Source organism: Kouleothrix sp. (genome assembly GCF_046328425.1).
GTDB lineage: Bacteria > Chloroflexota > Chloroflexia > Chloroflexales > Roseiflexaceae > Kouleothrix.
Window position 1 is genome coordinate 57,672 of the sequence record NZ_JAXLWP010000005.1, and the last position, 230,686, is coordinate 288,357.

The 230,686-nt window shown below is 67.9% G+C and carries 188 protein-coding genes, 2 tRNA genes and 2 pseudogenes (1 of these 192 running past the window's edge); 79 read left to right on the top strand and 113 right to left on the bottom strand.

What is annotated here, in order from left to right; genetic code table 11:
- Nucleotides 1–15: 15 nt before the first annotated feature.
- Nucleotides 16–849, bottom strand: coding sequence for a hypothetical protein (locus U0177_RS04965; RefSeq protein ID WP_409569492.1), 834 nt, complete (start codon nt 847–849; stop codon nt 16–18).
- 183 nt (nt 850–1,032) lie between these two features.
- On the opposite strand from U0177_RS04965, the gene selA reads away from it, so the two are divergent.
- On the top strand, nt 1,033–2,394 hold the full coding sequence (selA, locus tag U0177_RS04970; RefSeq protein ID WP_409569493.1) for an L-seryl-tRNA(Sec) selenium transferase: 1,362 nt from the start codon (nt 1,033–1,035) through the stop codon (nt 2,392–2,394).
- A gap of 84 nt (nt 2,395–2,478) precedes the next feature.
- The gene (locus U0177_RS04975; RefSeq protein WP_409569494.1) at nt 2,479–2,982 is read left to right on the top strand and encodes a tetratricopeptide repeat protein; all 504 of its coding nucleotides are present in this window, start codon (nt 2,479–2,481) and stop codon (nt 2,980–2,982) included.
- A gap of 5 nt (nt 2,983–2,987) precedes the next feature.
- On the opposite strand, the gene U0177_RS04980 is transcribed toward U0177_RS04975, so the two are convergent.
- Complete coding sequence (locus tag U0177_RS04980) at nt 2,988–3,932, bottom strand: carbohydrate kinase family protein (RefSeq protein ID WP_409569495.1); 945 nt, start codon at nt 3,930–3,932, stop codon at nt 2,988–2,990.
- Nucleotides 3,933–4,271: 339 nt separating this feature from the next.
- Here U0177_RS04980 and U0177_RS04985 point away from each other — a divergent pair, with 339 nt between their 5' ends.
- Complete coding sequence (locus U0177_RS04985) at nt 4,272–5,015, top strand: phosphatase PAP2 family protein (RefSeq protein ID WP_409569496.1); 744 nt, start codon at nt 4,272–4,274, stop codon at nt 5,013–5,015.
- On the opposite strand, the gene U0177_RS04990 is transcribed toward U0177_RS04985, so the two are convergent.
- On the bottom strand, nt 5,012–5,833 hold the full coding sequence (locus U0177_RS04990) for an S-adenosyl-l-methionine hydroxide adenosyltransferase family protein (RefSeq protein ID WP_409569497.1): 822 nt from the start codon (nt 5,831–5,833) through the stop codon (nt 5,012–5,014). The two genes, U0177_RS04985 and U0177_RS04990, sit on opposite strands and share 4 nt — an antisense overlap.
- A 54-nt stretch (nt 5,834–5,887) precedes the next feature.
- Complete coding sequence (locus tag U0177_RS04995; protein WP_409569498.1) at nt 5,888–7,660, bottom strand: dynamin family protein; 1,773 nt, start codon at nt 7,658–7,660, stop codon at nt 5,888–5,890.
- Between the two features lie 422 nt (nt 7,661–8,082).
- On the opposite strand from U0177_RS04995, the gene U0177_RS05000 reads away from it, so the two are divergent.
- Nucleotides 8,083–9,651 (top strand): serine/threonine-protein kinase, encoded by a 1,569-nt coding sequence (locus tag U0177_RS05000; RefSeq protein ID WP_409569499.1) that lies wholly within the window; start codon nt 8,083–8,085, stop codon nt 9,649–9,651.
- Nucleotides 9,652–9,790: 139 nt separating this feature from the next.
- Here U0177_RS05000 and U0177_RS05005 read toward each other — a convergent pair whose 3' ends face one another.
- Together U0177_RS05005 and U0177_RS05010 are read right to left on the bottom strand one after the other, a co-directional pair.
- The gene (locus U0177_RS05005; RefSeq protein ID WP_409569500.1) at nt 9,791–11,056 is read right to left on the bottom strand and encodes a diaminopimelate decarboxylase; all 1,266 of its coding nucleotides are present in this window, start codon (nt 11,054–11,056) and stop codon (nt 9,791–9,793) included.
- A gap of 50 nt (nt 11,057–11,106) precedes the next feature.
- Nucleotides 11,107–12,024 carry an aminoglycoside phosphotransferase family protein gene (locus U0177_RS05010; protein WP_409569501.1) on the bottom strand — a complete coding sequence of 306 codons (918 nt, stop codon included), beginning with the start codon at nt 12,022–12,024 and terminating at the stop codon, nt 11,107–11,109.
- Between the two features lie 310 nt (nt 12,025–12,334).
- Between U0177_RS05010 and U0177_RS05015 the strand changes: the two genes are divergently transcribed.
- The 3 genes from U0177_RS05015 (at nt 12,335) to purQ (ending at nt 18,456) form a co-directional block, all read left to right on the top strand.
- Nucleotides 12,335–16,102 (top strand): BTAD domain-containing putative transcriptional regulator, encoded by a 3,768-nt coding sequence (locus U0177_RS05015; protein ID WP_409569502.1) that lies wholly within the window; start codon nt 12,335–12,337, stop codon nt 16,100–16,102.
- A gap of 68 nt (nt 16,103–16,170) precedes the next feature.
- The gene (locus tag U0177_RS05020; RefSeq protein WP_409569503.1) at nt 16,171–17,550 is read left to right on the top strand and encodes a protein kinase domain-containing protein; all 1,380 of its coding nucleotides are present in this window, start codon (nt 16,171–16,173) and stop codon (nt 17,548–17,550) included.
- 84 nt (nt 17,551–17,634) lie between these two features.
- Nucleotides 17,635–18,456: a phosphoribosylformylglycinamidine synthase I gene (purQ, locus tag U0177_RS05025; protein ID WP_409569504.1), complete on the top strand. Its 822-nt coding sequence runs from the start codon at nt 17,635–17,637 to the stop codon at nt 18,454–18,456.
- On the opposite strand, the gene U0177_RS05030 is transcribed toward purQ, so the two are convergent.
- The 9 genes from U0177_RS05030 to U0177_RS05070 form a co-directional block, all read right to left on the bottom strand.
- Entirely contained in the window at nt 18,457–20,274 is a 1,818-nt protein-coding gene (locus tag U0177_RS05030; RefSeq protein ID WP_409569505.1) for an ABC transporter ATP-binding protein, read from the bottom strand. It abuts the gene before it with no gap.
- The gene (locus tag U0177_RS05035; protein ID WP_409569506.1) at nt 20,271–22,088 is read right to left on the bottom strand and encodes an ABC transporter ATP-binding protein; all 1,818 of its coding nucleotides are present in this window, start codon (nt 22,086–22,088) and stop codon (nt 20,271–20,273) included. Before U0177_RS05035 ends, U0177_RS05030 begins: the two co-directional genes overlap by 4 nt.
- Before the next feature lie 11 nt (nt 22,089–22,099).
- Entirely contained in the window at nt 22,100–23,101 is a 1,002-nt protein-coding gene (locus U0177_RS05040; protein WP_409569507.1) for a GNAT family N-acetyltransferase, read from the bottom strand.
- Between the two features lie 620 nt (nt 23,102–23,721).
- Nucleotides 23,722–24,264: a hypothetical protein gene (locus U0177_RS05045; RefSeq protein WP_409569508.1), complete on the bottom strand. Its 543-nt coding sequence runs from the start codon at nt 24,262–24,264 to the stop codon at nt 23,722–23,724.
- Entirely contained in the window at nt 24,261–24,869 is a 609-nt protein-coding gene (locus U0177_RS05050) for a hypothetical protein (RefSeq protein ID WP_409569509.1), read from the bottom strand. Before U0177_RS05050 ends, U0177_RS05045 begins: the two co-directional genes overlap by 4 nt.
- 9 nt (nt 24,870–24,878) lie before the next feature.
- Nucleotides 24,879–25,811: a PrsW family intramembrane metalloprotease gene (locus tag U0177_RS05055; protein WP_409569510.1), complete on the bottom strand. Its 933-nt coding sequence runs from the start codon at nt 25,809–25,811 to the stop codon at nt 24,879–24,881.
- A 68-nt stretch (nt 25,812–25,879) separates the two neighbouring features.
- On the bottom strand, nt 25,880–28,435 hold the full coding sequence (locus U0177_RS05060) for a M4 family metallopeptidase (RefSeq protein WP_409569511.1): 2,556 nt from the start codon (nt 28,433–28,435) through the stop codon (nt 25,880–25,882).
- A 358-nt stretch (nt 28,436–28,793) separates the two neighbouring features.
- Entirely contained in the window at nt 28,794–29,402 is a 609-nt protein-coding gene (locus U0177_RS05065; RefSeq protein ID WP_409569512.1) for an ECF transporter S component, read from the bottom strand.
- Nucleotides 29,390–29,602 (bottom strand): hypothetical protein, encoded by a 213-nt coding sequence (locus U0177_RS05070; RefSeq protein WP_409569513.1) that lies wholly within the window; start codon nt 29,600–29,602, stop codon nt 29,390–29,392. Before U0177_RS05070 ends, U0177_RS05065 begins: the two co-directional genes overlap by 13 nt.
- A gap of 214 nt (nt 29,603–29,816) precedes the next feature.
- Here U0177_RS05070 and U0177_RS05075 point away from each other — a divergent pair, with 214 nt between their 5' ends.
- From U0177_RS05075 to U0177_RS05085, 3 genes and pseudogenes are all read left to right on the top strand, one after another.
- Entirely contained in the window at nt 29,817–29,999 is a 183-nt protein-coding gene (locus U0177_RS05075; RefSeq protein ID WP_409569514.1) for a hypothetical protein, read from the top strand.
- Nucleotides 29,990–30,634 (top strand): hypothetical protein, encoded by a 645-nt coding sequence (locus tag U0177_RS05080; RefSeq protein WP_409569515.1) that lies wholly within the window; start codon nt 29,990–29,992, stop codon nt 30,632–30,634. The genes U0177_RS05075 and U0177_RS05080 overlap by 10 nt, the downstream gene beginning before the upstream one ends.
- Before the next feature lie 738 nt (nt 30,635–31,372).
- A pseudogene (locus U0177_RS05085) lies at nt 31,373–32,153 on the top strand (CHAD domain-containing protein).
- A 183-nt stretch (nt 32,154–32,336) separates the two neighbouring features.
- On the opposite strand, the gene U0177_RS05090 reads toward U0177_RS05085, so the two are convergent.
- Both U0177_RS05090 and U0177_RS05095 read right to left on the bottom strand, forming a co-directional pair.
- Entirely contained in the window at nt 32,337–34,424 is a 2,088-nt protein-coding gene (locus U0177_RS05090) for a hypothetical protein (protein ID WP_409569516.1), read from the bottom strand.
- A 78-nt stretch (nt 34,425–34,502) separates the two neighbouring features.
- Nucleotides 34,503–36,005 carry a serine hydrolase gene (locus tag U0177_RS05095; RefSeq protein WP_409569517.1) on the bottom strand — a complete coding sequence of 501 codons (1,503 nt, stop codon included), beginning with the start codon at nt 36,003–36,005 and terminating at the stop codon, nt 34,503–34,505.
- 214 nt (nt 36,006–36,219) lie between these two features.
- Between U0177_RS05095 and U0177_RS05100 the strand changes: the two genes are divergently transcribed.
- Nucleotides 36,220–36,741, top strand: a complete 522-nt coding sequence (locus U0177_RS05100; RefSeq protein ID WP_409569518.1) for a hypothetical protein — start codon at nt 36,220–36,222, stop codon at nt 36,739–36,741.
- An 84-nt stretch (nt 36,742–36,825) separates the two neighbouring features.
- On the opposite strand, the gene U0177_RS05105 is transcribed toward U0177_RS05100, so the two are convergent.
- The 10 genes from U0177_RS05105 to U0177_RS05150 all read right to left on the bottom strand — a co-directional run bounded on the left by U0177_RS05105 (nt 36,826) and on the right by U0177_RS05150 (nt 46,648).
- Nucleotides 36,826–38,544 carry an SHOCT-like domain-containing protein gene (locus tag U0177_RS05105; RefSeq protein ID WP_409569519.1) on the bottom strand — a complete coding sequence of 573 codons (1,719 nt, stop codon included), beginning with the start codon at nt 38,542–38,544 and terminating at the stop codon, nt 36,826–36,828.
- A gap of 40 nt (nt 38,545–38,584) precedes the next feature.
- Nucleotides 38,585–38,947, bottom strand: a complete 363-nt coding sequence (locus tag U0177_RS05110) for an SHOCT-like domain-containing protein (RefSeq protein ID WP_409569520.1) — start codon at nt 38,945–38,947, stop codon at nt 38,585–38,587.
- Between the two features lie 73 nt (nt 38,948–39,020).
- Nucleotides 39,021–39,389: a DUF2089 domain-containing protein gene (locus U0177_RS05115; protein ID WP_409569521.1), complete on the bottom strand. Its 369-nt coding sequence runs from the start codon at nt 39,387–39,389 to the stop codon at nt 39,021–39,023.
- A gap of 93 nt (nt 39,390–39,482) precedes the next feature.
- Nucleotides 39,483–40,742, bottom strand: coding sequence for an MFS transporter (locus tag U0177_RS05120; RefSeq protein WP_409569522.1), 1,260 nt, complete (start codon nt 40,740–40,742; stop codon nt 39,483–39,485).
- Between the two features lie 84 nt (nt 40,743–40,826).
- The gene (locus U0177_RS05125; protein WP_409569523.1) at nt 40,827–41,678 is read right to left on the bottom strand and encodes an ABC transporter permease; all 852 of its coding nucleotides are present in this window, start codon (nt 41,676–41,678) and stop codon (nt 40,827–40,829) included.
- 15 nt (nt 41,679–41,693) lie between these two features.
- Nucleotides 41,694–42,551 carry an ABC transporter permease gene (locus U0177_RS05130; RefSeq protein WP_409569524.1) on the bottom strand — a complete coding sequence of 286 codons (858 nt, stop codon included), beginning with the start codon at nt 42,549–42,551 and terminating at the stop codon, nt 41,694–41,696.
- A 106-nt stretch (nt 42,552–42,657) separates the two neighbouring features.
- Nucleotides 42,658–43,965, bottom strand: a complete 1,308-nt coding sequence (locus tag U0177_RS05135; protein WP_409569525.1) for a hypothetical protein — start codon at nt 43,963–43,965, stop codon at nt 42,658–42,660.
- 10 nt (nt 43,966–43,975) lie between these two features.
- The gene (locus U0177_RS05140; protein ID WP_409569526.1) at nt 43,976–45,058 is read right to left on the bottom strand and encodes an ATP-binding cassette domain-containing protein; all 1,083 of its coding nucleotides are present in this window, start codon (nt 45,056–45,058) and stop codon (nt 43,976–43,978) included.
- Nucleotides 45,059–45,135: 77 nt separating this feature from the next.
- Nucleotides 45,136–46,401 (bottom strand): MFS transporter, encoded by a 1,266-nt coding sequence (locus tag U0177_RS05145; protein WP_409569527.1) that lies wholly within the window; start codon nt 46,399–46,401, stop codon nt 45,136–45,138.
- A gap of 1 nt (nt 46,402) precedes the next feature.
- Entirely contained in the window at nt 46,403–46,648 is a 246-nt protein-coding gene (locus U0177_RS05150) for a hypothetical protein (protein ID WP_409569528.1), read from the bottom strand.
- Nucleotides 46,649–47,052: 404 nt separating this feature from the next.
- Between U0177_RS05150 and U0177_RS05155 the strand changes: the two genes are divergently transcribed.
- Nucleotides 47,053–49,575: a tetratricopeptide repeat protein gene (locus U0177_RS05155; RefSeq protein WP_409569529.1), complete on the top strand. Its 2,523-nt coding sequence runs from the start codon at nt 47,053–47,055 to the stop codon at nt 49,573–49,575.
- A 2-nt stretch (nt 49,576–49,577) separates the two neighbouring features.
- Here the strand turns inward: U0177_RS05155 and U0177_RS05160 are convergent, their stop codons facing one another.
- The 3 genes from U0177_RS05160 to U0177_RS05170 all read right to left on the bottom strand — a co-directional run bounded on the left by U0177_RS05160 (nt 49,578) and on the right by U0177_RS05170 (nt 53,030).
- A complete protein-coding gene (locus U0177_RS05160; protein ID WP_409569530.1) occupies nt 49,578–50,363 on the bottom strand; it encodes an enoyl-CoA hydratase/isomerase family protein in 786 nt (261 codons plus the stop codon).
- Between the two features lie 120 nt (nt 50,364–50,483).
- Complete coding sequence (locus U0177_RS05165; protein WP_409569531.1) at nt 50,484–52,673, bottom strand: S9 family peptidase; 2,190 nt, start codon at nt 52,671–52,673, stop codon at nt 50,484–50,486.
- Between the two features lie 15 nt (nt 52,674–52,688).
- Complete coding sequence (locus tag U0177_RS05170; protein WP_409569532.1) at nt 52,689–53,030, bottom strand: hypothetical protein; 342 nt, start codon at nt 53,028–53,030, stop codon at nt 52,689–52,691.
- Between the two features lie 322 nt (nt 53,031–53,352).
- Here U0177_RS05170 and U0177_RS05175 point away from each other — a divergent pair, with 322 nt between their 5' ends.
- The 7 genes from U0177_RS05175 (at nt 53,353) to U0177_RS05205 (ending at nt 60,498) form a co-directional block, all read left to right on the top strand.
- Nucleotides 53,353–55,134, top strand: coding sequence for a protein kinase domain-containing protein (locus U0177_RS05175; RefSeq protein ID WP_409569533.1), 1,782 nt, complete (start codon nt 53,353–53,355; stop codon nt 55,132–55,134).
- 185 nt (nt 55,135–55,319) lie between these two features.
- Nucleotides 55,320–55,395: transfer RNA gene (locus U0177_RS05180), tRNA-Thr, on the top strand.
- A gap of 70 nt (nt 55,396–55,465) precedes the next feature.
- Nucleotides 55,466–56,368: an MBL fold metallo-hydrolase gene (locus tag U0177_RS05185; RefSeq protein ID WP_409569534.1), complete on the top strand. Its 903-nt coding sequence runs from the start codon at nt 55,466–55,468 to the stop codon at nt 56,366–56,368.
- A 194-nt stretch (nt 56,369–56,562) separates the two neighbouring features.
- Nucleotides 56,563–58,014, top strand: a complete 1,452-nt coding sequence (locus U0177_RS05190) for a form I ribulose bisphosphate carboxylase large subunit (protein ID WP_409569535.1) — start codon at nt 56,563–56,565, stop codon at nt 58,012–58,014.
- A gap of 46 nt (nt 58,015–58,060) precedes the next feature.
- A complete protein-coding gene (locus tag U0177_RS05195) occupies nt 58,061–58,480 on the top strand; it encodes a ribulose bisphosphate carboxylase small subunit (protein WP_409569536.1) in 420 nt (139 codons plus the stop codon).
- Nucleotides 58,481–58,560: 80 nt separating this feature from the next.
- On the top strand, nt 58,561–59,463 hold the full coding sequence (cbbX, locus tag U0177_RS05200; protein WP_409569537.1) for a CbbX protein: 903 nt from the start codon (nt 58,561–58,563) through the stop codon (nt 59,461–59,463).
- Between the two features lie 45 nt (nt 59,464–59,508).
- A complete protein-coding gene (locus U0177_RS05205) occupies nt 59,509–60,498 on the top strand; it encodes a phosphoribulokinase (protein ID WP_409569538.1) in 990 nt (329 codons plus the stop codon).
- Between the two features lie 149 nt (nt 60,499–60,647).
- On the opposite strand, the gene U0177_RS05210 is transcribed toward U0177_RS05205, so the two are convergent.
- The 3 genes from U0177_RS05210 to abc-f form a co-directional block, all read right to left on the bottom strand.
- Complete coding sequence (locus tag U0177_RS05210) at nt 60,648–61,286, bottom strand: response regulator (protein WP_409569539.1); 639 nt, start codon at nt 61,284–61,286, stop codon at nt 60,648–60,650.
- Nucleotides 61,279–62,259, bottom strand: a complete 981-nt coding sequence (locus U0177_RS05215; RefSeq protein WP_409569540.1) for a sensor histidine kinase — start codon at nt 62,257–62,259, stop codon at nt 61,279–61,281. The genes U0177_RS05210 and U0177_RS05215 overlap by 8 nt, the downstream gene beginning before the upstream one ends.
- A gap of 195 nt (nt 62,260–62,454) precedes the next feature.
- On the bottom strand, nt 62,455–64,533 hold the full coding sequence (gene abc-f, locus U0177_RS05220) for a ribosomal protection-like ABC-F family protein (protein WP_409569541.1): 2,079 nt from the start codon (nt 64,531–64,533) through the stop codon (nt 62,455–62,457).
- Nucleotides 64,534–64,879: 346 nt separating this feature from the next.
- On the opposite strand from abc-f, the gene U0177_RS05225 reads away from it, so the two are divergent.
- Nucleotides 64,880–65,338, top strand: coding sequence for a GNAT family N-acetyltransferase (locus tag U0177_RS05225; protein ID WP_409569542.1), 459 nt, complete (start codon nt 64,880–64,882; stop codon nt 65,336–65,338).
- A gap of 830 nt (nt 65,339–66,168) precedes the next feature.
- Here U0177_RS05225 and U0177_RS05230 read toward each other — a convergent pair.
- Complete coding sequence (locus U0177_RS05230; protein ID WP_409569543.1) at nt 66,169–66,342, bottom strand: hypothetical protein; 174 nt, start codon at nt 66,340–66,342, stop codon at nt 66,169–66,171.
- A 110-nt stretch (nt 66,343–66,452) separates the two neighbouring features.
- On the opposite strand from U0177_RS05230, the gene U0177_RS05235 reads away from it, so the two are divergent.
- From U0177_RS05235 to U0177_RS05245, 3 genes are all read left to right on the top strand, one after another.
- Nucleotides 66,453–66,737, top strand: a complete 285-nt coding sequence (locus U0177_RS05235; RefSeq protein WP_409569544.1) for a hypothetical protein — start codon at nt 66,453–66,455, stop codon at nt 66,735–66,737.
- 332 nt (nt 66,738–67,069) lie between these two features.
- Complete coding sequence (locus tag U0177_RS05240; protein WP_409569545.1) at nt 67,070–67,354, top strand: hypothetical protein; 285 nt, start codon at nt 67,070–67,072, stop codon at nt 67,352–67,354.
- Between the two features lie 45 nt (nt 67,355–67,399).
- The gene (locus tag U0177_RS05245) at nt 67,400–68,395 is read left to right on the top strand and encodes a type I glyceraldehyde-3-phosphate dehydrogenase (RefSeq protein ID WP_409569546.1); all 996 of its coding nucleotides are present in this window, start codon (nt 67,400–67,402) and stop codon (nt 68,393–68,395) included.
- 471 nt (nt 68,396–68,866) lie between these two features.
- On the opposite strand, the gene U0177_RS05250 is transcribed toward U0177_RS05245, so the two are convergent.
- The gene (locus tag U0177_RS05250) at nt 68,867–69,817 is read right to left on the bottom strand and encodes a phytanoyl-CoA dioxygenase family protein (protein ID WP_409569547.1); all 951 of its coding nucleotides are present in this window, start codon (nt 69,815–69,817) and stop codon (nt 68,867–68,869) included.
- 263 nt (nt 69,818–70,080) lie between these two features.
- Between U0177_RS05250 and U0177_RS05255 the strand changes: the two genes are divergently transcribed.
- Nucleotides 70,081–70,914, top strand: coding sequence for a helix-turn-helix domain-containing protein (locus U0177_RS05255; RefSeq protein ID WP_409569548.1), 834 nt, complete (start codon nt 70,081–70,083; stop codon nt 70,912–70,914).
- A gap of 214 nt (nt 70,915–71,128) precedes the next feature.
- Here the strand turns inward: U0177_RS05255 and U0177_RS05260 are convergent, their stop codons facing one another.
- The 3 genes from U0177_RS05260 to U0177_RS05270 are packed head-to-tail and all read right to left on the bottom strand — an operon-like array spanning nt 71,129 to nt 72,599.
- Nucleotides 71,129–71,482, bottom strand: a complete 354-nt coding sequence (locus U0177_RS05260; protein WP_409569549.1) for a hypothetical protein — start codon at nt 71,480–71,482, stop codon at nt 71,129–71,131.
- A 53-nt stretch (nt 71,483–71,535) separates the two neighbouring features.
- Nucleotides 71,536–71,739: a hypothetical protein gene (locus U0177_RS05265; RefSeq protein WP_409569550.1), complete on the bottom strand. Its 204-nt coding sequence runs from the start codon at nt 71,737–71,739 to the stop codon at nt 71,536–71,538.
- Nucleotides 71,739–72,599 carry a class I SAM-dependent methyltransferase gene (locus U0177_RS05270; protein ID WP_409569551.1) on the bottom strand — a complete coding sequence of 287 codons (861 nt, stop codon included), beginning with the start codon at nt 72,597–72,599 and terminating at the stop codon, nt 71,739–71,741. Before U0177_RS05270 ends, U0177_RS05265 begins: the two co-directional genes overlap by 1 nt.
- Before the next feature lie 186 nt (nt 72,600–72,785).
- On the opposite strand from U0177_RS05270, the gene U0177_RS05275 reads away from it, so the two are divergent.
- The 5 genes from U0177_RS05275 to U0177_RS05295 all read left to right on the top strand — a co-directional run bounded on the left by U0177_RS05275 (nt 72,786) and on the right by U0177_RS05295 (nt 77,530).
- Nucleotides 72,786–73,160 (top strand): hypothetical protein, encoded by a 375-nt coding sequence (locus U0177_RS05275; RefSeq protein WP_409569552.1) that lies wholly within the window; start codon nt 72,786–72,788, stop codon nt 73,158–73,160.
- Between the two features lie 28 nt (nt 73,161–73,188).
- Nucleotides 73,189–73,707 (top strand): tRNA (adenosine(37)-N6)-threonylcarbamoyltransferase complex ATPase subunit type 1 TsaE, encoded by a 519-nt coding sequence (tsaE, locus tag U0177_RS05280; protein WP_409569553.1) that lies wholly within the window; start codon nt 73,189–73,191, stop codon nt 73,705–73,707.
- Between the two features lie 155 nt (nt 73,708–73,862).
- Nucleotides 73,863–74,531 carry a tRNA (adenosine(37)-N6)-threonylcarbamoyltransferase complex dimerization subunit type 1 TsaB gene (gene tsaB / locus U0177_RS05285; protein ID WP_409569554.1) on the top strand — a complete coding sequence of 223 codons (669 nt, stop codon included), beginning with the start codon at nt 73,863–73,865 and terminating at the stop codon, nt 74,529–74,531.
- A gap of 155 nt (nt 74,532–74,686) precedes the next feature.
- Entirely contained in the window at nt 74,687–76,480 is a 1,794-nt protein-coding gene (locus U0177_RS05290; protein WP_409569555.1) for an aldehyde ferredoxin oxidoreductase family protein, read from the top strand.
- A gap of 69 nt (nt 76,481–76,549) precedes the next feature.
- A complete protein-coding gene (locus U0177_RS05295) occupies nt 76,550–77,530 on the top strand; it encodes a PrsW family intramembrane metalloprotease (protein WP_409569556.1) in 981 nt (326 codons plus the stop codon).
- Here U0177_RS05295 and U0177_RS05300 read toward each other — a convergent pair whose 3' ends face one another.
- The 9 genes from U0177_RS05300 to U0177_RS05340 form a co-directional block, all read right to left on the bottom strand.
- Nucleotides 77,531–77,920, bottom strand: coding sequence for a response regulator (locus U0177_RS05300; RefSeq protein WP_409569557.1), 390 nt, complete (start codon nt 77,918–77,920; stop codon nt 77,531–77,533).
- Between the two features lie 140 nt (nt 77,921–78,060).
- Nucleotides 78,061–79,428 (bottom strand): hypothetical protein, encoded by a 1,368-nt coding sequence (locus U0177_RS05305; RefSeq protein ID WP_409569558.1) that lies wholly within the window; start codon nt 79,426–79,428, stop codon nt 78,061–78,063.
- 78 nt (nt 79,429–79,506) lie between these two features.
- On the bottom strand, nt 79,507–79,902 hold the full coding sequence (locus U0177_RS05310; protein WP_409569559.1) for a PleD family two-component system response regulator: 396 nt from the start codon (nt 79,900–79,902) through the stop codon (nt 79,507–79,509).
- A gap of 204 nt (nt 79,903–80,106) precedes the next feature.
- On the bottom strand, nt 80,107–82,053 hold the full coding sequence (locus U0177_RS05315) for an ATP-binding protein (RefSeq protein ID WP_409569560.1): 1,947 nt from the start codon (nt 82,051–82,053) through the stop codon (nt 80,107–80,109).
- Nucleotides 82,050–82,619, bottom strand: coding sequence for an ECF transporter S component (locus U0177_RS05320; RefSeq protein ID WP_409569561.1), 570 nt, complete (start codon nt 82,617–82,619; stop codon nt 82,050–82,052). The genes U0177_RS05315 and U0177_RS05320 overlap by 4 nt, the downstream gene beginning before the upstream one ends.
- Nucleotides 82,620–83,115: 496 nt before the next feature.
- Nucleotides 83,116–83,805, bottom strand: coding sequence for a dephospho-CoA kinase (gene coaE, locus U0177_RS05325; protein WP_409569562.1), 690 nt, complete (start codon nt 83,803–83,805; stop codon nt 83,116–83,118).
- Nucleotides 83,806–83,922: 117 nt separating this feature from the next.
- A complete protein-coding gene (locus U0177_RS05330) occupies nt 83,923–85,896 on the bottom strand; it encodes an amidohydrolase family protein (RefSeq protein WP_409569563.1) in 1,974 nt (657 codons plus the stop codon).
- A 67-nt stretch (nt 85,897–85,963) separates the two neighbouring features.
- Nucleotides 85,964–86,308 carry a hypothetical protein gene (locus U0177_RS05335; RefSeq protein ID WP_409569564.1) on the bottom strand — a complete coding sequence of 115 codons (345 nt, stop codon included), beginning with the start codon at nt 86,306–86,308 and terminating at the stop codon, nt 85,964–85,966.
- Nucleotides 86,305–86,766, bottom strand: coding sequence for a Fur family transcriptional regulator (locus tag U0177_RS05340; protein ID WP_409569565.1), 462 nt, complete (start codon nt 86,764–86,766; stop codon nt 86,305–86,307). Before U0177_RS05340 ends, U0177_RS05335 begins: the two co-directional genes overlap by 4 nt.
- Nucleotides 86,767–86,937: 171 nt before the next feature.
- Between U0177_RS05340 and U0177_RS05345 the strand changes: the two genes are divergently transcribed.
- Nucleotides 86,938–88,020, top strand: coding sequence for a dipeptide epimerase (locus U0177_RS05345; RefSeq protein ID WP_409569566.1), 1,083 nt, complete (start codon nt 86,938–86,940; stop codon nt 88,018–88,020).
- A gap of 9 nt (nt 88,021–88,029) precedes the next feature.
- Here U0177_RS05345 and U0177_RS05350 read toward each other — a convergent pair whose 3' ends face one another.
- From U0177_RS05350 to U0177_RS05360, 3 genes are read right to left on the bottom strand one after another with little or no spacing between them, the layout of a single operon-like run.
- The gene (locus U0177_RS05350; protein ID WP_409569567.1) at nt 88,030–88,368 is read right to left on the bottom strand and encodes a nucleoside triphosphate pyrophosphohydrolase family protein; all 339 of its coding nucleotides are present in this window, start codon (nt 88,366–88,368) and stop codon (nt 88,030–88,032) included.
- Nucleotide 88,369: 1 nt separating this feature from the next.
- Nucleotides 88,370–88,756, bottom strand: coding sequence for a VOC family protein (locus U0177_RS05355; RefSeq protein WP_409569568.1), 387 nt, complete (start codon nt 88,754–88,756; stop codon nt 88,370–88,372).
- A 41-nt stretch (nt 88,757–88,797) separates the two neighbouring features.
- On the bottom strand, nt 88,798–89,352 hold the full coding sequence (locus U0177_RS05360; protein ID WP_409569569.1) for a cob(I)yrinic acid a,c-diamide adenosyltransferase: 555 nt from the start codon (nt 89,350–89,352) through the stop codon (nt 88,798–88,800).
- Between the two features lie 115 nt (nt 89,353–89,467).
- Here U0177_RS05360 and U0177_RS05365 point away from each other — a divergent pair, with 115 nt between their 5' ends.
- The 3 genes from U0177_RS05365 to U0177_RS05375 all read left to right on the top strand — a co-directional run bounded on the left by U0177_RS05365 (nt 89,468) and on the right by U0177_RS05375 (nt 95,559).
- Complete coding sequence (locus tag U0177_RS05365; RefSeq protein ID WP_409569570.1) at nt 89,468–90,316, top strand: DUF1003 domain-containing protein; 849 nt, start codon at nt 89,468–89,470, stop codon at nt 90,314–90,316.
- 23 nt (nt 90,317–90,339) lie between these two features.
- Nucleotides 90,340–90,972: a nucleotidyltransferase domain-containing protein gene (locus U0177_RS05370; protein ID WP_409569571.1), complete on the top strand. Its 633-nt coding sequence runs from the start codon at nt 90,340–90,342 to the stop codon at nt 90,970–90,972.
- Nucleotides 90,973–91,041: 69 nt separating this feature from the next.
- A complete protein-coding gene (locus tag U0177_RS05375; protein WP_409569572.1) occupies nt 91,042–95,559 on the top strand; it encodes a protein kinase domain-containing protein in 4,518 nt (1,505 codons plus the stop codon).
- 24 nt (nt 95,560–95,583) lie between these two features.
- Here the strand turns inward: U0177_RS05375 and U0177_RS05380 are convergent, their stop codons facing one another.
- The 3 genes from U0177_RS05380 to U0177_RS05390 all read right to left on the bottom strand — a co-directional run bounded on the left by U0177_RS05380 (nt 95,584) and on the right by U0177_RS05390 (nt 99,598).
- Nucleotides 95,584–96,660, bottom strand: a complete 1,077-nt coding sequence (locus tag U0177_RS05380) for an alpha/beta fold hydrolase (protein ID WP_409569573.1) — start codon at nt 96,658–96,660, stop codon at nt 95,584–95,586.
- Nucleotides 96,653–97,414: a ParA family protein gene (locus tag U0177_RS05385; RefSeq protein ID WP_409569574.1), complete on the bottom strand. Its 762-nt coding sequence runs from the start codon at nt 97,412–97,414 to the stop codon at nt 96,653–96,655. Before U0177_RS05385 ends, U0177_RS05380 begins: the two co-directional genes overlap by 8 nt.
- A gap of 519 nt (nt 97,415–97,933) precedes the next feature.
- Nucleotides 97,934–99,598 carry an alpha-amylase family glycosyl hydrolase gene (locus tag U0177_RS05390; protein ID WP_409569575.1) on the bottom strand — a complete coding sequence of 555 codons (1,665 nt, stop codon included), beginning with the start codon at nt 99,596–99,598 and terminating at the stop codon, nt 97,934–97,936.
- A 343-nt stretch (nt 99,599–99,941) separates the two neighbouring features.
- Here U0177_RS05390 and gnd point away from each other — a divergent pair, with 343 nt between their 5' ends.
- Complete coding sequence (gnd, locus tag U0177_RS05395; RefSeq protein WP_409569576.1) at nt 99,942–100,847, top strand: phosphogluconate dehydrogenase (NAD(+)-dependent, decarboxylating); 906 nt, start codon at nt 99,942–99,944, stop codon at nt 100,845–100,847.
- Here the strand turns inward: gnd and cdd are convergent.
- From cdd to U0177_RS05450, 11 genes are all read right to left on the bottom strand, one after another.
- The gene (cdd, locus tag U0177_RS05400; RefSeq protein WP_409569577.1) at nt 100,831–101,244 is read right to left on the bottom strand and encodes a cytidine deaminase; all 414 of its coding nucleotides are present in this window, start codon (nt 101,242–101,244) and stop codon (nt 100,831–100,833) included. The genes gnd and cdd overlap by 17 nt on opposite strands.
- Nucleotides 101,228–102,559, bottom strand: coding sequence for a hemolysin family protein (locus tag U0177_RS05405; protein WP_409569578.1), 1,332 nt, complete (start codon nt 102,557–102,559; stop codon nt 101,228–101,230). Before U0177_RS05405 ends, cdd begins: the two co-directional genes overlap by 17 nt.
- A 16-nt stretch (nt 102,560–102,575) precedes the next feature.
- Complete coding sequence (locus tag U0177_RS05410) at nt 102,576–103,514, bottom strand: ribose-phosphate diphosphokinase (protein ID WP_409569579.1); 939 nt, start codon at nt 103,512–103,514, stop codon at nt 102,576–102,578.
- A gap of 68 nt (nt 103,515–103,582) precedes the next feature.
- Complete coding sequence (locus U0177_RS05415; RefSeq protein WP_409569580.1) at nt 103,583–104,605, bottom strand: bifunctional N-acetylglucosamine-1-phosphate uridyltransferase/glucosamine-1-phosphate acetyltransferase; 1,023 nt, start codon at nt 104,603–104,605, stop codon at nt 103,583–103,585.
- Nucleotides 104,606–104,724: 119 nt separating this feature from the next.
- Nucleotides 104,725–104,798: transfer RNA gene (locus U0177_RS05420), tRNA-Gln, on the bottom strand.
- Nucleotides 104,799–104,933: 135 nt separating this feature from the next.
- A complete protein-coding gene (locus U0177_RS05425; protein ID WP_409569581.1) occupies nt 104,934–106,943 on the bottom strand; it encodes a glutamate mutase L in 2,010 nt (669 codons plus the stop codon).
- Nucleotides 106,944–106,979: 36 nt separating this feature from the next.
- The gene (locus U0177_RS05430; protein WP_409569582.1) at nt 106,980–107,618 is read right to left on the bottom strand and encodes a hypothetical protein; all 639 of its coding nucleotides are present in this window, start codon (nt 107,616–107,618) and stop codon (nt 106,980–106,982) included.
- A complete protein-coding gene (locus U0177_RS05435; protein ID WP_409569583.1) occupies nt 107,615–110,572 on the bottom strand; it encodes a hypothetical protein in 2,958 nt (985 codons plus the stop codon). Before U0177_RS05435 ends, U0177_RS05430 begins: the two co-directional genes overlap by 4 nt.
- A 12-nt stretch (nt 110,573–110,584) precedes the next feature.
- Nucleotides 110,585–111,253, bottom strand: coding sequence for a hypothetical protein (locus tag U0177_RS05440; RefSeq protein WP_409569584.1), 669 nt, complete (start codon nt 111,251–111,253; stop codon nt 110,585–110,587).
- Nucleotides 111,254–111,277: 24 nt separating this feature from the next.
- Complete coding sequence (locus U0177_RS05445) at nt 111,278–112,045, bottom strand: DUF6754 domain-containing protein (protein ID WP_409569585.1); 768 nt, start codon at nt 112,043–112,045, stop codon at nt 111,278–111,280.
- 81 nt (nt 112,046–112,126) lie between these two features.
- Complete coding sequence (locus U0177_RS05450; RefSeq protein ID WP_409569586.1) at nt 112,127–112,372, bottom strand: hypothetical protein; 246 nt, start codon at nt 112,370–112,372, stop codon at nt 112,127–112,129.
- A 221-nt stretch (nt 112,373–112,593) separates the two neighbouring features.
- Between U0177_RS05450 and dtd the strand changes: the two genes are divergently transcribed.
- The gene (gene dtd / locus U0177_RS05455) at nt 112,594–113,067 is read left to right on the top strand and encodes a D-aminoacyl-tRNA deacylase (protein ID WP_409569587.1); all 474 of its coding nucleotides are present in this window, start codon (nt 112,594–112,596) and stop codon (nt 113,065–113,067) included.
- Between the two features lies 1 nt (nt 113,068).
- Here dtd and U0177_RS05460 read toward each other — a convergent pair whose 3' ends face one another.
- From U0177_RS05460 to rpsA, 4 genes are all read right to left on the bottom strand, one after another.
- A complete protein-coding gene (locus tag U0177_RS05460) occupies nt 113,069–114,103 on the bottom strand; it encodes a PIN/TRAM domain-containing protein (protein ID WP_409569588.1) in 1,035 nt (344 codons plus the stop codon).
- A 92-nt stretch (nt 114,104–114,195) separates the two neighbouring features.
- On the bottom strand, nt 114,196–115,632 hold the full coding sequence (radA, locus tag U0177_RS05465; RefSeq protein WP_409569589.1) for a DNA repair protein RadA: 1,437 nt from the start codon (nt 115,630–115,632) through the stop codon (nt 114,196–114,198).
- A gap of 207 nt (nt 115,633–115,839) precedes the next feature.
- Entirely contained in the window at nt 115,840–118,386 is a 2,547-nt protein-coding gene (locus U0177_RS05470; RefSeq protein ID WP_409569590.1) for an ATP-dependent Clp protease ATP-binding subunit, read from the bottom strand.
- 50 nt (nt 118,387–118,436) lie between these two features.
- Nucleotides 118,437–119,657 (bottom strand): 30S ribosomal protein S1, encoded by a 1,221-nt coding sequence (rpsA, locus tag U0177_RS05475; protein ID WP_409569591.1) that lies wholly within the window; start codon nt 119,655–119,657, stop codon nt 118,437–118,439.
- 295 nt (nt 119,658–119,952) lie between these two features.
- On the opposite strand from rpsA, the gene alaS reads away from it, so the two are divergent.
- The 4 genes from alaS to U0177_RS05495 all read left to right on the top strand — a co-directional run bounded on the left by alaS (nt 119,953) and on the right by U0177_RS05495 (nt 125,620).
- Nucleotides 119,953–122,667: an alanine--tRNA ligase gene (alaS, locus tag U0177_RS05480; RefSeq protein ID WP_409569592.1), complete on the top strand. Its 2,715-nt coding sequence runs from the start codon at nt 119,953–119,955 to the stop codon at nt 122,665–122,667.
- Nucleotides 122,668–122,804: 137 nt separating this feature from the next.
- Nucleotides 122,805–124,637 carry a hypothetical protein gene (locus U0177_RS05485; RefSeq protein WP_409569593.1) on the top strand — a complete coding sequence of 611 codons (1,833 nt, stop codon included), beginning with the start codon at nt 122,805–122,807 and terminating at the stop codon, nt 124,635–124,637.
- A 14-nt stretch (nt 124,638–124,651) separates the two neighbouring features.
- Entirely contained in the window at nt 124,652–125,098 is a 447-nt protein-coding gene (gene ruvX, locus U0177_RS05490) for a Holliday junction resolvase RuvX (RefSeq protein ID WP_409569594.1), read from the top strand.
- Between the two features lie 9 nt (nt 125,099–125,107).
- The gene (locus tag U0177_RS05495; protein WP_409569595.1) at nt 125,108–125,620 is read left to right on the top strand and encodes a hypothetical protein; all 513 of its coding nucleotides are present in this window, start codon (nt 125,108–125,110) and stop codon (nt 125,618–125,620) included.
- A gap of 43 nt (nt 125,621–125,663) precedes the next feature.
- Here the strand turns inward: U0177_RS05495 and U0177_RS05500 are convergent, their stop codons facing one another.
- From U0177_RS05500 to pdxS, 9 genes are all read right to left on the bottom strand, one after another.
- On the bottom strand, nt 125,664–126,638 hold the full coding sequence (locus U0177_RS05500) for a P1 family peptidase (protein ID WP_409569596.1): 975 nt from the start codon (nt 126,636–126,638) through the stop codon (nt 125,664–125,666).
- Nucleotides 126,639–126,938: 300 nt separating this feature from the next.
- Complete coding sequence (locus U0177_RS05505; RefSeq protein WP_409569597.1) at nt 126,939–127,685, bottom strand: DsbA family protein; 747 nt, start codon at nt 127,683–127,685, stop codon at nt 126,939–126,941.
- Nucleotides 127,682–128,191, bottom strand: coding sequence for a zinc ribbon domain-containing protein (locus U0177_RS05510; protein ID WP_409569598.1), 510 nt, complete (start codon nt 128,189–128,191; stop codon nt 127,682–127,684). Before U0177_RS05510 ends, U0177_RS05505 begins: the two co-directional genes overlap by 4 nt.
- 82 nt (nt 128,192–128,273) lie before the next feature.
- Nucleotides 128,274–128,603, bottom strand: coding sequence for a cyclic-di-AMP receptor (locus U0177_RS05515; protein WP_409569599.1), 330 nt, complete (start codon nt 128,601–128,603; stop codon nt 128,274–128,276).
- A gap of 10 nt (nt 128,604–128,613) precedes the next feature.
- A complete protein-coding gene (tmk, locus tag U0177_RS05520) occupies nt 128,614–129,360 on the bottom strand; it encodes a dTMP kinase (RefSeq protein WP_409569600.1) in 747 nt (248 codons plus the stop codon).
- Nucleotides 129,361–129,372: 12 nt separating this feature from the next.
- Nucleotides 129,373–131,052, bottom strand: coding sequence for a R3H domain-containing nucleic acid-binding protein (locus U0177_RS05525; RefSeq protein WP_409569601.1), 1,680 nt, complete (start codon nt 131,050–131,052; stop codon nt 129,373–129,375).
- Entirely contained in the window at nt 131,024–132,043 is a 1,020-nt protein-coding gene (locus tag U0177_RS05530; RefSeq protein ID WP_409569602.1) for a hypothetical protein, read from the bottom strand. Before U0177_RS05530 ends, U0177_RS05525 begins: the two co-directional genes overlap by 29 nt.
- A 72-nt stretch (nt 132,044–132,115) precedes the next feature.
- Complete coding sequence (pdxT, locus tag U0177_RS05535) at nt 132,116–132,688, bottom strand: pyridoxal 5'-phosphate synthase glutaminase subunit PdxT (protein ID WP_409569603.1); 573 nt, start codon at nt 132,686–132,688, stop codon at nt 132,116–132,118.
- Nucleotides 132,689–132,872: 184 nt separating this feature from the next.
- On the bottom strand, nt 132,873–133,754 hold the full coding sequence (gene pdxS, locus U0177_RS05540) for a pyridoxal 5'-phosphate synthase lyase subunit PdxS (RefSeq protein ID WP_409569604.1): 882 nt from the start codon (nt 133,752–133,754) through the stop codon (nt 132,873–132,875).
- 374 nt (nt 133,755–134,128) lie between these two features.
- On the opposite strand from pdxS, the gene U0177_RS05545 reads away from it, so the two are divergent.
- The 5 genes from U0177_RS05545 (at nt 134,129) to U0177_RS05565 (ending at nt 138,035) form a co-directional block, all read left to right on the top strand.
- On the top strand, nt 134,129–134,749 hold the full coding sequence (locus U0177_RS05545) for a hypothetical protein (RefSeq protein ID WP_409569605.1): 621 nt from the start codon (nt 134,129–134,131) through the stop codon (nt 134,747–134,749).
- A gap of 194 nt (nt 134,750–134,943) precedes the next feature.
- Nucleotides 134,944–135,918 (top strand): hypothetical protein, encoded by a 975-nt coding sequence (locus U0177_RS05550; RefSeq protein ID WP_409569606.1) that lies wholly within the window; start codon nt 134,944–134,946, stop codon nt 135,916–135,918.
- Nucleotides 135,919–135,921: 3 nt separating this feature from the next.
- Entirely contained in the window at nt 135,922–136,170 is a 249-nt protein-coding gene (locus U0177_RS05555; protein ID WP_409569607.1) for a hypothetical protein, read from the top strand.
- A gap of 74 nt (nt 136,171–136,244) precedes the next feature.
- Nucleotides 136,245–136,862, top strand: coding sequence for a nicotinate-nucleotide adenylyltransferase (nadD, locus tag U0177_RS05560; protein WP_409569608.1), 618 nt, complete (start codon nt 136,245–136,247; stop codon nt 136,860–136,862).
- Nucleotides 136,863–136,964: 102 nt separating this feature from the next.
- Complete coding sequence (locus U0177_RS05565; RefSeq protein ID WP_409569609.1) at nt 136,965–138,035, top strand: M42 family metallopeptidase; 1,071 nt, start codon at nt 136,965–136,967, stop codon at nt 138,033–138,035.
- 25 nt (nt 138,036–138,060) lie between these two features.
- On the opposite strand, the gene U0177_RS05570 is transcribed toward U0177_RS05565, so the two are convergent.
- The 7 genes from U0177_RS05570 to ltaE form a co-directional block, all read right to left on the bottom strand.
- Nucleotides 138,061–138,795 (bottom strand): M23 family metallopeptidase, encoded by a 735-nt coding sequence (locus U0177_RS05570; protein ID WP_409569610.1) that lies wholly within the window; start codon nt 138,793–138,795, stop codon nt 138,061–138,063.
- Between the two features lie 23 nt (nt 138,796–138,818).
- Nucleotides 138,819–139,682 carry an STAS domain-containing protein gene (locus tag U0177_RS05575; RefSeq protein ID WP_409569611.1) on the bottom strand — a complete coding sequence of 288 codons (864 nt, stop codon included), beginning with the start codon at nt 139,680–139,682 and terminating at the stop codon, nt 138,819–138,821.
- A 336-nt stretch (nt 139,683–140,018) separates the two neighbouring features.
- Complete coding sequence (proS, locus tag U0177_RS05580; protein WP_409569612.1) at nt 140,019–141,461, bottom strand: proline--tRNA ligase; 1,443 nt, start codon at nt 141,459–141,461, stop codon at nt 140,019–140,021.
- 132 nt (nt 141,462–141,593) lie between these two features.
- A complete protein-coding gene (locus U0177_RS05585; protein WP_409569613.1) occupies nt 141,594–142,400 on the bottom strand; it encodes a hypothetical protein in 807 nt (268 codons plus the stop codon).
- A 41-nt stretch (nt 142,401–142,441) separates the two neighbouring features.
- Nucleotides 142,442–143,134 (bottom strand): ribulose-phosphate 3-epimerase, encoded by a 693-nt coding sequence (gene rpe, locus U0177_RS05590; protein ID WP_409569614.1) that lies wholly within the window; start codon nt 143,132–143,134, stop codon nt 142,442–142,444.
- A 545-nt stretch (nt 143,135–143,679) separates the two neighbouring features.
- Entirely contained in the window at nt 143,680–144,189 is a 510-nt protein-coding gene (locus tag U0177_RS05595) for an N-acetyltransferase family protein (RefSeq protein WP_409569729.1), read from the bottom strand.
- Between the two features lie 33 nt (nt 144,190–144,222).
- Nucleotides 144,223–145,263 (bottom strand): low-specificity L-threonine aldolase, encoded by a 1,041-nt coding sequence (gene ltaE / locus U0177_RS05600; protein WP_409569730.1) that lies wholly within the window; start codon nt 145,261–145,263, stop codon nt 144,223–144,225.
- A gap of 379 nt (nt 145,264–145,642) precedes the next feature.
- Between ltaE and U0177_RS05605 the strand changes: the two genes are divergently transcribed.
- A complete protein-coding gene (locus U0177_RS05605) occupies nt 145,643–146,491 on the top strand; it encodes a bifunctional 5,10-methylenetetrahydrofolate dehydrogenase/5,10-methenyltetrahydrofolate cyclohydrolase (RefSeq protein WP_409569615.1) in 849 nt (282 codons plus the stop codon).
- 1 nt (nt 146,492) lies between these two features.
- Here U0177_RS05605 and U0177_RS05610 read toward each other — a convergent pair whose 3' ends face one another.
- The 3 genes from U0177_RS05610 to U0177_RS05620 form a co-directional block, all read right to left on the bottom strand.
- Nucleotides 146,493–146,963, bottom strand: coding sequence for a GNAT family N-acetyltransferase (locus tag U0177_RS05610; protein WP_409569616.1), 471 nt, complete (start codon nt 146,961–146,963; stop codon nt 146,493–146,495).
- A 214-nt stretch (nt 146,964–147,177) separates the two neighbouring features.
- Nucleotides 147,178–147,783 (bottom strand): superoxide dismutase, encoded by a 606-nt coding sequence (locus tag U0177_RS05615; protein ID WP_409569617.1) that lies wholly within the window; start codon nt 147,781–147,783, stop codon nt 147,178–147,180.
- Nucleotides 147,784–147,871: 88 nt separating this feature from the next.
- Nucleotides 147,872–148,507, bottom strand: coding sequence for a helix-turn-helix transcriptional regulator (locus U0177_RS05620; RefSeq protein WP_409569618.1), 636 nt, complete (start codon nt 148,505–148,507; stop codon nt 147,872–147,874).
- Between the two features lie 441 nt (nt 148,508–148,948).
- Between U0177_RS05620 and U0177_RS05625 the strand changes: the two genes are divergently transcribed.
- The 5 genes from U0177_RS05625 to U0177_RS05645 all read left to right on the top strand — a co-directional run bounded on the left by U0177_RS05625 (nt 148,949) and on the right by U0177_RS05645 (nt 153,284).
- A complete protein-coding gene (locus U0177_RS05625; protein ID WP_409569731.1) occupies nt 148,949–149,920 on the top strand; it encodes an SAM-dependent methyltransferase in 972 nt (323 codons plus the stop codon).
- The gene (locus U0177_RS05630; RefSeq protein WP_409569619.1) at nt 149,899–150,672 is read left to right on the top strand and encodes an SDR family NAD(P)-dependent oxidoreductase; all 774 of its coding nucleotides are present in this window, start codon (nt 149,899–149,901) and stop codon (nt 150,670–150,672) included. The genes U0177_RS05625 and U0177_RS05630 overlap by 22 nt, the downstream gene beginning before the upstream one ends.
- A 296-nt stretch (nt 150,673–150,968) precedes the next feature.
- Nucleotides 150,969–152,132: an aminotransferase class I/II-fold pyridoxal phosphate-dependent enzyme gene (locus tag U0177_RS05635; protein ID WP_409569620.1), complete on the top strand. Its 1,164-nt coding sequence runs from the start codon at nt 150,969–150,971 to the stop codon at nt 152,130–152,132.
- A 116-nt stretch (nt 152,133–152,248) separates the two neighbouring features.
- Complete coding sequence (locus U0177_RS05640) at nt 152,249–152,596, top strand: hypothetical protein (protein WP_409569621.1); 348 nt, start codon at nt 152,249–152,251, stop codon at nt 152,594–152,596.
- 4 nt (nt 152,597–152,600) lie between these two features.
- The gene (locus U0177_RS05645) at nt 152,601–153,284 is read left to right on the top strand and encodes a glycosyltransferase family 2 protein (protein ID WP_409569622.1); all 684 of its coding nucleotides are present in this window, start codon (nt 152,601–152,603) and stop codon (nt 153,282–153,284) included.
- A 124-nt stretch (nt 153,285–153,408) separates the two neighbouring features.
- On the opposite strand, the gene U0177_RS05650 is transcribed toward U0177_RS05645, so the two are convergent.
- Complete coding sequence (locus tag U0177_RS05650) at nt 153,409–154,134, bottom strand: ThuA domain-containing protein (protein WP_409569623.1); 726 nt, start codon at nt 154,132–154,134, stop codon at nt 153,409–153,411.
- A 374-nt stretch (nt 154,135–154,508) separates the two neighbouring features.
- Between U0177_RS05650 and U0177_RS05655 the strand changes: the two genes are divergently transcribed.
- Nucleotides 154,509–156,041, top strand: a complete 1,533-nt coding sequence (locus U0177_RS05655; protein WP_409569624.1) for an O-antigen ligase family protein — start codon at nt 154,509–154,511, stop codon at nt 156,039–156,041.
- On the top strand, nt 156,038–158,758 hold the full coding sequence (locus tag U0177_RS05660) for an ATP-binding protein (protein WP_409569625.1): 2,721 nt from the start codon (nt 156,038–156,040) through the stop codon (nt 158,756–158,758). The genes U0177_RS05655 and U0177_RS05660 overlap by 4 nt, the downstream gene beginning before the upstream one ends.
- Before the next feature lie 330 nt (nt 158,759–159,088).
- Here U0177_RS05660 and U0177_RS05665 read toward each other — a convergent pair whose 3' ends face one another.
- Nucleotides 159,089–159,403, bottom strand: coding sequence for a hypothetical protein (locus U0177_RS05665; protein ID WP_409569626.1), 315 nt, complete (start codon nt 159,401–159,403; stop codon nt 159,089–159,091).
- Nucleotides 159,404–159,531: 128 nt separating this feature from the next.
- Here U0177_RS05665 and U0177_RS05670 point away from each other — a divergent pair, with 128 nt between their 5' ends.
- The gene (locus U0177_RS05670) at nt 159,532–160,659 is read left to right on the top strand and encodes a VIT1/CCC1 transporter family protein (RefSeq protein WP_409569627.1); all 1,128 of its coding nucleotides are present in this window, start codon (nt 159,532–159,534) and stop codon (nt 160,657–160,659) included.
- A gap of 17 nt (nt 160,660–160,676) precedes the next feature.
- On the opposite strand, the gene U0177_RS05675 is transcribed toward U0177_RS05670, so the two are convergent.
- Entirely contained in the window at nt 160,677–162,119 is a 1,443-nt protein-coding gene (locus U0177_RS05675) for an N-6 DNA methylase (RefSeq protein WP_409569628.1), read from the bottom strand.
- A gap of 417 nt (nt 162,120–162,536) precedes the next feature.
- On the opposite strand from U0177_RS05675, the gene U0177_RS05680 reads away from it, so the two are divergent.
- Nucleotides 162,537–163,304, top strand: a complete 768-nt coding sequence (locus U0177_RS05680) for a DUF11 domain-containing protein (RefSeq protein WP_409569629.1) — start codon at nt 162,537–162,539, stop codon at nt 163,302–163,304.
- Between the two features lie 72 nt (nt 163,305–163,376).
- Here the strand turns inward: U0177_RS05680 and U0177_RS05685 are convergent, their stop codons facing one another.
- From U0177_RS05685 to U0177_RS05725, 9 genes are all read right to left on the bottom strand, one after another.
- On the bottom strand, nt 163,377–165,140 hold the full coding sequence (locus U0177_RS05685) for a putative ABC transporter permease subunit (RefSeq protein ID WP_409569630.1): 1,764 nt from the start codon (nt 165,138–165,140) through the stop codon (nt 163,377–163,379).
- 273 nt (nt 165,141–165,413) lie between these two features.
- Nucleotides 165,414–166,187: an ABC transporter ATP-binding protein gene (locus tag U0177_RS05690; protein WP_409569631.1), complete on the bottom strand. Its 774-nt coding sequence runs from the start codon at nt 166,185–166,187 to the stop codon at nt 165,414–165,416.
- A 346-nt stretch (nt 166,188–166,533) separates the two neighbouring features.
- On the bottom strand, nt 166,534–170,217 hold the full coding sequence (locus tag U0177_RS05695; RefSeq protein ID WP_409569632.1) for a PAS domain S-box protein: 3,684 nt from the start codon (nt 170,215–170,217) through the stop codon (nt 166,534–166,536).
- A 569-nt stretch (nt 170,218–170,786) separates the two neighbouring features.
- Nucleotides 170,787–172,544, bottom strand: a complete 1,758-nt coding sequence (locus tag U0177_RS05700; RefSeq protein ID WP_409569633.1) for a hypothetical protein — start codon at nt 172,542–172,544, stop codon at nt 170,787–170,789.
- A 3-nt stretch (nt 172,545–172,547) separates the two neighbouring features.
- Entirely contained in the window at nt 172,548–173,840 is a 1,293-nt protein-coding gene (locus tag U0177_RS05705; RefSeq protein WP_409569634.1) for an invasin domain 3-containing protein, read from the bottom strand.
- Complete coding sequence (locus tag U0177_RS05710) at nt 173,837–177,136, bottom strand: hypothetical protein (RefSeq protein ID WP_409569635.1); 3,300 nt, start codon at nt 177,134–177,136, stop codon at nt 173,837–173,839. Before U0177_RS05710 ends, U0177_RS05705 begins: the two co-directional genes overlap by 4 nt.
- Nucleotides 177,137–177,427: 291 nt before the next feature.
- On the bottom strand, nt 177,428–179,881 hold the full coding sequence (locus tag U0177_RS05715; RefSeq protein WP_409569636.1) for an FAD-dependent oxidoreductase: 2,454 nt from the start codon (nt 179,879–179,881) through the stop codon (nt 177,428–177,430).
- 578 nt (nt 179,882–180,459) lie between these two features.
- Nucleotides 180,460–181,134, bottom strand: coding sequence for a hypothetical protein (locus U0177_RS05720; protein WP_409569637.1), 675 nt, complete (start codon nt 181,132–181,134; stop codon nt 180,460–180,462).
- A gap of 603 nt (nt 181,135–181,737) precedes the next feature.
- Nucleotides 181,738–182,055 carry a hypothetical protein gene (locus tag U0177_RS05725; RefSeq protein ID WP_409569638.1) on the bottom strand — a complete coding sequence of 106 codons (318 nt, stop codon included), beginning with the start codon at nt 182,053–182,055 and terminating at the stop codon, nt 181,738–181,740.
- Between U0177_RS05725 and U0177_RS05730 the strand changes: the two genes are divergently transcribed.
- Genes U0177_RS05730 through U0177_RS05740 form a run of 3 tightly spaced genes read left to right on the top strand, consistent with a single transcriptional unit; the run spans nt 182,054 to nt 185,315 of the window.
- The gene (locus U0177_RS05730) at nt 182,054–182,740 is read left to right on the top strand and encodes a Type 1 glutamine amidotransferase-like domain-containing protein (protein WP_409569639.1); all 687 of its coding nucleotides are present in this window, start codon (nt 182,054–182,056) and stop codon (nt 182,738–182,740) included. The genes U0177_RS05725 and U0177_RS05730 overlap by 2 nt on opposite strands.
- Nucleotides 182,741–182,757: 17 nt before the next feature.
- A complete protein-coding gene (locus tag U0177_RS05735) occupies nt 182,758–183,903 on the top strand; it encodes a M20/M25/M40 family metallo-hydrolase (RefSeq protein WP_409569640.1) in 1,146 nt (381 codons plus the stop codon).
- A 29-nt stretch (nt 183,904–183,932) separates the two neighbouring features.
- Nucleotides 183,933–185,315, top strand: coding sequence for a glycoside hydrolase family 140 protein (locus tag U0177_RS05740; RefSeq protein ID WP_409569641.1), 1,383 nt, complete (start codon nt 183,933–183,935; stop codon nt 185,313–185,315).
- Here U0177_RS05740 and U0177_RS05745 read toward each other — a convergent pair.
- From U0177_RS05745 to U0177_RS05775, 7 genes are all read right to left on the bottom strand, one after another.
- Nucleotides 185,261–185,605 carry a hypothetical protein gene (locus tag U0177_RS05745; RefSeq protein WP_409569642.1) on the bottom strand — a complete coding sequence of 115 codons (345 nt, stop codon included), beginning with the start codon at nt 185,603–185,605 and terminating at the stop codon, nt 185,261–185,263. The two genes, U0177_RS05740 and U0177_RS05745, sit on opposite strands and share 55 nt — an antisense overlap.
- 3 nt (nt 185,606–185,608) lie before the next feature.
- Nucleotides 185,609–187,159, bottom strand: a complete 1,551-nt coding sequence (locus tag U0177_RS05750) for a phospholipase D-like domain-containing protein (RefSeq protein WP_409569643.1) — start codon at nt 187,157–187,159, stop codon at nt 185,609–185,611.
- 439 nt (nt 187,160–187,598) lie between these two features.
- Nucleotides 187,599–188,822 (bottom strand): AGE family epimerase/isomerase, encoded by a 1,224-nt coding sequence (locus U0177_RS05755; RefSeq protein WP_409569644.1) that lies wholly within the window; start codon nt 188,820–188,822, stop codon nt 187,599–187,601.
- 76 nt (nt 188,823–188,898) lie between these two features.
- Nucleotides 188,899–191,373 carry a beta-mannosidase gene (locus U0177_RS05760; protein WP_409569645.1) on the bottom strand — a complete coding sequence of 825 codons (2,475 nt, stop codon included), beginning with the start codon at nt 191,371–191,373 and terminating at the stop codon, nt 188,899–188,901.
- An 83-nt stretch (nt 191,374–191,456) separates the two neighbouring features.
- Nucleotides 191,457–193,586, bottom strand: a complete 2,130-nt coding sequence (locus tag U0177_RS05765) for a DUF5060 domain-containing protein (RefSeq protein ID WP_409569646.1) — start codon at nt 193,584–193,586, stop codon at nt 191,457–191,459.
- A 28-nt stretch (nt 193,587–193,614) separates the two neighbouring features.
- Entirely contained in the window at nt 193,615–194,664 is a 1,050-nt protein-coding gene (locus U0177_RS05770; RefSeq protein ID WP_409569647.1) for a LacI family DNA-binding transcriptional regulator, read from the bottom strand.
- 365 nt (nt 194,665–195,029) lie between these two features.
- Nucleotides 195,030–196,841, bottom strand: a complete 1,812-nt coding sequence (locus tag U0177_RS05775; RefSeq protein WP_409569648.1) for a M14 family metallopeptidase — start codon at nt 196,839–196,841, stop codon at nt 195,030–195,032.
- A gap of 608 nt (nt 196,842–197,449) precedes the next feature.
- On the opposite strand from U0177_RS05775, the gene U0177_RS05780 reads away from it, so the two are divergent.
- From U0177_RS05780 to U0177_RS05820, 9 genes are all read left to right on the top strand, one after another.
- A complete protein-coding gene (locus tag U0177_RS05780; protein WP_409569649.1) occupies nt 197,450–198,196 on the top strand; it encodes a gamma-glutamyl-gamma-aminobutyrate hydrolase family protein in 747 nt (248 codons plus the stop codon).
- Nucleotides 198,197–198,420: 224 nt separating this feature from the next.
- Complete coding sequence (locus U0177_RS05785) at nt 198,421–200,193, top strand: c-type cytochrome (RefSeq protein ID WP_409569650.1); 1,773 nt, start codon at nt 198,421–198,423, stop codon at nt 200,191–200,193.
- Nucleotides 200,194–200,651: 458 nt separating this feature from the next.
- Nucleotides 200,652–201,479 (top strand): 6-carboxytetrahydropterin synthase, encoded by an 828-nt coding sequence (locus tag U0177_RS05790; RefSeq protein ID WP_409569651.1) that lies wholly within the window; start codon nt 200,652–200,654, stop codon nt 201,477–201,479.
- An 87-nt stretch (nt 201,480–201,566) separates the two neighbouring features.
- Nucleotides 201,567–202,253 carry a GTP cyclohydrolase I FolE gene (folE, locus tag U0177_RS05795; protein ID WP_409569652.1) on the top strand — a complete coding sequence of 229 codons (687 nt, stop codon included), beginning with the start codon at nt 201,567–201,569 and terminating at the stop codon, nt 202,251–202,253.
- Between the two features lie 377 nt (nt 202,254–202,630).
- Complete coding sequence (locus U0177_RS05800; protein ID WP_409569653.1) at nt 202,631–203,341, top strand: SDR family oxidoreductase; 711 nt, start codon at nt 202,631–202,633, stop codon at nt 203,339–203,341.
- Between the two features lie 158 nt (nt 203,342–203,499).
- A complete protein-coding gene (locus U0177_RS05805; RefSeq protein WP_409569654.1) occupies nt 203,500–203,823 on the top strand; it encodes a Rieske (2Fe-2S) protein in 324 nt (107 codons plus the stop codon).
- A gap of 76 nt (nt 203,824–203,899) precedes the next feature.
- Entirely contained in the window at nt 203,900–204,904 is a 1,005-nt protein-coding gene (gene deoC, locus U0177_RS05810) for a deoxyribose-phosphate aldolase (RefSeq protein WP_409569655.1), read from the top strand.
- 230 nt (nt 204,905–205,134) lie between these two features.
- The gene (locus U0177_RS05815) at nt 205,135–207,525 is read left to right on the top strand and encodes an aldehyde dehydrogenase family protein (RefSeq protein WP_409569656.1); all 2,391 of its coding nucleotides are present in this window, start codon (nt 205,135–205,137) and stop codon (nt 207,523–207,525) included.
- 219 nt (nt 207,526–207,744) lie between these two features.
- Entirely contained in the window at nt 207,745–208,545 is an 801-nt protein-coding gene (locus tag U0177_RS05820; RefSeq protein ID WP_409569657.1) for a nitroreductase family protein, read from the top strand.
- 183 nt (nt 208,546–208,728) lie between these two features.
- On the opposite strand, the pseudogene U0177_RS05825 reads toward U0177_RS05820, so the two are convergent.
- The 3 genes and pseudogenes from U0177_RS05825 to U0177_RS05835 all read right to left on the bottom strand — a co-directional run bounded on the left by U0177_RS05825 (nt 208,729) and on the right by U0177_RS05835 (nt 212,503).
- Nucleotides 208,729–209,003: pseudogene (locus U0177_RS05825) on the bottom strand (GlsB/YeaQ/YmgE family stress response membrane protein).
- A 973-nt stretch (nt 209,004–209,976) separates the two neighbouring features.
- Entirely contained in the window at nt 209,977–211,518 is a 1,542-nt protein-coding gene (locus U0177_RS05830) for a glycoside hydrolase family 13 protein (RefSeq protein ID WP_409569658.1), read from the bottom strand.
- Nucleotides 211,519–211,705: 187 nt separating this feature from the next.
- Nucleotides 211,706–212,503, bottom strand: coding sequence for an alpha/beta hydrolase (locus U0177_RS05835; protein ID WP_409569659.1), 798 nt, complete (start codon nt 212,501–212,503; stop codon nt 211,706–211,708).
- Between the two features lie 915 nt (nt 212,504–213,418).
- Here U0177_RS05835 and U0177_RS05840 point away from each other — a divergent pair.
- The 7 genes from U0177_RS05840 (at nt 213,419) to U0177_RS05870 (ending at nt 221,597) form a co-directional block, all read left to right on the top strand.
- Nucleotides 213,419–214,303: a hypothetical protein gene (locus U0177_RS05840; protein ID WP_409569660.1), complete on the top strand. Its 885-nt coding sequence runs from the start codon at nt 213,419–213,421 to the stop codon at nt 214,301–214,303.
- Nucleotides 214,304–214,652: 349 nt separating this feature from the next.
- Complete coding sequence (locus tag U0177_RS05845) at nt 214,653–216,101, top strand: cellulase family glycosylhydrolase (RefSeq protein ID WP_409569661.1); 1,449 nt, start codon at nt 214,653–214,655, stop codon at nt 216,099–216,101.
- Nucleotides 216,102–216,766: 665 nt separating this feature from the next.
- Complete coding sequence (locus U0177_RS05850; protein WP_409569662.1) at nt 216,767–217,060, top strand: Dabb family protein; 294 nt, start codon at nt 216,767–216,769, stop codon at nt 217,058–217,060.
- A gap of 36 nt (nt 217,061–217,096) precedes the next feature.
- Nucleotides 217,097–218,209, top strand: a complete 1,113-nt coding sequence (locus U0177_RS05855) for a B12-binding domain-containing protein (RefSeq protein WP_409569663.1) — start codon at nt 217,097–217,099, stop codon at nt 218,207–218,209.
- The gene (locus U0177_RS05860; protein WP_409569664.1) at nt 218,206–219,195 is read left to right on the top strand and encodes a sensor domain-containing diguanylate cyclase; all 990 of its coding nucleotides are present in this window, start codon (nt 218,206–218,208) and stop codon (nt 219,193–219,195) included. Before U0177_RS05855 ends, U0177_RS05860 begins: the two co-directional genes overlap by 4 nt.
- Nucleotides 219,196–219,246: 51 nt before the next feature.
- Complete coding sequence (locus U0177_RS05865; RefSeq protein ID WP_409569665.1) at nt 219,247–220,077, top strand: aminoglycoside 6-adenylyltransferase; 831 nt, start codon at nt 219,247–219,249, stop codon at nt 220,075–220,077.
- Between the two features lie 32 nt (nt 220,078–220,109).
- Nucleotides 220,110–221,597 carry an FAD-linked oxidase C-terminal domain-containing protein gene (locus tag U0177_RS05870; RefSeq protein WP_409569666.1) on the top strand — a complete coding sequence of 496 codons (1,488 nt, stop codon included), beginning with the start codon at nt 220,110–220,112 and terminating at the stop codon, nt 221,595–221,597.
- 121 nt (nt 221,598–221,718) lie between these two features.
- Here U0177_RS05870 and U0177_RS05875 read toward each other — a convergent pair whose 3' ends face one another.
- On the bottom strand, nt 221,719–222,087 hold the full coding sequence (locus tag U0177_RS05875; protein ID WP_409569667.1) for a hypothetical protein: 369 nt from the start codon (nt 222,085–222,087) through the stop codon (nt 221,719–221,721).
- A gap of 121 nt (nt 222,088–222,208) precedes the next feature.
- On the opposite strand from U0177_RS05875, the gene murQ reads away from it, so the two are divergent.
- From murQ to U0177_RS05890, 3 genes are read left to right on the top strand one after another with little or no spacing between them, the layout of a single operon-like run.
- Nucleotides 222,209–223,174, top strand: coding sequence for an N-acetylmuramic acid 6-phosphate etherase (gene murQ, locus U0177_RS05880; RefSeq protein ID WP_409569732.1), 966 nt, complete (start codon nt 222,209–222,211; stop codon nt 223,172–223,174).
- A 48-nt stretch (nt 223,175–223,222) separates the two neighbouring features.
- Entirely contained in the window at nt 223,223–224,164 is a 942-nt protein-coding gene (locus U0177_RS05885) for an N-acetylglucosamine kinase (RefSeq protein WP_409569668.1), read from the top strand.
- Nucleotides 224,165–224,181: 17 nt separating this feature from the next.
- Nucleotides 224,182–225,399 carry an FAD-binding oxidoreductase gene (locus U0177_RS05890; protein ID WP_409569669.1) on the top strand — a complete coding sequence of 406 codons (1,218 nt, stop codon included), beginning with the start codon at nt 224,182–224,184 and terminating at the stop codon, nt 225,397–225,399.
- Nucleotides 225,400–225,472: 73 nt separating this feature from the next.
- Here the strand turns inward: U0177_RS05890 and U0177_RS05895 are convergent, their stop codons facing one another.
- The 3 genes from U0177_RS05895 to purD all read right to left on the bottom strand — a co-directional run bounded on the left by U0177_RS05895 (nt 225,473) and on the right by purD (nt 227,745).
- A complete protein-coding gene (locus U0177_RS05895; RefSeq protein ID WP_409569670.1) occupies nt 225,473–225,685 on the bottom strand; it encodes a hypothetical protein in 213 nt (70 codons plus the stop codon).
- A gap of 161 nt (nt 225,686–225,846) precedes the next feature.
- Nucleotides 225,847–226,494 (bottom strand): phosphoribosylglycinamide formyltransferase, encoded by a 648-nt coding sequence (locus U0177_RS05900; RefSeq protein ID WP_409569671.1) that lies wholly within the window; start codon nt 226,492–226,494, stop codon nt 225,847–225,849.
- Nucleotides 226,495–226,500: 6 nt separating this feature from the next.
- Entirely contained in the window at nt 226,501–227,745 is a 1,245-nt protein-coding gene (purD, locus tag U0177_RS05905; protein WP_409569672.1) for a phosphoribosylamine--glycine ligase, read from the bottom strand.
- A gap of 175 nt (nt 227,746–227,920) precedes the next feature.
- Here purD and U0177_RS05910 point away from each other — a divergent pair, with 175 nt between their 5' ends.
- From U0177_RS05910 to U0177_RS05920, 3 genes are all read left to right on the top strand, one after another.
- Nucleotides 227,921–228,382 (top strand): GIY-YIG nuclease family protein, encoded by a 462-nt coding sequence (locus U0177_RS05910; RefSeq protein WP_409569673.1) that lies wholly within the window; start codon nt 227,921–227,923, stop codon nt 228,380–228,382.
- Between the two features lie 126 nt (nt 228,383–228,508).
- Nucleotides 228,509–229,327, top strand: coding sequence for a hypothetical protein (locus tag U0177_RS05915; protein ID WP_409569674.1), 819 nt, complete (start codon nt 228,509–228,511; stop codon nt 229,325–229,327).
- A gap of 421 nt (nt 229,328–229,748) precedes the next feature.
- Nucleotides 229,749–230,686: the start of a hypothetical protein gene (locus tag U0177_RS05920; RefSeq protein ID WP_409569675.1), read on the top strand. It continues 1,165 nt past the right edge of the window; the window shows 938 of its 2,103 coding nt (coding positions 1–938); it begins with the start codon at nt 229,749–229,751; the stop codon falls past the right edge of the window.

Genomic DNA, 230,686 nt, shown 5'->3' on the forward strand with positions numbered 1-230,686 from the left:
CTGCGCCTCTGCCGGCTACTGCGCCGGCTGCGCATCCTCGACAAACTGGTCGTCGGGCGGGAAAACGCCGCCAGGGAGCGCGCTTGCCGGCAGCGTCGCGCGCTTGCCCGGCACGCTGAGCATGCTCACGGCCGGCGCGCCGAGCGTCTGGGCGTCGTCGGCCGGCGCGCTCGTCAGCGTGCTCACCACGTCGAGCTCGCGCGGGCTGACGATCGCCAGGTAGCCGGTCATCAGCGGCATGGGCGCGGGCGGCGTGACGCCGGGGTTCGCCAGCGCCCAGATGCTGGCGCAGTCTTCGAGCGTGGCGCTGCCGTCGCTCAGGTTCACCGGCCCGCTGAACACCTGCGCCTGCGCCTGCGCCGGCGCGCGGCCCACCGCCTGGCCCCCGCTCACCAGCAGCAGCGCCTGCCGGTACACCGACAGCTGGCCGCGGTAGTATGGGTTGTGAATGCTGATCGTGGTGGCGTAGCGGCCGGGCGCCAGCCCGAGCGTGCCCGAGATCGGGCTCGACTGGTCGCCGCAGGAGAACGCGGCGGTGTAGCTCCAGAAGCGCCGCGTAGCCGCGCCGCCGGGCGTGGCGGTGGCCGTGGTGGTTGGCGTGATGTCGAATGGCGTCGCCGTGGTGGTTGGCGTGATGTCGAATGGCGTCGCCGTGGGCGTGACGGTCTCGGTCGGCACGAGCGTCTCGGTGGGCGTGAATGTCGCGGTCTCGCTGATCGTGGCGGTGGGCGTTTCGAGCTGCGCCGCCGGGCTGGCCGATGCGGTCGGGCGCATGGCCGCGCCCATAAGCGTGAGCGTGGCGACGAACGCCAGGCTGGCGAGGGCGACGAACCAACGGTTTCGAGGCATGGGTTTTCTCCTTCCGTGCGCGCTATGCGATTGGGCGAGCGCGCCTGCTGCAGCGTAGCATTGCCGCCAGCGCGATGCCCGTTGGGCACGCGCCAGCTGGCAGCACATCCCGTGCCGCTGCACCGGGCGGGCAGAGATGGTACAATACGGCCGGACAAGCGCCCGTAAGCTGCTGGAGCCGCCGTGACCTCTGCCTACCGTAATTTGCCGGGCGTCGACGCGCTGGCCGAAGCCGCGCTCGCCCGGCTGGATGGCGACGCGCCGGCGCGCGACGTGGTGGTGCAGCTGGCGCGCGCCGAGCTTGCGGCTGCCCGGTCGCTGATCGGGGCGGGCGCGGCGGCCCCCGCGCTGCCGGCGCTGGCCGAGGCGGTGGTGGCGCGCGCGCGCGCGGCCACGCGCCCCGCGCTGCTGCCGCTGATCAACGCCACCGGCGTGATCATCCAAACCAACCTCGGGCGCGCGCCGCTCAGCCAGGCCGCGCTGCAAGCCATGCGCGAGGTCGGCCAGGGCTACTCGAACCTCGAGTACGACCTCGCGGCCGGCGCGCGCGGCTCGCGCTACGACCACCTTGCCGGGCTGCTGTGCCGGCTCACCGGGGCCGAGGCCGCGCTGGCCGTGAACAACAACGCCGCCGCGATCGTGCTGGCGCTGAGCGCCCTGGCCGCCGGCCGCGAGGTGATCGTCTCGCGCGGCCAGGCTGTCGAGATCGGCGGCGGCTTTCGCATCCCCGATGTGCTGCGCCAGAGCGGCGCGGCGCTGGTGGAGGTGGGCACCACCAACCGCACCTACGCCCACGATTACGCCGCGGCGATTGGCGAGCGCAGCGCGCTGCTGCTGCGCGTGCACACGAGCAACTTCCGGCTGGTGGGCTTTGTGCACGAGGCCGCGCTGGCCGATCTGGCCGAGCTGGCGCGCGCGCGCGGGGTGCCCCTGCTCGACGACCTGGGCAGCGGCACGCTGCTGCCGACCGCGCCCTACGGCCTGGCGCCCGAGCCGACGGTGCAGGAAAGCGTGGCCGCCGGCGCCGACCTGGTGACGTTCAGCGGCGACAAGCTGCTGGGTGGGCCGCAGGCCGGCCTGATCGTCGGGCGGGCAGCGCTTGTCGGCCAGCTGCGCAAGCACCCGCTGGCGCGCGCCCTGCGCGTCGATAAAACCACGCTGGCCGGGCTGGAGGCGACGCTGCTGGCCTACGCGCGCGGCCGGGCGGCCGAGGAGATCCCGGTGTGGCGGATGATCGCGGCCAGCCCGGCCGCGCTGCGCGCGCGCGCCGAGCGCGTGGCGGCGGCAGTTGGCGCCGAGGTGGTGGCGTGCGCGAGCGCGGTGGGCGGTGGCTCGCTGCCTGGCGCGACGCTGCCGAGCTTTGCCGTGGCGCCGCCTGGCCCGCCCGACGCGCTGGCCCAGCGGCTGCGCCAGGGCCGCCCGCCGGTGGTGGGCCGCATCGCCGAAGGCCGGCTGCTGCTCGATATGCGCAGCGTGCTCGAAGACCAGGAGCAAGATCTGATCGCGGCGCTGCGCGCGGCCGGTTCAGCAACTTTGCCGGGTTGAACGCCCGCAGGTGTGCACCTGCACGGCCTTGCCTTTGGTGCACAACCTGCTCGCCTTTCAGCTCGCGCCATTTCCGGAGGGGATATGAGCGACGATCTCGCCCGATTGCTCTACGACGGCGCCGTGGCAGTACGCGAGGGCCGCCGCGCCGACGCGCAAGGGCTACTGATGCGGGTGATCGAGCGCGACGAGGCCAACGAGCTGGCATGGCTATGGCTTAGCGGCGCCGTCGACGACCCGGCCGACCAGCAGGTGGCGCTCGAAAATGTGCTGGCGCTGAACCCCGGCAACACCGCCGCGCGCCAGGGCCTCGAGCTGCTGCGCGCGCGCCAGGCCAGCGCGCCGGCTGGCGAGTGGGTTCCGCCACCGCCACGTAGCGCCGACGAAGTCGACGAGCTGGCCTGCTACCAGTGCGGCGCGTCGGTGTACAGCGTGGCCGCGTTCTGCTGGCAGTGCCACGCGCCGGTGCACTGCTGCAATAATTGCGCTTTCCGCAACGAAACGCGCTGCAAAGAGCTACAAGGGCTCACGAGCACCATGGCGCAAGCCGGGCGCAACCAGTGCGAGTGGTGGCGGGCGCAGGCATAATCCCGCTACACCTGCACCTCGGCGCGGGTGGGCGGGTCGGCGCCCGCGCGCGAGCAGGTGATCGCCGCGACGGTAGCGGCAAAGCGCAGGCACTCGACGACCTGCGCGCCTGAAAGCGCCTCGAGCGCCGGGCGCGAGGTGGCGCCGCGCTCGTACAGCGCCGCCAGCAGCCCGCCATTGAACGAGTCGCCTGCACCGATGGTGTCGATCACGTCGACCGGCACACCCGGCGTGGTATAGGCCTGGTTGTCGCCCGCGCGCAGCGCCAGCGCGCCCTCGCCGCCGCGCGTCACCACCACCAGCGCCGGGCCGTAGGCGCGCAGCGCAGCGGCAGCCTCGGGCAGCGGCACACCCGGCATCAGCCAGGCCAGGTCGGCCGAGCTGATCTTCACCAGGTCGGCCTGGCGGAACAGCCGCTCGAGCAGCGCGCGGTAGGCCGCCTCGTCGCGCACCAGCCCCGGCCGCAGGTTCGGGTCGAACGAGAGCAGCGCCTGGCCCTTCAGGCGCCTGGCCGCGTACTCCACCGCCGCTGGCGTGCTGCCGCGCAGCAAGCTGATCGAGCCGAAGTGCAGGATGCGCGTGTCGTCGAACAGCGCCTCGGGCAGATCTTCGGGCTTCACCAGCGTGTCGGCCGCGCCCTCGCCATAGAACGAGTAGGCCGGCTCGCCGTGCTCGTAGGCCACGAACGCCAGCGTAGTGAGCGCGTCGGCGTTCACCAGGAAGCGCGTATCAATGCCCTCGCGCTCGACGTGGTCGCGCATAAAACGGCCAAAGAAATCGGTGGCGATCTTGCCGGCAAAGGCCACCGGCTGGCCCAGCCGCGCCACTCCCATCGCCACATTGTATGGCGACCCGCCCACGTGCATCCGAAAGCCTACCGTCGCGCCATTCTCAACAATTGGCAAGAAGTCGATCAGGATCTCGCCGATGCTGGTGATCACCTCTGACATAGCGCCTCCCCAGGCTGTGCAGGCCGAATCTGCCGCGAATTATAGCAGCTTCGCGCGCCGGCCTTGCTGCGGCTGGCGCTGGCATAGTGCGTGCTTATACGTTGTTCGCTTGATCACCTAGAGATTGTGTTGCACGACGTGGCTTCGCCACGTCGTGCCAAAAGAAATTAGGGGGCGGCTCTGCCGCCCCCAAACCCCCACCAAAGTGTTGGTAATCAAGCGAATTTGGTATTATACCGCCAGCAAGAGCGCGTATGTGCCCTCATGCTGGCCTGCACGCCGCCCGCGCGTGCGGCGCCGCTGGTGGCTGGCGCGGGCCTGTAAACTTAGGGCAACCCTATGAGCGAGACACACGTAGCACCGCAGCCGGGCGCGCCCGAGCAAGCCCACCGGCTGCTGCCGTTCGGCACATTTGGCACCTACCTGCTGCTTGGCGCGCTGTTCTGCCTGCTGGCCACGCTTGGCTTCGGCTGGCTGGCGCGCGGCGTGCTCGCCGACCAGTTCGTGCGCTTCGACGATGGCCTGATTACGCTGCTGCACGGCTACTGGAGCCCGGCGCTGAACCAGCTGATGCTGCTGTTCACCACGCTGGGCGACGTAGCGGTGCTTGCGCCGCTGCTGGTATTTGTTGGCGCGGCGCTGCTGCGTCTGCGGCGCTGGATCGACGCGTTTGGGCTGGCGCTGGCCGGGGGTGGCGCCGGCCTGCTGAACCAGCTGCTCAAGGCGATCTTTCAGCGCGTGCGGCCCGATCTGTTCGATGGGCCGCTGCACCTCACCAGCTACAGCTTCCCCAGCGGCCACTCCATGGGCTCGATCGCCTGCTACGGCATGCTGGCCTATATCGGCATGCAGCTGCTGCACAAGCGCGGCAGCCGCCTGGCGCTTGGGCTGGCGGCCGCGCTGCTGGTGCTGGGCGTCGGCACATCGCGGGTGTATTTTGGCGTGCACTACCCGACCGACGTGATCGGCGGGTTTTTAGCCGGCGCGATCTGGCTGGCGCTGACGATTGTGCTGGTGCAGGCGGCCGAGTGGCATGCCCGCCGCCGCAGCTCCGCCTTGCCGGCAGCCGCGCCCGACCGCTAGCTAGCCGCCGGGTCGACGCGCACAGTATCGCCGATGCCAACGCCCAGTGTTTGCGCCGCGCTGCCGTTGCGCACCGCCAGCTCGAGCCGGTTGTTGCTGCCGATCAGCGCGATCAGCGCGCCAACCGGCGCGTCGGCGAAGGTGCGCCCCAGGCCGGCGATGCGCTGGTCGATGATCCGCACGACCAGCCGCTCGCTCAGGCCGGCCTGCTCGAGGTGCGCCGGGGTGATGTTGGTGATGCAGTTGCCGAAATGATCGACGTGGATGATCCGCCCGGCCAGCCCGCCATTGCGGCTCTGGCTCGGCTGCTCGAGGTCGGCCTCGGTGAGCCCGGCCAGGCGCGGGCCGAGCGCCTGGATCGGCACGCCGCCGGCCAGGTGCGCCACCGTCGGCGCGAACAGGTCGCGGCCATGAAAGGTATTGCTGATATTCGCCAGCCAGAAGCGCGGCTCGGCCAGCTCGTGCACCTGGCACGCACCCGCGCCGAAGCGGTCGAGCGCGTCGCGCCACACATACGTCAGCACGCCGTTGTCGGGCGCCACGAAGATCGCCTCGGGCGTGCCGAGCGCGATCGCGCGGCGCGTGCTGCCAACGCCGGGGTCGACGATCACCAAGTGGATGGTGCCGGGCGGGAAGTAGCTGTAGAAGGTCTGGACGACATACGCGGCCTGGTGGGTATCCTGCGGGCCGATCTCGTGGGTGATGTCGATCAGCCGGGCCTGCGGCGCAATGCTCAGGATCACGCCCTTCATCGAGCCGACGTAGCTGTCGGTCGCGCCGAAGTCGGTCGTCAGCGTGATGATGCCGTTCGGCTGCATGCTCGCCCCCTCGCTAGCGGCAATGAGGGGCAGCGCCCCTCATTGCTCGGCGCCTCATTGCCCGATCTCGGCCTTCAGGCGGCCTAGCTCCACGTCGACATCCGAAAGCTCGCGCTGGACATTCAGCAGCAGCTCGCGCTGCGAGCGGATGAAGCGCGTGTATGGCCCGATCGCCTCGCGAATGCGCGTGAGCATCTGGTCGAGCTCGGCGCCAAACTGCCGGCGCATGGTATCCACAAGCTGGTCGCGCAGGTCGAGCAGCTTGTTGTGGAACTCTTTCTTCACCTGGCGGCGCTTGGCCGGCAGGATGAACAGGCCCACGCCGGCCACCAGCCCGGCCGCCAGCAGCCCGGTGAAATCGAGCGCGGCGGTGTGGAAGATCGCGATCAGCAGCGCGCCGAGGCCCACCGCGCCAGCCTCGGCTAGCGCGGTTGCGGCGATCGCGCCGCGCACATCGTCCATCAGCATCTGGGCTTCGGCCTCGCGGTCGTAGCTGGCCACTACCTGCTGGGCCTTGCGCGCCACCGACTCGATCAGCGCGCCGCGGTTGTAGTCGAACGAGCCGCCGATATCGCCGATCAGGCCGGCGCGGTGCTGCGGCAGCCGCTCGCGGCGCAGGTAGTCCATCACCGACTGCCACAGCCGCAGGTTTTTGTCGATCATCCAGTCGATCAGGCCGTGAACCTTGCCCTCGATCTGCTGCGGCACATCCACCACCACCTGCTTCTCGAAATCCTCGCGCAGCTGCTCGCTGCGCATCAGGCGGAAGATGTTGCCCAGGCGGATGCTTTCGTCGAAGAACTGCATGCCGCGCAGCTCGAACTCGTTCAGCACGTTCTGCACTTCCACCAGGTGGAACTTAAAGTCTTCGCCCAGGTCGGCCTGGAACAGCTCGAGCTGGCGGTCGATATTGTCGAGCGTGCTGAAGTCCTCTTGCAGCGTGGCCAGCCGCGTCTCGGCCGCCGCGAGGTATTTGTCGTTCAGGTGGCTGGCCACGCCCAGCGGCGAGAGCAGCTTGAGGCGCACGCGCTGCTCTTCGTCGAGCGTTTCGAGGATGTAGCGCTCGACCGCCTCGAAGCGGCTGGCCTGCCAGGCTTCGTCGCCGGCACCGGCGCGCGCGCGCTGGGCCAGCCGCGCCGACACCGGGAAGATCTCGGGGGTGAAGCCCAGCAGCCCGCGCGCGTTCTCGCGGATAAACGTCACCACCGTCTCGACCTCGTGGGCCTCGAGCAGGTCGGCTTTGTTCAGCACGATCACGATCTTCTTGCCCCACTCCTGGATGGCCGCCAGAAACGCGCGCTCGCTCTCGGTGAACGGCCGGTCGGCCGAGGTGACGAACAGCACCAGGTCGGATCGCGGGATGAACTCGCGCGTCAGCTCTTCGTGGCGGCGGATGATCGCGTTGGTGCCAGGCGTATCGACGATCGTCAGGCGCTTGAGCACGTCGGCGGGGAAGCTGCGCTCGAGCAGAAACTCTTCGATCGGCCGCTCGGCCGGCTCGGCGCCGTAGCGCAGCAGCGTGATCCGGTCGGTGGTGGGCGTCACGCCCTCGGCCACGATCTTGTCGCCCAGCAGCGCGTTGATAAAGCTCGACTTGCCGGAGTTGAACTCGCCGGCGATCACCAGCAGAAACAGCTCGTCGAGGTGCGCGATGGTGTCGTCGAGCGTGCGGCTGTCGGCGGGGGTCACGTCGGCGCCGAAGCGCGCCAGCGCGTCGCGCAGCGCCGCGAGCGCCCGGCGCTCGTGCTCGAGCAGCGCCTCCTGGCGGTCGGTCAGCATCTTGCGACGGCCCAGCAGGCCCTGTATATTTTTCGAGAGTGATGTCATTGTGCTCCTGTGCCGGCCGGTGTATCGGCGTGGCGCAAACGGAACGGCGGCTGTGGCGCTGCGGCCGGCTCTGCGCTAGTGTATCATCGAAGGCGGCCCGCGCGCAACTGGCATGGCCTGGCAAACGCCTGGAAACAACGCGGCAGCTCGTTTTTCGCCTTCGCAAGATATGGCGGCGCGCCTGGTAGCGTTCGCATAGCAACATTCGTTCCCGTCGGCCGGCGCGCTGCAACATCGCGCCCGCGCCAAGCGTAGATTCATGCGACGATTCGCACTAAAAGCTGGTGCAACGTCGTTCGGCCCCGCCGCTCGCCCGCGCGCCTGGCAGGGGCAGGGAACCCGACGTCGCAGCAGCCTTGTCGCAGCATAGGCGCGGCTTGCCGATTCAGCGGCCATATGCTACGCTACCGCAGGAGAATGCTATGGCGAGCGTGATGCCGCCGCCCGCGAGGAACGCAATGGCCGAGGCTCAGCAGATCCTCTGCCCCAACTGTCATAAGCCGAATCTCCGCAGGGCCAACTTTTGCCAGCACTGCGGCCAGGATATTGTGCTCAACAACCCCGGCCCGCGCTACTACATTACCCGCGTGATCAAAGAGGGCGGCCAGGGTGCGGTGTACGAGACGCTCGGCGACGACGGCAAGGTGTACGCGGTGAAGGAGATGCTCGACCGCTTCACCGACCCGAAGGAAGAGGCCGAGGCGATCGAGCGCTTCAACGAAGAAGCCCAGCTGCTCAAGCGGCTCAACCACCCGCGCATTCCGCGGATCTATGCCAGCTTCAAGGACGAAGAGCGCCAGTACCTCGCGATGGATTTCGTGCGCGGCAAGGATATGGAAGACATCATCCGCGAGCGCGGCGCGCTGCCCGAGGCCGAGGTGCTGGCCTGGGCCGACCAGCTGTGCGATGTGCTGAACTACCTGCACAACCACCGCCCCGAGCCGATTATCTTCCGCGATATGAAGCCCTCGAATGTGATGATCGAGCCCGACGGCGGCGTGAAGCTGATCGACTTCGGCATCGCCAAGGTGTTCCAGCGCGCCCAGCGCGGCACCCAGATCGGCACGCCCGGCTACGCGCCGCCCGAGCAGTACCAGGGGCTGGCCGCGCCTACCTCCGATATCTACGCGCTGGCCGCGACGCTGCACCACATGCTCACCGGCCGCGACCCGCGCGACGAGCCGCCGTTTTCGTTCCCGCCGGTCTACGGCCTGCGCCCGAGCGTCTCGCGCCGCACGTCCGACGCGATCGGCAAGGCGCTGCAGATGAAGCCCGAGGATCGCTACCAGTCGGGGGCCGAGTTCCGCGCGGCGCTGCGGCCACTGCCGGCGCCGCAGCCGCAGGTGCGCCGCGCACCACCCACGCAGGCGCTGCCGCCGCAGCCGCAGGTGGCGCCGGCCGCCGCGCCGCCGCGCCCGGCGGCTGCGCCGGCCAGGCCCGCGCCGCAGCCGCCGGCCGCGCCCGCGCCGATCAGCGCGCCGGCCGCCGCGCCGCGCCGCCGCGGGTTTTTCGGTGGGCTGGTGCGCGCTGCTGGTGCTGCTGCTGGTGGTCGGCCTGGCCGGCGGTGCGGCGGCGCTCGCCTTCCCCGACCAGGCCGGCGCGCTGGCGAGCCAGCTCCTGCCGGGCGTGGTCGCGCAGCCAACCGCCACGCCGCAGGTGTTTGTCGACCAGGAGTACAAGGTCGATATCGAGCTGGAGGCGCCGGCGGGCATCAGCGACGAGCAGCTGCGCCAGCGGTTTGTCGAAACCTACGTCTCGCTGGCGCAGGCGAAGTACGGCGCCGGCACGCGCGTCAATACCAACGTGCCGCCAACCTACTTCGGTGGCGCGCCCCAGAAAACCGGCGACGGCGCGAACGGCGCGGTGAAGTATCGCGCCACGCTGCAGGGCCGCGTGCAGGTGCCGCAGTAGCAGCTCATTCACGCCTGCTGTATGTGTGGGGGTTCGGGGGCGGCAAAGCCGCCCCGAACTTTTATACCAAATCCGGCTGATCGCTTGGATTATGGTGGGGGTTCGGGGCGGCGAAGCCGCCCCGATTTCTTTTTCTTGTGTGGCGCCCGGCAAAGCTGGGCGCCGCACAAGAAAACACAAGTAATCAAACGGAGGTTGGTATTAGAACTTATACCAAGCCTATACCTCAAACGCCGCCAGCTGGCCGAGCGGCAGCGTGGCGAAGTAGTCGTCGAGCGTCTCGGCGCGGCGGATCCGCACCACCGTCTCGTCCTCGCGCAGCAGCAGCTCGGCCGGGCGCAGCTTGCCGTTGTAGTTGAAGCCCATCGCGTGGCCGTGCGCGCCGGCATCGTGGATCACCAGCAGGTCGCCCGGCTCAAGCGGCGGCAGCGGCCGGTCGATGGCGAACTTGTCGTTGTTCTCGCACAGCGAGCCGGTCACGTCGTAGCGCTCGTCGGCCGGCAGGTGCTCTTTCCCCGGCACGCTGACGTGGTGGTACGCGCCGTACATGCCCGGCCGCATCAGGTCGGCCATGCTCGCGTCGAGCCCGGCGAAGCGCTTGTAGCCGCGCTTGATGTGCCGCACGCGCGCCACCAGGTAGCCATACGGCCCGGTGATCAGCCGGCCGCACTCCATCAGCAGCGCCAGCGGCGCCAGGCCGCGCGCGGCGATCGTGGCCGCGTAGGCCGCCTGGATGCCGCGCGACACCAGCGCCAGCTCCACCGGCCGCTGCTCGGGGCGGTAGGCGATGCCGATGCCGCCGCCGATATTCACAAACTCGCAGCGGATGCCCAGCCGCGCGTGCAGCTCGGCCACCAGCTCGAACAGCATGGCCGCGGTATCGACAAAGTACTGCGGGTCGAGCTCGTTCGAGGCGACCATGGCGTGCAGGCCGAAGCGCCGCACGCCGCGCTCCCGCGCCAGCGCGTAGCCCTCGAACAGCTGCTCGCGCGTTAGCCCGAACTTGGCCTCGGCCGGCTGCCCGATGATCGCATTGCCGGTGCGCGCCGCGCCGGGGTTGTAGCGGAAGCTCAGCAGCTCGGGCAGGCCGGCGCAGCGCTCGAGAAACCCGAGGTGGCCCAGGTCGTCGAGGTTTATCACCGCGCCGAGCGCGCGCGCCGCGCGAAACTCCTCGGCCGGGGTGTCGTTCGAGGTGAACATCAGCCAGTCGCCGCGCAGCCCGGCGCGCTCGGCCAGCCGCAGCTCGGGCAGCGAGCTGCAGTCTGCGCCGAGGCCCTCGGCGCGCAGGATCGCCAGGATGAACGGGTTCGGCGTGGCCTTCACCGCGAAGTACTCGCGGAAGCCGGCGTTCCAGCCGAAGGCCGCCCGCAGCGCGCGCGCGTTTGCGCGGATCGCCCGCTCGTCGTAGAGGTAGAACGGCGTCGGGTGCTCGGCGGCGATCGCAGCGAGCTGCGCCTTTGAGAATGGGCTCTGCTTTGGTTCCATCACGGGATGCCCTTCAGGCTGCAGGCTGCAGGCTGCAATGGCTCAGCCTGCTAGCCTTCTAACTGGCTTAGGTGCTCGGCCAGCGCAATCGCGCGCTCCCAGCCGTAGCCGTGGTCTTCGATCGACCACCACGCGCTCAGCACGGCCTGCGCCAGCCCCCAGCCGACGAGGCGCGCGCGGTCGAGGCCCAGCGCGTCGGCCAGGATGTCGACGCGGCGGGCCAGCAGCCGGGCCGGGCTCGGCGCGCCCAGCACGCGCTCGATCGGGTTGCGCAGCAGTGCCCCGGCCTCGTAGGCCGGCTCGCCGACCACGCCTTTGGGGTCGATCGCCAGCCAGGGCGCGCGCGCGGCCGCGAGAATATTGCCGTGGTGCAGGTCGCCGTGCAGCAGCGCGGGCGCGCCCGCCGAGGCCAGCAGGTCGGCGAACAGCCGCTCGGCGCGGGCCACCAGCGCGTGCGGCAGCGGCCCGGTGCCGCCGCCGAAGCGCTCGCGCAGCCGCGCAAAGCCGCGGCCCCAGCGCTCGGTGGTCGGGAAGAGGTGGGCCTCCGGCGGCGGGCGCCACAGCCGGCGCATCACCTCGGCCGCCAGCGCGGTGGCTTCGGCGTCGTCCTCGATCGCCGCCAGCGCCGTGCCGGGCAGCAGCCGCTCGAGCAGCAGCGCGCCGAGGCCGTCGTCGTCGAGCAGGCGCGCGATGCCGCGCCCGGCGTAGTGGCGCAGCGCGGCCGCCTCGCTCGCCAGCTCGGGGTTGGGCACGCCCAGCTTCAGCACCAGCGGCGTGCCGTCGGCGCGCGCGGCCGGCGCGACGTAATTGTACGAGAGCGCGAAAGGCGGCCCGAGCGCCAGGTCCCAGCGCCGCGCGCACGCGGCCAGCCGCGACGGCAGATCGGCCAGCCATGCCCGCCCGGCGTCGCCGTACAGCTCGGCGATCGTGCGGGCGAATGGCGCAGGGATCGGGTATGTTTGGCTCATGGGCGGCAGTATAGCACACGATCGGCGGGCGTTCCGCCCCGCGCGCATGCGGCCAGCCCTGAGGGCCGCAGCCTGCTCGGCGAATTTCATGCCGGGCCGGCGAGCGGTGCTGTGCGTGCATGCCTCAGGGCAAACCAGCGCGTCTTGCGTTTCCACGCGGCTGGCAGCGGCGCCAAGCCCGTTGACATGCCACCGCGCCTCGCATACAATGAGGCCGCGCACAACGTTCATTTCATAAGCATGCTGATTTGTGTCGTCATCGCACAGACGCAGCCTTGGCTTTGGCAGTAGGGTGGCTGTAGGCACGGTGATGAACGAACCCGCTATTCGTATCTCGTTGTTTGGTGCGCTCGAAATTAGCCATGCCCAGGCGCCGCCGCTGCGCCCGCCTACCCAGCGCGTGCTGGCATTGCTTGGCTACCTGATAGCGCACCACCACGTACCGCAAAGTCGCGACAAGCTCGTCGATCTGCTCTGGCCCGAGCTGCCGCCACGCCAGGGCCGCCGCATGCTCTCGGATTCGCTCTGGCGCGCGCGCCGCATGCTGGTGCCGCCCGGCCGCGACGAGACCGCCGCCTTTGTGCTTGGCGGCGACACCGTCACATTTCGCCCCGACGCGGATATCTGGGTCGATCTGATTGCGTTTGAGCAGTGGCTCCAGCCGCCCTATGCCGACCCGGCGCCGCTGCGCGCAGCCGTCGAGCTTTACCGCGGCGATTTCCTCGAAGAGTGCTACGACGATTGGGCGCTCTACGAGCGCGAGCGGTTGCGCGAGCGCTACCTCGGCGCGCTGCAGTACCTGCTCGATTACGACCAGAGCCGCCAGGCGTACGATCAGGCGCTGCAGAGCGCGCTGCTGCTGGTGCGCGCCGACCCGCTGCGCGAGGTGGCCCACCGCGCGCTGATGCGGCTGTACTACCTGCTTGGCCGCGACGCCGACGCGCTGCGCGTATTCGAGCAGTGCCGCGCGGCGCTCCAGGCCGAGCTGGGCGTCGAGCCCGAGCCCGAGACGCAGAGCCTGTACGACGAGCTGGTGGCGCTGCAGCAGCGCCGCGCCGGCGCGCCGGCCCAGGCCAACGAGCCGCGCTTCGCGATCTCGAACGATGTGCCGTTTGTCGGCCGCCAGTCGGCCCGCGCCGAGGTGATGGACGCGGTCGAGCAGGCGCTGGTTGGCGCCGGCGGCCTGGTGCTGGTGGCCGGCGTGGCCGGCCAGGGCAAGAGCCGCCTGCTGCACGAGGCCGCCGACGGCGCCGCGTGGCGTGGCGCGCAGGTGAGCTGGGGGCGCGGCCGCGAGGACGCCCAGGCGCTGCCGTTCGGCCCGCTGCGCGAAGTGCTGGCCGCCGCGCTCACGCCGGCGCGGGCACGCCAGCTGGCCGAGCTGCTACCGGCCGCCACGCTCAACGCGCTCAGCCCGCTGCTGCCCGAGCTGCCCGAGCTGCTGCCCGATATCAGCTTTCTCGCGCCCGCCTCCGGCGCGCACCACGTCACGTCGCTGCGCGCCGCGATCGGCGGCGTGCTACTGGCGCTGGCCCAGATCGCACCGCAGGTGATCATCCTTGAAGACCTGCACTGGGGCGACACCGCCACGCTCGAGGCGCTGGCCGCCGTGCTGCCGTCGCTGCGCGACGCGCGCCTGCTGGTGGTGGCCAGCGGGCGCGCCGACGAGCTGCCGCACCGCCCGGCCGTGTGGAACATGCTGCTGCAGCTCGACCGCGCCGGCCTGCTGCGGCGCGTCGAGCTGCGCGGCCTCGGCGCCGACGAGTGCGCCGACCTGGTGCGCCGCGCGCTGAAGATGCGCCACCCGGCCCCGCGCTTCAGCGCGCGCCTGGCCGAGGCCACCGGCGGCAACCCGTTCTTCATCCTCGAGACGCTGCGCGCGCTCTACGACCAGGGCAAGCTCACCCGCGACGCGCAGGGCGTGTGGCATACCGCCTGGGATGGCCCCGGCGCCGACTATCACGACCTTGAGCTGCCCGCCGCGCTGCACCAGGCGATCGATCACCGCCTGCGCGAGCTGCCGCCGGCCGAGCGCGCCACCCTGGCCGCGGCGGCGGTGCTGGGCCAGAACTTCACCCCGACGACGCTCGCGCGCATGGCCGATGGCGCGCTGCCGCCCGAGCTGCTGCACCGCCAGTTTCTGGTAGAAGATACCGCCGGCTACCGTTTCGGCCACGAGACACTGCGCGAGGTGATCTACAGTGAGCTCGACGACCAGACCCGCCGGGCGTTGCACCTGCGCGCGGCCGAGGTGCTCGAGCAAGAGCACTACGCCCGCGTCGAGGCGCTGGCGCAGCACTTCTACCTCGCCGGCGCCTGGGAAAAAGCCTTCCCGCACCTGGTAGGGGCCGGCGATCACGCCCGGCTGGTGTACGCCTACAGCGACGCGCTGCACAACTACAACCAGGCGCTCGAGGCTAACGCCAACGCCGGCCCGGCCGCCGCAGCCGCCGCTACGCTCTGGAGCATTCACCTCAAGCGCGCCGAGGTGGCCATGCTGCTGGGCGAGTATACCAACGCGATACTGGCCTACGAGGCGGTGCTTCAGCTGGCCGAGCGCGACGCGCGCGCAGCCGACGCGACTGTGCGGCACGGCGCGCGGCGCAGCGCCCAGATCCAGGCGCTCAACGGGCTGTGCTTTGTCGCCGGCCATACCAACGACTACGACCTGGCCGACCGCGCCAGCCGCCGCGCGATGGCGCTGGCCGCCGAGAGCCCGCGCCTGATCGACCGCGCCGAGGCGTTCTACCAGGCCGGCGTGGTGAACCTGCGCCGCGACGACTACGGCGAGGCGGTGACGCTGTTCGAGCAGGCGCGCGCGATCTACGAGGCGCTCGACGACCAGGCCGGCCTGGCGCGCTGCTGGTACCGGCTGGCCTGGGCCACGCTGCGCATCCACGGCGCCACCGACCACGCCGTGGCGCTGTTCGAGCAAGCCCGCGCGGTGTTCCAGCACCTTGGCGCCCAGTACGAAGAGCACGACTGCACGATCGCGCTGGGCAACCTGCTGCTGTGGCGCGGCGCGCTGCCCGAGGCGCTGCGCCTGCTCGAAGCCAGCCTGCCGTTCTTTCGCGCCAGCGCCGCGCGCGACAAAGTCTCCGAGGCGCAGATCTCGCGCGCCGAGGCGCTGCGGCGCATGGGCCGCCTCGACGACGCGCTTGCCGCCGTCGAGGAAGTGTACCAGACGCATGTCGAGCTGGGGCGCACCGCCGCCGCCCAGTACGACTCGATCGTGCTGGGCAATGTGCTGCGCGATATGGGCCGCTACCCCGAGGCGCGGCGCTGGCTTCAGGCCGCCTACGCCAGCGAAGATCGGCTGAACCGCGTCCGCGCGCTGTTTGGCCTGGCCGAGCTGAGCCTGCAGCTGGGCGAGGTAGGCCAGGCCTTCGAGCAGGTGTCCGAGGCGCTCGCGCTGATCCGCTGGCTCGGCGCCCGCGCCCAGCGTGGCGTGGCGCTGTGCGTGCTGGGCCAGGTGCGCGCCGCCGACCGCGCCGGCGCGCTGCCGCCGCCCACCGCCGACCTTCCCGATGCCGAGGTGTGCTTCCGCGAGAGCGAGCGCCTGCTGCAGAACGCCAGCTACCAGAGCGATGTGAGCCGCACCTGCGCGTGCTATGGCGCATTTCTGCTGGGCCAGCGCCGCGCCGCCGAGGCCCGCACGGTGCTGCTGCGCGCCCAGGCGCTGGCCCAGCAGTGCGGCCTGGCGGCGCTGAGCGAGCAGATCGCCGCCGATCTCCAGCGCGCCATGCGTATCTCGGCGCAGCCTGCAGCCGGCCAGGTGCTGGTGCGCCTGGCCCGCCAGGGCACGCCGCGCGGCCGGCCGCTGCGCGCCGAGGAGTTCGCCGAGGTGCTGTGGACGCTCGAGAGCGCCGAAGATACCGAGGCGCGCGCCCGCGGCGGCAAGGCCGCCGAGCGCCAGGCGCGCCTGCGCCGCCTGTGCGCCGAGGCGCTGGCCCAGGGCGCCGAGCCCACCGTCGGCGACCTCGCGGCCGCGCTGGGCGTCACCGGGCGCACCGTCGACCGCGACATCGCCGCGCTGCGCGCCTCGGGCGAGGTGGTGGTAACGCGCGGCGCGGCGGTATAGCCGAATAGTATGGTACAATCAAGCGCGCGCTTACGCCGCGCCCGTAACCTAGCAATCTGGTGTCGCCTATGATCGCTTTCACCGATCTGCTCAGCCCCGAAACGATCGTGCCCGGAACCCACGACCAATATAAGATCCTGGCGCTGATCGGGCGCGGCGGCATGGGCGCCGTCTACCGGGTGCAGCGCCTCTCCGATGGCACCGTCTGGGCGCTCAAGGAAATGCGCGCGCTGCCCGACGCGCCCGCCGACGAGGTGGCCGAAAATCGCCGCCTGTTCGAGCAAGAGGCGCGCCTGCTCGAATCGCTCAGCTACCCCAACCTGCCGGTGGTGGCCGAGCTGTTCACCTTCCAGGGCCGCCCCACCATGGTGATGGAGTTTGTGCCCGGCCAGACGCTCGAAGACCGCATGCGCGAGGCCAACGCGCCGCTGCTCGAGCAGCAGGTGCTCGGCTATGGCATCCAGGTTAGCCGGGTGTTGCACTACCTGCACAGCCGCCCGCAGCCGATCATCTACCGCGATCTCAAGCCTTCGAATATTATGCTCACGCCCGACGGCGTGCTCAAGCTGATCGATTTCGGTGTGGCGCGCACGCATAAGCAGGGCAAGTCGAAAGATACTGTGGCCATGGGCTCGGCCGGCTATGCCCCGCCCGAGCAGTACGGCAGAGGCCAGACCGACGCGCGCTCGGATGTGTACGCGCTTGGCGCGACGCTGCTGCACCTGCTGACGAATATCCCGCCTATCCCGCTGCAGACGCCCGCGCCCGGCGCGATCCGCAAGCTCAACCAGTCGGTCGACGACCGCACCGAGGGCGTGATCATCCGCGCTATGGCGCTCGATCCCAACGCGCGCTTCCAGGATATGCGCGCGTTCGAGCAGGCGATGCTGGCCTGCCTCGATGCGCCATTCGTCAATCCGGTCGATCGCGCGCCGGCGCCGCCGCCGGTACACGCCTCGACGCCAACTATCACCTCGTCGATACTGCCGGCGGCGCCTAAGGCTCCGCCAGTCGCGGTCGCCAGCCCGCCGCTGCCGGCCAATGGCGTCACGTGCAGCCGCTGCGGGCGCGTGAACAAGGCTGGCGCGCGCTTCTGCGCCGGCTGCGGGGCGCCGCTGGGCGCGCCGCCGGTCGGCCGGCTGCTGATCACCTCGCCGCGCGCGGCTTGGGAGCAGAAGCTCGAGCGCATGCCCATGAAGATCGGCCGGCGCGACCCGCGCCAGAACCACTACCCCGAGATCGACCTGGCCGAGCACGATCGCGGCATTGCCTCGCGCAACCACGCCCTGCTCGATCGCAACGGCGACTACTACACGCTCACCGATCTCGGCTCGACCAACGGCACGCTGCTGAACGACCGCGCCATGGTGCCGCGCCAGCCGCAGCGCCTGCGCCCCGGCGACCGGATCAAGATCGGCGAGGTCGAGATGGAGTTTCGCGGCAGCTGAAGCCAAATACGCGGCGCGCTATAGCGCGCCCGCCTAGCGCCGATACCCTGGGAATTGCAGCCTGCCTAAGCCAGAAAGCCTGCCATGACGCCTAAAGCCCTGGTGCTCCGCGCCCCCGGCATCAACCGCGACGAAGACGCCGCCGCTGCGGTTGAGCTGGCCGGCGGGCTTGCCGATCGCGTGCATGTCAACCGCGTTGTGGCCGGCGGCGCGCGCCTGGCCGACTACGCGCTGCTGATCATTCCCGGCGGCTTCTCGTATGGCGATCACCTCGGCGCCGGCAAGCTGCTGGCGGTCGATCTGGCCCACCGGCTGGGCGAGCAGCTGGCGGCGTTCGTGGCCGACGGCCGGCCGGTGATCGGGATCTGCAATGGCTTCCAGGTGCTGGTGAAGGCCGGCATCCTGCCAGGCTCGGCCGCGCAGAGCCAGGAGCCGCGAACCGCGAGCGGCGCGCCAGGGGCTGCTGCTCCGCTCGCCACGCTCACCGACAACGCTTCGGGCCAGTTCGAGTGCCGCTGGGTGCACCTCGCGGCCGACGCGGCGAGCCGCTGCGTGTTTACGCGCGGCCTGGAGCGGCCGATTGAAGTGCCGGTGGCCCACGGCGAGGGCCGCTTCGTTGCGCGCGACTGCGCGGCGCTGGCGGCGCTGCGCGCGAGCGGCCAGGTGGCGCTGCGCTATGTCGCGCCCGATGGCGGGCCAGCCGCGTACCCGGCCAACCCCAACGGCTCCGACGACGCGATCGCCGGGGTGTGCAACCCGCAGGGCAATGTGCTGGGCCTGATGCCGCACCCCGAAGACGCGATCGTCGCCCACCAGCACCCGCGCTGGTCGCGCGAGCCGTGGCGCAGCGCCGGCGATGGGCTGGCGATCTTCCAGAGCGCCGTTCGCTACGCGGCCGCGCTCTAGCTACACCAGCACCTCGGCTGGCTCGGCCGTGTCGTCGGCCCACAGCTGGCGCAGCTCCTCCGATGTTGCGAGCAGCTCGTCGAGCGGGCCGCGCGCCACCACCTGCCCATCCTTCAACACGATGATCTGGCTGGCGCGGCGCAGCGCGGCGCGGCGGTGCGAGACGGCCAGGACGGTCGGCGGTGCGCTGCCGGCGGCGGGCTGCCGATCGCCGGCCGCTAGCCGCTCCCACAGCGCCTGCTCGGTCTCGACATCAAGCGCGCTCGAGAGGTCGTCGAATACCAGCAGCGCGGGCTGGCGCACCAGCATGCGCGCGGCGGCGACGCGCTGGATCTGCCCGCCCGAGAGCCGCAGGCCACGCGCGCCGACCTGCGTGTCGAGGCCCTGCGGCATGGCCGCCAGGTCGCGCTCGAGCGCTGCGGTGTAGCAGGCCCGCTCGAGGTCGGCTGGCGTAGCTGCCGCGCCGAGCAGCAGGTTGTCGCGTAGGCTTTCGCTAAATAGCCTTGGCACCTGCGGCGTGTAGGCGCAGCGCGGCGGCACCAGGAAGGTGGCCGGGTCGGCCACCGGCGCGCCTTCCCACAGCAGCACGCCCGCGTCGGCCGGCAGCAGCCCCAGCAGCGCGCGCAGCAGCGTCGTCTTGCCCGCGCCGATGCGCCCGGTGATCACGGTGAACGAGCCGCGCTCCAGCCGCAGGTCGGCGTGCGCCAGGCCGCGCCCGCTGCCGGGAAAGCGGTAGCTCAGCCCACGCGCCTCGAGCAGCAGGTTCGAGCTGGAAGCTGAGCTGCGAGCTGTGCGCTCTACGCTCTGCGCTCTGGCCGTTTCGCCATCGGCGCTCGGCTCTGGCGTGGCCGCCACCAGCGCGCCGATCGGCGCGCCCGCCAGCAGCTCGGCCAGGCGCGCGAGCGACACCGACACCTGCTTCGCGCGCGTGAGCAGCCGCCCGACCCAGCGCGGCAGCCCGGCCACCCAGCCGATGTAGCTGGCGAACAGCGCGAAATCGCCAAGGCTGAACGTGCCGCGCCCCATCGCGCCGGCCGCGAGCATCAGGATCAGGCCGATGCCCAGGTTCACCGTGTTCACATTGAACGAGTCCAGCAGCGAGCTAAGCAGCTGGTCGCGCAGCGCGGCGCGGCGGCGCTGCTCGCTGAGCGCGCGGAAGTGCGCCACCACGTGCCGCTCGGCGTCGGCCACCTTGATCGCCTGCGCCGCGCCGAACAGCTCGCCAATAAACCCGGTGACGCGGCCGGTGCTGGCGCGGCTGGCCTTGCGATAGGCGTTGATCCGCGTGCCGGCCAGGTGCGTCACCGCTACGATCCCGATCATCGGCACGAATACCACCAGCGTGATCAGCGCGTCGACCCGCAGCATGATCGCCAGCGCCACCGCCGAGAATACGATCTCGCCGGTTACGTCCAGCCAGGTGTCGAGGAAAATCAGGTACTCGTGCACGTCGTCGCGGAAGCGGCTCACCAGCGCCCCGGCCGACTCGGGCAGCACCCGCGCGCCTGGCCCCGTCACCAGCCAGGCCAGCACGTTGCCACGGATCAGCCACTCGGCCGCGCTCCAGAAGGTGACCCAGCAGGCCATGCAGGCCAGCAGCACGCCGATGCGCAGGGCCTCGGAGCCAAGCAGCAGCCCCAGCAGCGCCCACGGGCCGACGCGCGCCGGGGCCGCGCCGGTGAGCGTGTCGAAAAACGCGCGCATCAGCAGCCCGGTCGCCAGCGGCATAAACGCAAATACGATCCACAGGAAAAACGAGGCCGCGAACAGCCCGGGCCGCGTGCGCGCCAGGCGCGCGCCCATGCGCCACTGGTTCATATCAGCACCTCCGCGAGCCCAACCCGCAGCAGTGTCGCGAAGCGCGACTGTGCGTCGGCGGCGAGCGCCGCGCGTGGGCCGTGTTCGAGCACGCGCCCGCCCTCAAGGATCAGGATCTCGTCGGCGCGCTGCACCGTGGCAAGCCGGTGCGCAATGATAATGCCGGTGCGCCCTGCCAGCAGCCGGCCGACCGCGCGCTCGATCAGGCGCTCGGTGGCCGGGTCGAGCCGCGACGAGGCTTCGTCCAGAATCACCAGGCCGGGGTCGCGCAAAAATACGCGTGTGAACGCCAGCAGCTGGGCCTCGCCGGCCGAGAGCCCGCCGCCGCCTGGGCCAAGCTCGCTGTCGAGGCCGTGCGGCAGCGCGTCGAGCCACTCGCGCAGGCCCAGCTCGGCCAGCGCCGCCATGATCCGCGCGTCGTCGATCCGCCGGTCGAACAGCGTCAGGTTGTCGCGGATGCTCGCGCCGAACAGCTGCACGTCCTGCGTCACGATCCCCACGCGCGCCCGCAGGTCGGCCAGCGTGAGCGCGCGCAGGTCGGCGCCGCCAAGCCGGATGGCGCCATCGGTCGGGTCGTACAGCCGGAACAGCAGCCGCGTGAGCGTGGTTTTGCCGCTGCCCGTGCGGCCGAGCAGCCCCAGCACGCGGCCGGGCGCCAGCGCGAAGGAAACATCCGCGAGCACCACCGGCGCTGTTTGCGAGCCGTAGGGCGCGGGCAGATCGCCGGCGCTCGGCGGTTGGCGATCCGCGCCTGGCATGCTTTCGTCGTCGTAGCCGAACGACACCCGGCCGAACTCCACCGCCAGCGCGCCGTCGGGCAGCGCCGCGCCGGCGCCGTCGTGCAGCGTGGGGCCCAGCTGCGCCAGCGCGACGATCCGGCCTACGCCGGCGCTGGCGCGCTGCAGCTCGCGCAGCTGGTCGGCAATCTGCTCAAGCGGGCGGCGCAGCAGCTCGGTGTACTGAAAGAACAGGTAGACTGTGCCGATCGTCACCGCGCCGCCCATGTACAGGTATGCGCCCAGGCCCAGGGCGAGCGTGTAGCCGATCGTAAACAGCGCCATGCTTGCCGACCACATGCGGCTGCCCTGGATGCCGGCGGCGCGCGATTTCAGGTACAGCTGGCGGCCCACCCCGGCGAAACCGCGCAGCACGTGCCCGCCCGCGCCATTGGCGCGGATGTCGTCAATGCCGGCCAGCCGCTCCTCGAGGAAGCCGAACAGGTCGGCGCTGGCCGCGCGCTCGGCCGCCATCTGCGGCACGGCGAAGCTGCGCAGCCGGTTAAGCACCGCCAGCGCCACCAGCACGAACAGCGTCAGCGCCGCGCCCACCCGCCAATCTTCGCGGAACAGCAGCGCCAGCACGCCCAGCAGCAGCACGCCATTGCCGAGCACCAGAATGACGAACTGCGAGAAAAACGTGGCCAGCGCGGTGACGTCGCCATCGACCCGCTCGATCAGCTCGCCGGGCGTGTGCGTCTTGTGAAACGCCAGGTCGAGCCCAAGGCAGTGGGCGATCAGGTCGGCGCGCAGCTCGTTGGTGGCGCTCCAGCCGACGCTCTGGCTCATGTAGGTGGCGCCGACCGTCACGAGCTGCTGGGCCAGCGCCACGCCGATGAACAGCAGCGCGGCGCGCGTCAGCTGGGCCGGCGCGCCGCCCGCCATGGCGGCGTCGATGAAGCCGCGCAGGATCTGCGGGTTCAGCAGCTCGAGCGCGATGCCGCCGAACAGCAGGGCGCTGAGCAGCGCCACCTGGGCGCGGCGCGGGCGCAGGTACGCCAGCAGCAGGCCTCGGTGGCCGGTGAATGATGCGTTCATAGTGCCAATCGCTAGATGCTCTGGGTCGAAAGATTATTGCCCGGCCGCAGCTCTTTTTCGAATGCGATCTGGCGGTGCACCACGTGCATGCCGGCGCGCTCGTACAGGCGCGTGGCGCCGGTGAGGCTTTGCGCGTCGACGCCGAGGCCCACACGGGTGCGGCCGCGCGCGCGCAGCTCGCCGAACGCGTGGTATAGCAGCGCCTCGCCCAGCCCGCGCCGCCGCCACGGCCGCCGCACGCCCAGCGTGCTCACCCAGCCGAGCGTGTTGTCGCCGGCGCGTGCCGGGTAGCACAGCGCCACCCCGGCGATTGCGTCGCCGTCGAGCGCCAGAAACCACAGCGACGGGTCGAACTCGGGGCGACCGGTCAGGTGGTGCAGCCAGGTGCGCATCGCCTCGTCCTGGTCGGGCGCGGCCACGTGGCCCCAGTGATCTTCAAATGCCTCGTCGGCGGCGCGGTACACCGCCGGCTCGTCGCCCGGCTGCAGGCTGCGCACCACAATCCCTGCGGGCCAGTGTGGCGCCGGCGACGCTGCCTCCAGGCTGCGCTCCATGGTCAGCGAGTCGCGCATCACCGCGAAGCCGCGCTCGCGCAGCAGCGCGCTGGTCGGCGCGTGGTCGTTGGGGCTGGCCGCCACCAGCACCAGGCGCGCGCCGTCGGGGGCCTTGGCCAGGCGCTCGGCCGCGCGAGCCTCGGCCCAGTCCATCAGCGCAGTGCCTACGCCACGGCCGCGCAGCTCGGGGTGAACCCGGCCCCACAGCCAGCTGTCGATATGCGGCGGCTGGCTCCACACCTCGACGCAGCCGGCGATCGTGCCGTCGGGCAGCTCGGCCACGCGCGTGTCGGCGGCAATGTCGATCGCCGGGTCCTGCCACTCGTTGATATAGCCCTCGATCGTGAGCTCGTCGCGGCCGATCGTCTCGCGCGCGCAGGCGTTGGCGAGCGCCACAACCTGCGGCAGGTCGTCGAGTGTGCCGGCGCGCAGCCTCAGCTCAGTCGAAATCTGGCCCATGCTAGCCCTCCTTTGCAAAGCTTTGCCGTGCCGGCGCCGCGCTATTCTGCTGTGCTGGCGCGGCCTGAGGCACTGTGGATAACTATTCGGTTTTTGGCCGTAGCGCGCGCGGTTGTCGCGCTTTTGCACCAGTTTGCCGGCCATGGTTTTAGCGATGCGGATGCGATCGGCAATCATTCCGATCGGCTTTCGAAACGCATTTGTCGCCGCGGTTTGATTGTGGATAAATACGCCCAAATGTGGATAAGTTGGGCGGCCGGCGGTGCGTATGCGGGGCTATCTGAGCGCCACGGGGCTGGTCGTCAGGTCGCGGGCGCACAAAGGCCGTGAACGATGCTGACTCGCCCACGGCCTGCTGCTTTTGGCGTTTGCTGAAGCGTACGGCAGCTATATGGGCGCAGTGCGACCAACTGAAGGCGTGGCGCCAGGGCGCGTGCGCCCTAGCCCTGCTACGCCGCCAAACGGCGGCGTTAGCTCTTCAGATTGGCAGACTGCGTCGACATAATTGCGCTACCTCGGATCGATATACGGCGATTTTCGGATGGCCCCAGAATATCACGCCGGCTGCGCGCGCACCATCCGCCGAACGGCTGATCTTGGCCGGCCGGGCCGGCGTGGCGCTACTCGTCTTCGGCGTCGGGCTTGTCGGCCTCGGCGTCGATCTCGGGCGGCGCGGGCAGCAGCGCGCTCAGCAGGCCGATCAGCGGCTTGAGCGCGGCGGGGATGCTGCCCTCGAAGGCCTCGGCGTAGCGATTCTTGCGGCCCACGCGCGCGATGATCTCGTAGGCAAAGGCGTCGGGGTTCTGGCGCGCGCCAAACGAGCGCGCGGCGAAGTCGGTGTGATCGATCGCCTGCTGCAGCTCGGCCAGGCGGGCCGCGTCGAGCGTGCCGATCACGCGCGCGCCCTCGGGCGCGCCAAGCTCGTTGCTCTTGTAGATCAGCCGGCCGTCGCGGTGTACCACGATCAGCCGCCAGGTGAAGCGCAGCCCGCCGCTTTTGCGCATGGCCACCAGCGCGCCGCGTGGGCGGGCCAGCGGCTCGGCCGGCTGCGCGGCTTTGCGGTGGCTGGCCGGCTGGCTGGCGTGCAGCCCGCTATCGGCCTCGCCGTGCGCGAGGTGGCCGAGCACCTCGTCGGGCTGCTGGGGGGTGTGTTGATCGCTCATTGCACCTGCACCGTCTGTAGTATGCGGTCGAACTGCGCCGAGGCCGCGTCGAACTCATTCTCGGGTGCGGCCAGCGTGATGTAGTAGGTGCGGTCGGCGGCGGCCACGATGTACTCGCGCGCCCGCACCACCACCGGCAGCGCGGCGCGGCGCGGCTGGTCGATCGGCTGCACGACATACGCGTACTCGAGCGCCGAGCTGCTCACGCCGGCCACGGTGGTGTCGCTGTTGCCGACGAAATGGTAGCCGGTCAGCTTGGTGTGCTGATCGACGCGCCGGTCGAGCAGGGTTTGCATATCGATCGGGCTGGCCGGGTCGATCTCGCGGCTTTCGACCGTCAGCGTGGTCTTGAAGGCCGAGTCGGTCTGCGGGTCGGAAACTTTCAGCAGCACGTCCTGCAGCGAGTCGGCCACGCTCCAGCTGGCCGGGTAGGCCAGGCGCAGGGGAATATCCGGCGCCTGGAACTGCTTCACGCCGCCGATTGCCTGGGCGCGCAGCAGCCAGCCGGCCGCCAGCGCCACCAGCACCACCAGCGCCACGCCGATGTCTTTGCGAAACATGCGCAGGCCATACAGCGGCCCGCTCTCGGTGGTTTGGATCGTCATTCGGTTCTCCTACCCGGCCGCCTGCGCCAGGGTGGCCTGCATCGCGCGCCGCATCAGCGCCAGCAGCACGCCGAACACCGCCAGCGCCAGCGCCACGCCCAGCGCCAGCGAGCGCCAGGGCTGCACCGTCAGGCCGGACGCGCTGATCTCGCTCATCAGCCAGGTGAACACGCCGTTCAGAATGGCCGCGACCGCCAGCCCCAGCGGCACCCACCATGCCGGGCGGTGCTCGAACTTCGCCTGGGCCATGAAGTAGCCCAGCAGCCCGCCAAACGACGCCTGCGCCAGCGCGGTCGTCACCACGTGGATGGTGCCTGGGCCAAGCGCCACGCCGTTGTTGTCGATCACATAGTGCAGGTTCAGCAGCGTGGCCACGCCCAGCCCGGCCACCGTGCCGTAGACAATCCCGTCCATGCGTTCGTCGAACTCGGGCGTGGTGTACACCACCAGCCGCACCGCTACGTACACAATCGCGGCGACGGTGAAGCCCACCACCAGCGTGTCCGCCAGCAGCGAGGTGAGCGTCTCCGCCGGCGCCCAGCGCGCGAGCTCAAACCAGTCGTTGAAGACGCGGATGCCGACCACGTCGGTGAGCACCAACGCCAGCAGAAACACCTGCGCGATCATGGTCTTCGGCTCGGGCTCGAGCCGGTCCTGGCGGTAGAAGAACACCAGCCACAGCGCCGACGGCACGATCGCCAGAAACAGGCCGATCGCGATCAGCGCGGTGTGGCTCACCTGGCCGAGGTTGCTGGCGAGCAGCGCCACGATCGCGCTGAACAAGCCCATCAGCACGATCTGAAACATCCCGGCGCGCCAGAAGCCAACGTTGGGCTTGTTCACCAGCGCGAAGTGCCGCTCGCAGTAGGCGCGCCGGCCGAGGATATTGTAGGGCGGCTGCACCGGATCGCCGCAGATACAGCACCTGACTTGCTCGTCCATCAATCACTCCGTATCAATGGCAGGTTGTGCCGAGGCGCACATTCGCAGGCTGCGCAGCCGCGAAGCTGCTAGCGCCCACGCCGCAATGTCGCATCAACGACAAACGGGCTGGTGGCGTTGGCCGGCACCTCGACGCCGTCGTCGGCGATCACCGGCCGGTAGCCCGACGCGATCACAATTACGCTGTATGTCTGGTTCACCGGCACTGCGTCGTCGGTCTGGTACAGGCCGCTGCTATCGCTTACGCCGCTGGTCAGCACCTCGTTGCGCGTGAGCGTGTCGTCGGCCGCGGCGTTGCTGGCGCTGACGCCCGGCTTCATAATGAACACCTGCGCGCCGTCGATGCCGCGGCCAGTGTCGACGTTGGTGATCGTGCCCTGCAGCACCACGCCGCTCTGCGCGGGCGCGGGCGCAGGCGCCGGCGCGGGGCTATTGCCGCCGGTGCACACCGCCAGCGACACGTCGTCGATAAAGAAGCTGCTGATGTTGCCGCGCGGGTTTTCGGCCGAGTAGACCAGCCGCACCGTCTTGCCGGCGTACTTCTTCAGGTCGGCTTTCGCCTGGCGCCAGGTGTCGTCGCCGCCCTTCGAGGCCAGCTCCTCGATCGTGGCGATCGCGTCGCCGTCGGTATTGGCCAGCAGCACGCTGAACTTCGCGTCTTCGGCGAACAGCCCGAGCACGCCCGACACCTCGCGGTGGATCAGCCGGAAGTAGCTGAGCTGCACGCTGGTGGCATTGGCGGGCAGCCGCACGTCCTGGTAGATGTACTGCACCGCCTCCTGGTCGGTTCCGCCGAGCCAGGCGCTGCGCTTGCCGGTGTGCGGCAGCTCGGGGTCGATGATCGACGCGCCCTGGGCCTCTTCGGTCCAGCCGCCATTCTGCTCAAACGTGCCGTTGACGATCGCCTCGCTGCAGCCGGCCGGCAGCTGCTGGCTGGGCGGCGGCGGCGCGTTGGTCGAAGGCGCGGGCTGCTCGGGCGCGGGCGTTGGCACGTTATCGGCGCCGCCGACGTTCAGGCCCACCTGGGCCCACGCCTGCTGCACCGCGCCGACCTCGGCCTGGCCGTACAGATCCTGCGCGGCGCGTACGCTGGCGCTGGCGGCGGCGGCGAAGTCGGATTCGGGCGAGAGGTACTGCGTGAGCGTGCGGTAGTAGATCTGCTCCATCTTCTCTTTGCTGAGCGCCTGGGCCACCAGGAAGGCCACGTGGTTGGGGATGCCGCTGTTGATATGCACGCCGCCGTTGTCCGAGCGCCGGCTCAGCGGCAGGTTGGCGTATTCGTCGATGCTGGCCGGCTGGCCGACGCCGCGCAGCGGGTTGCGCGGGTCGTACAGGCCGTTCATATTCGGGTCCTCAAGGCTGCGCATGAACGGCGCAGGGAACGGCGGCGACTTGACCACCGCCTCGCCGATCGTCCAGTTCGAGCGGTCGATCAGCGCGCCGAACACATCGGAGTACGACTCATTCAGCGCGCCCGACTGGCCCTCGTACACCAGCTGCGCGGTGTTGTCGGTCACGCCGTGGGTCAGCTCGTGGCCGATCACGTCGAGGCCGTAGGCCAGTGGCTTGAAGATGCGCCCGCCGTCGCCGTAGACCATCTGCTGGGCCTCGCCGATCCAGGCGGCATTCTCGGCGTCGGAAGGGTCGCTGCCGAAGTGCACCGTCGAGATGATCGGGCTGCCGCGGCCGTCGATGCTGTCGCGCTTAAAGGTTTTGAAGTAGTAGTCGTACACCGTGCCGGCGCCGTCGTGCGCGGCCTGCGCCACCGGGTCGCGCGAGCGCTCGCCCTCGTCGATCAGCTGGCGGCCGGGCAGCTCGGTGGTATTGTCGGCCGAGTACGTCACGCGGCGCTTGGCGTCGGCCAGGCTGTCGAAGGCGTGAATGACCTTGGGCCGGTTGGCGTTGACGAACACCTGCCACTGGCCGAGCGGCGTCGCGGTTCTGACCATCACGCTCCAGGCCAGGCGCGGCTGGTTGCCCTGGTCGGCGTAGATCGTCAGCCGGGTTTTCTCGTGCAGCACGCTGGCCTGTACGCTGGCGCGCTCGGCGGGCTCAAGCTCGTCGCCGATGCCGGCCACGGCGGCCTGCTCGGCCTGCGCGGCGCCGACATGCGGCTCGCTGGGGATGTCGATCGCCGGCAGGAACTGGCCATTCACCGCTACCACGCGCTGCTCGGCGTCGAGGTGCACGATCAGCTGCCGGCCGAACACCGGCAGGCCGCGGTACACCTGCCCCAGCCGCACGTGGCTGTAGCCCAGCTGCAAGTCGGGCTCGATGCGCGTCAGCGCCAGCTCTTCGGCCGGGTTGGCCACGCCGAACAGCGCGCCATAGCTGGCCAGGAAGCTGCGCGCGATCGCCTCGGGGCTGCCGCTGCCGGGCGTGGCTGCGTCGCTCAGGCGCGCCTGTGGGCCGCTGCCGGCCAGGAAATCGGCCGCGCCGGTGGCGGCGTTCCAGTGAATGCTGAGCGCGCCGCCTGTGCGTGCCCGCAGCGCGCTGAGCGCGGCGGCGCGCGCTGCCGCAGCATTGGTGGCGCGCGGGGGCGCCGCGCCGGCCGGCAGCGCAGCGGCGAGGGCTGCCAGCAGCACCAGCGGGGCGAGCAGCCGGCGGATGATGGTTTGATTCATGCGCAGCACCTGTGGCCAGCACGGCCTTGCTTCAATGCGGACGCAGGCATACGCGGGCGGGCTGCACTGGCGGACAGCCACCGAGCGAACGCAAGCGGAGCGCACCTCAACCGAGAAGAAAGCGAAACCAGCTCATCTTAACACGAAAACCGTGTCTTGAGAATTCGCCGGCTCTGCTGCTCAAGGCTTGTGCAACGCCGGCACTCACTTCCCCTACCCCCTCTCTCCTGCGCTCGGGAGAGAGGGGGGGTTATTTTTGGCTGTGTGGTGCGGTCGCGGCCGCGACCGCCTACCTTCGTTGTTTTCCCATCGGCTCGGGGGACGGGTCGAAAGACTTCGCACGCGCCTTGCTCTGCGCCTACGCATAAAAATCGACATGGAAGCGCCGCTGGAAGCGCCGCAGCTCTTTGAGCACCGGGCGGCCGAGCGCGCCAATCAGCAGCACGTTCGTCAGCGCGCGCAGCAAAGTCCCAGGCCAGCGAGGTGGTGGCGTAGAACGCCCAGTAGCGCTGCAGCGTCGCGCCAGGCCCAGGCCGGGCTGCCAGTACAGCGCGCCGGCGCCGATCAGCGGCCACGACCACAGGTTCATCAGCGCGCCGAACAGCAGGCCCCAGGCGTAGCCATACGCGCACAGCAGCAGCAGCTCGGCGCGCCCGCCCGGTGCGAGCCGGCGCGCCAGCGGCCGCAGCGCGCCGGCGCCCAGCCCCATCCAGCCCATCACAAACATCTGGAATGGCATCCACGGCCCTACGCCGCCGGTGAGCAGCGCCGACACCAGCAGCGACAGAGCGCCCAGCAGAAAGCCGAAGCGCGCGCCATACGCGTAGCCGGCCAGGATCACCAGAAAGAAAAACGTCGGCGCATCGCCGGGGCCGGCCGGCAGCCGCAGCACCGCGTTGATCGCCGTGAGCATCCCGAGCACCGCCACGGTCTTGGCGTTCAGCCGCCCGGCCGCTAGGTCGGCCACCAGCAGCGCCAGTAGCGCCGGCCCGAACACCGCGAAGGAATCAGCGGCGCGTCGGCGGCGTGCGCGCTCTGCTCGTTGAGCGCCCGGCCCGCGAGAAAGAATGGGTAGAGAAACGCCGCCGCGCCGAATGCGCAGAGCAGCGCCAGCACCGCCGTGCTGGCCAGGCCAGGCCATTTGGATGCTCTTGGCTGTGTGATCATCGCGTCCCCAATCTCTGAGCGGTTGAGTATACCATTATTTTGGGGCCGCGCGCGGGATGCATCGCGCAGATCTGCAGGGTATACTGGTGCCGAAGCCATGCGCTGGCAACGATCTTGCCGGCATGGCTGCCAGGGCTACCTGGCTGCCAAAATGGCACGCCTGATCCCACCTGCTCTTCATCTCCGCATAATACTTCGCGCGTATAGGTTGGCTATGGAAATCGAAGCGAAATTTCGGGTCGACGACGGCGGCGTGTTTCCGGCGCTGCTGGCGCTCGGCGCGCTCGGGCCGTTTCGCCTCGTGCCCGCGCCCGAGGTCGAGGATCAGCTGAATGTGTATTTCGATACCGCCGACCGGCGGCTGCGCCGACGCGCTATGGCCTGCGCGTGCGCCTGATCGGCCAGCGCCGCATCGCGACGCTGAAGGGCGCCGCTACCGTGCGCGATGGCATGTACGAGCGCGACGAGTGGGAGGCCGAGATCGGCCCGAGCGACGACCCGGCCGATTGGCCGGCGGGCGAGCTGCGCGATCGCGTGCTGGCGCTGCTGGGCGGCGCCCCGGTGGCGCCCGAGCTGTCGATGCGCACGCTGCGCCACCACGTCTACGCCGAGCGCGGCGGCGCGCGCGTGGCCGAGCTGAGCCTCGACGAGGGCGATATCAGCGCGGGCGGCCTGGCGCAGCATTTCCGCGAGCTTGAGGCCGAGCTGCTGCGCGATGGAACGCGCGCCGACCTCGACGAGCTGGTGGGGCTGCTGCGCGCGCGCTTTCCGCTGGCGCCCGAGAACCGCAGCAAGCTGGCGCGCGGCCTGGCGCTGCTCGACGAGGCCAACGCGCGCAGCACGGTGGATAGCCCGGCGGGCGGCGGGCTGCGCGCAAACCACGCTAACCCGGCCCGCGAACGCCCTATGGCCGGCCTGCCCTCGAACCGACTGGGCCAGGCGCTCGGCGAGCTGCTGGGTGCATCGGCTCGAGGTGTACTCGAGCGGCGCGCGCTGGTGCGCCCTCGACCGCGCGGCGAGCTAGGCCCTTGAGAAAGGGAACTATGACTATGACCGAAACCCTGGCGAGCGAGCTGATCCCCTGCCGCGCGCCGCCGCCTCGGAACTGGCGCTGGCGCTGTTCGACGCTACTGCCGAGGCGCACAAGCTTGGCGCGCGGGCGCGCACGCTGCTGTGGCTCGCCGCCGAGGCCGCCCAGCGGGCCGGGCAGCTCGCCGATGCGCGCGGCGAGCGGCTGGGCCGCGACATGGTGCTGGCTGCGCGGCTGCCGCATCTCGACGCCGAGCAGCAGGCGATCGTCGCCGGGGTTGTGGCCCTGCAGCGCGAAAGCCCCGCCCCAACCGCGAGTCGGTGCTGGTGTGGCTGGGCGAGAAAGGTCAGCGCAGCGCGCTGGCGCTCGCGGCGATTGTGCGCCTCGCGCGCAGGCTTGCCGGGCTGCCGGCCTCGCTGTTCGTGGCCGCCGAGGGCGATGCCACCGTGCTGCTGGCCGGCGGCGAGGCGCCCGCGCAGGCGCTTGCGGCGGCCGAGCAGGCCGCCGGGCTGTGGCGCGACGCGATCGGGCCGCTGGTGGCGCGCCTGGCCGATACCGCCAGCCCTGCCGATGCTCGCTCGCCGGCTGCGCCCGCGCCCGCTCTGGCTCGCGGCCGAGCGCGACGGCATACTGGCGGCCATTCGCCGCTCAACGCCGACCTTGGCGCCGAGCCGGTGGCCGAGTCGTCGCGCCGCGCGCTGCGCCGCTTCTTCGATAAACTGCTGGCGCGCGAAGAGGCGGTGCTGAAAGACGAGGACCCGGAAGACGTGCACCAGATGCGCGTGGCTACCCGGCGGCTGCGCGCCGCGCTTCAGACGCTTGCAGGCGTGTACGAGCCCGACCTGATCCGCCGCTACCGCAAGGGCCTGCGCCGGATCGCCCAGTCGCTCGGTGTGGTGCGCGACGCCGACGTGTTCTCGAGCATCTCGATGCGCAGAGCGCCACACTTGGCCCGCTGCTGGCGGCGGTGCGCGCCGAGCGCGCGCACGCGCGCGCCGCCTGCTGGCCGATCTCGAGTCGCGGCGCTACCGCAAGTTCAAGCGCGAGTTCGCCGAGTTTCTCAGTACGCCCGGCGCCGGCGTGCTGCCGCCCGAGCCCGGCGTGAACCAGCGCGTGCGCGATTTCGCCGGCTCGGCGATCTGGCGGCGCTACGAGCTGTGGCGCGCGTATGAGGGTGCCCTGCACGGCGCCTCCGACGAGACGCTGCACCAGGCGCGGATTGCCGGTAAGCGCTTCCGCTACGCGCTCGAGTTCTTCGCCGAGCCGCTCGGCCCGCGCGTCGAGCAGGTGCTCGAGCCGCTGATCGCGCTGCAGGAATGCCTTGGCTCGCTGCAGGATATTGTCACCGCCCGCGCGCACGTCGCCGCGCTGGGCCTGGCCGGCGAGCCCGGCGCCCAGGCGTACCTGGCCGAGCGTGCCGCCGATCGCACCGCGCTGCTGGCCGAGCTGCTCAGGCTGTGGGATAAAGTCGATAGCGCAACCTATCGCCGGCACTTGTTCGAGCTGATCGTGAAGGTCTAGCGCCTGCGGCGGCGCCGCCCAAATCTGGTTGCTCGCGTGCTGTATCGTGGGGGTTCGGGAAGAGCATGGTGCATAGCGGGGAGGTTTGGAGGGGCAGCAGCCCCTCCAAGCATCTATGCACACTTTTCTGGAAGAAATCATATAAGAGATCAAACGGAGTTGCTATAGCACCAGCCAGGCGCGTCACGCCTGCGCGCTGAGCGCCGCCAGCCGCGCCTGGGCCTCGCGCTCGAGCTGAGCGATGCCTTCGTTCAGGCGCTGCTCTTCATCGGCGAGCGCCGCCAGCCGGTCTTCGATGCTGCCCAGCGTGCCGACATAGCGCGTGCGCAGCGCTCCCTCGTCGCCCTCGCGGCCGAGCGGCGCCAGGCTCCCCTGGATCTGCTGCTGCTGCTTGTACGCCGCCTTGCGCTCGCGCTCGATCTCTTCAATCCGGCGGCGCTGGCCGTCGATCTGGCCGTAGGTCTCGAGCACGCCCGCCAGCTCGCGGTAGGTCGCGTCGTCGAGGTAGCGCCCCTGCAGGTACTCGCGCAGCTGCTTGGCCGAAAGGCTGCGCAGCTGCTCCCAGCGGCTGGTCTCGCTGCGCTGCCGCACCGTGAAGCTTGTCTCGGCGTTGGGCGCGCAGGCCACGGCCCAGCGCGCCTGGCCCTGCGCCTGCTCGGCCGGCGCGGGCGTTTCGGTTATTTCGTAGTTCGCGATCAGCGCCTGCTCGATCGTGACCACAGCTGCCGTGGCGAGCGTGCTGTGGATGCGGTAGCGTGTGATGCGAATGTCCCACTCCTGCACCACCAGGTAGTCGTCGCGCACGCGCAGGCCGCTGGTGTGCCGCTCAACGCTGGCCTCCTCGGTGATGCTGATGCCCAGCTCGACGGCGTACGGCACGATCAGCTCGCCGCCCGCGCGCGTGAACGGCAGCACCGCCTCGCCGGCGTAGTCGCCGGCTTCGAGCACCGTCACCGGCCCGCGCTCGAGCGTCAGCCCGGTATCGTTGCGCAGGCGCAGGCTGGCCACCGGGTGCTTCGGCAGCTTCTGGCCGTTGTACAGCAGCTCTTTGCCGGCCTTCAGGCGCTGCCCGACGATCGGCACCATGGCCGATTGGCCGCGCGCCACGCTCACCGGGTGGGCCACGTGGTACTGGAACAGCGCGCCGCGCTCTTCGCCGCTGCTAGCCGCCGCCGTCGATGCCTCGAGCATGTCCATCGAGAACCGCTCGGCGGTGGGCGCCTCGGACGCGAGCATGGCCGGCCGGGCGCGCTTCATGGCCTGGGGTGCCGCCATGGCTAACGGCGCAGGCGCGGCCATGCCCGCAAACTCCACCGGCGCGGCCACGGTGCGCTCTTCATCGGCCACGAGCGGGCGCTCGGGTGTGTGCGGCTCGTACAGCCGGTAGCGAAACGACACCGGCATGCCGGCCACCAGCGTCAGCGCGACATCCGCGAGGTCTTCGTCGAGCTGGTTGTCGAACAGGCCCCAGCCTTGCAATAGTATCGATGGATGACGAACGACCAAGGATACAGGCTGCTCGTCGCCATCTGCCGGTCGTTCGTCATCCGTTATTCGTCCTTCGTCCTCAAACAGGATGCGGTAGCTCACCCGCCAGGCCGGCGCGGGCGCGATATAGCCCACCAGCAGGTCGTGCTCGCCCTCCGAGAGCCGCAGTGTCGCCGCGCGCCGATCTTCCTCGCTCTGGGCCGCGCGCAGGAAATACGCCAGATCCTCGGCCGAGCGGTCGTCGAGCACTTCGACGCGGCGGATATCGCGCAGCGCGAAGGCGCGCACCTGGCGCGTGTCGGGCTGGTAGATCGACACGATCGGAAAGCGCAGCTGCTCGGTATCTTCGAGGTCGACGCCGATCACCAGCCCTTCGGCCTGCGTGCGCGCCGGCGCCGGCTCGGCCGGGGGCGGCGTCTCGGGGCCAGGCCGGCGCGGGCTGCCCAGCCCAAAGCCCGGCTGCGCGGCCGTGCGCTCGTCGCCGAGGTGCAGGCGCACGCGCCGGCCGCGCAGGTCGCGCAGCAGGTCGAGCAGGCTGCGATTGTCGGAAAGGTGGATCGAGCCGCGCGCAATCTGCGCGGCGCGGTCCTCGGGCGTTTCGAAATCGACGCCGTGCACCTGGCCGGCGCCAAGGTCGATCGCGATCAGGCTCTTCAGCACGTCGTCCATGGCCGCGCGCGGGAAGCTCAGCCGCAGCTCGGTGCCGCCGACGGCGCCGCGCCGCTCGAAGTAGCCGACGCCGTGCTTGTAGAGGATCATGCGGCGAATAGGCAGGTTGGGCATGGAAGCCTCCCGAAGAAGCAGGCGACAGAAGCCACGAGATCCACATCAGAATGGCATCTAGCTGCCGGCGCCTTGATTCTACGTACGTGCAACAAGCGGGTTGTAGTAACTATACACCAGCCGCGCAAATGCGCCAAGGTACGGCGCGAACAGGGTATCGGGCTGCTGGACGCCGGCTTTGGTGACGCGGTAGAGGTACACCGCCAGCACAAAGTCGCCGCCGGGCGAGCGCACGATCCCGGCGTCGGCCTGCATGTCGTCGATCCAGCCGCTCTTGTGCTCGACGCGCGCGGATCTGGGCAGCCCCGAGCGCATACGGCTCGCATCGGCGTTGGCGAACAGGCGGTCGAGCATGTCGCCGCAGCGCTTGGCGTTGAGCTTGGGTAGCTTCTCGATCAGCCGGCCCTGGCCTTTGCTGCACTGGTCGATGAGCAGGTACAGCTGGGCCATCTCGGCCGGGCTGGTGCGCAGCGCGCGGCCCGAGTCGGTGAAGGGCGCAGCGCCGTCGGTCTTCGGGCCGAGCTTGTACTTCACCTTTTTCTGCGCCAGGTAGTCGGTGGCCTCAAATGGCACATACAGGTAGGTGTGCGTCAGCCCGAGGTCTTTCAGCATTGCGCTCATCTTCTCGGCGCCTTTGAGCGCGTCGTCGGTGCCGCTGCCGTTCACCGATGCGGCCAGCACCGTGTTGGCGGCAAGGTTGTCGCTGTTGACGATCATCTTCTTCAGCGCATCTTCCTGCTTGGCCGTGAAGCTGTCGCGGCTGGCATAGGCGTTGAGCATGATCGCGGTTTTGATCGTGCTGGCGGCCGAGAAGACTGTGTTTTTATTCAGGCTGGCGATCTCCTCGCCGCTGGCTAGGTCGTACACCACCACGCCGGCTACGTCTTTCCAGCTCTTGGCGATCTGCTCGATCTGCGCCTGCAGCTGCTCGGGCGTTGGGCGCGCCGCAGCGCTTGTGGCCAGCGTCAGGGTGCGCGGCGCGTCGGGCGCGCGCAGCGCCGCGTCGATCTGCTGCACTGCCGCGTCGATGTCGATCGCCTGGCCGCCGCGCAGCGCGAAGCTGCGCGAGATCGCCTGCGTGCTGGTGATTACGCTGACCTCGGGCGCGCCGCCTAGCTGGGCGCTCAGGCTGGCCAGCGCCGCCCGCAGCTGGGCCTGGTCGTAGCTCAGCTCCAGCGCTACCTGCGCGCCAGGTGTGGCGTGCAGCGCCGCGTCGATCATGGCGTCGGTCGCCAGCTCGAGCGCAATATCGCTTGGCTCGAGCGTGGCGCTCGCGCCGCCGGCAGTGAGCTTGAGCGGCGCCAGCAGCGGCGCCAGCGCGCGCGCGAGCTTGCTGCGCGCATCGGGCACAGCCAGGCCGCCCACGTCGATGCCGGCGATGGCAACATTGGCCGGCAGCGCGGGTACGGCGGTGGGCGACGGTGGAACCGGGGTTGGTGTGCTGGTCGGGGCCGGGGTCGGCGCGCTACTCGCCGCCGGGGTGGCCTGTGAAGAAGTGGCCTGAGCGGCCGGCCCGGCACAGGCGCTGAGAAGCAAGAGCAATGCGAGCATTGCGGGCGCGGCGCACAAGCGAGATGGCATACGGCGGTACGATCCTTTAAAAGCTCCAGTGGCCGATCGTGCTAGGCCGCCCGCCTAGCGCGGCCTAGTATAGTCGAAGTGCTGCGGTTAAACAAATCTGAACGTGCGCCGCCGCCTGGCGCGCATCACGGGTGGGGGCGCGCAGCGGTATATGATCACCAGGTTTTGATACCGAGCCTGGGTGACCATGCCACGATGCTAAGGAGGCACTGCTATGCGCTTTATTCGCGCTTTGGGCTTTCGGCTGGTGATCGCCGCGGTTGTGCTGCTGGTGATGGCGCTGGGCTGGGGCGTCAGCAGCCTGCTGCGCTACCAGGCGCGCGGCGATGCGCGGCAGACCGTCAGCTGGTTCTACGACGACGCGCGCTACCAGGATTTCGCGCAGTTCGTGAGCAGCAGCGAAAGCTACCTAGCACACGCCGAGCGCGCCGGCGGGCCGGATGTCGAGGCAGCGTTCGGCTCGCTCGATCGCAAGGATTTCGCGAATGAGTTCGAGAGCGATGGCATGCTGGCGCCCGACCAGCTGGTGTTTAAGATCGACCAGATCACGCCGCAAGATAACGACGGCACAACTGCGCACGTGCTTGTGAGCGGCAAGATCCGCCCCGACGAGATGAAGCGTGGTAAGACCAACTACCAGTTTTCCGACGACACGTTCGAGCCATTCAGGCACCTGGTGACGCTGACGAAGGACGGCGGCAGCTGGTATATTGCCGGCATTGAGCCGCAGAACTAGCCGCCCTCCCCGCCGGGAGTTGCTTTATGTGTACGGTTTTTCCACGCGGAGCGCGGAAAAACCGTACACATGGAGTGGTATGAGCTAGCCCAGCGCGTCGAGGAGCATGTCGCCTTCCTCGGGCGAGATCCGGCCCTCGGCCACCATCTGCAGAATCGCGGCGCGCTCGGTCTCGATATCGCGTGGCTCGGCCGCAGCCTGCTCGGGCGCCTCGGCGCCGGCCGGCACGCTGTCGATGCGGATGGTCTGCCCAGTGGCGGGCGCGCTTGGCGGGGCGGGCGGCGGGGGCGCGCTTGGCGGGGCGGGCGGCGCGGCTGGTGTTGGCGGCACGCCCAGCCCGGCCAGCGCCCGGTCGACCGCCGCCATTGCGCCGCTAATGCCCTCGCGCGCGGCCTCTCGTGCCTGCTGCTTCAGGCGCTCGAGGCGCTCGGCGTCGAAGCGCCACTCGCGGTCGTTGATCCGCACGTGCACGCGCCCGGTGTGCTCGGCGCGGCGCTGGCTGGCCTCGGCGGCGTGCTGTGCGCGCTGGGCCTGGTGCTCGGCGCGGCGCACCTGCTCCTGGATCTGGCGCTGCAGCTTGCGCTGCCAGCGCTCGCCGGAATACTCGCCGCCGGGGCCAAACGCGGCCGATAGCTCGCGCCCCAGCTCGTTGCCCAGGTTGCTGAACTCGCGGCCGATCTCCTCGCCCATGCGGCCCATGTCTTCGCCAAAGCGGCCCCAATCCCAGCTGGCGCTCGAGCTGCGCGGCGCGCCGCCGCCGTGAAGCGCCAGATCGCCGCCGACCATCAGGTCGAGCTGGGCCGCGCCCTCGCCGTACACCGCCGTGAACATCCCCGCGCCGCTCGACACAATCCGCTCGCCGCTGATATCGCCGCCGACCGTCGCGCGCAGCGTCAGGTTGGCGTCGCGCGGCAGTGCGATCGACGCATCGCCGCCGACGTTGACGCTGGTGACGCTGCCGGCTGGGAACGCCGAGTCGAGGCTCAGGTCGCCGCCGACATTGCCCAGCCGCACGTCGCTGCGCTCGGCCTCGATCGACGCGTCGCCGCCGACGCTGCCGAGCCGGATGCTGCCGGCCACATCGTGGATTGCGCAGTCGCCGCCGACGCTACCCAGGCGCAGCTCGCCGCCGACATCGTGGATCGCGCAGTCGCCGCCGACGCTGCCGATCTGCACGCTGGCGGCGGCGTGGATCGCGCAGTCGCCGCCGACCTGCTCGCCGGCCACCACGGTTTGGCCCGCGCCGTCTACCGACAGGTCGCCGCCGACATTGCGGTAGCGCAGCGCTTCGCCGCCGCTCGCCGACAGGTCGCCGCCGATGTTGCCCAGCGTGGCGCTGCGCGCGCCGTCGAGCGCGGCGTCGCCGTCGACCTGCTCGATCTCGAGCTGGGCCACATCGCCGATCTCGGCGTCGCCGCCCACGCGCTCGGCCACGCGCAGCGTAGCCGTATCGCGCACGGTCAGGTCGCCGCCAACCCGGCCAAGCTGTACATCGCCCTCAATCTCGTCGATCTCGGCGTCGCCGCCGACGTATGTTGCCGAGAGCGCGCGCAGGCCGCGGGCATCCAGGTCGCCGGCCACGCGCTCGGCCGCAAGGTCGGCGTCGTGCGGCAGGCGCAGCGTCAGGTCGCCGTTGGCGCGCTCGATCACCACTGCCTCGTCGGTCTGGCTTACATTGCCGAACCAGCTGTCGCTCTCGATCGCGACGGCGCGCTCGTCCCACAGCTCGACCCGCAGATCGCCACGGCAGTCGCCGATCAGGATGCGTGGCGCATCGCCTACCGGAAAAGATTGCATTGGCATGTTTTGCCTCCCTATCACTATTTGGGCCGATCGCCCAGTTCTATTCGACAAAAATCTCGATCTGCTCGTTTGCGTCGAGATCCTGCATCTCGAACACCCGCCCGGTTGCGCCGGTTTCGATCGCGCGTAGAATATCGCCGGTGTTGGTGCCGGCAGCGTAGGGCGCCAGGCGCGCGCCTAGCTTCAGTCCCACCGCCACCAGGCTCACCGGGATGGTGACATTGATCGTCGGGCGGCGCGTGGCCAGGTCGCTGACGCGCACGCGCAGGGTGCGCGGCGGCGTGGGGCGGCTGCGCTCGCGCGGCTCGCCGAGCGCGTCGATCAGCTGCGCGCCTTCTTCGGCGCTCACCTGGCCGCCCTCGATCATTTTTAAAATGCGTAGCCGTTCTTCCGAGATCGACATACTTGCCTCCCCCGAGCCGAGCAGCCAGGAGCCATGATGGCTCGTGCTTCCTGCGATGCTCGGTTCTTGGCGCTCACGCGCGCAGCAGCTTCATGGCCTCTTCGACCGAGATCTCCTTGGCGGCTAGCCGATCGAGCACGGCGCGGCGGTCGGGCTGGCCGTTGGGCTCGGGCGGTGGCGCGGCGTAGCCCAGCGCGGCCACGATGTCGTCGAGCCGGTTGCGCGCGGTGTTGTAGGCGATCTTCAGGTCGCCGGCTACGCCGTTGATGTTGCCGCGGTTTTTCACCATGAGCTCAACGAAGTCGAGCTGCTCGCGGCTCAGTCGGCCGAGCCAGCCAAGCGTGAAATGGCCGTCGATGCCGGTGTGGCAGGTGTCGCACGCCAGCCGAACCGCGTGCAGTGTCTCGCCGCACACCGGGCACGTCGTGATGAGTGGGTACATTGGTGGTCTCCTTTTGCATTGCATAGTGCAGATCGCAGCCAAGCCGCGAGATCATCTGCAGTCCGAATGGGTAGCATGTGCGCGCTATGCGATCTAGCTGCGCACTGGTAGCTTCAGCACATTGGCGCGGCGTGCGCCACCGAGCAGGCCGGGAACGATGATGCCGGCCAGAACATAGACGCAGCCCTGAATATTCAGCACCGTCACCACGCCCGCTTTGTCGCCAAACGTGCCGGCCAGCGTCGTGCCAAGCAGCGCCATCAGCGCCCCGGCCATTGCGTAGGTGCCAAACACCCGGCCGCGGTACGCATCGGCTACCGCGCTCTGCAGCAGCGTGCTGCGCCCCGCCGAGAACACCACGCCAGGGATGCCGACCGCGACAAACAGCGCGACTGCGGGCAGGAACCCTGGCAAGAAAGCCGGGTAGTTGAAGATCGCCAGATCGATCAGCCCGAATAGCACCCCGCCGATGCCCAGCAATCTGGCTGGCGCGACGCGGTGGCCGATCCAGCCAACCAGCACCCCACCCAGCAGGCCGCCAACCGCCTGCGCCGACATCAGCCAGCCGATCTCGGTCGCGCCGCCGCCCAACACCCTGTTCACAAATACCACGAACAGCACCGCGAAAACGCCTTCGCCGAGCGAGACAATTGCAACCAGGCCGAACATGATGCTGATCACCCGGTCGGCACGGATCAGCCTCAGGCCCGCCAGCCACTCGCGGGCCACCTTGGCCCAGGCGCTACCAAAGTGTTCAGGCGTGGTGCCGGGCGCCGGGCTCGCGCGGTACGAGCCGGCGATCAGGCCGATCATCGCGGCGGAGATCAGGAAGGTCGCCGCGTCGAGCACTGCAACGCCCGCCAGCCCCACCAGGCCGGCCGCCAGGCCGCCGATCGCCGGGCCGAGCAAGCGCGCCAGGTTGTTATTCAGCGCGTTGAGTGAGTTGGCCGCCACCAGGTGCTGCTCGTCGACGAGCAGCGGCAGCAGCGCGTTTTCGGCCGGGCCGAAGAACTGCGCGATCGTCGACTCGAAGAACATGACCACATACAGCACCCACAGCTGGTCGGCCGAGCGCACCAGCAGCAGCGGCACTAGCCCGGCGGCCAGCAGCAAGTTGCTGATCACCATGGTGCGCTTGCGGTCCCAGCGGTCGACGAACACGCCGGCGATCGAGCCAAAGAGCAGATCGGGCAGCATGCCGGCCATCAGCAGCGTGCTGGTCGCCAATGTTGAGCCGGTCAGCTGGAGCACGTAGATCGGCAGGGCTATCATCAGTATCCAGTCGCCGGCGAGCGAGATCAGCCCGGCCGTCCAGAGCAGCCCAAAGTTTCGCTGTCGCAGTGTTGCGAACATGAGTCTGTCATCCTCTACAAGCTATGCGCCGGCGGCGCGAGGCTGCCCGGGCCGTCCGGGTTTCCCTATTTCCGATACAGTCTATTAATGCTGCCCAAGTGTCCCGAGCGTCCGCACGCGCCGCTCGACGCGCAGGAACACCATGTAGCCCAGCGGCGCCATGACCGCCATAAACGCCAGCAGGATGGCGATCTCGTAGCCCACGCCCAGCAGCGGCGTCGCGCCCAGCAGCAGCGCGCGCACCGCGTCGAAGCCGTAGGTCAGCGGCAGCGCCAGCGCCAGCGGCAGCAGCAGCCGCGGCAGCACCTGCACCGGGAACTGGCTGCCCGAGAGCGTCGAGACCACGAAGTTCGACACGTCCACCAGCGTGTTGGCGTCGCGCAGCAGCAGCACCAGCGCGGCGAAGGCGAAGCCGAAGCCGTACAGCGCCACCAGCATGGGCGCGAGCGTCAGCGCGGCCGCCAGCAGGCTGCCCGAGGCGCGGAAGCCAAACACCAGCCAGGCCAGAAACAGCATCCCGGCGCTGTTCAGCGTGGTGATCGTCAGGCTGGCGAGCGTCTGCCCCACCAGCAGCAGCGCGCGCGGGATCGGCGCCAGCCAGTTGCTCTCGAGCACGCCCGAGTCCATCTCGGTTTTCAGCGCGTAGCCCATGCCCCAGAACACCGCGCTGATGTAGTTCGCCAGCACCGCGCCGATCAGAATAAACGACATATAGTCGGCGGTGCCGGTGTAGGCCGCGAAGCCGGTGTTGCCGGCCGGCCCGGCGAAGCTCTTGCCGAGGAAGTACACCGGCGTGAGCCAGGCTAGCGGCTCGATCACCCGGAACAGCGCGTTCATGGGGTAGCGAAAGAACACGATCCAGTCTTTGCGGGCGATCGCCAGCGCCGCGCGCAGGTACGAGCGCCAGCTGATTTCAGCAAGGCTTGTAGGTGGCATAGGTGGCCTCATATGCTAGTACTGCCCGAGGTCGCCACGGCGGCGCGCGCCGCGCTCGACCACCGCAAACAGGGCGTAGCCCGCGAGCGGGCTAGCTATGGCGAACAGCGCCAGCGCCAGCAGGTCGCCGCGCAGCTGCTCGAAGGTGGCGCCGGTGAGCATCGCGCCGCGCAGCGCGCGAATGCTGTAGGTCAGCGGCAGGGCTGCGGCGACGCTTTGCATCCAGCCGGGCAGCACCGCCAGCGGAAAGGTGATGCCGCAGAAGATCATGAACAGGCCGCGCACCAGGAACACCATGGCGTTGGCCTCTTTGAAGCGCAGCACCAGGCTGGCGAACGCCACGCCAATGCCGTGGATCGTTGGGATCGTCAGCAGCAGCGCCAGCAGCGCCAGGCCAAGGTTGCCGCCCAGCACGTGTACGTCGAACGCCAGCCGGAATTCCAGCAGCGACACCCCCAGGAACACCACCGAAACCAGCAGCTTGGCCAGCGCGCCGCCCAGCATCAGCGACACGCGCCATGTCGGGCACAGCCAGTTCGACTCGAGCGTGCCGTGCATTTGCTCGCTGCGCAGGTACAGCCCGACATCCCACAGCGTCATGTTCAGCCACATCCACAGCACTGTGCCCACCACAATGAAGGCGACATAATCGCTGGTGCCGGCTAGCCGCTCGAACGTTGCCAGCGCCTCGCCGCCAGGCCCGCCCAGCGCCCTGGCGCTGAAGATATAGCCGAACGGCAGCAGCACCGGCCAGACGAACATCGAGATGATCCAGCTTGGGTAGCGCCGGAAGATCGTCCACTCCTTGCGGCCGATCATGGCGATCGCGCGTAGCTCGGAGCCGATCGTGCGCCGCGAGAGTGCCCCCTGCATATGAATGCTCCTTTTAGGACTTGCGCAGCTGGCGCCTTTAGCCTTCGGCAGTGCGGTTTTTCCGCGCGGGGTGCGAAACATGCTGCCGCAGGCTCAATAGCCGTATCTATACCAGCGCCGGCTGAGGCTCGTAGCGCCGCAGGCGCGCCGGGTCGCCCTCGCCCAAGAACGGGTCGATCTCGCGGAACAGCCGGTCGGGGAACGCCACCAGATCGGCGTCGCCGGCCTGCGGCTCGCGGGCCAGGATGGCCTCCAGCGCCGGGTCGCGCCGCGCGCGGTAGCCGGCCGACGACAGCGTGGCCGCGATGTCGGGCACCAGCCAGGGCCGCGCGTCGCGCGGCTCGGAGTACACCCAGTGCAGCGACGAGGCGTGCACCACCAGGCCGCTGTTCGGCAGCACGATCGGCACGTTGTCGCCGTACATGTTTGGCCGCGCGCCAGTGGCCTCGCCTACAAACAGCGTACGCGTGTGGCGCTCGAGGTCGACCGTCAGCATCATCGCCGCCGAGAAGGTCGCGCGCCCGACGATCGTGAACAGCCGACCAGGCTGGTTGATCTGGTCGCGCCGGATCAGCCCGTGGATGATCGGCTGGTTCAGGTAGCCGTTGCCGCCGCCGTTGTGGCGCAGGTCGAGCACGAACCGGCTGACCGGGTGCGCGTCGGCGAAGGCGAACACGCGCTCGAAGAACGCCCCGACCGTCTCGCCGGGCGTGTCGCGCACGCGGTTGTACTGCACATACAGCGCGCGCCGATCCGGCAGGTGCTCGAACCAGAAGCTACGCTCGCGGTCGCGCAGCCACAGCGGCGCCGGGCCGCCCGCGGCCGCGTCGATCCAGTCGATCTCGCCGCCGGCCGGGCGCAGCTCGATCGTGCTGCGCTGGCCATCGCGCTCAACCGTGAGCGTGGCGTGGTCGCGCTGCTCGGCGATGCCGAGCGCGTGCAGCACCTCGGGCACCGTCAGCAGCTTTGGCGCCACGTGCGCGACCCACGCCTCGTTGTCGCGCGACACCAGCTCGCGCGCCAGGGCGTAGGCCCGCGCCGCCGGCACCCCGCCGAGCGCCACAACGCGCGCGCCCACGGCGCCGGCGTGCTCGTGCCCGGCCGCCTGCACGAACAGCCCATCGCTGAACAGGTACAGTCGCAATGGGTAGCGCCCAAACCCGACCTTCGACTCGCCAGGGTCGCCCATGTCGAGGTAGGTGTGCCCGTCGCCAATCTGCGCGGCCAGCCGGGCAATCTCGACGATCACGGCGTGCGGCGCGAGCCCTGGTATGCGCTCGTCGAGCGCGGCGACGGCGGCCGCGAAGCGCTCGGGCGTGAGCGTGTGGAACAGGTTGGCGTGGCGCTTCGGCAGCTCGGCCGCGAGGTGGCGCAGATCGGCTCGCCAGGCCTCTGGAGCGATATGCTTGCTCATTGGCAGTTCCTCAGTCGCGCAGCTGCTTGCCCGTCAGGGCGATGAATACATCTTCGAGCGATGGCTCGGCCACGGCCAGGTGGCGGATGCGCCCGCCGCGCGCGCCGATCAGCTCGATCGCGCGCGGCAGCACGGCGCGGCTGCTGGGTGTGTGGATGGCCAGCGACCAGGCGCGCTCGTCGGGGCGGTAGCGCGCGATCGCGTGCTGCACCTCGGGCATATCGTTCAGCTCTTCGGCCAGGCGCGCGTCGAGATTTTCGACCTCAAGCTGCATCACGTCGAGCTGCTTGATCGAGCGCTTCAGCGCGGCCGGCGTGTCGAGCGCGATGATCCGCCCCAGGTCGATGATCCCCACCCGGTCGCACAGCTGGTCGGCCTCCTCCATATAGTGGGTGGTGAGCAGCACGGTGCGGCCCTCGCGCTTGATCTCGAGGATCAGCTCGCGCAGGTTGCGCGCCGACTGCGGGTCGAGCCCGATCGTCGGCTCGTCGAGCAGCACCACCGGCGGGCTGGCCAGCAGCGCCTTGGCGATCGCGATGCGCTGCTTCATGCCCGACGAGTAGCCCTCGACCGGGTCGTTGGCGCGGGCCGCCAGGCCCAGCCGCTCGAGCAGCTCGGCGACACGGCGCCTGGCCACGGGCGGCGGCAGGTGGTAGAGCGCGGCGAAATACTCGAGATTCTCGCGGCCGGTCAGCTTCCAGTAGATACTGCGCTCGCCGGTGAGCACCGCGCCCAGGCTGCGCCGCACCAGATCCGGCTGTGTCGCCACGTCGTGGCCATTGACGGTTGCCTGGCCGCCGCTGGGCTGCAGCAGCGTGGCGAGCATGCGGATGGTGGTGGTTTTGCCGGCGCCGTTTGGGCCAAGCAGGCCGAAGATCTCGCCCTGCTCGATGCCAAAGCTGACGCCCTCGACCGCCACGCGCTCTTCGACGGTGCGCTTGGCGAAGGGCAGCCAGCCGCCAAACGTGCGGCCCGGCGCGGCGACGCGCTTCACAAATACTTTGCGCAGGTCGCGCACGTCGACGATCAGCCGCGCGCCGTTGGCTTGAACCTGCTCGGCTTGCTGCGGTGTAGTGGACAGGGTAGCGTGCATGGTCTATGTTCCTCGGTGAACCACGCTGGCAACGAAGGCCAGGATGCGCGTGTAGTGTCGTGCCCTGCGCGCGAAACTTACGACTCGTAGGCGTATGGGTCGGCCTGCGGCGCGGCGGCCAGCTGCTGCCCGGCCAGCAGCACCAGCGCCAGCAGGCCGCCCGCCAGGTACAAGAGGCCAACCAGGTCGAGCAGCGGCACTATGCCAAGAATATCGCCAAAGGCGCTGGCCAGCGCCTGGCCCACCAGCGTCGCCAGGCCCAGCGCCGCGCCATACGCGCCGAACACGCGGCCGCGGTAGCGATCGGCGATGCTCTGCTGCAGCAGGGTGTCGATGCTGACGAACATGCCCATGATCGGCAGGCCCTGCAGCGCCTTCAGCAGCAGCACGGCCGGCAGCCACAGCGCGGGCGCGATCGGCAGCGCCGTGACGTTGACGTACGCCAGCACCAGCATGCCCAGCATCATGCCGCTCGCGCCGATCAGGTACGAGGTGCGCACCAGCCGGGCCATACGGCTGATCAGCAGGCCGCCGAGCAAGCCGCCCACCGCCTGGGCGCTGGCCAGCCAGCCGCGCTCGATTGCGCCGCCGTTCAGCACCTGCTTGAGCCACGGGAAGCCCAGCACGTTGACCAGGCCCTCGGCCACCATCGCAACCGCCATCACCGCGAAGATCGCGCGAACCGGGCCGCTGCGCGCCACCAGCGCCAGCCCTTCGGCCAGGTCGTGGCCGGCCTGGCGCCAGATCCGCCGGCCGGCCATAGGCTCGGCCGGCGCGCGCCGCTGGGTTACCAGCATCACCAGCCCTGCCGCCGCCAGAAATGAAACTATGTCGATGGCGACGACGCTGCCAAAGCCTAGCCATGCCATCGCCAGCCCGCCCAGCGGCGGCGCCACCAGCCGCATGATCTCCCAGTTGAGCGAGATCAGCGCATTGGCCTGGAGCAGCTGCTTCTCGCCCACCAGCAGCGGCACCAGCGCGCTCTCGGCCGGCATGAAGAACAGCGTGCAGGTGGTATGTAGAAATGCCGATACGTACACCAGCCACAGGTCGGAGGGGTCGCGCACCGGCAGCAGCAGCAGCAGCGCCGCAGCCGCGAGCAGGTTCGCGGCGATCATGGTCGTGCGGCGATCCCAGCGGTCGACGAACACCCCCGCCAGCGAGCCAAGCAGCAGGCGCGGCAGCGACAGCGCGATAAATGTGCCGCCGGTGGCCAGCGTCGAGCCGGTCAGGTCGTAGATGAACACCGGCAGCGCGATCAGCAGCGCCCAGTCGCCGGCGAAGGAGATCAGCCCGGCCAGCCACACCAGCGCGAAGTTGCGGTTGCGAAGCATCGCGATCATGTCAGTTCAGCTCGATCGCCCCGCCGCGCGGGCTTGAGACGGCCAGCGGTAGGCGCTCGGCATTGGCGTAGCGCAGAAGCCGCGCGCCCATGCTCAGCAGCGCGCGGCCAAGCGGCCGGGCGACGCGCCGGCCCAGGCCGTGCGGGCGCTGCAGCAGCGCCTCTTGGCGCCGGCGGGCAGCCGCCGCGCGCTCGACGCGCAGCCGCTCGTGGATCGTCTCAATCTCTAGCTCAATTCGGCTCTGCATGGTCTTCCTCCCGGTAGAAGTGACATTTGAAGTGTCACTTTCTATCAATCGTGTGGCGATATTATCATGCGCCTTGGCGTTTGTCAATACCATGATGGCAGAATATTTTAAAATTGGTTGAATAATTGCTTCAAAACACAAAGTTCTTTCAGTGGCATGGCGATTATTGCCATTGGAGATTGTGCGGCTGGCGCGCTCGGCCTAAGGCTGAGAAGCTGTCTGACAGGGCTCCTGCAACGTCTTTCGACCACTCCCTCTACCTTCTCATTGGTCAGGGGAACACATCGGGCTGTGTGGTGCAGTCGCCGCCGCGACTGCACCAGACAGCCAAATGTGCTATGATAGGCATACCCTACGGAAATAATGATACCGGAGCATTGTCGATGACTGTGGCGGAGCATTCTTTGACCCCACATAGTCTCCCTTCGAACCCGACGCCGTTTATCGGGCGCGCCGAAGAGTACGCCCAGGTGCTCGATCGCCTGAACAACCCCGCCTGCCGGCTGGTGTCGATCGTCGGGCCAGGCGGCGCCGGCAAAACTCGCCTCGCGGTCGAGTGCGCGCGCGCATGCGCCGCTAGCCCGGCCGCGCGTTTCGCCGATGGCGTGTTCTTTATCGATTTGGCCGAGCTTGTGCCGAATGATGTGTTGCCGTTCCTGCTGGCCACCACCATCGCCGGCGCGCTCGGCATCAGCCTCGACGGCAGCGAAGCGCCGATCGACCAGCTCGCGCAGCTGCTGCGCCCGCGCGCGCTGCTGCTGGTGCTCGACAATGTCGAGCAGCTGTTGCCGGCGGCGCCTGCGTTCGCCGAGCTGCTGCGCAAGGCGCCCAAGCTGGCTTTGCTCGCCACTACGCGCGAGCCGCTGCACCTGCGCGGCGAGTGGTGCGTGGTTTTGGCTGGGCTGCCGTTCCCAGCTGCGTCGGCGGCCGAGAACATCACCGAGCCGCCTGGCTCGGTCGAGGCGCTGGGGCGGCTGGCGTCGGTGCAGCTCTTCGTGCAGACCGCGCGGATGGTCGACCCGACCTTTGTGCTGACGCCGGCGAATGCCGCAGCCGTGGCGCGGATCTGCGGCATGCTCGAGGGCTTGCCGCTGGGGATCGAGCTGGCCGCGAATTGGCTGCGCACGCTCTCGTGCGCCGACCTGGCCGGCGAGCTTGCCCACGGCTTCGATATACTTGCCGACGCCACGCTCGACCTGGCGCCGCGCCAGCGCAGCGTGCGCGCGCTGTTCGAGTCGTCGTGGCGCATGCTGGCCGCGCCCGAGCAGCAGGCGCTGCGGCGGCTCACGGTGTTTCGCGGCAGCTTCACGCGCGCAGCGGCGGCGACGGTGGCCGATGTGCCGCTGCCCATGCTGGCCGCGCTGGTCGATAAATCGCTGCTGCGCCGCGAGACGCGCGCCGACGCTGCTGAGCCGGGCCGCTACATGCTGCTTGAGATGGTGCGCCAGTATGCCGCCGAGCAGCTCGCGTTCGCCAACGAAGATCAGCTGCTGGCGCAGCGCCACGCCGGCTACTACGTCGAGCTGCTCCGCACGAATGTGACCGAGCTGCGCGGCGCGGGCCAGCTGGCGGCCCTGGCCGCGATTGGCGCCGAGATCGCCCAGGTGCGGGCCGCGTGGCAGTTTGCCTGCGCCAACGCCGACTACGCCACGATCGGGCGCGCGGCCGATGGCCTGTTTCACTTCTACGATATGCAGAGCTGGTTTCAGGAAGGTGCGGCGGCATTTGCGGCCGCCGCCGATGCGCTCGCGGGCCAGTCCGGCAATACGGCTGCGGCGGTGGCATGGGCGCACACGCTGGCGCGCCAGGGCTGGTTCACCTTTCATACCGGCCGCCAGCGCGAGGCCCAGGCGCTGATGGAGCGCAGCCTGGTGGCGCTGCGCGCGCTCGACGCGCGCGCCGAGATGATCTTCCCGCTCAACTACCTTGGCGCGGTGTGCGCCTACCTCGGCGATTACGCCACCACCGAGCAGCTGTGCCGCGAGGGGCTAGCAATTGCCGAGGCCTTAGGCGACCGCTACGGCCAGGCGATTGCCTGCAATATCGTCGGGCAGGCCGCCTACGACCAGGGCCAGTACCAGGCGGCCCAGAGCTGGTCGCAGCAGAGCCTGGCGATCGAGCAGCAGCTTGGCAACCGCTGGAGTATGGCCTACTCGCTCACCAACCTCGGCAAGGTTGCGTATATCACCGGCGAGTATGCCGAGGCGCGCAGGCTATTCGAGGAAAGCCTGCGCATCCGCCAATCGATGGGCGACATGCGCGGCATGGCGATCTGCTTTGTGCGCCTGGGCGAGACGGCCGTGGCGCTGGGGGCGCCCGACGAAGCGCGCGAGCACTACGGCCAGGCGCTGGGCATGTTCCGCGCGATCGGTAACCGCTGGGGCGAGGCCGCCGCCCAGACCAGCCGCATGCAGCTGGCGCTGGTGCAGGGCGATCTGCCGCGCGCGCTCGAGCTGATGCAGGACGCGCTGCAGATCGCGCTCGAGACCGAGTCGCTGCCGCAGGTGGTGACGCTGCTGGCGGCGGCTGGCCCGCTCATCCGCCGCAGCGGCGACGCGGCCTGGGCCGACGCGATCGACCGCCTGCTCGACGCCGCGCCGCCCGCGCTCAGCGCCTACCAATCCGACGCGTACCGGCTTCAGGGCTGGATCAAGCGCGGCGGCCGGCGCTCGGCCCCGCCGCCCGCGCCCGCCGACGACGAGGCTGCTGGCGTCAGCCAGCGCCGGGCCACGCCGGCCGGCCTGACGGCGCGCGAGATCGAGGTGCTGCGGCTGGTGGCCGAGGGCCTCACCGACGCCGAGGTGGCCGATCGGCTCGTGGTAAGCCGGCGCACCGTCAGCACGCACCTTTCGGCGATCTACGGCAAGCTGCAGGTCAACTCGCGCAGCGCCGCCACGCGCTTCGCGATCGAGCAGGGGCTAGGCTGAGGCTACTCGCCCTGCCAGCGCGGCCGGCGCTTCTCGAGAAATGCCCGGAAGCCCTCGAAGCCATCGGCGCTGGTGAGGATCTCGCGCTGCAGCGCGGCCTCGCGCGCGAGCGACTCGGCGAAGCTGCTTTCCTGGGCCGCGCGCGCCGCCTGGCGTATGCGCGTAAGCGCCAGCGGCGCCTGCTCGGCCAGCCGCGCGGCGTAGGCCGCCACCTCTGCGGCGAAGCGCTCGGCCGGGTACACCTGGTTGGCCAGCCCGATCGCGCGGGCCTCGTCGGCGCCGACGCTCGCCCCGGTGTACATCAGCTCGAGCGCGCGGCCCAGGCCCACCAGGCGCGGCAGCGACCACGTGCCGCCGCCGTCGGGGATCAGCCCCACCCGGATGAACAGCTCGGCGAACTGCGCCCGCGCTGACGCCAGCCGCATGTCGCATGCCAGCGCCAGATCACAGCCGAGCCCAGCCGCCACCCCATCGACGGCGGCGATCACCGGCCAGCGCGAGCCGTGAATCGCCAGCAGCGCCGGGTGGTAGGCGTCGCCCAGCACGCGCCAAGCCGCCTCGGGCGAGATGCCAGGCTGCGCCGCTAGCGTCAGGTCGGCGCCCGAGCAGAACGCGCCGCCTGCGCCGGCGAGCACAATCACGCGCGTCGTGCCGTCGCCGGCGCAGGCCTCGACCGCGTCGCGCAGCGCCAGCATGGTTGCGCCATCGACCGCGTTGCGCACGGCTGGCCGGTTGAGCGTCAGCGTGGTGACGGGGCCGTCGCGCGAGATCAGCAGCGAATCGCTCATCAGTGAGTTCCTTTTCTTCAACACTCACACCAAATTCGCTTGATTACTGACACTTAGGTGGGGGTTTGGGTCTTTATTGTGTTGCACTACTTCTTCAACACTCACACCAAATTCGCTTGATTACCTACACTTAGGTGGGGGTTTGGGGGCGGCGAAGCCGCCCCCCTGTTTTTTCAGATAGCCCGGCTTTGCCGGGCGCCGCACAAGAAAACACAAGTAATCAAACGGAAAGTTGGTATCGGCTGTTCCGCAGTAGCGATCGAGCCATTCGATCGTGCGCGAGATATGGTCGGCGCGGTGGCGCGGCTCGCCGGCGCGCGTCAGCTCGTGGCCCTCGCGCGGGTAGCGCACCAGCTCGACGACGGCTTTGCGGCGGCGCAGGATCGCGAACAGCTGCTCGGCCTCGCTGATCGGCACGCGGTAGTCGTTTTCGGCGTGCAGAATGCGCAGCGGCGCGTGGATCTGGTGGGCGTAGGCCAGCGGCGAGTGCCGCCACAGCTTCTCGTACATCTGCCAGGGGTAGCCGTCGAACTCGTACTCGATCAGCTCGTGCGCGTCGCTGGTGCCGTGCTGCGTCTGCAGGTTATACACGCCGCGCGCCGCCACTGCGCAGGCGAAGCGGCTGGTGTGGGCGATCAGCCACACGGCCATGTAGCCGCCATACGAGCCGCCGGTCACGCCGATGCGCGCCGGGTCGGCTTCGCCGCGCGCGATCAGCGCATCGACGCCCGCCAGGATGTCGGGCGCGTCGGCAAAGCCCCAGTTGGCGTGGATGGCGTCGCGCCATGCTTCGCCATAGCCCTCGGAGCCGCGCGGGTTGCAGAAAAACACCAGGTAGCCGCGCGCGGCGGTGGCCTGCAGCTCGTGCCACATGGCGCGGAAGCCAGGCCCCCACATGTAGTGCGGGCCGCCGTGGATGTGCACCGCCAGCGGGTAGCGCCGCGCCGGGTCGAAGCCGGGCGGGCGCAGCAGCCAGCCCTGCACGGCCTGGCCGTCGGGCGCGGCGTAGGCCAGCTCTTCGAATGGCGCGACCGCGCGCTCGGCCAGCAGCGCTGCGTTGATCTGCGTCAGCTGCAGCTCGCGGCCGTCGGGGTGCCGGAAGAACAGCTCGCACGGGTTGCCGCCATCGCCTGCCACAAACGCCAGCCCGCCGCCCGGCGCCACGTCGAACGCCTCGACAAAGCGGCCGGCCGCGCGGCAGATGTCTTCCGGCGCTTCCTGCGCGGTATCGGGCGGTGCCGGGGCTTCAACCGCCACCTGATAGATTGGCTGGTCGCCGCGCCAGTTGGCGGTGAACAGGATCGCCTGGCCGTCGGGGCGCCAGCGAAAGCGCTCGACGCTCAGGTCGCAGCCGGCGGTCAGGTCGCGCAGGCTGCCGCCGGCCGCGTCGAGCAGCGCCACGCGCGCGCCATCGGCCAGCGGGCGGGCATCGGAGCGGCGGCGCAGCGCGATCAGCCGGCCATCGGGCGAGGGCTCGGGGTCGTAGTACGAGAAGCCCGGCGCGGTCAGGCGCTCGGCCTCGGCGCGGCCCGCAGCGGGCACCGGCACGCGCAGCACATCGTAGAACGCGAAAATCGCGTCGGCCTCGGGGTCGCGCGTGGCGGTTGTGAGGATGGCGCGGCCGTCGGGCGTCCAGGCCGGCGCGCCATAGTGCACGTCGCCGTCGGTCAGGCGGCGCGGGGCTGGCGGCGCTGCCTCGTCGTCGGCGGGCAGATCGACCAGGTACACGTGGTTGCGGCGATCGTCGAAGAAGCTGGTGCCGGCGCGGTAGGGCATGCGCGCCACCACCCGCGGGTCGAAGCGCTCGGCTTCGTCGTGCTGGCGGCGCGCGGCGGCCTGCTCGGCCTCCCAGGCGCTTGCGGGCGCGGGCGCGGCCTCGCCGCGATCCTCGGCGGCGCGCTCGGCCTCGTTCAGCGGGCTGAGAAACGCGATCCGCGCGCTGTCGGGGCTCCAGGCCGGCTCGCTGGCGCCGCCGGGCACGCCGGTGAGCGCGCGGGCCTCGCCGCCGTCGGCGCGGATGACGTACAGCTGCGCGGCCTCGGCATCGCCGCGCCGGCCGATAAACGCCAGCCAGCGGCCGTCGGGGCTCCAGCGCGGCGCGGTGTCGGCCGGGCCGGCGGTGAAGCGGCGCGGCGCTGTTGCGCCGTCGGCCGGCGCCAGCCAGATCGAGCGGCGGTAGCGGTTGCGCAGCCGATCGACGGCCACGCGCACAAACGCTACCCAGGCGCCGTCGGGGCTACAGCGCGGATCCTCAAGCCAATCGAGGCGGAACAGGTCGTCGACTGTGATCGGCGTGCGGGTGGTGAGCAAGTGCGCTCCTTTAGCCTACCTCAGCCACTCGGCGATCGGGAAGCGCTTGAACTTCGCGCGTGCCTCGCGGAACTGCGCGTCGGAGAGCGGCGTCTCGCCGAGGTAGTACAGCACCTGCGCCTGCTCGTCGAAGCGCGAGCGCTGGCGCACCCAGCAGCCGGCCGCGCCCTGGCGCACCACGTCGATATTCCACGCCGGCGTCACCGGGTCGTATATCTCGTCGACGATCCAGATCATCTCGGTGGGGCGGAACGTGCGCGCCAGCCGGCGCTTGGCCTCGGCGCGGCCCTCCTCGGGCGTGGGCAAATCAAAGCCCAGGGCGTCCAGGTTCGGGACGCGCGAAAGATCTTGGTTCATATGCTCCCTCGCTGTGGAAGTTGTCGGCGGATATTATAGCAGTTTTCGTGGCTGGTGTGCGAAAACACGCGGCGCTACGCGTTCATTATGCGAACCGTCGCGGCCGCTCTGGTGCTCGGCTGGCACTGATGGCCAACCAGCTTCACAAAAACCATCCGAAGTTGTAGGATGCGAGTATCCAGGTAGTCTTCGGAATCGTTTTAAAGCTTAAAGTCACTCGCTTTTTATATCTCTAGCACTAGCTATATGCCCCATATTTCATAGCTTCTCTTCTAGCAGAAGTTTATTATATGCCCTCCCCTTTTTGTTAAAAGGCCCTGCCATGCCGACACCAAACACCACTATCCACGATCGATACCTGGTTGAGCGCCCGCTTGCCGCGAGCGCGGGCGCAGTCTGGATCGCGCTCGATCTGCAGACGCGCGCGCGCGTCGCGCTGAAGGCCGCCCCGGCTGGCCTTCCCGAGGAAACGTTCGACACTGCGGCGCGCGCGCTGTTCGGCCTGCGCCACCCGAACCTGCCTGCCGTGCGCGAGTACTTTGTCGACGGCGGGCGCGGCTACGTGGTGATGGACCTGGTGGCGCGCGACGCCGACGCCGGCGATGCGCCCTACATCGCCACGCCGCTGCCGGCCGCCGAGGGCCGCCGCTGGGCCACCCGGCTGCTCGACGCGCTCGACTACATCCACACGCTCGCGCCGCCGCTGATCCACGGCGATATCCGCCCCGAGCATGTTCGGGTCGATCGGCAGGGCGAGCCGGTGCTGCTGGGCTTTGGCCTCGGCGCGGCGCGCGCCTACGCCGCCGACGATCCGTTCGCTGCCCCGGAGCTGCTCGGCGGCGCGGCGGCCGATGCGCGCAGCGACTTGTACGCGCTCGCGGCGACGCTGTACCAGCTGCTCGCCGGCCAGGCTCCCGCGCCGGCCGCCGCGCGCCAGAGCGCCCTCGCAGGTGGCCAGGCCGACCCGCTGGCGCCGCCGCGCCGCCTGAACCCTGCCATTCCAGCCGCGCTCAGCGAGGGCCTTGTGCACGCGCTGGCGCTCGATCCGGCCGCCCGCCCGGCCAGCGCTGGCGCGCTGCTCGACGCCACCGATTATGTTCCGCAGCTGCCGCCAGCCCCGCCGCCGGCACGCCAGATACCGCGCTGGGCGCTCGCGCTGGGCGCCCTCGTCGTGCTGCTGCTGGCCGGCCTGCTGCTGCGCGGCGCCTTCGGCGGGGGCGGTGCGGCGGCGCAGCAGCCAACCCTCGCGCCCGCCGCAGCCGAGCCAACGGCCACGGCAGCCGAGCTTGCGACAGCCGAGCCGGTAGCGTCTGAGCCAACTGCTGCCGAGCCGACGGCAGCCGAGCCGACGGCGTCTGAGCCAACTGCTGCCGAGCCGACGGCAGCCGAGCCGACGGCGTCTGAGCCAACTGCTGCCGAGCCGACGGCGTCTGAGCCAACTGCTGCCGAGCCGACGGCCACGGCTTCCGCAGCGGCGCCGCAGGGTGAGCTTGCGGCGGTGCAGGGCGTGCTGGCGCAGTACACGTACACCAGCCGCGTCGCCACCGACGGCACCGGCGCCTACACGCGCATGCGCGCCCAGCCCGATGCCGCCAGCGCGCCGATCGGCACCCTGCGCAACGGCGACCAGGTCGAGGTTCTCGAAACGAACGCCGGCGGCTGGCTGCACGTGCGCATCCATACCAGCGCCGACGCCACGCAGGTCGGCGTGGAGGGCTGGATCGAGCGCTGGCTGGTCGATAATCAGAACGCGCCCAAGCCGGCGGTATTCGTCGGCAAGGTGTACAGCGCGCCGACCGATAGCGCAGCCCAGTGCGGCAGCGTGTTCGAGTCGTCGATCTATGGCAGCGTCGAAGACGCCGGCGGGCGCGGCATCCCCGGCGCGAAGCTGCGCGTGCGCTCGGCCGATGGCCGCAACACCTTCCCGATCACCACCGGCAAAGGTGGCGTCTACACCGTCGGCGGGCTGGGCTGCACGGCCTGGCGCGTCGAGCTGCTGAGCGTTCCTGGCGCCAAAGGGCTGCAGGCGAATGTCGTGGCGGTGCGCAACCTCAACGGCGGCAAGTTCACTTCCGCCGAGGTGCGCTTCAAGCTGCAGCCTTAGAAGCTGTTTGAAAGGGTGGTTTCGGAGGGACGAAGTCCCTCCGAAGTACCCACTTTTCGGCGGGCGGCGGCCACGAATGTGGCCGCCACCCGCCAGAGTAGCGAGGGCTATGCTCCTCGCGCACCCCTTTCAAACAGGCTCTTAGCGATTGACGCGCCTGCCGGCGCATGCTGCAATAGCGCAGCGCCGGTGTAGCTCAGCTGGTAGAGCAGCTGTCTTGTAAACAGCAGGTCGTCGGTTCGAATCCGTCCACCGGCTCCATTTCGAGGATGCGGGTTGTGCACTGCGCAACCGCATCCTTCTTTTTAAACCCAGCAATAGGAAGCCAGCTATGCCCGCACTCCCCGCCGACGTGGCGCTGATCGACGATATGCACCTTGGCCAGCCGCATGTGATCGCCACCTACCTGCTGCGCGGCGACGCGCCCGCGATTGTCGACCCCGGCCCCGCCAGCACGATCGATACGCTCGCGGCCGGCCTGGCGGCCGAGGGCCTGCGCTTTGAGGATCTGCACGCCATTCTGCTCACGCATATCCACCTCGACCACGCCGGCGCCACCGGGGTGCTGCTGCGGCGCTTTCCGCACCTGCGCGTGTATGTGCACGCGCGTGGCGCGCCGCACCTGGCCGACCCGTCGAAGCTGATCGTCAGCGCCACGCGCCTGTATGGCGACGCCATGGAGCGCCTGTGGGGCGAGATCGTGCCAGTGCCCGCGCAGGCGATGACGACGCTTTCCGGCGGCGAGGAGCTGCAGCTGGCCGGCCGGCGCCTGCGCGTGTTCGACGCCCCCGGCCACGCCTCGCACCACGTGGTGTACTTCGACCAGGCCAGCGGCGCGGTGTGGATGGGCGACAATGGCGGGGTGTGCATGCCCGGCCTGCCGGTGCCGCGCCCGGCCACCCCGCCACCCGATATCGACATCGACGCCTGGCTGCGCACCCTCGACACCGTCGGCGCGCTCGGGCCGCGCTCGCTGCTGCTGACGCACTTCGGCCCAACCTACGAGCCGGCCGCCTACCTCGCCGACTACCGCGCCGCGCTGCTGCGCTGGGCCGCGATCGTGCGCGAGGGCCTGCGCGGCGGCGCCGACGACGCCAGCCAGATGGCGCAGCTGCGCGCGGTGGCGCGCGCCGACTTGGGCGCCGCCGGCGAGGTCGCGCTGTTCGAGCGCGCCAGCTCGACCGACCTCAGCTGGCAGGGCCTGGCGCGCTACTGGCGCAGGCGCGGCGTGTAGCTGCGCCTGCCTTCCCCGCCAAACGGCGGGGCCAGCCCTCGTCTTCCGGCAGTCTCCCTCTCCTTGCGGCAGCGCTAACACTCCCCTTCCGGTGATTTTCTTCACGGACGCCTGCGGCTATACTGCACACCATCAGCCAAGAAACAATCAGTTGACCAACGCCGCGCACAGTCAGCTACAGAAGGGAGATCGCTATGGCGGGTACGAGTAATGGTGTAGACAAAAAGAGCCGCTGGTCGGCCGGCGTGACGCCATATGCCGATATGGGCTACTACAGCGCCGATTACGAGCCAAAGCCCACCGACATCCTCTGCGCATTCCGGCTGGTGCCACAGGAGGGCGTCGAGCCGATCGAGGCCTCCGCCGCCGTGGCCGGCGAGTCGTCGACTGCCACCTGGACGGTGGTGTGGACCGACCGCCTCACCGCGCACGAGCACTACCAGGCCAAGTGCTACCGCGTCGACCCGGTGCCCGGCACCGATCAGTACATCGCCTATATCGCCTACGACCTCGACCTGTTCGAAGAGGGCTCGATCGCCAACCTGACCTCGTCGATCATCGGCAATGTGTTCGGCTTCAAGGCGCTCAAGAGCCTGCGCCTCGAAGATATGCGCATCCCGCCGCACTACGTCAAGACGTTCCAGGGCCCGGCGCACGGCATTGTGATGGAGCGCGAGTACCTGAACAAGTACGGCCGGCCGCTGCTGGGCGCCACCACCAAGCCCAAGCTGGGCCTCTCGGCGCGTAACTACGGCCGGGTGGTGTACGAGGCACTGCGCGGCGGCCTCGACTTCGTGAAGGACGACGAGAATATCAACTCGCAGCCGTTTATGCGCTGGCGCGACCGCTTCCTGTTCTGCATGGAGGCGGTGAACAAGGCCCAGGCCGCCACCGGCGAGATCAAAGGCCATTACCTGAACGTCACCGCCGGCACCATGGAAGAGATGTACGAGCGCGCCGAGTTCGCCAAAGAGCTGGGCAGCGTGATCGTCATGATCGACTTGACGATCGGCTACACCGCCATCCAGTCGATGGCCAATTGGTGCCGCAAGAACGGCGTGATCCTGCACCTGCACCGCGCCGGCCATAGCACCTACACGCGCCAGAAAACCCACGGCGTGAACTTCCGCGTGATCAGCAAGTGGATGCGCCTCGCCGGCGTCGACCATATTCACGCCGGCACAGTCGTCGGCAAGCTCGAGGGCGACCCGAACGCCGTGCAGGGCTACTACAACACCCTGCGCGAGAACCAGCTCGCCGCCAACCCGGTACAGGGCCTGTACTTCGAGCAGGATTGGGCCTCGATGCCCGGCGTCATGCCGGTGGCCTCGGGTGGCATCCACGCCGGCCAGATGCACCAGCTGCTGCACCTGCTGGGCGAAGACTGCGTGATGCAGTTCGGCGGCGGCACGATCGGCCACCCCGACGGCATCGCCGAGGGCGCCACCGCCAACCGCGTCGCCGTCGAGGCGATGATCCAGGCGCGCAACGCCGGCCGCGATTACCTGAACGAAGGCCCCGAGATCCTCGCCCGCGCCGCCCGCTGGTCGCCTTCGCTGCGTAAGGCGCTCGAAGTCTGGAAAGATGTGACCTTCAACTTCGAATCGACCGACACGCCCGATGCGATTGTGACGCCGACCGTTTAGCGCCGGCCGCCGGCTGCCGACCGCTCGCTGCTGCCAGGAGAATACTATGCGTATTACACAGGGAACCTTCTCATACCTGCCCGATTTCGACGACGACGAGGTTCGCGCGCAGGTGCAGTACTGCCTCGATAACGACTGGCCGGTGTCGATCGAGTATACCGACGACCCGCACCCGCGCAATGTCTACTGGGACATGTGGGGCCTGCCGATGTTCGATATCAAAGACGCCGCCGCGATCATGATGGAGCTGGGCAAGTGCCGCGAGGTGTTTGCCAACCACTACATTCGTATCAATGGCTACGACCGCCGCTACGGCCGCCAGACCACCGCGCTCAGCTTTATTGTCAATCGGCCGAAAGACGAGCCCGGCTTCCGCGTCGAGCGCCAGGAGTTCGGCGACCGCCAGGTGAAGTATACGATCCATTCCTACGCGACCGACCGACCCAGCGGGCAGCGCTACGAGTAGCTCGCAGCCGGCGGTGAGCAGCTGGCAGGCAGTCTATGCCGCTGCCGGCTGCTCGCTGCCGACTGCCGACTGAGGCAACCATGACGACCAATCACGTGCAGTCGACGGCAACCGGTATCGACCTGGACGCGGCGTTCCAGGCTTCGAACATTCAGCCCGTGCTGGCCGAGCTCGAACGCGAGCTGGTGGGCCTGGAGCCGGTAAAAACACGCATCCGCGAGATCGCATCGCTGCTGCTGATCGCGCGGCTGCGCGAGCAATCGGGCATGGCCACCGAGCGGCCGTCGCTGCATATGAGCTTCACCGGGCGCCCCGGCACCGGCAAGACCACCGTGGCCATCCGTATGGCCAAGATCCTGCACCACCTTGGCTATGTGCGCAAAGGCCACCTGGTGGTGGCCACGCGCGACGACCTGGTGGGCCAGTATGTCGGCCACACCGCGCCGAAGACCAAAGAGGTGCTGAAGCGGGCCATGGGCGGCGTGCTGTTCATCGACGAGGCCTACTACCTGTACCGGCCCGAGAACGAGCGCGACTACGGCCAGGAAGCGATCGAGATGCTGCTCCAGGTGATGGAGAATCAGCGCGACGACCTGGTGGTGATCCTGGCGGGCTACAAAGAGCGCATGGACGTGTTCTTTCAATCGAACCCGGGCTTTCGCTCGCGGATCGCCCACCATATCGAGTTCCCCGACTACACGCTCGACGAGCTGCTGACAATCGCCGACCTGATGGTGCAGCAGCAGATGTATCGGTTCGACGGCGACGCGCGCGCGGCCTTTGCCGAATACCTCGAGCTGCGCATGCGCCAGCCCTACTTCTCCAACGCGCGCAGCGTGCGCAATGCGCTCGACCGCATCAAGCTGCGCCAGGCCAGCCGGCTCTTGCGGCAGGGCGGCACGATCGCCCCCGACGAGCTGTCGCGCATCGACGCGGCCGATGTGCGCCAGAGCCGCGTTTTTCAGGGTGGTATCGATAAATAGCTTAATATATGCGGAGGCCCGCTCAGAAACACACAAGAGGCACGTATGAGAAAACAGCGACCGATCATTCTGGGAATTGTTGGCGATAGCGCCGCCGGCAAGACGACCATCACCAGCGGCCTGGTGAAGCTGCTGGGTGAAGATCGCGTGACGCATGTGTGCGCCGACGACTATCATAAGTACGACAGGCGCGAGCGCAAGGCGCTGAATATTACGGCTCTGCACCCCGACTGCAACTACCTCGATATTCTCGAGCTGCACCTCGAGCGCCTGCACTATGGCCAGCCGATCCTCAAGCCAGTGTACGACCACGCCACCGGCTCGCTGGTGCGGCCCGAGTATGTGCAGCCGCGCGAGTTCGTGATCGTCGAGGGCCTGCTCGGCTTTACCACCGCCACCATGCGCCAGTTCTACGATGTGAAAGTCTACCTGAACCCGCCCGAGGATCTGCGTCGCGTCTGGAAGATCAAGCGCGATACCACCAAGCGCGGCTACAAAGTAGACGAGGTGCTCAGCGAGATGGAGAAGCGCGAACCCGACTCGCGCGATTTTATTCGGCCGCAGCGCCAGTACGCCGATATTGTGGTGCATTTCCACCCATCCGCCGGCGTGGCGCCCGAGGCTGCCGGCGCGCAGCTGAACGCCCAGCTCACGCTGCGCCCAACCATCCCGCACCCCGACCTGAGCTACCTGATCGAGGAGAGCAACCCCGACTCGAGCGTGCGGCTCGAGCTGGGCCGCGCCGACGGCAAGCCGGTCGACTTCCTGCGGATCGACGGCAGCGTTACGCCCGAGCATGCCGCCGCGCTCGAGCAGGCGATCTTTCGCCACCTGCCCGACCTGCACCCGCTGCAGGCCGACGAGTTTGGCGAATTCAACGACCGCACCGAGATCCGCCACAGCGACCCGCTGGCGATCACCCAGCTGCTGCTGGCCTACCACCTGCTGCGCAAGTACAACGACGTGCGCCTGCTGCCGTTCGCGCCGCCGGTGGCCGCGCTTAGCCGCCTGCAGACCGAGCCAGTGGAAAATTAGGGCGCCGCAGATGCCACCTCGGGGGCGGCCGGGCGCTGCCCCCGAATCTGCAGGTTCTGCCGTGGCATAGTTGTGCGCAGAGCTTGGCAGGGAAGAGGAGAGGTACAGGCGCGCAGACATGCTGTCTGCGCGCCTGCGGAGCGAGGGCGCTATTTCTCTTGCATCTCGCGGAAGAACACCTGGGCAGCCTCGGTGCGGTTCGACACGCAGAGCTTTTGAAGGATGTTCTGCACGTGGAACTTCACAGTGCTTTCTTGCACGATCAGCCGCTCGGCGATCTGGGCGTTGGTGTGGCCGTCCGAAAGCAGCCGCAGCACGTCGCGCTCGCGCTCGGTGAGCCGCCTGAGCACCCCGCCACGCGGCTCGGGCGGCGTCTGGCGCATCGAGCGCGGGAACACCAGCTGGCCGTGCGCCACGTTGCGGATGGTCGCGATCGTCTGGCGCGGCGGGTCGGTCTTCAGCGCGAAGCCGTCGGCGTTGCGCTCCCATGCCGTCTGGATCGTGCCGCCGTCGCCGAACGCGCTCAAGATCACAATCTTGATCGGCAGGCCATGGCGGCGGATCTCCTCGAGGCACCACAGCCCGTCGCCGTCCTGCATCTGCAGATCGAGCACTATCACGTCGGGGCGGTTATACTGCAGCTCGTCGATCAGCGCGGCGCCGCTGGTGACGGTCGCCACAACTTCCATGTCGGACTCGCGCGAGAGCAGGCCGCGCAGCCCCTCAAGCACCAGCGCGTGGTCGTCGGCCAGCATGACCGAAATTTTGCGATTCGACTGGTTAAGCATCACTTGGCACCTGTACGATCACTCGCGTGCCCTGGCCTGGCCGGCTGATCACCTGCAGCTGGCCGCCGACGAGATGCATACGCTCGCGCATCCCGCGCAGGCCGATATGATCGCCATACTCGGCGGCGCCGGGCCCCTCGAGCGGTGGTGGCTCAAAGCCACGCCCCTGGTCGGCGATCTCGAGCGCCACCCAGCCGTCGCTGGCGCTGAGCCGCACAGCTTGCCGATCGACCCCGGCGTGGCGATAGGCATTCGAAAGGCTTTCTTGCAGCACCCGGTAGAGTGCGATCTTCACTGGCAGGCTCACCGGCGGGATCGGGCCGTCGATCGCTAGCTCGACATGGTTGCCGGTGAGGCTCTCGTGCTGGAGCGCCAGCCCGCGCAGCACCTCGGGCAGCGGGCGATTCTGAAACTCGGCCATGCGGAAGCTGCTGAATGTGGCGCGAATATCGTGCTGCGCGCTCTCGGTGAGCTGCGCGGCGCGCCTGGCGGCGCCACCAAGCGTGGCGCGCATGGGCTCGGGGAGTGCGTCGATCTGGCTCTGCAGCAGCGCCAGCTGCGCCGCCGCCGCGAACAGCTTCTGCACCGGGCCGTCGTGTATGTCTAGGATAATGCGTTGGAGTTCTTCTTCGGTTACAGTCAGCATGCGGCCGCCGGCCTGGCGCAGCGGCCCGCGGGTCATCCGGCGGTGCTCTTCGATCAGCAGCGCGGCCAGAGCGGCGGCGAGCTGCGCCTGCGCGCGGCCGGCCGCGCCGGGCGACGCGTCGGCGGCGAAGATCACCCGCAGCCGCCCGATCTCGTGCTCGCCTTCGTAGATCGCGTGCTCGACCGGCGCGGCCGCGCTGTTGTGCGCGCCCGGCGTGAGGGGCGCGCCGGCGCCGGCATGCAGCACGAGCTCGGCTCGCGCAGCGCCAAGCCGCTGGCTGAGCGAGCTGAGTAGACGCTCGTAGACCGGGTCGGGCGAGCTGTTCATTGTCGTCTCCGGGCGCGAGTGGGAATACGGGTGCGTTGCCTAGGCTACAGCAGCGGGTTGCTGTCGGCTATGCTGGCCGCGGATACTGTTTGCTTCCCTAAATGATCGTGCTTAGTATAGCATGCTAGCATACTCCGGCGGCTGCGCGAATAACAGTATGGCTACGTAGTGGGATATATTCACTACCGGCGCGCCTCAGCCCGCCGTGGCCGACCACTCTTCGTAGCGCGTGTTGAGCATCTCCTGCACGTCGGCGTACTGCATCTCGAGCGTTTTCACGCGCTTGCCGTCGCCAGCCCTGCTGGCGGCGGTCATCTCGTCGCCCAGCTTTTTCATCTCGTCTTCGAGCATGGCGATCTCGCCCTCGAGCGAGGCCAGCCGGCGCTGGCGCCTGCGGTCGGCGCGCTCGGCCTCGCGGTCGATCGGGGCGGGCCTGGCCGTGGCGGGCTGCGCGGCGGGGGCTACGGCCGGCACCGGCGCGGCCGTGGGCGGTTTGCCGTTGGCAGGCCCCGGCGTCTCTTTCGCCTTCTTCTGATCGGCCGGCGCGGCCAGGGCGCGCTCGCGGGCCTCGCGCGCCTCGGCGTACTCGCTGTAGCTGCCGCTAAACGCCTCGACGGTGCCGTCGCGCACCATCCAGATCGTATCGGCCACCGCGTCGATGAAGTAGCGATCGTGCGACACAAACAGAATCGAGCCGTTGTACTCGTTCAGAACCAGCTCGAGCGCCTCGCGCGCATTGATATCGAGGTGGTTGGTTGGCTCGTCGAGCACCAGCAGGTTGCCGGCCATCAGCGTCAGCTGGGCCAGCGCCACGCGGCTGCGCTCGCCGCCCGAAAGGTCGCCCACGCGCTTGAACACGTCGTCGCCGCTGAACAGAAAGCGCCCCAGCAGCGTGCGCGCCTCGGTCTCCTTGATCAGTGGCTTGATCCGCCGGATCTCGTCGAGCACGGTCGCATGCATCTGCAGGCCCTCGTGGGCCTGGGCGTAGTAGTTGATCTCCACGCGGTGGCCCAGGCGCGCCAGCCCGCGCAGCGCCGGGTGCTCGCCGACGATCGTGCGCAGCAGGGTGGTCTTGCCGCTGCCGTTCGGCCCCATGAGCGCCACGCGCTGGCCGCGGAAGATCTCGAGCGTGGGGCACTTGATGAGGACGAAGGAGGAAGGACGGAGGGCGGGGGTGCCATTGCTGCTTGATTGGTCTTTCGTCCTTCGTCCTTCGTCTTCCGTCAGCGCATATCCAATTTCCAGCTTCTCGAGGCGCAGCACCATATCGCCGCTGCGCACTTGGGTGCTCATGTTGATCGCCAGCTTCTTCTGCTGCTGCGGCGCGTCGATGCGCTGGCTGATCCACTGGCCGTTGGCGCCCTGGTAGCCGTGCTTCAGCCGGTTGAGGATCTTCTCGCGGCCGCGCGCCTCTTTGGTGCGCTGGCCGGCTTTGAAGCGCCTGATGAAATCTTCGGTTTTGGCGATGTACTCCTGCTGGGCCTGGAACTGCTTGAGCTGCAGCTCGAGCTTCTCGGCCTTGAGCTCGAGGTAGCGATTGTAGCCGGCCGGGTAGTCGCCGTCGAGGCGGCCATTCGCGATCTCGATCGTGCGGTTGGTGACTTTGTCGAGGAAGTAGCGGTCGTGCGAGATCACGATCAGCGTGCCGTCCCAATCCTTCAGAAAGCGCTCGAGCCACTCGAGCGCCGCCAGGTCGAGGTGGTTGGTCGGCTCGTCGAGCAGCAGCAGGTCGGGGTCGGCTAGCAGCGCCGCCGCCAGCGCCGCGCGGGTCTTCTGGCCGCCGCTGAACTGGCCAACCGGCTGATCGTGCTGCGCAAGCGTGAAGCCCAGGCCGTCGAGCGTGCGCTCGATCCGGCGCTCGATCTCGTAGCCGCCGGCGTGCTCGAAGCGGTGGGTCAGCTCGCCGTAGTGCTCCATGCGCTGCTCCCAGTCGGGCGCGCTGGTGTCGGCCAGGGCGTGCTCGAGCGCGCTGATCTCGGCCTGCATCGCCAGCAGGTGCTCGAGCGCGGCGTGCATCTCCTGCATCAGCGTGCGCTCGCCCGAGAAGTGCGCCTCTTGGGCCAGGTAGGCCAGGCTGTGGCCGCGCGCCATGTGCTGGTTGCCGGTGCTGGGCTCCTCGACGCCGGCAATGATCTTCATGAGCGTGCTTTTGCCGGCGCCATTGACGCCGACCAGCGCGACTTTATCGCCGCGCGCCACCTGGAAGCTTATATCGGCGAAAATCAGCTCGGCGCCATAATATTTGGTCAGCCCGCCGACATTCAAGATCGACATGGTGTTCTCCTAATAGAAAAAGGCCGTGGAGCAGCGCCTGCGCCCACGGCCGAAAAATCTCGGTTCGCTCTAGCTTAAACTGCTCTGAAAAAGGGCGCACTCATCCCATGTGTCGCTAGCCCAGCGCTCGCGCGAGCAGCACCAGCATGGAAATCATGGCTCAACCCCCGGCATCACAAAGCGGCCTGACCAAACAGCCAAAGCATACCACGCGGGCGGGGGCCTGTCAATCGGGCCGAAGGCGGGGCCGCCGCGGGCATCGACGCGCCGGCGAAGTTCCGCTATAATCGCCCCGGCTGGCGCGCCGCGGGCTGCGCCACGATCGTACAGGCGGAGAACGCCAGGGATGGCCAGCGCTCACGTCACCATTCACGAGGCCACCGCCGGCAACCTGCGCGCGCTCGCCGCGCTGATCGGCGGCGCCGGGCTTGGCACGAACGACCTGCTGGCGCCCGGCTCGCGCTACTGGCTGGCGCTCGACGGCGAGCGCGTGCCGGTGGGCGCGATCGGCGCCGAGTATGGCGCCGACGCGGTGTTGCTGCGCAGCGCCGCCGTGCGGGCCGCCGCGCGCGGCCAGGGCATAGGTGCGGCGCTGCTGGCCCACGCGCTGGGCGAGGCGCGCCGCCAGGGCTGCGCGCGCGCCTACCTGTTCAGCACCGACGCCGGGGCGTTCTGGGCGCGCATGGGCTTCCGCGAGGTGCCCGTGCCCGAGCTGGTGGCGGCGTTGCCGGCGGCCCCGCAGGTGCGCCACTACGACGCGCTGGGCTGGCTGCCAACCGAGGTTGCCTGGCGCATCGACCTGTAGGCCTCCGGCTGCCAGGAGCAGCGCGCTGGGTGTGACGGAAAGTCTTGCAGGTGGTAGGATGAGGTCGCGACACGTTTTCTCTAGGAGCGATGCGATGAATCACCCGCTTGACGAGCACACCTGGCATCGGATGACCGAGGAGATCTGGGCCGATGCGCGAATGGCGCCAGGCGCATCCCAAAGCCACGCTCCGCGAAATCGAGGACGAACTAGATACCCGCTGGGCGCGCGTCCGAGCGCGTATGCTCGAAGATATGGCGCTCGCCAGTGCGGCCGCCAACTGGGCGGCAACAGCAGAGGGCCAGCAGCCGACCTGTCCAGATTGCGGCCAGCCGCTTCGCCTCCGTGGCACTGACACACGCACGCTCCCTCACGGCGGCCAATCCTTGAACCTGGCGCGTTCCTCGGCACCTGCCCTGCCTCGGCACGGGCCTTTCCCCCCCGATGACGAGTTGGGGTTGTTGCCAGGTCGCTTGACCCCACGACTGCACGAAGCGCTGGTTCGGCTCAGCACCCATATCCCTCATTCGCGAAAGCTGCTAAGGAGCTGGCCTGGTTTACCGGTGCCCAGATCCATTCCGATACCGCGCGAGCGCATACGGAAGCTGCCGGTGCGATGGTGGTCGCCTACGAGACACGCGAAGCAGAACGCATCCTGCGTGAGCAACCCGCGCCGCCCTGTGCACCGGACCGCTTGCTGCTCAGCGTCGATGGCGCCATGGTCCCGCTCGTTCACGGGCAGTGGACCGAGGTGCGCACGCTCGCGGTCGGCGAGGTGCAGCCGCCTCAGAAGACCGCCGATGGCCCGGTTGTACACACCACCAGCTGTCCTACTTCCGCGCCGAACCGACAGCGCTCGCTTTGGCGAACTGGCGACCCTTGAGTTGCACCGACGCGGACTGGAAGGCGCACGCCAGGTTGTAGTCGCCGATGGAGCGCTGTGGTGTCAGTCCTTTGCCGATCTGCACTATGGTGAGGCGCTGCGTATTCTGGATTTCGCTCACGCGGCGGAATATCTGAGTGCAATCGCCCAGAGCAGCGGAGCAAACGGGCCGCTGTTGTCGGCACCGCAACTGGTGGAGATGCGCCACGCGCTGAAGGAGCAGGGGCGGCTGTGGTGCTGCCGCAATTGCGCGCGCTGGTGGCGACAGTGCCGGACACCAGCGAAGTGGCCGGCAGCCTGGCGTATTTGGAAAGCCGGCAGGCGCAGATGGACTACCCACGGTTTGTCGCGGAAGGCTGGCCGATTGGCAGCGGAATGGTCGAGAGCGCGAACAAGCTGGTGGTCGAAGACCGGCTCAAGGCGCAGGGATGCACTGGGCCGAGGCCAACGTCAATCCGCTTCTGGCGCTACGGAATGCGGTGTGCAATGACCGCTGGGAGGAGTGCTGGAGGGTGATTGAGCGAGAGCAGCGCCGCCAAGTGAGCGCTCGCCGGCAGGCACGCTGCCGGACACGCGCTGCAGCTCGGGGAAAAGAGGCGCCAGCGAGAGCAGCGGCACCGCCAGCGCCGGCGTGTCCACGCGTGCGACCGCTCGAGCCAGAAGTGAAGTCAGCACACCATCCCTGGAAGCGAGCCTGGAGCATACGCCGTCAACGCGAAGTCGCTGATCAGCGGTAAGTGCAGAAACATCCGTCACACCCCAGCGCGCTGCCCGGCTTGCCGCACAGGGCGGAAGCGAGTATACTGCCGCCAGCGCCGAGTGTGCGCTACCACCGCAGAGGCAAGGAAGTGACCATAGCCGCCACGATTGAAACACGTTGCGCGTTCAGTAGCTTCATCGCCGAGGTTCTGACCCCTACCCAGCCGCACAGGGCGTGGACGGCCGCACGGCCACCAGCCACGCGCCCGCGCTTCAGCATCGCCGCAGCCAACTGCCCGCTGCCCGCGCCGCCGCATGTTGCGGCGCTGCGCGAGTTCTTTGGCAAACTCTTAACCCAACAGATCGCCGAGGCGGTGTATACTGAAGCACCGATTAGCGATACCTTCATCCGTAACCATCCCAGCTGGAGCTAGGATGTGGATGAATGGAATAGAAACACCGATTAGGAGGAATAGCTCATGGGTAACGTCGCCATTCACGGTTTCGGTCGCATCGGCCGCACGCTTCTGCGGATCGCGCTCAAGCGCAATCTGTTCACGCCGGTGTCGGTCTCCGACATTCGCGACATCCCCACGCTCGCCGCGCTGTTCGAAGTCGATACCAACTACGGCCGCTGGGAGGAAGAGGTCAAGCCGGGCGATAAGGGCTTCACCATCGGCGGGCGCGAGATCCTGTACTTCGACGCGCTGAAAGAGCTGCCCGACTGGAAGGGGCTGGATGTCGACCTGGTGATCGACTGCACCGGCCGCGCCACCACCCGCGCCGGCGCGCAGGCCCACCTCGATCGCGGCGCCAAGCGCGTGCTCGTCAGCGCTCCCAGCAAATCGCGCGACGACGCCGACGTATTCCTGCTGCCGGGCATCAACCTCGAGACCTACGACGCCGAGAAGCACAAGATCGTCAGCATGGCCTCCTGCACCACCAACGCGCTGGCGCCAGTGGTGAAGGTGATCATTGAGAACTTTGGCGTGAAATATGGCCTGTTCTCGACGGTGCACGCCTACACCAACACCCAGTCGCTCACCGACCAGCCGATGAAGGACCGCCGCGACTCGTGGGCTGCGGCCGAAAACCTCATCCCGTCGTCGTCGGGCGCCGCTAAGGCGCTGGCGTTTATCTGGCCGGGCCTCAAGATCACCGGCAAGGCCTACCGCATCCCCGTGCGCACCGGCAGCATCGCCGAGCTGAACCTGCTCACCGAGAAGCCTGTGACGGTCGACTCGGTGAACAATGCCTTCCGCAAGGCCGCCGCCGAGGCGCCGCTCAAGGGCATTATGGGCGTGCTCGAGGAAGAATGGGCCTCGTCGCGCATCGTCGGCGACTCGCACTCGTCGATCGTCGATCTGCCGCTCACCGCCGTCCAGGGCGACCTGCTGTCGGTCGCGGCCTGGTACGACAACGAGTGGGGCTACACATCGCGCCTGGCCGAAACGGCCGCGATGCTCACGAAGTAATATCACATTCGGCTGAGCGCTTGCTTTATGCTGGGGTTCGGGGGCGGCATTGCCGCTCCCGAACTTTCTTTTTGCGATGGCCTGCCCGGCCGGGCAGGCCATCGCAAACAAAAAGTATAGGACTTACCTAGTTGCGTTGATCGGCTCTCGAAGCAGTGCATTTCGCCTGCGGCAGCGTGGTATATGCCGATCATTTTGTATGCGGTTTTTCCACGCGGAGCGCGGAAAAACCGCATACCTCAAGATGTAAAGTACCGCTCTGCCGAAGGTTGAGGGCGCCAACTGCGTTTGTCCTAAGAGCCTGTTTGAAAAGGGGGTGCGCGAGGGGCATAGCCCCTCGCACTTCCTTCTGGCGGGTGGCGGCCACATTCGTGGCCGCCACCCGCCAGAAAAAGTGGATACTTGGAGGGACGAAGTCCCTCCAAACCACCCTTTTCAAACAGCTTCTAAAGTAATCAGACGGAGCAGCGATTACTCCTTCTTCTTGCCGGCATCGCCCGCGCTGCACCACGAGCCGTTCATGTGCACCACGTGGGCGACTCTCAGCTCGGTCGCCTCGTCGCCACTGCTCTCTGGGCGGAACTCGTCGTCGATCGCCCAGGCGAACTGGTCGGCCTCGGGGTAGGCGGCGCGGTGGCGCGCCAGCCCCAGCGGCACCAGCCGCAGCCGCCGGTCGATCCACTCGCGATCCCACGGCCCCTCCTCGACGATCTCCTCGGCCGCGCGAAATTCGTAGTAGATCGTGCGGCGCAGCGCGTTGCCCTGGGTGCGCGCTGAGCCGTGCACTACCATCACGTCGTGCAGCAGCACGTCGCCTGGCTCCATCTCTACGTCCAGCGCGTCGGGGTGCTCCCAGCCGTGCTCGTCGGCGATTGCGCACACGTCGTGGCGGCCCGTCTGCGAGCCGGGCAGCACGCGCAGCGCGCCCGCGCCAATACGCGAGTGGTCGAGGTACAGGTCGAAGTTGAAGATCCGGTAGCGCCGCGGGTGCACCGCGTCCTGGTGCCAGGGAATCGCCTCGCCGTCGCCCTCTTGCTTGAACACCATCGACTCGTACGTCGGCACGAAGTTTGGCCCGCACAGGCTCTCGGCCACGCCCAGCACCTGCGGGCTGCCCAGCAGCTCGAGCGAGGAAGCCTGGCCTTTGTTGTGCAGGTAGTTCACGCGGAACATCACGCGGCCGGCCGGGCGCTGGGCGAACATAAAATCTTCGCTGCCCGGCTCGCGCGGGTCGGCGCGCATCCCATCCTCGATCCAGGCGTCGCCAGCCTGGCGCAGCCGCGCCAGCAGATCAGCCGGGATCCACTGGCGCAAAATCAGGTAGCCGTGCTCGTCGAAAAAGTTGATCTGCTCGGGAGTCAGGTGGTGCGGCGTGGTGGGCGTAGCCTCGGGCAATGGCAGCGGCGCGGTGAGTGTGGTCATTCGGGTTCCTCCTTGTGGGCGATCACGAGTATAATCACACCATAGCATGCGCCTCTGCGAATTTCTTCTTGCTATTGGCCAAGTTTTTCCGGGATTGTAAGGCACTTTGCTGGCGCGAAGCAAGCCGGCGCGCGGCACGAGCTGCCGGCTACGCTGCAGGGTCGGTCGGGCAGATCGGCGATTGTTTTCGGTTTTGAAGCCACGCGGGGCTTTGGCGGGCGCGGGCCGCCTGGAGCGCCCGCCGAGCCCAGGGATTGCGAGCTATGGCGCGAGGCAGCGAAGAATTCTCGGCATTTGGGCTGGCCGGGCACCACGGCGCCGTGCAGCCAATGGCGCACTATCACCGCCATCACGAGATCGAGCTGAACCTGGTGGTGCACGGCGCGCTGGAATACCTGTTTGGCGCCACGGCAGTCACGCTTCCGGCCGGCCGGCTGGCGCTGTTTTGGGGCGTGCTGCCGCATCGCGCTGCGCAGGCCGAGCCGGGCACGCAGCTCCACTGGCTTACCATCCCGCTGGGGATGTTTCTGAGCTGGCGGCTGCCGGCGGCGCTGACGCGGCAGGTGCTGTCGGGCTTGCCGGTGTGCGGCCAAGATGCCACGCGCGCAGCGATCGATGGCGCGCTGTTCGAGCAATGGCAGCGCGACCTGCGCTCGGGCGCGCCCGAGCGCTTCGCGATCGTGCAGCTCGAGATCGAGGCGCGGCTGCGCCGCCTGGCGCTTGGCATCGCCCCCGCCAGCGCTGGGCGTGCAGGCGGCGGCCCGGCCGGCGAGCGCAAGATCGAGCAGATCGCCCGGCTGATCGCCGAGCGCTACGCCGAGCCGCTGCGCGTAAGCGGCCTTGCCGACGCGGTTGGGCTGCACCCGCACTACGCCATGCAGCTCTTTCGTAAAACATTTGGGATGAGCCTGCTGGAGTACCTGGCGCAGCACCGCGTGGCGCATGCCCAGCGCCTGCTGCTCACCACCGACGCGTCTGTGGCGGCGATCGGGCTGGACTGCGGCTTTGGCTCGGCCAGCCAGTTCTACGCGGTGTTCAAACGCGCGTGCGGCGTCGCGCCCGGCGCGTATCGCGCGGCGCTGGCTGCGCGCGGCTGATACCAAATTCGCTTGATGACTGACACTTTGGTGGGGGTTTGGGCGCGGCGAAGCCGCCCCCAAATTCCTTATTGTTATGACTTACGCAGTTGGCGAGCTCAGCCTTCGGCAGAGCGGTACCTCATTCCGTAGAGGTGGTTTTTCCGCGCTCCGCGCGGAAAAACCGGCACAGCGTATGAAAAGGATGGCCGAGCGCCTGCGCAGCGGCCAGCCGCTATTCCTCAGGCCGCCGATCGGGTGGCGTGGTGTCGGGCGGGGCAGGGGTATCGCCGGGCTGCTGGCGTTCGGGCTGCATATCCTCGAGCCCGGTCCAATCGCTCGTCAGCTCGCGCAGGAACTGGTTGCGCCGCGCGCGCGGCGGCTGGCCGGGCGCTATGTCTTCTTCGCCGGAGGAATGCCCGCGGTAGTAGGCGAACGCCAGCTGCAAACCGGCCAGCGCCATCCCAGCCAGGGCCAGCGCCAGCAGCTGTACGGCAGCCGCCGCGCCATCAGCCCAGGCATGAACTGCCAGCGCCAGCAGTGCGACGCCAGCGCCGATCAGCAAGCTTTCGATTAAATCGTTACGCATGCGCGTGCTGCGATGGCGTGCGCGAGGCTGCTGGCAGAGCAAGGCAGCGGCACTTAGCGCCGCTCACGGGCCGCCTGCTCGTCTTCCGGCCGCACCTCGCGCCCTTGGTCGAGCGTGTAGTTGCCGGTATCCTGGTACGTCGGGCGCTGTGCCTCGCGCACAATAATGCCGAGCTTCAGCAGCACCACGAAGCCGCCGAGCCCCAGCACCACCAGCGCGACCAAGCCGCACAGGGCGATCAGAGCGAATGAGAACATCACAGCTCCTTTGTTTCCCACCAGATCACCGCCGTCGGGCCAGGCTGCTCGTGCGGCGCCAGCCGGCCCTCGGCGTCGGGCCTCAGCAGGTCGGCGATGGCCGCGCGTAGTGTGGCGTCGGCGGTAGGGCTGGCGGGGGCGCGCAGGCGCCAGCGCAGATCGGCCAGCGCCTCGTCGGCGTCGAGGTAGCTGAAGCGATTGACCGTCGGCACCAGCGCGAGCTGGGCGGCGATGCCAAGCTGGTACAGCGCGTTCAGGCACTCGAGCGCGCCCGGCAGCGGCAGCCGCGGCTCGCCGTATAGGCGCTGCCAGAATGGGCTGACAACCGACGAAGGGTGGCGCAGGGCCAGCAGCAGGTAGCATTCGCGCCGTGCAACCGCATTCATGGCCAGCAGAAATGGCCCGATCTCGCGCACGCCGTACAGCACGTGCGCCGCGAGCGCCACGTCGCACGCGGCCACGTCGCCGGATGGCCAGCTCGACGCGCCGACGCGCACATTCGCCAGGCGCGCCTCGGCTATGCGCTGCTCAAGGTGCCCGCGCATGGCCGGCGAGGGCTCGAGCGCGAGCACCTCGGCGGCGGCGCCGGCCAGCAAGGGCTCGTAGCGCCCGCTGCCCGCGCCAATATCGAGCACTGTGTCGGCTGGGCGCAGGCGCGGCAGCACAAAGCGCATGAAGCCGTCGGGCTGCTGGCTGCGCTGGGCCGCCGCGGCAAACCGGGTGGCCTGGCCGGCCCAGAAATCGGGCTGGGGCGTGCCGGGCATTGGAATCGCCTCGGCCTGGGCGCGCTCGGCGTCGTACATTGCGCTCCAGGTCGCCAGCCAGTCGTGGCCGCCTGCGGCGGGGGCATGCTGGTGCATCGCTGGAATCCTTTCAAGCTACGCCTCCATTATACATGCTTTGCAGTTGGCAATACGTGGTATACTAAAAGAGCCAACCCTTTTTCTATGAAATCGATATCTGACAAGCTCCGATGCTTTCGCGCGCCCGAGGTACTATCGGCGATCGTATATGTGCATATTGTTTTTCGCACTGTGAGAATCGCAATGACAGCAGCACCTTCCTTGCGCGAGCTGACGCAACTAGCCCAGCAGGCCGGCTACGAGGTGATCGCCGCCAGCCAGCTGCGCCCGAACCGCTGGCTACTGACGCTTGGCGCCGGCGCAGGCGCGCCAATGCTTGCGCTGGTGCAGGCGCGCCGGCTGGTCACCGCGGCCGATGTGCAGGATCTCGCCGAGCTGGTGCGGCTGCGGCGCGTCGCGCGCGGGCTGCTGCTGGCTTATGGCGGTAGCTTCAGCCCGGCGGCGCAGCGTACGCTGGCCGAGCTTTCCGACAACCGGCTGGTGCTGTGTACCACGCTGCCGCTCGCGCCCACCAGCGATGTGCCGCGCCAGGGCGCGCTCTGGCAGCCAGTACCGTGAGCGGCGCGCATGTGCTACAATGGAGCGCATGAAGTCGATCTCGCACGCCGTTCAGTCCCAGCATGTGCTGGATTGCATATCCCACAATGTCGCCCAGACGCTCCGCTACGGCCAGCGCCTCGGCGAGCTGCTGCGGCCGGGCGATCTGCTGCTGCTGCTCGGCGACTTTGGCGCCGGCAAAACCCACCTGATCAAAGGGATCGCGCAGGGCCTTGGCTCCGACGACATGGTCAATAGCCCAAGCTTTGTGCTGATCAACGAGTATCGCGCCGGCGCACAGCACGGGCGCATGCCGATCTTCCACGCCGATCTCTACCGGATCGAAGATCCCGACGAGCTTACCGGCATTGGGCTTGAGGAAGCCTGGGCCGGCGACGGCGTGTGCCTGATCGAGTGGGCCGAGCAGGCCGGCGGGCGCCTGCCGCAAGAGCACCTGGCGATCTACCTGCAGCACCTGGCTGAAACCAAGCGCACGCTGCGCCTGGTGCCGCACGGCGCGCGCTACGAGGCGCTGGTGGCCGAGTTCAAGAAAACCGCCTTTGCATGATCTGATACGCTGTTCTGCTTGAGCACCGAGCATTAGAAGTACCGACGTGGCGAGCACCGCGGGTCCGATATTGCAGGCTGGCGCGGCGCGCCCCATCCCCACCAAAGTGTACGTAATCAAGCGAATTTGGCATGAACAGCTCAAAGCTCTGATCTATGCTGCTGGCAATCGACACCTCAACCGTCCAGAGCGGCCTGGCCTGCTACGATGCCGGCGGCCTGCTGGCCGAGTGCACGTGGCAGTCGGGGCGCGACCACAGCGCCCAGCTGCTGCCCCAGCTCGATATGCTGCTGCGCCATATTGGGCGTGCTCGCAGCGCTATCGGCGCGGTAGCTGTTGCGCTCGGGCCGGGCAGCTGGAGCGGCCTGCGCGTGGGTGTGAGCACCGCGAAGGGCTTTGCGCTGGCGCTGGCCGTGCCGCTGCTCGGCGTGGGCACGCTCGAGGCGCTGGCGCATCAGCACCGGCGGCCAGGCGTTGTCACGGTACCGATCATCCGCCTCGGGCGCGAGCGCTATGCCACCGGCCAGCCGCAAACGCCCGGCGCCGACGCGTCGTTCAGCCCGCGCAATGTCACGCTGGCCGAGCTTGCCGCCGAGACGACCGGCCGCGCGCTGTTCTGCGGCGACGTCGACGCCGAGGTCGAGCCGGCGCTGCGCGCGCTGCTGGGCGATCGTGCGCTGTTTCCATCCCCTGCGGCGCGGGCGCGGCGCCCCGGCTACCTGGCCGAGCTAGCCTGGCAGCGTCTGCAGCGCGGCGCCGCCGACGACCTTGCCGCGCTTGAGCCGATCTACCTTGGCGAACCAGTGCGGCAACGCCCGGCCTGATGCGCTGCTGCCGCGTGTACGGCGCGCCGGCAAGCTCCACGCTGCCGCGCTTGCGGCAGCACTGGCGGCGCAAGTGGCATCATTGATTCGCACTACAGCTTGGTGTACAATCTCGCTGACACACCATATCAGCTTGCCTGAGCAAGGGAACCGCTATGCCCCTGTGCGTGCTGCGAGTATTGCTCGACACTCGCCAGACCGTGTCGGAAGAGCTGCCACCCGAGATCGAACGGAACTACCTGGGCGGGCGCGGCGCAGCCACCTGGCTGCTGACGCATCGCGTAGCTCCGGCAACCGGCCCGCTTTCCCCCGCCAACCCTCTGATCTTCAGCGCTGGTGCGCTCGCGGGCATGGGCATCGCGGCCACCGGCGGCTTTGTCGCCAGCACGCGCTCGCCGATCACCCGGCTGATGAGCCACTCGTGGGCGCAGGGCAACTGGGGCGGGGCACTACGCCGCGCCGGCTACGATGTGCTGATGCTCGAAGGCCAGTGCGCCGAGTGGAGCTATATTCAGATCGACGACGCGCAGGTGCGCGTGCAGCCGGCCGCCGAGCTGCTGGGCCTCGATACGCGTGCCACGGCGCGTGCGCTGCAGCAGAAGCTCGGTGATGGCTACCGAGTGCTGTGCATCGGCCCGGCCGGCGAGGCCGGCGTGGCCTATAGCACAATTGTGGCCGAAGGCACCTACCCGGCCGAGCCGGCCGGCACCGGCGCGATCATGGCGCGCAAGCGCGTCAAGGCGATCGCCGTGCGCGGCAGCCGCCCGCGCGCCCCGGCCGACGCCGCGCGCGCTGCCGTGGTGGCGGCCGGCATCCGGCGGCGCATCGCCGCCAGCGAGCTGGCCGAGGGCATCCGCCAGTATGGCAGCCTATTTTACTGCGGCCATGCCGCCGAGTGGGGCGCGTTCACCAGCCGCAACGGCCAGGAGGGCCGCGTGCCGCACCTGCCTGCGCTGGATCGCGCTGTCTTCGCCGCGCGCGGCAAGCGCGAGCCGCGCGGCTGCGAGGGCTGCCCGCTGCCATGCTACACCACCTACGTCAAGCGCAGCGGCGAGCCCATGGCTTACCCCGAGCTTGAGGCGCTGGCCGGCTTTGGCGCGTGGTGCGGCATTACCAATGCCGACGCGCTGATCCTCGCCAATGAGCTGTGCCTGCGGCTGGGCCTGGATGTGGCCGCCACCAGCGCGGCGATCGGCTTTATGATGGAATGCCAGCAGCGCGAGCTGAATCGCTCGGGCACGCTGCCCTGGGGCGACGACGACGCCGTGCTGGGGGCGATCGAGCGGCTGGGCCAGCGCCACGAAAAGCGCGACGTGCTGTCGTTGGGCGTTGGCGAGATGAAAGAGATTTTTTTCGGCAGCGAGGCGTTTGCGCCACAGGCTAAAGGCCTGGCCCTGCCGGCGATCGACCCGCGCGCCATGCACGAGATCGCGCTGGCGCTGGCCTCGTCGCCGATCGGCGGCGATTTCCGCTACGCCATGGCCTATGAAGAGCTGCTGGCCGAGCCGCCGGCCTGGCTCCCCGACGAGCCTTCGCATCCACAGGCGGTGAAGGGCAAGGCTGTGCGGCTGATCTGGCACGAGCGCTTTGCCGCCGCGCTCGACGCGGCCGGCCTGTGCCGGCGGCTGGCGCTGATGGCCTACCAGGTGATGCCGGCCGAGCTTTCCGAGCTGATCGCCGCCGCGCTGGGGCGGGTGATCACCGGCGGCGAGCTGGCGCGGCTCGGCGAGCGCATTGTGACGCTCGAGCGGCTGTTTGCTCGCCGCGAGGCTACGCCGGACGCCCTGCCGGCGCGCTGGGCCGAGACGCCGCTTGGCGAGGGCCGCGCCGCCGGCCACCTGCCGGCGCTCGACGACCTGCTGGGCGATTATTACCGGCGCCACGGCTGGAGCGAGGCTGGCGACCCAACGCCCGAGCGCCTGGAAGAGCTGGGAATAGCCGCTCCGTGACATAGAGGCGCAACAGCACGGCGACAGCGCGGGCCGGCCTCGCCGTGCCGCCTCTGCCCCGGACTCCTTATGCAAACGCTTACCACTATTCTGGCCGCCGCCGCCCCAACCGCGATCTATAGCCTGCTGATCTGGTGGCTCGACCGCTACGAGAAAGAGCCGCTCTGGCTGATTGCCGTGGCGTTTCTGTGGGGCTCAGTCCCGGCGATCGGGCTGTCGATCGTATTCGAGCTGGGCCTGCAGCTGCCGCTGGCCGCGTCGACGATCGGGCCGGACGTGGCGGGCTGGGGGGTGGCCGCGCTGGTCGAGGAGCCGATCAAAGCGCTGGCGCTGGTGGGCCTGTTTCTGTTCATGCGCCACGAGTTCGACGGGCCGCTCGACGGGATCGTGTATGGCTCGCTGGTGGGCTTTGGCTTTTCGATGACCGAGAACCTGCTGTATTTTTTGCGCTACGCCACCAACCTGGGAATGCTGTTCTGGGTGCGCGGGATCTTCTTTGGCCTGAACCACGCCTTTTTCACCAGCCTGGTGGGCCTGGCGCTGGGCGCGGTGCGCTACCGCGAGTCGCGCTCGCTGCGGCTGGGCGCGGCCAGCTGCGGGCTGGCGCTGGCCATCCTGTTCCACGCGCTGCACAACTACGCCACGCGCTACCATTTTGCCGGCCTGCTGGCTTCGTGGCTGGTGCAGTCGAGCGGCGTGCTGGTGGTGCTGGCCGTGGCCGTGCTGGCCTGGCGCAACGAGCGGCGCTGGATCGAGCAGGAGCTGCGTGAAGAGGTACTGGCGGGCGTGATCTCGGCGGCCGACTACGCCGAGCTGAGCGTGCCGGCCGATCGGGTGCGCCGCCAGCTTCGCGCGCTGCTGGGTGGCGGCTGGCCGCGCTACCGCCGGGTGCGCCGGCTGCACCACCTGGCTACCAAGCTGGCGTTCTGCAAAAGCCAGCTGCAGCTGGCCGATCGGCGCCATACCTGCGACGAGCGCGACCAGCTGCGCGACCAGATCGTCGACCTGCGCGCCGCGATCGAGCGCGACGAGCCGCGCCTGGCGGCCTGATCAGACCGCGCCGACCGCGCGCTCGCGGCTGGTCATCTCTTTGATCGACTCGACCAGCTCGTTGAGCGAGAATGGCTTGATCAGCAGCGGGATGCGCGCCGCGCGCAGCTGCGTCAGCAGCGTTGGGGTTGGGTAGCCGCCGGTCATCATGATGATCGGAATGTCGGCGGTGGCGCTGCTGGCGCGCAGCTCCTCGACCCACTCGTCGCCGTCGACATCGGGCAGGTGCCAGTCAAGGATGATCATCTCGGGCAGCCGCTGGCGGCATGCCGCGCGCGCCTCGTCGCAGGTAGCCACGCACACGCTCTCAAAGCCCTCGAACTCCAGGTAGCGCCGCATCACATCGGCGATATCCAGCTCGTTCTCAACGATCAGCAAATATCCCTGCATCAGGCTGCTCCGCATGTAGGTGTATCGGCTCCGCTTCGAGTGTCGTGCGGGTGGCAGCGCGGCCACCGCGTGTTTCGCCGATAGAGCTGATACCTCCCGCGCCGTGTTGGGCCTGTGAGTATCTGGCGCTGGAGCAAAAGCTATGTGCCGTTGAATGTAAAATACAGGTCGACTCGCCGGCCGCTCGCCGTGCCAAGGTAGTGGTAGCCATACACGCCGGTGGGATTCTGCGGGCCAAACTGCACCAGCAGCCCCGGCGCGTAGCCGACGCGCCCGCTGCGGTCGGCGCGGGCTGATGTAAGGACGTACACGCCATCGGGCGAGGTGATCCACAGCTCGAGCGCCTCGTTCGCGCGGAAGCCGCTGCCGCTGAGCGCGAAGATCGTCTTGCGCCCGCCCTCGGCCGGCGCGGCCGTGCCATTGCGGCTGGCCGGCCGCGCGGTGCCCAGCGGGGCCACGTAGTCGCGCGTGAGCTTGAATGGCGCGGTGACGCTGCGCCCGCTATTCGCGCCCTGGCCGGTGATCGTCCACACGCCTTCGGTGTTGGCCGAAGTGGTAAACACTACACGAATCGTGCCACGGCCGTCGTTGGCCACCAGTCGCGGGTCGATCGCCTCGACGCCGCCGCTGCCAGGGCGCGTCAGCCAGACGCCCACGCGCTCATTTGGCTCGTAGCCGCTCGCCGTGAAGGTGAAGCCAACGCCCGGCGGCGCGGCCAGCGGCGTGATCGCGCCAGGCCCGCGCACGGCCAGGCCCTGGTGGATGACCAGGCCGAGCTTGCCAGGGTTGCCGGGCGGCGAGGTTGGCGCCGGGGTTGGGGCCGGCGGGCTGGCGGGTGGATGCGGCTCGCCCTTCTCGTTCAGCGGGCCGGGCGGCGCGGCCTCGGGCGGCCAGGGCTCGAGCAGCTGCGGCGGGGCGAGCTGGCGCCCCAGCAGGCCCAGGCGCACGCCGCCCGGCCATAGCTCGAAGCGCGCGCGCTCGAAGTACTGCACGGTATGCCAGCGCCCATCGGCCAGCTGCTCGTTGATCTCCTCGCTGATCGGCAGGCCAAAGATCGCCGCGCCGCCGCGCTGCTCCCAGGTGGCCTTGAACGCGCCAAACAGGCTGTGGCCCGTCGCGGCGAAGTAGCTGCGCGCCTTGTAGCTTTGGAATGGCGCTACCTGCGGGAAGATCCGGTTGCCGGTGGCCTCGCTGCCCAGCTTGCCAAGGTTGATGAGCGCCTGGCCGCCGCTGACCGTCAGCTCAAAGCGCGCGCGCTCGAAGTACTGGACGATCCGGCCGTCGGCGCCGCGCACATACTCTTCTGTTACCGGGTAGCCAAACGTCGCCAGGCCGCCGCTGCGCTCCCAGAACGAGCGAAATGCCCCGCGCAGGTAGTGGCGGGTTTGGGGGAAGTAGCGCAGCGTATTTTGCGCCCGCGCCGTCGGCACGATCGCCGCGCACAAGGCTGCGACGATCAGAGGCACAATCCACGGCCACAGGTGCTTCCGCGCAAAGCTGGCGTGCATAGCCGCTCCCCGGAAATTACAATGTCTATCGTACTATGCGTGTATGGAGGCTAATCATACGGGCGGCGGCAGTAGTTGTCAAGCCTTGCCGCCGATTGCGCGCTCGCGCATGCCCAGCAGCGCGCTCACGCGCTTGCGGAACACGAAGATATCGAAGGGCTTCTCGATGGTGGAGACGCCAATGCTGCCAAGCAGCTCGGCCGTAGCGCGCGGCGGAGGGTCGCCGCACACGAATAAAATGGGGATGCTGGCGGTCGCCGCGCTTGCGCGCAGCCGCTCGGCCCAGGCGTAGCCTGCGGTGTTGCTGAGCGCCCAGTCGAAGATGATCATGTCGGGGTGGTGCGCGGCCAGCAGCGCGTCGGCGCCCTGCCAGTCGTAGCTGGCGAGTACCTGGTGGCCCTCGGCTTGCAGCAGGTGTTCGAAGAGTTTGCACAGATCGGGGCTGGCTTCGATGAGTAGAATCGTGGCCATCATGGCGCTTGCTCCTGCGCGTCGCCGAGAACAGCAGGAGTTACGCGGCGGAGTGTCTTCCGGTTGGCGGGCCAGGCCCTGCAAACCTCCCACGCGCGAAGCACACACGTAAGTCCTGTCAACAGGAAAACGACTGGCGCGCGGGTATGGATACGCGGCACGGCGCTATTTGTTAGGGCAAGGTGAAAAGCGCCGGACGGCGTGCGCTCAGTGGCTGTGCTCGGGTATGCCTGCGGGCATGGCGATGTCGGGTGCGGGCACAAGCGGCAGCTGCACAATAAACCGGCTGCCGTGGCCCAGCTCGCTTTCGAGCTGGATCGTGCCGCCCATTACGTCGACAAGCCGGCGGGTGATCGCCAACCCCAGGCCGGTGCCTTCGCTACGCCGGCTGTAGCCGCCATCGAGCTGCAGAAATGCATCGAAGATCAGCACCTGGTGGTCGCGCGCGATGCCAATGCCGGTGTCGGATACGCTGATCTGGAGTATCTCCTCGTCGCGGAGGGCGGCATTGGCGTGGTGTGGCCGGCCATTGGCGCCGGCTGGCCATGGGTAGCTCAGCTCGAGAATGACCTGGCCGTGCTCGGTGAACTTGATCGCATTCGACAGCAAGTTGAGCACGATCTGGCGCAGGCGCAGCACGTCGGCGTTGATCCGGCGCGGCAGCGCTGGGTCGCAGTGGCTCTCGAGGCGTAGCCCTTTCGTGCGCGCCTGCGGCTCGCACTGCGCAAGCGTGGCCGATACAAACTCGCGCAGCAGAAACGGCTCGGGCCGCAGTTCGAGCTTGCCGGCCTCGAGCTTCGAGAAATCGAGCAGGTCGTTGATCAGCTGCAGCAGGTGCTTGCCGTTATCGCGGATGCGCCCGACGACATTGTGCTGCTCGGCGTCGAGCTGGCCGAACACGCCCATGTCGAGCATGTCGGTGTAGCCCAGCACACCGGTGAGCGGCGTGCGTAGCTCGTGCGAGATCGTGGCCACGAACTGCGATTTCAGCATATTGGCGGCATGCGCCGACTCAAGCGCCTGTTTCAGATCGAGATTTGCCAGCGCCAGCTGGTCGCCGCGCTGCTCGAGCTCGCGCTGCTTGCTTTCGAGGTCGCTGGCCATGGTGTTGAACGCCTCGGCGAGCTGGCCGATCTCGTCGCGCCGGCCGATGCGCAGCGGCTGATCCCAGTGCCCGGCGCGCAGGCGCGCGACGCCGCTGCCAAGCTGCTCGATCGGCCGGGTGATCGTCGCGGCGAGGCGCCGGCCCAGCACCACGGTGGTGGCCAGCGTGCCAAGCAGCAGTAGGCCCTGCGAGGCGAAGAAATACCAGTTGGTGGTGCTGGCGGCGGCCAGCGGCATTTCGACGATCGTGAACCAGCCGGTGCCAGGCGCCGTCGCCCAGGTGCCATTCACGCGCTGCGCCATCAGGCCGGTGTAGGCCTGGCTGTAGGGCGCGCGCCATACCTGGTGGTTCAGCGCCGCCGCAACGATCGGCAGGGCGCTCAGGTCGCTGCCGGCTGGCGCCTCGGCCGCGTTCCAGGCGACGATCAGGCGGCCGCTGGTGTCTACCATGTAGCCGTAGCCAGTGTCGTTCAGGCCAGCCAGGCGCGATATCGGCCCGACCAGCCGGTCGATGTCGATCAGCGCCACCAGCGCGCCGCGCGCCACGCCGCTTTCGTTGCGTATGGGGAACGCCAGCAGCAGCGTGGCCTGTGGCATGTCGAAGCGCGGCGCGGTGGGGGTGTACTCGCTGCCGGCGCGGATCGCGTTGAGCAGGCCTGCGTCGAAGCCGCCATCGGGCGCGAGCATGCCGAACTGGCGCTCGACCCTGCCCTGCGGGTCGGTCAGCCAGAATGCGTGGCAGGCGTAGCAGCTGGTGTCGACAATATCGACGGTCTGGGCGTCGCTGGTAGCGCTGCGGCCGAGCACGCGCGCGGCGGCGCGCAGGCGCTGAAGCTCGTCTTCCAGGCGCGTGCCGACGAGCTGGCCGATCACCTGGGCAGTTTGCGTCTGCGCCTCGGTGGTCTCGACATACGTGGCCCAGATGCCCAGCACAAGCGAGACGATCGCGCCCAGCACCAGCGGCGCGATTGTGGTCAGCGTAAACACCGTGACGATGCGGGTGTGCAGGCGCTCGCTGGTATATTGTGCGCGCTTGTGCGGTTGCGTCATGGCTCACCCGGATCGAGGCTGGTCGACTCGCGCAGGATGCCATAGATCAGTAGCACAACCGGCGTGAGGATGGTGGCGGTCGCGGTGTTCGAGAGAAACGCCGGCAGGAAGTTCACCTGTACCACATCGGCCCAGCTGCTATTGGTAACCCAGCGTTCGGAGAGCGAGGCGATACCCATGCCGATACCGATACCCAGCAGCGCGCGCAGCAGCACGCCGATCACCGGGCGCAGCTGCGTGTAGTTGGCGCCGCCGCTGGCTGGCCGGAACATGCCCGCCGCCAGCCCGATTATGCCATTGCCGAGGTACCAGAACGGCCACCAGCCCCAGCCCAGCAGCTGGTCGGCGGCGAGGTTGCCGGCGCACCCGCTGGTAAAGCCGGCCACCGGGCCGAACAGCGCGCCGATCACGATTGGCACCACCACGCCGGGCCGCAGCTGCACGTTGTCGGCGCCGGGGATTGCCAGGATCGAGGTCAGGCAGATCGATAGCGCGTACAGTATGCTACCGCCAGCTGCGGCGGCAAGCTGGATGAGAACGCTCCGTGGCGAGTGCCGGGCAACCATAATGTGAGCCTTTGAAGTGTTTGCTGGTTTCGGCAGGCGTTGGCCGCTGGTACGGCCTGCGCTGTTATGTGTAAGTATACACTGTTGCTCAACAGGGTATTACTATCGGCTCACGGATTCTTATACCACCCCCGCTTATCATACCAACTCCGTTTGATTACTTGTGTTTGTCGGCGCCCGGCAAAGCCGGGCGCCGCACAAGAAAAGAAATGGGGCGGCGAAGCCGCCCCCGAACCCCCACCATAATCCAAGCGATCAGCCGGATTTGGTATCATACGCTGTTCGCTTGATCATGTATAGAATGTGTTGCACTATAAGAAATTTGGGGGCGGCGAAGCCGCCCCCAAACCCCCACAAAAGTGTCAGTAATCAAGCGAATTTGGTATGCCCTGCCCGGCAAAGCCGGGCAGGGCCTACCAAAAAGAAAGTCGGGGCGGCGAAGCCGCCCCCGAACCCCGACTATGAAGCACGTGCTCAGCCGAAGCCGAAATTGGTATTAATTCGGGGGCGTGATTCGTGGCGCAATTGCCTGCCAGGCGGCTTCGATCTGGCGGCGCGTGCCCTCGAGCGTGCCACTGTTGTCGATCACCACATCGGCCTGGGCGACCTTGGCGGCCTGCGGCGGCTGTGCGGCGATGCGCGTGCGCGCCTCGGCGTCGCTCAGGCCGCGCGTCGCCACCAGCCTGGCCAGCTGCTGCTCGGGCTGGCAGGCCACCACCCAGATCGCGTCGCAGAGCGGCCGCCAGCCGCTTTCGAGCAGCTTGATTGCGTCGATCACCGCTACCTGGGAGGCGTGCGGCGTGCGCGGGGCAGATTGAGAGGTAGGCTCGGTTTGATTGCCGGCCCTCCCGCCCGCATCGCTGAGGCTGGTGAGCCAGGCGAGAATGTGCGCGTGCACGGCCGGGTGGACGATCTGCTCGAGGCGGCGCAGGGCTGCCGGGTCGTTGAACACAATCGCGCCAAGCGCGCGCCGGTCGATCGGCCCGCCGGGCTCGGCCAGCACGCCAGGCCCAAACTCGGCGACGATCTGGGCGTACACTGGCTCGCCGGGGCGCTGAAGCGCGTGCGTCACCGCGTCGGCGTCGATCACCTGCGCGCCCAGCTCGCGCAGGGTGGCCAGCACCGTGCTTTTGCCACAGGCGATATTGCCGGTCAGGCCGATCAGGTATATTCCCTGGTAGCTCATAGTGTTGAGATTGAGTTATGGCTTACGCAGTTGGCGGGCTCGGCCTTCGGCAGAGCGCTCCCTTATTCCGTAGAGGTGTGCGTTTTTCCGTTCGCGTGCGAGGGCGCCGCAAGCGAACTATAGCTCGACGTATTCTTGCATCACCAGGGCCTGCTCGGGCACGCCGAACAGCGCCAGCAGCTCGTCAATCAGTGCGGCCTTGGCGTCGGCGTCGCGGCTGCTCCAGGTGCGGCTCTTGATCTCGAGGTACGGCCCAGGGTCGTGGTGGCCGCGCAGGGTATCGATATTCAGCGCGAAATCTTCGCCGCGGTAGACGATGCGCCAGCGGCGGCGATGCTTCTCGATCTCGACCACCTGATCGGGCTGAAAATACTCGCGGTAGAAGCGCAGCGTCCGATCGGCCGGGGCGGTGTAGCGCGCGCGGCCAAGCCGCACCGCCGAAGGGTACTCGGCGCGGTCGGGCGGCGCGGTGAGCGTGATGGTGTACTTCGGCCCGACGCGGCCGCCTGGGTCGACGCGGTGATCTTCGCGCAGGCGCACGCGCCCTTTGGCTTGGTCGTTCCAAGTGAAGTAGGTATCGTACTGGGTGCGCTCGCTGGCCTTTGAGAAGCTCAGATCGGCGCCGCCGAGCAGCCCGACGATCCGCTCGACGGTGGCGTCGGTGATCTTGGCCTTGGCCTGCACTTCGAACAGCTCGTCTTGCTGCACGCCGCCGATCGCCAGGATTTTGTCGAGCAGGTTGACCTCGCGCTTGGCCAGAAAGGCGTCGATCTGGTCGGCGATCGCCTGGGCGCGGCGCAGCACGTCGGGCTCGTCGAGCGTCGTGAGCGCGCGGTCGCGCATGAGCCAGCGGCCGTCGACGAGCACATCGCGCACGTCGCCGGCGCGCGCGCTGTAGGCCAGGTGGGTGTAGATCGAGTCGGGCGCGTAGCTGTAGCGCGGCGCCGAGTGCAGGCGCCCCAGCTCGACGATCGCGATATCGGCGCGTTTGCCGGGCACTAGCGATCCGATCAGATGCTCGAGGTGGATGGCCTGGGCGCCGCGCGAGGTTGCCAGCGCCAGCGCCTCGCGCGCCGGCACGGCCGTCGGGTCGCCGCTGGTGCCTTTGGGCAGCAGCGCGGCCAGGTGGATCTCGGTGAACATATCCTGGTCGTCGTTCGAGGCCGGGCCGTCGGTGCCGAGGCCGGTGCGCACGCCGGCCTCGAGAAAGCGCCGGATGGGCGCGACGCCGCTGGCGAGCTTGAGGTTCGAGGAGGGGCAGGGCACCACGCCGACGCCACGCTCGCGGATGGTGATGATATCGTCTTCGGTGGCGTGCACGCCGTGCGCGGCAATGCACTTCACGTCGAACGCGCCCACTCGCGCGGCATAGCCGAACGGAGTGGCCTCGTGCTCGGCGCGGCTTTCCTGCACCTCGCGCGCCGTCTCGGAGAGGTGCGTCACCAGCGGTACGCCGTAGCGGCGGCACAGCGCGGCGGCCTCGTGGTAGATCGTGTCGGTGCAGGTGTAGGGCGCGTGCGGCGCGATCGTCGGCACGATGCGGTCGTGGGCATGCCACTGCTCGATGAAGCGGCGCGCGCGGTCGAGCCCTTCGTCGTACGAGGCCGCGTCGGGGGTGGGCAGGCGCATCACCGTCTGGCCGCAGATCGCGCGCATGCCGGCCATGTCGGCGGCGCGGGCCACCTCTTCCTCGAAGTAGTACATATCGACGAACGTGGTGGTGCCGCCGCGGATCATCTCGGCGCACGAGAGCTGGGTGCCGGTGAAGGTGAAGTTGGCGTCGGCGAAGCGGCTTTCGACCGGGAACATATAGCCGAACAGCCAGACATCGAGCTGCTGGTCGGCTACCAGCCCGCGCAGCAGGCTCATGGGCACGTGGGCGTGGCCGTTGATCAGGCCGGGGATGATCGCGCAGCCGCGGCAGTCGTGGGTTTCGGCGGCCTCGTAGCGCGCGAGTAGCGCGGCGGTCGGGCCGACATCGGCGATCGAGCGGCCGCGAATCGCCACCGCGCCGTCGGCCACGACGCTGCCCTCGGGGTTCATGGTCACGACCGTGCCGTTGATCAGCAGGAGATCGACTGCCTGGCGCATGGAGCCTCCCTTATTTCATTCGCAGTATGCAGTCGGCAGTGCGCGGTGGCGTTCCGCCCGGCGCCTGCTACTGCCGGCCGCCGAGTGATTGTTCGCCCTGAGCCAGCAGCTGGTCGTACTCGTCCTTGCCGATGAATGCCCCGCCTTCGAGCGTGCGGCTCAGCTCGCGCCGGCCGCGGTCGTACTCGATCTCGGCGCGCATGAGCCTGAAGCAGCGCGAGTCCATGATCTCTTTGATCAGGCGGTAGCCGGTGGCGTCGTCGTCGTCGCCGTACTCGATCACCAGGTCGTTGCGTGGGTCGACGCGCACGTGCACTGGCGCGCCGCAGCGATTGCAGCGTACGTACAGGTGGATGGCCTGGTCGATCGGCGCCGCGTCGCCGGCGCCGAACAGTCGCCGTAGCAGGTTCATAGGCTGTGCTCCTCGTGGGCGTGGGCTGCGCTTTCGGCGGCGCTCTGGCAAGCCGCGCAGCGGCCGGGGATTGCCAGGTGGTTCAGCTGTGCGCTAAAGGCGTAGCGCGCCTGGAGCTGGCTTTTCAGCATCGCCAGCATATCGTCGCCGATCTCCTGCTCGTAGCCGCAGTCCTGGCACACGAGGTGGTGGTGCGCCTCGCCGCGCACGTACTCGTAGCGCAGCGGGCTGGTGACGCTGGCCAGCGGCGCCACCAGGCCAACCTCTTGGAGCCATTGCAGTGTGCGGTACACCGTTGCGATATTGATGTAGGGGTGCTGGGGCACGATCGCGTCGTGCACATCTTCGGCCGTCAGGTGTTTGCCGCTCCGCTTCACTACTTCCAGCACCGTCAGCCGCTGCGGCGTCAGCCGATAGCCTTGTTTACGCAGTCTTGCAGCATCATCGCTGTGAGTCATTGGCGTTTCCTGTTGTTGTACGATGCCGCGCGGCAGCGCCAGCGGCAAGCGCGCGGGCGGCACTGCCTACCGGTTGGTAAGCCTCAGTATACCATAATCGCTCGCGGCTTCTCGGCGCGCGGCAGAACGTAGTATAATCGGGCGGTACACGCCTAAGCACGAGGTTTTGCCATGGCTGCGCCTACTACCATTCGCTCGCTGGCCGCCCGGCCGCTCGACATCCCGCTGCACACGCCTTTCGGCATCGCCGGCGGCGCGCAGGATCTGGCGCGCAACCTGCTCGTCACGGTCGAGCTGGCCGATGGCACGCGCGGCTATGGCGAGGCGGCGCCGTTTCCGGCCTACAATGGCGAGACACAGGCGATCGCCAGCGCCGCGATTGAGGCGGCCGCCAGCCTGGTGGAGGGCGCCGACGTGCGCGAGTGGCGGCGCGTGGCCGTGGCGCTACGCGGCGCGATCGGGCCGATTGGCTCGGCGCAGTGCGCGATCGAGACGGCGGTGCTCGACGCGCTGACGCGCCAGGCGCATATGCCGCTGTGGGCGTTCTTTGGCGGCGTGGGCACTAGCCTCGAAACCGACATGACCGTCACCACCGGCACGGCCGAGCAGGCCGCCGCCGACGCGCGCTCGATCGCGGCGCGCGGCATCCGCACGATCAAGGTCAAGGTCGGCTCGGGCGACCTTGCGCTCGACCTGGCGCGCGTGCAGGCGATCGCCGAGGTGGCGCCGAAGTCGCCGCTGATCCTCGACGGCAACGCCGCCTTCAGCGCCGACGGCGCGCTGCAGCTGGTGTCGCAGCTGCGCGAGCGCGCGATCAACGTGGCGCTGCTTGAGCAGCCGGTAAAGAAGGGCGACTGGGCGGGGATGCAGCAGGTGGCGCAGTGGGCCGGCGTGCCAGTGGCCGCCGACGAGACGGCCACCGACGCTGCGGCGGCGCTGCGGATCGTGCACGAGCGCGCCGCACACGTGGTGAACATCAAGCTGATGAAGTGCGGCATCGCCGAGGCGCTCGATATCGCGGCGATCTGCCGGGCGGCCCGGCTGGGGCTGATGATCGGCGGAAATGTCGAGTCGATCCTGGCGATGACCACCTCGGCCTGCTTTGCGGCCGGCCAGGGCGGCTTCCAGTTTGTCGATCTCGACACGCCGCTGTTCATGGCCGAGAACCCATTCACGGGCGGCATGGTCTACGAGAGCGCGCGTATCGACCTGAGCGGCATTATAGCGGGCCACGGCGTGACGCCGCGGGTGTAAGCGGCGCCGCTAGCGCGTGTCGCCCTCGCCGCCGATCTGGCCGCGCTCGAGCCGCGAGAACAGCTTCTCGATATTCGCGGCCGCCACCTCTTCAAGCGTCAGATCGAGCTCGGTGCAGATCTGCGTCAGGTACCACAGCACGTCGCCAAGCTCGTACTTCAGCGCCTCGCGGTCGGCTGCGCCGATCACGCCGCCCTTGTCGCGGAAGATCTTTTTGATCTTGCCGGCCACTTCGCCGGCCTCGTTGGCCAGCCCGAGCGTCGGGTAGACGATCGGGTGGTTTACGTCGATCTCGCCCCAGGTTTTGCGCGACTCGCGCTGGTACGCGCGAAACGTCTCGAGATCCATGCTACTCCTTCGGCAGCTCGGCCATGATCCCAAGCAAGTGCGCGTCGGGGTCGTGGAAGAAGGCCATCCACAGCTCGTAGCTGCCCATGTCGGCGATCAGGTGCGGCGCGTCGACGAAGGGCACGCCGCGCTGGGCCAGCGCGCGGTGCGCGGCGTGAATATCGCCAACCGTGAAGTACAGCGTCGCGCCCTGGGCCACTGCCTCGCCGCGCTCGGGGGTTGCCAGCATCAGCCGCACGCCGCCGCAGTCGAAGAACGCCAGGTTTGGCGCGGCGAACAGAAACGGCAGCCCCAGCCTCTCGCGGTAGAACTCGGTCGCGGCGGCGAGATCGGCCACCGTCAGCGCGATCTGGCCAAGCGGGCCGAGCGCAATCGTTGCTTCAGCCATGTGTGTATTCCTTGTGCTCAGGCTCGCGCGGCGGCGCCGCGCTACGAGTGGCGCGGGCTGTGCCAGGGCACATCGGCCTGTCCGGCGCGGGCGTTGGCGGCGCGCGCCAGCACGAACAGGCAGTCGGACAGGCGGTTGAGGTACACGGCCACCGCCGGGTTGAGCTGCTCGGCGCGGCCCAGGCTCACGGCCCAGCGCTCGGCGCGCCGGCAGATCGTGCGCGCCAGGTGCAGCTGGGCCGCGCCCGGCGAGCCGCCCGGCAGGATGAACTGCCGCAGCGGCGCCAGCTCGGTCTCCAGCGCGTCGATCGTCGACTCGAGAAACGCGACCTCGCCGTCGCCGACGCGCGGCACGCTCGCGGCCTCGCCGGGCGTCGCCAGGTCGGCGCCAACCACAAACAGCTGGTTCTGGATCTGGCCAAGCAGCGCGTCGAGATCGTGTGCGGCGGGGCCGAGCATCGCGCGGGCCACCCCGATCGCCGCGTTGCACTCGTCGACCGTGCCATACGCCTGGACGCGCGCGGCGTCTTTGGCGACGCGCTGCCCGCCCCACAGCCCGGTCTCGCCGCCGTCGCCGGTTTTGGTGTATATTTTCACGTGTGCCCCCGTATGATGCCCAGCCGGGCTATTGTACCACGTTGCGTGTGTGTGCCGGGCGCGGTGCTATAATTGGGCGGCGCGCCGACACATCGAACAGCCGAGAGAGGGGTGTATGCCTGCCGAACCACGCCTGCTGAAGACGATCCCGCTGTTCATCGGGATGGACGACGACGAGCTTGCCGCGATCGCGGCGATCATGGACGAGGTTCAGTTTCGGCCGACCCAGGTGATCTTCAACGCCGACCAGCTGGGCGGCACCTTGTATATCGTGCGCGCGGGCCAGGTCGAGCTGTCGATCGTCGACGACGACGGCGAGAAGCTGGTGCTCGAGCTGCTCGAGTCCGGCGATTTTTTCGGCGAGCTCTCGCTGCTCGATGGCGGCACGCGATCGGCCACTGCCACGGCCACGCAGCGCACCGACACGCTCGTGCTCGATCGCCACGAATTCCTCGACCTGATGCTGCAAAAGCCGCATATGGCCCAGGACGTGATGGTGGCGCTGGCCAAGCGCATCCGCCGCACCGACAACCTGCTGCGCCGGCGCGTCAGCCGCGACCCAAACGAGGTGATCGACGAGCAAGAGACGCTCGGCGACCGGGTGGCCGACGCGGTGGCGCGCTTCGGCGGCAGCTGGCGCTTTATCTTCGCGTTCGGGGCGTTTCTGGGGGTGTGGGTGCTGCTGAATGTGCTCGCGCCCTGGCGCTGGGACGACTACCCGTTTATTCTGCTGAACCTGTTCCTCTCGATGCTGGCGGCCATCCAGGCCCCGGTGATCATGATGAGCCAGAACCGCCAGGACGCCAAAGACCGCATCCGCAGCGAGCTCGACTACCAGGTGAACCTGAAGGCCGAGCTGGGCGTTACCACCATGCTGCACAAGACCGACCTGATGACCGAGGTGCTGTCCGATATCAACGAGCGCCTGGCCAAGCTCGAGCGCGGCACGACCGCCGCGCCGTAAGAAGCTGCCCGACAAGGAGCGCTATGCATCCCGACCCGCTACTCGACCAGATTGTCGACGAGCTGCGCGCCAGCTATGGCTGCCACACCGTGATCTTGTACGGTTCGCGCGCCCGCGGCGAGCAGCGCCCTGGCAGCGACTACGACATCCTGGGGGTGCGGCCGGCCGGCGAGACGCTGCGCGACGCCCGGCTGTGGAATGGCGTGTACCTTGACCTGTTCGTATACCCCGAGGCGGCGATCGCCCGGCCCGACGCGAGCATGCTTCAGTGCCTGGGCGGGGTGGTGCTGTGCCAGCAGGGCGCGCTTGGCGACGAGTTCCTGGCCGCGCTCGACGCGCTGTTCCGGGCTGGGCCGCGCCCGCTGCCGCCCGACGAGATCGCGGCGCGCCGGGTGTGGGCCGGCAAGATGCTCGCGCGCGCGCGCCTCGGCGACGCCGAGGCCAACTACCGCCGCGCCTGGCTGCTCACCGCGCTGCTCGAAGATTACTTTCACCTGCGCGGGCAGTGGTTTCTGGGGCCGAAGCAGGCGCTGCGCTGGCTGCGCGAGCACGACCAGGCCACCTACGCCGCGTTCGACCGGGCGCTTCGCCCCGATGCCAGCATCGACCAGATCGCTACGCTGGTGGCGCGCGTGGTGGCGCCGCCCGACGCATAATCGGCTCGATTGGAATAGGGCTTACGCAGTTGGCACGCTCGGCCTTCGGCAGCAGTGAAAGCATTGGCCATGGAATCCTTGAGCGGCCGAACCATCAAGGGCTACGAGCTGCGCGAGCTGCTGAGCGCCGGCGGCTTTGGCGCGGTCTACCGCGCCTACCAGCCCCAGGTCGACCGCGAGGTCGCCGTCAAGATCATTCTGCCGCAGCACGCCAACCAGCCTGAGTTCATCCGGCGCTTCGAGACCGAAGCGCGCCTGGTGGCGCGGCTCGAGCACCCGCATATCGTGCCGCTCTACGATTACTGGCGCGACCCCGAGGGCGCCTTCCTGGTGATGCGCTACCTGCGCGGGCGCAGCCTGGCCGAGCGGATCGACGGCCAGCCGCTGCCGCTTGACGCGCTGGCGCGCGTGTTTGAGCAGATCGGCGACGCGCTGGCCGTTGCGCACCGGCGCGATGTCATCCACCGCGACATCAAGCCCGCGAATATTCTGCTCGACGAGCACGGCAATGCCTACCTGGCCGATTTCGGCATTGCCAAAGATCTTGGCCAGGGCGGCGCGCGCTCGACCGACGAGGGCGCCGCGCCCGGCTCGCCGGCCTATATGGCCCCCGAGCAGATCCGCTCCGAGCCGCTGACCAACCGCACCGATATCTACAGCCTGGCGATCGTGCTGTACGAGGCGCTCACCGGCGAGCTGCCGTTTCAGGCGACGACGCCGATCCTGATGATGTTCAAGCACATCCACGAGCCACCGCCGCCGCTCGACCGCCGCCGCCCCGACCTGCCGCCCGCGCTGAACGCCGTGATCCGGCGCGGCGTGGCCAAGGATCCAGACGCGCGCTACCCGGATGTCGCCAGCTTTGTGCGCGATCTGCAGCACGCGCTTGGGCTTGCCGGTGCCGCGCCTGCGCCGCCTGACGCGCCGCAGCAGTCGCGCTACGCCACGCAGCTGCTCGATGCCGTGCTCGAAAACCCATACAAAGGGCTGCGCGCCTTCGACGAGGCCGACGCCGGCGAGTTTTTCGGGCGCGAGGCGCTGACGCGCCGGCTGCTTGGGCGCATGGCCGAAATGGCTGATTTCGCGCGCTTTCTGGCGGTGGTTGGTCCGAGCGGCAGCGGTAAATCGAGCGTGGTGCGCGCCGGGCTGCTGCCTGCTCTGCGCTCCGGCGCGCTGGCGGGCTCGCAGGGCTGGTTTATCGTCGAAATGCGCCCCGGCGCTCAGCCGCTGGCCGAGCTCGAGGCCGCGCTGCTGCGCGTGGCCGTGCGCCCCCCGGCCCCCGAGCTGCTGCGCGGCCTGCACGAGCGCGACGATGGCCTGCGGCGCCTGGTGCCGCAGCTGCTCGAAGGCGCGGACGGCGCCGATCTGGTGCTGTTCATCGACCAGTTTGAAGAAGCCTTTACGCTCTGCGCCGACGAGGCAGTGCGCGCGCGCTTCTTGCAGACGCTCTACGACGCGGTAGACGGCGCCGAGGGCCGGCTGCGCGTGATCATCACGCTGCGGGCCGATTTCTACGACCGGCCGCTGCTCGTGCCCAGCTTCGGCGCGCTGATGCGTGCCCGCACCGAGGTGGCCCTGCCGCTCTCGGCCGACGAGCTGGGCCGCGCGATCCGCGCCCCGGCCGAGCGCGCTGGTGCGCTGGTCGATCCCGAGCTGTCCGCCGCGATCGTGGCCGATATTCGCGAGCAGCCCGGCGCGCTGCCGCTGCTGCAGTACGCGCTTACCGAGCTGTTCGAGCGGCGCAGCGGCCGCGTGCTGACGCGCGACTCGTACCTGGCAATCGGCGGGATGTTTGGCGCGCTGGCGCGCCGCGCCGAAGATACGTTTCTGGCGCTTGACGCCGATGGCCAGGCGGCTGCGCGCCAGGTGTTTCTGCGCCTGGTCGCGCTGGGCGAGGGTGTTGAAGATACCCGCCGCCGGGCGCGGCGTGCCGAACTGCAGGCGCTTGTGCCGCCACGGCCCGGCGACGCGCGCCCGGAACCGCTGGTCGATGCGGTGCTGGCCGCCTACGACCGCGCGCGGCTGCTGACGTTCGACCACGACCCGTCGACGCGCGCGCCAACCGTCGAGGTGGCGCACGAGGCGCTGATCCGCGCCTGGCCACGGCTGCGCGAGTGGGTCGACGGGAGCCGCACGGCGCTGCGTGTGCAGCGCCAGCTGAATGCCGCTGCGGCCGAGTGGCGCGCCGCCGCGGGCGACCCCAGCTTCCTGGCGAGCGGCGCGCGCCTGGCGCAGTTCAGCGCCCTGGCCGATAGCCAGGCGCTGGCGCTGAGCGACGACGAGGCCGCATATCTTGCCGCTAGCGTCGCCGAGGGCCAGCGTATGGCCGCCGCCGAGCACGAGCGCCAGGCGCGCGAGCTTGAGCTGGCCCGCCAGTCGGCGCGCAGCCAGCGCGCCGCCGCCAACCGCCTGCGCGTCCTGGCAGGCGCGCTGGGCTTGTTTCTGCTGCTCGCCGCCGGCCTGGCGCTGTTCGCCTTCCAGCAGCGCCGCGTGGCGCTCAGCAGCGCCGACGCGGCCGCCAGCGCTGCCGCCACTGCCTCGGCTAACCTGGCGCGCTCCGACGCGCTGCGCCTGGCATCCGAGGCCGAGGCGCTGCGCGCGACCAATGGCGCGCCCGAGCTGGCCGCGCTGCTCGCGCTGCGCTCGCTCAAGCTGCGCGACACGGACGAGGGCTACGCCGCGCTCTCCACCGCTGACGCGCTGGCGTACCCGTCGCAGACACTTCCGCTCACCGATGCGGTTGGCTATGCGCTGTTCGGCGGCGATGGCCACCAGCTGCTGATCAATCGTGCCGACGGCCGCGTGCAGCTCTGGGATACCGCGGCCCGCCAGGCGCGCCGCACCCTCGCAACCGGCACGCATCTCTGGAAGGCGGTTCTTTCGCCCGACGGCGAGCTGCTGCTGGCCATAACCACCGAGCGCAGCGCCGCGCTGTGGGATATCGCCACCGGCCGCGAGCTGCATACCTTCGCGCTTGGCCAGGCCGCCAGCTTGCTGAGCGTCGACTTCAGCCACGACGGCAGGCGCCTGATGGTGGCCAGCGACACCACGGTCGGCGTATGGGAGCCGCTCACCGGCGCGCAGCTGGCCAGCTTCAGCCAGAGCGACGACCAGATCGTCGGCGTGGCGTTTTCGGTCGACGATAGCATGCTTTTGACGGCAAGCCTGAACGCGACGATCCGCTTCTGGGATCTCGGCACCAGGCGGCTCGTCCGCTCGCTGCCATTGGCCGGCGATGCGAGCGGGCACGTGGACGGCTCTGCTTCGCCCTTCGATTTTATCGAGGCGGCTGTGTTCGCGCCAAATCGGGGAACGCTGGCAACCGGGCGCTCCGCCGGCACCGTGCAGCTGTGGGATGCCACTACCGGCCGAGCGCTGCGGGTGCTGGCCGGCCACGCCGCTCGCGTCAATCGCCTGGCGTTCTCGCCCGACGGCCGCCAGCTCCTCAGCGCCAGCGCCGACGGAACCGCGCGGCTGTGGGATGTGCGCAGCGGCGCCGAGCTGCGGCGCTTCACCGGCCACGGCCAGAGCATCCAGAATGTGGCCTTTTCGCCCAACGGCGCCGACGTGCTCACCAACGACGATACCGTGCGGCTGTGGCACACCCAGGTGCCGAGCGCGGCAGGCGCCTATCCCACGCGTGATGTCAATGCACTGCCCGCCGCGTTTGGCGCCGACGATAGCCAGCTGCTGGTCGCCGACCCGGTCGACGGCGCGAGCATTCAGCTGCGCTCGCTGGCCGACGGCGCGCTTGTGAGCACATTCTCGAATGGCGGCGGCGGCGATATTGGCGCGGTATCGCCCGATGGCCGCCTGCTGGTGTTCCGCTCGTATAGCGAGGAAAATAGCTTCCAGCTGTGGAATATCGCCGAGCGGCGGCGCGTCGGGGCGCTCCGCAGCGCGCAGCCGATCACGCTCTTCGGCTTTAGCATCGCGCCCGGCAACGGGCTGGTGGCGGCCACGGCCAGCGACAACGCGATCCACCTGTGGGATGTGGCCAGCGGCAAGGAGCGCGCGACGATCGCCGGTGGCGACAGGAGCCTGGCGTTCGCGCCCGACGGTGCGGCACTGCTGGTGATCGGCGACATGGTGCGTGTGCTGGATGTGCGTACCGGCGCGCAGCGCCTCAGCTTCGGCCTTGGCGGCGCGCGCGCCACGGTGGCCGCCTGGTCGCCGGATGGCCGGCATATTCTGACGGGCGACGACCAGGGGCAGATTGTGCTATGGGATGCGGCGAGCGGCCAGCGCGAGCGCGCATTCGCGGGCCACGCCGGCCCGGTGCTGGGCCTGGCGTTTTCGCCCAACGGGGCCAGAATTCTCAGCGGCGGCGCCGACAAAACCGCGCGGCTGTGGGATGCGGCCAGCGGCGCCGAGCTGCGCCGGCTCGGCGGCCATGCCCGGCCGCTAAACATGGTCGCCTTTTCGCCTGGCGGCAAATACCTGCTCACCGCCGACGCTCAGGCCGTACGGGTGTGGTATGCCGATGCGCGCGACCTGGCTGCATCGGTGTGCGCGCGGCTTACGCGCGACCTGAGCGCGGCCGAGCGCGCGCGCTACGCGATCGACAACGACGCGCCGACGTGCTAGCGCTTCAGGGCGCGCAGGCGCGGTTTATGCCGCATCGAGGAACTCGCGCAGCGCAGCGTGGTAGGTATCGGGCTGCTCGATCATCGGCACGTGGCCGCACTGCTCGATCACCAGTACGCGCCGCGCGCGCGCCATCTCGGCGGCGGCGCGCAGGTCGTCGGCCGGCACCACCCGGTCGTTCGTGCCGCCCACGAACAGCGCTGGCGCGCTGAGGGTTTGCAGCGCCTCGGCCAGCGACGGGTCGCTGATGCTGATCGCGCTGGCGAGGTGCGCCCCTACGTCCATGTCTAGCAGGTCGGCGATGCCCTCGCGCAGCAGCCGCCGGTCCTCGGGCGCGCGCTCGAGGTACCAGCTGGCCAGCAGGTCGGGGATGGGCGGCGTGCTCATCAGCATCTCGGCCACCGGCCGTAGCTGGCTTTGAAATGGGCGCCACAGATCGATCAGCGGCTGGCCAAACTGCAGTGCCAGCGTGGCCGGGGCGTGCGCCAGCCCGAGGCAGGCGCGCGCCAGCGCGCTGCGCTGCACGCCAAATGCCGTCACCACCAGCCGGCGCACGCGCGCAGGCCAGTGCGCGGCGATGTACACCGCCACCGCGCCGCCAAACGAGTGGCCGTTCAGGTCGAACTGGCCAATGCCGAGCGCGTCGGCGAACTCGATCGCTAGCTCGGCCAGGCGCGCCACGCCGCCGGGCTGCGCCAGCGCGGGCGAGGCGCCGAAGCCGGGCATGTCGATCGCATAGCTGGTGTGCCGGCCGGCCAGGTGCGCTTGAGTACCGTACCAGTAGCGCGACGACGCGCCCCAGCCGTGGATCAGCAGCAGCGGCGGCCCGTCGCCGCTCTGGCGGTAGCAGATCTCGCTGTGAGCCAGCTGTGCGCGCTGGAGCGGCGCAAGCTTCAGCGCGCCGTTGGTGGCCTCTGCGGGCGAGTGCGTCGAAAGCTGCAAGCCGTGGCCGCGGCGCGGCGGCTGCGGTGCCTCCGCCTTCGGGGCCGGTGCCTCGTCGGGCGGCGTGTGAGTCGAGAGCTGCAGGCTGCGCCCGCGCCGCAGGTTTGCCGGAAGGCGATCGGCCGGCGTGCCTTCCTCGGAATGCGGTCGATCATTCATAGCGCCCCTCCAGCTCGGCCGCGAGTGCGGCATAGGCCAGCGCGCCTGCGCTCGCTGGCGCATAGCGGCTGATCGGGAGGCCCTGCGTTGGGGCCTCGGCTAGCTTTACGTTGGTGGGAATCACCGTCTCGTATATCAGGCGGCCGTAGCGTTCCCGCGCCTCTCGCTCGATTTCCTGGCTCAGGTTGGTGCGCCGGTCGGCCAGCGTGCAGACGATCCCGCCGATCGCCAGGGCCGGGTTGATCTCTTTCACCAGCTCGATCGTCGCTTCGAGCTGCGGCATGGCCTTCAATGCGTAGGCGTGCATCTGCAGCGGCACCAGCACGTGTTCGGCGGCGGCCAGCGCGTTGAGCGAGAACAGCCCCAGGCTCGGCGGCGGGTCGATCAGCACGTAGTCGTAGTCGCCGCGCGCGGCCCGCAGCGCTTTGCGCAGCAGCAGCTCGCGCCCGACGCGCCCTGCCAGCTCGAGCTCGGCGCCGGCTAGCTCAAGCGTCGCCGGCACCAGGTCGGGCCCGGCGGCGGTGGCGATAGTAGCGAAGGCGCTGCCTTGCTCGGGGTTCAGCAGCACTTCGTAGACGCTGTACTCGAGCGCGGAAGGGTCGACGCCGAGCCCCTGCGTCAGGTTTGCCTGCGGGTCGATGTCGATCAGCAGCACACGCCGGCCGCGCTCGGCGAGCGCGGTGCCCAGGCTCAGCGCGGTGGTCGTTTTCCCGACGCCGCCTTTCTGCATCGCCAGGGCCAGAATATGTCCCATGCTGCCCTCCTCGTCGAACCAGCACGCACCAGATCGATTATCCGCCGTGTTGGGAACATGCGAGTTACAGCCCTGCTTTACTGGCTCGCCGCGCTTGGGCGCACCAGGCAGATCGTTGGTAGCCTATTCGGCTCATCACAGGCTGTGTGCTGGCGGCTCGGCGCGGCTCCACGGCTCCGAAATTGGCTTCCTGGTGTTGCGGTCGGCATGGCCGGTCGTCGCGCCGGGAAAAGCAGGTAATCAGCCCAATTGTGTCTGAATCGAGGCGGCAGCGCACGGAAGGAACCACGGCAGACGTGTGAAGCGCCAGGGTAGCGCGCGGAAGGAACCATGGCGGACGTGCGAAGCGCCAGGGTAGCACACGGAAGGAATCATAGCAGACGTGTGAAGCGCCAGGGTAGCGCGCGGAAGGAACCATGGCAGACGTGCGAAGCGCGGAAGCTGCCGCCGAAGGGTCGCCTACTCACCTCTGGCGCCTGGCTCCCAACGCCTCGCCGCTCGCCTGCAGCCAGATCAAAACTACGCTTGCAGTACCCAGATCTTGCCAAACGAGTCCGGTAGGTCGACCTCGACCGGGCCATCGCCGACGTGCTCGTCGTAGTCGTGCAGCCACTCGTGCCAGCGCCCGGCGCGCGGGAAGTCGATCGCCACGCGCTGGTCGGCCGGCGAGAAGTTGACCGCCACCACCACCACGCTGCCGTTGTCGGCCCAGCGCTGGTACGCCAGCACCTTGCGCTCGGCGTCTACCAGCAGCGGCTGGAAGTAGTTCGTTTGAAGCGCGGCCTGGGTGTGGCGCAGGTACGCCAGCGTGGCGTAGTGGTGGTACAGCGCTTTGCCCGAGTCGCTCTCGAGGTATTCCCACGGCAGCTTGCTCGTGCCGATGGTTTTGGGGGCGTGCGCGCCGAACTCCTGGCCGTGGTACAGCATCGGCACGCCCTGCGCGGTGTACAGCACGATCGCGCCGAGCATGCTCTTGCGCACCGCGCCGGCGTCGCCAATGGCCGGGTTGGTCATCGCCACTAGCATGGCGCGGTCTTCGTCGTGGCTCTCGAGGTAGTTGATCGGCTGGGCGTTGTCGGCGTAGCCGTCGCCGCCGAACGTGATCACCCGCAGCAGCGCGTCCATGTCGCCGTACTGCTGGCCTTCGTACTCGCCCTCGCGCAGCTGCGCGCGCAGCACTTTGGTGAACTGCCAGTGCCACGAGGCGTCGGCCTCGGTCTCGCGCACCACTGCGGCCGTGTCGCCGACGATATGCTCGGCGATCAGGTAGGCGTAGGGCTTGGCCTGGCGCGCCGACCAGGTGATGAAGCTCATGCCATTCACGCCGTCCCAGTCGATGCCTTCGACATAATCGTAGCGGAAGCCGTCGATGTGGTACTCATTCAGCCAGTAGCTCTGGATGTCGGCGATCAGCCGCTTGGTGGCGTCGTTCCAGTGGTTCAGGTCGGGGAAGCCGTACGGGTTGCCGTCGGTGCTCATGTAGGGGTTCTGGTCGTAGGGGTACAGCCGGTTCAGCGGCGCATCGCCGGTGGTGTGGTTGAACACCATGTCGAGGATGACGCCGATGCCCTTCTGGTGTGCCGCGTCGATCAGCTGCTTCAGGTCTTCGGCCGTGCCATACGCGCTTTCCGGCGCGAAGAAGTAGGCCGGGTTGTAGCCCCAGCTCTGGTCGCCGGGGAACTCCTGGATCGGCATCAGCTCGATCGCGTCGACGCCCAGCTGCGCCAGGTGGTCGAGCCGCGCGGTCACGCCTTTGAATGTGCCCTCGGGGCTGAAGTCGCCGACGTGCAGCTCGTAGATCACCAGCTGGTTCAGCGGTTTGATCTGAAAGCCCGCGTCGTTCCACTCGTAGGGCTTGGCGCCGACGTCCACCAGTGCGTGCGGCGAGCCATCGACCCAGCGCAGCGCGCGCGCGTACGGGTCGCTGATTGTCGTCTCGCCGTCGATCACGAACTGGTAGCCGTAGCGCCCTGGCTCCAGCCGCTTCTCGATCGACCACAGCCCGCTCTCGTCGACTGCCAGCGGGTCGGCGCTGGCATCCCACCCGTTGAACTCGCCGATCAGGTGCACGCTCTTCTTCCAAGGCGCCCATAGCGCGAACGAAACCGTGCCGTCGCCGCGATCGTGCGCGCCGTGCGGCACCTGCGTGGGTTGCTCCGGCGCGTGTATCTGGCCCGTCGTCATCGTATCCTCCACGTTCCACCTTTCAGTTGGCTCGCCAAAACGCCCCGCGCGTGGGGGCGTGCCGCATACATTGCCTGCCTGTATATCGAACTGGCCACCTTTGTGAAAGCAAGAACTATGCCAGGGCGTGATTCTTGCACTCGCGGCGCGAGCAGGCATATCGCGGCGAGGCTGCGGGCGAGGCGCAGCGTTTCTCGCGTCAGCGACCGAGTGACGTGGTGGGGTTCGGGGCGGCAAAGCCGCCCTCCAAGCCTCCCACGCGGGAGGACACCGCGTTTCTCGCGTCAGCGACACGATGTACAATGAAGCGACCGCATTTGCCCTGAAGGGCGAGGAGAAACGAATGCAACTTGGCATGATCGGGCTTGGCCGCATGGGCCTCAACATGGCCCGGCGGCTGATCGGCGGCGGCCACACCGTGGTGGGCTACGACCGCGCGCCGGCTCAAGTCGAGACGCTGCGCGCGGCGGGCGGCGCGGGCGCCGGCAGCCCCGAAGATCTCGTGCGCCAGCTCGCGGCGCCGCGCGTCGTCTGGCTCATGATCCCGGCCGGCGCGCCTACCAGCCAGCAGATCGACGGCCTGGCCGGTATACTCGCGCCCGGCGACACGCTGATCGACGGCGGGAACTCGAACTACCGCGACACCCTGCGCCACGCCGCGCAGCTGGCCGAGCGCGGCATCCACTTCCTCGATATTGGCGTCAGCGGCGGGGTCTGGGGCCTCAGCGAGGGCTTCTGCCTGATGGCCGGCGGCGACGCGCCCGTGTTCGCCGCGGTCGAGCCGATCCTGGCGACGCTCGCTCCGCCGCACGGCTACCGCCACGTCGGGCCTTCCGGCGCCGGCCACTTCGCCAAAATGGTGCACAACGGCATCGAGTATGGCATGATCCAGGCCTACGCCGAGGGCTTCGAGATCCTGCGCGCCAAGCGCGAGTTCGGCTACGATCTGCACGGCCTGGCCGAGCTGTGGCAGAACGGCAGCGTGGTGCGCTCGTGGCTGCTCGATCTCGCGGCCGATGCCTTCGCCAAAGATCCCGACCTGGCCGCGATCAAGGGCTACGTCCACGACAGCGGCGAGGGCCGCTGGACGGTGCAGGAGTCGATCGACCTGGCGGTGCCCGCGCCGGTGATCGCGCTTGCGCTGCAGATGCGCTTTCTCTCGCGCCAGGACGAGTCGTTCGCGGCGAAGGTGGCAGCGGCGCTGCGCAACGAGTTTGGCGGGCACGCCGTCGTCAGCGCCGAGGCGTGAGGTCGTCGCTGGTGAAGCCGCCCGGCAGCAGCGCCTGCGGTGTCGTGACGAGCAGCTCGCCGCGCATGTTCGCCAGCACCACCGTGCAGCCGGGCGCCAGCTCGTGGATCACCTGGCGGCAGGTGCCGCACGGGCTCACCGGGCCGGGCGTATCGGCGATCACCACCAGCGCCGTGATGGCGCGTGCGCCAGCCGCGTATGCCCCGACCAGCGCGGCCCGCTCGGCGCAGATCGCCGCCGGGTAGGCCGCGTTCTCGACATTACATCCGGGGAACACGCGCCCGTCGGATGCCAGGGCCGCCGCGCCAACCGCGAAGTTCGAGTAGGGGCAGTAGGCCCGTGCGCGTGCCGCGCGCGCCTGGGCCACCAGATCGCTGTAGTCAGGCTGCGTCGTCATCGTCCGCCGCCGCTCCTTTCGAGGCGCCAATCTCAAGGTCGCCGGCCGGCGGGTAGATCAGCCGCAGCTGGCGCGGCCGCAGCCCCTCGACCGACAGCACGGTGATCGATACGCCGTCGGCCAGCTGCACCTCGTCGCCGGCCTTCGGCACGCGCCCCAGCCGCTCGTACACCAGCCCGCCGATCCGATCGGACTCGTCGGACTCGAGCCGCAGCCCGATCATATCGTTCAGGTCGTCGAGCAGCACGCGCGCGTCGGCGATCAGCTCGCCCTCGGCCACGCGCCGCACCGATGGCTCCTCGGCGTCGTACTCGTCCTGGATCTCGCCGACGATCTCCTCCAGCAGGTCTTCGATCGTCACCACGCCGGCGGTGCCGCCGTACTCGTCGACGACGATCGCCAGGTGCACTTTGCGGGCCTGCAGGTCTTTTAGCAGCGCGTCGACCTTCATTGTCTCGGGCACGAAGTACGGTGGCCGCAGCAGGCCCGTCAGCGGCAGCGTGCCGTCGTGCAGGCGCTCGCGCTGGCCGGCGCGCAGCCATGGCAGCATGTCTTTGGCGTACAGAATGCCGCTGATCTGGTCGATCGTCTCGTGATACACCGGGACGCGCGAATGACCGTAGGTGATGACCATATCGAGCGCCTCGTCGAGCGAGGCGCCTTCGTCGAGCGCCACAATATCGACGCGCGGCACCATCACCTCGCGCACCACGGTGTCGCCAAACGAGAAGATGCCCTCGATCATCTCGCGCTCGTCGGGCTCGATCAGGCCCTCTTCTTCGCCAACATTCACCAGCAGCCGCAGCTCTTCTTCCGTCACCAGCGGCAGCTTCGACACCTCGCGGCCGCTCAGGCGGCGCATCAGCGGGCCAATCACCAGGTTCATCAGGCTGATCAGCGGCCAGAGCAGCGCCGTGATCAGCGCCATCGGGCGCGCCAGCATCTGGGCGGCCGACACGGGGTTGCGCAGCGCCAGCGCCTTGGGCAGCGCCTCGCTGAAGATCAGGATCAGCAGCAGCAGCGCGCCGAGCGCGCCCAGCCGCCAGCCCAGATCGAGCGGGCGCGTCAGCAGCAGTGTGAAGGCGGTGGCGGTGATGATGCTGGCGGCGTTCACCAGCAGAATGGCGGCCTTGAAGCGGTATGGGTCGGAGAGCAGGCGCGCCATCTGCCTGGCGCGCGGCGCGCCCTCTTCTTGCAGTGCGTTCAGGCGGTGCCGGCCGATCGCGCCCATGGCGGCGTCGGCGGCCGAGGTAAACGCCAGCAGCACGAGGCACAGCAGGATGCCGGCGGAAATAAGGCTAGATTCTGACTCCAAATTAGTCGATACCTCACTACGAAAACAGCGCGCTCAGCGAAAGATCCTTATGAATGCGCATGATCGCCTCGGCGAACAGCGGCGCCACGCTGATCACGCGAATGCGCGCGTGGTCGCAGTCTGCGGGCAGGGGGATGGTGTTGGTCACCACCGTCTCCACCAGCATCGATTTCGCAATAATGCCGATCGCGTCGCCGGCGAAGATGCCGTGGGTGGCGCAGGCGTGCACCGCCACCGCGCCGCGCTCGCGCAGCGCCCGCGCGGCCTCGGCCAGCGTGCCGCCGGTCGAGATCATATCGTCGACGATCACGGCGGTGCGGCCCTCGACATCGCCGACCATCTCGAGCACCTCGGCCACGTCGGGCTGCGGGCGCTGCTTGGCGATGATCGCCAGCCCGGCGCCCACGCGCTCGCGAAAGCTATTGGCGCGGCCTACGCCACCGGCGTCGGGCGAGACCACCACCAGCTTCGGTAGGTTTAGCTCGCGCACGTACTCGGCCAGCAGCGGGCCGGCCTGCAGGTGATCCACCGGGATATCGAAAAAGCCCTCGATCGCCGGCGCGTGCAGATCCATCGTCAGCACGCGGTTGGCGCCGGCAGTGCGGATGAGGTTGCCCACCAGCTTGGCCGAGATCGGCTCGCGCCCGGTGGTTTTCTTCTCCTGCTTGGCGTAGCCGTAGTAGGGTATCACCGCCGTCACGCGCGCGGCCGAGGCGCGGCGCAGCGCGTCGATCAGCAGCAGCAGCTCCATGAGGTGCTCGTTCACCGGCGTGCAGGTTGGCTGGATCACGAACACGTCGGAGCCGCGCACGTTCTCTTCGAGCTTCACGCGCGACTCGCCGTTTTTGAAACGGCCGACCGTCGCGCGGCCAAGGTTGATGTTCAGGTGGCCGGCGATCTCGCTGGCCAGCTGGCGGTTCGCGTTACCGCTGAAAATTTGCAGTCGCCCTTCCATATGCTCCGTGTTGCGTCATGCGTAGTGTATGGTGAGGTCAAAGCGCGCCATGCCCTACGCCTGGCGGGTCAGCTATCGGTGAGATGCACAAATGGGCCAACCTCGGCCCCTGCGGCTACAGTGGCGCGCTCGATCAGCGCGTGCCGCACACGGGCGCCGTCGCCAATCTCCGAGTCGACGATCGTGGCATAGGGGCCGATCTCGCAGCCGGCGCCTACGCTGGTGCTGCCTCGCAGCAGCGTGCCCGGCCACAAGGTTGTGCCGCGCCCGACGCTCACGCCTACATCGACGTAGGTGGCCGCAGGGTCGATGACCGTGACGCCTGCGAGCATCAGGTCGTTCAGGATGCGCTGGCGCAGCACCGCGCCAGCCTGCGCCAGCTGGGCTTGGTCGTTGATGCCTTGGGCCTCGGCTGGGTCGGCCGCCGGCAGCGCCACTGCTGCGCCGGTGCCGCGCTCGGCCACGGCCATTTCGGCCAGGTCGGTCAGGTAATACTCGCCCTTCAGCGGGTTTGGCGCGATCCGGTCGAGCGCGGGCCACAGCCATTCGGCATCGAAGCACATCACGCCGCTGTTGCACTCGCTGATTGCGAACTGCTCGGGCGTAGCGTTGCGCTCCTCGACGATCGCCACCACCTGGCCGCTGGCGTCGCGCACGATCCGGCCATAGCCCGATGGCGGCGCGACATACATGCTGAGGATGCCCACCAGCGCGCCGCTCCGGCGCCGCAGCTCGACGGCCGCGCGCGCCGTAGACGGGCGCAGCAGCGGCGTGTCGCCATACAGCACCAGCACGTCGTCGGCGGGGCGCGGCAGCGCCGGGCGCGCCTGCAGCACCGCGTGGCCAGTGCCAAGCTGCTCGTGCTGTACGGCGTAGGCATAGCGCGGGCCGAACTGCGCGCGCGCCGGGCCGAGCTTTTCGTCCGACAGCACCACCACGGTGTAGGCGGCCTCGAGCGCGTCGGCAAGCGCCAGCACGTGCCCCAGCATCGGCCGCCCGCACAGCGGGTGCAGCTCCTTGGGCAGCGCCGAGCGCATGCGCGTGCCTTTGCCCGCCGCAATCACTACGATCCCAAGATCAGGCGCTTTCATAGTCAAAAAAAACAGCGAAGAACAAATTCTTCACTGTGCGAGATGGCCCCTGGCGCCACCAGCCGAGGCACTGTGCTATCCATCGATTGTGCTGTCGCGGCATGTCCTCAAGAAAAGCCTGGCTGCCGGACCAGGATTCGAACCTGGACAGACGGATCCAAAGTCCGTAGTGCTACCATTACACAATCCGGCATTGCTGGCGTCGCGGCTGCATTATAGCACGGGCAGGGGGGGGCCGCAACTGCATGGCCCTCGCCCTCTTCGTCTTTCTCCCGCGCTTGGGAGCGGGGGCGAGGGTGTGAGGGCGAAGGACGTTGCACATGCCTTGCTAGCGCTTGCGCCGCAAGAAGCCGCCTTTTTTGGGCTCTTCGATCGATTGGCGCAGCTTGGCCAGGTCGCGCTCGAGCGTGGCGGGCGCCTCGGGCGCGCCGTTGGCAGCGCCGGGCGCCGAGGCGCTTGCGTCGGCAAACGCGATCGTCGGGGTGGCCGGCGAGATGCTCACTGGCGCGTCGGCGATCACCTCGGCGATCGGGTAAGGCAGCGGCCCTTGCTCGGCGCCGACGGCCACCAGCCACTCCCAGAGCAGCTTCTGGCGGCCGGCTGGCTCGTCGGGCAGGCGCAGCGGCCGTCCGCGCGCGTCGATCACCACGCCAAGCGCGCTGCCACTGATCGCGGCCACATCGGAAGCCACCTCTTCGCCCGGCGCGTTCCGCCCGATCCGCACATTGCCGATCGGCCGCAGCATCAGCTGGGCTTTGCGGTTGGGCGCCAGCGCCAGCCGGCCAATCTGGCCGTGCGCCACCGTCACGCGCTGGACGGCGCCACCAACCTCGCGTAGCTCGGCCTCGACGGCCGGCTCGCCCAGGCGGCCGCTGCCCAGCGCCACAACGCACGTCGCCAGCGGCGTGTTGCGCAGCAGGTCGCGCTCGAACAGCGTAAGCGCCGCGTCGGGGTTGCTGGCTGCCAGCGCGCCACACGCCGCCAGCAGCCCGAGCGTATCGAGGTGCAGCTCGATCGCCAGCACGCTTTCGTCGGCGCTGGGCTGCAGCGCGTCGAGGATCGTCAGCGCGGCCAGGCCGGGGTGGGGGGCGTTTGCCAGCACGCCACCGCCGGCCACTACGTAATCGTAGGTGGCGGTGCGCTCGCCCTGGAGCTCGGCCAGCGCCAGCGCCAGCGCCTCGCGCGCCACTGCCTGCTCAATCAGCACGTCGTCGCGCGAGGCCGGGATGGTCTGCGGGCGCAGCATCTTGTTCAGCAGCCAGTGGGTCAGCTCGCGCTCGCTGATCGCGAACGGCAGCCAGCGGGCGATCGCCGCCGCGCCGCGCTCGGCCAGCAGCCCGCCGAGGCCGTAGCCGCTGCCGATCGCGCCAAACACCATCGGCGTATACCGCCCGGCCTCGGCCAGGTAGAGCGCCGTGTTGGCCGAGCCGCAGTCGATCGCCAGCGTGGCGCGGTGGTAGTGCTCGGCCACAAAGCGCGTCATGAGCCCGGCAGCGTCGCTGGCCGAGGCCAACGGAGCGCTGCTGATGCGCCGCAGCGCTGGCGCGCCCGGCACCAGCGGCAGCAGCGCCTCGTTATACAGCTTGGTGAGCATCTGGCGCATCGGCGTCAGCTGCTCGGCGTCGAGCGTGGGCCGCACATTGTCCACCAACTGCAGGTCGGCGCGGCTCGAGAGCGCCTCGATCACTCGCTCGCGGGCGTAGCTGTTGCCGGCGAAAATCACCCGGCGCTTGTTGATATCCTGGCGCGGCTGGCCATCGGAGTCCACGCGCGTGGTCAGCGCCGTCAGCCCGACGATATGCGCCAGGCGCACCAGCGCGTCTTGCGCGCCGTCCTCGAGCCCGCCGGCGATGATCACGACATCGGGGCGCAGGCCCATGAGCGTTTGCACCTGCCGCTCGATCCACGAGTGATCGCCGTCAGGCGAGGCGCCAGCCGCGTCGTCGAGCGTGATCGTCTGGAGCAGCGTGGTGTAGGTCGGCCGGCTGGCGCGGGTTGCGCTGCGCGCCGACATCTCGCTCGCCACCGCGGCGACGACCACGCTCATGGGCGGGCTGGCGCTGGTGAGCGCTACCACCGAGTTCACGCCGTCGCGCTCGTTGGTCTGCGGCATCAGCAGGCTGCCGTCGTGCATCAGCTGGCGGCCGGTCGTTTCGCTCAGCTGGCTGGCGGCCTCGAGGATGCCAATCACCGCGTTCTCGAACGGCGGCTCGGTGGTGCTTGGCACGCTGGCCTGGCCGATCAGCCGCATCTCGCCGTCGACGAGATCGACAAGCGTAACGCGGGTTGTGACGTTGCCAATTTCGGCAACCAGCAGAGCGCCGGGTTTGTGTGGCATAGTTGTCGTGCAATTCGCGCGCCGCAGCGCGCCGGTTCATCCGATTAGGCCGAAGTAGCGCAGCACAAAAACGAGCCGCTCGATCAGCGCGCTCAGGTAGCTTTGCACTGCGCTGGCGAAGAAAAAGCCGAACGCGATCATCAGCAGCCAGTGCCCCAGCGCGGTGATCAGCGCCATGGTTCGGGCGCGCGCGCCCTCTTGCGGGCTGGTGTAGTAGAAGGCCGCCAGTGTGATCACGGTGCCGAGTGCCAGCACCACCACCCCGGCGAGCTGCGCGGGGTCGTTCGAGATCGGCCGGTTGGCGGTGTCGAAGATCTGCGGGAGCAGCGTTCCAATGATCGCGCCGCCGACCGCGAGGGCCGCGCCGACGCCAAACACCAGCGCCAGCGGGATGTTCGCCAGCCACGAGAATTCCTGGCGCCGGCTGATGCGCGGCAGCAGCAGCAGGCCAAGCGCCAGCGGGATGCCGTAGATCGTCGCCTGGCTCTGGCCGTTGCCGAGCCCGCGAACCGCAGGTACCAGCACCTGGTGGTATGCCACCACGAATGCCAGGCCCAGCGATACTCCGACGAACAGATACTGGGCGATCCGGAACAGCGGGTTATCGCCGGCGATCCGGCTCAGCACCATGAGCGTCAGCACGATCGCGACGGTATTGATGATCGCTGGCGTCACGATCGGTTCCTCCCGCGCGTTACCGCGCTGTAGATGCCCACGGCGGCCATGCCGATCAGCAGCAGCGCCACGTAGAGTAGCTGGCCGAGGCGCTGCTGGCTGGCCGCGACGGCGATCTGCGCCGCCGGCTGGCCGCTGGCGCCGCGCAGCTGCTGGTACGCCAGCGCGCCCTGCGTGCCGGCGAGGTGCAGTACATTCGGCTGGCTCAGGTACGGCTGCACGATCGGCGCGGTTTCGGCCGGCAGCACAAAAGCGAACGGCACGTAGCCGCCATTGGCGCGTAGCGCGCTCGGGTGCGCCTGCTCCATCCAGCTTTGCACATCGGCCGGGTCGTCGCCGAGCACCAGCACCATCGAGAAATCGCCCAGTGTCTTCAGGCGCAGCTGCCGGTCGGGCGTAGTGGCGAGCAGGCTGCCCGTGGCGTCGTTGCCCTGAAAATCCGAGCGCAGCGCGGCCGGGAAATCCTGCGCCAGCGAGCGCAGCGCCAGCTCGGCGCCAGGCTTGTAGCCCAGCAACAGGTAATCTTCGCCGCGCGGCTGGTAGCCGGCCGCCTCCAGGCGGTCGCGCAGATCGAACAGCAGCAGCGAGCCCTGCGAGTCGGTGCTGATCAGCACCAGCTTGACATGATGGTCGATCAGGTGGCCAAGCACGGCCTGCTCGAGCGGCCGCAGCTCACCGCCGCGGCGCACATCCCACTCGTAGCCCACCAGCACGATATCGTTCGGGCCGAGCGCGTCGATCTGCTTGAACAGGTCGGCCGCGCCGGGTGCGCTTACCGGCACGTCGGTGCCGAGTAGGCCGGGCGGCGCCAGCAGCAGCGCGGCGAGTAGCGCGAGGAACAGGCTCAGGTACAGCAGCCGTTCGATCCCGAAGCGCTGCCAGAACCGTGGCGCGGCGGGCTCGGCGGCCGGCACTGGCGTAGGAAACGGCGTAGCCGCCAGCTGCTCGAGCAAGGCCAGCGCTTCGATCTGCGCCGGGCTTCGGGTTGGCAGCGCCGGCGGGGCCAGCTTGAAGCTTGCCGCGGCGCCGGCCGCCTCGAGCTCTTCTTCATCATGCGCGCCAAGTCGCGTCAGCCAGTCGAGCGCGCGCGCGTCGGTTGCGGTGATCTCATCTTTGGCCGGCTCGGTCTCGGCCGGGCGCAGCCAGGCCGGCAGCTCGACGCCTCCCACTAGCTCATCTGCTGCGGGTGCCGGCGCGGCGGGCTGGGTGCCTGGCGCGGGGCTTGCCGGCGTGGTATCGGCACCTGGCGCGATCGTCGCGCCGCGCAGCCAGTTTGGCAGGTTGGAATCGCCAGGGGTGCCTGCGGTAGGAAGCGGCGCGCCTGTCTCATCGCGCTGCCAGGGCGGTAGCTCGTCGGCCTCGTTTGGCTTGGCCTCGGCCGGGCGCAGCCACGCTGGCACGCTGTCGTCAGGCATGGCCGGCTGGAGCAGTGCAGGCGCGGTGTCTGGCTCAGCGGGAGCTGCCGTGTTGATATCGCGCAGCCACATCGGGATGTCGTCAGTATCTTCAGCTGGCGGCGTAGGCTCGGCCGGCGCGGCCGTATCGAGCAGCCACGCTGGCGTCTCGGCGGCGGGCGCGCTGCCGGCGTTGGGCGTGTCGCGCAGCCATTCAGGCAGTTCGTCGGCGGCTGGTGTTACCGGTGGAGCGAGCGGCGGCACTGGAGCTGGCGTCGGCGGCAGCGTCGGCATATTTGGCGCTTCAGTATCGCGCAGCCACTCGGGCAGCTCGTCCGATGGCGGCGGGCTTGCGCTCAGCCAGCCGGGCAACGCTGTGTCGCCGCTAGGCGATGCGGCGAGTGGCGGTGTTTCGGCAGCGGGTGGTTGGCCAAGCTGGGCGCCTGGTGGCGTCGCGTCGTCCGCGCGCTCTTGGAGCCATAGAGGCACGTCGGCCGTGTCGTCGGCGGGCCTCGGCGGCGCACTCAGCCACGCCGGGGTATTTTCCGCCGATGTGTCGATGTCGCGCGCAAGCCACGACGGTGGGGCGGCTGGCTTGGTCTGCTCGTCGGCGGTTTCCAACTCATCGAATGAGAACGGCGCCAGCGTGGCGTTGTCGTCGGTTTCACTTGGCCCATCGCTCAGCCAGCTGGGCAGACCGAGTGCGTCCAGCGGTGCGGCAGGCTGTTCGGGCGCGGGCGGCTCGGTCGCGGCAGGCGGCTCGGGTGCAGCTTCGCTCAGCCAGCTTGGCAGGGCTGGTTGCTCAGGCACGGTCGCGGCAGGCGGCTCGGGTGCAGCTTCGCTCAGCCAGCTTGGTAGGGCTGGTTGCTCAGGCTCAGGCGGCACGGGCGCGGCAGGCGGCTCAGGCGAAGCTTCACTTAACCAGCTCGGTAATGCGGCAGGCTGTTCGGAGGTGGCGGGCGGTTCCGGTGCAGCAGGCGACTCGGGCGCAGCTTCGCTCAGCCAGCTCGGTAGGGCCGCAGGCTGTTCGCGCGAAGCGGGCGGTTCCGGTGCAGCAGGCGGCTCGGGCGCAGCGGCAGGGGTCTCGATGGATATACCATCGGAAAGGCTGCGCAGCCAGTCGGGCACCTCCGGCTCGGGCAGATCGGCGGGGGCGGCAGTTTCGTCTGCGCCCAGCCAGCCAGGCATCTGGCCCGACTCGGCAGCTGGCGTGGCGGCCTCGGTGTCGCGCAGCCACTCGGGCAGCGCGGCATCGGCGGGTGGCGTAGCGGGTGCCTCGGGCTTGGCAATATCGCGCAGCCCCTCGGGCAAAGGCGCGGCAGCATCGGCTGGCGCGGCTTCGCGCAGCCATTCGGGCAGCGCGGGCTGCGGCGGGGCAGGTTGGGCCGGCGCGTCGTCGCTCAGGTCGCGCAGCCACTCGGGCAGCGCGGGCTGCGCGGCATCCGGCTTCGGCGCGCGCGGTGTATTCGCTGGTTGCGTGCTGCGCGGCTCGGGCGGCAGCGGCACATCGCGCAGCCAGGGCGGCAGGTTCTTGTTGTCGTCTGGTCGATCGCTGCTCACCAACGCGCTCCCTTAGCGGTCAAGATACGGCTGGTCGAAGCCCAGGAGCACCCGCACGCCCGCTACAACTGCGCCAAGCGCGGCGCCAATCAGTAGGCCGCGCGCGCCCGCCAGCGCGACATAATCAGAAACCCAGCGCACGCTCTCGCCCAGCACTGGGAGCTGCTGCAGCTGTGGTAGCGCGTTCAGCGCCAGCACCAGCGCGGCGATGATCACAATCACCAGCGCGTCGGCGGTGCGGCGGCGCAGCGCGCGCAGCGCAGCGCTCAGGCTGAAAAACGCCAGCAGCGCCAGGAACGCCGCCCCAAGCGGCTCGTACACGGCGTGGAACACATCGCGGATCGGCTGCTCGACCAGGCTGCTCGGGAACAGCGTGTAGCCTCCCGTCGTCGGCCCAATGATCGTGCCGTTGATGATCACCAGCAGCATCGCCAGCAGCAGCACCAGGCTGTAGCCCCAGTCGGCCTGGCGGCGCAGCACGCGGCGCAGGTGCCCGCCCACCACGCTCAGCAGGCCGACGATCAGCGCCAGTACGGCCAGCAGCGCGGCCCACTCGATCAGCAGCCGCGCCACCACGTCGATCGTCGGCGTGGCGCCGGCGAAGTCGATCAAGACGATTAAGCCGGCGGCGCCGGCGATAATCGTGGGTATGAATCGCTTAAGGTCGCGTAGAAACGACACGTTCGCCTCACCGAGCAGCGCGGGCTACAACGAGATCGGCAGGCCGCTTGCCGCCAGCAGTGCCAGCACCACTATCGCCACAATAATCACCGTGCGCAGGGTATCGATCGTCAGCAGACGCGCCTGGGGCGCGGCCGCGTGTGCCAGGTACGCCTCGGCGGCGTAGATCTCTTCGCCGATCAGCGTTGCCTCGCTGCTGAGATACATCAGCGGCAGCCCGGTGGTGGTGGTGGCGCCGCTCACCTGTGGCGCGCCCTGCTGGGCGCCGCTCTCGGTCGCCAGCAAAATTTCCTGGCCAAAGCTGCCGATCATCTGGCTAGCCTCGAGCTTCTGGCGGCCGTAGAGCGTCGCCACGCCCGATGCGTAGGCCATTGGATCCTGGTGCGCCAACAGCTGGACGCTGGCAGGGTCGTAATCCTGTCCGAGGCCGGCGCGCTGATACGCCTGGCGTAGCGCGCCGCGTAGCGCCAGGTGTGCCACGGCGTCGCCGCTGCTGGTGAGCAGCGGGGCGCCATTCCGCGCGGCCTCGCTCGCGACGCGCTCGGCCGCCAGCAGCCCAGCCGTCGTTTCGAGCGTGCTGGCGCGTGCGCCAATCGCGCCGCTGCCCGGCGAAAGATGAATGGCCCGGCCGGTTTCAGCCCCGCGCGCCAGCGCCTGGCTGATCGGGTCGAGCGCCTTCAGTGGCCGGCGGCTGATTGGCCGCTTTCCGGCAATGGCGCGCGCGTGATTCAGCAGGGTGAGAATAATGACAAGCAGTACGATGATCAGCAAGAGCACTGTTTGTTGTGGCACAATCACCGTCGAACTCCGCTACAATTCTTTACAGCGGCGGGCCAGTCATGGCTTGAAGTCTAAACCAAAAGAGATCGTTTGTCAACAGTCGCACTGCTCTACCAGGCTCTGGAGCGTGCTCCAGCCTTGCTCGTCGCTGAGCGCTGCTACGTAGTCGTGCCAGCGCCCGGCCGGCACCAGCGGGTGTACGAACTGCGCCGCCTGCCCGGCCAGAAAGCCGAGTGGGGCGATGACGTCGAGCGCGATCCGCGCGGGCGCCACGAGCCGGCGGCGCGCCAAGGCGGCAGCAAGGCGTTGTAATATCAGCGTGCGCTGCTCGTTGTTCATTGGTATCTCTCCGCTGCCGATCTATAATATCCTTAGGGCTTACGCAGCTGGCGCCTTCAGCCTCCGGAAAAGCGGTACTATGCTCCGTATCGTGTGCGATTTTGCCGTGCTCCGTGCGGAAAAACCGCGCTGCCCAGGCGCGATCTCGTACCGTGAGGAAGCTGAATCACGCAAGTGCGTAACTTCTAATCCTATTCGTCTGTCCGATCAAAAGGTATGGCATGCGAGCAGTGGTACAGCGCGTTAGCGCGGCTTCGGTCACCGTCGATGGCGTGGTCGTGGGGCAGATTGCGCGTGGGTTGCTGATTCTTCTTGGCGTTGGCCAGGGCGATACCCGCGCCGAAGCGGTGCTGCTGGCCGAGAAGATTGCCAATTTGCGGATCTTCGCCGACGATGCCGGGCGCTTCAACCGCTCGGCGCTCGACATAGGCGGCGCGGCGCTGGTTGTGTCGCAGTTTACCCTCTACGCCGACACGCGGCGCGGCCGGCGGCCCAGCTTCACCGACGCGGCCCTGCCCGACGTGGCCGCGCCGCTAGTCGAGGCGTTCGCCGCCGAGCTGCGCGCGCGCGGGCTGGCGGTGGAGCAGGGCGTGTTCGGCGCGCACATGGACGTGATGCTGCACAACGATGGGCCGGTGACGATCATGCTCGATAGCGCGGCGTTCAAGGAGCCGCGCTCGGGGCGCGCGCCCTGAGCTACGATTTGCCATTGCTGAGGTGCGCGAACACGATTCGCCCAGTCTGTGTCTGGTGAACGCGCGTCACCGTGGCAGTCACCTCCTGGCCGATCAGCCGGCGCGCATCTTCCACCACGATCATCGTGCCGTCGTCGAGGAACGAGATGCCCTGCTCGCGCTCGCGGCCGATGTCGCGGATCAGCACCCGCAGCTCTTGGCCCGAAACGACCGGCGGGCGCACCGCGTCGGAAAGCTGGTTCAGGCTCAGCACCTTCACGCCCTGCAGCCCGGCTACGCGCCCGAGGTTGTGGTCGTTGGTGATGATCGGGCAGCGATACTGCCGCGCCATGATCACCAGCTTGTCGTCGACCTGCTGGGCGCCGGTGATCTCGACTTCAGCGATCTCGATCGGCGGGCTGGCTTCTTTCTGCATGGTGTTCAGGATGTCGAGGCCGCGGCGCCCTTTTGCGCGGCGCAGCTCGTCGGCCGAGTCGGCCAGTGTCTGCAGCTCGTTCAGCACGAAGTTCGGCACGATCAGCGGCCCGTCGATGAACCCGGTCTTGCCGACCTGGGCGATCCGCCCGTCGATGATCGCCGAGGTGTCGAGCAGGTAGCGGTTGGCGGGCGGGATGCCCTCGAGCAGCTGCTGGGGCAGCACCAGCGGCGCGCGCGTGCTGCGCAGCAGCGCGCCCAGCTCTTTTTTGCGCGCCGAGAAGATCGTCGCGCCCAGGTAGGCCAGCGCCAGCGCCGCCGCCAGCGGCAAAAACTGGCCAAACGGCCGCGGCAGCTGCGCCAGCGGCACCGCCAGCAGCAGCGCCAGCAGCAGCCCAATCAGCGCGCCGAAAATAATCGCCGTCAGCTCGGCGATCGAGATGCTCTTGATATAGCGGATTCCGCGCTGCGCTGGCTCGATCGTCCAGCGATGGGTCGTGAGCAGCCCTAGCCCCGCGCCGGCCAGCGTCAGCAGCTGGGTGGCCAGCAGCTCGTTTTCAGTCGGTTGTGCGCTCGAAAGCGCCTGCCCAACGCTGTGGCCGATATAGGCCAGCAAGCTCATACCCAGTATTCGCGCCAGGAAGTTGAGGCTAACTCTCATAGCTGCCCAGACGAACAACGAACAATCCAAGCCCCACGCTCGTCGGCTTGCGCCTATTCATCATCTTCGGCGCGCGCGCGCCGCGCCGCGTGGTCGTCGGCCTTTGGCGAGCCGTCGCCACGCTCCAGCGCCAGCTCCACGGCCTCGGCTACCGAGCGCACCTCGGCTAGGTTCATGCCATCGACTTTCGGCACGGCGCTGGTGCGCGGGTACACCGATCGGCCAAAGCCGAGCTTGGCGGCCTCGCCCAGCCGCCGCTCAAGCTGGCTGGTGCTGCGCAGCTCGCCCGACAGGCCGATCTCGCCGACCAGCACCAGGTCGTTGCGCACGCGCATGTTCCGGTACGATGAGGCGATCGCCACCGCTACTGCTAAGTCGGCGGCCGGCTCGGTGATCCGCAGGCCGCCGACAATATTCACGTAGATGTCTTGGTTGAACAGCGGCAGCCCCACGCGCTTGCTCAGCACCGCCACCAGCATCAGCAGGCGGTTCATGTCGAAGCCGTTCGAGGTGCGGCGCGGCTGCGCGCTGTTGGTATTTGCGGTCAGCGCCTGCACTTCTACCAGCAGCGGGCGCGTGCCTTCCATGGTCACCGCTACGGCCGAGCCGGGCGTGTTGGCGCTGCGCTCGGCCAGGAAGACCTGCGAGGGGTTGCTGACCTCGCGCAGCCCGCCTTCGGTCATTTCGAACACGCCAACCTCGTCGGTCGAGCCGAAGCGGTTTTTCACGCCGCGCAGCAGCCGGTACTGGTGGAAGCGCTCGCCTTCCAGGTATAGCACCACGTCGACAATATGCTCAAGCACACGTGGCCCGGCGATCGCGCCTTCTTTGGTAACGTGGCCCACCAGAAACATCGGGATACCGGTGTCTTTCGCCAGCCGCAGCAGCCGCAGCGCGCCCTCGCGCACTTGGCTGACGCTGCCGGCCGCTGAGGTTAGCTCTTCGAGGTACACCGTCTGGATCGAGTCGACGACCACGAGCTGCGGGCGAGTGTTGGCGATCTGCTCAAGGATCGCGTCGAGGCTGGTTTCCGAGTATACCAGCATGCGCTCGGGGTCGAGGCCCATGCGCGAGGCGCGCAGCTTGATCTGCTGGATCGACTCCTCGGCCGAGATATACAGCGCCGTCCCCAGCCGGTCGGCAAAGTCGGCGGCGGCCTGGCTGAGCAGCGTGGTTTTGCCAATGCCGGGGTCGCCGCCGATCAGCACCACCGAGCCGGGCACCAGGCCGCCGCCTAGCACCCGCCCGAACTCGTCGCCAAGCAGCGGCAGCCGCGCGAACCCACCGGTTGGCACCTCGCGCAGTGGCACCGGCTGGTTCATGCCGCCCGCGCCGATCGGCCCGCGCCCGCGCGCCCCCGCGCCAGGCTCTTTGCGCTCGACTTGCTCCACCAGGCTGTCCCAGGTGCCGCAGTCGGGGCATTTGCCCATCCAGCGCGTCTGCTGCGAGCCGCACTGCTGGCAGATATAGACTGTACGTGTTTTCGCCAAAAGCTACGGTCTCCGCCGCGCCAGTGCTACGGGCTCTTGCGCGGCACGTAGCGCCTGCCTCGCGATAATAGCGCGCGCTCTGCGCTGTACTTTACGACAATTATAACACGCAGGCCATGCCCGAATGGCTGATCTCGCTCGGCGCACGCAAAAGGGCCGCGAGCAAATGCTCGCGGCCCCGATGCTTGCAGGCTTGGTGGGTCGTTTTTAGGCGATCGCGCCCTCTTCCTCTTCGATCTCGGCCTTCACCTCGCGCGCCGGCCGCAGCCGCAGGTACGTCTCGCCGCTCTCAAGCGTGGCCGTATCGATCACCACCGTATCGCCGGCCTGGAAGCGCCCTTCGAGCACGCCCTCCGACAGCGGATCCTCGATCAGGTTGGTGATGATCCGGCGCAGCGGCCTCGCGCCGAAGGCCGGATCGTAGCCGCGCTTGGCCAGCAGGTCGATGCCGTCCGGTCGCACCTCGAGCGTTAGGCTGTGCTCTTTCAGCTGCTCCTGCACGCGCTTCAGCATCAGCGAGGTGATCTGGTGGATCTCCTCGTTTGTGAGCGCGTGGAAGATGATCGTTGCGTCGATGCGGTTGAGGAACTCGGGCCGGAACAGCTGCTTCAACGCATCGTCGACCTTCTTGCGCACGTCGTCGGTGTCGAGCTCGCTGCCGGTCGAGAAGGCCGAGAAGCCGATCCGCGAGGCCCGGCGAATGTGCTCGGTGCCGACGTTCGAGGTCATGATGATGATTGTGTTGCGGAAGTCGACCCTGCGGCCCTTGCCGTCGGTGAGCTGGCCATCCTCCAGCACCTGCAGCAGCAGGTTGAAGGCGTCGGGGTGGGCCTTCTCGATCTCGTCGAACAGCACCACGCTGTAGGGCTTGCGGCGCACCGCGTCGGTGAGCTGCCCGCCCTCGCCGTAGCCGACATAGCCCGGAGGCGAGCCGACCAGCCGCGAGGTGGTGTGGCGCTCCTGGAACTCCGACATGTCGATCTTGATCAGGTGATCTTCCGAGCCGAACATGAACTCGGCCAGCGTTTTGGCCAGCTCGGTCTTGCCGACGCCAGTAGGCCCAAGGAAGATAAACGAGCCGATCGGCCGCTTCGGGTCTTTCAGGCCGGCTCGCGCGCGCCGCACCGCCTTGGCGATCGTGACGATCGCCTCTTGCTGGCCGACGACGCGGTTGTGCAGGAAGTCTTCCATCTGCAACAGGCGCGTGGTCTCGTCGCCCTGCAGGCGCTTCACCGGGATGCCCGTCCACATGCCGATCACCTCGGCGATATCCTCCTCGGTGACGTACGGCCGCTCCGAGGCCTGCGCGTCGCTGTTGATGCCCATGTCGCTCTCGATCTTGGCGATCCGGGCGAGCATGCGATCTTCTTTTTCGCGCAGGTCGGTGGCTAGGTCGTGTTGGGCATCTTCAAGCGCGGCCTCGCGCTCTTTGCGGATGGCCTCCAGCCCGCGCAGCGCATCGCGCAGCGATGGCGGCGTGGCCGAGCGGGTCATGCGCACGCGCGCGGCGGCCTCGTCGATCAGGTCGATCGCTTTGTCCGGCAGGAAGCGATCGGGCACGTAGCGCGCCGAGAGGTGCGCGGCGGCCTTGATCGCATCGTCGGAGATCTGCAGCTGGTGGAAGTCTTCGTAGCGGCTCTTGATGCCGCGCAGGATCTCGATCGTCTCGTCCTCGGTCGGCTGGTCGACCATCACCGGCTGGAAGCGGCGCTCGAGCGCCGCGTCGCGCTCGATGTACTTGCGGTACTCATCGAGCGTTGTGGCGCCGATCGTCTGCAGCTCGCCGCGCGAGAGCGCCGGCTTGAGGATGTTCGCCGCGTCGAGCGTGCCCTCGGCGCCGCCCGCGCCAATGATCGTGTGGAACTCGTCGATGAACAGGATGCAGCGCGTTTCTTTGATCTCGTCGACCACGCGCTTCAGCCGCTCTTCGAACTGGCCGCGATACTTGGTGCCAGCCACCAGCGCGCCCATGTCGAGCGTCACCACGCGCTTGCCCTTGATGCTGTCGGGCACATCGCCCGAGACGATCCGCTGCGCCAGCCCCTCGACAATTGCCGTCTTGCCGACGCCAGGCTCGCCGATCAGCGCCGGGTTATTCTTGGTGCGGCGCGAGAGGATCTGGATCACGCGCTCGATCTCGTGCTGGCGGCCCACCACCGGGTCGAGCCGGCCGGCCTCGGCCATCTCGGTAAGGTCGGCGCCCAGCGCGTCGAGGTATGGTGTCTTGCTCTGGCGCTGCGACTGCGCCGCCGGCGGTGTCGAGGCCGGGGCGCCGCCGGCCGACGAGCGCTCCATCCCGGCGCCGGTGCCCTGGCGCAGCACGCGCATCACCTGGGTGCGCACCTGCTCGAGCGAGACGCCCATGATATCGAGCACGCCGGTGGCCACGCCCTCGCCGTTGCGCACCAGGCCGAGCAGCAGGTGCTCGGTGCCGATGTAGTGATGGTTCAGGCGCTTGGCCTCGTCGACGGCGTAGGCGATCACCTTTTTGGCGCGCGCCGTCAGGTCCTGGCCCTCGCGCGTCGGGCCTTCGCCCATGCCCACGATGAACTCGACGGCGTGGCGCGCCTGCGACAGCTTCACGCCCAGGTCGTCGAGCACGCGTGCGGCGACGCCCTCGCCCTCTTTGATCAGGCCAAGCAGGATGTGCTCGGTGCCAATATATGGATGGTTGAACGCGCGCGCCTCTTCGGTGGCAATTTGCAGCACCTGTTTGGCGCGTTTGGTGAATTTATCAAACGCCCGTTCGGACATAGTTGTTCTCCACTAGATCTAGTTCCTCTCCCCCCAGATGCCGCGTCGCGCTACTCCGGCTCGTTGCCGGCTGCTGCGGCCGAGTCACCGCTATCGCCGGGCTGGCGCATGCTCAGGCCCATGCGCTTGCGCGCCGAGTCGATACGAATAATGCGCGCCTTTACCACGTCGCCCTCCTGAACGACATCGCGCGGATGCTGAATCCGCCCGTCGCCCATCTCGGAAACGTGAACCAGGCCCTCGACGCCGTCTTCGATCCGCGCGAACGCGCCGAACGACGCCAGCTGGGTGATCGTTCCCTCTACGATCTGGCCAAGCTGGTAGCGCTCGTTCACCGTCGACCACGGCTCGCTCTGCGTTCGCTTGATCGACAGTGCAATGCGCTTGCGGTCGTGGTCGACACTCAAGATGTAGACCCTGACCTTGTCGCCGGGTTTGAGCACCTCGCTGGGGTGCTTCACGCGGCTCCACGATAGCTCGGAAAGGTGTACCAGCCCGTCGGCGCCGCCAATGTCGACAAAGGCGCCGAAATCGGCGATCGAGGTCACGACGCCAGTGCGAACGTCGCCCTCTTTCAGCGCGGTGAGCAGCTCGTCTTTGCGGCCCTCGCGTACTTCTTGTACGGCTTGGCGCTCGGAAAGGATGAGACGGTTGCGGTTGCGGTTGATCTCGATGACCTTCAGCGGCATAGAGCTGCCCACCATCTTGGCCATATCCGATTGCTTCTGCGTCTCGGGGCCGCGACTGATGCCGCTGACCTGCGACGACGGCACAAACCCGCGCACGCCGTCGAGATTCACCAGCAGGCCGCCCTTGTTGTAGTTGATCACCTTTGCCTCGATCACCTCGTTGTTCTCGAAGCTCTGCTGCAGCCGCCGCCAGCTCTTCTCTTGGCGGGCCTTGTCGACTGAAAGAACCGCGCGCCCTTCTTTATCTTCGGTCTGAACGACAAAGACTAGTAGCTCGTCGCCAGGGCGCAGAGCCCCCCGATCCTCCGCCGCCAGCGACTGCATTTCGCGCGCTGGCACCACCCCTTCAGCTTTCGAACCAATGTCGACCAGGATCTCGTCTCTGTCAACGCGCATGATCACGCCGTCGACGGTGTCGCCATACTGAAGATTGCGATAATCGTGCGCGGGGTTGAGGAGGAACTGCTCCATCAAGGCGCGGTCTTCCGCTTCTTCAGCAGACAGATCGTGGGGCGTTCCGTTGGCGTGGCTTGATCCGAGATCGACCTGCTCGTCGGCTGTAGCTCTTTCTTGCTCTTCCATGCGCCTTCCCTAATAGACGGGCTGGATGCGTAGCTACCCGGTAGCATGGGCTCATTATACGGCCTCCCATACCAAAACGCAAGGGTTTTCGTTTGGTAAGGCATCTCGTAGCGGTAGAGCCGCGATCGGCCTGCTGCCGCGCCGGCGAGCATAGCCATAGTTGACGGTTTACGGCCCGATGCCGTACAATGCCGGTAGTTCGTCGCGCTGGTTGGTGCGTTTTTGCCCAACTGTATGCGCACCATGGGCCGGCGCGCGCGGCGCGACCGGCAGCTGTTTTCCAAAGGTGTTGTATATGAAATCTATGCCGAGCGCGGAGATCCGCGCGCGATATCTCCGGTTCTTCGAGGCGCGCGGCCACACGATCGTGCCTAGCTCGTCGCTCATCCCCGGCAACGACCCGACGCTGCTGTTTGCGAATTCGGGCATGGTTCAGTTCAAAGATACGTTTTTGGGCCTTGAGCAGCGCCCGTATAGCCGCGCCGTGACTGCGCAGAAGTGCATGCGCGTGTCGGGCAAGCACAACGATCTCGAGGAGGTCGGCCCGTCGCCGCGCCACCAGACGTTCTTCGAGATGCTTGGCAACTTTTCGTTTGGCGATTACTTCAAGCGCGAGGCGATCACTATGGCCTGGGATCTGCTTACCAAGGAGTTCGCGCTGCCAGTCGAGCGGCTGTGGTTCACGGTGTTCGCCGGCAACGATCGCATCCCGCCCGATACCGAGGCCGAGCGCTACTGGATCGAGGCCGGCGCCGACCCGAGCCGCGTGCTGCGCTTCGGCGAAAAAGATAACTTCTGGATCATGGGCGACACCGGCCCGTGCGGCCCGTGCTCGGAGATCACCGTGTACCTCGGCGACGACCTGGGCAAGATGAGCGCGGCTGGCGTGAACAGCGACGACCCCGACTATGTCGAGATCTGGAACAATGTGTTCATGCAGTTCGACCGCGCCAGCATGCAGCCGCTGCCGCGCCCTTCCGTCGATACCGGCATGGGCCTCGAGCGCATGTCGACGGTGCTGCAGGGCGTTAAGTCTAACTACGACACCGACGTGTTTCTGCCGATCATCGAGCGCACAATTGCGCTGCTTGGCAGCGACGAGGCGCACTACCGCGCGCACTTCGCGCCCTACCGCGCCGTGGCCGACCACAGCCGCGCGGTGGCATTTTTGATCGCCGACGGCGTGCTGCCAGGCAACACCGGCCGCTCGTATGTGCTGCGCCGCATCCTGCGCCGCGCGGCCTATCAGGGGCGCACGGTTGGCTTCGAGAAGCCGTTCCTGGCCGATGTGATCGCGACTGTGATCGACCAGATGGGCGCGGCCTACCCCGAGCTGCGCCAGCGCCGCGAGTTTATTCTCGAGACCACCGACGCCGAAGAGCGCCAGTTCCTGCGCACACTCGCGGGCGGCATTCACCGCCTCGGCGCGGTGATCGGCCAGGTGCGCGCCAGCGGCAGCGGCGTTATTCCCGGCGAAGAGGCGTTTACGCTCAAGGACACCTACGGCTTCCCGCTTGACCTGACGCAGCGCATTGCCGCCGAGCAGGGCCTCGCGGTCGACGAGCCGGCCTACGAGCGCGCGATGACCGAGCAGCGCGCGCGCAGCCGCGCCGCGACGCAGTTCAAGCGCGGCGCCGAGGCCGAGGTCTGGGCCGATGCCGATGTGCCGCCGACCGAGTTCACCGGCTACGAGCACTTCGCCGGCGCCGCGCGGGTGCTGGCGCTGGTGGCCGGCGGCGACTCGATCAGCGCCGCCAGCGCCGGCCAGGCCGTACAGCTAGTGCTCGATCGCACGCCGTTCTACGCCGAGAGCGGCGGCCAGGTGGGCGACAGCGGGGCGCTGATTGGGCCAAACGGTCGCGTGCGCGTCTCCGACACGCAGCGGCCCATTCCGGGCGTGATCGTGCACTACGGCACCGTCGAGGACGGCACGATCGCGCTGCACGACACAGTTGAGGTGCGCGTCGACGCCGAGCGCCGCCGCAGCATTATGCGCAACCACACCGCAACGCACCTGCTGCACCGCGCGCTGCGCGATGTGCTGGGCGGCCACGCGGCCCAGGCTGGCTCGCTGGTGGCGCCCGAGCGGCTGCGCTTCGACTTTACGCATAATCGCCAGGTGACGCCCGAGCAGCAGCGCGAGATCGAGCGGCGGATCAATGCCTGGGTGCGCGCCGACACGCCGGTGGAGTGGGAGGTGACCGACTACCAGCGCGCGATCGACCGCGGCGCGATGGCGCTGTTCGGCGAGAAGTACGGCGACCGCGTGCGCATGGTCACGGTCGGCTGCCTCGATGGGGAGATACTGGAAGATTCTACCATCCCCGATCCCCGATCCTCCGGCCTCATGTGCTCGCGCGAGCTGTGCGGCGGCACGCACGTGGCACGAACCGGCGAGATCGGCTTTTTCCGGATCGTGGCCGAGAGCAGCGTCGCCGGCGGCGTTCGGCGGATCGAGGCGCTCACCGGCGCAGGCGCCGAGCAGTGGGCCGACGCGCAGGCTGCGACACTGCGCGACCTGGCGGCCCGGCTAGGCGTGCCGCCCGCCCAAGCGCTCGACAAGCTCGACGCACTGCTGAACGACCTGAGGCAGCAAGGGCACGACCTCGACAAGCTGCGCGCGCAGTCGGCGCGCGGCGCGCTCGAAGGCCTGCTTGGCCAGGTGCAGCGCCACGATGGCGTACCGTTCGTGGCCGCGCGCGTTGAGGCGCCCGACCCGGCGCGCCTGCGCGAGCAGGGCGACTGGCTGCGCGACAAGATCGGCAGTGGCGTGGTGGTGCTGGGCGCGCTGATTGGCGAAAAGCCGCAGATCCTGGCGGTGGTGACGCCCGACCTTGTCAAGCGCGGGCTGCACGCCGGGAATATTGTGAAGGCGCTGGCTCAGATCATGGGCGGCGGCGGCGGTGGCCGGCCGGATATGGCCCAGGCCGGCGGCCGCGACGCCGCGAAGCTCGACGAGGCGCTGGCTCAGGTGGCCCGCCTGGTGGCCGAGCAGGGCGCAAAAAGCTGAGAAGCTGTTTGAAAAGGGCGGGACACTCACCCTTTTAACACAGGCTCAGAAAGCCACACGCCACGAACCAAACAAGAGCGTGGTGAGCGCCGCCAGCGTTGTTGGTTCATGGCTGCATATACCCGAGGAGTATCGCGATGGCCGCTGTAGAATCAGCGCTGGTGCCGCTCGAAACCAGCGACACCGTCGATAGCGTGCTGGCGAAGATCCGCGCCACGCGCTCGAAAAGCGTGCAGCTGCTTGTTCCGCCTGATACGGCGGCCCTGCAGGCGCCTCGTGGCTTCGAGCGCCTGCGCCGCGCGCTCGAGGCCGATGGCGTTGCTGTGCTGGTGTTCAGCGCCGACGAGCAGGTGATCGCCGCAGCCCGGCGCAACCAGATAGAAAGCATTGCCATCGATAGTAGCCGGAGCCCGCGCCCACCCCTGCCGCCGCCCGAGCGCGCCACCCGGACGCTGCCCGAAACCCGGCTCGACCCGCGCGACGCCGCGTTTATCGACGCGCTCGACCAGGTGCCGGCGCGCGATCGCTATGCCGATACGCCCGACGCCGACCTGTACGCCGCGATCGACGATTACGCCGATGAAGGCGCCAGCGACGGGCCGCCTGGCCAGCGCTACGACCCCGCTCGCGCGGGCTACACCGCCGAGCGCACCACAGCGCGCGCAAGCGGCGCGCGGCGCGCGGCCGCGCGCGATTACGCCGACGACCAGGAGTATGCCGCGCCGGCCCGCCGCAGCCCGCTGCTGGCCTTGGCGCCGATTGCCCTGCTGCTGCTGGTGGCCGCGCTGGCAGTGGCGTGGTTTCTGGCGAACCGAACCGGCGTGACGGTGTCGCCGCCGGCCTCGGCCGCTGGCGATCGCCCGTTCCAGGGCGAGATCATCCCGCTCGACCCCAGCGGCAATGGCGGCGGCACGGCGGTGCAGGCCGCTCCGGTGACAGCCGACGCCGAGGCCAGCGCCAGCGGCTCGGTGCAGAACGAGACGCTCTCGCCATCGGGCACGGCCAAGGGCGAGGTTACCATTCGCAATGTTATTGAAAGCGCGGTGCCTTTGCCCAAAGGTTCCGAGTTTATCGCCAAAAACGCCAAGGGCGAGGAAGTGCGCTTCACGATCGACAATGACGTGACCGTGCCCGGCGCGGTGACGAGCACCAGCCTCGCGGGGCGCAGCACAACCTACGGCCAGGTCAATGTCGCTATCACCGCGCGCGCGCCGGGCAGCGCCTCAAATGTCGGCGAGAATACGATCGCAACCTTGCTTATTCCTGGCCAGCAGCCAATCGTGAGCCAGAGCAGCAATTTTATTTTTACCAATGGCCCGATCGGTGGCGGCAGCGAGGCGCCCCAGCGGATCGTGACCGAGCAGGACGTGCAGGCCGTGCTCGGCCAGGCGCTTACCGCGCTGTACAATACCGGCGTTCAGCAGCTGCGCAGCAAGATCGACGAGAGTAAATTCGGCATCGACGCGACCACGATCGCGCCTTCGTCGACCGAGCTGGCCGATCCGCAGAGCTACGACCCGCTGGTTGTCGAGCCGGCAATTGGCCAGCCGGTAGCCGACCCCAATAATCCTGTATTCAAGGTCACAGTGCGGGCGCGCTTCAAGGGCCTTGCGACGCCGCGCGACGCCTCGGTAACAAAGCAGCTCGAAACGGTTGCGCCTGCGTATTTCGCGCAGCAGTCGGATCGCGCCTGCAAAGCTGGCGAACAGCAGGGTACGCGCGTCGACGGCATCCACTGGGATGGCGAGAAGCTGACGATCGACGGCGCGATTAGCTGTGGCTCGGCGAGCGGCCTTTCGGTTGAGACGCTGGCGAAGGTGCGCGGGGCGCTGCGCGGGCAGCCGCGCGAGGCAGCCGAGGCGGGGCTGCGTACACTGCAGCAGCAGGGCCTGATTGGCGAATATCAGCTTCCCGACAAGGCCAGCTTCCCGCGCTTCGATTTCTTGATCGACGTGAAGACTGCGCCGTAGCGGAACGAGCAGCGATGAGCGATGAACGTGGGCGGGTGATGGCGCTCGATGTGGGCGGGCGGCGGATCGGCGTGGCGCTGAGCGATACCCGGCGCGTGCTCGCATCGCCGCTCACCACGCTGCGCGCCGAGCCGCGCGAGCGCGCGCTCGCCGAGGTTGCCAAGCTGGTGCGCGAGTACGAAGTGTGCGAGCTGGTGGTGGGGCTGCCGCTGACGCTCAGCGGCGAGGTAGGCCCGCAGGCGCGGCTGATCCAGCAGTTCGCCGAGCAGCTACAGGCGCAGCTCGCCGTGCCAGTGCGCATGTTCGACGAGCGCCTCACCACTGTCGCGGCCGAGCGCATGATGGTCGACCTGGGCATGAAGCCCGAGCAGCGCAAAGCCCGGATCGACGAGGTTGCCGCCTCGATCATCCTGCAAGATTTTCTCGACTCGATCCGCGAGCGCACCGACCATGATCTGTAAGGGGCAGCCATGAGTGCGACGTTGGTGCTCAACGGGATCATCGTAATGGTTGGGCTGCTGGTGTGCAGCTACTTCCTCAGCCGTCTCATCACCGCGCTGATCTACCGCGGCTCGGTAATCGAGGGCGACGCCGAGCCGGGGCCTGACGAAAGCCCTTCGTTGGTCGATCGGGTGGTGGCCTCGGGGCCGATTGTCGCAACTGCCATGTGTGGCGGTTCGCTCGGGCTGCTGGCCTTTCGCAGCGGCATGCGCGTCGACGTGCACCCCGCCGGAGTTCTGCTCAAGCTGGTGATGATGCCTGCGATGGTGCTACTGCGCGAGGAGATTACGGCGGTGCGCGTAGTCGAGGCCTTGTTTTTAAACGATATCGAGATCGTTCACTCTTCGCCGCGGCTCACAGCCCCAGTGCGTCTGAGCTGCCGCGAGGGCAGCGAGCTGCACGCCGCATTGCTGGCAATTGCGCCTCCGCCAGCAGCCGCAGCGGCCGAGAGCGCCGGCGAGGCTGGCAGTGAGCGCGCGTAGCCGCCGAGCACGCGCGCCAATGGCTGGCTACGAGCCAGCCGCTTTATGCCTGAGCCAGCGTACGGACGCTGGGCAGCCCGCCGAGCGATGTGGCCTGCGTTACGCAGCGCTCGATCGCGCGCGCCAGCACGTCGGCGGCTACGGCGCCCAGCACCGGTAGTGGCAGCCCTGCGCGGCCGCCGGTGGCCAGTGCGAACACGGTGTCGCCGTCGAATGGCGTGTGCACCGGCTTGACGGTGCGCGCCAGGCCGTCCTGGGCCATCTGCGCGAGCTTATTGGCCTCGGCCTTGCTGAGCCGCGCGTCGGTGGCCACTACCGCCAGCGTCGTATTCTGGGCCATCACCATACGCATATTGTGCTGGTAGCTCGCGTCGCGCAGCAGCTGCATCGAGCCGATCAGCTGCGGTGTGCCAGGTGCGCGCGTGCCGGCAAGAATGCGGTTGCTGGCCTCTTCGTACACATCGCCCCAGGCGTTGCATACCGCCAGCGCGCCGATCACCGTCCCGTCGGCCAGGGTTTCGCTCCAGCTGCCCACGCCGCTTTTCATTGCGCCGGCCGCGCCAAACAGCTTGCCCACTGCTGCACCGGCGCCAACCCCAACGCAGCCCTCCGCCACACTGGTGCCGGCAGCCTCGCAGGCGGCCCGCCCCAGCGCCGCGTCGGCCCAGCGGTCGCTCCGGCCGATCAGCAGGTCGAAGATCACGGCGGCCGGCACGATCGGGATCTTCGCGACGTTCACATCGTAGCCGATTGCGCGCTCGTGCAGCCACTCGGCCACGCCACCAGCACCGGCCAGGCCCATCGCGCTGCCGCCGCATAGCGCGATGGCGTGCACAACAGCGACCATCGCAGTTGGGTCGAGCAGGTCGGTTTCGCGCGTGCCGGGGCCGCCGCCGCGTACGTCGCCGCCGCCGACCGTGCCCTCAGGCGCAAGCACCACCGTGCAGCCGGTGAGCGCGTCGAGATCGTGCGCGTGGCCAACCAGAATGCCGGGGACATCGGTGATCGCAGGCGGCATAGCAAGCCTCGTTATTGTTAGGGCTTACACAGTTGGATTGTTCGGCTCCCCCAATGCGGCACAGTTGCCTGGGCGTGTGCGAGCGCGCCGACTGCGTATGTCATTGGGGCTTACGCAGCTACGCTGTTCGGCTTCCCGAAGCCATGCATGTGCCTGTGGCAGCTGATCATCGTGTTCATTTTCAGCGCGGAACGCGGAAAATGGACACGCCCAAAGCGAAAGTACCGCTCTGCCGAAGGCAGAGCACGCCAACTGCGTAAGCCCTAGTCATAATTGCCTATGGGATGAAAATAAGCGCGGCTACTGCTCGGCCAGCATGCCGTCGAGCACGTCTTTCCAGACATCAAACGGCTGCGCGCCAACCAGCAGCTTGCCATTCACCACGAACGATGGCGTGCTGCGCACCCCTAGCGCGGCCGCGTCGCGGAAGTCGGCCTCGATCTGCGCGGCGTAGCGGTTCGCCTGCACGCACTCCTGCAGCTTCACGGCGTCCAGGTGCAGCGCGGCGGCGTAGCCCACGAAGGTGCCGAAGTCGGCCGTATCGCCGCTGCCCCAGGCTTGGGCCGCCGCACCTTGAAAAAGCTGGTCGTGCATGGGCCAGAATGCGCCTTGCTCGGCGGCGCAGTTGGCTGCGTGCGCCGCCAGCAGCGCGCCGGGGTGGATGTCGACCAGCGGAAAATCGCGGTATTGAAAGTAGACCTTGCCAGTGTCGATGTAGGCTGCCTGGATCTGCGCGGCGGTATCGCTGGCAAAGCGCGCGCAAAACGGGCACTGGAAATCGCTATACTCGATGACGCGAATAGGTGCCTGCGGGTCGCCCATGCCGCGCGGGTCGTCGGGCGATGCGGATGTGGCGGAGGATGGTGTTTTGGCCATGGTCGGCACCATCCGGCCCGTGGCGGCCGGATGGCCTGCCGATGCGGCCGGCGCCTCGGCGCCACAGGCGGCGAGGCCCAGCGCGGCCAGCAGCACAATGGCGACGCGCAGCCAGGCGTTATCGGTGGAGCGGGAGGCCTGGCGCAGGCGCGCGGCCAAGCGGCGGGTCATCGCTCGACCAGCTCGGCTTGCTCGGGCGAGCGCGGGCGCTGGTAGGCTGCTGCGGCAGTGCTCGAGATGCCGGCGTCGCCGCAGTACGGGCACAGCGACCACGTCAGGTCGACCACGCGGTCGCAGGCCGCGCAGCGGCGGCGCAGCGCGGTGTGGCAGTGCGGGCACACCACGAAATCGGGCTCAATGCCGCGCTGGCAGTGCGGGCACACATACTTCTCTTCAAGGTCGCGGCGCAGATATTCTTCTTCGAGCGAGCGCTCGTACTTCTCGGTGAGCGTCTGGCGCGGGCGCAGGATCATATGCAGCAGCACGCCGGCGAACGGCAGCAGCAGCGCCAGCGCCACTGCCAGCACCTGCACCACCACATCATCGCTGCGAGAATGAATGTCGCGGTATGTCCAGAGAACCGAGGCAGCCCACAGCAGCACGATATACGCGCCCAGAGCCCAGCCGATAATTGTCAGAATGGGAACGACATTGGTAATAAGCGACCGAATATCCAATAGAAAACTCCTCGTGGCGTGATCGTTGCGGGCGAGCGCCCGGCCTTATTGTCGCGCACTCGCCCGAAATGTCAAATACCGGCTACAGCCGCGCCACGTCTTCGGCCCGCAGCACGAACACGGTCGCACCGCCAACCTGCACTTCCACCGGCGAGGGCGGGTAGAACTCGCCCGACTCGGCCACCGGCGGTAGCGGCGAAATATAACGGGTGCGGGTATAGCAGTGCTCGCGCACATTTTGCAGCAGCGGCTCGACATGGTGGTCGTCGACGGCGATCAGCAGCGTGACATTGCCCTCGCGCAGAAAGCCGCCCTCGCTGCTGATCCGCGTTACGCGGTGGCCCTGTGCGGTCAGCGCGTCGAGCAACTCGCCGGCATCCTGTCGCTGAACAACGGCTAGGACTAATTTCATGCTGCTGCCTTTACTGCGTGTCGGGGGTGGTGGTTTCGAGCATTTGAATGTGCTCGAGCCACGGCTCAAGCTCGCCGGCGATCTGCCCGGCAAGCGCATCGATCGCCTGGCAGGCGTCGAACGCGCGCCAGCGCTCGGGCTCCTGCGCTATCAGCTTGCGGTAGCCTTCGGCGACACGCCGGTGATACGCGACCTCGCGCGCGTCGAGGCGGTTCCACTCGATCGGCCCGCGGCCCTCGGCGCCGCCGAGGCGTGGCAGCTCCGAGGGCAGGTTCAGCGGCGGCGCGGCGCGGCCGGCGTCCTGCTCCTGGCGCTTGCGGCGCTTGCGCTCCAGCCCCTCGTCGGCCGTCAGGTCGAGGTAGATCGTCACGTCGGGCAGCAGCCCACCGGTGGCGATCGCGGTGAGTGTGCGTAGCTCGTTCATATCGCGGCCGAGGCCATACCCCTGGTAGGCGTAGGTCGAATCGGCGTAGCGATCGCACAGCACGATACCGCCCTGCTCGAGATACGGCCGGATCACCTCATTCACCAGCTGCGCGCGCGCGGCCGAGAACAGCAGCATCTCGGTGGTGTCGGCCATCTCGGTATGCTGCAGGTCGAGCACAATGCGGCGGATCAAGTCGCCGATGCGGGTGCCGCCAGGCTCGCGTACAAGTATCACCGGGTAGCCTCGGGCGTGTAGGTAGCTATACAGCAGCCGCGCCTGCGTGCTTTTGCCGCTGCCCTCAGGCCCCTCGAATGTTACGAACAAGCTCATCTGCGGGCGATCCTAACTGCGAAAGATCTTGACGCGGCGGTTGGGCTCACGGCCGCGGCTTTCCGAGCCGACATTATACCGCTCTGCCAGCTGGTGCTGCAAACGGCGCACGTAGCTTTCGCGCGGAGTGAGCTCTACGGCGCTGCGCTCGCCATTCATCACCCTGGTGATCGCTTGCTCGGCCTCCATGATTGCGTCGGTCACCTGCTTGCCATCGCCATTGGTACGCCGTGCCGTGGGCGGCGGGCTGGCTTCGTCGTCTTCTTCGTCGCTGGCGCGAATGTGAAACACGTCGGCCAGCTGGCGCTCCATCTGGGTGATCGTGTTGTTGCGCAGCACGTACACCGGCACGCCGCGATCTTCGGCCTGGCGCATGCGGTCGGATCCCTGGCGATAGTAGCTTTTCAGCGTCATCACCATGGTCGCGTCGTGCATGTCGCGCACAATTGTGGCGGGTACGCGCAGGTTGGCAATCGCGCGGTCGAGCCGGTCGCGGCTGACGCCGAATGGGTAGATGCGCTGCTGCGTTCCGCTGGTGCTGGCCGGCGCGGCGATCGGCCCGATGCGCCGCTCGGTGCGGGTGCGCGTGCTGCCGTTGCGCTCGCTGCGGCCGTCGGTGCGCTGCCAGCCGTCGCCGCGCCGGCCGCCGTACGTGCCGCCGTCGCCGCCATCGCGGGGCAGGCTGCCCGCCTCGACGTGGATCTGGCCGTCGGCATCGCGCGAGCGCAGCTCGGCCTGCGGCTCTTCGCCGCGCAGTACGCTGTCGACCGCGCTTGAAACATCGCTATACACCGAGACACGATCCCAGCTCTGGATCTCGACCAGCACGTCGAACGTCGGCGGGGCCTTGCGCTCGAGCACGGTCTTCTGGGTGCCGCGCCGCCTGGCCTCTTCGTCGCCAAGCGTGACTGCCTGGATGCCGCCGATCAGATCCGAGAGCGTCGGGTTCGACATAAGGTTGTCGAGGGTATTGCCGTGCGCGGTGCCAATCAGCTGCACGCCGCGCTCGGCGATCGTGCGTGCCGCCAGGGCTTCGAGCTCAGTGCCGATCTCGTCGATGACGATCACCTCGGGCATGTGGTTCTCGACAGCCTCGATCATCACGGCGTGCTGCTCGGATGGCCGCGGCACCTGCATGCGCCGCGCCCGCCCGATGCCCGGATGCGGAATGTCGCCGTCGCCGGCGATCTCGTTCGACGTATCAACGATCACCACGCGCTTGTGCAGGTCTTCCGCCACCACGCGCGCTGTCTCGCGCAGCATGGTGGTTTTGCCCACGCCGGGCTTGCCCAGCAGCAGCAAGCTCTTGCCCGACTCGACCAGGTCGCGGATGATTGCGATTGTGCCGAGCACCGCGCGGCCGACCCGGCACGTCAGGCCGATCACCTTGCCGCCGCGGTTGCGAATGGCCGAGATGCGGTGCAGCGTGCGCGGGATGCCAGCGCGATTATCTTCGCCAAACGCGCCGATCCGCTGGATAACATAATCGATGTCGTCCTGCAGCACTTCGCGGTCGCTCAGAAAGCGCTCGTGGCCACGGTAGCGCGCTTCGGGCAGGCGCCCGAGATCCATCACAATCTCGAGCAGGTTTTCTTTATCGTCGGGCCCGCCCTCGATCGACTGCCGGATGTGCAGCGGCAGCGTATCGAGCAGCAGGTCGATATTACTGGTGATAGGGCGTGGGTCTGTCATAGTACCTCGCATCCTCGCCGAGCGAGGAGATCGTCGGGATCGGCCCGCGCGGCTCCGGCCGCGGCTCGAGCGCTGGAAGCAAGCTTGATCGCCTGACTGCCACCGTCGTTTGTTTGAACAGCAGGGCTTGCTCGCCGATCGGCTGAAACCCGAGGTCGCTAGCTGGGGCGAGCAATTCGCTTTGGTACTCGCGTAGCAAGAGGTAGACCGGCAGCGTGTCGGCGATCTGGCCAAGCCCGAAGCGCAGCACATCGGTGACGATATCGCGCGTATCGGGGTGGATCAGCAGTGTGAAGACGTGAGCGGCCGGGCCGCTGGTAAGCCGGAGCGCGGCATTCAGATTATCGTCGGCGCCCAGCACCCAGCCGCGGCGCGGCGCGCGGCGCCAGCCCTCGGTGATCGGCAGCTGCCAGTCGCGCGCGACGCGCGCCTCGGCCTGCTGCACCAGGTGCGGGGTGATCATGCCGTAGAGCCGGTGGATCGACCAATCGTGGCGGCGGGCCTGCGGCCGCATCGGCGCGACCGTCACGCCCTGATCCCAGTCGGGGCCTTCAAGCCGCAGCACGATTTGCTGGGTATAGCCGGCAAAGCCGAGCTGGCGGAAGATCTCGCGCAGCTCTTCGTGGCGCTGGGAGAGCGCGGCATACAGCCGCTGCACGCGGCGCTGGCCGGCGTGGACGCACAGCGCCTCGATCAGCCGGAACCACACATCTGGGTCGGTCGGGTGGCCGTGGCCGCCGCCATAGGCCGAGAGCATCACGATATCTTGCTCGGGCCGGCCGCTGCGCCCGACTGCCTGTGCTACCGCGCGCATGCCGCGCTCGCGATAGAGAAACGTGGCGCCTTCGCGGCCACCCTCGAGCAAGCAGCGCAGCGCAAACGGAAGCTGGCGATGCGGGCGGGCGAGCATCGCTTCGTTATACAGCCACACCTGGCTGCGTGGCTTGCGCCGTAGCGTCCACAAGTCACCGGGAGTGACAGGTCGAATCATACACTCAGTTCTGAGTTTCGAGTGTTGAGCTTTGAATGATTCGGTTCAAACTCAAAACTCAACGCTGAGAACTCATAACTCCAAAAAGTAGCGGTGAAAGCGTTCGTCGCCGGTGAGCTCGGGATGGAAGCAGGTTGCCAGTAAATGCCCCTGCTGCGCTGCTACGATGCGCCCATCGGCCAATGTCGCGAGCACGCGCACAGCGGGGCCGGGCTGCTCGATCAGCGGCGCGCGGATGAACACCGTGTTCAGCGGCGCGTCGCCAAGCGCCTCGATCGAGAGGTTGACCTCGAAGCTGTCGAGCTGGCGGCCGAACGCATTGCGGCGCGCGGTGATGTCCATCAGAGCCAGCGCGGGCTGCCCGGCCGGCCGCCCTTCGGCGATGCGCTGGGCCAACAGTATCGCCCCGGCGCAGGTGCCCCAGATCGGCATGCCCTTGCGCCCGCGCTCGCGGATTGGTTCGAGCAGGCCGTACAACACCAGCAGCTTGCCGATCGCGGTGCTCTCGCCCCCCGGTATGATCAGACGATCAACCTCCGCCAGATGTTTCGGGAGCCGAACCTGGAGTGTCGGCGCGCCGATGCGCTGCAGCATCGCCTCGTGCTCGCGGAAGTCGCCCTGCAGAGCTAAAATTCCTATGGTCATAAATCGTTATGCGCTACGCATCTGCGTCGTTCTACGTCACTCAGGGGTACTCGAAGCTACGCTTTTTGCCTGCGGTGATCATCTGTGTATAGTTTGTTCGCGCGTAGCGCGAACAAACTATACACAGAACAGAAAGCACTGCTCTGCCGAAGGCTGGGCACGCTAGCGGTGCAATGTACAGTCGCTACCAGCCGCGCCCGGCCATGAGCTTGTCTTGGGGCAGCGAGCTGACGCTGATACCAACCATTGGCTCGCCCAAGCCCTTGCTGACTTCGGCGATGATCTCGGGCTCGTTGTAGTGGGTGGTGGCCTCGACAATTGCGCGCGCGCGCTTGGCTGGGTCGCCCGACTTGAAGATGCCCGAGCCGACAAACACACCATCGACGCCAAGCTGCATCATAAGTGCGGCGTCGGCTGGGGTGGCGATGCCGCCGGCGGCGAAGTTCACGACGGGCAGGCGACCTGCCTCGGCCACTTGGCGCACCAGCTCGTAGGGCGCCTGGATGTTCTTGGCATACGTAAACAGCTCGTCCTCGTCCATGCTGGTGAGGCGGCGAATTTCGGTGTAGACGGTGCGGGCGTGGCGCACTGCCTCGACGACATCGCCGGTGCCGGCCTCGCCCTTGGTGCGCAGCATTGCCGCACCCTCGGCCACACGCCGCAGCGCCTCGCCCAGGTTGCGGCAGCCGCACACAAACGGCACTTTGAACTTATGCTTGTTGATATGGTGCTCTTCGTCGGCCGGCGTCAGCACTTCGCTCTCGTCGATATAGTCGATGCCGAGCGACTCGAGCACCTGCGCCTCGACGAAGTGGCCAATGCGGGCCTTCGCCATCACTGGGATCGTCACCGCCTCCATGATCCCGAGGATCATCGAAGGGTCGCTCATACGTGCAACGCCGCCCTGAGCGCGGATATCGGCCGGCACGCGCTCGAGCGCCATCACGGCGACGGCGCCGGCTTCTTCGGCAATGCGCGCTTGCTCGGGCGTCACAACATCCATGATGACGCCGCCTTTGAGCATCTGCGCAAGGCCAATTTTCGTTGTCCACGTTGATTTATCCATACCAACCAGCTCCTTGAAGTGTGTTGCGTGGTTTCAGTTTCGCGCATATTGTACCATACGCCCCGATCGCCAGCAATGCTGCGCCTGGCTAGCGCCGCCCCCATGATGCGCACTGCAGTGTGAGCAAAGATTTATACAAGATACTTGACAATATATTGTAGTACTTGTACAATGCCGGGGGATGATTATGTCTTCCCAATCATTCAGAACAAGTGGTCTAATCTGTTCGGCCTGCTTGCAACGCCCGAATGAGTGTAAATGCTTTTCAGGCGCTCTGCGCATTGAGCACTTGACAGCGCTCGTGCGGAGTGATAGTATTATAGAACAAGCGTTCTATGTACTTGGGGCCTTTTAATCGATACGCGTGAGATGTTGTGCGCTTCCGCTGGCTGCTGCTGATCGTGCTGGTGTTAGCTGGATGCGGGCAGCCGCTACAGATCAACACCCCGTCGGCGCGCGCGACTTCGGCGGCAAGTTCGGCGCCGGCGGCCAGCCCAGCGCAGCGGCCAACACCGGCAAGTAGCCCTGGCGCACCGCTGCAGGGAACGCCAACACCAGGTATAATAGAGCAGCCCGGCGGCACAGCCGCCACGCCTGTGACTTTACCTGCCGATGGTACGTCTATCGTCGTGGTGCCAAATACCGCAGTGCCGCTGGACAACCAGCAGCGCTGGCGAGCGCAGCAGATCGGCCGGCAGCCTTTTCCCGAGCGGCGCGTCTACTACGCTGCTCAGCCAGTGCCATTGCTGTGGTTCGACCCGCTGAACAATCAGATTGTAGAAATCGGCACGATCATCGGCGATGTGACGGTGCAGGCCCAATTCACGCTACGGCAAACGCAGCAGCCCGCGCTCGAGGTGCCATACCGCATTAATAACGATTTTGGTCTGACAGCCATTTCAGAGGCGATACGCGAGCGCATGCGCGCCGCCGGCTATACGGAAAGCGTCGAAACGTATATCACCCAAACAGAAGCTGTCGCGCCCAAACCATAAGAGGCCAACAGTTGTTGCTGGATCAGGCGCCGTTAGCTCATGATCGATTTCGATCCAATACGCTTGTACACTCACACCCGGCGGGCGCGCGCTGCGCATCCGTTGGGCTTTTTTACGTTGTAGAGGCAAAATAGTAAAATGAGTATTCTTTCTCGCTTCGCATTCTCGCTTTGCAATGACGCAAGGAGGCGCACATGAGCAGCCGCTACCTCGACATGATGCGTAGCCAGCGTCGGCGCGGCCCCGGGTTTCAGTTCACCTCGAAAACGCTGCTGGCCATTCTGGCGCTGATCGCGATGGGTGGCTCGGCAGTGTACTGGTGGGGCGTCCAGTCGACGCTCATTCCCGACAACAAGATTGTCGCGTTTGCGTTCACCGCCATTCTGGTGCTGGCGCCACCGAGCCTGGTGAGCTTCCTGATCCCCTGGAGCCCCGGCGGCATGCTGCTGCAGAAAGTCAATGCGCGCACTTGGGGCTACGCAGTGGTGATCGCCTGCTCGATCTACCTGCTGTACTACTCGTTCCAGATCCAGTGGAGCTGGTGGGCCGCGCAGCAGGTGGTGGCCGAGAGCGGCCTGATCTACCAGCAGGTGTTTGTTGGCATGATTGGCTTTATCATCATTCCAGCGCTGCTGTGGACGCCGGTCTCCTCCGATGAGCTTGTCGAGCAGGTGCGCCAGGCGCACCTGGTGAAGCGCTACGAGCTGCAAACCCAGGCCGACATCGCGATCTTGCGCGCCACGCTGCTGCGCGCGCAGGAGAAGGCGCTGGTGGGTTTCGCCAACCTGACGGTCGACGAGCGCGAGGAGCTGGCGGCCGTGATGCGCAGCCTGGTCGGCGGCATCGACCGCACGCTGCGTGAGGTTGGCCAGACGGTGAAGACCGTCAGCGGTGTGGCGATCCCGTTCGACGGCATGCTCGACGATAATGAAGATATCCGCGATGTGCTCGAATATATCAGCGAGAGCCTGACGCGCTCGACACTGACCACGCGCGCCGATGCCGAGCGCCACGAGATGGCACTGCAGGCCCCGGCGGCCGAGCGCGAGTACGATGAGACCCGCGAGACCCGCCGCGTCGATCCGCGCACTGACGCGCGCGAGGCCCGCTACTATCAGAACGAAGAGCCGCGCCGCCGCCGCACCCGCGCCGACGACTACGAGGGCTAAGCCATGCGAGGACGACAGTATGCGACGGGCGGAGCGCTCCCCGAGCGCGACTTGCAAGAGCTGAGCGACGCGCTGGCGCTGCGCCTGTACCAGCGCCTGGGGCGTCGTGCCTACCGCCTGACGCGCCAGGATGTCGCCGAGCTGATCGAGCCATATACCGATGATCTCGTGCAAGAAGATCGCTCGATGCTGCCGTGGCTGGTGTGGGATCTGCTGCAAGAGGGCATGGAGATCGAATACCAGATGCGCTAAGGCAGGCATATATTTCGCGAGCAGGGTGGGCAGAAGCGCCTACCCTGTTTTTATGCCCATGCTATAATCACGCCATGCGTACACGTGTCGGGCTGCTTGGCGGCTCGTTCGACCCAATTCATTATGGGCACCTGGCGATCGCCGAAGATGTGCGTATCGCGCTGCAGCTCGAACGCGTGATCTTCATACCGGTGGCACAGCAGCCGTTCAAAATTGGCCGGCATGCCGCCGCCGCTCCGGCGCGCCTGGCAATGGCGCAGCTCGCCTGCGCTAGCAACCCCGCGTTTGAGGTCTCATCGATCGAGCTTGAGCGCCCTGGCCCTTCCTACACCATCACCACGCTTGAAGCGTTCAATCAATCGATCGACGCCGAGCTGTACCTGATCCTCGGCGCCGACACTGCTGCTGATCTCCCGCGCTGGCATGCGGCCGCGCGCGTGGCCGAGCTGGCACGGCTCGTGGTTGTCGAGCGGCCCAGGGTGCAATTCGACCGCGCGCGCCTGCTGGCGGCGCTGCCCGCTGCTGCCGGCCGCCTCATCGTCCTGGCAGGCCCGCAGATCGCGATCTCGAGTACGCTGCTGCGCCAGCGCGCCGCCGCCGGCCTGCCGCTGCGCTACCTGACGCCCGACCCAGTTGCCGAGTATATTCACGAGCACCGGCCCTACCAGGGCGCGCGCTACGGCGGAGCGTAGGCTCAGCCGGCCATACGAGCGCCCACACCAGGTTCCTGGCTTGGCAGATCCGGTTCCATGGCTGTGTACTCAACGATAATCGGAACACAGAGGAGGCACCTAATGGACGAGACCTTGCAGATGCTCAAAGATCTGACCGATGCGCCTGGTGTTTCAGGCTTCGAAGAGCCGGTTCGGCGGGTGATGCGGCGCTATATGGAGCCGTTAGGCGAGATCATGACCGATAACATCGGCTCGATCATCGGCCGCAAGGTCGGCAAGGCTGGCGGGCCGAAAATCGTTATGGCCGGCCACTTGGACGAGATCGGCTTTATGGTAACGCGCATCACCGACGACGGCTTTCTGAAGTTTCAGACGCTGGGCGGATGGTGGGAGCAAGTAATGCTGGCACAGCGCGTCGAGGTACACACGCGCGATGGCGTAGTGATCGGTGTAGTTGGCTCGAAGGCGCCGCACCTGCTTTCGCCTGAAGCGCGGAAAAAGATGTACGAGAAAAAGGACATGTTTATCGACGTGGGCGCCAGCTCGCGCGCCGATGCCGAGCAGTTCGGCATCCGGCCCGGCGACCCGGTAGTGCCGATCTGCCCGTTTACAGTGATGCGGAATGAGAAGCTGCTGATGGCCAAAGCCTGGGACAACCGCTTCGGCTGCGCGCTGGCGATTGAGGTAATGCGGCGCCTCAAGGGCCAGCGCCACCCGAACGAGGTGTATGGTGTCGGCAATGTGCAGGAAGAGGTTGGGCTGCGCGGCGCTGCCACCACCGCGTTCGCGATCAACCCCGATATTGGCTTCGCGCTGGATACCGGCATCGCCGGCGATACGCCGGGCATCAGCGTCGACGAAGCCCAGGGCAAGCTGGGCAATGGCCCGGTGGTGCTGCTCTACGACGCCAGCATGATTCCGCACGTTGGCCTGCGCGACCTGGTGATCGACACCGCGCGCGCCGAGAACATTCCCATCCAGTTCGACCTGATACCGGCGGGAGGAACCGACGCCGGCCGCATACACCTGTTCGGCGCGGGCGTGCCATCGCTGGTGATCGGCGTGCCGGTGCGCTATATTCACACGCATGCCGCGATCATGCACCGCGATGATTTCGACAACGCCGCCAAGCTGATGGTGGCGGTGGTGCAGCGGCTCGACGAGGAAACGGTGCGGCAGCTCAAATCGTAGGCATGAGGCAAGCAGTCTCTGAACGCTACGGCAGCTTCGGCGCGATATTCTCGCCCTTCTGCCAGGCGCGCAGATACTGATACGGCGCTAGCTCGCCGCGCCGCACTGCCCAATCGGCGGGTGTGGTGGGGTGCGAGATGCCAAAGTGCAGGTGTGCGGCCGTGGTGGCCGCGTCGCCGCTTTTGCCGGTGAGCCCCAGCAGCTGCCCGGCTACTACGCGCACACCTGGCTCGATGCCATCGGCCACCTGCGATAGGTGCGAGCCATAGTAGCGCACGCCGTCGTCGCCGACGATCGCCACCGAGAGGCCGCCGCGTGTCGCGCCGTCGTTGACGCGCGGGCTCCAGGTGTCCTCGCGGCTCACGAAATCGACAACGCCGGCCGTGACTGCGACAAACTCGCTGCCAATCGGGCAGAAAATGTCGGCGGCTGGGTAGTCGTGGTGGTATTTGCCATAGCTCAGCTTGCCTTGGCTGCGCACGGGAAAGACATAGACCTGTTCGACCGCCGTGGCGCTGGGCGCCGGGCCTGGCGCTAGAGTGGCGCTGGGCGCCGGGCTTGGCGGTGCGGGTGTCGGGCTTGGCGTAGTAGTGGCTGTGGCCGCTGGCGAAGCGGTAGGCGTGGTGCTCGGCGCGGGCGAGCGCGTGGCGGTAGTGGTGATAGCGAGAAGCGTAGCGGTTGGAGCCTGACGTTCCTGCACGGTTGCGGCGCAGGCATTCAGGCTCGCAGCCAGCAGCGCGAGCGCCAGCCACTGCAACAAACGCAGTATCATTGGCACACGGGCTAAGCTAAGCGCTGGATGGCATAGCCGCGCTGGCGCAGCGCGTACTCGATGCCTGCCTGCAAGTTCGAGCGGGTAATGATATTGCGCAGCTCGACGCCCAGCTGCACAATCGTCTGGGCGATTTCGGGGCCAATGCCCACCAGCACCACCTGCGCGCCCAGCAGGTTCACCGCGCGGGCCATCTGGATGAGATAGTTCGCGACGCCGGTATCGACAACCGGCACGCCGGTGATGTCGAGGATGAGCACGTCGGCCTGGTTGCCGACAATCTTCTCCAGCACCGCTTCCATCACCTGGGTGGCGCGCCGTGAGTCCACCGCGCCGGTGAGCGGCAGCACCAGCACGCCCTCGTAAATTGGCACAATCGGCGTCGACAGCTCCTGGATCAGCCGCCCCTGGTAGGCGATCGCCTGGTCGCGCTCGGCCAGCAGATCCTGGGCATCGCGCATCACGTCGGTGTAGGCACTGATGATCGCCTTGGCCTGCTCGGCCAGGCCGCCCTCGATCAGGCGAATAGTGTGGTGATCCCATTCGCGCGGCTCGTAGATCTGCTCCATCAAATCCCACAGATGCGCGCGCAGGATATCGACGACATGAAGCACTTCGCCGAGCGGAATCTGGCTGCTGGCGCGGTGCTGGGCTGTCTGGCGCGCGAACTGCACCAGTGTCGCAAAATCGCCGGCCTCAAGCGACTGGATCCAGGCGTCTACGCTTTTCGCCAGCGTATCGCGCAGCTCTTCGCGTGGCATATTGCTGTAGGAAGGGCTGCCCTGAGTGCGCAGATCGTCGACCAGCCGATCGACAAAGTCGGCCTGCTGGCTTTGCCAGGCGTCGATAAGCTTGCGTAGCGCTGGATTGGTCATGCTGGTGCTTCCACTTACTTACAGGGCCTACGCGGTGCCCTCCCGCGCGGGAGGTCGCCCAAATGCACCCAAGGGCGCAGCTCTCCAAGACGCTCTCTTTTGATCCACAGCCTGACGCTGTGTTGGCCGACTGCGGCTCAAAAGGTTCTGCCTATCTTCTCATCTGCCGAAGGCAAAAACGATTGCGTAAGCCCTGCGACTTATGATGGCTCGCGCGAGCGCGGCACGTGGGCCGAAAGGCACGCTGTTGGTATTGTAGCCGATCTCCACGCCAAAAAAGATAACAATATGATTGCGCTTGGCGACTCGCGGCGCTCAGAAACGACGCGCGGGCCGCTAGTAGGCGCGGGCAAAGATGACCTGGCGGGTAGCAGGCTTGCCGGTGTATACGCAGGTGCCGCCGGTGCCGGGCTGGTCGAGCGGAATGCAGCGGATCGTCGCGCGTACCTCGTCCTGGATGCGCTTTTCGTCTTCGGTGGTGCCAGCCCAGTAGCAGCGCGCAAAGCCGCGCTCGATCTGCGCCTTGAGCTCGTCGTAGGTTTGTACGTCGGCGGTGTGGTCGTCGCGGAACTTGAGCGCGCGGTCGTACAGGCTCTGCTGAATCTCGGCGAGCAGGCGCTCGATATGCTCGGCGAGGCCGGCCTGCGGCACGAACGACTTGCCGGCTTTGCCCGGGATGTCGCGGCGGGCCAGCGCCACGCTGCCCTTCTCGACATCTTTGGGGCCTACCTCAACGCGCACGGGAACGCCCTTTAGCTCCCACTCGTTGAACTTAAAGCCGGGCGTAAGGTTCTCGCGGTCGTCGATCTTGAAGCGCAGGCGGCCTTTCCAGGGCGCAGTGATCTGCTCGACAGCGCCGAGCACTGCGCTTTTCTCGGCGTCGTTCTTGTAGATCGGCACCACGACGACCTGGGTGGGCGCGAGGCGCGGCGGCACCACCAGGCCCTCGTCGTCGGAGTGGGCCATGATCAGCGCGCCGATCAGGCGGGTGCTGACGCCCCAGCTGGTGGTCCACGCCGTCTGGATCGTGTTGTTCTGGTCGGTGTAGCTGATGTTAAAGGCGCGGGCGAAGTTCTGGCCGAGGTTGTGCGACGTGCCGGCCTGCAGCGCGCGGCCGTCCTGCATCATGGCCTCGATGCAGTACGAGCGCAGCGCGCCGGGGAACTTCTCTTTTTCGGTTTTGAGGCCCTTGATCACCGGGACGGCCATCTCCTTTTCGACGAAGTCGGCGTACACGTCGTGCAGGATCATGAGCGTCTCGCGCTCGGCGTCGGCCTCGTCGACGTGGACGGTATGGCCCTCTTGCCAGAGGAACTCGGCGGTGCGCAGGAATGGGCGGGTGCGCATCTCGGCGCGCATCACATTGGCCCACTGGTTGATCAGCAGCGGCAGATCGCGGTAGCTGCGGATCCATTTTGCGTAGAAGTAGCCGATGATCGTCTCGGAGGTGGGGCGCACCACCAGCGGCTCGGGCAGCTCGTTGGCGCCGATCTGGGTGACTTCGAATAGCTCGGGCGCGAAGCCCTCGACGTGCTCGGCCTCTTTCATGATGAAGCTCTTGGGGATCAGCAGCGGGAAGTAGGCATTCATATGCCCGGTGGCCTTGATCCGGTCGTCGAGGCCGCGCTGGATCGCCTCCCAGAGCGCGTAGCCCGTGGGCTTGAACACGATACAGCCGCGAACCACTTCGGCGTAGTCGGCCAAATCGGCGCCGCGGACGATATCCAAATACCACTGCGAGTAGTCCTGAGCGCGTGGCGTTATTCCGTCTTTGGGCATTGGTTCCTCTCAGCTACACGAGTTACGCGGCGGGCCGCGTAACGGGATGCCTGGCGGGCCGGGCCAACCAGGATGACCTTTAGGGCTTACGCAGTTGCGCTGTTCGGCATCTTACTGCGGCGCTAAGTGGCGCTATGTGTACGGCAGCGCGGCCACCACCTCGATCTGGGCAAGCTCGACGCGCAAAGCCCACTGCTGCGGGTCGGCGTCGATCTGCTCGATCCAGCGCGCCCGCCCGCCGGCGGCGGCGATCTGGTCGGCATAGCGGTCGGCGGTTTCGAACTCAAGGCCCTCGGTGGCGACGTAGCCGAGCGAAAAGCCGCCGGCGCGCAGCAGAAACAGCGGCCACGACACATCGGTGCCGATGCTCTGGTCGGGGCAGCCGGCCAGCAGTGCGCCAGCGGCGGCGCGCGAGATACCGCGTGCCGCTGCGGTGACGTCCCACGCGTGCCCGCCGGTGAGCGCGAACACCCGGTTGATGATCGCCTCGGTGTCGCGCTGGGTGCGCGGGTGCGAGGCGAAGGCGCGCTCGCTGCGGCCGAGCACGGTGAAATCGTATTGGCCGATCAGCGCGGCAACCTGGGCTAGCTCGGCTGGGTGAAACTCGGCCCAGTGCAGGGCGCGGTCGAAATCGCAGAACAGCACGTGCTCGGCGCCAGTGCTGAGCGCCAGCTCAAGCGCAGCTCGGCGGGTGCCGCCGAGCCGGGCGAGCCCATTGAACTCGGCCGTCGTCTCCTGGCGCACGAGCGCGCCAGCCGAGCGCAGCAGCTCGATTGCGCCGGGTTGGGTTGCGCAGGTTGCCTGGACAGCCATATGCTGAAAAGTGGCCCCGAGCGCCGGCAGCGCGCGCCGGATCTGCTCGTTCAGCCGGCCCTCGGGGTCGTGCTGGGTGCTGGCCAGCGCCACCGGCATGGCCGGCGTATAGCGTATCGGCGTCACGTTCGAGCTGCCTCTTGTCGCACGTGCGGGGCTGCGCGGCGCTAGCGCTCGCGCAGGGCGGCGCGCATGCCGTCGATTGCCTCGGCCACCGTCTGCCGGCTGTTGAACACCGCCGACCCTGCGACGATGTTGGTGGCGCCAGCGCCGGCCACCTCGGCGACATTGCGCTGGCTGACGCCGCCATCGACCTGGATCGCCACGTGGTCGAGGCCGCGCTCGGCGAGGATCTGGCGCAGCCGGGCGATCTTGGCGGTGCTGGTTGGGATGTACTCCTGGCCGCCAAAGCCCGGGTTCACGCTCATGAGCAGCACCAGGTCGACATATGGCAAGATCTCGTCGAGCGTATTCAGTGGTGTCGACGGGTTAAGCGCGACGCCGGCCGTTACGCCAAGCTGCTTGATCTGCTGGATCGTGCGGTGCAGGTGCACCGACGCCTCGACGTGCACCGTGACGTGGTTTGCGCCTGCTTTAACGAAATCGGCCACGTAGCGCTCGGGCTGCACGATCATCAGGTGGCAGTCGAGCGTCAGATCGACGGCGCGGCGCAGCGCCGCGACCACCGGCAGGCCAACGCTGATATTTGGCACGAACACGCCATCCATCACGTCGATCTGCAGCCAGTCGGCGCCGGCAGCGGCGGCGGCGCGGGCATCCGCGCCGAGGTTAGCGAAATCGGCCGAGAGCACCGACGGCGCCAGTAGCACGTCGTGCCCGGCTATTGTTCCAATTGGCACCACACACCTCCATCAGCGCACTCCGCTTTCCACCGCGCAATTAGACTGTATTGGAAATACCACTGGTGGGGGTTTGGGGGCCGCAGGCCCCCAAGAATCCTCTCTTGGTGGGGTGTGGATGGTAGCAAAGCTACCATCCATACGCCGCCAGGGAGGTTCGGAGGAGCTTTGCCCCTCCGGCTCCCCTGTTTCCGATTGGGGCTAATTATAGCATAACCAATAGAACGAGGTGGATGGGCCGGGCAGGCGCCGATGGGTCTTCTACGCTGTTCGCTTGATCACGTATCGATTGTATTGCACGACGTGGCTACGCCACGTCGTGCAATACAATAAGAAGCTGTTTGAAAAGGGTGGTTTGGAGGGACGAAGTCCCTCCAAGTTTCCACTTTCGGCGGGTGGCGGCCACATTTGTGGCCGCCACCCGCCAGAAGAGTGCGAGGGGCATAGCCCCTCGCGCACCCCCTTTTCAAACAGACTCTAGAAAATGGGGGCGGCGAAGCCGCCCCAAACCCCACCAAAGTGTAAGCCATCAAGCGAATTTGGTATTATTCGAGCACGTGGTAATACAGCGCCGTAGCGGCGAGCGTGCCATCGGCATTGCGCGCGTAGCCCGGAATAGTGCCGGCCAGCGTGTAGCCCGCCGAGCGGTACAGCTGCTCGGAAGGGTCGCCCTGGCGCGTGTCGAGCACCAGCAGGCTGCGGCCGTGCTGGCGCGCCAGGGTCGCGAGCGCGGCCATGAGCGCGCGGCCGATGCCCTGGCGGCGCGCCTGGCTGTGCACCAGCACTTTCTGCACTTCTGCGCGGTGCAGAGCGTTGGGTTTGGTAGCCAGCTCGAGCTGGGCGGTGCCCACGGGCGCGGCATCGCGCCGCGCCAGTAGCAGCAGCCGGCTCGCTTGGCGCATATCGGCGATCACGGCCTCCCAGTAGTCGCGCGCTTCGGCGGCGCCGAACGGCGGCAGAAAGCCGATCGACGCGCCGCTGGCGACGCTGTCGGCGAGCAGATCGGCCAGCGCCGGCAGCGCGGCATGCGCGGCCTCGGGCGAAAGCTGTTCGATGGTAAGCACGGGCTGCCTTTCTATGCTTCAGGGCTATGCCAGCAGCGCGAGCGTCGCGCGCACGATCTCGAGCGCCTCTTCGATATCGCTGGCGTCGACGCCATAGTGCGTGACGGCGCGGATATAGCCGCGGCCGATCTCGCCCACCAGCAGGCCGCGCTCGGCCAGCGCGCGCACCAGCGCGGCCGGGGCGCCGTGGCCCGGCTGCAGCCTGAAGATCACGATATCGCTCTGCACGCTGGCCAGGTCGATCGCGATCGGCGCGAAGCCGGCCAGGCCCTCGGCGAGCATGCGCGCATTGGCGTGGTCTTCGGCCAGGCGATCGACCATTTCTTCGAGCGCGACAATGCCGGCCGCCGCGATGATGCCGGCCTGGCGCATACCGCCGCCTACCAGCTTGCGAATGCGGCGCGCCCGCGCCACAAACGCCGCGTCGCCGGCGACGATCGAGCCAACCGGCGCGGCCAGGCCTTTCGATAGGCAGAACTGAACGGTATCGACATGGCGCGTGATCTCGCGCACATCGACGCCCTGGGCCACTGCCGCGTTGAACAGCCGCGCGCCGTCGAGATGCACGCGCAGCCCGCGCTCGGCGGCCAGCGCGTGCACGCCGGCCATATACTCGCGCGCCAGCACCACGCCGCCGCAGCGGTTGTGGGTGTTCTCGAGGCAGATCAGGCGTGTGATTGCCTCGTGCGCGTCGTCGGGGTCGCGGATGGCGTCGGCCAGCGCCGCGAGCGGCAGCTCGCCGCTGGGGAGCGTAGGCACCACGTGAAAAGCCACGCCGCCGAGCACGGCCGGGCCGCCGGCCTCGTAGTGGTAGATATGCGACTCATCGCCGACGATCGCCTCTTCGCCGCGGGCGCAGTGGGCCAGGATGGCGCACAGGTTGCCCATGGTGCCGCTCACCACCAGCAGCGCCGCCTCTTTGCCGACGCGCTCGGCCGCCAGCGCCTCGAGCCGGTTGATCGTCGGGTCTTCGCCATACACATCGTCGCCAAGCGGCGCCTCGGCAATCGCGCGGCGCATCGCGGGCGAGGGCAGCGTCACCGTGTCGCTGCGCAGGTCGATCATTCGCATGTGCTGTTGCTCCTTTGGCATGGCTCAAACCAGCTTTACCATTCATTAGAACCTGTTAGGACTTACGCAGTTGGCGCGCTCAGCCTTCGGCAGAGCGGTACTCTCTTCGTGTATTGTATGCGGTTTTTCCGCGTGGAGCGCGGAAAAACCGCATCATGCTGCCGCAGGCTCAATCTCGTCGCTTGGGGAAGCCGAACAGCGCAAGTGCGTAACTCCTACCTGTTTAAAAAGGGGAAGTGCGAGGGGCTATGCCCCTCGCGCACCCCCTTTCAGACAGCTTCGTAGCTGCCGCAGGCAAAAAAGCGTGCGCCAGCGTGGCGCGGCGCCGACAATTGTATAATACAAATGGAATCAGTTTGCATGGAAGACGACAATGACAGCTACCATTCTCGAGGGCCGCGCGCTTGCCAAGCTGCTGCGCGAGGAGCTACGAAGCGCAATTTACGATTTTCGCCAGGCGCGCGGCGCGGCGCCGACGCTGGCGGTGGTGCAGGTGGACGGCGACCCGGCTTCCGATAGCTACGTGCGCAGCATTGGCCGGGCGTGCGAGGGCGTGGGGATCGCTTTCGCGCTGCATACCTTGCCTGCCGATAGTAGCCAGGCCACGCTTGAGCGGACGATCGGCGCGCTCAGCGCCGACGCGGGCGTGCACGGTATTCTGCTGCAGCTCCCGCTGCCTGCGCGGCTCGACCCCACCGGCGCGATCGCGCAGATCGACGCGCGCAAGGATGTCGACGGCGTAACGCCTACCAGCGCCGGCCGGCTGGCGCAGGGGCTGCCTTGCCTGCTGCCGAACACGCCGGCCGGCGGCATGGAGCTGCTGCGGCACTACCGCATAAGCCTGGCCGGCAAGCGCGCGGTGGTGGTTGGCCGCAGCAACATCGTCGGCAAGCCGATGGCGCTGCTGCTGCTGCACGAGCACGCCACTGTCACCATTGCGCACTCGCGCACGCCCGACCTTGCGGCAGTGGTGCGCGAGGCCGATATTGTGGTGGCGGCGGTGGGGCGCGCCGGCCTGATCAGCGGCGATATGCTCAAGCCCGGCGCGGTGGTGATCGACTTTGGCATCAACGTGCAGAACGACGGATCGATGGTTGGCGATGTCGAGTTTGCGAGCGCCGCCGAGGTTGCCGGGGCGATCACACCAGTGCCGGGCGGCACCGGGCCGGTGACGAATATGATGCTGCTGCGCAATGTGCTGCGCGCGGCGGCCGATTCGTAGCTCAGGCCGGGCCTGCGTCGCGGCGCATCACGGCCAGGCTCATCTGGCGATTGCGCGCGATCCGGCTGAGCGCTGCGGCGATGCTGGCCATGCGCCGAAAGTAGCGCGGCATGGCCGGCTGGCCGATCTGGTAGAAGCCAAACCGCTGGTAGAATGGCACTGTCGGGCTGGCGCACATCAGGTGCAGGGTTCCCGGCTCGCGCGCCAGCAACGCGCGCACGACCGCCGCGCCCAGGCCCTGGCCCTGCCACTCGGGCACCACGGCGATCGAAGCCAGCTCGCGGCTGCCGTCGCGGTGCGGCTTCACCTGGCCAACCGCGATCAGCCCGCCGCTCTCCTCGACCACCAGAAAGCGCTGCCAGTCGAGGCCGAATGGGTTGATGCGCGCCGCGCGTACGATCGCGGTGATCGCTCGCTGGTCGGCGGCTATGGCCGGGCGAATAGATAGCGGTGCGCGCGTCGTGTACTGCATCTACGTGGCGTTTTGTATCTTGGGCTGAGGTGGTTTTCGCTGAAGGCGCTCGGATGCTGGCGTGGAGCGCCAACTTCCGAGCGCAAAAGAAGTGCTACCGTTCAGGAACCTGGGAAGCCCACATCTCCCGGATTGGTGGGTGAGCGGGAGCGGCTTTGCCGCCCCCGCAGATGCTTTCGCGCTCTGACGCGCGAAAATGCATCCCTTTGGCAAGCTAGCTGCCGAAGCGCTTTGCCACTTCTTTCCAGTTGACCGTGTTCCACCAGGCCTCGAGATATTTCGCGCGCAGGTTCTGGTATTTGAGGTAGTAGGCGTGCTCCCACACGTCGACGCCCAGGATCGGGGTCTGGCCGTCCATCAGCGGGCTATCCTGGTTGGCGGTGCTGATCACCTGAAGTTTACCGTCGGCGCCTAGCACCAGCCACGACCAGCCGCTGCCGAAGCGCTTGACGCCGGCGTCGTTGATCTTAGCCTTGAGGTCGGCAAAGCTGCCAAACGCGGTGTTGATCGCTTGGGCTAGCGCGTCGGTGGGCTCACCGCCGCCACCCGGCCCCATGATCTCCCAGAACAGGGTGTGGTTGACGTGGCCGCCGACGTTGTTGCGCACGGCGGCGCGGATGGCCTCGGGCACGTCGTTGATGTGCTTGAGCAGCTCCTCGGCGCTGTACTTCTGCAGGTCGGCGTAGCTCTCGAGGGCGGCGTTGGCGTTGGTAACATACGCGGCGTGGTGCTTGTCGTGGTGGATCTGCATCGTCTGCGTATCGATGTGCGGCTCGAGCGCACTATAGTCGTACGGCAGCGGCGGCAATGTGAAAGCCATCGAAGTCCTCCTTACCCAATCACAGATCGCGCGCGGTCGTTCCGCGCGCCCTTCACAAATCGGTGGCCAAGCGCGTATGCGCCCAGATCTAGCCAGGGCCGATGCGGTAGCGGCAGCATGTGCCGCCTTCGGCGATTAGATCTTCGCGCACCAGCGGCGTGCCCAGCACATCCTCGTAGAGCTTCAGCTCGTGCTCGCACGCCTGCGGGTAATCGCGCGCTACACAGTCGACGGGGCAGTTGTGCTCGGTGAGTGTGTAGCTGCCGTCGGCGTGGTGCTGAAACTCGCACATGTAGCCTTGCTCGGTGAGCGCTGCGGCAAGCTCGGCAACTTGCTCGGCGCGAGCTTTGCCGGCGAGGCGCGGTGCTAGCTGCCGGGCAAGCTGCAAGCGGCGTGCCTCGAACAGCTGATCGATCGCGGCCACGCCGCCCTGCGCCTCGACAAACGCCAGCGCGTCCATGGCCAGCCGGTCGTAGCGTTTGGGGAACAGTGTGTCGGCCTGGCTGGTGAGGCCGTACAGGTGGCTGGGCCGCCCGACGCCACGCCGCACGCCGGTGGTGCACACGAGGCCGTCGCGGTCGAGCATGGCCAGGTGCTGGCGGATGCCCACCGCGCCGATCCCAAGCGCGTCGCTCAGCTCGGCGGCGGTCATCTGGCCGTGCCGGCGCAGCAGCTGCACGATCTGCAGGCGCGTCTCGCCTTGTTCGCGGTGCTCGGGGGTCATGCGGCATTCCTGTTGATTACGATGCCTCAAATCATTTGGCGCCCTGAGTATAGCACTCGCGTTTTGGCTTTGTCAAGAAAATACTATCGAAACTGACCTTTTGGACAGGACGGCGATATGGGTGAGCGGCAGGCCGGAGCGAGTGCGGCGCTGGTGGCGCATGCCTCGTGGCGCGCCGGCCGGTGTGGGCTGGCCCTGAGGCATGCGCGCGCGGCGCTGAGGCTGGCACGGCTGCATTGCTCCACACATCGCGGCTGCGTGCGAATCAGCCGCCGCACAAGAAAAAGAAATTTGGGGGCGGCGAAGCCGCCCCCATGCGCATTAAGCTTACGCCACACAAAGTGTACGTCATCAAGCGATCTGGTATTACTTGACAGTAAACCCCCTAGCTCGTAGACTTGCGCCCTTAATGCAAATGTGCGAATGAAAGGCGCCGCCGCGATGGGCACGCTGTATTCGGTCAGTACGCCGCTTGGCAACCCCGAGGATATCACGCTGCGCGCGCTGCGCGTACTCCGCGAGGTTGGGCTTGTCGCGGCCGAAGACACGCGCCAGGCGCAGCGGCCGCTCGCGCGCCACCAGATCGATGTGCATCTCGTACCACGAGCACAACCGGCTCTCAAAGGTCGACGACCTGCTCACCGCGCTGGCGAATGGCGATGTCGCGCTGGTGTCGAACGCCGGCACGCCGGGCATGGCCGACCCTGGCTTCGAGCTGGTGAGCGCCTGCATTGCGGCCGGCTTTGCCGTGGTGTCGCTGCCAGGCCCGAGCGCGCCGATCGCCGCGCGGGTGGCGGCGGGCCTGCCGACCGACCAGTTCACATGCCTGGGGTTTCTGCCACGGCGCGGCGCCGAGCGGCGCGCGCTGCTGCACACGCTGGCCGACGCGCCGCAGACGCTGGTGTGCTTCGAGGCGCCGCACCGCCTGGCCGACGCGCTCGTCGATCTGCTGGCGATCATGGGCGACCGGCGCATGGCCGTGGCGCGCGACCTGACGAAGGCGCACGAGGAGTTTCGGCGCGAGCGGATCAGCCAGGCGCTGGCGCACTACCGCGAGCACCGGCCGCGCGGCGATTTTACGCTGGTGGTCGAGGGCCGGCGCTGGCCGGTGGCGCGCAAGCCCGCGCCGGGCGCCGCTGCGCCGAGCGCGCCGCCCGCGCCGATCGACGATCAGCTGCCCAGCGAGGCCGAGGTGGCCGCGCGCCTGCGCCAGCTGCGCGACATGGGCAAGAGCGGCAGCGCGGCGGCGCGGCTGGTGGCGCGCGAGCTGGGCCTGAACAAAAGCCTGGTGTACCAGATCTGGATCGGACTCGACCAGGAGCGGCCCGCGCCCGAGGGCTGATGCCGGGGGCCGCGCCGCGTGAGCGCTGGCGGCAGTGGAAGGGTAGGCCGTGGAACTTCGCGACAAAGTGATCGTCATTACCGGGGCTTCGAGCGGCTTTGGCGAGCAGATCGCCCGCCGCTGCGCGGCTGCGGGCGCGCGCTTGGTGCTGGCCGCGCGCTCGCCCGCGCCGCTCGAGCGGCTGGCCGGCGAGCTGGGGGCGCGCGAGGGCCGCGCGCTGGCAGTGCCCACCGATGTCGGCAGCGCCGCCGACGTAGAGCGCCTGGCGGCGACGGCGCTCGAGCGCTTCGGGCATGTCGACGTGCTGGTGGCCAACGCCGGCTTTGGCGTGTTCGACCCGATCGCGCGCGCGCGGGTGGAAGACCTCGAAGAGATGCTCGACGTGAACGTCGTCGGCGTCGCGCGCAGCGTCAAGGCGTTTCTGCCCGACATGCTGCGGCGGCGCAGCGGCCACGTGGTGGTGATGTCGTCGGGGATGGGCCTGGTGGCGACGAAGAATATGGGCTACTACAGCGCCTCGAAGCACGCGCTGGTCGGGCTGGCGCGCACGCTGATGGTCGAGCTGGAGGGAACCGGCGTGCGCTGCGCGCTGCTCTGCCCGGGCCTGGCGGCGACGGGGTTTCAGCAGCGCAGCGGGTGGGAGCAATACCCGCGTATTACCAGGTGGTTTTCGTGCACGAGCGAGCAGGTCGCCGACGCAACAGTGCGGGCCATCCGGCGGCGCACCCACGGCGAGGTGCTGGTGCCCTGGTATGAGTGGCTGACATCGCTCTACGACCTGGCGCCCGGCCTGTTCCGGCTGGTGCTGCGAGTTGTTGGCTGAGAAATTGTCTGAGACGGAACCACCAAGACACGAAGACACCAAGATGATGTCGTGGTGGTGCTTGCTCAGCGTATGACCGCTTGGCGCCTTGGGGGTACACAGGCTTTTCAGGCAAGCTTTGAGGGCCGGGCGCTGGCGGTACCAGTGCTGGCCGCAAGATAGTACTGTGGTCATCCGTTGGCGCATAGCCGCGCCAGAATGGGTATGCTAAGATACGCCCGCACAGCGCTCGCGCCGTCTGCGGTCGTCGATACGCGACTATCGGCCGAGCCACGCCGGCCAGGAGGAATTGAGGTATGACCCACGAACGGATCGCGGAGCGTGTCGCGAAGGTGCCGCCCTCGGGCATCCGGCGGTTTTTCGACATCGCCGCGCAGATGCCCGAGGTGATCTCGCTCGGCATCGGCGAGCCCGATTTCGTCACGCCCGATCATATCCGCGCCGCCGGCGTGCAGGCGCTGAACGAAGGCCGCACCGCCTACACCTCGAACTCGGGGCTGCTCGAGCTGCGCGAGGCGCTGGCCGGGCACATCGCCCAGCTCTACGGCATTTCGTACGACCCCGAGGCCGAGCTGCTGATCACCGTCGGCGTGAGCGAGGCGCTGCAGAACGCCATGCTGGCCACGATCAACCCTGGCGACGAAGTGATCATCCCCGAGCCGAGCTTTGTGGCCTACCCGGCTGCGGTGGTGTTTGCCGGCGGCACGCCGGTGCCGGTGTCTACTTCGGTCGAGCAGGCGTTTCAGGTGACTGGCGCGGCGATCGAGGCGGCGATCACGCCGCGCACGCGCGCGATCCTGATCGGCTACCCGAACAACCCCACCGGCGCGGTGATGCCGCGCGAGCGGCTGCTCGAGATCGCCGCGCTGGCCGAAAAGCACGACTTGCTGGTGTTCTCGGATGAGATTTACGACCGGCTTGTCTACGGCGTCGAGCATACATGCTTCGCCTCGCTGCCGGGCATGCGTAACCGAACCGTGCTGCTGGGCGGTTTTTCTAAAGCATACGCGATGACGGGCTGGCGCCTGGGCTGGCTTGCCGCCCCGGCCGACGTCACCGCGGCAACGCGCAAAATCCACCAGTACGCGATAATGTCCGCGCCCACGATCGCGCAGTATGCCGGCCTCGAAGCCCTGCGCGAAGGCGAAAACGACGTGCGCCAGATGGTCGCCGAGTATGATCGGCGGCGCCGGGTGATCGTCGACGGTTTGAACCAGATCGGCCTGCCGACCTTTGAGGCGCAGGGCGCGTTCTATGTGTTCCCGCAGGTGGGGCACCTAGGCCTCACGAGCGAGGAATTCTGCGAGCGCCTGCTGGTCGAGCGGCACGTGGCGGTGATCCCCGGCGACGCGTTCGGGCCGAGCGGCGCGGGCTTTGTGCGCGCCTGCTACGCCTCGTCGCTCGACAAGATCGAAGCGGCGCTCGACCGGATCGACCAGTTTGTACGCCAGTACCGCTAGCAGGCTGGGTATAGCGGCGCGCAGCGACTGAGCACCGCGCGCCGCGACCAACCGGCCAGCGAGCCGGCACACCGGAACACAACACAGTTTACATCGTAGCACAGGAGGATTCGACCATGGCCATCGACTACGCCGAACAGCCGATCGTCAGCAAGCCCGCCGTGATCGAAGAGCAGCTGTTCTGCTCGCTCAGCGGCAAACCGATCAGCGCCGACACCGCCTACTGGGCGCCGCCATTTGTGACGGCGAGCCAGCTGGTGCGTGCGATTGTCGACGGCATGTTGCACTCGCCCGGCACGCTAAGCAGCGTGCTGTTCGACGAGCAGCCCAACGTGCCCTACGACCCGGCGCTGCGCGAGCAGCTGGCAGCACGGCGCAGCGCCGAGCAGCTCAAGCTGCTGGTTGGCCTGCTCGCCGTGATCGCGCTAATCGCCGTGCCGATTGTCTTACTGGCAATGCGGTGAGTGCATGCAACTTTCGGTGATCATGCCGTGCTACAACGAGGCGGCAACGCTCCCGGCTATTCTCGAGAAAGTGCGAGCGGTGAAGCTCGACAAGCAGATCGTCGCCGTTGACGACCATTCGTCGGACAAAACCTTTGAGATCCTCGAGCGCGAGGCCGCGCGCGACCCGGCCATGGTGGTAGTGCGCCACCCGGCCAACCGGGGCAAGGGCGCGGCGGTGCGCAGCGGCCTCGCGCGCGCCACCGGCGAGATTGTGATCATCCAGGACGCCGACCTTGAGTACGACCCTGAAGATTACTACGAGCTGGTGCGCCCGATCGCCGAGGGCCGCGTGAACGTGGTGTTTGGCTCGCGCTTTCTGGGGCGCCACACCGGCATGTACTTCTGGAATGCGCTGGGCAACAAGAGCCTGACGTTCCTCACCAACTTCCTGTTCAACTGCTGGCTCTCGGACATGGAGACGTGCTATAAGGTGATGCGCACCGAGATCATGCGCGACCTGGACCTGAAGAGCAACGACTTCCGGCTCGAGCCCGAGATCGCCGCCAAGGTGCTGAAGCGCGGCCACCGCATCTACGAGGTGCCGGTGAGCTACCTTGGCCGCACCTACGAAGAGGGCAAAAAAATGAAGCCCAGCCAGGGCTTCTACGCGATTATGGCGCTGCTGCAGTACCGCTTCTTGGAGTAGCAGGGCTCGGGCAAGGTCTTTTGACCCCTCCCCTACCTCTTCCACTATGGGGAGGAAAACAACCTTTACACGAGCCCTGCTTTGGGTAGCCCGGCCTGCGCAACCGGCAATTTTGCCTGCGCCGCTACGCCTCGCGCGGCTTGGCGTTGCCAAACACCGGCGCCGGCCCGCCCGAGGGCGCGGCCCACCGTGCGGCATTGGCGATCACCTGGCGCACCTGGGGGTTGAAGTAGGTCGGGTAGCTTTCGTGGCCGGGGCGGAAGTAGAAGATCTTGCCACGCCCGCGGGTGTAGCAGCACCCGCTGCGAAACACCTCGCCGCCGGTAAACCAGCTGACGAACACCAGTGCCTCGGGCGCGGGGATGTCGAAGCGCTCGCCGTACATCTCTTCGGCGCCAAGCTCGATGCACTCGGGCAGCCCGGCGGCAATCGGGTGGCTCGGCTCGACCACCCAGATCCGCTCGTGGTCGTCGGCCTCGCGCCACTTGAGGTCGCAGCTGGTGCCCATCAGGCGCTTGAAGATCTTCGAGAAGTGCCCGGAGTGCAGCACAATCAGGCCCATGCCGTCGAGCACGCGCGCATGCACGCGCGCCACCACCTCGTCGCGCACCTCGCCGTGCGCCATATGCCCCCACCACAGCAGCACATCGGTTTCGGCCAGCACGGCCTCGCTCAGCCCGTGCTCGGGCTCGTCGAGCGTCGCGGTGCGCACCGCGAAGTCGCCGTGCTCGCGCAGCCCGGCGGCGATTGCGCCGTGGATGCCCTCGGGGTAGATCGTGCTGGCCGGGTGATCGGCGTGAAGCTCGTGGCGGTATTCATTCCAGACAGTGATGCGAAGCGGGGTACTCACTGTGTTGTTCCTTTCTGCTAGCGGCTCGCGGCGCTAGCAGTATATGCGAGCGCCTGGCTGGCGTCAACGCCTACCGCAGCGAAGTGCGAGGGGCAGCCCCTCGCACACCCCCTTTCAAACAAGCTCAGGGCTCGTGCAACGTCTGTCGACCCCTCCCCTGACAGGGGAGGGGTAACACATCTGGCTGTGTGGTGCGGTCGCCCCACACAGCCAACAATATCTCCCCGCGCGCGGGAGAGGGGGTATGGGGTGGAGAGGGCCGACGTTGCACGAGCCCTGCAAACAAGCTCTGAGGGCTATGAGATTACTGCTATTTGTAGTACAATAGCCATGGCGTGTTGCTTGATTCGGGCGATGGTGGTATATAGCCGATTGTGAGTTCAATCCTTGACAATCGACGCGCGCGCCTGAGCACGCTGTTCGAACGCAGCGCCATGCTGCGGAATAGCGCCATCGGTGCTTTGGCCGTCGCGCTGGGATTGGCAGGTGGCGCCGCCGTGGCATTTGGGCCGGTGTGGGCCGGCTTTGCCGCGCTGCTGGCGCTAGCGCTTGTGTACCTCATGCTGCGCTATACCAGCGTCGGCCTGGCGCTTGCGCTCTTCGTCGCCACGATCCTGCCGTTTGGCACGCTGCCGTTCAAGGCGGTGATTACCCCAAACTTCCTCGAGCTAGCCCTGCTGGCGCTGCTGGCGGTGTGGCTGCTGCGCCTGCTCACCCGCCCCGACGACGCGCTCGAGCTGACGCCGCTAGGCCTGCCGCTGCTGGGCTTTCTGGGCGTGACGCTGTTCTCGTTTGTGCTTGGCTCGAACGCCAGCCCCGACTCGCTGACGCTGCACAACTACTTCAAGTTTGTGCTGGCGGTGCTGTTCTTCTTTAGCGTGGCCAACTGCGTGCGCACGCCGGCGCAGGCGCGGCTGGCGCTGCGGCTGCTGCTGCTGGGCGGCGCGGCCTCGGCGCTGATCGGGCTGGCGCTGTTCGCGCTGCCGAATGCGCTCGCCGAGCAGATCCTGGTGGCCTTTGGCCGGATCGGCTACCCTACCAGCGGGCGCGTGCTGCGCTTCGTGGCCGACGACCCGAGCGGCGTCGAGCGGGCGATTGGCCTGGCCGTCGATCCGAACAGCTTCGGCGGTATGCTGGCGCTGGTAGGCGCGTTCGCCGTGACGCAGGCGGTGGCCGAGCGCCCGCTGCTGGCGCGGCGCTGGCTCTACCCGATGGCCGCCGCGCTGGCGCTGGCGACGTTTCTGACGCAGTCGCGCGGGGCGCTGGGCGGCCTGATGGTCGGCACCCTGTACGTGGCCACGCTGCGCTACCGCAAGCTGTGGTGGCCGGTGGCCGGCGCGGCCGGGCTGGTGCTGCTGCTGTACCTTGCCTTTGGCGTGGGCGGCCAGTTTGTCACGCGCGTCACCGAGGGCATCCAGTTTCGCGACCAGGCCAACCAGATGCGCCTGGGCGAGTTCCAGAACGCGCTCGAGATCATCCGCCGCTACCCGATCTTTGGCATTGGCTTCGGTAGCAGCGGGCCGGATATCGACCTGGGCGTGGGGGTATCGAGCATCTACCTGGCGCTGGCCGAGCGCGTCGGCCTGGTGGGCTTGTTCTGGTTTCTGGGCCTGATGGCGGCGTTTTTCGCGCGTAGCCTGCCAGCCATGCGCCAGGCGTTCGCCCGGCACGACGACGAGCGCGGCGCGGCGCTGCTGGGGCTGCAGGCGGCGATTGTGGCCGCGCTAGCAGTCGGGCTGCTCGATCACTATTTCTTTAACATTGAATTCAGCCATATGGTGGCGCTGTTCTGGGGCACAATCGGGCTGGCGCTGACGCTTGAAACAATGAACGCGGAAGATCGAACGACAAACGGGCACGACAATCGCGCTTTCGATCTTCCGCGCTCGCTGGAGGATGCGCATTGATCCGTCCGAAGCCATCGGTCAGCTCGTTTAGTGGGCTGCTGACGCGCCGCTGGGTCGCGCTTGGGTACGCGACATTCGCGCTGGCGCTGCTGGTGCTGGCGTCGATTCAGGTGGCGAACACGGTTGGCCAGCTGTCTGTGGCGCTGTTTTTGATCGTGCTGGTGATCGCCGCGCCGCTCACGGGGATGTTTCTCGGGCGCGGACGGCGCGAGCGCCAGCGCCCGCTGGCGCTGGGCCTGCTGCTGGCCGAAACGGCTGCGGCGCTTGGTCTGATCGCCCTGACCGGCGGCGCGCGCTCGCCCATGTGGGTGGCGCTGCTGCTGGTATCCACGGCTACGCCGCTGCTGCTGCGCGGGCGCTGGGCTGCCGGGCTGCTGGTGCTGGTGTGGCTGGCCGACGGCCTGTTTCTGCTGCGCGTGCCGATGCCCGAGCTCATCCCGCTGGGGCTGACGTGGGCGCTGCGCGCGGCCGGCGTTGGGCTGGTGGGCGTGGTGCTGTACCGCGCGCTCTCGATCGAAGAGGGCGTGCGCGCCAGGTCGCAGCGCCGCGAGCGCGTGCTGCACGAGTTTCTGCGCCTTTCGAACCGGCTGCGCGTCACCAGCCAGCCCGGCCAGGTGCTGGAAGAGGTGGCGATGGCCGTGCAGGCCAGCGGCAACTTCGACTGCGTGACGCTCAGCCAGGTCGATTGGCACGCCGGCGTGGTGAACGTGACTGTGGCGATCGGCGCCAGCGGTCGGCGGCTTACGGCAGTGGAAGGCTTGCAGATGCCGTGGGAGTCGTTTGCGCCGCTGCTGAGCCCGTCGCGGCGCGTGGGCCAGAGCACCTACCGCGCCGACCAGCTGCCATTCCGGTCGCTGCGCAACCAGCGCCACCTGGTACTGCCGCTCAGCAGCCAGCTGGCCGAGGTGCACGGCCTGCTGACGGTGTCGGCGGCGCACAAGCAGCAGGACGCGCTGGAAGAGGCGCTGCCGCTGCTCGAGCTGCTGGCCAACCAGGCTGCGGCCGCGCTCGACAACACCGCGCTCTACAGCACCATGGAGCAGCGCGTGATCGACGCGACCGCGACGATCGAGCGCGGCCGCGAAGAGCTAGCCCAGGCGCGCGACCGCGCCGAGACGCTGTACCGGATCGTGCGGACGCTGGCGGTGACGCTCGACGAGCGCGAGGTGCTCAGCAAGGCGCTGGGCTTGCTGGCCCAGGCCACCGGCGCCGAGCGCGGCGGGATCATGCTGGTGGAGCCGACCAGCGGGCGGCTGGTATTTCGCACCGCCTGCGACCCGCAGCACGGGGTGGTTTCCGGCAGCGCCGCCGCTAGCATTGGCCTCGAGCGGACGCAGGCGCTGGCCGGGTGGGTGCTGGCCAACCGCCAGTTTGCGGTGGTGAACGATACCGATCGCGACACGCGCTGGGCGGCCGGCCCCGACGCGGGTGCGGCCGAGCGATCGGCGCTGGCCGCGCCGCTTATGCTCGAAGGCGAGCCGCTAGGCGTGCTGGTGCTGGTGCACTCGGCCCCCGAGCACTTCCGCGAGGAGCACGGGCAGCTTGCACAGGCTGCGGCCGGCCAGCTGGCGGTGGCGCTTTCCAAGGCCCAGCTGTACCGCTATGTCTCCGAGCAGAGCGAGCGTCTAGGCATCACCGTGCGGCAGCGCGAGGAAGAGATCAGCAAGACATTCGCGATCCTGCGCTCGATCGGCGATGGCGTAGTGGTGTGCGACCGGCTCGGACGCATTCGCATGATCAACCCGGCCGCCGAGGCGATCCTCGGCGTGCGCTCGCAGGCGTTTCTCGGCCGGCAGATGACCGACCTGCCCGGCGTGCCGTTTGAAATGCAGCAGGCGCAGCCCGAGGGCGTGCAGCAGCTGCAGGTGGGCGAGCGCTCGCTGCACGCGCACTTTGCGCCGGTGCGCTCGGCCGGCGGCGAGTGGCTGGGTGGCGTGGTGGTGTACCACGATATTACGCGCGAAGTGCTGGCCGACCGGCTCAAGAGCGAGTTCATCGCCACTGCCTCGCACGAGCTGCGCACGCCGCTCACGTCGATTCGCGGCTATGTCGACCTGCTGCTGCTCGGCACGCTCGGGCCGGTGAGCCCGTCGCAGAGCGAGTTTTTGAAAGTGGTGAAGACCAACGTGGCGCGGCTGGTCGAGCTGATCGACGACCTGCTGGACGTCTCGAAGGTCGAGGCCGGCGAGATCCGGCTGCGCCGCGAGGCGGTGGATGTGGCCGAGGTGCTGTACGAGGTGGGCGAGTCGCTGTACTCGCAGTTCACCGAGCGCTCGATCTCGCTGGCGATCGATGTGCAGCAGAGCTTGCCGCGGATCATGGCCGATCGCCAGCGCCTGCGCCAGATCGCCGTGAACCTGGTGAGCAACGCGTGCAAATACACCCCGATGGGCGGGCATGTCGATATTACGCTGCGGAATGGCGGCAATCGCCTGCGCATCGATATACGCGACACCGGCGTGGGCATCAGCGAAGACGCGCGGCGCTATATTTTCACACCGTTCTTCCGCGCCGACAACCCGCTGCGCGACGAGGTCGGCGGCACCGGGCTGGGCCTGAGCATCACCAAGCGGCTGGTCGAGCTGCATGGCGGCGAGATCTGGTTCGACACCAACGAGGGCAGCGGCACGACGTTTTCGTTTACGCTGCCGCTCGATGCCCACGAGTGGACGCCGGCCGAGTGGCTGGAGCGCGCCGAGTCGCGCGTGGTGGGCTAAACACAATTTACGTGGTGGGGGTTTGGGGGCGGCGCCGCCCCCAAATTTGGCCCTGTATTTGTTACCGGCTTACGCAGTTTGGCGAGCTCGGCCTTCAGGCAGAGCGGTACCTTGTTCCGTAGAGGTGTGCGGTTTTTCTGCGCTGTGCGCGGAAAAACCGCACACTTTTTACAATGATCAAAAAGTACCGTGCTGCCGCAGGCACCTTGCACGGCTTCGGAAAGCCGAACAGCGCAACTGCGTAAGTCCTGAATTGTATTGCACTACGTGGCTTCGCCATGGTACGCAAATACAACTCATACGTGATCAAGCGAACAGCACCAGGCGTGGCTACGGTGCGATCTGCGGCGCCGGCGCGGCCCGCCACGGCCGTGGCCAGGGCAGGTCGATCGCCACGACCGCCAGCAGCCCCGCCGCGACCGCCAGCGCAAACAGCGAGAGCGCAGTGCCGAGCCGCGCGCTGAGCGGCCGGTAGACGAACGTCACCTCGTGCGGCTGCCCGGCCAGCGCCGGCGGCAAGATCACCGCGCGCTGCAAGCCGTTCGCGCGCACGATCGGCGTCGGCAGGCCATCCACATATGCCTCCCAGCCTGGGTACACCGCCTCGCTGATCGAAAGCAAGCCACGCGTGCTGTTCTGCACCATCAGGCTGATCGAAGGTTACTCGCAGATTACCGGGCGTATGCGGAAGCGCAGCGTAATGATTGCGGAATGATCACAAGCGCGGCGTGCTATAATCGGCGCGCAGCGATGCCGACGAAAGCGAGGGGACGATGGCGGAAGCGCCCGATATTGCGCGATACCGCGCTAACTGGCAGGACGAGATCGAGAGTGCGGCGCTGTACCAGGCGATCGCCGAGAGCGAGCAGCAGCCGCAGCTGGCCGAGGTGTACCGGCGGCTCGCGGCGGTGGAAGAGCAGCACGCCCAGTTCTGGGAGGCGCAGCTACGCGACGCCGGGCAGGCGATCCCGCCGCGCGCGTTTGGCTGGCGTACGCGCACGCTGATCGCGCTGGCGCGGCGCTTCGGGCCACAGTTCGTGCTGCCGACGATCTCGTCGCTCGAGCAGGCCGACGACAGCGGCTACCGCGCGCAGCCCGAGGCGCGCGGCACGCCCCTGGCCGCGCAGGAGCGCTCGCACGCCCGGCTGATCCAGACGATCCTGAGCGGCACGCGCGGCGGGCTCGAGGGCAGCGCGATCGCGCAGTTCGAGGGCCGCCACCGCGCCGGCAGCGGCAACGCGCTGCGCGCTGCGGTGCTTGGCGCCAGCGATGGGCTGCTCTCGAATTTCAGCCTGGTGATGGGCGTGGCCGGCGCCGAGATGAGCGGCAACGGTGTGCTGGTGGCCGGGCTGGCCGGGCTGTTGGCGGGCGCGTTCTCGATGGCGCTGGGCGAGTGGATCTCGGTGCAAAGCTCGCGCGAGCTGTACGAGCGCCAGATCGCGATCGAGCGCGACGAGCTGGCGACAAACCCGGCCGAGGAGCAGGCCGAGCTGGCGCTGATCTACCAGGCCAAGGGCCTGCCCGAAGCCCAGGCGCAGGCAATGGCCGCGCGGCTCTCCGCCGACAGCGCCACCGCGCTCGACACGCTGGCGCGCGAGGAGCTGGGTGTCGATCCGCAGGAGCTGGGCGGCTCGGCGTGGGAGGCGGCGCTGACGTCGTTTGTGCTGTTCGCGCTTGGCGCGATCGTGCCGGTGGCGCCATTTTTGTTTCTGTCCGGGGCCGCGGCGGTGCTTACAAGCGTGGCGCTGTGCGGGCTTGGGCTGTTCGGCATTGGCGCCGCGATCACGCTGCTGACCGGGCGCAGCGTGTGGTACTCGGGCATGCGCCAGGTGATCATCGGCTTTGCCGCCGCCGGCATTACCTTTGCGATCGGCCGGCTGATTGGCGTGTCGATCGGCTAGCACGCACTTCCGCATGGCTAGCCGGATTTCCCCAGCAGCCGCTGCTCCAGATCCGCGATCAGCGCGGCCAGCAGCGCCTCGGAATGCGCGCGCGCGGCCTGGTAGCCGGCGGTATCGCCCGCGCCCAGCGCTTGCATCGCGGCGTGGTGCGCGGCGGCCACCGGCTCGTAGCGCGCGGCGAAATCGCGCTGCGCACCCTCGGGCGGCAGCGGCACGCGCAGCTGCAGCAGCTCGTTGGCGCTCAGGTTCACCGTGCCGACGCCATTTTGCCAGCGCAGCAGCTGGGACTGGCCGGCGCGCGAGGCCAGCAGCAGAAACAAGAACACCGGGTCAACCCGCCGCGCCCGCACGATCAGCACGTCGCCGGTGCACGATCGGCCGGGCGTGTGCGTGATCAGGCACACTCTGCCGCGCCCGGCGCCGCCGACGCCCGCGCACGAGACGAGAATATCGTGGTGGCGCACGGCGGTGTAGGCCAGCCGCCGGTAGGCGCGCTCGTCGCAGCGCTCGATCCGGGCGTAGTTGTAGCCGGCCGGTAGGAATTCGCGCGTCTGGTAGTACTCATACGGCAGCTGCGGCCCGCGCGCCTCGCCGCGCGAAGCGCGCACGTGGTCCCCGGCGATCAGCCCGCCCGGCTGGTCGAGCAGGTCGCCCAGCTGCGGCAGCGGGGAGCGCGCGGCCAGGCGCTCGATCAGCGCGGTATGCGCGGGCTGCCAGAACTGCGCGTCGAGCCGCTGGGCCAGCTCGGCGCCGTGCGGGCGGAAGAAGGCCAGCGGCGCGGCGCCTGGCTGGCGGGCGTGCCAGGCCGCCGCCACCGCCGGCAGCTCGGCCAGCCGCTCGGCCAGCGCGAAGAACACCTGGTGCCCGGCCGGCGCCGGGGCGATGCGCAGCAGCAGCAGGCTGCAGGCCGCGCTGGTGCCCGCGTGGCGGAACGTGTCGCGCGGCAGGCCGATCACCGCGAGCGCAGTGGTACGCGCCAGCAGATCGGCGCGCAGCAGGCGCAGGCGCTCGTTTGCCAGCACGCCGTTCGGCAGCACCAGCGCCACCAGGCCGCCCGGCCGGGCCAGCGCACAGGCGCGCTGCAGAAAGCGCACCTCGCTAGCCAGCGCGGCCCGGCCCGATGTTGCCACGCCAAACGGCGGGTTGCCCACCACCAGGTCGAAGGCCGCATCGGGCAGGCTGGCGGGGTCGAGCCCGTCGGCGTTGCGCACCCCCACCAGGCCGCGCGCGTGCAGCTCGGCCACCAGCGCGGCGTCCAGGTCGCAGCCGGCGAGGTGCGCGGCCGGCGCGAGGCCAAGCGCTGCCGCGTGGCCTAGAAACGCGCCGTCGCCGCAGGCCGGGTCGACAATCGCCGGCTGGGCGGGCAGCAGGCCGCCCAGCAGCGCGTAGCAGCACGCGACAACCGCCTCGGGCGTGAAATACTGGCCGTACGCACGCCGGTGTGAGCTTACCTTTGGCATATGCCCTGCCGGTTTATCCACATTTTGTGGAAACTGTGGAAGAAGAGCACAATATCTAGTTGCGGCGCCGCGCCAGCCCGCCGGGCAGTTTCGGCGGCGGGCGGGCGGGCGCCGAGCGTGTGATCGGGCGGGTTGCGGTTTCGCGGCGCGCGAGCGTACCACGATGCCGTATCGTAGCGGTAACCTAACGATGCTCGCTGGCGCGTAGTGCCGGCAGCAGCGACCAAGAAGGCGCGGATCGCGAAAGGACTGGCACAGCCGAATCGTACCGGGACACTCGAGTTTCACACGAGCCGCCGCAACCGCCAGGCCGGCATCGCCTACACGCTCAGGATGTGTCACCGCTCCGCATAACCGCCCGCCGTGAAACCCACGTACAGCCGGCCGCACACTGGCCGGCCAGGAGCAGATCGCCCTATGAAGCAACGAGCCACGAAACTAGCCTTCCTGGCACTCTGGATCGCGCTGCTCGCCGCCGCGCTGTTTCCCACAACACTGCCGCGCAGCGAGGCCGCCCCGCTGGCCGCAATCACCGGGACGCCGACCGAGCAGCCGACGCGCACGCCCACCAGCCCGCCAACCACGCCGCAGCCGACGGCCACGCCCGGGCCGCGCAAGGGCAGCCCCGGCCTCGCCGACCCGTTCGTCACCAAAGCGGTGAACGTGGCCGAGGCGCGCGTCGGCGACGAGGTTGTGTTCAGCATCAGCGTGGGCAATCGCGGCAGCGACACCGCCGAGGACGTGGTGGTAACCGACCCCATCCCCGACTACCTCGACGTGATCGAGGCCACAACCACGCGCGGCAATGTCTCGAGCAGCGGCCGCACCGTGCTCGTCGACATCGGCCGGGTGGCGCCGGGCGAGCAGGTCGGCATTCGCATTCGCGTGCGAGTGAACGAGCGCGCCCAGCCGCCCGAGGGCCGCAATGGCGTGTCGATCAGCACCAGCAGCCCCGGCGACGATCCTGGCAACAACACCAGCCAGGTGACGTTCCGGATCGTCGCTAACGCGACTGCCACGCCCGCCCTGGGGCAGCCCACGGGCGCCCCGCAGGCCACGCCGGCGCCGCCGAAGCGGCTGCCGCGCACCGGCGGCGACGAGAGCAACCTGGCCGTGCTGCTGGCGCTGGGCGGGCTGCTGGCGATCGGATCGAGCCTGCTGATCCGGCGTGGCGCGCGGCGCTAAACGAGCCTCAATGCTGCCGGCAGGCCGCGGCGATATATGTCGCCGCGGCCTGCCGGCGTTTCACAGGCCGCGCTACGCCAGTTCGAGCTGCTCGAGCCGGGCGGCGCCAAACCACAGCGCGCCCCAGATCACCAGCGCGGTGATTGCCAGAAAGATCGCCCAGCCGGCGATCGCCAGCACAATGGCGATGTTTGGCAGCAGCGCGCCCAGCGCGGGCAGGAACAGCACGAGGCCAATGGCGACCGCCAGGTAGAGCAGGTAGGCGACGGGCGCCAGGCAGCCGGCCTGCAACGACGTCTGCTGGCGCGGATTCTCCCAGGCAAATTTGGGAAACGCAGCGCCAAGGCCGGTCAGAATACTGCTGACGCCCAAACCGGCCACGAGCACCAGCACGAGCGCGCGCGCCAGATCGGCCGGGCCGCTGCGCTGCAAGATCGATAGCAGCAGCGTGAACAGCACGCCGGCGGTCGGGTAGGGCAGGTACGCCAGCGCCAGCTTGCCGATCAGCAGCCGGCGCGCGCTGATCGGCGCGACTTTCAGCAGCCAGAAGCCCTTGCCCTCGCGGCTGATCCCCGAGCCGCCCAGCGCGCTGGAAAGCACCAGGCAGATATAGAAGCTAATACCGGCCGAGCCCAGCGACATCAGCGAGCCGAACCACTCGGGCGCGCCGTCGCCGCGGCCTGGCGCGCCGCCGGTGACGAGCCGGAACGACCAGATCGCCGCCAGCACCAGCGGAAAGATCAGCTGCTGAAGATTGCGCAGGTCGCGCGGGAACACGCGCAGGTCTTTATACAGCACCGCGCGCGACTCGGCCGGCAGCAGAGCGGTGAGGGCCGCAAACCGCGGCTGGGGCTCGGCGGCTGCCGGGCTGGCCTGCGGCTCCGCGCCTCTGACCCGGCGCCGTACGCGCCCGCCCTGCGTAGCCATGTTCGACCAGCCAGCGTAGTACAGGCGCTCGGCGAGCAGCAGGCATAGCACGAAGACGGCCAGCGACAGGCTGGTGAACAGCGCGCCGTAGGCCAGCAGCACGGCCCAGCGGCCCTCGCCGGCGGCCACAAGCGCGCGCCCGGCCCAGGCCGAGGGCAGCAGCGGCGTATCGAAGCGCCGCAGGTAATCGAGCATACGCGCATCGGAAACGCGCGGCGCCAGCTCGCGCGAGAACTGGCTGACGATATACCAGCTCACGCCGACGAGGCCGCCGATCACGCCGACGATCTCGCGCGCGCGGCGCGCCGGGATCACCCGCACCACCGCCATTGTCAGCAGCGCGCCCAGGCCGGTGGGCAGCAGCGGCAGCAGCAGCAGCGCGCTCATCGCGGCGACGAAGTACACCGCGCCGAAGCCAAGGCCCTGGCCAAAGCCAAGCAGAAACGGCCCCAGCAGGAACAGCAGCAGCATATACGGCACCAGCAGGCCACCAAAGAACTTCACCACGAACACCGCGCGCATCGGCACCGGCGCCGCAAGCAGCATATCGATATCGCCCGAAAGGTACAGCGACGACAGCACGGTGGTGAAGCTGGTGAGCACCAGCAGCACCAGCGCACCGAACAGCACTGCCGCCGGGATCGCCAGCAGGTATGTGCGCACGTCGAGGCTAAAGCCGGCCGGCAGCCCGCCGCCGCTGCTGGCGGCGCGCGTCAGAAACTCGGCGAACTCCGGGCTGGTAATGCCGCTCACGATGCCGCGCGTGAGCCAGTACAGCCCGTACGCCGCAGCGCACAAGCCCAGCGCCAGCGCCACCAGGCCGATCTTGCGGCCGAGCTTGCCGCGCCATATCGTGTTGCGCGCCACCAGGAAGCGCATCCTGAGCAGCACGCCAATCGCATTGAGCATAGTTCTCTATGCGGCTACGCCGCACCCTCTTAATGATAGGACTTAGGCAGTCGCCTGCGATACGGGCTTGTTCTGCCTGCGGCAGCGCGGTACTGTACTTTCTTTTGTGCTCGGATTTTGGCGCAAAGCGCCAAAATCCGAGCACCATCCATGAAAAAGTACCGCTCTGCCGAAGGCAAAAACGCGCACCGCGTAACTCCTGTTAATGGCAGGATTTACGTGGTGGGGGTTCGGGGGGCGCAAGCCCTCCAAACCTCCCACAATGACAGGACTTCAGGCCAGCGCGTCGGCGATCTCGGCCTCTTCCGCGCCGCCGGTAAGCGCGAGGAAAATATCTTCAAGGCTTTCGCCGCCGCGGCCGGCGCGCAGCTCGTCCATCGTGCCGGTGGCGATCACCTCGCCGCCGCTGATGATCGCCACGCGGTCGCACATGCGCTCGGCGATCTCGAGGATGTGAGTGGTAAGAAACACGGCGGTGCCGCGCTCGGACACCTCGCGCAGGATGTCTTTGATCAGGCGAGCGCTGCGCGGGTCGAGCCCGACGGTCGGCTCGTCGAGGAAGAACGCGCGCGGGTTGTGCAGCAGCGCGCCGGCCAGCGCGGTCTTCTGGCGCATGCCGTGCGAGTAGCCGCCCACGAGGTCGTCGCCGCGGTCGCTCAGGCCGAACAGCCGCAGCAGCTCCTCGCCGCGCCGCCGCGCCGCCGCGCGGTCGAGCTGGTAGAGCCCGGCGGTGAACTCGAGGAACTCGCGCGCGGTAAGCTTCTCGGGCAGGTAGGGCTGGTCGGGCACGTAGCCGATCAGCGATTTCGCGGCGATCGGCTCGCGCTGAATATCGTGGCCGCCGATGCGCGCCGTGCCGGCCGAGGGGCGCAGCAGGCCGATCAGCATTTTAATCGTGGTGGTTTTCCCGGCGCCGTTTGGCCCGAGGAAGCCGAAGATCTCGCCGGGCTGAACCTGGAGGTTCACGCCTTTCACGGCGAGGGTATCGCCGTAGCGCTTCTGGAGGCCGCTGGCCTCGATCATCGGCGCGCCATGTGTAGCAATCATGCATCGCTCCAGTATATGCGTAGCTTGGGTGGCGCTGCTGGCGAGGATGTGTGCAGCAGATCATACGCGCCGCCCTGGTGTGAGGTTGCATGATACCATCAATCGGCGTGCCGCCGCGCTAGATCAGGTTTAGGACGCAGGGCTCGTGCAACGTCTGTCGACCCCTTCCCCTACCCCTCCCCTGCCAGGGGAGGGGTGAACAATCTGGCTGTGTGGTGCGGTCGCGGCCGCGACCGCACCACACAGCCAACAATAATCCCCCCTCTTCCGCGCGGAAAACCGCACACAGCTGCCGCAGGCTCAATCTCGCCGTTTAGGGCAGCCGAATCACGCAAGTGCATAACTTCTACAGGTTATCGAGCACATCGCGCACCTTGCGCGCCAGCAGCGCGGGCGTGAACGGCTTTTGCAGAAACGCGCTGCCGGCGTCGATCCGGCTGTTGTGCAGTGTCGCGTGCTCGGTGTAGCCGGATATGAACAGCACCCTGATGTTCGGGTACAGCGCCGTCACCTGCTCGGCCACGGCCTTGCCGCCCATCTGCGGCATCACCACGTCGGAAAGCAGCATGTGGATCGTCGCCGGCGCGTAGGCGCGCGCGATCCGCAGCGCCTCGGCGCCATTGATCGCCTCGATCACCGTGTAGCCGCAGGCGCGCAGGCTGCGCGCGGCCAGCGCGCGCACCGCGTCTTCGTCCTCGACGAGCAGGATCGTCTCGCCGCCGCCGGGCATCTGGGCGTCGAGCTTGGGCGCCGAGGTGGACAGCACCGCGTCGCTCTCGGGCAGGTACACCTTCACGGTGGTGCCCTGGCCGATCTCGCTGTAGATCCAGATCGTGCCGCCGTGCTGCTTCACAATGCCATAGCACGTAGAGAGGCCCAGGCCGGTGCCTTTGCCGGGATCTTTGGTGGTGAAGAATGGCTCGAACACGTGCGCCTGCACCTCGGGCGCCATGCCCATGCCGCTGTCGGTGACGGCCAGCATCACGTAGCGGCCGGCCGGGATGTCGAGGTGGCCGTGGGCGTAGCGCGGGTCGAGGATCACATTGCCCGTCTCGATCAGCAGGTAGCCGCCCTCGGGCATGGCGTCGCGCGCGTTCACCACCAGGTTCAGCACCACCTGCTCAATCTGGCCGGGGTCGACCTTCACCGGGTGGAGCCCGGGGGTGAGCCGGATGTCGAGCGCGATATCCTCGCTGATCAGGCGGCGCAGCAGCTTGTCGATATCGGTGACGAGCGTGTTGAGGTTGATCACGTGCGGGGCGATCGGCTGGCGGCGCGCGAATGCCAGCAGCTGGCGCGTGAGCGTGGTGGCGCGGTTGGCGGCCTTCAGCACCTCCTCCAGGTCGTCGCGCGAGGGGTCGGTGGTGGCCAGGCCGGCCAGCACCAGCTCGGTGTAGCCGCTGATCGCCGTAAGCAGGTTGTTGAAATCGTGGGCGATGCCGCCGGCGAGCTGGCCGATGCTGTCCATCTTCTGGGCCTGTACCAGCTGGGCCTCGAGCAGCTTGCGCTCGGTGATGTCGGTGGCGATGCTGCAGAGCGCGTAGGCCTCGCCGCGCAGATCGACCAGCGGAAACTTGATCGAGCTATAGGTGTGCGGCCCGTCGTGCAGCGGCACGATCTCTTCCAGCTCGATCGGCCGGCCGCGCTGGAGCACGGCCTGGTCGTTGGCCTGGAGCGTCGCAGCCAGCGCGGGCGGAAACAGCTCGGCGTCGCTGCGGCCGATGATCGTCTCGGGCGCGCGCTCAAACAGCGTGCCAAAGCGCCGGTTCACCAGCATATAGTCGCCATTCGGCCGCTTGAGCGAGATCAGCGCCGGCGCGTTGTCGAGGATGGCCTGGAGCTGCTGGCGGCTCTCGTGCAGCGCCTGCTCGGCGTGCTTGCGCTCGCTGATGTCGTAGAGCGTGGTGAGGATGCACGCCTCGCCGGCCAGCTGCAGCAGATCGGCCGAGAGCAGCACGTCGCGATTTTCGCCGCTGGCGCGAATGCGCACCTCCATGTCGCGCAGGGCGCCATCGCGCTGGATGGCCGCGATTGCCAGGGCGCGGTCGGCGGGCTGCTGCCACATATCCAGCAGCAGCGAGGTCTGGCCGATCACCTCGTCGCGCGGGAGGCCGAACAGCCGCAGGAAGCCATCATTCACGTCGATGATCCGCCCGTCGGCCAGCGAGCTGATCACCATGGCGATCGGGTTGAGGTGAAACGCTTTCGAGAAGCGCTCTTCGGATTTGCGCAGCGCCTGTTCGGCGCGCACGCGCGCGGTGATGTCGCGCAAGATCACAGTGTAGAGCTTGTGGCCCTCGATCGTCACCTGCGAGATCGAGGCTTCGATCGGGAACTCTTCGCCATTGGCGCGCAGCGCCGCCAGCGCGCGCTGCTCGCCCATGGTGCGGTTGCTGGTGCCGGTGCGGCCGAAGGCGTAAATATGCTCGCGGTGCGCCTCGGCATAGCGCGCGGGGATGAAGCGGTCGATTGGCTGGCCGAGCGCCTGGGCCGTCGGGCTCAGAAACATCTGCTCGGCGGCGGTGTTCCACATGGTGATGCGCTGGCGCTCGTCGATCGTGATAATCGCGTCCATCGCCGAGTCGATCACGCTGGCGAGCTGGGCCCGGCTACGGCTCAGGGTGCTTTCCATCTCGCGCAGGTTCGAGATGTCGTGGAAGGTGCCGACGGCGGCCAGCAGCTGCCCGGCCGTGTCGTAGACCGGCGCGGCGTTTACTGCCAGCACCACCTCGCTGCCGTCGCCGCGCCGCAAGATCATATTCTCCTGGCGCACGACGATGTGCTCGCGCAGCACGCGGGCGATCGGGGTATTGTCGGGCTGGTAGGGCTGGCCGCCGGGGTGAAAAAGCTGCAGCGAGCGAGCGGTGCTGATCTGGCCCAGGATGCGGTCGGCCTCGGCGTTGCGGCGCAGCGTCTGGCCCGAGGGCGCGTCGACGATCGTGACGCCGATCGGCAGCTGGCGCAGCACCGTGCTGAGGAACGTCTCGGCGCGCTCGCGCTCGCCGATCTCTTGCTGGAGCCGCATGTTCGCTGCAGTCAGCTCGGCGGTGCGCGCCGCGACGCGCTGCTCGAGGCCGGTGAGCGCATACTGCAGGCTATTCTGGGCGTGCTGCAGATCGCCTTTGGCCTGCTGATGCTCTTGTACGATCGCCGACAGCACGAGCGCCGAGATGCTCACGACCCACAGAAAGATCTGCGCCGATTGAATCTGCCAGAGCGGCGGCTCGCCGGCTGTGGCGAACGGCCCGCTGCCCTGCGCCGTGGCCCCCAGCACCACCGCCGCCAGCAGCAGGGCTATCAGGGTGCTCTGGCGCGGGCCAAAGCGCACGGCGGCCCAGATCACAAACGGGAAGATCTGGTAGGTGTAGCGAAATAAGCTCGGCGCGGTGGCGAAGGTGAACAGCGCCACCGCGAGCGAGCTGGCAAATAGCAGCGCCAGCTCGGCCAGCCAGGCGAGCGACAGCTGCCCCGCCGGCCTGGGGTCGCCAAACCAGGCCAGCAGCGCGGCGCCAACCAGCAGCATTCCCAGCCCATCGCTGATCCACCAGGCCAGCCATGCATTGGCGAATGGCATGCCGAATGCTAGGTACGACACCGCCGCGCCAAGCAGCGCCGCGAGCGCGTTGCCGAGCACCGCGCCCCACAAGACGAACCCGCCGGCCTGGCGCAGCCGGCGTACTGCGAGCGGCGCGCCAACCCGGCGCGCGACAATCGCGGCTACCAGCGCCGCCTCGGCGCAGTTGGCGAGCGCCAAGCCGGCACTTGCCGCCGGAGCCATGTCGGTGAGCGCGTTTGCCAGCAGGTTGGCGGCGAATACCGCGCCGAGCAAGCCCGGCCAGGTGCGCCGCTCGCTCAGCAGCAGCGCCGCCAGCAGCAGGCCGCTTGGCGGCCAGACCACCGCCACCCGCAGCGGCTCGATCACCAGCAGCCGGCTGGCGCTGGCACACAGAAAAAACAGCAGCGCTACACCGGCCACAAGCATTGCCCGGCGCGCGACGGGCGCCGCCAGCCAGGGTAGGCGTTTGAACATAGGAACCTCGTCTGTGGTCGCGGTACCAATCCTGGGCGATTCAGGGCAAGACGAACCGAGCATGTGTTCGTTCGCAGCGTGCCAGTGTGCAGGGAGTGTGGAGTAGTATAGCATGATTTGCATAGATGTATAGATTTGAATGAAAATAGCCAAGGTTTTTACGTAGCTGTATGCAATAAATTCATGAGCCGGTTACTTCTAAGCAGGTAGAACGATATTAAATTCACAATCGGGCATTGCTGCTGTACATACTAAAAACGAATCTTCAGCCGAATTCGGATAAATCGGCGCTTATTTTTCTTTATACTGCGGGATATAATGTTGGAAATGTAAAAAGTTTGCCCAACGAAAAAGATGGTTTTTTGGTTTGTAATACCGGTTTTGGCAATTGAGCGGCGCACCGCCACACGGCCCGCGCCGGCGCAGGCGGGGTGTTATATCAAATTCGCTTGATGACTTACACTTTGGTGGGGGTTTGGGGCGGCGAAGCCGCCCCCATTTCGTTTGTGCGGCGCCCGGCAAAGCCGGGCGCCGCACAAGAAAACACAAGTAATCAAACGGAGTTGGTATTACTCGAAGCGTTGCAGGCGGCGGCGGATGGTGGCGCGGCTGGGGCCATGGCCCTCGGCGCGGCGCGCCCAGCGGTCGAGCGGAAGGATGCTGGCGAGCAGGCCGCCCAGCAGCAGCAGCCAGAATGGCTTGAGCAGGCGTGCCCAGGCCGGCGGCGCAGGCGTGCTCAGCGGCGCGCCGGGGGCGAGCAAGCTGGCCGCAGGTTTGGCGCTGCCGTCGGCGCGGAGGAGGCCCATGTGGCGCTGTGGCCCGGTCTGCCACGGCCAGCGACCGGCGACATTGGCCGGCACGCTGGCGAAGTCGTAGAGCGTCCAGGCTAGGTAGCCCGCGCCGCCCGCGCGGCGCGCCGCCGCGAGCACATCGGCGTAGTAGGCGGCCTGCTCGGCCTCGGTGTGGCCATTGGGGAACACACTGTTCCAGGTGGGCAGCCCGAACTCGCCCAGCAGCAGCAGCCGGCCCGGCGCGGCGCTCTGGAGCGCGGCGTACTGCGCGGCAAGCGTGCCGGCCGGGGCGTAGAAGTGGAACTGCACGAGGTCGACGCTGCCGGCGAGCCTGCGCGCCGCGCCCGCCGACGACCAGCCGATTGTCAGCAGGTGGTTGGGGTCGTAGCGGCGCGCCTGCGCGGCAATATGCGCCAGCCAGGCGTCCACCACTGCCGCGCCGGCGCTGGCGTCGTCGAGGTCGGGCTCATTTTTCAGATCCCAGGCCAGAATTGCCGGGTGGCTGGCGAAGCGCGTGAGCAGCGCCTCCAGGTGGCGGTCGGCGTCGGGCCAGTGCAGCAGGTCGTACTCGGCGCGGAAGTCGAAGAGCGTCACGATCACCACAAGCCGCTGGGCCTGCGCCCGGTCGAGCAGATCGGCCAGGTGGGCGAGCATAGCCGGGGCAATGCGCGCGCCGCCGAACTGCTGGTAGGGCACGAACACGCGCACTGAGTTCAGGCCCAGGCCCTTGATCCTGCTGAAGTCGCGGTCGATGATCGCCGGGTCGTACTGCGCCCAGAACGCGTCCCACGGCGTAGCCTGCGGGTAGTAGTTGGCGCCGGCCGCCACGAACGACGCGCCGTTGCGCTCGAGGCGCGGCGTCGCGGCGGCCTGGGCCAGCGCGACGCAGCCCGCGCACGATCGGGCGGGGCCGGCGGCGGGCGCGGGGGCTGCGTCGCGGCGCAGCCAGTGGCGCACGTGCCAGGCGCCGTCTTCGATGATCATCACCACGTCGTAGTCGGCGCGGGTCTCGCCGGCGTACACCACTGTGCCCGAGGCATCGCGGATCACCTGGGCTACCAGCGCGCCGTGGTCGGTGAACGCCGCGATCGAGCCATTGGCGCTGTAGAAGTGCAGCTGGAGCTGGTGGTCGGTATCGATCTGCTCGACGCGCAGCTGGCCGGCTGCGCTGGCGCGCACCGCGTCACCGGCGGCGGCCAGCGCCGGGCCGGTGAAGTAGGTCTTCAGGCCGTACGGCTCGCCTTTGATATACGAGAGGTTCCACTGGAGCCAGGCGCGCTGGTACGCCACCTCGATCTGCGAGCGCGTAAAGGCGTCGATCGGCCGGGCGGTGTCGGCGTCGTCGGCGTCCCAGGCCAGGCGGTTGTGCAGATCGGGCGCGACGTTCGGCACGATATTCAGCGCGCTGGCGGGGTCGGCGCCGCGCTCGAAGTAGGCCAGCAGCTCGGTGGCGCCGCGCACGGCACCCCAGGCGGCGCTGGTGGCGCAGGCCAGCAGCACGATCCAGATCAGCAGCTTGGCGCGTTGCTTTGCCATGGCCTACCGCACAATGAAGCTGGCGCTGCCGTGGCCCGATCCGGCCTGCGCCTCGGCGGTGTAGCTGCCGGGCTGCAGATCGTGCAGCCGCAGCTCGGCGCGCGCGCGGCCGTTCAGCGCGCTGCCGCTGGCCTGCTGCGCCGAACCGTCGGGGCCGCTAAGGCGAAACTGCACGAGCGTGCCGTCGGGCACGAACTGGCCGAGCGCGCTCAGCAGCGGGCCGGCCTCGAGCGATACCGCGCCGTCGCGCGCGTTCACCTGGGCTTGGAGCGCGAATACGCCGACGGCCGGGCCTGGCGCGAATGTCAGCGCGAGCGGCTGGCTTTCGACGCCATACAGCGTGGCTCGTACCGTCGCGGTGCCGGGTGTGGCCGGGGCCTGCAGCTGGGCCTCGGCCGCGCCGTCGATCGTGTAGGCCGGGATGAAGCGCCGCGTGGCATCCGGCATCTCGGCCGCAAATGTCACCAGCGTGCCGTCGAGCATCGGGTTGCCGAAGCGGTCGCGGATCACCTCGGTGCGCAGCGTTACCAGCCTGTGGCCATCCGCGGGCACGCCGGCGGGGCTGGCGCTCAGGCCAAACGCCACCGGCCAGCCGGGAGTTTCGTCGAAGCCGGCGTCGGGGCCGTGCGCGGCGCCTGCGCTGGCCGCGAGCGTGGCGTGGCCGGCGCGCGTGCCCGAGGCGATGCTCCACCAGGCCACCAGGTGCGACACGGTGGCGGTGGTTTGCTCGATCTGCCCGTCGGGGTGCTGCGCGCGAAATTCTACCGGCGTGCCGTCGGCCATTGGGTTGCCATAATCGTCGAACGGCACCGCCACAACCATCGCCTGGTGCTGGCCGTCGGCAATCACCGCGCGCGGGCCAACCAGCGGCGTGAGGGGCTCGGCTGGTGGGCCGGGCAGCACGCGCAGCTGGGCATGCCCGCGCGCCGTGCCGGCCTGGGCGATCAGCGTCACCAGGCCCGCCTGGCGGGTGTCTTCGCCGGGGATCTGGAACTGCGCCTGGCCCTTGTGAAAGGCCGCGCGGTACACCCGCACGCCGTAGCTGCCCTGGGCCACCAGGCTGGCCGCCAGGCCATCGGGCGCGTCGGGGCGCGCCAGCAGCACCGGCGCCGGCGCGCCAGCCTGCACCTCGGCGGGCGCCTGCACCAGCACCGCGCCATCAAGCGCGGGCGCGGCGGCTGTTGCAGCGCTGCCGGCGCAGCCGCCGAGCGCCAGGCACAGCGCCAGGCAGCCGAGCAGCCGAGAAACTGGCCGGCCGATTGCGCCGGCCCGCAGCCTGTGTGCGCTCGCGATCACAGCGCGCTCCCTTCGAATGCGTGGACGCTGACGCGCAGCGCCGCGTAGCCAAGGCCGGGCGGCAGCGCAATGCGCTCGCGCCACGCGGTCTGCGCCGAGCGATCCGGCCGCTCCGGGGCGGCCAGCAGGTCGCCCGCGCCAAGCACCGGCTGCAGCTCGCCGTATGGCGTCAGGGCGATATCGATCTGCTGCATGTGCTGCGGGCGCACGGCGTCGCGAATAAACACGTGATCGACCCACACGACCTGGTTGCGCGCGTCGTAGTATGTCAGCAGCACGTGCGGGATGGTGGCCTCGTGGGTGCCGGTGTTGAGCAGCTGGCCAGTCAGGCGCGCGCCGCCGCCGGGCAATGGCTGTACCTGCAGGTTCTGCAGCGTCAGGCCGCGGTCGAGGTCGCGCTGCGTCGCCACGCCTTTGGCATACACGCCGAAGCTGCCGATCGGCCGCGTGAGGATCGGCGGGGTGAACGCGCCGGGCTTGAAGTTCTTCAGGTCGAGCGTGTCGGAGAGCACCGCGCCGGCCACGCCCTCGAAGTCGACCCTGAACGGCGTCGCTTCTTTCGGCAGCAGCTTGTGAACCATGCCCTCCTGGGCGTTGTAGCGGATCAGCTCCTGCCCGTCGGCGTCGCGCAGAAACGCCGTGACGGTCGCGTCGGCCGGGTCGGAGGCGTTGTTGATCAGCTCGCCGACGACGCTGTAGCGGCCGTTGTGCTTCACCAGCCGCGCCGAGAGCACCTGCAGATCGGGGCGGTCGAGTATGTCGTTGAACGAGGTTGGCTGGTTGGTGACGCGGCGGCGGCCGGCGGCGACATAGCCGACCTCGCCGCGCCGAAAGAACTGCTCGGGCGGTACGGTGTTGTCGACGGGATCGGGCTCGATGTACCACTGGCCGTCGCGGCGCACCAGCGTCAGCGTCTGCGTGGTCGAATATGACGACAGCGACGTGACCCAGTCGGTGGCGGCGACCAGCGTGACGCGCTCAGGCTCGGCCGCGAGCGTGGTGACGCGCACATTGTTGAGCTTGCCATACGAGGCGACCATGCCGCCCTGCACCGATAGGTCGATCAGGTACTGGTCGTAGCCGGGGCGGGTCTGCGGGTCGAGCCGCTCGTAGGCCATGCTGAAGCGCCGGAAGTCGAGATCGTCGTAGTAGCCCTGCACCACTGCCGTGGGCGTATGCGCCAGCGCGCGGTACCACCCGGCGGCGCTGGCGGCACCCGCGAGGCCGATCGCGGTCAGCAGCGCCAGGCGCACGTGCTGCGCGGTGGGCGTGGCCGGGCGCGGGCGCGGCAGCCGGCTGGCCCAGCCGAGCCACACCTGCCAGCGCACCTGCGGCGAGTCGTCGCCGGCCGGCAGGGCCGACCACGCCAGCAGCCGCCGGTTGAGCGCGGGCGCGAGGCGAAGCACGAAGAACCACAGGCCAGGGAGGCCGCTACGCTGAAGCAGGCGCCGGCCGATCGCCCACCTGGGTTTGGTTTTTGGCCGCTCGTCTCTGCTTCGCGAAAACAGCCAGCGCAGGTACGGCCACCAGACCGGCGCCGCAAACGCGATCAGCGCGGCGGTGATCGCGCTCATTGGCACAACCCCCCACATGACGCGCTGGTAGTAGGGGATCTCCTTGCGTGGCGGCGCCTCGGGCATGGGCGGGATGTCTTCGCGCTCCCAGACCATGATGCCGTTCTCGAGGCGCTGGAGCCGGTGCCAGCCCGAGAAAAACAGCAGCGGATCGTAGAACTGGTCGTTCGAGAAGATGAACTTCAGATTATACTTCTCGGGCACTGCCAGGAACTGCTGCAGCGAGCCGATGCCGGGCACGCCGCTGTACTTGGCGCCCTCGAGCCGCTCGACCGGCGTGCTGGTCATCTCGGGCAGGCGGCGGGCCGAGTGGTAGTTGCCGTCGACCGAGCTGGCGCTGGTCTGGGCCGAGAGCCATGCCATCTGGTCGCCGAAGCCGAGCGTAAGGTAGCGCCAGCGCCAGTGCTCGTCTTTCTCGAGAAACGTCGCGATCGGCTGCGTGTTGATCGGGTCGGGCTGGAACTTGCGGAACTTGGTGAGGTTGGCCACGAAGATCGAGATCAGCAGGTAGGCGACGACCAGGCTGATCTGCACGAGGCGCCAGGTGATGTCGCCGAACTGCTCGCGGGTGTAGCGCGCCAGCCGGCCGTGGCGCAGGCTCACCACGAACTCGCCGAGTAGCGGCAGCTGGGTGATCGTGGCCCAGAAGGTAAAGCGGTCGAGCGTGAGCACATCGAACGAGCCGCCGAGCAGCATCTTTGGGTAGGGCGTGGTGCCGCCGGTGCCGAGGAAGAACAGCAGCGCCCACGAGAGCGCCATAGGCCAGGCGCGCGTGGTCAGCCCCTTGTACAGCACGTAGGGCAGCACCAGCAGCGAGAGGCCGTAGGGCACCAGCCAGAACACCAGCCCGGCGGCGGTGTTCTTGATGAACGAGTCGCGCGAGGCGTGCGGGATGGTCACCTGGTTGATCGGGTCGTTCTTGCTCCACAGCCAGTAGGGCAGCACCACCAGCACCAGCGCGATGATCAGGCCGGGGCCGTAGATCGCGGCGCGCGTGAGCGCCGGCAGCGCGCGGCGGGCGCGCCGGGCCAGCAGCGCGCGCACGTTCTTGCGGGTGATCAGCGCAGGGTGCTGGCCCGGCTCGTCGGGTAGCGGCTGGCGCAGCGCCTCGACGATCGCCAGCGCGATCACCGGCGCCACGAAGAACACGGCGCCAAACAGCGTGGTGACGTGGTGGCCGGCGGTGGTGGCGGCGTTGAGCAGCCAGGCCGTAATGAGCCAGCGCAGCCGGCCCTCGCGCATCCAGTGGTAGACGAACGGCAGGGCGTTGAGCAGAAACCCGAGCGAGAACATCGTCGGCAGCTGGCCGAACACGTGCACCGTCTCGGCGATGCACGAGGCGAACACCGTCAGCAGCGCGGCGTAGCCGGCGGCCTCTTCGCTCACCCAGATCTGCGAGAAGCGGTAGATCCCCAGCGTTACGTTCAGCACCGCGAAGGTCGCCACGATCACAAAGCCGTTCTGCAAGCCCACCAGGTACGAGAGCAGCGCGATCGACTGCTGCGAGCCAGGCGGGTAGCTGACCATCGGGAAGCCGGTGTACCAGCGCGGCTCCCAGTGGTCGAACCAGGCGCGCGCGTAGTGGTCGGCGAAGAAGATGTGCACGTAGGCGTCGTAGGTGCCTTTGTAGGTGCCGGTCAGCAGCAGCGCGCCGTGGTAGGCCAGCGCCAGCGCCAGCGCCAGAAACAGGTTTGGGTTGTAGCGCCGCAGAATAGTTCGCATAGCAGCTCGATGACGTATGTTGGCAGGCTCGCGCCCGCGTGTTGCTATGCTGAGTCTACTCGTGTGCTATTGAAGTTAGGAGAGCGCGGGATGACGCGAGGATGACAGGACGGTACGATCGGGAGTCGAGCTGGTAGCGAATTGGTACGGGCCTGCGGCCGGCGCGCGGCGAGGCTTCGGGGGGGCGGGGGCGAGCGCGCAGGCCGGCCGTTTGTGCGCTGCTCCAGGCTCGCGGCGAAGAGAACAGCACACAAACGGCAAACAGCTGCGGCGCGTATGCGCAAGGCGCGGCTACGCCAGAATCCGCGCGCGCTCGGGGTCGTAGGGCGGGCGCAGAAACACTCGCGCGGCGTAGCGCTCGCCGGCGATCACAATCGCGTAGCGCCCGGTGCGCAGCCACTCGGCCGAGACGCCGCTGGGGCTGGCGACATAGCCCATGCCGATCGCCGCGCCGAGCGTGTGGGCGTAGCTGCCCGAGCTGGTGTAGCCGACGGTGGCGCCGTCGCGCTCGATCGGCTCGGCGCCCCACAGCACCGGCGCCGGGTCGTCGAGCACGAACGTGGCGAGCATGCGGCCGAGCCCGGCGGCGCGCTGGCGCGCCAGCGCCTCGCGCCCGGCAAAGCCGCCGGGCTTCTCCCAGGCCAGCGCAAACCCCAGGCCGGCCTCGAGCGGCGTGTCGTCGGGCGAAAGCTCGGCGCCCCAGGCGCGGTAGCCCTTCTCGAGCCGCAGCGAGTTGATCGCGTAGTGGCCGGCGTTGGTCACGCCCAGCTCGCGCCCGGCGGCCATGAGCGCATCGTACACCGGGGCGGCCTGCGCCGCCGGCACGTGCAGCTCCCAGCCAAGCTCGCCGACGTAGGTGATCCGCACGGCGCGCGCCGTGGCCATGCCGATCGCCACCAGCCGCGAGGTGCCGAACGGAAACGCTGCGTTCGAGAAGTCGGCGTCGCTCACGCGGCGTAGCAGCTCGCGCGAGCGCGGCCCCATCACGCCGATCACCGCCGTGGCATCGGTCACGTCCACCAGCTCGGCGCGCTCGCCGGGCCGCAGTCCGCGCCGGATCCAGTCGGCGTCGTGGGTGGCCTGGGCGGTGCCGGTGATGATCTGGAACTCGGCAGCGCCGACGCGGATCACCGTCAGGTCGCTCTCGAAGCCGCCGCGCTCGTTGAGCATGGCGGTGTACACAGCACGGCCCAGCGGCACGTCGAGATTGTTGCCGCACATACGCTGCAGCGCCGCCAGCGCGTCGGGGCCCTGCAGCAGCAGCTTGGCGAAGCCGCTCTGGTCGAACACGGCCACGGCCTCGCGCGCGGCGCGGTGCTCGGCGGCGTGGTTATCGAACCAGTTCTGGCGGCCGAACGAGTACTCGGCCTCGGGGCGCTGGCCGGGGCGCGCGAACCAGTTCGGCCGCTCCCAGCCTGCCTTCACGCCGAAGCAGGCGCCCTGGGCGGCCAGCCGGTCGTGCAGCGGGCTGAGCCGCAGGTTGCGCGCCGTCTCGAACTCGCGGTTGGGCCAGGCCATCTGGTAGTGCAGCCCCAGCACCTCGGCCGAGCGCTCGCGCAGGTAGGCGGTGGTGTTGGCGTAGCCGCCGAAGCGCCGTATGTCCACCGACCACAGGTCGATCGGCATGTGGCCGTCGATCAGCCACTCGGCCAGGTAGCGGCCCGCGCCGCCGGCCGAGGCAATGCCGACCGAGTTGAAGCCGGCGGCGACGAACAGGTTGCGCAGCTCGGGCGTCTCGCCCATCAGGAAGTTGTTGTCGGGCGTAAAGCTCTCGGGGCCGTTGACGAAGCGCGCGAAGCCGCTGGTGTTCAGCGCGGGGATGCGCCACTGGCCGCCGGCCAGCGGCTCGGCGAACTTCTCCCAGTCGTCGCCGATCAGCTGAAACGCAAAGTCGTCGGGCACATCGGCCACCCACGGCTTCGAGCGCGCCTGGAACGCGCCTAGCATCACCGCGCCGCCCTCGCCGCGGAAGTAGATGCACAGGTCGGGGTCGCGGCCGACCGGCAGCTCGTCGAAGGCGCCGTCGATCGGGTTGCTGACGACGTAGTGGTGCTCGACGGCGTAGAGCGGCAGGCTGACGCCGCAGCGCAGCGCGAGCTGGCGCGACCACATGCCGCCGCACAGTACCACGTACTCGGCGCGCACCGTCGCGCCGTCGGCGGTGCGTACGCCGACGGCGCGGCCGTTCTCGTGCAGAATATCGGCCACGCGCACGCCCTCGCGCACGGCCGCGCCGCGCAGCTGCGCGCCCTTGGCCAGCGCCACCGCCAGCTCCTTGGGGATGAGCTTGCCGTCGTTGGGCAGCCACACCGCGCCCAGCAGGTCGTCGTAGCGGATGAGCGGCCACCTGTCGTAGGCCTCGCGCGGGCCGATCACGTGCGCCTCGACGCCCATGATCGCGGCCATGGCGGCGGTGCGGCGCAGCTGGGTCATGCGCTGCTCGGACTTGCCGACGATCAGGCTGCCTACCTGCTTCCAGCCGATCGGGTGGCCGGTTTCGGCTTCGAGGCCGGCGTACAGCTCGGCGCTGTACTTGTTGATCTTGGTCATGCTGGTGGTGGTGCGCAGCCGGCCGACGAGCCCGGCGGCGTGCCAGCTGGTGCCGGCGGCCAGCTGGTTTTGCTCGAGCAGCAGCACGTCGGCCCAGCCGGCCCTGGCCAGGTGGTAGGCCACGCTTGCGCCGATCACGCCGCCGCCGACGATCACCACCCGCGCCGCGGCGGGCAGCTGCTCCTGTGCGCTCATAGCTGCGTCTCCTTGTATGCTGGTGTACGCGATGGGTATGCCCAGTATAGCACGCCGCGGCGCGGGCGCTACGCCCTGGCTGGGCGCAGGCCGTGCCTGCACGAGCGCTTGGCGATCATGCCTCAGGGCAGCCCGGCAGCGCTTTCGGCGCCACGAGGCATGCGCCACCATGGCCGAATGTGCGCCGGCGCCCATTTTTCCCAACATGACACAAGTTACGCGGTGTCCTCCCGCGTGGGAGGCTTGGAGGGCGCAAGCCCTCCAAAATCACTCTTTTTGGCTGGTGGCGGCCACCGCCGTGGCCGCCACCAGCCAAACCCCCACCGCGTAACTCGTGAACATGGCAGGACTTACGCGGTCGCCTGCGATATGGGCTCCTTCTGCCTGCGGCAGCATGGAACTGTACTTTTTGTGCTCAGAAGGTGGCGCAAAGCGCCACCTTCTGAGCACCATACGTGAAAAAGTACCGCTCTGCCGAAGGCAAAAACGCGTACGGCGTAAGCGGTGCTAAATGAAGAGCCTGAAGAAGGGAGCGCGAGGGGCAGGCGCCCGCCCCTCGCGGCGGGGAAGCTGCGGCGCTAGATTTCGGGCGCGGCCAGGCCCAGGCCGTGGTTGCGCTCGGCGCGGCGCTTGATGCCCAGCAGCATGCCGCGCTCCATGATGAAGTAGCCGGGCTCGAGCGTGCGGTCGAACGAGAACAGCGCGCGAGCGCGGCTGCGGTGGATCAGCCGGCAGCTGCGCGCGTCGATCGGCTCGAGCACAAACGCGTAGGTATCGTGCCAGCTCGCGCCGCCGGAGTCGCGGTGGCCGATCACCAGCAGCTTGCCCGGCTCGATCCGCTCGACCACAAACGGCGGCGGGGCCTTGCCCTCGGGCCCCATACGCACCAGGTCGCCGACGCGGATATGCTGAAACTCGGCGATGATCCGGTCGGCATTGTGCATCTCCATGCCGATCAGGTTCTCGATCCACTCGTAGGAGTAGAGCCCGCCGCGGCCCTGCCCAAGCTGCACCAGCCAGGGCCACACGCGCGCTGCCGGCGCGCCGATCGTCACGGCCTTGGTGCGTACGCTGAGCGGGTGCGGCTGGGCGATCAGCTCGTCGCCGGGCAGCGTGCGGCGGGCCTCTTCGGGGGTGGCGCCCCAGTGGGTGTACCACGGGCGCAGGGCGAACCAGACGGTGCCGAAAGTTGCGGCGCCAAGCGCGCCGGCTGTGGCAAGTAGGCGGAGCATCGTGCGGGGCATGAGGCTCATAGGGCGCTCCAGTGTGCTATTGCGAAAAGCGGCGCAGCAGATCGGCCGGCGGCGCGTGCCGGGCGGGGGCGGCGAAGGGTGTGTGCGCAGGGCTATGGTACGCCGGGCGCCGCGCAAAGGGCGAAAAGAAACCTTTACACTACGGGAAGATCCGATCACTCCGGAGGCCAACAAGCGGCGCGCGCCGGTGCTTCCGGCGCGCGCCTACTGCAACGATTCGCCTTCTTTGATTGTCCGGTAAGAATAGTTCGTGCGCCTCCTTCGCTTCAGGCGGCGCCGCCCGCCCCACCATCGGCGCTGTTGCGCAAGCGCCGAATTTCGAGCTTCGCTGTGATGCGGCCGGCCCCACGCTACAGAGTGACATTGTGCGAGAATACAGTGGGCAGCGTGGCCGGTGCCAGGCCCGCGCGCAGCTGTGCTCACACAGCGCGACGCATTTTCCTGTCGCTCAATCCTCGCCGGAGGTTCGTTGGCCAGCGCCCGGTGCAACGCGCTACTCAGCGCCCCCGAAACATAACCTGGCCGGCGCACTCCGGCGGTTCCAGCTGCCAGGGCCATACCGTAGCGGACGGTAGTATTGGCATCCGGGCCACGTGTGCTGCCTCACTGCAGCGCCAGCATACATCGCCGGCCCGCGGTTGTGCGGAAATAATTCTTCACCGGCGAATAGCGCTTCTTCACCAAACGCGCGGCGGCGCAGGCCAGGCCGCCACCGGAGTATAATACCAAATCCGGCTGATCGCTTGGATTATGGTGGGGGTTCGGGGTGGCTTCGCCGCCCCGGAAATTTCTTTTTTGTGCGGCGCCCGGCTTTGCCGGGCGCCGCACAAGAAAACACAAGTAATCAAACGGAGTTGGTATAATATGCGCGGGCCGCGCAGGTTTCGTGGTATGATCGGCGCTTTGATGCAGGTGAGCCATGGGATACGTGCTTCTCGCAGGCGGCGCCGAGTTCGGCGGGCGCATGGCCGATGCCGACCGGCGGGCGATCGAGCTGGCCGGCGGGCCGGACGCGCCGCTGGCGATCATTCCGGCCGCCGCCGCGCCCGACGGCAACCACCAGCGCGCGGGCGGCAACGGCGCGCGCTGGTTCGCGAGCCTGGGGGCGCGCCAGGTGGCGGTGCTGCCGCTGACCGACCGGGCCTCGGCCGACGACCCGGCGGTGGCGGGCGCGCTGCGCGGCGCGCGGCTGATCTACCTGCTGGGCGGCTTTCCGCACCATCTCGGGCAGTCGCTGCGCGACAGCGCCAGCTGGCGAGCTGTGTTGGAAGCCCACGCGGCCGGCGCGGTGATCGCCGGCAGCAGCGCGGGCGCGATGGTGCTGTGCGAGCACTACTACGACCCGCAGGCCGGCCAGGTGCGGCCGGGGCTGGGCCTGGTGCCGAACGCCTGCGTGCTGCCGCACCACAACACGTTTGGCCGAAGCTGGGCCGCGCGCCTGGCCGCGCTGCTGCCGGGCAGCGTGCTGATCGGCATCGACGAGCGCACCGGCATGATCGACGACGCGCCGGGCGGCTGGCGCGTGTATGGCCAGGGCGCGGTGACGCTCTACGCCGCCGGGAAATCGGCGCGCCACGCGCCGGGCGAGGCACTGGAGCTTAGCTAGAACAGAAGAGAGCAACGATGCTGCACGAACCCCCCGGCCTGCAGGCGGCCGCGCGCGACTTCGACGCCGAGGCAGTTGTGGCCACGGCGATCGCCATCCAGCAGATCCCCGCGCCGACATTCGACGAGCGCGCGCGCGGCGCGTTTGTGGCCGAGCAGCTGCGCGCCTATGGCCTGCACGAGGTGTCCACCGACGCGCTTGGCAACGTCTACGCCTGCCGGCCGGGCGCCGGGCCGCAGCGGCCGGGCCTGATGATCGCCGCGCACCTCGACACGGTCTTCCCCGCCGGAACCGACCTGAGCGTGCGCCGCGAGGGCGCGCGGGTGTACGGCCCCGGCCTGGGCGACAACAGCCTGGGCGTGGCCGCGCTGCTGCACCTGGCGCAGGCGCTGCAGCAGCACGACCTGGCGCACGCCGGCGCGATCTGGTTTGTGGCGAATGTGGGCGAGGAGGGCCTGGGCGACCTGCGCGGCATGCGCGCGGCGGTGGATCGGCTGGGCCAGCGGGTTGGCGCCGCGATTGCGCTGGAAGGCACCGGGCCGGATCGGATTATTCACGCCGGCCTGGGGGTGCGGCGCTACCGTATCGGCGCTGCGGCGGCCGGCGGGCACTCGTGGGCCGATTTCGGCGCGCCCAGCGCCGTGCACGCGCTGGTGCGGCTGGCCGCGCGGCTGTCGCGGCTCGAGGCCTCGAAAGAGCCGCGCAGCAGCTTCAACATTGGCACGATCGCCGGCGGCAGCTCGGTGAACACGATCGCCGCCTCGGCCAGCCTGCTGCTCGATCTGCGCTCGACCGCGCCGCGCGCGCTCCAGGCGCTGGTCGATCAGGTTGAGCGCGCGCTGGCCGACGCGCGCGCGGCCGAGCCGGGCGTCGAGTTCGCGCTCGAAACTGTCGGCGACCGGCCGGCGGGCAGCATTCCGGCCAGCCACGCGCTGGTGCGCGCTGCCGTGGCGGCCTACCGCGCCGAAGGCTTCGCCGCCGCGCTCGACATCGCCAGCACCGACGCGAACATCCCGCTGAGCCGCGGAATCCCGGCGGTGTGCGTCGGCGTGGGCGACGGCGAGAACGAGCACCGGCTCGACGAGTATATCGTGCCGGCGCGCATCCCCGCAGGCATGCGCGCGCTGCTGCGGCTGGCGCTGCAGGCTGCCGGCGCGCGGTAGCCCCGCATACGAGGCGTTTGGAGGAAACAATGCCACAACTTCCCCGGCTGGCCGTGAGCGACAACCGGCGCTTTCTCGTCGACGACGCCGGGCGGCCATTCTTCTGGCTTGGCGACACCGCTTGGGAGCTGTTCCACCGGCTCACGCGCGCGGAGGCCGAGCGCTACCTGGCCACGCGCCAGCAGCAGCGCTTCACGGTGATCCTGGCCGTGGCGCTGGCCGAGTTCGATGGGCTGCGCGTGCCGAATGCCAACGGCGACCTGCCGCTGCACGACGCCGACCCGGCGCGGCCAAACGAGCGCTACTTCGCCTTTGTCGACGAGGTGCTGGCGCTGGCCGAGCAGCATGGGCTGTATGTCGGGCTGCTGCCCACCTGGGGCGATAAAGTCACGCCGCTGTGGGGCGCCGGCCCAGCGATCTTCGACGCGGCCAGCGCCTATGGCTACGGCGAGTGGCTAGGGCGGCGCTACCGCGACCAGGCCAACCTGGTCTGGGTGCTGGGTGGCGATCGGCCGGCGGTGCATGGCGGCGCCGACTATCGCCCGATCTGGCGCGCCATGGCCGCCGGCATCGACGCGGGCGCGGGCGCGCGCGTGCTGAAGACCTACCACCCCTGGGGCGGCGCTGAGTCAACCTCGGCCTGGCTGAACGACGAGCCGTGGCTCGACATTCACATGATCCAGTCGGGCCACGGCGCCGGCCACGACGTGCCGGTGTGGGAGTGGATCGCGCGCGACTACGCGCTGCAGCCCGCGCGGCCGACCTTCGACGGCGAGCCGAACTACGAGGATCACCCGGTGAACCCCTGGCCCGAGTGGAACCCGGCGAACGGCTACTTTCGCGACCACGACGTGCGCAAGCAAGCGTACCGCTCGGTGCTGGCCGGCGGCTGCGGCGTCACATACGGGCACCACGCGGTGTGGCAGTTTGCCGCGCCCGAACGCCCGATCATCAATCACGCCGACCGGTTCTGGCCCGAGGCGCTCGAGCGGCCGGGCGCCAGCCAGATGCGCCACCTGCGCGCGCTGGCCGAGAGCCGGCCCTATCTGACGCGCGTGCCGGTGGCCGATGTCCTCGCCGGCGACGCCGGCAGCGGCGGCAGCTACCGCCAGGCCGCGCGCGACGCCGCCGGGAGCTACGCGCTGGTGTACCTGCCAACGCCCGACCCGGTGCTGGTGTCGTTGGGCTGGCTGGCGGGTACGCAGCTGCGCGCCAGCTGGTACGATCCGCGCAGCGGCGCGACGACGCCGATCGGCACATTCGCGCGCACGGCTACTGCCGCGTTCACCCCGCCGGCCAGCGGGCCGGATTGGGTGCTGGTGCTGGACGACGCAGCGGCCGGGTTTGGCGAGCCGGGCTACCCGCCGGCGAGCCAGAACAGCGCGCCAAGTGCGAGCAGCCAGGCCGCGTAGCTTGCCAGCAGCAGCGGCACGAGCGGCCAGCCCGCGCGCGCGGCCAGCCACGCCGCCAGCAGAAACGCCAGCGTGGCCAGGATGCCGCGCAGCATCGAGGCCGCGAACGCTAGGGTTGGCCCAGGCCGGCCGTCCTCGGCGCTCCACACGATCCACAGCGCCAGCGTAATGTTCACCGGCATGGTTGCGACGATCGCGGCCAGCGTTTTCGAGTAGGCGCGGGCGATCGCGATCGTGACGATCACCAGTATCGAGATCAGCGCTGGCGCGATTTTCTGCCATTCGGGCATTGGCTACCCCAGCTCAAGGCGGCGCCGGCGCGCGCGGCGGCCGGGGTTCTTCAGCCGCCAGGTGGCTGGCTTGAAGCGCTCGCCGCGGCGGCGCAGCGGCGCGTGTAGCGCCGGCTGGGGCGCCTGCACCGCGCGGGCCAGGCTCACGCCGCCGAGCAGGCCGCCCAGCGCCGCCAGCGGCCAGGCGAGCGCGCGCGGGAAGCGCGCGATCAGCAGCGCCAGCGCCAGCAGCGCAGCGCCAATCGTCGCGCTGATCGTGCGATCCTGGTTTTTCAGCGTCTCGCTGCCGGCAGTCTGCAGCGCCGCGCCGACGCGCGCCATCGCCACGCTGGCGCGCGTGCTGCCGCCCGAGCGGTGCCGCCGGGCCTGGCGCTCGGCGCGGCTCTCGGGCCGGGCCGGGCGCGGGCGCAGCTTGCGCGACCCGCTCAGGCGGATCTCGCGGGCGTGCGCCAGGTCGTCCTCGTACATTCGCTCCATCGCCGCGCCGAATTCCCAATCCTCGGCCACCAGGTCGATCTCCCAGTTGGTCTGCAGCCCGGTGACATTCAGGTTGGTCGAGCCAACGCGCGCCCACCAGCCGTCGGCCACGGTGGTTTTGGCGTGCATCATCAGGCCGGCGTACTCCCAGATCTTCACGCCAGCCTCGATCAGCGGCTGGTAGCCGTAGCGCGAGAGCGCGCCGACCATCGGCAGGTCGTTGGTGGCCGGCAGCAGAATGCGCACGTCGATGCCATCGCGCGCGGCGGCCATGAGCGCTTCGCGCAGGATCGGCGCGGCGAGGAAGTAGGCGTCGGCGATCCAGACGCGCTGCTCGACGGCCGCCAGCATCACCTGGAACACGCGCAGCATGCGCATGCGGTCGGGCTCTTGCTCGATCACGCGGGCGCTGACGCGGCCGGCCGGAACGATGCGCCCGAGCGGAGGCTGCTCGTCGGGCGGCAGCGGCGCGCCGGCCACGCGCCAGACATCGGCGAAGGCGCGCTCGAGGTCGGCCACGGCGGGGCCAAGCACGCGCACTGCGGTGTCTCGGTAGGGCAACCCGGTGACGGGCGAGCGGTCGAGCCAGGGGTCGGCGATGCAGACGCCGCCAACCGAGGCGTACTCGCCGTCGACGGCCAGGAGCTTGCGGTGGTCGCGGTGGATCACATCGAATGGCGCGGTGACGGCCAGCGGGTTGAAGGTGCGCACATCGACGCCGGCCTGGCGCAGCTTGCGCCAGAACGAGCTGGGCACATCAAGCGAGCCGAACCAGTCGTAGAGCACGCGCACGCGCACGCCGTCGGCCGCGCGCGCGGCGAGGGCTTCGGCAAAGCGCTGGCCAATGCCGTCGGACTTGAAGATATAATTTTCGAGATGCACCCAGCGGCGCGCGCGGCCGATCGCCTCCAGCCAGTCGGCGTATGTTTCCGAGCCGTTGCGCAGCAGTGTCAGCGCATTGCCGTCGCGCAGCGGCGCGTCGCTCACGCGCGTCAGCGCCCGGTCGAGCCGCCGGCTGCGCGGCACGGAGGCAGCCCCATCGGCGCCCTGTGGCATGAGATCATCGAGCGATTGCATAGCCCCTCGCTTGTGCGTTCCTCCCCGGCAGGCTGCGCTTGCCCGCCCCAGCGTCCCGGCATTATATACGCTGATCGCGAGTTGTGCTTGGGATGCGAGGCTATGCCAGCGATGATCGCTGTTCGCTTGATCACGTATAGATTATATTGCACGACGTGGCGAAGCCACGTCGTGCAACACAATTATGACTTACGCAATTGGCGAGCTCAGCCTTCGGCAGAGCGGTACCTCATTCCGTAGAGTTGTGCGGTTTTTCCGCGCGGATCGCGGAAAAACCGCACACACGATGATCAACAAGTATCGTGCTGCCGCAGGCACTATGCGCGGCTTCGGGAAGCCGAACAGCGCAACTGCGTAAGTCCTAACAATAAGAAATTTGGGGGCGGCGAAGCCACCCCCAAACCCCCACCAAAGTGTCAGTAATCAAGCGAATTTGGTATTAGTCGGGCAGGCGCGCGAGCAGCTCGAGCGCGGCGCGGGTGTGGTGGTAGGGGCACTCCCACGGCCCGGCCTTGGGGTGGTCGGCGCGTGGCACGCCGCGCCAGTCGAGCACTTTGAACCACTCGCCGTAGCGCCGGTCGACAAAGCGCGCCTCGATGTACTGCCAGCACGCCTCGGTGGCCTGGGCGAAGTGCTCGTGGCCGCTGATTTGGTAGGCGTTGTAGAAGCCCACCAGCGCCTCGGCCTGCACCCACCAGTGCCGGTCGTCGCCGGAGGCGTGCGCGCCGCCCTCGTAGGCAACGCTGCCGTCGGCGGCGCGGCCGTTTTCGTACACTGCCTGCGTCAGCGCCAGCGCGGCGCGGCGCGCGCGCCGCAGCAGCCCATCATCGCCCAGCACCTCGGCGGCGCGCACCAGCAGCCAGCCGCACTCGATGTCGTGGCCGTACGACACCGGCCCGCCCAGCGGGCGCCAGGCGTCGTCGAAGAACAGGTGGCAGCGCCCGGCCCGCGCGTCGATGATCCGGTCGAGGAAGATCGTCACCAGCTCGGCCAGCCGCGCGCGCACGAGCGCGTCGGGCCAGGCGCACAGCAGGCCGGTGTAGGCCTCGAGCAGGTGCAGCATGGTGTTCATCGACTTACGGCAGTTCGGCTCTTTCTGGCTGAGGCGCATATCGGCCAGCGCGCCCCAGTCGGCGCCGCAGCCTTCGATGTAGCCGCCGTAGATCGCGTCGTGGGCGTGGCGGTCGAGCAGGCCGAACAGCCGCTGGGCCAGGCGCAGGCTGGCTGCGTCGGCGGTGGCGCGATGGTACTCGGCCAGCGCGTAGATCGCGAACGCCTGGGCGTAGCTGTGCTTGCGGCGGCTCAGCGGCTGGCCGAAGGCGTCGAGCTGCCAGTGCACGCCGCCGTGGCGCGCGTCCCAGAAATGCCCCCACAGGTAGGCCAGCGCGTGCTGGGCGGTGGCCAGGTAGCCGGGGTGGCCGAAGCGCCGGTAGGCCGCGGCGTATGTCCAGAGCATGCGCGTGCACAGCACTGCCGAGCGCGGCGCGTCGTCGCGCAGGCGCAGGTCGTTGGTCAGCGCGCCGTAGAATCCGCCCTTGGCTGCATCGACCATGTGCGCGCTCCAGAACGGCAGAATGTTACCGCGCAGCTCGCCCTCGACGCGCGCGCGCAGGTCGCAGCTTATGGCCGCCAGCGGCTCGGCAAGTTCAATCTGGTCGATCATACACGGCCCCGTTTCAGGTGCCGGCGCGTGCCGGCAATCGGCGGGCGGCGGAGCGCCCTATCTGCGTAGCCCGGCGCTATCGCTTCGCCTCGGCAAATGTATCCCACAGCGAGCGCACGCGCAGCGCGGCCTGGGCCTGCTCGGCCGTCCAGCCCGCCGGTAGCGGCGCCGTCACCGCCAGCGCCCGGCCGGCCGGCAGGTCGAAGTAGTTGTCGCTGAAGGTCGTGTCGGCGCCCTCCAGCTCGAGCGCCACAAAGCGCGCCAGCGAGCGCGCCGAGAGCTCGATCATCACGCGGCTGCCGATCCGGTCGGCCGCCACGGCGATCTGCGGATCGGCCAGGCGCAGGTGCTTGCTCGGGGCGAACGGCGTGACGCTCAGCTGCACGCGCTCGCCGGCGCGCCACAGCTCGCACACCAGCACGGCGTCGCGCCGCGCGTCGCCGCCCAGCTCGGCGGCGAAGTCGAGCGTTTGCACCAGCGTGGCGGCCAGCGGCGCGGCCTGCACCGGCGCCCGGCCGGCGCGCAGCTGGCTGCCGTCCAGCCGCTCGAGCGCCCAGCGCAGCTCGCCCGACCATGTTGCGATCGTGTCGTTCGACACGAACAGCCCGGCCGCCGTGCCGCGGTCGTCGACCGAGAGCGCCACCGGGGCGAAGAAGCGGCGCGTGGCGTAGTGCAGCGCCTTCCAGCGGCCAAAGTAGTCGATGCTCGACCACGAGGCCACCGGCCAGCAGTCGTTCAGCTGCCAGTACAGCGTTCCGGCGCAGGCCGGGTCGCGGCGCCAGTGCTCGACGCCAATACGCATGGCTTCGGCCTGCAGCACCTGGCCCAGGTACACCAGCGACGCGAAGTCGTGCGGCAGGCGGAAGTGCGCGGCGGTGTAGGTGATGATCTTGCCGTTGCCGGCCAGGTTGCGCTGGTGGTGCTCCATGATGTACGAGGTCAGGTTCCAATCCTCGGGCGCGGCGTAGCTTGCCACCGTGGCCAGGCTCGGCAGCGACTGAAAGCCGAACTCGCTGACAAAGCGCGCGGGCGTGTCGCGGTAGCGCTCGAATGGCTGCATCGCGTGCCACACCATCCACTGGTGGATGTCGCCGCGCGCGCCGCCGTTGGGCTGCTCGAAGTTGCCGCCCGACGAAGGCGAGCTGGGCCAGTAGGCAGTGTCGGCGTCGGCCTCGGCCACCCAGGCCGGCAGGATGTGCTGGAAGAACTGGTTGTAGGCGGCCTTGAGGCCGGCGTGCGCGGGCGTGTCCCAGCCGCCCCACTCGACCCACGCGGTCTCGATCTCGTTGTTGCCGCACCACAGCGCCAGGCAGGCGCGGTGGCGCAGCCGCGCGACGTTCTGGCGCACCTCGGCGGCCAGGTTTTCGAGGAACGGCGCCTCGTCGAGCGGGTAGCTGGCGCAGGCGAACATGAAATCTTGCCACACCAGCAGCCCGAGTCGGTCGCACGCATCGTAGAAGGCTTCGTCCTCGTAGTAGCCGCCGCCCCACACGCGCACCATGTTGTGGTGGGCGGCGGCGGCGGCGCCGAGCAGCCGATCGTACTCGCGGGCGCCGACGCGCGTGGGGAAGGAGTCGGCGGGGATCCAGTTGGCGCCCTTGGCGAACACCGGCACGCCATTCACCACGAACGTGAACGACTCGCCCCAGCTGTCGGGCTGGCGGCGCAGCTCGATCGTGCGCAGGCCCACCTGGTAGTGGCGCGCATCGAGGATCGCCTCGCCGGCGCGCAGCACCAGCTCGGCCTGGTACAGCGGCTGCGCGCCCAGGTCGTTCGGCCACCACAGCTTGGGGTGCTCCACGTCGATGGCGATCTGGGCGTGCTCGCCGTCGAGATCGGCGGCCGCGACCTGGGCGCGGCCATTCGGCGCGGTGAGCCGCAGCTCGGCGCGCAGCGCGGCCTGGCCCCAGCGCTCGGCGTGGATGTCGGCCACGAGCGCCACATGCCCGTTGGCGTGCTGCTGGCGCAGGTGTACGTCGCTGAGCCTGGCCGTGCCGTAGCCCTCGAGCCGGATATCGCGCCACACACCGATCGCCGGCAGCATGGGGCCCCAATCCCAGCCGTAGTGGCAGGGCGCCTTGCGCAGATGCGGCCCGCCGATCAGCGTGAAGTCGCCGACGATGATCATCGGGCGTTGGGCGTTGCGCTCGGCGGCGGCGCGCACCGGCGAGGTGAACAGCACGCGCAGCTCGTTCTGGCCCGGCCGCAGCGCGCCGGCCACGTCGTAGGGATACTGGCGGAACATATTCTCTGCCGCGCCGATCGGCTGGTCGTTCAGCCACAGCTCGGCCAGCGTGTCGAGGCCGTCGCACACCAGGAACACGCGCTCGGCCTCCAGTAGCGCCGCGTCGGCGGTGAAGCTACGGCGGTACTCCCAATCGCGCTCGGCGACCCACTGCACGCGCTTTTCTTCGTCGCCCACGAACGGGTCGTTGATCGTGCCGAGCGCCAGTAGGTCGGTGTGGACACCGCCGGGCACCGTGGCCGGCTGCCATTCGGCGGCGCCACGCTCGCGGAACTGCCAGGCGCCGGCGAGAGGTTGGGTTTTCATTGGGTTGGTACTTTCTTCTTTGAAAATGGCGAACTGCTGCGCTTCGGTTCTTCGTCCCTTCGTGGTTTTTGAAAGCACCGGCCCTAGGCCGGTTTGATCTTGAACGCCAGGTCGCGCGTGAACACCGGGAACTTCAATGTCGCGCCGCCAGCCGCTACCGCGAGCGGCGTGGTACCGATCGGCGTGCCCGCGGCCGTGTCCCACCACTCGACGGTGTAGGCGCCGGGGTTCAGGCCGCTAAGCTGCCATGTCGCGCCCTCGACCGGCGGGAAGCTTGGCTCGAAGCTGGTGAGCTTGCGCTTTTCGGCCATGGCCTTGCTCAGCTCGCGCGCGTATGCGCCACGCAGCGCGTCGTAGGTGGCGGCGTTGCTGCGCACCCAGCCGAGCATCCGGTCGGGCGCGGCCAGCAGCAGCATGGCCGCCGGCGCGCCCTCGATGCGCGGCCGGCGCGGCTTGTAGCCGGCCGCCGCCGGGTCTTCCCCGGCGAAAAATGCCGCCGGCCCCTTGAACAGCGGGTACAGGTCGTTCGGGTCGATGTAGTTGTCCCACCACCAGCTCATGCCGGTGCCGGCGCCTTTGCTCATCAGCCCGGCCCACAGGCCGTTGTGCACGTGCACGCCCTGCCGGTCGATCGTGGCGTCGGCGCCGTCCGCGCCGGTGCCGAACTCGCCAAACAGCGCCGGCTGGCCCAGCGCCAGCATCTCGGCGGTGCCGCGCGCGAAGGTGTCGGCCGGGTCGGCCGGGTTGTAGCTGTGGCGCTGGGTGATGTCGATCTCGGTCATGCCGAACACCGCCTCGTCGCCGCTGCTGGCGTAGCTGGTGGTGCGCAGGTGGCCGTACGGGTCGAACTGTGCGAGCGCGCCGGTCATCTCTTTGATCCATGCCTGCTGCGTCGCGCTGGCGCTGAGCGGCGTCCAGTCGACCTCGTTCCACCACTCCCAGGCCAGCAGGTTCGGGCTGTAGCCCCAGCGCGCGGCGATGTAGCGCAGGCGGCGCTTGAACAGCTCGCGCGCCTGCGGGCTGGTGGCGAAATCTTCCGGCCGGGCGCAGGGCCCGCCGTTGGCGGCGCTGTAGGGGTTGCCCTGCCACTCGGGGTTCACGCCGGTGTTGAACGCGCCGTGGTTCAGCAGCGTGAGCATAATGTAGATATCGCTCTCGGCCGCAAGGTCGAACACGCGGTCGAGCTGCCATGCGCGATCGAGCCGCTTGGTGTAGTCGCCCAGGCCGGTGTCGCTCCACTCGATGCCGAAGGCCCAGCTGGCCATCCAGACGCGCGCGAAGTTGGCGCCCTGCGCGTGCATCCTGCCGAACCAGCGCTCGTAGTCGCGGGTGCCGCCGTCGCCATACCAGCCGACATTCTGGCCGATCGCGACGTAGGGCGCGCCGTCGTCGAAGGCGAAGTACGCCGGGTCGCGCTGGTCGACGCGCACAAAGCCGTGGCGGCGCGCGGGCGTGACGCTGAAGCTGGCGGGCTGGCTCTGCGCCTGGCCGGCCGGTGTCTTCACGCGCGCCGTGACGCTCCAGCTGCCCTCGCGCGGCGGCGTGAAGCGTACCTTCCACGTCGGCCGGCCCTGTGGTGTCAGCGCCTCTTTGCCGTCGGCCAGCGCGCTGCTGAAGTTCTGCCAGAAGAAGCCCGGCACGCTGATCTGCTGGCCGCCCGGGCCGCTGAAGCTGGCCTGCACGTCGATCTGGGCCGGGTCGAACGGGTTCTGGTACTCGGCGATCAGGTCGAGCGTTAGCTCGAGCTTCTCGTAGCGCGGCAGCGACACGCTGCTCAGGTGCAGCGCGGGTATGGCTGGCGGGGCGCCGGCCAGGCCGGCCGGGCGGCCGGCGGAGGGGCAGCTCTCGCCAGGCGGGCACAGCGGCGCGGGCGGGGCCGGGCAGGCAGTGCCACCCGCGCACGGCGGCGCCGGGGCCTGGCCCGGCGCGGGCGGGCATGCCGGGCCGCTGGCGCACGCCGTGGGCAGCACCACGGTCGGTGGGCAGCTAGCCCCAGCCGTGCACGGCGGCGGCGGCGCAGGCGGGCAGTTCGTGCCGGCGGGGCAGGGCGGGCTCGGCACGCCGGAAGGGCAGGCCGCGCCACTGGCGCACAGCGCGGGCGGCGTCGCGGGGCATGCCGGGCCGCCCGCGCACGGCGTAGGCGGCATGCCCGGGATCGCCGCGCAGCCGGCCAGCCGCCCAATCACCGCCAGAATCCCGACGATTCGCTTCATGCCTTGCCTCAAGATCATCGCTCGGCGGCTACCCACTCCCCGCGCTCGCCAGGGCCGCGAGCGCGCGCACCGACTGGCGCTCGATCAGCGTTGGGCGCAGCATCAGCGTCACGCCGCCGGCGGCCGGCTGCTCGGCGCGGTTGGTCAGCAGCTGCACGGCCATCCGGCCCATGCTGATCTTGTCGATCTGCATGGTGGTGAGCGGCGGCTGCACGTGCGCCGCAAGCTCGATATCGTCGAAGCCGACGATCGACAGATCCTCGGGCACGCGCAGCCCCAGCTCGTGCGCCGCCTGCGTCACGGCTACGGCCATGTAGTCGTTCGTGCAGAACATCGCGCTGACCTGCGGCGCGCGCCGCAGCAGCGCCTGGGTCGAAACGATCGCCTCGCTCTGGTTAAAGTGGCAGTCGGCGAAATACTGCTCGGCCAGGCCATGGTCCGCCAGCGCCTGGGCATAGCCGCGCCGGCGCTCTGCGATGCTGGGGTAGGCGCGCGGCAGGCTGCCGGCCAGGCCGATGTGCTGGTGGCCGCTGCGGATGAGGTAGCTCACAGCCTGGTAGGCGCCGCGAAAATTATCGGAGACAACCGAGTCGTAGCTGTTGTCGGCGGCGTACGAATCCACCAGCACGGTGGGGATGGCGCGGCGCTGCATCAGGTGGGCGATCGTCGCGCCGACAAACGCGCCGACCAGCAGCAGTCCGTCGAGGTCGTCTTCCATGAGCAGGCGCGGCAGCTCTTGCGGGTAGTTATCCTCGTCCACCGGCACGGTGGCGTAGAGCATATTGATCTGCTGGCGGCGGCAGCTGGCCTCGATGCCGGCCAGCACCGGCGCGTAGAAGGGGTTGCTCTGGGGCGGGTCGTCGGCGCGCGACTTGATCAGCACGCCGATCTGCTGCAGCGCCGGCGGCATCAGCAGCTCGGCTGGCTTGCGCTGGTAGCCCAGCTGGCGCGCCGCGCTCAGCACGCGCCGGCGCGTCTCCTGGTGAATGCCGGGCTTGTCGCGCAGCACCAGCGACACCGTGGCCAGCGATACACCGCTCGCGCGCGCGATTGTTTCAAGCGTCACCCGCTGCGCCATGACGTGATCCTTCGCGTCGAATGCGGCTCCTTTGCCGGCTATAGACCCAGATGCGTGAGTGATTGTTACTATAGTCGGGTGCCGGCAGCGAGTCAATATTAAAATTTTAGATTTCTGTGAGAATTTTAGAGGCTCTCTCTTGCCTAATCTTTTTCGTTTTGGTATGCCCTGCCCGGTAATGCCCGGCAGGGCATACCAAAACGAAAAGTCGGGGGCGGCGTCTCCGCCCCCGAGCCCCCCCAGCGTAAAGCAGCTGAGCAGCCGAAATTGGTTAGGCCGCGGCTGCAACCCAGCTGAAATACCGGCGTTTAGAGCGATGAAATTGCTCCAAACGCCAGTGTTTCTTGCAGCGCGTTACTGGCGCGCTACGGCTGGTAGCGCACCTGCACCGCCACGCGGTCGAGCGAAAAATCGCGCGAGGTGTTGCTTGCGACGTTCGTGAGGCGCACTTGAAAGTTCGTGTTGCTGAAGTCGCCGCTGCTCCAGCTGCGCCCCCAGGTGTCGCCGGCCCCGCCCACGCTGTAGGAGCCTTCGCTGGTGGCCAGGGTGCCGGTTGATTTGGCCGCCGTCCAGCTCGCGCCGCCATCCCACGAGAGCTCGACGCAGATCTTCGGCGCGCCGGTGGTGCTGTCGGCCTTGGCGTTCAGCCGCACCTCGATGCCGCTGATCGTCGTGCCGCCGGGGATGCTGAAGCCATAGCTCGAGAAGCGGTGCTTGTCTTTGCCGGTATTGGTGCACGCAGTGTTGGTGTTGCTGCCGCTGTTGGTGTCTACTGCGTACAGCCCGTCGTCGGCGTAGGCGTTGCCCGGCGTTCCCTCGAAGCCGTTGTTGTCGCCCGCGCCGCTGGCGACGGCGGCGTTGGCGGTTGGCGCGCGCAGGCCGGTGCTGCTGCCCTGGCAGTACTGCACGGTTTTGCCGATCACGCTGTATGGGCAGGCCGCCTGCCCGAGCAGGTACAGGATGGCGCTGCGGTTGCGGGCCGTCTCGGCCGGTATGACTTCGTCGGGCGGGTAGAAGCCGGGGTTCGAGGTCTTCGGGTACATCTCGAAGGTGTAGTTCAGGATGCGGTAAGTGCCGTACAGCCAGTCGTTGATCGAGCCGTCGGTGATGTACAGGTCGCTGGCCTGCTCGGGGGTGTAGCCATTGGTGGCGGCCATTGCCTGGCCCATCGCCGCCAGCACGTCGCGGTCGTCCTGGGTCATGTCGGCCGGCACGTCGGTGACGGTGTAGCCGTATGGCCAGAGGATCAGCTCCTGGTAGGTGTGGAAGTCGATCGCGACGGTGATCTGCTGCTTGCCGTTCACCACGCGGCTATTGACAAAATCGCGCACGCGCGCTGTCTCCGGCGCCGAGAAGCCCGACGGGCCACGGTATGTTTCGCTGCTCGTCGTACCGCTGCTGCCGCCACAGCAGCCCCAGCGGTAATCCCAGTTGCGGTTCAGGTCGGTGCCGGTGTAGGCCGAGCCGGTGTTCGGCTGGCGGTTTTTGCGCCACGAGCGGTAGCTGCCGGTGGCAATGTCGTACTCGCCGCCGTCCGGGTTCATGTCGAAGACGATCCAGATCTCGCGGCTGTCGACCAGGCTGGTGATCTGCGGGTCGACGCCGTACTCGTCGGTGAGCGTGCGCAGGGTGTACAGCGCCTGCTCGACGGTGAGGTGCTCGCGGGCGTGCTGGTGGTGGGTGAAGAGCACCTCGGGCTCGTCTTCGTCGATGCCGACATTGTCGGAGATTTTGCCGGCCCAGATCGTACGGCCCTCGTACGAGGTGCCCAGGCTGAACAGGTCGAAGATCGCCGGGTGATCGATCTCGGCCTGCTGGATCTCGGCCACCATCTCGGCGTAGTCGTGGTAGTTCGAGTCGGCCGTCGGGAAGGCCAGAGTCGTCGCCTCGTCCGGCGTCGGCGCCGAGATATCCAGGCCGAGGCGCTTGATCGCCCGCTGCTCGCGCGCGGTGGCCTCGACCAGCACGTAATCGTGGCCGACTTCGAGGATCAGCGCGCCGGTCGCCGCTATCGCCGAGCGCGTCTGCACGTCGAATACATTGCGTACGATCAAGACGGGCGTCGGGTCTTCCGGAACCAGCGGGGCTGCGGCGGCGGAAGCTACTGTCATCGCCAGTACAGCCAGCAGTGTGGCCACGGCTACGGTTATGCGCGGCCAGGGGGTGCGTCGCTTCATCACGTGTCTCCCTCCTTGTGCTACCCATCGCGGCGCGTTGATCCCGCAGTGATCCTGCTTTCAGTTCGGGTCGGCGCATCACCTCCTCTTGGGCGCCGGGCAGCGCCTGTGGCGATCGAGCAGGCTCCCAATAACAGGGCTTACGCGGTCGCCTGCGATATCGGCTCCTTCTGCTTGCGGCAGCATGGTGCTGAGAAGGTGGCGCAAAGCGCCAAAATCTCAGCACCATAACCTGAAAAAATACCGCTCTGCCGAAGGCAAAAACGCGCACCGTAAATCGTGTCAATAACGCGATTTACGTGGTGGGGGTTAGGGGGCGGCTTTGCCGCCCCCGAAAACTTCCGCCGTGGCCGCGACCGGCCAAAAAGAGATGATTTTGGAGGGCTTGCGCCCTCCAAGCCTCCCACGCGGGAGGACACTACGTAACTCGTGTCAATAAAGCTATATGAGCTGGGAGACTTGGTTTCGATGTATCATAGCCGCAAACCAGCGCGTTGTATAGTGCGAAAACAGCGCCGCTCTGCCTTCTGGCGCGCGTGCAATTGGCTATGGTATTATGCACGCGTGGGCCTGCTCGCCCAATTGCCCGCCGACGCAGAAGGAACAACATGAGTACGCAAGCCAAGCCGCGCCCAGTCATCGGCATCCCGTGTAGCAGCTACCCCGACTCGTGGTTTACCCCGGCCAATGGCAACGCCGTCAGCTACCTGCGCGTGGTTGAGGCCGTCGGCGGCATTCCCGCGCTGATCCACCAGACGCGCGACGCCGAGGTGCTGGCGGCGCACTACGCCCGCTGCGACGCGCTGCTGCTCGCCGGCGGCGAGGATGTCGGCCCGGCGCACTACGGCGCCGCGCCGCACCCGCGCCTTGGCCCAACCAACCCGCTGCAAGACGAGAACGAGATCGCGCTGGTGCGCCGGGCGCTGGCCGACGCCAAGCCGGTGCTGGCGATCTGCCGCGGCGTGCAGCTGCTGAACGTGGCGCTCGGCGGCTCGCTGATCCAGGATCTGCCCAGCGAGCGCCCCGACGGCCTTAACCATAGCCGCTCGACCGACCAGCGCGATATGAGCTTTCTGGCCCACCCGGTCGCGCTCGCCGAAGACTCGTGGCTGGCCGAGCGGCTGGGCGCGCGCGAGCTGCTGGTGAATTCGCTGCACCACCAGGCGATCGAGCGGCTCGCCGCAGGGCTGCGCGTGGTCGGCCGCGCGCCCGACGGCGTGATCGAGGCGGTTGAAGGCACCGGGCCAGGCTTTGTGCTGGGCGTGCAGTGCCACCCCGAAGAGCTCTGGGAGCGCGCCGACCCGCGCTGGGCCGGCGTGTTCGCGGCGTTCGTGGCGCTGGCGGCCAAAGCATAAAAGGTTGCAGGTTTACATATTTATGGCTTACGCAGTTGCATTGTTCGGCTCCCTCAATCGGGCGCTTTTGCCTGCGGCAGCAAGGAACTGCGCGATCTCTGTGTGGTTTTCCCACGCGACGCGTGGGAAAACCACACACAATTAAGACAGTACCGCTCTGCCGAAGGCTGAGCACGCCATCTGCATGAGTTCCAAGCCTATCAGGCAAGCTCGAAGAGGATCCTATGCGTTCGTGGCATATTTTCGCGATTGTCGCCGTGCTGATCGTTGGAGTCGCCGTGGGCGGCTGGCTGCTGAGCCGCGGCGCCCCCGAGCTGACAACCGGCACCGCGCAGACGATCCGCTCGGGCGAGCTGAACGTGACGCTGCGCGTCGACCAGCAGTCGCTCGGCGACCGGGTGATCGAGGTGAGCGTGAAGGACACGGCCGGCCAGCCCGTCAGTGTCGGCGAGCTGCGGCTGCGCTTCGCCATGCTCGATATGAACATGGGCATCAGCGAGGTGGTGGCCCAGCCGGCCGCCACCGGGCGCTTCCAGGCGCGCGGCCAGTTCTTCACCATGGCCGGCAATTGGTCGGTCGACGCGGTGATCGCGCAGACGCCGCAGAATCTCGTGGTGGTGCCGTTCACGCTGGCGATCAGCGCGCCGGGCGAGGCTAGCGGCCCGCTCAACCCGCTGCCAAACGACGCTGCCACGATCCTGGCCGGCCAGAAGCTGTACCTGGCGAACTGCGTGCCATGCCACGGCGCCAGCGGCAAGGGCGATGGCCCGGCCGGAACCGGGCTCAACCCGCGGCCCGGCGATTTCACCCAGCATATGGTGACAGGCAAGCACACCGATGGCCAGACGTTTCTGTGGATCAAGAACGGCTTCCCGAACTCGGCTATGCCTGCGTGGGGCCAGCGCTTCACCGACGATGAGATCTGGCAGCTGGTGCGCTACCTCCGCACGTTCGGCCAGCCGGCCGCCGCGCCGGCCGCCGGGCAGACTGGGCAGAACGGCCAGACCGACCAGAGCAACGCCCAGCCGCCGCAGGGCAATGTGCAAAATGTGCAAGAGCCGCTGCCGCCAATTATTTTCGCTCGCCGTGGCAATATCTGGCGCAGCGATGGCAGCGGCGCCGCGCCTACCCAGCTTACGCGCCTGCCCGACGGCGATTACGCCGAGTACCCCAGCTTCTCGCCCGACGGCGGCCGGATCGCGTTTGTGGCGATCTCGCCGGCGCCCGTCACCGCTACCCTGCCGCTGCCTACCTCGGCGCTGTATGTGATGAACGCCGACGGCAGCGCTTTGAAGCCGGTCTGGAAGCCGGCCGAGGGCTTGCTCAGCGTGTTCACCTGGCTGCCCGACGGCCAGTCGATACTGGTGGCGGCCAATGGCGTGCCGCTTGACAACGCCGGCGCCAGCCCGGATCGGCAGCTGGCGGTCGTGAAGCTCGACCTGGCGAGCGGCGCGGCCACGCCGCTGCTGAACGACGCGCTCGACCCGGCGATCTCGCGTGATGGCAAGCAGCTCGCGTTTCTCAAGCTCAGCGCCGACGGCTACACAATGTCGCTCAATCTGTCGGCCATCGACGGCAGCGGCGCGCGCGAGCTGATCAAGGGCGACCAGTTCCAGGGCTTCTACGCGCCGCGCTTCACCCCCGACGGCCAGCATATCATCGTGGCGGCGATCGGTGGCCCCGAGACCGACGACCAGGGCAACCCGAAAAAGGCCGAGCTGCCCGCGCCGCTTGGCCGGCTGCTGGCCATGCTCGCGCCCGCCACCGCCGAGGCCCATGGCCTGCCCTGGGATCTGTGGGAGGTCAAGACCGACGGCAGCGGGCTGCGCCGGCTCACGCGCTTCTACGAGGACCTGCCGATGATCGCGTTTTCGCCCGACGGCACCCAGGCGGCGATCATGGGCCTTGGCGGCATTTATCGCGCCAACCCCGACGCCGGCAACCTGCGGCGCGTCGACCTGCAGGGCGACCACGGCGGCCTGGATTGGGCGCGGTAAGGACGGGCATTATTGAGGCGGAATGGGCGTAGTGGCGGCATGTCGCCGTCCGTGCATTATGGTGCCTCGGTGGCTTGGCGTTCGTCGGGTGGCTGATGTATTTACTTCAAGGAGATTACACGTCCTACTCATTTCGGGGGCGGCGAAGCCGCCCCCGAACCCCCACATAAAGGCGGCATCGCAGGGGTGTAACATTTAGCCGCCAGCCAAGACTATACACAGAGCTAGGATGGCGTGAGGGCGCGGCCTTCACGCCTTAGTTATTTTGCGCGGCATACTACTTGATAGGGCTACAGCAATGTCGTGCAGGTGGCCGCCGCGCCGGAGGCTCGGCACCCATTCGACAGCCTGGCGCTACGATTGCGCCGTCCACTTGTGTAGATCAATCGCGCACTTGCTTCCGTATACTCGGTACAATGCGCCGCAGGTTCGCGCAGGTTCGAGAAAGAGGCACGGGTATGGTTTTCGCGACACGACGGTTCGAGTTTTCGGCGGCGCACCGCTACTGGCGCGACGAATGGAGCCAGGCCGAGAACGAGCGGGTTTTTGGCAAATGCACCAGCCCATTCGGCCACGGGCATAATTACACCCTTGATGTTACCATCGGTGGCCTTCCCGACGCCATCACGGGCATGATCATGAATATGACCGACCTGAAGGCGCTCGTGGGCGATGTCCTCGACGGCTTCGACCACAAGCACCTCAACGAGGACACCCCGTATTTCACGCAGCTCATCCCCACCACCGAAAATATTGTGCGCGTGCTCTGGCGCCTGATCGCCCCGCGCCTGCCCGCGGGTGTGGCGCTGGCGCGGCTGCGCCTCTACGAGATGCACGACCTGTGGGCCGACTACGACGGCGCCGACGAGGCCGCGTTCAGCCGCTCGTATGTCTTCTCGGCCGCGCATCGCCTCCACAGCCCGCAGCTCTCCGACGCCGAAAACCAGGCGATCTACGGCAAGTGCAACAACCCGAACGGCCACGGCCACAACTACACGCTCGAGGTGCGCGTCGGCGGCACGGTCGACGCCGCCACCGGCATGGTGATCGACATGCTGCAGCTTGATCGCACCGTGCGCGCGCTGCTCGATACCCTCGACCACAAACACCTCGACCGCGAGGTCGCCGGCTTTGCCGAGCGCACCTCGACCGCCGAGCACCTTGTGGTGTACCTGTGGGACGCGCTGGCGCCACGGCTGGAGGGCCGCCTGCGGCACCTGACGCTGTGGGAGACGAAGAAGAATGTGTTTGAGTACGAGGGCGCGGCATCGCTCGCGCACGTCTAGCCGCGATACGAGACGAAACCACCGGGAGACACACGGCGCGAGCATTGCGCCCTTGCGTACGTTTCCCACACAAACCTGGAGCACGCAATGAGCACACACGGACATACGCCCGGCACTGGGCACGCGGCATTCGCGCTGGAGCCCGCCGAGTACGGCGAGCTGGTGCTGCCCGGCCAGGGCAAGCTCGAAGGCATGACCTTCCGCAGCAACGAGCAGATCGAAGCCGCCGTCGGCGCGATCCTGCGCAACATCGGCGAGAACCCGGAGCGCGAGGGGCTGCAGCGCACGCCGAGCCGGGTGGCTAAGATGTACGCCGAGCTGACGGCGGGCTACCGCGTCGACCCGGTGGCGCTGATCAACGACGCGATCTTCACGGTCGACTACGACGAGATGGTGATGGTGAAGGATATCGACTTCTACAGCATGTGCGAGCATCACATGCTGCCGTTCATGGGGCGGGTGCACGTGGGCTACATCCCGAACGGCACGGTGCTGGGGCTCTCAAAGATCCCGCGGATCGTGGAGATGTTCGCGCGGCGGCTGCAGGTGCAGGAGCGACTGACGGTGGAGATCGCCGATTTCATCAACGCGGCGCTGCGGCCGCAGGGGGTGGCGGTGGTGGCGGAGGGGGTGCATATGTGCTCGGTGATGCGGGGGGTGAAGAAGGCGAACGCCAAGATGATCACCTCGGCGATGCGGGGGATCTTCCGCAGCGACGCGCGCACGCGCGCCGAGTTTATGAGCCACGTCGACCGCTCCCACGACCATGATTGATTGACACAAGTTACGGGTGGGGTTTCGGGGGCGGCGAAGCCGCCCCCGAAACCTTCCTTTTGGCCAGTCGCGGCCAAAAGAGATGATTTTTGTATTGGGCAAATACACCCTGCACGGTGGGGGTACGGGGGCGGCGAAGCCGCCCGCAGAAATCTTGGTTATGGTGCGGCGCGGCTTCGCCGCGCCGCACCATAACCAATGTGCAGCATGTGCTTGCCCAGCACAAAAAGAGATGATTTTGGAGGGCTTGCGCCCTCCAAGCCTCCCACGCGGGAGGACACGGCGTACTTCTGTATGCGATTGTTCCGCGCGGAGCGCGAAAAAACCGCATACAATACACGAGGATAGAACCGCATAGCATTGGGTAGAAAAGGCGTATGGAAGATCAAAAGCGTGTGATCGTGGTGATCGGCGCGTCGCGCGGGATCGGGCGCGCGGCGGCGCTGGCGCTGGCCGCGCCGGGCGCGCACCTGGTGCTGGCCGCGCGCGATGCCGCCGCGCTCGGCGAGGTGGCCGCCGCGTCGCGCGAGCGCGGTGCCGAGGCCAGCACGGTGCCCTGCGACGCAACCGCCGAGCCGCACGTGCGCCGCATGATCGAGTCGGCGGCTAGTATCAGCGGCCGGGTCGACGTGCTTGTGAACAGCGCGGGCGGCGCGACGGTGGCCCCGCTGGCTGAGCTGACGCTGGCGGACTGGGAGCGCTCGCTGCGTGTTGGCCTGACGGCGGTATTTCTGGCGTGCAAGCACGCCGCGCCGCACATGCAGCCCGGCAGCCTGATCGTAAATGTCGCGTCGGTGGCCGCGCGCCAGGCGTTCCCGGGCTGGTCGGCATACGTGGCGGCAAAGCACGGCATGCTGGGCTTCTCGTCGGCGATTCGCGAGGAGCTGCGGCCGCGCGGCGTGCGCGTGAGCGTGGTGCTGCCGGCCGCAACCGATACCGCGCTGTGGGACAGCGTGCCCGGCGAGTGGAACCGCGCCAACATGCTGCAGCCCGACGACGTGGGCCGCGCGATTGCGCAGCTGGTGGCCCAGCCGGCCTACGCCACGGTTGAGGAGCTGACGATTGGCCACGTGGCGGGGCGGCTGTAGCGCGCGCTCGCCCTTTTCTTTTATACGCTGTTCGCTTGATCACGTATAGATTGTGTTGTGCAACACAATAAGAAATTTGGGGGCGGCGAAGCCGCCCCCAAACCCCACCAAAGTGTCAGTCATCAAGCGAATTTGGTTTTAGACCGGCGCGTAAAACTATGCAAGAATCAACCCGCGTCGCGGCGCTCGCCGACATCCCGCCCGGCGCCATGCGCTATGCCGAGGTCGACGGGCTGCCGATCGCGCTGGCGAATGTCGGCGGCACTATCTATGCGTTCAGCGACGCCTGCCGCCACGAGGGCGGGCCGCTCTCGGCCGGCGCGCTGATCGGCGACACGGTGACATGCCCGTGGCACGGGTGGACCTACAGCGTGCGCACCGGAAAGGCGATCGTCCCGCCGGTCGGCATTCGCATCGCGACGTACCGCGCGTATGTCGAAAACGGCGATGTGTTTGTCGAGATCGACTGGCCGGATGCGTAATACCACATCACCCCACCAACCTTCCAGCCCGCGCCGGCTATGCTATAATCCCGCGCATACGAGCGAGGAAACAGCTATGGCACATGTCTCGACGAACGAGCAAAAGAATGGGCGCGCGGCGCCGGCGCCCGCAGCACACGCCGAGCGCAACCCCGGCTGCGCCTTTGATCGCGGCTGGGTCGACGAGATCCGTATCAACCGCAGCGCCGTCGAGCGCCGCGCCGCCACGCTGCCGGGCCGGCGCACGGTGAAGCAGCATTGGCAGGCCGCATGGCTGCTGCGCGCGGTCGAATGCATGGATCTGACCACCCTCGCCGGCGACGATACGCCCGGCACGGTGCGGCGGCTGTGCGGCAAGGCCCGCCAGCCCGTGCGCGCCGACATCCTCGAGGCGCTCGGCGTGCCACACGTGCGCGTTGGCGCGGTGTGCGTGTACCACGCCTTTGTCGCTACCGCCGCCGACGCGCTGCGCGGCTCGGGCATCCCGGTCGCGGCGGTATCTACCGGCTTCCCGGCCGGCCAAACGCCGTTCGACCTGAAGCTGCGCGAGATCGCCGCGTCGGTGGCCGACGGCGCGGCCGAGATCGATATTGTGATCTCGCGCCAGCACGCGCTAAACGGCGACTGGCAGGCGCTCTACGACGAGGTGCGCGCCTTTCGGGCAGCCTGCGGCGACGCGCACATGAAGACGATCCTCGCCACCGGCGAGCTTGGCACGCTGCGCACCGTCGCCCAGGCCAGCGTGGTGTGCATGATGGCCGGCGCCGACTTCATTAAAACCTCGACCGGCAAGGAAACCGCCAATGCGACGCTGCCGGTGAGCCTGGTGATGGCGCGCGCCATCCGCGAGTATGGCGAGCGCACCGGCTACAAGATCGGCTTCAAGCCTGCCGGCGGCATCCGCACCGCCAAGCAATCGCTCGACTGGCTGACGCTGATGAAGGAGGAGCTGGGCGACGAGTGGCTGCGGCCCGAGCTGTTCCGCATCGGCGCCAGCTCGCTGCTGGGCGATATCGAGCGCCAGCTCGAGCATTTCGTCACCGGCCAGTACTCCGCCAGCTTCCGCCACCCTATGGCGTAGCACCAAAGAAAGAGGCGTTCTTGACCTTGGCCTCGGACGAACGACAAAGGACGAAGGACGAAAGCGGGGTTGTCCTCGGTTCTTGATCTGTGGCCTCGGACGAATGACAAAGGACGAAGGACGAAGGACGAAAGGGGGGGTGTTCTTGGTCTTTGGTCTTTCGTCTTTGGTCTTTGGTCTTTCGTCTTTGGTTCTTGGTCTTTGGCCACCCCCGCAAAGGACGAGCATCAATGACGAATCGAGTAGCAGAGATACTAGAGACGATGGCGTACGGCCCCGCGCCCGAGAGCGCCGCGCCGGCGAATGCGTGGCTCGACGCGCACGGCCGCAGCTTCGGCATGTATATCGACGGCGCGTGGACTCCGCCGGCCGAGGATCGGCTGTTCGACAGCGTGAACCCGGCGAATGGCCGCGCGTTCGCGCGCATCACCCAGGCCAATGCCGAGGATGTCGAGCGGGCCGTGGCGGCGGCGCGGCGCGCGTTCGAGGGCTGGTCGCAGCTGCCGGGGCACGCGCGCGCGCGCTACCTGTACGCGCTGGCGCGCCAGCTGCAAAAGCACGCGCGCATGCTTGCGGTGCTCGAGACGCTCGACAACGGCAAGCCCATCCGCGAAACCCGCGACATCGACATTCCGCTTGCGACGCGCCATTTCTACCACCACGCCGGCTGGGCCCAGCTGATGCACTCGCGCCTGCCACTGTACGCGCCGCTCGGCGTGGTCGGCCAGATCATCCCCTGGAACTTCCCGCTGCTCATGCTGGCCTGGAAGATCGCGCCGGCGCTGGCGATGGGCAATACCGTCGTGCTCAAGCCGGCCGAGTGGACCTCGCTCACGGCGCTGGCGTTCGCCGAGATCTGCGACGAGATCGGCCTGCCGCCCGGCGTGGTGAATATCGTGAGCGGCGACGGCAAGGTCGGCGAGCTGATTGTGAGGCACCCCGGCGTCGACAAGATCGCCTTCACCGGCAGCACCGAGGTCGGCAAGATTATTCGCACGGCCACCGCCGGCAGCGGCAAAAAGATCTCGCTTGAGCTTGGCGGCAAGTCGCCGTTTGTGGTGTTCGACAGCGCCGACCTCGACAGCGTGGTCGAGGGCGTCGTCGACGCGATCTGGTTCAACCAGGGCCAGGTGTGCTGCGCCGGCTCGCGCCTGCTGGTGCACGAGGGCGTGGCGCCGCGCCTGATCGGCAAGCTGCGCGCGCGCATGGAGAAGCTGCGCGTCGGCGACCCGCTCGACAAGGCCATCGATATTGGCGCGATCGTCGCGCCGGCCCAGCTGCAGAAGATCGAGCGGCTGGTGGCGCAGGGCCAGGCCGAGGGCGCGACGCTGTGGCAGCCCTCGTGGGCCTGCCCGGCCGACGGCTACTTCTTCCCGCCGACGCTGTTCACCGACGTGGCGCCCGCCGCGACGATCGCGCAGGTCGAGATCTTCGGCCCGGTGCTGGTGGCAAGCACCTTCCGCACGCCGGCCGAGGCGGTGGCGCTCGCAAATAATACGCGCTACGGCCTGGCGGCGAGCGTGTGGAGCGAAGATATCAACCTGGCGCTCGACGTGGCCCGCCAGATCAAAGCCGGCGTGGTGTGGGTCAACTGCACCAACCAGTTCGACGCGGCGGCGGGCTTCGGCGGCTACCGCGAGAGCGGCTTTGGGCGCGAGGGCGGGGTCGAGGGCTTGTACGAGTACCTCAGGCCGCGAGACGAAAGCCAAGCGACCAAAGACGAGAGCCAAGCGACCAAAGCCGAAAGCTTCGTGGCGGCCGAGGGCAGCAGCTCGCCCGTCCCGCCGATCGATCGCACGCCCAAGCTGTATATCGGCGGCAAGCAGGCGCGCCCCGACAGCGGCTACAGCCGCCAGGTGTACGGCGCGCAGGGGCGCCTGCTCGGCGAGGTGGGCGACGGCAACCGCAAAGATATTCGCAACGCCGTCGAGGCGGCGCGCGCGGCCGGCAAGTGGGCCGACCAGACGGCGCACAACCGCGCGCAGATCCTGTTCTACATCGCCGAGAACCTGAGCGCGCGCGCCGCCGAGTTCGTGCGGCGCCTTGCCGACGCCCCCGGCTACAGCCAGGCCGCCGCCGCCGCCGAGGTCGAGGCCGCGATCGAGCGCCTGTTCACCTACGCGGCCTGGGCCGACAAGTACGACGGCGCGGTGCACGCCACGCCGCTGCGCAGCGTGACGCTGGCGATGAACGAGCCGATCGGCGTGATCGGGATCGCCTGCCCCGACGAGCGCCCGCTGCTGGCTTGCGTCACCGCGCTTGCCGCCGCCATCGCCATGGGCAACACGGTGGTGCTCATCCCCTCGGAGGTGGCGCCGCTGCCGGCCACCGACCTGTACCAGGTGCTCGACACTAGCGACCTGCCCGGCGGCGTGGTGAACATCGTCACCGGCGCGCGCGACCCGCTGGCGAACGTGCTCGCCGAGCACAACGACGTCGACGCGATCTGGTACTTCGGCGGCGCCGAGGGCAGCGCGGCGGCCGAGCGCGCCTCGGCCAGCAACCTGAAGCAGACGTGGGTAAGCCACGGGCGCGCGCGCGACTGGCTGGCCGACGACGCGGCCGAGTTTTTGCGCCACGCCACGCAGGTGAAGAATATCTGGGTGCCGTATGGAGCATAGAGACTAGACATTCACCCTGTTCAGGCTACGGAATGTCCTAGCGAAAGTTGAACTACGTACAGGCTATCACTCATCCGAACCGGGTTTGGCAAAAGACGAAAGACAAAAGACGGCGCTGTTTCGTCTTCTGTCTTTCGTCCTTTGTCTTGAAAACTCGAATCTGCGGTAGCCTGTATTCATTCAGTGCATCCTCACAATCCTACAAGAGGGGGCTTTCAAATGGATCTCTTCGACGCCATCCGCCGCCGCCACACCACCAACGGCGCCTTCGCCGACCGGCCGGTGGCCCCCGAGCACAAGCGCGCGATCTTCGAGCTGGCGGCCCGCGCGCCCTCGCACTTCAACTCGCAGCCCTGGCGCTTTGTGATCGTCGAAGATCCCGAGCGGCGGCGCGCGCTCGGCCGGGTGGCCGGCGAGTCGATGCGCGACCTGATGGACGACGGCAGGTTTTTCTTGCAGTACCGCAAGTTCTTCCGGCTGACGCCCGAGGAGGCGTCGGCCACCAAGGATGGCATCCATATCGACAACATCCCGGCGGTGCTGCGGCCGTTCGCCAAGTACGCCTTCACCGAGCGCGGCGTGTCGGTGATGAAGACGCTGCGCGTGCCAAATGTGCTCGGCAACGACGCGCGCAAGCTGGTGGAAAACTCGCCGATGCTGCTGGGCATCGCGCTCTCGCGCGAGATCTACAAGCCCGCCGAGCTTACCGGGCTGTACACTATGATCTCGCTCGGCGCGGTGATCCAGACGATCTGGCTGGCGGCGACATCGTTCGGCATGGGGTTTCAGTTCGTCTCGACGCCGCAGGAGATCCCCGAGAAGTGGGCGCTGGTGAGCGCGCTGCTGGGCGTGCCCGACGATTTCGAGCTGATGGTGCTGTGCCGGCTGGGCTACGAAGATGCGTCGATCCGGCGGCCGACGATCGACTGGACTTCGCCGCAGCGCAAGGGCATCGACGAGCTGGCGTTCCAGGACACCTGGGGCCAGCCGCTTGGCGCCGAGCAGGCCGTGGAAGGCTAGAGCGCGGCCCAGGGCGATTGATACAAACTCCGTTTGATTACTTGTGTTTTCTTGTGCGGCGCCCGGCAAAGCCGGGCGCCGCACAAGAAAAAGAAAAGGCGGGCGGCGAAGCCGCCCCAAACCCCACCAAAGCAACTGCGGGGCGGCACTGCCGCCCCCGCACTGTGCTACGAAGCCGGGCGGTTATCGCACCGAGCCGCGGCGCACCAGGTTCACAATACCCAGCAGCACCACCGCGCCGATAAACGACACAAGCAGCGCGCCCAGGCTGAAATCGCTGTTGTTGATGTTCGAGCCGCCGATACCGAGGCAGGCTGAATAGGAACCCGCCGAGGAATGCGCCTACAATGCCGACGACAATATTCAGCAGGGCGCCCTGCTGCGCGTCGGTGCGCATCGATGCTCGCCAACCAGCCGACCAGCGCGCCAAACAGCAGCCACAGAATGAAGTTGATCATGGTGTCCTCCACTACGGTAAAGGATGCTTACTCGCATCGATGCACCGTGGCATCTATGCAGTACTCAAGTAAAGCAAAAAGCGTGCCACGCTACGCCGGGCACGCTTTTGCTCATACCAGAGCTAATCATGGTGTCCTCGGCCCCGGCGCGGCAGCCCGCTGCCGCGCCGGGGCAAACCATGAGCATTACTGACTGTGGCCACCGCCAGAAATGAGACGCTGTTCGCTTGATCACGTTAGGAGTTACGCACTTGCGTGATTCGGCTTCCTAAAGGCAGAGATTGAGCCTGCGGCAGCATGGTACTTGGTCATCTTCTGTGTGCGGTTTTTCCGCGCGCAGCGCGGAAAATGGACACGATACAGAGAAATAGTACCAGTCTGCCGAAGGCTGAGCGCGCCAACTGCGTACGTCCTACACGTATAGAGAATTGTGTTGCACGACGTGGCTTCGCCACGTCGTGTACAATAAAAGATTAGGGGCGGCTTCGCCCGCCCGCGCCCCCGCCACCGAGCAAGTGATCAGCTGGATTTAGTTTTCGAGCCCGCTAGGATTATATTAGCGCCCGCTAAGATTATATTAGCGCCCGCCAGGATTATATTAGCGGCTCTAGGATTATATTAGCGCACGCTAGGATTATATTTGAGCCGCTCAAGATCTATCTTAGCGCCCGCTAAGATACTCCCAGCCCCGCTAAGATACTCCCGGCGCTGCTCAAGATCGCTTTTAGCACCCGCTAAGATACTCCCGGCGCTGCTCAAGATCCCTTTTAGCACCCGCTAGGATTAAATTAGCGCCCGCTAAGATTATATTAGCGGCTCTAGGATTAAATTAGCGCCCGCTAAGATTATATTAGCGGCTCTAGGATTAAATTAGCGCCCGCTCAAGATATTCGTGAGCCGCGCCAGATCAACTGTGAGGGCTGCGTGGCAACACCTGGGGCGCCTCAAGCGGCGCCGGCTGCTGCCGCACAGGCTACTGGCCGCGCTTGTAGCGGCTGTAGCCGCCCAGAAATCGCTCGCGCGGCGCCAGGATGAAGGCTGTTTCGGCCGGAACCGTCACGGTCATGAAGCCGGCATCGACCGTGCCGGCGGCGGGTGTGTCTGCGTCGCCCAGCAGATCGACCATGAGCGTGCCGTCCATCAGGCCGGCATTGGCGATCATCACCCGCTCGGTGATTGCGGTACCGGACGGGTTCACAAGCACAACCAGCGTCTCCAGCGCGCGCTCGGTGTAGCGCTCAAACGCGAACAGGCGCTCGGCCTCGACCAGCCGGGCATTGCCGATACGCAGCGCGCGCTGCTGCTTGCGGATCGCGATCAGCTGCTTGATCCACGCAAGCTCGGGGTTATCGGCGCGCACCAGATCCCAGCGCATCGGCCCGCGATTCTCCGGATCGGCGCCGCCGGTCATGCCGATTTCACTGCCATAGTACACATTCGGCGCGCCGGGGAGCGTGAACTGAAGCACCTGCGCCAGGCGGCGCTGCGCAACCCTGGGAAGCTGGGTGGCGATGCGCGGGATGTCGTGGTTGTCGATCAGCACCCACGACTTGAGCATCGGCTCGATGCCGGCGTCGCAGACCAGCCGATCGAGCATTCGCGCGGCCCGCGCGGGCGTGAGCGCGCCCGAGATCAGATCAAGCACGATATGGCGCAGGCTAAAGTTCATCACCGCGTCGATCGACCGGAGCCACTCGTCGGGATAGTTGACGATCTCGCCGACGATCAGGGAGCCGGCTTTTTCGGCATGCGCCGCGCTGGTGAGGTCGCGCAGGTAGGCGTGCCCAAGCTCAAACGCCGTGTCCAGGCGCCAGCCGTCGGCGCCATCGCGCAAGTAGCTGCGCAGAACCGAGTCGGGGCTCTCGTAGAGATACGCCCGCACGGCGGGGTTCTCCAGGTTCAGCTCCGGCAGGTTCTGGTAGCCGGTCCAGACGCGCGCGCCGCCGTCGTACTGCGCGCCGATCGCAAACCAGTCGCGCCAGGCGCTGGCGGGGTTGCTGAGCGCCTCCTGGAAGATCGGCGCGTTGCGCCCCATATGGTTGAACACGCCATCGAGCACCAGCTTCATGCCGCGCGCGTGCACGCCGGCGGCCAGCTCGACGAAATCGGCGCGGTCGCCAAACTCGGGCGAGATCGCCATGAAATCCAGGGCGTCGTACTTGTGGTTGGTGTAGGCCAGGTGGATGGGGTTCAGGTACAGCACATCGGCGCCGAGCTGCTGCAGATAATCGAGCCGGCCGGCGAGGCTGGCAAGGTCGCCGCCCCAGAAATCGATCTCATGGCTGCTGAGCCGGGCGTCGGGCAGGTAGGCGCCCTGCCGGGGCTGCTCGGACCAATCGCGCAGCTGCTTGGGCGCCGGGTAGAGCGCGTGCTTGCTGCTCAGCTGTAGCGCGGGGGCGAAGCGGTCGACAAGCACCTGGTAGACGATCGGCCCGTTGCGCCAGTCGCGCTCGCGGCCGGCGAAGGTTGCGGCGTCGGCGGCCTGGGTGGTGGTATGCGCTGAGCCTCTGGTCATTGCGATCGGATTCCCTTCAATCAAACTATTAGGCTTAATCGGAAATAGGGGAGCCGGAGGGGCAAAGCCCCTCCAAACCTCCCTCAAGACAGGATTCTTGGGGGCCGCAGGCCCCCAAACCCCACCATTGTTATTTCCATAGGACTTACGCAGTTGGCGCGTTCAGCCTTGAAAAAGAGATTCTTGGCTACAAGTTATGCCCGTGCATCCACTCCAGCATGGCGTCGGCTACCTGTTGCCAATCTGGTTCGAGCATCATGTCGTGCGCCATACCAGGAAAGATCTTCATTGTATCTTCGACAGCATATGCACGAGCCGTACGTCGTTCTTCTTTCACCGAAAAGACCGTATCTTTCTCGGCCGCCAGCACCAGCATAGGCGTCTTTTTAGCGCGGACTTTGCGCGGTTTCGGCAGGTTTAGACCCAGTGTCTCGAGCTCTGTGACGAAGGATTCGGGCTGAAGCCGGTGAAAATGGCGCATAAGCTCTTCGTCCGGTATCGCAGAGAACAGGCTATCGTGTGCCAGCTCAGGCGTACCCAGGAATTTGCCAAGGTCTAGCGTAAGATGGGCTTTGAGAAAGTCCCACGGGTGTCGCTTGGCGTAGCGAAGGCCAAACCCGAGGATACCGGAGACGGGGATAGAGGCGAGTAGGATAGCGGCAGGCGCACTGTTTTTCTCAAGATACTTCTGCACCACATAGCCGCCCATAGAATGGCCAACCAATATGGTTGGTCTGCCTATCTCCTGAACCACAGCAGCGACATCGGCGACATAGCCTTTCGCCGCACTGTGGAACCTAATCCGATCGCGTCCATCGCTCGCTCCGTGGCCGCGCAGGCTGAGCGCGTACGCGGCGTAGCCATGCTGAGCAAAGTACGGCAGAAACTTCTCCCAGCACCAGGCTCCGTGCCACGCCCCATGAACAAAAAGAATGGCATTCGAGCGAGTGGCGTTCCGGTCTTCCGCGAGTAGCTCAAGTTTCATAGGCATCTACCAACCTCACTGATGCGGCAGCTACGCCTATTGTATTCGATTTAAGGGATGGCTCAATCCGCGGGGTTTCGACTTGACACTGTACGAGCGCAATAAAGCGCGCCTGCACGCCTTCGGGTGTATGCCTAAAGGGCATGCGTATATCAAGCGGTCGCATCACGCCCCCTATGCATTAAGATGTAATACCTCATCTGGCTGATCACTAGCTTTATGTAAATCATACTGAAGGTTCCCAGCAACTCTTCGATCTTGGCGTGAAATCTGGCTAACTTGTGCCGATCTAGATCGGAGAACACACAGTCATGGGCACATATGGCGCGCTTGAGCATTGTTGTGCAAACTTCCGTATGTCGATGAAGAGGAAAATTGGGTACGCGGAAGCACGATTGATGTTAACCCATGATGCTGTCAAGAGTGTATTAGTCTTAGCTGTTATGTCCATATTATCATACTCACTCAAGCAGTGTACAAGGTTAAGCATATAATTGACATAATTTAAGACAAGCATCACTGTTTATATTTTGTATATTGACAACTATACAGCCGATTGTGTATGATAATGAGTAGTAGAAATAGACGTGGTGTTGCACGAGTTATCTCTCCCTCTTCAATTCGGGAAGACACTCACAAGAATCAGTACCTCTTGTTTCATATTGAGTTCGTGACCAAGCCTACGAATCAACTTTAGCTTTACGGTATTGCTAAAGCACTAGTAGTCGCTCAAATATTCGCATTGTTAGGCCGTTAGCAAGATCTGAGCAAGGAAAAAAATTCGATCATCGTGTGGAAACCACTAAAGATTGAAGCACCTTGCTTCATCGACATCTTGTTCAAATGGCTCCTTCACGCCAATTAATTTCCGGTTAGCTTTTCACTTCTTGAAGTTTTGATATCGTAGAGAATAAAGTGAACCAAGAGCAGAAGCTGCATATCGAAAATCTACAACGGAAGTACCAGCGACGCCTTCAGGTGCTTGAGGAAAAGCAGGCTACCTATGGACTTGCCACACCGCCTGAGACGATTATAGAGATTGAAGAAATTCAGGAAAAGCTTCGGGATTTGAACTCTCAACTTCTTGATACAAGAGGACGAAAAGAAAATCGATTCTATTCAAATACAAGTATCATTTCTCCATGGTTGTACTTATTTGCTGGCGGTGCGTTAATTCTTGTTCTTATAGCCAGTATTACTGGCATTATCGCAGTAATTATTCCCATAATCCCAGGCTTACATACACCAAGCCCAAATACCAGTACTTCACAAACTAGTAATGTCGGCGTTATATCACCACAACCTATATCTACCATAGGAGCAAATACACAAACGATTTTATCCGCTCCTTCGGCTATATCTATATCATCAATACAAGCAACACCAACGATTGACCCGTCGATCGATGCACCTGATTATTGGACTTGGCAGGCGCTAATTAACCAAGATTTCGAAAGAGCCGTACAATATGCTGATATCTGTATCAGTCGATATGAGCCAGCGGCTCGTGACATACAGCAAGAACTCATTCATAACGGCACACCATTACCGCCAACAGGAGCCGTTAATGCATCAACGAAGCATGATATAGACATACGTGTTGAATTAAATAATACAGGAACCTGCTACTTTCTGAAAGGGACGGCTTTAGCAAAAGAAAATAAAATAGAAGAAGCAAGATCTATGTATATGATTGCAGAGGAATTCCCATACGCACGTACGTGGGATCCTAGCGTTGAACAGTACTGGTCTCCCGCACAACGAGCAAAGGAAGGAATTGATAATCTTCCAAGCCCTTGAAAATAATAAAGTGGTAATACACTTTTACTTGTAAAACTTGGATAGAACTTCCACTATCCTTAATTGCACACCTATTTCAAAAACAATTTTCCGACAGCAAATAGAATCTTTGTTTAAAATCTACAATTAATTACCTCTCAAATTATAATACTCAAAAACACGGATTTTATATTTTAGAAATACTCAATCGCACATCACACTCTTAAAATTAAAAAATTTATTTCATCATATTACTATAATATATTTTTCAACCACGATCGCCCTAATAACACTCTTGCATGCCATTAATTCCGCAAAGTGAACATTTCACCCTCATAATATCAATCATCTTTAAACCCAGGAGAGCGACATGCTAAAGTATCGATTTCATTATTTTATCATCGCCCTATTGGCCATGTTAATGCTGTTTAGTATCAGCGGGTCATATACTGCAAAAGCAGCTCCATCGATTACTTATGTTGGCGTTAATCTCGCTGGCGCTGAATTCGGCGTCGATTTCGATCAGAATAAACTCCCAGGCCAATATGGCCAAGATTATACATACCCGACGCATAACGAAGTGGACTACTTTATTGGAAAAGGCATGAATACATTCCGAATTCCATTTCGGTGGGAGCGATTGCAACGAGCGCCCATGATCGCGTTCGATAAAGATGAACAAGCTCGCCTTGATGATATCGTTCAATATGCTACCAATAAACAGGCTTTCGTCGTTCTAGATCCGCACAACTACGCACGCTACTATGATGCATCAACATTTAAAGTTATTGGTCAAGATTGGCCAATATCGGCCTTTATTGATTTCTGGAAAAAACTAGCGACACGCTATAAAGGCAACTCGCATATTATCTTCGGCCTAATGAATGAGCCACACGACATGCCAACCGATCTATGGCTTAGTGATGCAAATGCGGCTATTAGCGCGATCCGTGCTACTGGTGCAAAGAATCTTATTCTAGTACCAGGCAATTACTGGAGTAGTGCTCTTAACTGGCCATATGATTTTGGCAGCGGTTCAAATGCCGTATCACTACTAAATATAAAGGATCCTAAAAACAATTATGCCTTTGAAGTTCATCAATACCTTAATGCAAATAGTAACGGTGCTGACGGCAGCTGTGTAAGCCCAACAATTGGCACTGAACGCCTCCAAGCCTTTACGTCTTGGCTCCAACAATATGGGAAGCGCGGCTTTCTCGGTGAATTTGCTGGCGGCCGCAACGATACTTGCTATGACGCACTTGACCGCATGCTTAATTATATTGACGCCAACGCGAATGTATGGATAGGATGGACCTATTGGGCTGCCGGGCCACTATGGGGTGACTACGAATTTACCATTGAACCTCAAAATGGTATTGATCGGCCTCAAATAGTTCCCTTGAGTAAACATATTCGCGGAGCAACTCCTTCCACTAGCACACCAACCCGCGTACCACCTACCAAGACACCAACCAGTACACCGACCCCTATACCAGCAACATGCCAAATCACATATGTCATATCCAAGGATTGGGGTAATGGGTTTATTGCTGATATCAAGATCGTCAATAAACTGCTTTCACCGATCAATAAATGGAAACTACGCTGGACATATGCTGATAAGGAGGTAGTTACTGATAGTTGGAATGCCGCTCATGCTCAAAGTGGCCGAAATGTCACAATCAGTGGCGTGAGTTGGAACGTGAACTTCCCTGCCGACAGCTCAATCACGTTTGAGATCCAGGGAACATATAGCGGAACAAATTCGGTGCCAAAAAATTTCACACTCCAGAATCGTAGTTGCACTGTGCAGTGAGCGATGTTCGCTAGAACCTAATCAATAGGTTAATAGGTAAACGAACAGTGACGCTCTGAGTACTTCGTAAACAAAGTTTTCTTGTATTTCAGTGTCATGGTGAGCGAAGCTTCACTCCCTCGATGAAACATCGCTGATTCGGCATGGAGGGAGCGGAGCTTCGTTCAGCATGACATGGCATTTCTTCGCTTCGAGCGATACAAGGAAACTTCGTTGACACACTACTAAGTGCCTCATGCGTACCCCTCGCCGCATTGACGTCGTACTTCCTCTTGCCCTCGGCAGCTGGCGCAAAGCGCCAGCTGCCGAAGACCATACACAAAACCTCCACTAACAGCTGTTGTACCTGGCCAACTGCTTCGAGTATAATGAACAGAGCAGGGGAGCCTGGCGCCGAGCACAGCGGTGCGCGGGCGCTCAGGCGCGCTGTATCGGGCCGTATGCAGGGCGGGGCAGCTCCCGCCGGTGCATTGCCCAAGGGGGCGAGCGCGGAATAGAGCCGAGCGTATAGGGCTGGCACCCGCAGAGTGCCCGGAGCACATCGGGATGGCCGAGTGCTCTACGCTCCACGCTCAATCGCTCAGCGCTCCACTAGAGGAGTTCCCGGCTTCCAGCTTTGTCGTCCGAGGCCGAGAATTGATTACGTGGTTGCATAGGAGCCAACGATGATCAAGCACATGGTGATGTTCAAGAAGAAACCCGAGACCGACGAGACCACGCTTCAGGAGATCATGGACCGGCTTGAGGGCCTGTACGGCGAGATCCACGGCCTGATGGGCATTCGCTGCTATCGGTCGCTGCCATCGGATCGGCCGGTGGTATGGACATTCCTGCTCGACAGCACGCTCGCCGACGCCGACGCGCTGCGCGCATACATCGCGCACCCCCAGCACGTCGCGGTGAACGAGTGGATGTCGCCGTTCCTTGAGAGCCGCGCCGTGATCGATTATGAAGCATAGCGCCACCTGGCGGCCATGCTCCGCGGGGGGTGTGCGATGGAGCCATCGCCAACCGAATGCCTGGCGAACGTGCTGGCCGCGATCGAGCCAGCCACCTGCGACGCGTTCGCCCAATCCATGCCGCGCCTGGTGGCGTTTGCGTACCAGCGCGGCGCGCACCGCGCCGATACCGGCGACCTGCTCGGGTTTGTCGCCGATGATATTCTCCACACCGATCTTGCCGAGTATGCCAACCTGATCTACAGCCAGCTGCGGCTCAAAACCCCCCAGGCGCTGATCGAAGATCTCGCGTGGGTCTACCGCACCTACATACAGCGCGGCGTGTCGCTTCGCCACTTCCCGCTCGACCTGGCGGTGTGGTGCGATGCTGCGGATCAGCTGCTCGACGCGCAGAGCGCGGCGCAGATCAAGCGCGTGTACGGCTGCATGGGAATGCTGCACGGCTGGCTGACGGAGCATGCGAGCACGTCGCCCGCCAGCCGCGCCATCGACGCGGAGCTGGCGCCGCTGTTCCAGGGCTACATCGCCGCGCTGCTGAAGCCCGACATGGCCGAGGCCATCCACATCACCAGCGAGTATGTAACCTCGCCCGCGCGGCTCTCGACGTGGTGGGAGCACGTCATCCAGCCGGCGATGTACGAGATCGGCGACCGCTGGGCGCACGGCGAGATCACCGTAGGGCAGGAGCACCTCGCCACGGCGATCACCCAGCGCGTGATGGCCATCCACTACCCGCTGATCCTCGAGCTGCCGCGCGAAAAAGGCGCCATCGTCGTGGCCGCGTCGCCCGGCGAGATGCACGAGATCGGCCCCCGGCTGGTAGCCGACCTGCTGGAAGTCGGCGGGTGGGATGTCTACTTCACCGGCGCGAACACCCCGGCGGCGAGCGTCGTCGTGCTGATCGAGCAGACCCGCGCGCGCGTGCTGGCGATCTCGACGACGCTGACCACCAGCCTGCCGGCGGTGGCGACGCTGATCGCGCAGGTGCGCCAGGCGTGCCGGCCGGCGCCGCACATCCTGGTAGGCGGGCAGGCATACACATCCAGCCCCGAGCTATGGCGCCAGATCGGCGCCGACGGGTTCGCGGCCAGCGCGCGCAGCGGATGCGACTACATCGAGGCATACCAGCAGTCGGCGGGGAAGCTATGAGCGGGCTGGTCGACCGGTTGGTGGCGCACGGCGGCGCGCCGCTGATCGAGCAGAGCCACTGCCTGATCGCGCTGCTCGATCGCGACAGCCAGCTGATCGAGTGGAACCCGAGCATGCAGCAGATGCTCGACTTCATGCCCGGCGCCACCAGCCTGGCGGCGCTGCTCGAGCCCAGCAGCCGCCCGCGCATGCTGCACCTGATCGACGAGGCGATCGGCGCGCAGATCGGCGGCCCGGTGGTGCTCAACTTCATCGCCAACCCGAACGAGCTGCCGCGCTCGTACCGCAGCCGCATGTACGCGCTCTCGGCTGCGCAGCTGATCGTGCTGGCCGAGCCAATCGCGCCGCTCGACCCGCGCGCGGCGCAGGAGTACATGCGCATCACCAACGAGCTGTCGCTGACCACGCGCAGCCTGCAGAAAGCCCGCCACGAGCTGACGAAAAAACAGCGGCAGCTCGAAGAGTCGCTGGAAGAGCTTGAGCGCCTGGCGCGGTTCGACGAGCTGACGCAGGTATTCAACCGGCGCAGCATTTTCGGCTACCTGAAGGACGAGATCGACCGCTGCACGCGCTACCCGGCGAGCCTGTCGATCCTGCTGATCGATCTGGACTACTTCAAGCAGATCAACGACCGCTACGGGCACCAGGCCGGCGACTCGGTGCTGCGCACGACGGCCGCGCTGCTGCAGCACGCGATCCGCTCGACCGATCACCTTGGCCGCTACGGCGGCGAGGAGTTCCTGTGCATCCTGCCGATGACAGAGACCGCCGCAGCGGCCGAGCTCGCCAACCGGCTATGCCAGCATATCGCCAGCACGGCCCAAAATGTTGCCGGCACCGTCAACTTTTATGTTACGATAAGCATCGGCATCGCCGGCTTCGACCGGCAGGCCGATACGATCGGCACGCTGATCGCCCACGCCGACGACGCGCTCTACCAGGCCAAACAAAGCGGCCGCAATCAGTTTCGTACATGGCAGGCGTAGCCGGGCGGCTGCGGCTGGCCGCCGATACGATATGCTGAAGAGGCACATTCCATGACACAATCGCAGCAATACACTGCGCCGGCGCTGATCGAGCAGATCGCCGAGGCGCTGAGGGCGCTGCCGCGCGCGCGCGCGGCGCTGGTGCGCGGCACGCCGTATAGCGGCCAGCCCGAGAGCGCCACCGACATCGAGCTGCTGGTGGTAGCCGCCGACGCGCCGGCCGAAGAGCAGCTGGAGCTTGGCCGCGCGGCGCTGGCGAGTGCCGCGCCGGCGCTATGGGTCTCGCTGATCTCGCCAATCCCGCCGCGGCTGCGCGCGCTGCTCAACGGGCCGCACCGCATCGACCTTGCGGTGGTGACCGCCGAGGCGCTGCCGTCCAGCGAAGGCTGGCGCGTGCTGTTCGACCACGACGCGCTGCTGAGCGCGCGCGGCCGCGGCGGCGCGGGCGACGACCTGCTCCAGCCCGAGCATATTGTGATCGCCTGCGACGAGTTCTGGTGGGGGCTGTACAGCAGCATCGGCCAGCTCAAGCACGGCCAGCTGTGGCAGGCGCTGCACCTGCTGGGCAAAAGCCGCGACGTGCTGGCGCAAGTGATGCGCTGGCGGCGCGACATGGCCAGCCCGTTCGAGCAGTACGGCGACCTGGAGCAGCACCTGACCGCCGAAGACCAGCAGGCGCTGGCGCAGACGCTGGCCGACTACGACCTGCGCGCGGTGGCGGCGGCGCTGCTCAGCGCGGCCGACGCCTTCGACCCGGCGGCGCGCGAGGTGGCCGCCAGCCTGGGCGCGATCTACCCCACCGCGCTGGCGCAGGCCACCAAAGCCTATTTCATCCGCGAGTTCTGGCCGCTGATCGCGCCTGGCCCGGCGATCAGCGCGTGAGCCAGCCGGCACGGGGCGCGAGACACAAAGCCATGGCAAACACCTCGCTGCCGCGCGAGCAGCTGATCGCCCAGCTTGTGGCCGCGATCGGCGCGAAGCACGTGCTGCATCGCCGCGAAGAGCTGATGCTGTATGAATACGACGCCAGCGCGCTCGACCTGGCGGCGCCCGAGATCGTGGCGGTGCCCGGCAGCAGCGCCGAGGTGGCCGCAGTGGTGCGGATCGCCGCAGCGGCGGGCTGGCCGATCGTGGCGCGCGGCGCCGGCACCGGGCTCTCGGGCGGCTCGGTGCCGGCCGCGGGCGGCGTGGTCGTGTCGCTGGCGCGGCTCGACCGCGTGCTGCGGATCGACCCGGCCGCGCGGCTGGCGGTCGTGCAGCCGGGGGTGATCAACACCGACCTGAGCGCGGCCGCGGCCGCGCACGGGCTACACTTCGCGCCCGACCCATCGAGCCAGCGGTCGTCGACGATCGGCGGCAACGCGGCCGAAAACGCCGGCGGGCCGCACTGCCTGAAGTACGGCGTCACCACCAACCACATCCTCGGCGCCAGCGTCGTGCTCGCCGACGGCAGCGTGGCGCAGCTGGGCGGCGAGGCGCCCGACGCGCCCGGCTACGACCTGCTGGGCGCGTTTGTAGGCAGCGAGGGCACGCTCGGCATCGCCACCGAGCTGACGGTGCGGCTCACGCCGAACCCCGAGAGCGTGCGCACATTCCTGGCGATCTACGACGAGGCGATACCCGGCGCAGGGCAGGGCCTCGACGCCGCGGCCGACAGCGTATCGGCAATTATCGCCGCCGGGATCGTACCGGCCGCGCTCGAGATGCTCGAAGGCCTGGGCGTACGCCTGGTCGAGGAGTACATCCACGCCGGCTACCCCACCGACGCGCGCGCCGTGCTGCTGATCGAGATCGACGGGCTGCGCGAAGAGCTTGAGGCCCAGGCCGAGCAGATCGCGGCGATCTGCAGGGCGCACGGCGCGCGCGAGCTGCGCGCCGCCAGCGACGAAGAGCAGCGCCAGAAGCTGTGGGCCGGGCGCAAGGGCGCGCTGGCGGCGTGCGCCAGGCTCAAGCCGCACTACCACATCCAGGATGGCGTCGTGCCGCGCTCGCGCCTCACCGAGCTGCTGCGCCTGACGGAAGAAGTAGCGCAGCGCTACCAGCTCGACGTGGTGAATATCTTCCACGCCGGTGACGGCAACCTGCACCCGCTGCTGCTGTTCGACCTGCGCGAGCACGGGGCGCGCGAGCGCGCGATCGCGGCCAGCGAAGAGATCCTGCAGGCCTGCGTAGCCGCCGGCGGCACAATCAGCGGCGAGCACGGCATTGGCTTAGAGAAGCGCGACTATATGCGCTGGATGTTTTCGGACGACGACATCGGCGCCATGCTGCAGCTGCGCGCCGTATTCGACCCGCGCGACGTGATGAATCCTTGCAAGCAGCTGCCCAGCGGATCCTCGTGCGCCGATATCAAGCATGCGCGCGGCGCGGAGCGTGCAGTTGCGGCGGGCGCGTGGATCTAATCGCGGCCGATCGGCCTCATGCCGGCGCATCATCGCCCGCGCGCTCGCCGTCGAGAAACCACGCGCGGCGCGGAGCGTGCAGTTGCGGCGGGCGCGTGGATCTAATCGCGGCCGATCGGCCTCATGCCGGCGCATCATCGCCCGCGCGCTCGCCGTCGAGAAACCACGCGCGGTATGGTGTGTTCACCGCCAGGCGGCGCGTATAATCGGGCGCGCCGTCGTCCCACCATACCGGGCCGCGCTCGCCCAGCCGAAGCTTGGCCTGCTGCACGCGCCCACGCGCACTGCGCCGCAGGCCATCGTCGTTGGTGCGGTTGGCGCGGGCCACATCCGCGCGGGCGCGCATCAGGTCGCGCACCAGGCGCTCGCGCTCGGCGGCGGGCAGGTGCGGGTTGCTGCGGCGCCACAGCCGGCCGCGCACCACAATGTAGCGCCCGTCGGGCGTGGTGCGCGGGGCATCTGCGGCGCTCTGCTGCTCGGGAATTGGCATATTCGCGTCTTTCTTGATCTGCTGCTATGATCTGGCGCAGCGCCGCCGGCTCGCGCACTTCCATGCGACAAAGGGCTTGCGCCCTTGGCGCGCTCAGCCTTCGGCAGAGCGGTGCTTGCTTGTGGAAGCGCCGGCGCGCGATGCCGAACAACGCAGCCACACCCTCGCTATTGCAAAAGGAACGCCATCGGAACAGCCCATCACCGAGGCGCCCAACCCGGCCTCCGCCGCGATCGACACCCTCGACGCGCGCGCGATCGTCGGGGTGATCGCCGCCGAAGACGCCAGGGTAGCCCCGGCGGTGGCCGCCTGCGCCGACGCAATCGCCCGGCTGGTCGAGGCCAGCGCCGAGCGCATGCGCCGTGGCGGGCGGCTGATCTACATTGGCGCGGGCACCTCGGGCCGCCTGGCGGTGCTCGACGCCGTCGAGTGCCTGCCGACCTACAGCGTGCCGCCCGAGCGCGTGTTCGGGCTGCTGGCCGGCGGCCCGGCCGCGCTCACCAGCTCGATCGAAGACGCCGAGGACGACCCCGAGCAGGGCGCGCGCGACGTAGCGGCGGCCGGGGTAGGCCCGCTCGACGTGCTGCTGGGCATCGCCGCCAGCGGGCGCACGCCCTACGTGCTGGGCGGCATGGCCGAGGCGCGCCGGCGCGGCGCGTGCGTGGCCGGGCTCAGCTGCGCGATGCCCACGCCGATGGAGGCCCTGGCCGACATCCTGATCGCCCCGCTGGTCGGCCCCGAGGTGGTGGCCGGATCGACGCGCATGAAGGCCGGCACAGCCCAGAAATTGGTGCTGAACATGCTCAGCACCGCGACGATGATTCGGCTGGGTAAAACCTACGGCAACCTGATGGTAGACGTCATCCCCGGCAACAGCAAGCTGCGGCGGCGCGCGGCGGCGATCGTGGCGCAGGCCACCGGGCTGCCGGCCGGCGAGGCGGCCGAGCTGCTCGAGGCGGCGGGCGGCGCGCCCAAGCCGGCGATCGTCATGGCGCTGGCCGGCGTAAGCGCCAGCCAGGCGCTCGAGCTGCTGGAGCGCGGCGAGGGCCGCGTGCGCCGCGCGATCGAGCTGGCGCGCGAAGCGTAAAGGCCGCAGTAGCAGCCTTATGAAGAAGAAAGCCGAAATACACACGCTATGATCGACCTCATCCTTGGCATCGACGGCGGCGGATCGTGGACGCGCGCGCTGCTGGCCGATCAATCGGGCAGCATCATCGGCAGCGGCGTGGCCGGGTCGAGCAACTACCAGGCGATCGGCCTGACCGCCGCGACACAGGCGCTGGCGGCGGCAATCGGCGAGGCGCGCCACAGCGCGGGCGTGCCCGACGACGCGCCGATCGCGGCGGCGTGCCTCGGGCTGGCCGGCGTGGGCCGCCCGCTCGACCAGGCGCGCTTCGTGGCGTGGGGCGAGCAGCACCGTATCGCCCGCCAGATCCGCGTCGTGAACGACGCCGAGCTGCTGCTGGCCAGCGGCACCGCCGAGCGCTGGGGCGTGGCGCTGATCTGCGGCACCGGCTCGATCTGCCACGGCCAGGCGCCCGACGGCCGCACCGCGCGCAGCGGCGGCTGGGGCTACCTGCTCGGCGACGAAGGCAGCGGCTACGCGATCGCCTCGCACGCGCTGCGGCTCGCGACGCAGACGGCCGACGGGCGCGCCGACGCGCCGGGCCTGCTGCAGCTGGTGCTCGAGCACTGGAACATCGCCGAGCCGCCGCAGCTGATCACCCACGTGTACCAGGGCGGCGTCTCGCGCACCGACATCGCAGCGCTGGCGCAGCCGGTGGCCGCGCTGGCCGACGCGGGCGACCTGGCCGCGCAGCTGGTGATCGAGCAGGCCGGCGCCGACCTCGCGCGCATGGTCTCGGCGGTGGTGCGGCGGCTCGATCTCGAGCGCCCGCCGCTCGCGCTGGCCGGCGGCGTGATCCTCAGCAGCAAGCGGCTCTGGCCCAGCCTGCACGCGCAGCTCGACGTCGCGATCGGCGCGATGACCCGCGTCGACGACCCGACCCTGGGCGCGGTGGTGATCGCCCGGCATATGCTGGCCGAGGCGCGCGCCCAGGCGCTCGAGGCCGCCTGAGACAGATAGGGCGCCACGTGAACCAACCGCAACCGCCCACGCTTGCGCCTGGCTCGGCCGCCGAGCTGGCCGAGACGCTCGCCGCCGCAGCTGCTGCAGGCCAGCCCCTGACGCCCTGGGGCGCAGGCACGCTTCAGCATCTCGGCGGCCCGCCGTCGCCCGACGCGCAGCCGATCAGCACGGCCGCGCTTGGCCGGATCGTCGAGTACGCCCCGGCCGACCTGACGATCACCGCCGAGGCCGGCGTGACGCTCGGCGAGCTGCAGGCTACGCTGCGCCAGCGCGGCCAGTGGCTGCCGTGGGACCCGGCCGCGCCCGAGCAGGCGACCCTGGGCGGGCTGCTGGCGGCCGGCGCGAGCGGCCCGCTGCGGCTGGGCTACGGCACCCCGCGCGACTGGGTGCTGGGCATGCGCGTGGCGCTTGCCGACGGCCGGCTGGTGGCGAGCGGCGGCAGGGTGGTGAAGAATGTCGCCGGCTACGACACGCACAAGCTGCACATTGGCGCGCTCGGCACGCTTGGCGTGATCGCCCAGGCGACGCTGAAGGTCGCGCCGCTGCCCGAGCACAGCGCGACGCTGGTGTTCGCCTGCGCGTCGCGCGCCGTGGCGCTGGCGCTGGCCGCACGCCTGCGCGAGCCGCCGCTGGCGCCGGTAAGCCTGCTGCTGAGCGCGGGCGCGGGCACCACCGAGCTGGTGATCGCGCGCTTCAACGGCATCGCGGCGGCGGTCCGGCGGCAATCGCAGCTGGCCGCCGAGGCCGGGCTGGCGCTGGGGGCGGCGCGCAAAGCGCTCGACGACGACCGGCCGCTGTGGCAGGCGCTGGCGGGGTTCGCGAACCCGCGGCTCAAATACGAGCGCTTCGGCGACAGCGCGGCGCTGATCATCAGGGCCGGCGCGCCGCCCGGCGCCCTGGCCGACACGCTGGCGCTGGCCGAGCAGCTTGCGCCGGAAGCGGCCGCGGCGCGGGTGCTGGGCTACGCGGGGGTTGGGCTGGTGTACGCGCGCTGGCACCTCGACCCGCCTGACGGCGAGGCGGCCGCGCGCGCGCTGGGCGCGCTGCGGGCGCGGCTTGCGGCGATCGGCGGGTACGCGGCGGTGGAAGATGCGCCCGCCAGCCTGGGGCTGATCGACCGCTGGGGCGCGCCGCCGCCGACGATCGAGCTGATGCGCGGGGTCAAGGCGGCGTGGGATCCGCAGGCAATTCTGAACCGTGGGCGCTACGTTGGGGGAATCTAGCGCCGGCCGGCCATAGGCTGCCCGGGCGGCACGAAGCTAGCTGATTCGTGCCGCCCGAGCCGGTTGCGCCGGCCTACTGCTTGCCGCCGAACAGCCCGCCCAGGATGTTGCCGGCCTGACTGGCAATATCGCCCGCCGAGCCACTGTTCAGTGCCATATCGACATACCCCTGCGCCGACTCGGGCAGCTTCGACTTGATGAAATCCACCGCCGCCTGCGCGGCTGCGCGGGCCTGATCGGCCGGCAGCCCGGTGCGATCGCTGATCACCTTCACAAGCTCGTCCATGGTGCATGCTCCTTTTTGCTGCGCTGCTGAAACCAAAGAGTGCTCATTCTCCCCCGGCTCGCCGCCGCCATCGCCTGGCGGCGCGGCAGATCCTTTTCCTCAGACGCCTGCGCGGCGCAGAAGTCACCGGCGGCAGGCCACGGCATTGGGCGGCGGAATGCTCAGGCCAACCGGGCCAGTACCTCGACGATCATGCGGCGCTCGGCGATCTTGATGCGCTCGTGCAAGCTCGCCTCGGTGTCGCCGGGCACGATCGGCACCTCGGCGCGCGCCAGCACCGGCCCATTATCGACCTCCGGCGTCACGTAGTGGACGGTGCAGCCAGTGGCGCCCAGGCCGCGCCGCAGCGCCTCGGCCACCACGTGGGCGCCGCGCAGCGCCGGCACGCGAGCGCCCGCGCTGGTCGGCACATAATCGCGGCCGGCCGCAGCATCGGCCGGGTCGGGCAGCAGCGCCGGGTGCTGGTTGATCACCGGGGCGCGGCAGCTGGCCAGGAATTCGGCCGAGAGCACACGCATGAACCCCGAGAGCAGCACCAGATCGTAGCTGAAGGCGTTAAGCACGCTCAGCAGCCGCCGCTCCCAGGCGGCGCGCGCGGCCGCGCGCTCGGCCGGCGGCGCGGCCGGCAGCGGCACAAACGCGCACGGGATGCCGTAGCCGAGGGCGCGCTGCAAGCCATAGGCATCGGCGCGGTCGGATATCACCAGCGCAACCCGCCCGGCCAGCTCGCCCGACGCCTGGGCGTCGAGCACGGCCTGTAGGTTCGAGCCACTGCCCGAGAGCAGCACGGCGATCGAGCGTGCGGTCATGGTGCTCTACACCTGGCCAATATCGCGCCGGAACTGCATGCCCGGGAAGCGCAGCTCGTCGACAGCCGCGTAGGCCCGGTCGAGCGCGGCGCGGCGGTTGGGGCCGAGCCCGGTGACGCACAGCACCCGGCCGCCGGCGGTCACAGTCGCGCCGTCGGCCCACTCGGTGCCGGCGTGAAACACCAGCACATCGGGCAGATCGGCCAGCGCCTCAAGGCCGGCGATCGGGTCGCCGCGGCGCGGCGCGGCGGGGTAGCCGTGGGCCGCCAGCACCACGCAGGCCGCCGCGCCGTCGCGCCAGCTGAGCGCCGCCTCGTCGAGGCGGCCAGCGGCGCAGGCGCTCAGTGCGGCGAGCAGGTCGCCGTCGAGCAGCGGCAGGATCACCTGGGTTTCGGGGTCGCCAAAGCGCGCGTTGAACTCGAGCACGCGCGGGCCGTGCGGCGTCAGCATCACGCCGGCGTACAGCGCGCCGCGAAACGGCGTGCCGGCGGCAGCCAGCTCGCGCACCACCGGCAGCATCAGGTCGCTCACGATCTGGTCGAACAGCTCGGCGCCGATGTCGGAGGGCGCGTAGGCGCCCATGCCGCCGGTGTTCGGGCCGCGATCGCCCTCGAGCAGGCGCTTATGGTCGCGCGCGGGCGGCAGCGGCAGCAGGCGCTCGCCGTCGCACAGCGCCAGCACCGACACCTCGTCGCCCGCGAGCGGCTGCTCGAGCAGCAGCCTGCTGCCCGCGCTGGTGGCGCCCAGCAGCTCGATCGCCGCCACGGTAGCCTCGACGCTGCCGGCCACCACAACGCCCTTGCCGGCCGCAAGGCCGTCGGCCTTCACAACCCAGGGCTGGCCGCTCGAGCGCGCGAACTCAATCGCCGCGCGCGTATCGTCGAAGGCGTGCGCGTCGGCGGTTGGCACGCCGGCCTGGCGCATGATCTGCTTAGCGAAGATCTTGCTGCTCTCGATCTGCGCTGCGGCGGCGGAGGGGCCGAACGTGGCGATCCCGGCGGCCGCGAAGCTATCGGCCAGCCCGGCGGCCAGCGGCGCCTCGGGGCCGATCACCGCCAGATCGACCTGCTCGGCGCGAGCCATGTGCACCAGCAGGGCGTAGTCGTCGGCGCCGACCGGCACATTCTGGCCGAGCAGGGCGGTGCCGGGGTTGCCCGGCGCGATCAGCAGCTTGCCGATGCGCGGCGACTGGGCGAGCTTCCTGGCCAGGGCGTGCTCGCGGCCGCCCGAGCCAACGATCAGAACATTCATAGCGCCCCAAAGATCACGGGGCGGCGCGGCGAACGAGGCTGCGGCTCAAAACAAGCCGCCCCGCTCAGGCACCGCGTCGCCCCGTCATTCGTTTCTGCGCGCATTATAGCACAGCGCATCCGCGCCGCCGCGAGATGCTATAATGGGCGCCGGCAGTGGCGTACACAGGGCGGCGGTGAAAGGCACCTACCTGCTGATTCTGCACCTCGAGCGCGAGCTGGCCGATTGGCAGGTCGGCCGGCTGGGGCGCTTTACCTTCGCGCCTGGCTACTACCTGTATGTCGGCAGCGCGTTTGGCAGCGGCGGGCTGGCCGCGCGGCTGGCGCACCACGAGCGCAGGCACAAACCCCGGCCGCACTGGCACATCGACTACCTGCGCGCGCAGGCGGCGCTGGTCGAGGCGTGGGCCGTCGCATCTCTGGCGCCGCTCGAGCGCTGCTGGGCCGGCGCGCTGGCCACTGCGCCGGGCCTGGCCATGCCGGCGCGGGGCTTCGGCGCGAGCGACAGCCAGCTCGCCAGCCACCTGCTGTACTCGCGGCGCATGCCCGCGCGCCAGCCGCTGATCGAGGCGCTGCTGGGCTGCGCCGAGCTGGCCGGCGCGCCGCGCCTGACAATCGACATTCGCACGTATTCCTGACATGTGCTTGCTGTGCGCTTGTGGAGGTTTGGCGGCCGCAGGGCTCCCAAGAATCCTCTTTGCCGAAGGCAGAGCACGCCAGCTGCCCAAGCCCCAGCCTTTGTGCTGCGACTGAGATGATGACACATGACACAGCACTCTGACGAGCCGCGCATCGGCCAGGCCGACGTAGCGGCGATCCTCGCGGCGCTGCGCGACGAGGTACGCGCCCAGCGTGTGGCCCGCGGCCAGCTCGAGCCCACGCCGCTCGAGCGCGAGCTGCTGCGCAGCCTCGACGAGATCGAGCTGCACCGCGTGGTCAGCGCGCACTGGCCGCTGATCGGCACGACACTGCCGCAGCGCGCGATCGGCCTGGTGAACAAGCTGGTGCGGCGCTACCTGCGCTGGTACATCAACCCGATCGTCGAGCAGCAGAATGCCTACAACGACGCGGTGGCGCGCGCGCTGCGCCTGCTGGCCGACGCCTACCTCGAGCTGGGCGAGCAGCTCGCGGCGCGCCAGGGGCTGGAAGGCAGCCGGCCGGCGGGCGGCGACGCAGCTGTGCCACCGGCGGTAGAGCCAGCCGAGCGCCAGCCCGCCGGCCCTACCGCCGGCCTCCAGGCCACGCTTCAGCAGCGCGCCGCAGCCGAGCCGCCCGCGCGCTTCCCCGACCTCGAGCTGCGCGCGCTTGAGCCGCAGCTGCGCCTGCGCGAGCAGGTGAGCGCGCACTGGCCGCTGGCCGGCACGAGCGCGCTGGGCAGGCTCGCCGCGCTGGTGAACAAGCTGGTGCGGCGCTACCTACGCTGGTACATCAACCCGATCGTCGAGCAGCAAAACGCCGCGAACGCCGCGATAACCGCCGCGCTGCTTGCCGCCATCCGCCTCGACGCCGAGCGCCGCGCCCAGGCGGCCGGGCTGCGCGCTCGTCAATTGCACCACACAGGCACAGAGGGCACAGAGAGATAAATAAAGGACGTACGCAGCTGGCGCCATCAGCCTTCGGCAGAGCGGGTACTATTCTCCCTATCGTGTGCGGTTCTTCCGCGCTGCGCGCAGGAGAACCGCACACGGAAGATAAACACGTACCATCTCGCACCTATAGAAAGCCGAATCACGCAAGTGCGCCCAATAAATAACAGGACTTACGCGGCGTCCTCCCGCGTGGGAGGCTTGGAGGGCGCAAGCCATCCAAAATCACTCTTTTTGGCTGGTGGCGGCCACCGCCGTGGCCGCCACCAGCCAAAAAGGAAGTTTTCGGGGGCGGCAAAGCCGCCCCCAAACCCCCACCGCGTAACTCGTGTAACTGACGGCGCTTACGCGCTACCTCCCGCCTGGCAGCGCTGTTTCTGCCTGCGGCAGCAAGGTTTCGCAACCAACGCGAGGGCACATGGCCGAACCAACAAATACGCCGCCGGACGGCACGGTGACGTTTGTGCAGCACCACAAGCCACCGCTGCACAGCGGCAGCTACGAGATCGTGGTGACGCAAACGATCGCGACCACCGAAATTGCCACGGCCAAAAAGATCCCCGGCTCGGCCTTTAGCGCCCGGCGGCACTTCACCGTCGCCGGCGATCGCTTCAGCCTCGACCCCCAATCGATCCTGGCGCTGTTCCCAGCCGAGGGCAGCGTTGGCGATCACGCGCTGGTGCTGCCGCATATCGCGCTTGGCCGCAGCACGCTGCCCTGGGAGCGCAAGGCCGACGGCGCGAGCCCCGACGCGCCCTGGCTGGCGCTGCTGCTGCTCGACGACGGCGAGCAGCTTGGCGGTGTGCTCGAAAAGCGCACGTTTCTCGGAGCCTACCAGGCCGGCGACGGCGAGGCATTGTGGGCCTACCTCGCGCGGCCCGATGTCGGCTGGCTGGGCACGCTCGCCGCCCAGCCCGACAGCGCGGTGGTGATCTCGCCTGGCCGGCGCGCTGCCCCCAAGCTAGCCGGCACGTTTGCCGGCCGCGACGAGCAGGTCGCCGCGATTGCCGGCCGGGCGTGCGCGCCGGCAAATCGTACGCTGGCGAGCCTGCTGGCGCCAAGCGCCGACGGCGTATTCTGGCCAGGCGTGGCGCTCGAAGCCGGCCAGCGCGCCACCGACACGGCCATGGTGATCGACATCCCCAAGCACCTGCTCGACCGGATCCTGCCGAGCGCGAGCGAGCTGCCATACCTGGCGCATGTACGCGCTGGCCCCGGCGGCGACCAGGCCGTGATCGTCGGCAACCGCATGCCCCGGCCCAGCGGCACCAGCACGGCTTACCTGGTTTCGCTCGAAGGCCGCTTCAGTGGCGGGGCGCTCGACGCGCCCGGCGCCGGCCCCGACGACCTCGTGCG

Excerpts from the sequence above, each read along its gene's own strand:
- U0177_RS05410 (WP_409569579.1), bottom strand. The coding sequence starts at position 103,514 with ATGGAAGGGCGACTGCAAATTTTCAGCGGTAACGCGAACCGCCAGCTG.
- U0177_RS05265 (WP_409569550.1), bottom strand. The coding sequence starts at position 71,739 with ATGTTCTCATTCGCTCTGATCGCCCTGTGCGGCTTGGTCGCGCTGGTG.
- U0177_RS05415 (WP_409569580.1), bottom strand. The coding sequence starts at position 104,605 with ATGAAAGCGCCTGATCTTGGGATCGTAGTGATTGCGGCGGGCAAAGGC.
- U0177_RS05915 (WP_409569674.1), top strand. The coding sequence starts at position 228,509 with ATGACACAGCACTCTGACGAGCCGCGCATCGGCCAGGCCGACGTAGCG.
- U0177_RS05320 (WP_409569561.1), bottom strand. The coding sequence starts at position 82,619 with ATGGTTGCCCGGCACTCGCCACGGAGCGTTCTCATCCAGCTTGCCGCC.
- U0177_RS05255 (WP_409569548.1), top strand. The coding sequence starts at position 70,081 with ATGGCGCGAGGCAGCGAAGAATTCTCGGCATTTGGGCTGGCCGGGCAC.
- U0177_RS05500 (WP_409569596.1), bottom strand. The coding sequence starts at position 126,638 with ATGCCGCCTGCGATCACCGATGTCCCCGGCATTCTGGTTGGCCACGCG.
- U0177_RS04995 (WP_409569498.1), bottom strand. The coding sequence starts at position 7,660 with ATGACATCACTCTCGAAAAATATACAGGGCCTGCTGGGCCGTCGCAAG.
- U0177_RS05380 (WP_409569573.1), bottom strand. The coding sequence starts at position 96,660 with ATGAATGATCGACCGCATTCCGAGGAAGGCACGCCGGCCGATCGCCTT.
- U0177_RS05555 (WP_409569607.1), top strand. The coding sequence starts at position 135,922 with ATGCGAGGACGACAGTATGCGACGGGCGGAGCGCTCCCCGAGCGCGAC.
- U0177_RS05770 (WP_409569647.1), bottom strand. The coding sequence starts at position 194,664 with ATGGCGCAGCGGGTGACGCTTGAAACAATCGCGCGCGCGAGCGGTGTA.
- U0177_RS05245 (WP_409569546.1), top strand. The coding sequence starts at position 67,400 with ATGGGTAACGTCGCCATTCACGGTTTCGGTCGCATCGGCCGCACGCTT.
- U0177_RS05125 (WP_409569523.1), bottom strand. The coding sequence starts at position 41,678 with ATGCCACCTACAAGCCTTGCTGAAATCAGCTGGCGCTCGTACCTGCGC.
- U0177_RS05190 (WP_409569535.1), top strand. The coding sequence starts at position 56,563 with ATGGCGGGTACGAGTAATGGTGTAGACAAAAAGAGCCGCTGGTCGGCC.
- U0177_RS05805 (WP_409569654.1), top strand. The coding sequence starts at position 203,500 with ATGCAAGAATCAACCCGCGTCGCGGCGCTCGCCGACATCCCGCCCGGC.
- U0177_RS05485 (WP_409569593.1), top strand. The coding sequence starts at position 122,805 with ATGGCCGCTGTAGAATCAGCGCTGGTGCCGCTCGAAACCAGCGACACC.
- U0177_RS05675 (WP_409569628.1), bottom strand. The coding sequence starts at position 162,119 with ATGCCAAAGGTAAGCTCACACCGGCGTGCGTACGGCCAGTATTTCACG.
- U0177_RS05515 (WP_409569599.1), bottom strand. The coding sequence starts at position 128,603 with ATGAAATTAGTCCTAGCCGTTGTTCAGCGACAGGATGCCGGCGAGTTG.
- U0177_RS05350 (WP_409569567.1), bottom strand. The coding sequence starts at position 88,368 with ATGGATCTCGAGACGTTTCGCGCGTACCAGCGCGAGTCGCGCAAAACC.
- U0177_RS05000 (WP_409569499.1), top strand. The coding sequence starts at position 8,083 with ATGGCGAGCGTGATGCCGCCGCCCGCGAGGAACGCAATGGCCGAGGCT.
- U0177_RS05690 (WP_409569631.1), bottom strand. The coding sequence starts at position 166,187 with ATGATTGCTACACATGGCGCGCCGATGATCGAGGCCAGCGGCCTCCAG.
- U0177_RS05075 (WP_409569514.1), top strand. The coding sequence starts at position 29,817 with ATGGAAATCGAAGCGAAATTTCGGGTCGACGACGGCGGCGTGTTTCCG.
- U0177_RS05030 (WP_409569505.1), bottom strand. The coding sequence starts at position 20,274 with ATGAACCAGTGGCGCATGGGCGCGCGCCTGGCGCGCACGCGGCCCGGG.
- folE (WP_409569652.1), top strand. The coding sequence starts at position 201,567 with ATGAGCACACACGGACATACGCCCGGCACTGGGCACGCGGCATTCGCG.
- cbbX (WP_409569537.1), top strand. The coding sequence starts at position 58,561 with ATGACGACCAATCACGTGCAGTCGACGGCAACCGGTATCGACCTGGAC.
- U0177_RS05820 (WP_409569657.1), top strand. The coding sequence starts at position 207,745 with ATGGATCTCTTCGACGCCATCCGCCGCCGCCACACCACCAACGGCGCC.
- U0177_RS05095 (WP_409569517.1), bottom strand. The coding sequence starts at position 36,005 with ATGCCATCTCGCTTGTGCGCCGCGCCCGCAATGCTCGCATTGCTCTTG.
- U0177_RS05835 (WP_409569659.1), bottom strand. The coding sequence starts at position 212,503 with ATGAAACTTGAGCTACTCGCGGAAGACCGGAACGCCACTCGCTCGAAT.
- U0177_RS05295 (WP_409569556.1), top strand. The coding sequence starts at position 76,550 with ATGCAAACGCTTACCACTATTCTGGCCGCCGCCGCCCCAACCGCGATC.
- U0177_RS05260 (WP_409569549.1), bottom strand. The coding sequence starts at position 71,482 with ATGCGTAACGATTTAATCGAAAGCTTGCTGATCGGCGCTGGCGTCGCA.
- U0177_RS05900 (WP_409569671.1), bottom strand. The coding sequence starts at position 226,494 with ATGACCGCACGCTCGATCGCCGTGCTGCTCTCGGGCAGTGGCTCGAAC.
- U0177_RS05275 (WP_409569552.1), top strand. The coding sequence starts at position 72,786 with ATGACAGCAGCACCTTCCTTGCGCGAGCTGACGCAACTAGCCCAGCAG.
- U0177_RS05425 (WP_409569581.1), bottom strand. The coding sequence starts at position 106,943 with ATGCCACACAAACCCGGCGCTCTGCTGGTTGCCGAAATTGGCAACGTC.
- U0177_RS05340 (WP_409569565.1), bottom strand. The coding sequence starts at position 86,766 with ATGACTCACAGCGATGATGCTGCAAGACTGCGTAAACAAGGCTATCGG.
- U0177_RS05615 (WP_409569617.1), bottom strand. The coding sequence starts at position 147,783 with ATGGCTTTCACATTGCCGCCGCTGCCGTACGACTATAGTGCGCTCGAG.
- U0177_RS05565 (WP_409569609.1), top strand. The coding sequence starts at position 136,965 with ATGGACGAGACCTTGCAGATGCTCAAAGATCTGACCGATGCGCCTGGT.
- U0177_RS05365 (WP_409569570.1), top strand. The coding sequence starts at position 89,468 with ATGCCTGCCGAACCACGCCTGCTGAAGACGATCCCGCTGTTCATCGGG.
- U0177_RS05040 (WP_409569507.1), bottom strand. The coding sequence starts at position 23,101 with ATGGGCCAGATTTCGACTGAGCTGAGGCTGCGCGCCGGCACACTCGAC.
- U0177_RS05050 (WP_409569509.1), bottom strand. The coding sequence starts at position 24,869 with ATGACGATCCAAACCACCGAGAGCGGGCCGCTGTATGGCCTGCGCATG.
- dtd (WP_409569587.1), top strand. The coding sequence starts at position 112,594 with ATGCGAGCAGTGGTACAGCGCGTTAGCGCGGCTTCGGTCACCGTCGAT.
- U0177_RS05250 (WP_409569547.1), bottom strand. The coding sequence starts at position 69,817 with ATGACCACACTCACCGCGCCGCTGCCATTGCCCGAGGCTACGCCCACC.
- U0177_RS05735 (WP_409569640.1), top strand. The coding sequence starts at position 182,758 with ATGCTGCACGAACCCCCCGGCCTGCAGGCGGCCGCGCGCGACTTCGAC.
- U0177_RS05875 (WP_409569667.1), bottom strand. The coding sequence starts at position 222,087 with ATGCCAATTCCCGAGCAGCAGAGCGCCGCAGATGCCCCGCGCACCACG.
- U0177_RS05740 (WP_409569641.1), top strand. The coding sequence starts at position 183,933 with ATGCCACAACTTCCCCGGCTGGCCGTGAGCGACAACCGGCGCTTTCTC.
- U0177_RS05845 (WP_409569661.1), top strand. The coding sequence starts at position 214,653 with ATGCTAAAGTATCGATTTCATTATTTTATCATCGCCCTATTGGCCATG.
- U0177_RS05870 (WP_409569666.1), top strand. The coding sequence starts at position 220,110 with ATGGCAAACACCTCGCTGCCGCGCGAGCAGCTGATCGCCCAGCTTGTG.
- U0177_RS05135 (WP_409569525.1), bottom strand. The coding sequence starts at position 43,965 with ATGAGCAAGCATATCGCTCCAGAGGCCTGGCGAGCCGATCTGCGCCAC.
- U0177_RS05760 (WP_409569645.1), bottom strand. The coding sequence starts at position 191,373 with ATGAAAACCCAACCTCTCGCCGGCGCCTGGCAGTTCCGCGAGCGTGGC.
- U0177_RS05720 (WP_409569637.1), bottom strand. The coding sequence starts at position 181,134 with ATGAGCCTCATGCCCCGCACGATGCTCCGCCTACTTGCCACAGCCGGC.
- tmk (WP_409569600.1), bottom strand. The coding sequence starts at position 129,360 with ATGAGCTTGTTCGTAACATTCGAGGGGCCTGAGGGCAGCGGCAAAAGC.
- U0177_RS05355 (WP_409569568.1), bottom strand. The coding sequence starts at position 88,756 with ATGGCTGAAGCAACGATTGCGCTCGGCCCGCTTGGCCAGATCGCGCTG.
- U0177_RS05815 (WP_409569656.1), top strand. The coding sequence starts at position 205,135 with ATGACGAATCGAGTAGCAGAGATACTAGAGACGATGGCGTACGGCCCC.
- U0177_RS05780 (WP_409569649.1), top strand. The coding sequence starts at position 197,450 with ATGAGTACGCAAGCCAAGCCGCGCCCAGTCATCGGCATCCCGTGTAGC.
- U0177_RS05160 (WP_409569530.1), bottom strand. The coding sequence starts at position 50,363 with ATGAGCGATTCGCTGCTGATCTCGCGCGACGGCCCCGTCACCACGCTG.
- U0177_RS05375 (WP_409569572.1), top strand. The coding sequence starts at position 91,042 with ATGGAATCCTTGAGCGGCCGAACCATCAAGGGCTACGAGCTGCGCGAG.
- U0177_RS05855 (WP_409569663.1), top strand. The coding sequence starts at position 217,097 with ATGGAGCCATCGCCAACCGAATGCCTGGCGAACGTGCTGGCCGCGATC.
- U0177_RS05090 (WP_409569516.1), bottom strand. The coding sequence starts at position 34,424 with ATGCCCAACCTGCCTATTCGCCGCATGATCCTCTACAAGCACGGCGTC.
- U0177_RS05010 (WP_409569501.1), bottom strand. The coding sequence starts at position 12,024 with ATGAGCCAAACATACCCGATCCCTGCGCCATTCGCCCGCACGATCGCC.
- U0177_RS05860 (WP_409569664.1), top strand. The coding sequence starts at position 218,206 with ATGAGCGGGCTGGTCGACCGGTTGGTGGCGCACGGCGGCGCGCCGCTG.
- proS (WP_409569612.1), bottom strand. The coding sequence starts at position 141,461 with ATGCCCAAAGACGGAATAACGCCACGCGCTCAGGACTACTCGCAGTGG.
- U0177_RS05530 (WP_409569602.1), bottom strand. The coding sequence starts at position 132,043 with ATGATTCGACCTGTCACTCCCGGTGACTTGTGGACGCTACGGCGCAAG.
- U0177_RS05620 (WP_409569618.1), bottom strand. The coding sequence starts at position 148,507 with ATGACCCCCGAGCACCGCGAACAAGGCGAGACGCGCCTGCAGATCGTG.
- U0177_RS05885 (WP_409569668.1), top strand. The coding sequence starts at position 223,223 with ATGATCGACCTCATCCTTGGCATCGACGGCGGCGGATCGTGGACGCGC.
- abc-f (WP_409569541.1), bottom strand. The coding sequence starts at position 64,533 with ATGTCGATCTTGAATGTCGGCGGGCTGACCAAATATTATGGCGCCGAG.
- U0177_RS05715 (WP_409569636.1), bottom strand. The coding sequence starts at position 179,881 with ATGAGCGCACAGGAGCAGCTGCCCGCCGCGGCGCGGGTGGTGATCGTC.
- U0177_RS05055 (WP_409569510.1), bottom strand. The coding sequence starts at position 25,811 with ATGGACGAGCAAGTCAGGTGCTGTATCTGCGGCGATCCGGTGCAGCCG.
- U0177_RS05640 (WP_409569621.1), top strand. The coding sequence starts at position 152,249 with ATGGCCATCGACTACGCCGAACAGCCGATCGTCAGCAAGCCCGCCGTG.
- U0177_RS05315 (WP_409569560.1), bottom strand. The coding sequence starts at position 82,053 with ATGACGCAACCGCACAAGCGCGCACAATATACCAGCGAGCGCCTGCAC.
- U0177_RS05695 (WP_409569632.1), bottom strand. The coding sequence starts at position 170,217 with ATGTTCAAACGCCTACCCTGGCTGGCGGCGCCCGTCGCGCGCCGGGCA.
- U0177_RS05015 (WP_409569502.1), top strand. The coding sequence starts at position 12,335 with ATGAACGAACCCGCTATTCGTATCTCGTTGTTTGGTGCGCTCGAAATT.
- U0177_RS05175 (WP_409569533.1), top strand. The coding sequence starts at position 53,353 with ATGCCGACACCAAACACCACTATCCACGATCGATACCTGGTTGAGCGC.
- U0177_RS05865 (WP_409569665.1), top strand. The coding sequence starts at position 219,247 with ATGACACAATCGCAGCAATACACTGCGCCGGCGCTGATCGAGCAGATC.
- U0177_RS05665 (WP_409569626.1), bottom strand. The coding sequence starts at position 159,403 with ATGGTGCAGAACAGCACGCGTGGCTTGCTTTCGATCAGCGAGGCGGTG.
- U0177_RS05020 (WP_409569503.1), top strand. The coding sequence starts at position 16,171 with ATGATCGCTTTCACCGATCTGCTCAGCCCCGAAACGATCGTGCCCGGA.
- U0177_RS05100 (WP_409569518.1), top strand. The coding sequence starts at position 36,220 with ATGCGCTTTATTCGCGCTTTGGGCTTTCGGCTGGTGATCGCCGCGGTT.
- U0177_RS05370 (WP_409569571.1), top strand. The coding sequence starts at position 90,340 with ATGCATCCCGACCCGCTACTCGACCAGATTGTCGACGAGCTGCGCGCC.
- nadD (WP_409569608.1), top strand. The coding sequence starts at position 136,245 with ATGCGTACACGTGTCGGGCTGCTTGGCGGCTCGTTCGACCCAATTCAT.
- U0177_RS05895 (WP_409569670.1), bottom strand. The coding sequence starts at position 225,685 with ATGGACGAGCTTGTGAAGGTGATCAGCGATCGCACCGGGCTGCCGGCC.
- U0177_RS04980 (WP_409569495.1), bottom strand. The coding sequence starts at position 3,932 with ATGTCAGAGGTGATCACCAGCATCGGCGAGATCCTGATCGACTTCTTG.
- U0177_RS05575 (WP_409569611.1), bottom strand. The coding sequence starts at position 139,682 with ATGACCAATCCAGCGCTACGCAAGCTTATCGACGCCTGGCAAAGCCAG.
- U0177_RS05335 (WP_409569564.1), bottom strand. The coding sequence starts at position 86,308 with ATGAACCTGCTACGGCGACTGTTCGGCGCCGGCGACGCGGCGCCGATC.
- U0177_RS05495 (WP_409569595.1), top strand. The coding sequence starts at position 125,108 with ATGAGTGCGACGTTGGTGCTCAACGGGATCATCGTAATGGTTGGGCTG.
- U0177_RS05140 (WP_409569526.1), bottom strand. The coding sequence starts at position 45,058 with ATGCACGCTACCCTGTCCACTACACCGCAGCAAGCCGAGCAGGTTCAA.
- U0177_RS05670 (WP_409569627.1), top strand. The coding sequence starts at position 159,532 with ATGGCGGAAGCGCCCGATATTGCGCGATACCGCGCTAACTGGCAGGAC.
- ruvX (WP_409569594.1), top strand. The coding sequence starts at position 124,652 with ATGAGCGATGAACGTGGGCGGGTGATGGCGCTCGATGTGGGCGGGCGG.
- U0177_RS05710 (WP_409569635.1), bottom strand. The coding sequence starts at position 177,136 with ATGCGAACTATTCTGCGGCGCTACAACCCAAACCTGTTTCTGGCGCTG.
- U0177_RS05045 (WP_409569508.1), bottom strand. The coding sequence starts at position 24,264 with ATGAGCGATCAACACACCCCCCAGCAGCCCGACGAGGTGCTCGGCCAC.
- U0177_RS05785 (WP_409569650.1), top strand. The coding sequence starts at position 198,421 with ATGCGTTCGTGGCATATTTTCGCGATTGTCGCCGTGCTGATCGTTGGA.
- U0177_RS04975 (WP_409569494.1), top strand. The coding sequence starts at position 2,479 with ATGAGCGACGATCTCGCCCGATTGCTCTACGACGGCGCCGTGGCAGTA.
- U0177_RS05610 (WP_409569616.1), bottom strand. The coding sequence starts at position 146,963 with ATGCAGTACACGACGCGCGCACCGCTATCTATTCGCCCGGCCATAGCC.
- U0177_RS05755 (WP_409569644.1), bottom strand. The coding sequence starts at position 188,822 with ATGATCGACCAGATTGAACTTGCCGAGCCGCTGGCGGCCATAAGCTGC.
- U0177_RS05750 (WP_409569643.1), bottom strand. The coding sequence starts at position 187,159 with ATGCAATCGCTCGATGATCTCATGCCACAGGGCGCCGATGGGGCTGCC.
- U0177_RS05525 (WP_409569601.1), bottom strand. The coding sequence starts at position 131,052 with ATGACAGACCCACGCCCTATCACCAGTAATATCGACCTGCTGCTCGAT.
- U0177_RS05310 (WP_409569559.1), bottom strand. The coding sequence starts at position 79,902 with ATGATGGCCACGATTCTACTCATCGAAGCCAGCCCCGATCTGTGCAAA.
- U0177_RS05700 (WP_409569633.1), bottom strand. The coding sequence starts at position 172,544 with ATGGCAAAGCAACGCGCCAAGCTGCTGATCTGGATCGTGCTGCTGGCC.
- U0177_RS04990 (WP_409569497.1), bottom strand. The coding sequence starts at position 5,833 with ATGCAGCCGAACGGCATCATCACGCTGACGACCGACTTCGGCGCGACC.
- U0177_RS05170 (WP_409569532.1), bottom strand. The coding sequence starts at position 53,030 with ATGAACCAAGATCTTTCGCGCGTCCCGAACCTGGACGCCCTGGGCTTT.
- U0177_RS05635 (WP_409569620.1), top strand. The coding sequence starts at position 150,969 with ATGACCCACGAACGGATCGCGGAGCGTGTCGCGAAGGTGCCGCCCTCG.
- U0177_RS05390 (WP_409569575.1), bottom strand. The coding sequence starts at position 99,598 with ATGACGACGGGCCAGATACACGCGCCGGAGCAACCCACGCAGGTGCCG.
- U0177_RS05850 (WP_409569662.1), top strand. The coding sequence starts at position 216,767 with ATGATCAAGCACATGGTGATGTTCAAGAAGAAACCCGAGACCGACGAG.
- U0177_RS05005 (WP_409569500.1), bottom strand. The coding sequence starts at position 11,056 with ATGGAACCAAAGCAGAGCCCATTCTCAAAGGCGCAGCTCGCTGCGATC.
- U0177_RS05300 (WP_409569557.1), bottom strand. The coding sequence starts at position 77,920 with ATGCAGGGATATTTGCTGATCGTTGAGAACGAGCTGGATATCGCCGAT.
- U0177_RS05145 (WP_409569527.1), bottom strand. The coding sequence starts at position 46,401 with ATGATCGCGATGCTTCGCAACCGCAACTTCGCGCTGGTGTGGCTGGCC.
- U0177_RS05205 (WP_409569538.1), top strand. The coding sequence starts at position 59,509 with ATGAGAAAACAGCGACCGATCATTCTGGGAATTGTTGGCGATAGCGCC.
- U0177_RS05215 (WP_409569540.1), bottom strand. The coding sequence starts at position 62,259 with ATGAACAGCTCGCCCGACCCGGTCTACGAGCGTCTACTCAGCTCGCTC.
- alaS (WP_409569592.1), top strand. The coding sequence starts at position 119,953 with ATGAAATCTATGCCGAGCGCGGAGATCCGCGCGCGATATCTCCGGTTC.
- U0177_RS05070 (WP_409569513.1), bottom strand. The coding sequence starts at position 29,602 with ATGATCACACAGCCAAGAGCATCCAAATGGCCTGGCCTGGCCAGCACG.
- U0177_RS05185 (WP_409569534.1), top strand. The coding sequence starts at position 55,466 with ATGCCCGCACTCCCCGCCGACGTGGCGCTGATCGACGATATGCACCTT.
- deoC (WP_409569655.1), top strand. The coding sequence starts at position 203,900 with ATGGCACATGTCTCGACGAACGAGCAAAAGAATGGGCGCGCGGCGCCG.
- U0177_RS05790 (WP_409569651.1), top strand. The coding sequence starts at position 200,652 with ATGGTTTTCGCGACACGACGGTTCGAGTTTTCGGCGGCGCACCGCTAC.
- U0177_RS05625 (WP_409569731.1), top strand. The coding sequence starts at position 148,949 with ATGGGCACGCTGTATTCGGTCAGTACGCCGCTTGGCAACCCCGAGGAT.
- U0177_RS05745 (WP_409569642.1), bottom strand. The coding sequence starts at position 185,605 with ATGCCCGAATGGCAGAAAATCGCGCCAGCGCTGATCTCGATACTGGTG.
- U0177_RS04965 (WP_409569492.1), bottom strand. The coding sequence starts at position 849 with ATGCCTCGAAACCGTTGGTTCGTCGCCCTCGCCAGCCTGGCGTTCGTC.
- U0177_RS05120 (WP_409569522.1), bottom strand. The coding sequence starts at position 40,742 with ATGTTCGCAACACTGCGACAGCGAAACTTTGGGCTGCTCTGGACGGCC.
- tsaE (WP_409569553.1), top strand. The coding sequence starts at position 73,189 with ATGAAGTCGATCTCGCACGCCGTTCAGTCCCAGCATGTGCTGGATTGC.
- U0177_RS05195 (WP_409569536.1), top strand. The coding sequence starts at position 58,061 with ATGCGTATTACACAGGGAACCTTCTCATACCTGCCCGATTTCGACGAC.
- U0177_RS05550 (WP_409569606.1), top strand. The coding sequence starts at position 134,944 with ATGAGCAGCCGCTACCTCGACATGATGCGTAGCCAGCGTCGGCGCGGC.
- U0177_RS05130 (WP_409569524.1), bottom strand. The coding sequence starts at position 42,551 with ATGCAGGGGGCACTCTCGCGGCGCACGATCGGCTCCGAGCTACGCGCG.
- U0177_RS05830 (WP_409569658.1), bottom strand. The coding sequence starts at position 211,518 with ATGACCAGAGGCTCAGCGCATACCACCACCCAGGCCGCCGACGCCGCA.
- purQ (WP_409569504.1), top strand. The coding sequence starts at position 17,635 with ATGACGCCTAAAGCCCTGGTGCTCCGCGCCCCCGGCATCAACCGCGAC.
- U0177_RS05385 (WP_409569574.1), bottom strand. The coding sequence starts at position 97,414 with ATGGGACATATTCTGGCCCTGGCGATGCAGAAAGGCGGCGTCGGGAAA.
- U0177_RS05765 (WP_409569646.1), bottom strand. The coding sequence starts at position 193,586 with ATGAAGCGAATCGTCGGGATTCTGGCGGTGATTGGGCGGCTGGCCGGC.
- U0177_RS05270 (WP_409569551.1), bottom strand. The coding sequence starts at position 72,599 with ATGCACCAGCATGCCCCCGCCGCAGGCGGCCACGACTGGCTGGCGACC.
- U0177_RS05210 (WP_409569539.1), bottom strand. The coding sequence starts at position 61,286 with ATGCTTAACCAGTCGAATCGCAAAATTTCGGTCATGCTGGCCGACGAC.
- U0177_RS05605 (WP_409569615.1), top strand. The coding sequence starts at position 145,643 with ATGACAGCTACCATTCTCGAGGGCCGCGCGCTTGCCAAGCTGCTGCGC.
- tsaB (WP_409569554.1), top strand. The coding sequence starts at position 73,863 with ATGCTGCTGGCAATCGACACCTCAACCGTCCAGAGCGGCCTGGCCTGC.
- U0177_RS05800 (WP_409569653.1), top strand. The coding sequence starts at position 202,631 with ATGGAAGATCAAAAGCGTGTGATCGTGGTGATCGGCGCGTCGCGCGGG.
- U0177_RS05035 (WP_409569506.1), bottom strand. The coding sequence starts at position 22,088 with ATGAACGCATCATTCACCGGCCACCGAGGCCTGCTGCTGGCGTACCTG.
- U0177_RS05775 (WP_409569648.1), bottom strand. The coding sequence starts at position 196,841 with ATGAAGCGACGCACCCCCTGGCCGCGCATAACCGTAGCCGTGGCCACA.
- pdxS (WP_409569604.1), bottom strand. The coding sequence starts at position 133,754 with ATGGATAAATCAACGTGGACAACGAAAATTGGCCTTGCGCAGATGCTC.
- U0177_RS05725 (WP_409569638.1), bottom strand. The coding sequence starts at position 182,055 with ATGGCTCACCTGCATCAAAGCGCCGATCATACCACGAAACCTGCGCGG.
- U0177_RS05505 (WP_409569597.1), bottom strand. The coding sequence starts at position 127,685 with ATGACCCGCCGCTTGGCCGCGCGCCTGCGCCAGGCCTCCCGCTCCACC.
- U0177_RS05290 (WP_409569555.1), top strand. The coding sequence starts at position 74,687 with ATGCCCCTGTGCGTGCTGCGAGTATTGCTCGACACTCGCCAGACCGTG.
- U0177_RS05105 (WP_409569519.1), bottom strand. The coding sequence starts at position 38,544 with ATGCCAATGCAATCTTTTCCGGTAGGCGATGCGCCACGCATCCTGATC.
- U0177_RS05305 (WP_409569558.1), bottom strand. The coding sequence starts at position 79,428 with ATGCACGCCAGCTTTGCGCGGAAGCACCTGTGGCCGTGGATTGTGCCT.
- U0177_RS04985 (WP_409569496.1), top strand. The coding sequence starts at position 4,272 with ATGAGCGAGACACACGTAGCACCGCAGCCGGGCGCGCCCGAGCAAGCC.
- U0177_RS05450 (WP_409569586.1), bottom strand. The coding sequence starts at position 112,372 with ATGAACAACGAGCAGCGCACGCTGATATTACAACGCCTTGCTGCCGCC.
- cdd (WP_409569577.1), bottom strand. The coding sequence starts at position 101,244 with ATGACGACGCAGCCTGACTACAGCGATCTGGTGGCCCAGGCGCGCGCG.
- U0177_RS05470 (WP_409569590.1), bottom strand. The coding sequence starts at position 118,386 with ATGTCCGAACGGGCGTTTGATAAATTCACCAAACGCGCCAAACAGGTG.
- coaE (WP_409569562.1), bottom strand. The coding sequence starts at position 83,805 with ATGAGCTACCAGGGAATATACCTGATCGGCCTGACCGGCAATATCGCC.
- rpsA (WP_409569591.1), bottom strand. The coding sequence starts at position 119,657 with ATGGAAGAGCAAGAAAGAGCTACAGCCGACGAGCAGGTCGATCTCGGA.
- ltaE (WP_409569730.1), bottom strand. The coding sequence starts at position 145,263 with ATGATCGACCTGCGCAGCGACACGGTGACGCTGCCCTCGCCCGCGATG.
- U0177_RS05115 (WP_409569521.1), bottom strand. The coding sequence starts at position 39,389 with ATGTACCCACTCATCACGACGTGCCCGGTGTGCGGCGAGACACTGCAC.
- U0177_RS05110 (WP_409569520.1), bottom strand. The coding sequence starts at position 38,947 with ATGTCGATCTCGGAAGAACGGCTACGCATTTTAAAAATGATCGAGGGC.
- U0177_RS05330 (WP_409569563.1), bottom strand. The coding sequence starts at position 85,896 with ATGCGCCAGGCAGTCGATCTCCTGCTGATCAACGGCACGGTCGTGACC.
- gnd (WP_409569576.1), top strand. The coding sequence starts at position 99,942 with ATGCAACTTGGCATGATCGGGCTTGGCCGCATGGGCCTCAACATGGCC.
- U0177_RS05060 (WP_409569511.1), bottom strand. The coding sequence starts at position 28,435 with ATGAATCAAACCATCATCCGCCGGCTGCTCGCCCCGCTGGTGCTGCTG.
- U0177_RS05685 (WP_409569630.1), bottom strand. The coding sequence starts at position 165,140 with ATGCTCAATGCGATTGGCGTGCTGCTCAGGATGCGCTTCCTGGTGGCG.
- pdxT (WP_409569603.1), bottom strand. The coding sequence starts at position 132,688 with ATGACCATAGGAATTTTAGCTCTGCAGGGCGACTTCCGCGAGCACGAG.
- U0177_RS05460 (WP_409569588.1), bottom strand. The coding sequence starts at position 114,103 with ATGAGCTTGCTGGCCTATATCGGCCACAGCGTTGGGCAGGCGCTTTCG.
- U0177_RS05345 (WP_409569566.1), top strand. The coding sequence starts at position 86,938 with ATGGCTGCGCCTACTACCATTCGCTCGCTGGCCGCCCGGCCGCTCGAC.
- U0177_RS05680 (WP_409569629.1), top strand. The coding sequence starts at position 162,537 with ATGAAGCAACGAGCCACGAAACTAGCCTTCCTGGCACTCTGGATCGCG.
- U0177_RS05225 (WP_409569542.1), top strand. The coding sequence starts at position 64,880 with ATGGCCAGCGCTCACGTCACCATTCACGAGGCCACCGCCGGCAACCTG.
- purD (WP_409569672.1), bottom strand. The coding sequence starts at position 227,745 with ATGAATGTTCTGATCGTTGGCTCGGGCGGCCGCGAGCACGCCCTGGCC.
- U0177_RS05730 (WP_409569639.1), top strand. The coding sequence starts at position 182,054 with ATGGGATACGTGCTTCTCGCAGGCGGCGCCGAGTTCGGCGGGCGCATG.
- U0177_RS05645 (WP_409569622.1), top strand. The coding sequence starts at position 152,601 with ATGCAACTTTCGGTGATCATGCCGTGCTACAACGAGGCGGCAACGCTC.
- U0177_RS05150 (WP_409569528.1), bottom strand. The coding sequence starts at position 46,648 with ATGCAGAGCCGAATTGAGCTAGAGATTGAGACGATCCACGAGCGGCTG.